General features: G+C 41.2%; 195 protein-coding genes, 7 tRNA genes, 3 rRNA genes and 1 pseudogene (1 of these 206 cut by a window edge). 76 read left to right on the forward strand and 130 right to left on the reverse strand.

Annotation, left to right across the window (positions count from 1 at the left end):
- Positions 1 to 466 precede the first annotated feature (466 nt).
- From E0H87_RS04380 to E0H87_RS04400, 5 genes are all read left to right on the forward strand, one after another.
- A complete protein-coding gene (locus E0H87_RS04380) occupies positions 467 to 1,390 on the forward strand; it encodes a VacJ family lipoprotein (RefSeq protein WP_131322507.1) in 924 nt (307 codons plus the stop codon).
- Positions 1,391 to 1,493: 103 nt separating this feature from the next.
- Complete coding sequence (gene gigA, locus E0H87_RS04385) at positions 1,494 to 2,462, forward strand: RsbU family protein phosphatase GigA (protein WP_131322508.1); 969 nt, start codon at positions 1,494 to 1,496, stop codon at positions 2,460 to 2,462.
- Between the two features lie 113 nt (positions 2,463 to 2,575).
- On the forward strand, positions 2,576 to 3,097 hold the full coding sequence (gene gigB, locus E0H87_RS04390) for an anti-anti-sigma factor GigB (protein ID WP_131322509.1): 522 nt from the start codon (positions 2,576 to 2,578) through the stop codon (positions 3,095 to 3,097).
- Between the two features lie 24 nt (positions 3,098 to 3,121).
- Positions 3,122 to 3,949 (forward strand): carbon-nitrogen hydrolase family protein, encoded by an 828-nt coding sequence (locus E0H87_RS04395; protein ID WP_131322510.1) that lies wholly within the window; start codon positions 3,122 to 3,124, stop codon positions 3,947 to 3,949.
- Positions 3,950 to 4,232: 283 nt separating this feature from the next.
- Entirely contained in the window at positions 4,233 to 4,658 is a 426-nt protein-coding gene (locus tag E0H87_RS04400; RefSeq protein WP_131322511.1) for an organic hydroperoxide resistance protein, read from the forward strand.
- A gap of 43 nt (positions 4,659 to 4,701) precedes the next feature.
- Here the strand turns inward: E0H87_RS04400 and E0H87_RS04405 are convergent, their stop codons facing one another.
- Positions 4,702 to 5,199: a hypothetical protein gene (locus E0H87_RS04405; protein WP_227547309.1), complete on the reverse strand. Its 498-nt coding sequence runs from the start codon at positions 5,197 to 5,199 to the stop codon at positions 4,702 to 4,704.
- Positions 5,200 to 5,507: 308 nt separating this feature from the next.
- Positions 5,508 to 6,998 (reverse strand): type II secretion system ATPase GspE, encoded by a 1,491-nt coding sequence (gspE, locus tag E0H87_RS04410; protein ID WP_131322512.1) that lies wholly within the window; start codon positions 6,996 to 6,998, stop codon positions 5,508 to 5,510.
- 101 nt (positions 6,999 to 7,099) lie between these two features.
- On the opposite strand from gspE, the gene E0H87_RS04415 reads away from it, so the two are divergent.
- A complete protein-coding gene (locus E0H87_RS04415; protein WP_131322513.1) occupies positions 7,100 to 7,924 on the forward strand; it encodes a hypothetical protein in 825 nt (274 codons plus the stop codon).
- Positions 7,925 to 7,933: 9 nt separating this feature from the next.
- Entirely contained in the window at positions 7,934 to 8,851 is a 918-nt protein-coding gene (locus tag E0H87_RS04420; RefSeq protein WP_131322514.1) for a mechanosensitive ion channel family protein, read from the forward strand.
- 2 nt (positions 8,852 to 8,853) lie between these two features.
- On the opposite strand, the gene E0H87_RS04425 is transcribed toward E0H87_RS04420, so the two are convergent.
- Positions 8,854 to 11,688, reverse strand: a complete 2,835-nt coding sequence (locus E0H87_RS04425; RefSeq protein WP_131322515.1) for a DUF2339 domain-containing protein — start codon at positions 11,686 to 11,688, stop codon at positions 8,854 to 8,856.
- Between the two features lie 202 nt (positions 11,689 to 11,890).
- Here E0H87_RS04425 and polA point away from each other — a divergent pair, with 202 nt between their 5' ends.
- Entirely contained in the window at positions 11,891 to 14,653 is a 2,763-nt protein-coding gene (gene polA, locus E0H87_RS04430) for a DNA polymerase I (protein WP_131322516.1), read from the forward strand.
- Between the two features lie 66 nt (positions 14,654 to 14,719).
- On the opposite strand, the gene E0H87_RS04435 is transcribed toward polA, so the two are convergent.
- The 5 genes from E0H87_RS04435 to ppx are packed head-to-tail and all read right to left on the reverse strand — an operon-like array spanning position 14,720 to position 19,844.
- Positions 14,720 to 15,289, reverse strand: coding sequence for a YggT family protein (locus tag E0H87_RS04435; protein ID WP_131322517.1), 570 nt, complete (start codon positions 15,287 to 15,289; stop codon positions 14,720 to 14,722).
- A 26-nt stretch (positions 15,290 to 15,315) separates the two neighbouring features.
- Positions 15,316 to 16,146 carry a pyrroline-5-carboxylate reductase gene (proC, locus tag E0H87_RS04440; RefSeq protein ID WP_131322518.1) on the reverse strand — a complete coding sequence of 277 codons (831 nt, stop codon included), beginning with the start codon at positions 16,144 to 16,146 and terminating at the stop codon, positions 15,316 to 15,318.
- 24 nt (positions 16,147 to 16,170) lie between these two features.
- Positions 16,171 to 17,526, reverse strand: a complete 1,356-nt coding sequence (tilS, locus tag E0H87_RS04445; protein WP_131322519.1) for a tRNA lysidine(34) synthetase TilS — start codon at positions 17,524 to 17,526, stop codon at positions 16,171 to 16,173.
- The gene (locus E0H87_RS04450) at positions 17,463 to 18,287 is read right to left on the reverse strand and encodes an acetyl-CoA carboxylase carboxyltransferase subunit alpha (RefSeq protein WP_131322520.1); all 825 of its coding nucleotides are present in this window, start codon (positions 18,285 to 18,287) and stop codon (positions 17,463 to 17,465) included. The genes tilS and E0H87_RS04450 overlap by 64 nt, the downstream gene beginning before the upstream one ends.
- 36 nt (positions 18,288 to 18,323) lie before the next feature.
- Entirely contained in the window at positions 18,324 to 19,844 is a 1,521-nt protein-coding gene (ppx, locus tag E0H87_RS04455) for an exopolyphosphatase (RefSeq protein WP_131322521.1), read from the reverse strand.
- A gap of 265 nt (positions 19,845 to 20,109) precedes the next feature.
- On the opposite strand from ppx, the gene trxA reads away from it, so the two are divergent.
- The 3 genes from trxA to E0H87_RS04470 all read left to right on the forward strand — a co-directional run bounded on the left by trxA (position 20,110) and on the right by E0H87_RS04470 (position 22,708).
- Complete coding sequence (trxA, locus tag E0H87_RS04460) at positions 20,110 to 20,436, forward strand: thioredoxin (RefSeq protein WP_016166116.1); 327 nt, start codon at positions 20,110 to 20,112, stop codon at positions 20,434 to 20,436.
- Positions 20,437 to 20,761: 325 nt separating this feature from the next.
- A complete protein-coding gene (rho, locus tag E0H87_RS04465) occupies positions 20,762 to 22,030 on the forward strand; it encodes a transcription termination factor Rho (protein ID WP_116761404.1) in 1,269 nt (422 codons plus the stop codon).
- A gap of 411 nt (positions 22,031 to 22,441) precedes the next feature.
- Complete coding sequence (locus E0H87_RS04470; RefSeq protein ID WP_131322522.1) at positions 22,442 to 22,708, forward strand: hypothetical protein; 267 nt, start codon at positions 22,442 to 22,444, stop codon at positions 22,706 to 22,708.
- A gap of 134 nt (positions 22,709 to 22,842) precedes the next feature.
- Here the strand turns inward: E0H87_RS04470 and E0H87_RS04475 are convergent, their stop codons facing one another.
- The 3 genes from E0H87_RS04475 to pheS form a co-directional block, all read right to left on the reverse strand.
- A complete protein-coding gene (locus E0H87_RS04475; RefSeq protein ID WP_016166119.1) occupies positions 22,843 to 23,139 on the reverse strand; it encodes an integration host factor subunit alpha in 297 nt (98 codons plus the stop codon).
- The gene (gene pheT / locus E0H87_RS04480) at positions 23,136 to 25,517 is read right to left on the reverse strand and encodes a phenylalanine--tRNA ligase subunit beta (protein WP_131322523.1); all 2,382 of its coding nucleotides are present in this window, start codon (positions 25,515 to 25,517) and stop codon (positions 23,136 to 23,138) included. The genes E0H87_RS04475 and pheT overlap by 4 nt, the downstream gene beginning before the upstream one ends.
- Before the next feature lie 136 nt (positions 25,518 to 25,653).
- The gene (gene pheS, locus E0H87_RS04485; protein ID WP_016166121.1) at positions 25,654 to 26,634 is read right to left on the reverse strand and encodes a phenylalanine--tRNA ligase subunit alpha; all 981 of its coding nucleotides are present in this window, start codon (positions 26,632 to 26,634) and stop codon (positions 25,654 to 25,656) included.
- A 155-nt stretch (positions 26,635 to 26,789) separates the two neighbouring features.
- Here pheS and E0H87_RS04490 point away from each other — a divergent pair, with 155 nt between their 5' ends.
- A complete protein-coding gene (locus E0H87_RS04490; protein ID WP_131322524.1) occupies positions 26,790 to 27,812 on the forward strand; it encodes a hypothetical protein in 1,023 nt (340 codons plus the stop codon).
- A gap of 109 nt (positions 27,813 to 27,921) precedes the next feature.
- Here E0H87_RS04490 and E0H87_RS04495 read toward each other — a convergent pair whose 3' ends face one another.
- The 3 genes from E0H87_RS04495 to rpmI all read right to left on the reverse strand — a co-directional run bounded on the left by E0H87_RS04495 (position 27,922) and on the right by rpmI (position 28,860).
- Positions 27,922 to 28,134, reverse strand: coding sequence for a hypothetical protein (locus E0H87_RS04495; RefSeq protein ID WP_131322525.1), 213 nt, complete (start codon positions 28,132 to 28,134; stop codon positions 27,922 to 27,924).
- A 160-nt stretch (positions 28,135 to 28,294) separates the two neighbouring features.
- The gene (gene rplT / locus E0H87_RS04500; protein ID WP_004675688.1) at positions 28,295 to 28,654 is read right to left on the reverse strand and encodes a 50S ribosomal protein L20; all 360 of its coding nucleotides are present in this window, start codon (positions 28,652 to 28,654) and stop codon (positions 28,295 to 28,297) included.
- Positions 28,655 to 28,665: 11 nt separating this feature from the next.
- Positions 28,666 to 28,860 (reverse strand): 50S ribosomal protein L35, encoded by a 195-nt coding sequence (gene rpmI / locus E0H87_RS04505; RefSeq protein ID WP_004278281.1) that lies wholly within the window; start codon positions 28,858 to 28,860, stop codon positions 28,666 to 28,668.
- Between the two features lie 220 nt (positions 28,861 to 29,080).
- Between rpmI and E0H87_RS04510 the strand changes: the two genes are divergently transcribed.
- The 3 genes from E0H87_RS04510 (at position 29,081) to E0H87_RS04520 (ending at position 31,602) form a co-directional block, all read left to right on the forward strand.
- The gene (locus tag E0H87_RS04510) at positions 29,081 to 30,334 is read left to right on the forward strand and encodes an MFS transporter (RefSeq protein ID WP_131322526.1); all 1,254 of its coding nucleotides are present in this window, start codon (positions 29,081 to 29,083) and stop codon (positions 30,332 to 30,334) included.
- A 105-nt stretch (positions 30,335 to 30,439) separates the two neighbouring features.
- The gene (locus E0H87_RS04515) at positions 30,440 to 31,180 is read left to right on the forward strand and encodes a TonB family protein (RefSeq protein ID WP_131322527.1); all 741 of its coding nucleotides are present in this window, start codon (positions 30,440 to 30,442) and stop codon (positions 31,178 to 31,180) included.
- A 62-nt stretch (positions 31,181 to 31,242) separates the two neighbouring features.
- Positions 31,243 to 31,602: an energy transducer TonB gene (locus E0H87_RS04520; RefSeq protein ID WP_131322528.1), complete on the forward strand. Its 360-nt coding sequence runs from the start codon at positions 31,243 to 31,245 to the stop codon at positions 31,600 to 31,602.
- A gap of 32 nt (positions 31,603 to 31,634) precedes the next feature.
- Here the strand turns inward: E0H87_RS04520 and E0H87_RS04525 are convergent, their stop codons facing one another.
- The 4 genes from E0H87_RS04525 to thrS form a co-directional block, all read right to left on the reverse strand.
- Positions 31,635 to 32,060, reverse strand: a complete 426-nt coding sequence (locus tag E0H87_RS04525) for a YqaA family protein (protein ID WP_131322529.1) — start codon at positions 32,058 to 32,060, stop codon at positions 31,635 to 31,637.
- Between the two features lie 85 nt (positions 32,061 to 32,145).
- On the reverse strand, positions 32,146 to 32,763 hold the full coding sequence (locus E0H87_RS04530) for a glutathione S-transferase N-terminal domain-containing protein (protein WP_131322530.1): 618 nt from the start codon (positions 32,761 to 32,763) through the stop codon (positions 32,146 to 32,148).
- Between the two features lie 232 nt (positions 32,764 to 32,995).
- Positions 32,996 to 33,547 carry a translation initiation factor IF-3 gene (infC, locus tag E0H87_RS04535; protein ID WP_131265540.1) on the reverse strand — a complete coding sequence of 184 codons (552 nt, stop codon included), beginning with the start codon at positions 33,545 to 33,547 and terminating at the stop codon, positions 32,996 to 32,998.
- A gap of 5 nt (positions 33,548 to 33,552) precedes the next feature.
- Positions 33,553 to 35,475, reverse strand: a complete 1,923-nt coding sequence (thrS, locus tag E0H87_RS04540) for a threonine--tRNA ligase (RefSeq protein ID WP_131322531.1) — start codon at positions 35,473 to 35,475, stop codon at positions 33,553 to 33,555.
- A gap of 491 nt (positions 35,476 to 35,966) precedes the next feature.
- Between thrS and E0H87_RS04545 the strand changes: the two genes are divergently transcribed.
- Positions 35,967 to 37,610: an acyl-CoA synthetase gene (locus E0H87_RS04545; protein ID WP_131322532.1), complete on the forward strand. Its 1,644-nt coding sequence runs from the start codon at positions 35,967 to 35,969 to the stop codon at positions 37,608 to 37,610.
- Positions 37,611 to 37,689: 79 nt separating this feature from the next.
- Here the strand turns inward: E0H87_RS04545 and yjgA are convergent, their stop codons facing one another.
- The 13 genes from yjgA to cysM all read right to left on the reverse strand — a co-directional run bounded on the left by yjgA (position 37,690) and on the right by cysM (position 49,906).
- Positions 37,690 to 38,223, reverse strand: coding sequence for a ribosome biogenesis factor YjgA (yjgA, locus tag E0H87_RS04550; RefSeq protein ID WP_131322533.1), 534 nt, complete (start codon positions 38,221 to 38,223; stop codon positions 37,690 to 37,692).
- A gap of 2 nt (positions 38,224 to 38,225) precedes the next feature.
- Positions 38,226 to 38,495, reverse strand: a complete 270-nt coding sequence (locus E0H87_RS04555; protein WP_016166136.1) for an HPr family phosphocarrier protein — start codon at positions 38,493 to 38,495, stop codon at positions 38,226 to 38,228.
- On the reverse strand, positions 38,492 to 39,343 hold the full coding sequence (rapZ, locus tag E0H87_RS04560) for an RNase adapter RapZ (RefSeq protein WP_131322534.1): 852 nt from the start codon (positions 39,341 to 39,343) through the stop codon (positions 38,492 to 38,494). The genes E0H87_RS04555 and rapZ overlap by 4 nt, the downstream gene beginning before the upstream one ends.
- Positions 39,344 to 39,364: 21 nt before the next feature.
- On the reverse strand, positions 39,365 to 40,213 hold the full coding sequence (panC, locus tag E0H87_RS04565; protein WP_131322535.1) for a pantoate--beta-alanine ligase: 849 nt from the start codon (positions 40,211 to 40,213) through the stop codon (positions 39,365 to 39,367).
- Position 40,214: 1 nt separating this feature from the next.
- Positions 40,215 to 41,024, reverse strand: coding sequence for a 3-methyl-2-oxobutanoate hydroxymethyltransferase (gene panB, locus E0H87_RS04570; protein WP_131322536.1), 810 nt, complete (start codon positions 41,022 to 41,024; stop codon positions 40,215 to 40,217).
- A 43-nt stretch (positions 41,025 to 41,067) separates the two neighbouring features.
- Positions 41,068 to 41,556: a 2-amino-4-hydroxy-6-hydroxymethyldihydropteridine diphosphokinase gene (gene folK, locus E0H87_RS04575; RefSeq protein ID WP_131322537.1), complete on the reverse strand. Its 489-nt coding sequence runs from the start codon at positions 41,554 to 41,556 to the stop codon at positions 41,068 to 41,070.
- Complete coding sequence (pcnB, locus tag E0H87_RS04580) at positions 41,553 to 43,001, reverse strand: polynucleotide adenylyltransferase PcnB (protein WP_131322538.1); 1,449 nt, start codon at positions 42,999 to 43,001, stop codon at positions 41,553 to 41,555. The genes folK and pcnB overlap by 4 nt, the downstream gene beginning before the upstream one ends.
- Positions 43,002 to 43,133: 132 nt before the next feature.
- Positions 43,134 to 43,538 (reverse strand): ComEA family DNA-binding protein, encoded by a 405-nt coding sequence (locus tag E0H87_RS04585; RefSeq protein ID WP_131322539.1) that lies wholly within the window; start codon positions 43,536 to 43,538, stop codon positions 43,134 to 43,136.
- A 24-nt stretch (positions 43,539 to 43,562) separates the two neighbouring features.
- Positions 43,563 to 44,318, reverse strand: a complete 756-nt coding sequence (gene mazG, locus E0H87_RS04590) for a nucleoside triphosphate pyrophosphohydrolase (RefSeq protein WP_131322540.1) — start codon at positions 44,316 to 44,318, stop codon at positions 43,563 to 43,565.
- A 79-nt stretch (positions 44,319 to 44,397) separates the two neighbouring features.
- Entirely contained in the window at positions 44,398 to 46,704 is a 2,307-nt protein-coding gene (locus E0H87_RS04595; RefSeq protein WP_131322541.1) for a RelA/SpoT family protein, read from the reverse strand.
- 29 nt (positions 46,705 to 46,733) lie between these two features.
- Positions 46,734 to 48,125 (reverse strand): 23S rRNA (uracil(1939)-C(5))-methyltransferase RlmD, encoded by a 1,392-nt coding sequence (rlmD, locus tag E0H87_RS04600; RefSeq protein ID WP_131322542.1) that lies wholly within the window; start codon positions 48,123 to 48,125, stop codon positions 46,734 to 46,736.
- Between the two features lie 12 nt (positions 48,126 to 48,137).
- Entirely contained in the window at positions 48,138 to 48,950 is an 813-nt protein-coding gene (locus tag E0H87_RS04605) for a 3'-5' exonuclease (protein WP_131322543.1), read from the reverse strand.
- Between the two features lie 26 nt (positions 48,951 to 48,976).
- Entirely contained in the window at positions 48,977 to 49,906 is a 930-nt protein-coding gene (gene cysM, locus E0H87_RS04610) for a cysteine synthase CysM (RefSeq protein WP_131322544.1), read from the reverse strand.
- A 153-nt stretch (positions 49,907 to 50,059) separates the two neighbouring features.
- Between cysM and E0H87_RS04615 the strand changes: the two genes are divergently transcribed.
- The 5 genes from E0H87_RS04615 (at position 50,060) to rsfS (ending at position 55,946) form a co-directional block, all read left to right on the forward strand.
- Positions 50,060 to 52,870 carry an ATP-binding protein gene (locus tag E0H87_RS04615; protein WP_131322545.1) on the forward strand — a complete coding sequence of 937 codons (2,811 nt, stop codon included), beginning with the start codon at positions 50,060 to 50,062 and terminating at the stop codon, positions 52,868 to 52,870.
- Between the two features lie 89 nt (positions 52,871 to 52,959).
- Positions 52,960 to 53,748 (forward strand): crotonase/enoyl-CoA hydratase family protein, encoded by a 789-nt coding sequence (locus tag E0H87_RS04620; RefSeq protein WP_131322546.1) that lies wholly within the window; start codon positions 52,960 to 52,962, stop codon positions 53,746 to 53,748.
- Positions 53,749 to 53,785: 37 nt separating this feature from the next.
- Positions 53,786 to 54,655, forward strand: coding sequence for an NAD(P)-dependent oxidoreductase (locus E0H87_RS04625; RefSeq protein WP_131322547.1), 870 nt, complete (start codon positions 53,786 to 53,788; stop codon positions 54,653 to 54,655).
- Between the two features lie 19 nt (positions 54,656 to 54,674).
- Positions 54,675 to 55,469: a hydroxypyruvate isomerase family protein gene (locus E0H87_RS04630; RefSeq protein WP_131322548.1), complete on the forward strand. Its 795-nt coding sequence runs from the start codon at positions 54,675 to 54,677 to the stop codon at positions 55,467 to 55,469.
- A 75-nt stretch (positions 55,470 to 55,544) separates the two neighbouring features.
- A complete protein-coding gene (rsfS, locus tag E0H87_RS04635) occupies positions 55,545 to 55,946 on the forward strand; it encodes a ribosome silencing factor (RefSeq protein ID WP_016166152.1) in 402 nt (133 codons plus the stop codon).
- 83 nt (positions 55,947 to 56,029) lie between these two features.
- Here rsfS and E0H87_RS04640 read toward each other — a convergent pair whose 3' ends face one another.
- From E0H87_RS04640 to E0H87_RS04660, 5 genes are all read right to left on the reverse strand, one after another.
- Positions 56,030 to 56,638, reverse strand: coding sequence for a hypothetical protein (locus tag E0H87_RS04640; protein ID WP_131322549.1), 609 nt, complete (start codon positions 56,636 to 56,638; stop codon positions 56,030 to 56,032).
- Positions 56,639 to 56,650: 12 nt separating this feature from the next.
- Positions 56,651 to 57,991, reverse strand: a complete 1,341-nt coding sequence (locus E0H87_RS04645; RefSeq protein WP_131322550.1) for an ammonium transporter — start codon at positions 57,989 to 57,991, stop codon at positions 56,651 to 56,653.
- A 251-nt stretch (positions 57,992 to 58,242) separates the two neighbouring features.
- Positions 58,243 to 59,697 (reverse strand): NAD(P)(+) transhydrogenase (Re/Si-specific) subunit beta, encoded by a 1,455-nt coding sequence (locus E0H87_RS04650; RefSeq protein ID WP_131322551.1) that lies wholly within the window; start codon positions 59,695 to 59,697, stop codon positions 58,243 to 58,245.
- 3 nt (positions 59,698 to 59,700) lie between these two features.
- Positions 59,701 to 60,024, reverse strand: coding sequence for a proton-translocating transhydrogenase family protein (locus E0H87_RS04655; protein ID WP_116761332.1), 324 nt, complete (start codon positions 60,022 to 60,024; stop codon positions 59,701 to 59,703).
- Between the two features lie 11 nt (positions 60,025 to 60,035).
- Positions 60,036 to 61,163, reverse strand: a complete 1,128-nt coding sequence (locus E0H87_RS04660) for a Re/Si-specific NAD(P)(+) transhydrogenase subunit alpha (RefSeq protein WP_131322552.1) — start codon at positions 61,161 to 61,163, stop codon at positions 60,036 to 60,038.
- Between the two features lie 927 nt (positions 61,164 to 62,090).
- Here E0H87_RS04660 and E0H87_RS04670 point away from each other — a divergent pair.
- The gene (locus E0H87_RS04670; RefSeq protein WP_131322553.1) at positions 62,091 to 63,017 is read left to right on the forward strand and encodes a DMT family transporter; all 927 of its coding nucleotides are present in this window, start codon (positions 62,091 to 62,093) and stop codon (positions 63,015 to 63,017) included.
- A gap of 32 nt (positions 63,018 to 63,049) precedes the next feature.
- On the opposite strand, the gene soxR is transcribed toward E0H87_RS04670, so the two are convergent.
- On the reverse strand, positions 63,050 to 63,577 hold the full coding sequence (soxR, locus tag E0H87_RS04675; RefSeq protein WP_227547310.1) for a redox-sensitive transcriptional activator SoxR: 528 nt from the start codon (positions 63,575 to 63,577) through the stop codon (positions 63,050 to 63,052).
- A 67-nt stretch (positions 63,578 to 63,644) separates the two neighbouring features.
- Between soxR and E0H87_RS04680 the strand changes: the two genes are divergently transcribed.
- Entirely contained in the window at positions 63,645 to 64,067 is a 423-nt protein-coding gene (locus E0H87_RS04680) for a RidA family protein (RefSeq protein ID WP_131322554.1), read from the forward strand.
- A gap of 21 nt (positions 64,068 to 64,088) precedes the next feature.
- Positions 64,089 to 65,297: an MFS transporter gene (locus E0H87_RS04685; RefSeq protein ID WP_131322555.1), complete on the forward strand. Its 1,209-nt coding sequence runs from the start codon at positions 64,089 to 64,091 to the stop codon at positions 65,295 to 65,297.
- Between the two features lie 61 nt (positions 65,298 to 65,358).
- Here the strand turns inward: E0H87_RS04685 and E0H87_RS04690 are convergent, their stop codons facing one another.
- The 3 genes from E0H87_RS04690 to E0H87_RS04700 form a co-directional block, all read right to left on the reverse strand.
- Complete coding sequence (locus E0H87_RS04690) at positions 65,359 to 66,003, reverse strand: HEPN domain-containing protein (RefSeq protein WP_131322556.1); 645 nt, start codon at positions 66,001 to 66,003, stop codon at positions 65,359 to 65,361.
- A gap of 252 nt (positions 66,004 to 66,255) precedes the next feature.
- A complete protein-coding gene (locus E0H87_RS04695) occupies positions 66,256 to 66,519 on the reverse strand; it encodes a sulfatase-like hydrolase/transferase (RefSeq protein ID WP_264757381.1) in 264 nt (87 codons plus the stop codon).
- Positions 66,520 to 66,753: 234 nt separating this feature from the next.
- Positions 66,754 to 68,019, reverse strand: a complete 1,266-nt coding sequence (locus tag E0H87_RS04700; protein WP_131322557.1) for an anaerobic sulfatase maturase — start codon at positions 68,017 to 68,019, stop codon at positions 66,754 to 66,756.
- Between the two features lie 908 nt (positions 68,020 to 68,927).
- Here E0H87_RS04700 and E0H87_RS04705 point away from each other — a divergent pair.
- Positions 68,928 to 71,459 carry a TrlF family AAA-like ATPase gene (locus E0H87_RS04705; RefSeq protein WP_131322558.1) on the forward strand — a complete coding sequence of 844 codons (2,532 nt, stop codon included), beginning with the start codon at positions 68,928 to 68,930 and terminating at the stop codon, positions 71,457 to 71,459.
- A 25-nt stretch (positions 71,460 to 71,484) separates the two neighbouring features.
- On the forward strand, positions 71,485 to 71,622 hold the full coding sequence (locus tag E0H87_RS16040) for a hypothetical protein (RefSeq protein ID WP_165493935.1): 138 nt from the start codon (positions 71,485 to 71,487) through the stop codon (positions 71,620 to 71,622).
- A gap of 256 nt (positions 71,623 to 71,878) precedes the next feature.
- Here E0H87_RS16040 and E0H87_RS04710 read toward each other — a convergent pair whose 3' ends face one another.
- Positions 71,879 to 74,158 carry a type I restriction enzyme HsdR N-terminal domain-containing protein gene (locus E0H87_RS04710; RefSeq protein ID WP_205677740.1) on the reverse strand — a complete coding sequence of 760 codons (2,280 nt, stop codon included), beginning with the start codon at positions 74,156 to 74,158 and terminating at the stop codon, positions 71,879 to 71,881.
- Between the two features lie 107 nt (positions 74,159 to 74,265).
- Positions 74,266 to 75,450, reverse strand: coding sequence for an MvaI/BcnI family restriction endonuclease (locus E0H87_RS04715; protein WP_131322560.1), 1,185 nt, complete (start codon positions 75,448 to 75,450; stop codon positions 74,266 to 74,268).
- Positions 75,451 to 75,533: 83 nt separating this feature from the next.
- On the opposite strand from E0H87_RS04715, the gene E0H87_RS04720 reads away from it, so the two are divergent.
- Positions 75,534 to 77,096, forward strand: a complete 1,563-nt coding sequence (locus tag E0H87_RS04720; protein ID WP_131322561.1) for a DNA cytosine methyltransferase — start codon at positions 75,534 to 75,536, stop codon at positions 77,094 to 77,096.
- 78 nt (positions 77,097 to 77,174) lie between these two features.
- Here the strand turns inward: E0H87_RS04720 and E0H87_RS04725 are convergent, their stop codons facing one another.
- From E0H87_RS04725 to E0H87_RS04760, 8 genes are all read right to left on the reverse strand, one after another.
- Positions 77,175 to 77,831 (reverse strand): HEPN domain-containing protein, encoded by a 657-nt coding sequence (locus E0H87_RS04725; RefSeq protein WP_227547311.1) that lies wholly within the window; start codon positions 77,829 to 77,831, stop codon positions 77,175 to 77,177.
- 10 nt (positions 77,832 to 77,841) lie between these two features.
- Positions 77,842 to 78,501 carry a hypothetical protein gene (locus E0H87_RS04730; protein WP_131322562.1) on the reverse strand — a complete coding sequence of 220 codons (660 nt, stop codon included), beginning with the start codon at positions 78,499 to 78,501 and terminating at the stop codon, positions 77,842 to 77,844.
- Positions 78,501 to 80,381 carry a dynamin family protein gene (locus tag E0H87_RS04735; RefSeq protein ID WP_131322563.1) on the reverse strand — a complete coding sequence of 627 codons (1,881 nt, stop codon included), beginning with the start codon at positions 80,379 to 80,381 and terminating at the stop codon, positions 78,501 to 78,503. Before E0H87_RS04735 ends, E0H87_RS04730 begins: the two co-directional genes overlap by 1 nt.
- Positions 80,356 to 82,494 (reverse strand): hypothetical protein, encoded by a 2,139-nt coding sequence (locus E0H87_RS04740; protein ID WP_131322564.1) that lies wholly within the window; start codon positions 82,492 to 82,494, stop codon positions 80,356 to 80,358. The genes E0H87_RS04735 and E0H87_RS04740 overlap by 26 nt, the downstream gene beginning before the upstream one ends.
- A gap of 238 nt (positions 82,495 to 82,732) precedes the next feature.
- A complete protein-coding gene (locus E0H87_RS04745) occupies positions 82,733 to 83,632 on the reverse strand; it encodes a helix-turn-helix transcriptional regulator (RefSeq protein ID WP_131322565.1) in 900 nt (299 codons plus the stop codon).
- Positions 83,633 to 84,000: 368 nt separating this feature from the next.
- Positions 84,001 to 84,897 (reverse strand): hydrolase or metal-binding protein, encoded by an 897-nt coding sequence (locus tag E0H87_RS04750; RefSeq protein ID WP_131322566.1) that lies wholly within the window; start codon positions 84,895 to 84,897, stop codon positions 84,001 to 84,003.
- Between the two features lie 180 nt (positions 84,898 to 85,077).
- Positions 85,078 to 86,115 carry a YqaJ viral recombinase family protein gene (locus E0H87_RS04755; RefSeq protein WP_131322567.1) on the reverse strand — a complete coding sequence of 346 codons (1,038 nt, stop codon included), beginning with the start codon at positions 86,113 to 86,115 and terminating at the stop codon, positions 85,078 to 85,080.
- A gap of 144 nt (positions 86,116 to 86,259) precedes the next feature.
- Positions 86,260 to 87,306 (reverse strand): DUF932 domain-containing protein, encoded by a 1,047-nt coding sequence (locus E0H87_RS04760; protein WP_131322568.1) that lies wholly within the window; start codon positions 87,304 to 87,306, stop codon positions 86,260 to 86,262.
- A 602-nt stretch (positions 87,307 to 87,908) separates the two neighbouring features.
- Between E0H87_RS04760 and E0H87_RS04770 the strand changes: the two genes are divergently transcribed.
- On the forward strand, positions 87,909 to 88,214 hold the full coding sequence (locus E0H87_RS04770; RefSeq protein WP_131322569.1) for a hypothetical protein: 306 nt from the start codon (positions 87,909 to 87,911) through the stop codon (positions 88,212 to 88,214).
- A 145-nt stretch (positions 88,215 to 88,359) separates the two neighbouring features.
- Positions 88,360 to 88,710, forward strand: a complete 351-nt coding sequence (locus E0H87_RS04775) for a hypothetical protein (protein WP_131322570.1) — start codon at positions 88,360 to 88,362, stop codon at positions 88,708 to 88,710.
- Positions 88,711 to 88,865: 155 nt separating this feature from the next.
- Here the strand turns inward: E0H87_RS04775 and E0H87_RS04780 are convergent, their stop codons facing one another.
- The 4 genes from E0H87_RS04780 to E0H87_RS04795 form a co-directional block, all read right to left on the reverse strand.
- On the reverse strand, positions 88,866 to 89,132 hold the full coding sequence (locus tag E0H87_RS04780) for a hypothetical protein (RefSeq protein WP_131322571.1): 267 nt from the start codon (positions 89,130 to 89,132) through the stop codon (positions 88,866 to 88,868).
- A 131-nt stretch (positions 89,133 to 89,263) separates the two neighbouring features.
- A complete protein-coding gene (locus E0H87_RS04785) occupies positions 89,264 to 90,118 on the reverse strand; it encodes an inovirus-type Gp2 protein (protein ID WP_131322572.1) in 855 nt (284 codons plus the stop codon).
- A 291-nt stretch (positions 90,119 to 90,409) separates the two neighbouring features.
- Positions 90,410 to 92,839: a hypothetical protein gene (locus E0H87_RS04790; protein ID WP_131322573.1), complete on the reverse strand. Its 2,430-nt coding sequence runs from the start codon at positions 92,837 to 92,839 to the stop codon at positions 90,410 to 90,412.
- A gap of 313 nt (positions 92,840 to 93,152) precedes the next feature.
- Positions 93,153 to 94,136, reverse strand: a complete 984-nt coding sequence (locus E0H87_RS04795) for a hypothetical protein (protein WP_131322574.1) — start codon at positions 94,134 to 94,136, stop codon at positions 93,153 to 93,155.
- A gap of 194 nt (positions 94,137 to 94,330) precedes the next feature.
- On the opposite strand from E0H87_RS04795, the gene E0H87_RS04800 reads away from it, so the two are divergent.
- Positions 94,331 to 94,603 (forward strand): pyocin activator PrtN family protein, encoded by a 273-nt coding sequence (locus E0H87_RS04800; RefSeq protein ID WP_131322575.1) that lies wholly within the window; start codon positions 94,331 to 94,333, stop codon positions 94,601 to 94,603.
- On the opposite strand, the gene E0H87_RS04805 is transcribed toward E0H87_RS04800, so the two are convergent.
- On the reverse strand, positions 94,587 to 95,735 hold the full coding sequence (locus E0H87_RS04805) for a tyrosine-type recombinase/integrase (protein ID WP_131322576.1): 1,149 nt from the start codon (positions 95,733 to 95,735) through the stop codon (positions 94,587 to 94,589). The genes E0H87_RS04800 and E0H87_RS04805 overlap by 17 nt on opposite strands.
- Positions 95,736 to 95,869: 134 nt before the next feature.
- On the opposite strand from E0H87_RS04805, the gene dusA reads away from it, so the two are divergent.
- A complete protein-coding gene (gene dusA / locus E0H87_RS04810) occupies positions 95,870 to 96,892 on the forward strand; it encodes a tRNA dihydrouridine(20/20a) synthase DusA (protein ID WP_131322577.1) in 1,023 nt (340 codons plus the stop codon).
- A gap of 100 nt (positions 96,893 to 96,992) precedes the next feature.
- Here dusA and E0H87_RS04815 read toward each other — a convergent pair whose 3' ends face one another.
- The 9 genes from E0H87_RS04815 to E0H87_RS04855 all read right to left on the reverse strand — a co-directional run bounded on the left by E0H87_RS04815 (position 96,993) and on the right by E0H87_RS04855 (position 107,378).
- Positions 96,993 to 97,763, reverse strand: coding sequence for a ThiF family adenylyltransferase (locus E0H87_RS04815; protein WP_131322578.1), 771 nt, complete (start codon positions 97,761 to 97,763; stop codon positions 96,993 to 96,995).
- 63 nt (positions 97,764 to 97,826) lie between these two features.
- The gene (locus E0H87_RS04820; RefSeq protein WP_131322579.1) at positions 97,827 to 98,630 is read right to left on the reverse strand and encodes a hypothetical protein; all 804 of its coding nucleotides are present in this window, start codon (positions 98,628 to 98,630) and stop codon (positions 97,827 to 97,829) included.
- A 92-nt stretch (positions 98,631 to 98,722) separates the two neighbouring features.
- Complete coding sequence (gene acnA / locus E0H87_RS04825) at positions 98,723 to 101,476, reverse strand: aconitate hydratase AcnA (protein WP_131322580.1); 2,754 nt, start codon at positions 101,474 to 101,476, stop codon at positions 98,723 to 98,725.
- 110 nt (positions 101,477 to 101,586) lie between these two features.
- Entirely contained in the window at positions 101,587 to 102,408 is an 822-nt protein-coding gene (locus tag E0H87_RS04830) for a TatD family hydrolase (RefSeq protein WP_131322581.1), read from the reverse strand.
- A gap of 11 nt (positions 102,409 to 102,419) precedes the next feature.
- On the reverse strand, positions 102,420 to 103,376 hold the full coding sequence (locus tag E0H87_RS04835; RefSeq protein WP_131322582.1) for an RsiV family protein: 957 nt from the start codon (positions 103,374 to 103,376) through the stop codon (positions 102,420 to 102,422).
- Positions 103,377 to 103,443: 67 nt separating this feature from the next.
- Positions 103,444 to 104,268: a hypothetical protein gene (locus tag E0H87_RS04840; protein ID WP_131322583.1), complete on the reverse strand. Its 825-nt coding sequence runs from the start codon at positions 104,266 to 104,268 to the stop codon at positions 103,444 to 103,446.
- Between the two features lie 97 nt (positions 104,269 to 104,365).
- The gene (locus tag E0H87_RS04845) at positions 104,366 to 105,955 is read right to left on the reverse strand and encodes a peptide chain release factor 3 (RefSeq protein WP_131322584.1); all 1,590 of its coding nucleotides are present in this window, start codon (positions 105,953 to 105,955) and stop codon (positions 104,366 to 104,368) included.
- 168 nt (positions 105,956 to 106,123) lie between these two features.
- The gene (locus tag E0H87_RS04850; protein ID WP_131322585.1) at positions 106,124 to 106,615 is read right to left on the reverse strand and encodes an Lrp/AsnC family transcriptional regulator; all 492 of its coding nucleotides are present in this window, start codon (positions 106,613 to 106,615) and stop codon (positions 106,124 to 106,126) included.
- A 121-nt stretch (positions 106,616 to 106,736) separates the two neighbouring features.
- Positions 106,737 to 107,378: a YitT family protein gene (locus E0H87_RS04855; protein WP_227547312.1), complete on the reverse strand. Its 642-nt coding sequence runs from the start codon at positions 107,376 to 107,378 to the stop codon at positions 106,737 to 106,739.
- Positions 107,379 to 108,267: 889 nt separating this feature from the next.
- Between E0H87_RS04855 and hppD the strand changes: the two genes are divergently transcribed.
- Positions 108,268 to 109,320 carry a 4-hydroxyphenylpyruvate dioxygenase gene (hppD, locus tag E0H87_RS04860; protein ID WP_131322586.1) on the forward strand — a complete coding sequence of 351 codons (1,053 nt, stop codon included), beginning with the start codon at positions 108,268 to 108,270 and terminating at the stop codon, positions 109,318 to 109,320.
- Positions 109,321 to 109,438: 118 nt separating this feature from the next.
- On the opposite strand, the gene E0H87_RS04865 is transcribed toward hppD, so the two are convergent.
- The 4 genes from E0H87_RS04865 to fahA all read right to left on the reverse strand — a co-directional run bounded on the left by E0H87_RS04865 (position 109,439) and on the right by fahA (position 112,954).
- Positions 109,439 to 110,218, reverse strand: coding sequence for an IclR family transcriptional regulator (locus E0H87_RS04865; RefSeq protein ID WP_131322587.1), 780 nt, complete (start codon positions 110,216 to 110,218; stop codon positions 109,439 to 109,441).
- 231 nt (positions 110,219 to 110,449) lie between these two features.
- Positions 110,450 to 110,998: a VOC family protein gene (locus tag E0H87_RS04870; RefSeq protein ID WP_131322588.1), complete on the reverse strand. Its 549-nt coding sequence runs from the start codon at positions 110,996 to 110,998 to the stop codon at positions 110,450 to 110,452.
- 23 nt (positions 110,999 to 111,021) lie between these two features.
- Positions 111,022 to 111,660: a maleylacetoacetate isomerase gene (gene maiA / locus E0H87_RS04875; protein WP_131322589.1), complete on the reverse strand. Its 639-nt coding sequence runs from the start codon at positions 111,658 to 111,660 to the stop codon at positions 111,022 to 111,024.
- Positions 111,647 to 112,954, reverse strand: a complete 1,308-nt coding sequence (gene fahA, locus E0H87_RS04880; protein ID WP_131322590.1) for a fumarylacetoacetase — start codon at positions 112,952 to 112,954, stop codon at positions 111,647 to 111,649. Before fahA ends, maiA begins: the two co-directional genes overlap by 14 nt.
- A gap of 493 nt (positions 112,955 to 113,447) precedes the next feature.
- Here fahA and E0H87_RS04885 point away from each other — a divergent pair, with 493 nt between their 5' ends.
- The gene (locus tag E0H87_RS04885; protein WP_131322591.1) at positions 113,448 to 114,845 is read left to right on the forward strand and encodes an amino acid permease; all 1,398 of its coding nucleotides are present in this window, start codon (positions 113,448 to 113,450) and stop codon (positions 114,843 to 114,845) included.
- A 167-nt stretch (positions 114,846 to 115,012) separates the two neighbouring features.
- Positions 115,013 to 116,227, forward strand: a complete 1,215-nt coding sequence (locus E0H87_RS04890) for an aromatic amino acid transaminase (RefSeq protein WP_131322592.1) — start codon at positions 115,013 to 115,015, stop codon at positions 116,225 to 116,227.
- Positions 116,228 to 116,330: 103 nt separating this feature from the next.
- Here the strand turns inward: E0H87_RS04890 and E0H87_RS04895 are convergent, their stop codons facing one another.
- Positions 116,331 to 117,254: a LysR family transcriptional regulator gene (locus E0H87_RS04895; protein WP_131322593.1), complete on the reverse strand. Its 924-nt coding sequence runs from the start codon at positions 117,252 to 117,254 to the stop codon at positions 116,331 to 116,333.
- 244 nt (positions 117,255 to 117,498) lie between these two features.
- Here E0H87_RS04895 and E0H87_RS04900 point away from each other — a divergent pair, with 244 nt between their 5' ends.
- From E0H87_RS04900 to ttdB, 3 genes are read left to right on the forward strand one after another with little or no spacing between them, the layout of a single operon-like run.
- Positions 117,499 to 118,800 (forward strand): MFS transporter, encoded by a 1,302-nt coding sequence (locus E0H87_RS04900; RefSeq protein ID WP_131322594.1) that lies wholly within the window; start codon positions 117,499 to 117,501, stop codon positions 118,798 to 118,800.
- Positions 118,801 to 118,852: 52 nt separating this feature from the next.
- Positions 118,853 to 119,752: a L(+)-tartrate dehydratase subunit alpha gene (gene ttdA, locus E0H87_RS04905; RefSeq protein WP_131264986.1), complete on the forward strand. Its 900-nt coding sequence runs from the start codon at positions 118,853 to 118,855 to the stop codon at positions 119,750 to 119,752.
- Entirely contained in the window at positions 119,749 to 120,357 is a 609-nt protein-coding gene (ttdB, locus tag E0H87_RS04910; RefSeq protein ID WP_131264987.1) for a L(+)-tartrate dehydratase subunit beta, read from the forward strand. Before ttdA ends, ttdB begins: the two co-directional genes overlap by 4 nt.
- 84 nt (positions 120,358 to 120,441) lie before the next feature.
- Here the strand turns inward: ttdB and E0H87_RS04915 are convergent, their stop codons facing one another.
- The 9 genes from E0H87_RS04915 to E0H87_RS04955 form a co-directional block, all read right to left on the reverse strand.
- Positions 120,442 to 121,104, reverse strand: a complete 663-nt coding sequence (locus tag E0H87_RS04915) for a hypothetical protein (RefSeq protein ID WP_131322595.1) — start codon at positions 121,102 to 121,104, stop codon at positions 120,442 to 120,444.
- On the reverse strand, positions 121,101 to 127,019 hold the full coding sequence (locus E0H87_RS04920) for a DUF11 domain-containing protein (RefSeq protein ID WP_131322939.1): 5,919 nt from the start codon (positions 127,017 to 127,019) through the stop codon (positions 121,101 to 121,103). The genes E0H87_RS04915 and E0H87_RS04920 overlap by 4 nt, the downstream gene beginning before the upstream one ends.
- 192 nt (positions 127,020 to 127,211) lie before the next feature.
- On the reverse strand, positions 127,212 to 129,935 hold the full coding sequence (locus E0H87_RS04925) for a DUF11 domain-containing protein (RefSeq protein ID WP_131322596.1): 2,724 nt from the start codon (positions 129,933 to 129,935) through the stop codon (positions 127,212 to 127,214).
- 47 nt (positions 129,936 to 129,982) lie between these two features.
- Positions 129,983 to 130,474: a hypothetical protein gene (locus E0H87_RS04930; RefSeq protein WP_131322597.1), complete on the reverse strand. Its 492-nt coding sequence runs from the start codon at positions 130,472 to 130,474 to the stop codon at positions 129,983 to 129,985.
- A gap of 482 nt (positions 130,475 to 130,956) precedes the next feature.
- On the reverse strand, positions 130,957 to 134,730 hold the full coding sequence (locus tag E0H87_RS04935) for a DUF11 domain-containing protein (protein ID WP_165493936.1): 3,774 nt from the start codon (positions 134,728 to 134,730) through the stop codon (positions 130,957 to 130,959).
- 91 nt (positions 134,731 to 134,821) lie between these two features.
- Positions 134,822 to 137,461, reverse strand: coding sequence for a DUF11 domain-containing protein (locus tag E0H87_RS04940; RefSeq protein WP_165493937.1), 2,640 nt, complete (start codon positions 137,459 to 137,461; stop codon positions 134,822 to 134,824).
- Positions 137,462 to 137,494: 33 nt separating this feature from the next.
- Positions 137,495 to 140,140 carry an isopeptide-forming domain-containing fimbrial protein gene (locus tag E0H87_RS04945; RefSeq protein WP_165493938.1) on the reverse strand — a complete coding sequence of 882 codons (2,646 nt, stop codon included), beginning with the start codon at positions 140,138 to 140,140 and terminating at the stop codon, positions 137,495 to 137,497.
- A gap of 433 nt (positions 140,141 to 140,573) precedes the next feature.
- The gene (locus E0H87_RS04950) at positions 140,574 to 140,978 is read right to left on the reverse strand and encodes a WYL domain-containing protein (protein ID WP_131322601.1); all 405 of its coding nucleotides are present in this window, start codon (positions 140,976 to 140,978) and stop codon (positions 140,574 to 140,576) included.
- Positions 140,979 to 142,021: 1,043 nt separating this feature from the next.
- Positions 142,022 to 142,108: transfer RNA gene (locus E0H87_RS04955), tRNA-Leu, on the reverse strand.
- 168 nt (positions 142,109 to 142,276) lie between these two features.
- On the opposite strand from E0H87_RS04955, the gene queA reads away from it, so the two are divergent.
- The 3 genes from queA to E0H87_RS04970 are packed head-to-tail and all read left to right on the forward strand — an operon-like array spanning position 142,277 to position 144,986.
- The gene (gene queA, locus E0H87_RS04960) at positions 142,277 to 143,314 is read left to right on the forward strand and encodes a tRNA preQ1(34) S-adenosylmethionine ribosyltransferase-isomerase QueA (RefSeq protein ID WP_131322602.1); all 1,038 of its coding nucleotides are present in this window, start codon (positions 142,277 to 142,279) and stop codon (positions 143,312 to 143,314) included.
- A 39-nt stretch (positions 143,315 to 143,353) separates the two neighbouring features.
- Positions 143,354 to 144,382 carry a hypothetical protein gene (locus tag E0H87_RS04965; RefSeq protein WP_131322603.1) on the forward strand — a complete coding sequence of 343 codons (1,029 nt, stop codon included), beginning with the start codon at positions 143,354 to 143,356 and terminating at the stop codon, positions 144,380 to 144,382.
- 37 nt (positions 144,383 to 144,419) lie between these two features.
- Positions 144,420 to 144,986 carry a LemA family protein gene (locus E0H87_RS04970; protein WP_131322604.1) on the forward strand — a complete coding sequence of 189 codons (567 nt, stop codon included), beginning with the start codon at positions 144,420 to 144,422 and terminating at the stop codon, positions 144,984 to 144,986.
- A 69-nt stretch (positions 144,987 to 145,055) separates the two neighbouring features.
- On the opposite strand, the gene E0H87_RS04975 is transcribed toward E0H87_RS04970, so the two are convergent.
- A complete protein-coding gene (locus E0H87_RS04975; protein WP_131322605.1) occupies positions 145,056 to 145,982 on the reverse strand; it encodes a sensor domain-containing diguanylate cyclase in 927 nt (308 codons plus the stop codon).
- Positions 145,983 to 146,271: 289 nt separating this feature from the next.
- Here E0H87_RS04975 and tgt point away from each other — a divergent pair, with 289 nt between their 5' ends.
- The 4 genes from tgt (at position 146,272) to secF (ending at position 150,760) form a co-directional block, all read left to right on the forward strand.
- A complete protein-coding gene (gene tgt / locus E0H87_RS04980) occupies positions 146,272 to 147,402 on the forward strand; it encodes a tRNA guanosine(34) transglycosylase Tgt (protein WP_131322606.1) in 1,131 nt (376 codons plus the stop codon).
- Positions 147,403 to 147,500: 98 nt separating this feature from the next.
- Positions 147,501 to 147,830, forward strand: a complete 330-nt coding sequence (yajC, locus tag E0H87_RS04985; RefSeq protein ID WP_016166200.1) for a preprotein translocase subunit YajC — start codon at positions 147,501 to 147,503, stop codon at positions 147,828 to 147,830.
- Positions 147,831 to 147,881: 51 nt separating this feature from the next.
- A complete protein-coding gene (secD, locus tag E0H87_RS04990; protein WP_131322607.1) occupies positions 147,882 to 149,783 on the forward strand; it encodes a protein translocase subunit SecD in 1,902 nt (633 codons plus the stop codon).
- Between the two features lie 8 nt (positions 149,784 to 149,791).
- Positions 149,792 to 150,760: a protein translocase subunit SecF gene (gene secF / locus E0H87_RS04995; protein WP_131322608.1), complete on the forward strand. Its 969-nt coding sequence runs from the start codon at positions 149,792 to 149,794 to the stop codon at positions 150,758 to 150,760.
- A 48-nt stretch (positions 150,761 to 150,808) separates the two neighbouring features.
- Here secF and E0H87_RS05000 read toward each other — a convergent pair whose 3' ends face one another.
- The 18 genes and pseudogenes from E0H87_RS05000 to E0H87_RS05080 form a co-directional block, all read right to left on the reverse strand.
- Positions 150,809 to 151,453, reverse strand: coding sequence for a 4'-phosphopantetheinyl transferase family protein (locus tag E0H87_RS05000; RefSeq protein WP_165493939.1), 645 nt, complete (start codon positions 151,451 to 151,453; stop codon positions 150,809 to 150,811).
- A gap of 105 nt (positions 151,454 to 151,558) precedes the next feature.
- Positions 151,559 to 152,968: a ribosome biogenesis GTPase Der gene (gene der, locus E0H87_RS05005; RefSeq protein ID WP_131322609.1), complete on the reverse strand. Its 1,410-nt coding sequence runs from the start codon at positions 152,966 to 152,968 to the stop codon at positions 151,559 to 151,561.
- Between the two features lie 165 nt (positions 152,969 to 153,133).
- On the reverse strand, positions 153,134 to 154,282 hold the full coding sequence (gene bamB, locus E0H87_RS05010; RefSeq protein ID WP_131322610.1) for an outer membrane protein assembly factor BamB: 1,149 nt from the start codon (positions 154,280 to 154,282) through the stop codon (positions 153,134 to 153,136).
- Positions 154,282 to 154,986: a YfgM family protein gene (locus tag E0H87_RS05015; RefSeq protein ID WP_131322611.1), complete on the reverse strand. Its 705-nt coding sequence runs from the start codon at positions 154,984 to 154,986 to the stop codon at positions 154,282 to 154,284. The genes bamB and E0H87_RS05015 overlap by 1 nt, the downstream gene beginning before the upstream one ends.
- A 33-nt stretch (positions 154,987 to 155,019) precedes the next feature.
- Positions 155,020 to 156,315 (reverse strand): histidine--tRNA ligase, encoded by a 1,296-nt coding sequence (gene hisS, locus E0H87_RS05020; protein ID WP_131322612.1) that lies wholly within the window; start codon positions 156,313 to 156,315, stop codon positions 155,020 to 155,022.
- Positions 156,312 to 157,427 carry a flavodoxin-dependent (E)-4-hydroxy-3-methylbut-2-enyl-diphosphate synthase gene (gene ispG / locus E0H87_RS05025; RefSeq protein WP_131322613.1) on the reverse strand — a complete coding sequence of 372 codons (1,116 nt, stop codon included), beginning with the start codon at positions 157,425 to 157,427 and terminating at the stop codon, positions 156,312 to 156,314. The genes hisS and ispG overlap by 4 nt, the downstream gene beginning before the upstream one ends.
- Positions 157,428 to 157,447: 20 nt before the next feature.
- Entirely contained in the window at positions 157,448 to 158,242 is a 795-nt protein-coding gene (locus E0H87_RS05030; protein ID WP_131322614.1) for a helix-turn-helix domain-containing protein, read from the reverse strand.
- Positions 158,233 to 159,018, reverse strand: coding sequence for a type IV pilus biogenesis/stability protein PilW (gene pilW, locus E0H87_RS05035; RefSeq protein WP_165493944.1), 786 nt, complete (start codon positions 159,016 to 159,018; stop codon positions 158,233 to 158,235). The genes E0H87_RS05030 and pilW overlap by 10 nt, the downstream gene beginning before the upstream one ends.
- Positions 159,019 to 159,063: 45 nt before the next feature.
- On the reverse strand, positions 159,064 to 160,299 hold the full coding sequence (gene rlmN, locus E0H87_RS05040; protein ID WP_131322616.1) for a 23S rRNA (adenine(2503)-C(2))-methyltransferase RlmN: 1,236 nt from the start codon (positions 160,297 to 160,299) through the stop codon (positions 159,064 to 159,066).
- A 123-nt stretch (positions 160,300 to 160,422) separates the two neighbouring features.
- The gene (ndk, locus tag E0H87_RS05045; RefSeq protein WP_004983508.1) at positions 160,423 to 160,854 is read right to left on the reverse strand and encodes a nucleoside-diphosphate kinase; all 432 of its coding nucleotides are present in this window, start codon (positions 160,852 to 160,854) and stop codon (positions 160,423 to 160,425) included.
- Positions 160,855 to 160,980: 126 nt separating this feature from the next.
- Positions 160,981 to 161,181, reverse strand: coding sequence for a Fe-S cluster assembly protein IscX (iscX, locus tag E0H87_RS05050; RefSeq protein ID WP_116760462.1), 201 nt, complete (start codon positions 161,179 to 161,181; stop codon positions 160,981 to 160,983).
- Between the two features lie 80 nt (positions 161,182 to 161,261).
- Complete coding sequence (locus tag E0H87_RS05055; protein ID WP_131322617.1) at positions 161,262 to 161,813, reverse strand: phosphatase PAP2 family protein; 552 nt, start codon at positions 161,811 to 161,813, stop codon at positions 161,262 to 161,264.
- Positions 161,814 to 161,841: 28 nt separating this feature from the next.
- Entirely contained in the window at positions 161,842 to 163,125 is a 1,284-nt protein-coding gene (locus tag E0H87_RS05060) for a glycosyltransferase family 4 protein (protein ID WP_131322618.1), read from the reverse strand.
- 205 nt (positions 163,126 to 163,330) lie between these two features.
- Positions 163,331 to 163,813 (reverse strand): annotated as a pseudogene (locus E0H87_RS16330) (IS5 family transposase).
- A gap of 121 nt (positions 163,814 to 163,934) precedes the next feature.
- Positions 163,935 to 164,264 (reverse strand): transposase, encoded by a 330-nt coding sequence (locus E0H87_RS16335; RefSeq protein ID WP_413773107.1) that lies wholly within the window; start codon positions 164,262 to 164,264, stop codon positions 163,935 to 163,937.
- A gap of 700 nt (positions 164,265 to 164,964) precedes the next feature.
- Positions 164,965 to 165,981 carry a ketol-acid reductoisomerase gene (gene ilvC / locus E0H87_RS05070; protein WP_004983494.1) on the reverse strand — a complete coding sequence of 339 codons (1,017 nt, stop codon included), beginning with the start codon at positions 165,979 to 165,981 and terminating at the stop codon, positions 164,965 to 164,967.
- Positions 165,982 to 166,086: 105 nt separating this feature from the next.
- Positions 166,087 to 166,578, reverse strand: a complete 492-nt coding sequence (ilvN, locus tag E0H87_RS05075; protein ID WP_116760478.1) for an acetolactate synthase small subunit — start codon at positions 166,576 to 166,578, stop codon at positions 166,087 to 166,089.
- Positions 166,575 to 168,302: an acetolactate synthase 3 large subunit gene (locus E0H87_RS05080; protein ID WP_131322619.1), complete on the reverse strand. Its 1,728-nt coding sequence runs from the start codon at positions 168,300 to 168,302 to the stop codon at positions 166,575 to 166,577. The genes ilvN and E0H87_RS05080 overlap by 4 nt, the downstream gene beginning before the upstream one ends.
- Before the next feature lie 626 nt (positions 168,303 to 168,928).
- Between E0H87_RS05080 and E0H87_RS05085 the strand changes: the two genes are divergently transcribed.
- The 7 genes from E0H87_RS05085 (at position 168,929) to E0H87_RS05115 (ending at position 178,747) form a co-directional block, all read left to right on the forward strand.
- Positions 168,929 to 169,330 carry a DUF4124 domain-containing protein gene (locus tag E0H87_RS05085; RefSeq protein WP_131322620.1) on the forward strand — a complete coding sequence of 134 codons (402 nt, stop codon included), beginning with the start codon at positions 168,929 to 168,931 and terminating at the stop codon, positions 169,328 to 169,330.
- A gap of 121 nt (positions 169,331 to 169,451) precedes the next feature.
- Entirely contained in the window at positions 169,452 to 172,073 is a 2,622-nt protein-coding gene (leuS, locus tag E0H87_RS05090) for a leucine--tRNA ligase (protein ID WP_131322621.1), read from the forward strand.
- A 204-nt stretch (positions 172,074 to 172,277) separates the two neighbouring features.
- A complete protein-coding gene (gene lptE / locus E0H87_RS05095) occupies positions 172,278 to 172,802 on the forward strand; it encodes an LPS assembly lipoprotein LptE (protein WP_131322622.1) in 525 nt (174 codons plus the stop codon).
- A 5-nt stretch (positions 172,803 to 172,807) separates the two neighbouring features.
- Complete coding sequence (gene holA, locus E0H87_RS05100) at positions 172,808 to 173,809, forward strand: DNA polymerase III subunit delta (protein WP_131322623.1); 1,002 nt, start codon at positions 172,808 to 172,810, stop codon at positions 173,807 to 173,809.
- Positions 173,810 to 173,996: 187 nt separating this feature from the next.
- Complete coding sequence (locus E0H87_RS05105; protein ID WP_131322624.1) at positions 173,997 to 175,337, forward strand: MacA family efflux pump subunit; 1,341 nt, start codon at positions 173,997 to 173,999, stop codon at positions 175,335 to 175,337.
- A gap of 2 nt (positions 175,338 to 175,339) precedes the next feature.
- A complete protein-coding gene (locus tag E0H87_RS05110; protein WP_131322625.1) occupies positions 175,340 to 177,331 on the forward strand; it encodes a MacB family efflux pump subunit in 1,992 nt (663 codons plus the stop codon).
- 9 nt (positions 177,332 to 177,340) lie between these two features.
- Entirely contained in the window at positions 177,341 to 178,747 is a 1,407-nt protein-coding gene (locus E0H87_RS05115; RefSeq protein WP_131322626.1) for an efflux transporter outer membrane subunit, read from the forward strand.
- Between the two features lie 62 nt (positions 178,748 to 178,809).
- Here the strand turns inward: E0H87_RS05115 and E0H87_RS05120 are convergent, their stop codons facing one another.
- The 3 genes from E0H87_RS05120 to orn all read right to left on the reverse strand — a co-directional run bounded on the left by E0H87_RS05120 (position 178,810) and on the right by orn (position 181,237).
- Positions 178,810 to 179,613, reverse strand: coding sequence for an enoyl-ACP reductase (locus E0H87_RS05120; RefSeq protein ID WP_016166229.1), 804 nt, complete (start codon positions 179,611 to 179,613; stop codon positions 178,810 to 178,812).
- Positions 179,614 to 179,774: 161 nt separating this feature from the next.
- Positions 179,775 to 180,509 carry a Bax inhibitor-1/YccA family membrane protein gene (locus E0H87_RS05125; protein WP_131322627.1) on the reverse strand — a complete coding sequence of 245 codons (735 nt, stop codon included), beginning with the start codon at positions 180,507 to 180,509 and terminating at the stop codon, positions 179,775 to 179,777.
- Positions 180,510 to 180,679: 170 nt separating this feature from the next.
- A complete protein-coding gene (gene orn / locus E0H87_RS05130) occupies positions 180,680 to 181,237 on the reverse strand; it encodes an oligoribonuclease (RefSeq protein ID WP_116760500.1) in 558 nt (185 codons plus the stop codon).
- Positions 181,238 to 181,361: 124 nt separating this feature from the next.
- Here orn and rsgA point away from each other — a divergent pair, with 124 nt between their 5' ends.
- The 4 genes from rsgA (at position 181,362) to secB (ending at position 183,692) form a co-directional block, all read left to right on the forward strand.
- Entirely contained in the window at positions 181,362 to 182,420 is a 1,059-nt protein-coding gene (rsgA, locus tag E0H87_RS05135) for a small ribosomal subunit biogenesis GTPase RsgA (RefSeq protein WP_131322628.1), read from the forward strand.
- A gap of 93 nt (positions 182,421 to 182,513) precedes the next feature.
- A complete protein-coding gene (locus tag E0H87_RS05140) occupies positions 182,514 to 182,921 on the forward strand; it encodes a rhodanese-like domain-containing protein (RefSeq protein WP_131322629.1) in 408 nt (135 codons plus the stop codon).
- A gap of 18 nt (positions 182,922 to 182,939) precedes the next feature.
- Positions 182,940 to 183,194 (forward strand): glutaredoxin 3, encoded by a 255-nt coding sequence (gene grxC, locus E0H87_RS05145; protein WP_131322630.1) that lies wholly within the window; start codon positions 182,940 to 182,942, stop codon positions 183,192 to 183,194.
- A gap of 39 nt (positions 183,195 to 183,233) precedes the next feature.
- On the forward strand, positions 183,234 to 183,692 hold the full coding sequence (gene secB, locus E0H87_RS05150) for a protein-export chaperone SecB (protein WP_116760505.1): 459 nt from the start codon (positions 183,234 to 183,236) through the stop codon (positions 183,690 to 183,692).
- A gap of 65 nt (positions 183,693 to 183,757) precedes the next feature.
- On the opposite strand, the gene E0H87_RS05155 is transcribed toward secB, so the two are convergent.
- From E0H87_RS05155 to coaBC, 4 genes are all read right to left on the reverse strand, one after another.
- A complete protein-coding gene (locus tag E0H87_RS05155) occupies positions 183,758 to 184,372 on the reverse strand; it encodes an alpha-ketoglutarate-dependent dioxygenase AlkB family protein (protein WP_131322631.1) in 615 nt (204 codons plus the stop codon).
- Positions 184,373 to 185,227 carry a bifunctional transcriptional activator/DNA repair enzyme AdaA gene (locus E0H87_RS05160; protein ID WP_131322632.1) on the reverse strand — a complete coding sequence of 285 codons (855 nt, stop codon included), beginning with the start codon at positions 185,225 to 185,227 and terminating at the stop codon, positions 184,373 to 184,375.
- 164 nt (positions 185,228 to 185,391) lie between these two features.
- Positions 185,392 to 185,769 carry a cytochrome b562 gene (locus E0H87_RS05165; RefSeq protein WP_131322633.1) on the reverse strand — a complete coding sequence of 126 codons (378 nt, stop codon included), beginning with the start codon at positions 185,767 to 185,769 and terminating at the stop codon, positions 185,392 to 185,394.
- A gap of 151 nt (positions 185,770 to 185,920) precedes the next feature.
- Positions 185,921 to 187,183 (reverse strand): bifunctional phosphopantothenoylcysteine decarboxylase/phosphopantothenate--cysteine ligase CoaBC, encoded by a 1,263-nt coding sequence (gene coaBC / locus E0H87_RS05170; RefSeq protein WP_131322634.1) that lies wholly within the window; start codon positions 187,181 to 187,183, stop codon positions 185,921 to 185,923.
- 112 nt (positions 187,184 to 187,295) lie between these two features.
- On the opposite strand from coaBC, the gene radC reads away from it, so the two are divergent.
- From radC to E0H87_RS05185, 3 genes are all read left to right on the forward strand, one after another.
- Positions 187,296 to 187,988 (forward strand): RadC family protein, encoded by a 693-nt coding sequence (gene radC, locus E0H87_RS05175; protein WP_131322635.1) that lies wholly within the window; start codon positions 187,296 to 187,298, stop codon positions 187,986 to 187,988.
- Positions 187,989 to 188,063: 75 nt separating this feature from the next.
- Positions 188,064 to 188,975, forward strand: a complete 912-nt coding sequence (locus E0H87_RS05180) for a bestrophin family protein (RefSeq protein ID WP_131322636.1) — start codon at positions 188,064 to 188,066, stop codon at positions 188,973 to 188,975.
- Between the two features lie 90 nt (positions 188,976 to 189,065).
- The gene (locus E0H87_RS05185; RefSeq protein ID WP_131322637.1) at positions 189,066 to 189,689 is read left to right on the forward strand and encodes a glutathione S-transferase; all 624 of its coding nucleotides are present in this window, start codon (positions 189,066 to 189,068) and stop codon (positions 189,687 to 189,689) included.
- 8 nt (positions 189,690 to 189,697) lie between these two features.
- Here E0H87_RS05185 and E0H87_RS05190 read toward each other — a convergent pair whose 3' ends face one another.
- The gene (locus E0H87_RS05190) at positions 189,698 to 190,549 is read right to left on the reverse strand and encodes a PHP domain-containing protein (RefSeq protein WP_131322638.1); all 852 of its coding nucleotides are present in this window, start codon (positions 190,547 to 190,549) and stop codon (positions 189,698 to 189,700) included.
- Between the two features lie 45 nt (positions 190,550 to 190,594).
- On the opposite strand from E0H87_RS05190, the gene E0H87_RS05195 reads away from it, so the two are divergent.
- From E0H87_RS05195 to mnmC, 4 genes are read left to right on the forward strand one after another with little or no spacing between them, the layout of a single operon-like run.
- Positions 190,595 to 191,209: a septation protein IspZ gene (locus E0H87_RS05195; protein ID WP_131322639.1), complete on the forward strand. Its 615-nt coding sequence runs from the start codon at positions 190,595 to 190,597 to the stop codon at positions 191,207 to 191,209.
- 27 nt (positions 191,210 to 191,236) lie between these two features.
- A complete protein-coding gene (locus E0H87_RS05200; RefSeq protein ID WP_016166245.1) occupies positions 191,237 to 191,539 on the forward strand; it encodes a YciI family protein in 303 nt (100 codons plus the stop codon).
- A gap of 5 nt (positions 191,540 to 191,544) precedes the next feature.
- Positions 191,545 to 192,060 carry a hypothetical protein gene (locus tag E0H87_RS05205; RefSeq protein WP_131322640.1) on the forward strand — a complete coding sequence of 172 codons (516 nt, stop codon included), beginning with the start codon at positions 191,545 to 191,547 and terminating at the stop codon, positions 192,058 to 192,060.
- Between the two features lie 33 nt (positions 192,061 to 192,093).
- Positions 192,094 to 194,007 carry an FAD-dependent 5-carboxymethylaminomethyl-2-thiouridine(34) oxidoreductase MnmC gene (gene mnmC / locus E0H87_RS05210; protein WP_131322641.1) on the forward strand — a complete coding sequence of 638 codons (1,914 nt, stop codon included), beginning with the start codon at positions 192,094 to 192,096 and terminating at the stop codon, positions 194,005 to 194,007.
- Positions 194,008 to 194,079: 72 nt separating this feature from the next.
- Here mnmC and E0H87_RS05215 read toward each other — a convergent pair whose 3' ends face one another.
- On the reverse strand, positions 194,080 to 194,394 hold the full coding sequence (locus tag E0H87_RS05215; protein ID WP_131265035.1) for a rhodanese-like domain-containing protein: 315 nt from the start codon (positions 194,392 to 194,394) through the stop codon (positions 194,080 to 194,082).
- Between the two features lie 91 nt (positions 194,395 to 194,485).
- Here E0H87_RS05215 and E0H87_RS05220 point away from each other — a divergent pair, with 91 nt between their 5' ends.
- Both E0H87_RS05220 and E0H87_RS05225 read left to right on the forward strand, forming a co-directional pair.
- Positions 194,486 to 194,974, forward strand: a complete 489-nt coding sequence (locus tag E0H87_RS05220) for a YajQ family cyclic di-GMP-binding protein (protein ID WP_131322642.1) — start codon at positions 194,486 to 194,488, stop codon at positions 194,972 to 194,974.
- A gap of 35 nt (positions 194,975 to 195,009) precedes the next feature.
- Positions 195,010 to 195,507 (forward strand): DUF4442 domain-containing protein, encoded by a 498-nt coding sequence (locus E0H87_RS05225; protein WP_131322643.1) that lies wholly within the window; start codon positions 195,010 to 195,012, stop codon positions 195,505 to 195,507.
- A gap of 48 nt (positions 195,508 to 195,555) precedes the next feature.
- Here E0H87_RS05225 and E0H87_RS05230 read toward each other — a convergent pair whose 3' ends face one another.
- From E0H87_RS05230 to E0H87_RS05240, 3 genes are all read right to left on the reverse strand, one after another.
- Positions 195,556 to 195,924 (reverse strand): acyl-CoA thioesterase, encoded by a 369-nt coding sequence (locus tag E0H87_RS05230; protein WP_413773110.1) that lies wholly within the window; start codon positions 195,922 to 195,924, stop codon positions 195,556 to 195,558.
- Between the two features lie 88 nt (positions 195,925 to 196,012).
- Positions 196,013 to 196,438, reverse strand: a complete 426-nt coding sequence (gene trxC, locus E0H87_RS05235) for a thioredoxin TrxC (protein WP_131322644.1) — start codon at positions 196,436 to 196,438, stop codon at positions 196,013 to 196,015.
- A complete protein-coding gene (locus E0H87_RS05240) occupies positions 196,435 to 197,334 on the reverse strand; it encodes an alpha/beta hydrolase (RefSeq protein ID WP_131322645.1) in 900 nt (299 codons plus the stop codon). Before E0H87_RS05240 ends, trxC begins: the two co-directional genes overlap by 4 nt.
- Positions 197,335 to 197,458: 124 nt before the next feature.
- On the opposite strand from E0H87_RS05240, the gene E0H87_RS05245 reads away from it, so the two are divergent.
- A complete protein-coding gene (locus tag E0H87_RS05245; protein ID WP_016166254.1) occupies positions 197,459 to 197,794 on the forward strand; it encodes a TIGR01244 family sulfur transferase in 336 nt (111 codons plus the stop codon).
- On the forward strand, positions 197,787 to 198,212 hold the full coding sequence (locus E0H87_RS05250; RefSeq protein WP_131322646.1) for a beta-lactamase hydrolase domain-containing protein: 426 nt from the start codon (positions 197,787 to 197,789) through the stop codon (positions 198,210 to 198,212). The genes E0H87_RS05245 and E0H87_RS05250 overlap by 8 nt, the downstream gene beginning before the upstream one ends.
- A gap of 144 nt (positions 198,213 to 198,356) precedes the next feature.
- Here the strand turns inward: E0H87_RS05250 and E0H87_RS05255 are convergent, their stop codons facing one another.
- Positions 198,357 to 200,375, reverse strand: a complete 2,019-nt coding sequence (locus tag E0H87_RS05255) for a hypothetical protein (protein WP_131322647.1) — start codon at positions 200,373 to 200,375, stop codon at positions 198,357 to 198,359.
- Positions 200,376 to 200,526: 151 nt separating this feature from the next.
- Between E0H87_RS05255 and E0H87_RS05260 the strand changes: the two genes are divergently transcribed.
- Positions 200,527 to 201,909 carry a dihydrolipoyl dehydrogenase gene (locus E0H87_RS05260; protein ID WP_131322648.1) on the forward strand — a complete coding sequence of 461 codons (1,383 nt, stop codon included), beginning with the start codon at positions 200,527 to 200,529 and terminating at the stop codon, positions 201,907 to 201,909.
- Positions 201,910 to 202,517: 608 nt separating this feature from the next.
- Positions 202,518 to 203,387 (forward strand): IS982 family transposase, encoded by an 870-nt coding sequence (locus E0H87_RS05265; protein ID WP_131322941.1) that lies wholly within the window; start codon positions 202,518 to 202,520, stop codon positions 203,385 to 203,387.
- A 500-nt stretch (positions 203,388 to 203,887) separates the two neighbouring features.
- Here E0H87_RS05265 and rrf read toward each other — a convergent pair.
- From rrf to E0H87_RS05295, 5 genes are all read right to left on the reverse strand, one after another.
- Positions 203,888 to 204,002 (reverse strand): 5S ribosomal RNA (gene rrf / locus E0H87_RS05275).
- 180 nt (positions 204,003 to 204,182) lie between these two features.
- Positions 204,183 to 207,076, reverse strand: a 23S ribosomal RNA gene (locus E0H87_RS05280).
- A gap of 339 nt (positions 207,077 to 207,415) precedes the next feature.
- Positions 207,416 to 207,491 (reverse strand) — tRNA-Ala (locus E0H87_RS05285).
- A gap of 71 nt (positions 207,492 to 207,562) precedes the next feature.
- A tRNA-Ile gene (locus E0H87_RS05290) sits at positions 207,563 to 207,639 on the reverse strand.
- 61 nt (positions 207,640 to 207,700) lie between these two features.
- Positions 207,701 to 209,237: ribosomal RNA gene (locus tag E0H87_RS05295) — 16S ribosomal RNA — on the reverse strand.
- Together the 16S, 23S and 5S rRNA genes with 2 tRNA genes alongside form the textbook arrangement of a ribosomal RNA operon.
- Positions 209,238 to 209,810: 573 nt before the next feature.
- Between E0H87_RS05295 and E0H87_RS05300 the strand changes: the two genes are divergently transcribed.
- The 3 genes from E0H87_RS05300 to E0H87_RS05310 are packed head-to-tail and all read left to right on the forward strand — an operon-like array spanning position 209,811 to position 211,973.
- Positions 209,811 to 210,263, forward strand: coding sequence for a YfiR family protein (locus E0H87_RS05300; protein WP_131322649.1), 453 nt, complete (start codon positions 209,811 to 209,813; stop codon positions 210,261 to 210,263).
- A 2-nt stretch (positions 210,264 to 210,265) separates the two neighbouring features.
- The gene (locus E0H87_RS05305) at positions 210,266 to 211,477 is read left to right on the forward strand and encodes a sensor domain-containing diguanylate cyclase (RefSeq protein ID WP_131322650.1); all 1,212 of its coding nucleotides are present in this window, start codon (positions 210,266 to 210,268) and stop codon (positions 211,475 to 211,477) included.
- A 10-nt stretch (positions 211,478 to 211,487) separates the two neighbouring features.
- On the forward strand, positions 211,488 to 211,973 hold the full coding sequence (locus E0H87_RS05310; RefSeq protein WP_131322651.1) for an OmpA family protein: 486 nt from the start codon (positions 211,488 to 211,490) through the stop codon (positions 211,971 to 211,973).
- A gap of 256 nt (positions 211,974 to 212,229) precedes the next feature.
- Here the strand turns inward: E0H87_RS05310 and E0H87_RS05315 are convergent.
- The 8 genes from E0H87_RS05315 to secA all read right to left on the reverse strand — a co-directional run bounded on the left by E0H87_RS05315 (position 212,230) and on the right by secA (position 218,689).
- Positions 212,230 to 212,306: transfer RNA gene (locus tag E0H87_RS05315), tRNA-Pro, on the reverse strand.
- Between the two features lie 4 nt (positions 212,307 to 212,310).
- A tRNA-His gene (locus E0H87_RS05320) sits at positions 212,311 to 212,386 on the reverse strand.
- 33 nt (positions 212,387 to 212,419) lie between these two features.
- Positions 212,420 to 212,496, reverse strand: a tRNA-Arg gene (locus E0H87_RS05325).
- 45 nt (positions 212,497 to 212,541) lie between these two features.
- Positions 212,542 to 212,618 (reverse strand) — tRNA-Pro (locus E0H87_RS05330).
- A gap of 154 nt (positions 212,619 to 212,772) precedes the next feature.
- The gene (gene nadA, locus E0H87_RS05335) at positions 212,773 to 213,840 is read right to left on the reverse strand and encodes a quinolinate synthase NadA (RefSeq protein ID WP_131322652.1); all 1,068 of its coding nucleotides are present in this window, start codon (positions 213,838 to 213,840) and stop codon (positions 212,773 to 212,775) included.
- A gap of 148 nt (positions 213,841 to 213,988) precedes the next feature.
- Entirely contained in the window at positions 213,989 to 215,209 is a 1,221-nt protein-coding gene (gene argJ, locus E0H87_RS05340; RefSeq protein ID WP_131322653.1) for a bifunctional glutamate N-acetyltransferase/amino-acid acetyltransferase ArgJ, read from the reverse strand.
- Between the two features lie 217 nt (positions 215,210 to 215,426).
- Positions 215,427 to 215,783 carry a hypothetical protein gene (locus E0H87_RS05345; RefSeq protein WP_131322654.1) on the reverse strand — a complete coding sequence of 119 codons (357 nt, stop codon included), beginning with the start codon at positions 215,781 to 215,783 and terminating at the stop codon, positions 215,427 to 215,429.
- A gap of 176 nt (positions 215,784 to 215,959) precedes the next feature.
- Positions 215,960 to 218,689 (reverse strand): preprotein translocase subunit SecA, encoded by a 2,730-nt coding sequence (gene secA / locus E0H87_RS05350; RefSeq protein WP_131322655.1) that lies wholly within the window; start codon positions 218,687 to 218,689, stop codon positions 215,960 to 215,962.
- A gap of 335 nt (positions 218,690 to 219,024) precedes the next feature.
- On the opposite strand from secA, the gene E0H87_RS05355 reads away from it, so the two are divergent.
- The 3 genes from E0H87_RS05355 to E0H87_RS05365 all read left to right on the forward strand — a co-directional run bounded on the left by E0H87_RS05355 (position 219,025) and on the right by E0H87_RS05365 (position 221,207).
- On the forward strand, positions 219,025 to 219,666 hold the full coding sequence (locus E0H87_RS05355; protein WP_131322656.1) for a peroxiredoxin: 642 nt from the start codon (positions 219,025 to 219,027) through the stop codon (positions 219,664 to 219,666).
- Between the two features lie 141 nt (positions 219,667 to 219,807).
- A complete protein-coding gene (locus tag E0H87_RS05360) occupies positions 219,808 to 220,620 on the forward strand; it encodes an MBL fold metallo-hydrolase (RefSeq protein ID WP_131322657.1) in 813 nt (270 codons plus the stop codon).
- A gap of 41 nt (positions 220,621 to 220,661) precedes the next feature.
- Positions 220,662 to 221,207 carry a dual specificity protein phosphatase family protein gene (locus E0H87_RS05365; protein WP_413773108.1) on the forward strand — a complete coding sequence of 182 codons (546 nt, stop codon included), beginning with the start codon at positions 220,662 to 220,664 and terminating at the stop codon, positions 221,205 to 221,207.
- A gap of 17 nt (positions 221,208 to 221,224) precedes the next feature.
- Here the strand turns inward: E0H87_RS05365 and E0H87_RS05370 are convergent, their stop codons facing one another.
- Genes E0H87_RS05370 through trpA form a run of 4 tightly spaced genes read right to left on the reverse strand, consistent with a single transcriptional unit; the run spans position 221,225 to position 225,223 of the window.
- On the reverse strand, positions 221,225 to 222,253 hold the full coding sequence (locus E0H87_RS05370) for an SPOR domain-containing protein (protein WP_171458341.1): 1,029 nt from the start codon (positions 222,251 to 222,253) through the stop codon (positions 221,225 to 221,227).
- Entirely contained in the window at positions 222,244 to 223,530 is a 1,287-nt protein-coding gene (gene folC / locus E0H87_RS05375; RefSeq protein WP_131322660.1) for a bifunctional tetrahydrofolate synthase/dihydrofolate synthase, read from the reverse strand. The genes E0H87_RS05370 and folC overlap by 10 nt, the downstream gene beginning before the upstream one ends.
- Positions 223,527 to 224,423 carry an acetyl-CoA carboxylase, carboxyltransferase subunit beta gene (gene accD, locus E0H87_RS05380; protein WP_131322661.1) on the reverse strand — a complete coding sequence of 299 codons (897 nt, stop codon included), beginning with the start codon at positions 224,421 to 224,423 and terminating at the stop codon, positions 223,527 to 223,529. The genes folC and accD overlap by 4 nt, the downstream gene beginning before the upstream one ends.
- Positions 224,420 to 225,223 carry a tryptophan synthase subunit alpha gene (gene trpA, locus E0H87_RS05385; protein ID WP_131322662.1) on the reverse strand — a complete coding sequence of 268 codons (804 nt, stop codon included), beginning with the start codon at positions 225,221 to 225,223 and terminating at the stop codon, positions 224,420 to 224,422. The genes accD and trpA overlap by 4 nt, the downstream gene beginning before the upstream one ends.
- A 360-nt stretch (positions 225,224 to 225,583) precedes the next feature.
- On the opposite strand from trpA, the gene E0H87_RS05390 reads away from it, so the two are divergent.
- Positions 225,584 to 226,921, forward strand: a complete 1,338-nt coding sequence (locus tag E0H87_RS05390; protein ID WP_131322663.1) for a Na+/H+ antiporter NhaC family protein — start codon at positions 225,584 to 225,586, stop codon at positions 226,919 to 226,921.
- Positions 226,922 to 226,969: 48 nt separating this feature from the next.
- Here the strand turns inward: E0H87_RS05390 and E0H87_RS05395 are convergent, their stop codons facing one another.
- Entirely contained in the window at positions 226,970 to 228,004 is a 1,035-nt protein-coding gene (locus E0H87_RS05395) for an AraC family transcriptional regulator (protein ID WP_131322664.1), read from the reverse strand.
- Positions 228,005 to 228,140: 136 nt separating this feature from the next.
- On the opposite strand from E0H87_RS05395, the gene E0H87_RS05400 reads away from it, so the two are divergent.
- A complete protein-coding gene (locus tag E0H87_RS05400; RefSeq protein WP_131322665.1) occupies positions 228,141 to 229,025 on the forward strand; it encodes a metal-dependent hydrolase in 885 nt (294 codons plus the stop codon).
- A 64-nt stretch (positions 229,026 to 229,089) separates the two neighbouring features.
- Here the strand turns inward: E0H87_RS05400 and E0H87_RS05405 are convergent, their stop codons facing one another.
- Together E0H87_RS05405 and E0H87_RS05410 are read right to left on the reverse strand one after the other, a co-directional pair.
- Positions 229,090 to 230,082 carry a DUF2804 domain-containing protein gene (locus tag E0H87_RS05405; RefSeq protein WP_131322666.1) on the reverse strand — a complete coding sequence of 331 codons (993 nt, stop codon included), beginning with the start codon at positions 230,080 to 230,082 and terminating at the stop codon, positions 229,090 to 229,092.
- Between the two features lie 169 nt (positions 230,083 to 230,251).
- On the reverse strand, positions 230,252 to 230,686 hold the 3' portion of the coding sequence (locus tag E0H87_RS05410) for a DUF1543 domain-containing protein (protein ID WP_131322667.1). 81 nt of this gene lie beyond the right edge of the window; only the last 435 of its 516 coding nucleotides appear in the window; the start codon falls outside the window, past its right edge; it ends in the stop codon at positions 230,252 to 230,254.

The following is a 230,686-nucleotide window of genomic DNA, read 5'->3' on the forward strand; positions in this document are numbered from 1 at the left end:
CAATGAAAATAATTTCGATCGATCAATCAGTAAAAATCCACACAAGTTGTTCTTCATAATCTCTTAATGATCTTCTCGATGATTCGTCACCATCAAGCTAGGTCGGCTATGTTACTCTCTTCTAAGAAGAAGTCAACAGGTTTTGTTAATTATTTTTCAAACTCATTCAAGACTTCCAGATTCTACCGCTTGGGCTAAATCCTTGTTTCTCAACAAGTTTTAATCAACATCACCGCCGATGGATGTGCATTCTACAGTATTCCCAACTCGTTGCAATACCCTTTTTTAAATTATTTCAAAAATAGCGCTTGTACGGTTAATTAATAATCTATTACACGGTTTTATTACATATTTTGATCAAATTTGTTTTAATACTCTTAAGAAAACAACTGTTACAATACGCTCATACTCTTTATTTTTGACTTCTTAAGTTGCTTATAACATTAAGAACCGTCTTGGATCTATTATGCAACATACTCACTATTATTTATGTGCGACACTTTTAGCTGTTAGTTTTGCTTCTACTGTTCAAGCAAATGATGATCTATCTGCTACAGCTTCAAGCGAAACTCCTGTAAATGAAGTTGCGCCCGATGCTTCATCTACTACTCAGGTTTCTAGACTTGAGTCATTAAAAGAACTCAAAAATGTAAAAGCCAATGATTTAAAAGTGAATGCTAATGCTGCACAGCCTGATAGCATCAAAGACCCTTTAGAAGCACTGAACCGTGAAACCTTTGCATTCAATGATTTCTTAGACCGAAATTTTGCTCGACCTGTAGCAGTACAATATAAAACCAAAGTTCCTGACAGTGTCCGCGGTGCCTATCGTTCATTTCGTAAAAACTTAAATGAACCTTGGAATGTTGTAAATCAATTGGTGCAAGGTCGTCCATCACGTGCGGCCAAGTCTCTAGGTCGTTTTACCATTAATACCGTGACAACTTTAGGTTTTGCTGATCCAGCGCGACGTTTAGGTTTAGAAATGGAAGAAGAAGGTTTGGGCACGACACTGGGTTATTACGGTGTTCCGTCTGGTCCTTATCTAGTTTTACCAATTATAGGTCCAAGTACTTTCCGGGATGGATTTGGTTTTGCTGTTGATGGTCAAGCACGCCCACAAAAATACATCTTTGCAGATAACGATGGCTTATATTGGTCAGATCAATTGCTACGTGGTATTGATGCACGCGCCCAAATTCTTGATGTAGAAGATGTATTACAAGGTGACCGCTACGCAGCGATTCGTGATATCTATTTACAACGTAAGAATTTTGAAATTGCACAAAAGCAAGGGCTTGATGCTGATAATATTTCCTTTGTGGATGAAGAATCGGATGATGGTATTGATGACACTCCAAATGAAGATACCTCAAAGCCTTCTGAATAATTTGTAAAACTTATTTGCACTGAAAAGCATTATTTTTTCTAGCTATTACTTGATTGATATAGTACATCTAACGAGTAAATCTAAAGGATCATACAATATATATATGTATTTCATTCAACCAACTCGCAATATTCCTTATTTAGATCAGGTGCTTAATACACTTCCAAGTGTGCAGATGATTCAAATTAATGATATTGACTTGTATGATCCTACTATTATCGCAATTGCTGATGTACAAGATTACCTAATCCATCAGTGGAATTTACCCACCATTGTAATGGCTTTTGAAAATGAAGGGACTGCTTTGGCCCAAGCCTGGGAGCTCGGAGCACTTGCAGGTTGGATCTGGAATCGTTTGCCAGCCAACCCTGAACATTCATTATTGAAAATTGATGCTCAATATAAACGTAATCAGGACAGTCGTGATTTACCGTCTGCTGCCGAACTTCAGAAAAGATTACTCCCTAATCCAATTGAACTGACCAATTATCGTGTAGAAACACTGTTTCAACCTTCAGCCTATCTTTCTGGCGATTGGTACGACTATTGGAAGCTCAGTGATAAAGAAATCATTTTCTATTTGGCTGATGTATCTGGTCATGGTGTCACCAGCAGTTTACTCACCTCTTGGATGGCTGCCTTTCATGGTCGCTCAAAAACACCAAGAGAATTGATTAAAAAACTGAATGGGATGTTGGTACAAGAAAATATTGAAAAGCACATCACCATGATTGCTGGCACATTAAATTTAGAGACTCATGTCTTAAAATGGTCCAGCGCTGGACACTATCCCCCCGCAATTATGTTGGAACCAAATCATCCACCTAAAATTTTGAATACCAGCAGTTTTCCACTCGGTTTAACTGAAGATTTAGAAGTAGAAGAATTCGAATGTACATTAAACAAGCACTCACGTTTCATTATTTGCTCGGATGGTGCCCTCGAACCTTTTGATGGTGGATTGAACGAACAATTCGAACAATTGGTCTTCCATTTGCAAAATCAATCATTTCAAGCCCCTGAACATGTAGCAGATGATATTGCCATCTTAAGTTTATGCAGAATGAATTAAATTATTTTTCAATGACTTAAATAATTTAGTAGGTATCTACGACTCAAGAATACTTGAGTCTACAGTTGCCCTATGTGATAATTTTAAAATCCTTCTCTGCAAATGGCATTTATATGTCAACAGGTCATGTTGAATATGCAAGTTTGGACGGAACGCATATTTTTAAGCTTATTGGCGAAGTGCGAGCCCAATCTTGTATCAGTCTAGACAAACTTTTAAACCGTATTGAACAACAGTCAAATGTCGTTGGGGCAATCGTAGATTTAACCCAAACTACATTTATCGATAGCACAGTGTTAGGCATTTTAGCGAAACTTGGTTTGAAGCTAAAACAAGCGCATAACATTCAGGCTGTCATGTTATCAACCAATCCAGATATTACGACTTTAGCCAATAGCATGGGCTTAGGTCAGGTTTTTGTCATCTTGAATTACTGCGGTGATCCTAGTGTATGCACACGTGAGTTAATGGAAGAACACGTGACCAACTCAAATATGCTGACAACCGTACTTGATGCACATAAAACCTTGATGAAATTGAACGAAAATAATCAAAATATGTTTGAGCCATTAGTCAAACAACTCCAAAAAGAACAAGATAATTTGGAACAAGCGTCTCATCAACAAAACGCTTAATGTACTTGATACAAGGATAAACTGATGTCTTTACTTTCTGTTGCTCAAATGAATTCTCAAAATGACATTGAAGATAACTTCAATGTCATCGAATCATTGATTCAACAGAGTAAAGCACAGGGTTCTTCCTTGATCGTGTTTCCAGAAAATTTCGTATGTTTTGCTGCTGGCAAGCAACGTGAAACAGCAGCGCAATTTGAAAGCATTCAAAAACGACTCGAAGCTTTAGCTCACCAGTATCAAATGTGGATTATTGCAGGGACTTTACCTTGCCCGTTTCGCCCAGATGGTTCTGTAATTGCAGATGGTCGTGTGCGCACAGTCAGTTTGTGTATTAGCCCTGAACGTACCGAAGCGCGTTACGACAAAATTCATTTGTTTGATGTGCAAGTGGGTGATGCTGTAGGTGGCTACCAAGAATCCAAGTTTTTTGAACCTGGTACCGACATTGTGGTTGCACAAACCCCTTTTGGCAACATTGGGATGATGGTCTGCTATGACCTCCGTTTCCCAGAACTGGCTTTACATTTACGTGCGCGTGGTACCAATATTTTAACGGCTCCTGCCGCCTTTACTTACACTACAGGTCAAATGCATTGGCAATTACTTTTACAAGCACGTGCCATGGACAGTCAATGCCAAGTGCTAGGGGCTGCTCAACAAGGCTGGCATGGTGAAAAACGTCAGACTTGGGGACATACTGCTGCCACCAATAGTCGTGGGCAATTGCTCGATCTGATTACAACTGAAGGAACACAACTCATTACCGTTCCTTTTGACTTACAAGAACAGCAACAAATTCGTGAGTCGATGCCTTTAATGCAACATCGCCGATTAGTTCAGTTTGGTTAAAAGCCTTACTCACCTGATTTCTTTTTGAATAAAACCACTATTTATCAATAATGAAGTTAAATATTTAGCTTGGCGCATTTTCAACTAAAAATGAGTTCTTGGCTTGAGCTTAAAGATGTTTGCCAAATTTGTATGCCAAGCTTGTGGTAAACAGATCTTCACAAAACTCAATTGATCTAAAAAATAGACTGTGTCTATATATCAATTTGATTGTTTAATACTTGCACTGCAAATTAAATCGTGTACGATATATTTGCATTCGACATAAATATAGGTGAATACAATGTCTCTAGAACAAGTAGTTTATACCGCACATGCAAAAGCCACAGGTGGTCGTGATGGTCGCGCAGTCTCTTCAGATGGAATTTTAGATGTAAAACTGACTGTCCCTAAAGAAATGGGCGGTATGGGTGGTGGAACAAACCCTGAACAATTATTCGCTGCGGGCTATTCGGCGTGTTTTCTAGGTGCCATGAAATTCGTTGCCAACCGCGATCATCTCAAAATTACCCCTGATGTGTATATCGAAGGTGAGGTTGGAATTGGCCCAATTCCAACAGGCTTTAGTATTCAAGTGACCTTGAACATTCACTTAGAAGGTTTAGAGCAAACTGAAGCACAAAAATTGGTAGATGCGGCACATATTGTTTGCCCTTACTCAAATGCAACACGTGGCAATATTGATGTGACATTAAATGTGATTGTTTAAGTCACATTTTCTATCCCGAAGTCATCACTTCGGGATAGAAACTTCATAACCTACAAGGGTTCGGAAATATCTTTTTAAACTGCACCTTTTCACCATTATCCCCATCATAATTAGCAATCAACACGAGATTTCCTAGTTGATCAAAATAAGAAGAACCCTGAAACACGGTATATTGAGCGATATCAAAAATAGGAACATTTTCAAAACTATGGTGCTGTGTACTAATCAAAGTATGTCTTTGTTTCGAATTTAATTGGCGTGCAGTAATTTTATTCTGTTCAGAATCTGTTTCGATTAGGCAATTACGCTGAGCATCAATCGTGATGAATTCTTGAGTCGCATCATCCGCCTGTTTATTTTTCGCTAGAAAACGATGGATTTGGCATGGGCTACCACATGACATTTGAACATGGTAATAATTTTGATTTAGACGCTCAACCTGTGGTGATTTCACACCACCATAAACTTTTTCTTTCTTGCTATTAATGTTTCTAATGACATCACAAGACCACTCCATCTCATCATGACATTGCTTATACACCTTAAACAATTCAGTATCAGCAAAACTTTACTGGGCAATAAATGCCCCACTTATTAAAAAAAAGGAAATTAAAAGTTTATTCATTATTAAAATCTATTTGTTCTTACGTTAAGTTGCATAGCGACTTACATCATTTTTTAGCAACACAAAAACCATTACGATCAATTCCTCAAAGCTAATATTTCAACTAGACCAATCAGACCTTAAGCAATGCTTTTTAAAATATTTTTAAAATTAGTTAATTTCTCTTTCACCATCCTTTTTCTAAAATGAAAGAGAAAATTAACGAAATAACCCATCACTTTCAGTTATTCAGCAGCTTCATTGGTCACACGCAGCACTTCTTCCAAAGTCGTTTTACCTGCCAAAACTTTTCTCAAACCATCCTCTCGAATAGAGCCTGAATTCTGCCGCGCATAAGTTTCTAATTCAAATTCAGCAGCATTGCCATGTATTAAACGGCGCATAGACTCATCTACAGATACAATTTCATAAATGGCGGTTCGCCCACTAAAACCCACATGTGAACATTGTTCACACCCCTGTGGCTCTGGCAATTTTAAGCCTTCTACCGAAGAAACAATCGGCTTAAAAATCTGTTGTTCAAATGGGTCTGCCTCATGCCATGTGGTGCAATGTGGGCAAAGCGTACGAACCAAACGTTGTGCAATCACCCCAATGAGGGAACTTGAAAGTAAGAAAGGTTCAATGCCCATATCTTTTAATCGAGTCACCGCACCAATTGCGGTATTGGTATGCAAAGTCGATAAGACTAAATGCCCCGTTAAGGAGGCTTGCACTGCAATTTCGGCCGTTTCTAAATCACGAATTTCCCCCACCATCACCACATCAGGATCTTGACGCAACATGGCTTTTAATGCCCGTGCAAAGGTCATATCCACCTTGGTATTGACTTGTGTCTGACCAATCCCTTCCAACTGATACTCAATTGGATCTTCAGCAGTTAAAATATTGCGGGTATTGTCATTGAGGTCTGATAAGGCTGCGTATAACGTGGTGGTCTTACCCGAACCTGTCGGTCCAGTTACCAAAATAATGCCGTGTGGACGATGCACCAATTGAGTTAAACGCTCGTAGTCAGGTTTCAACAAGCCCAAATGGGTCATATTCAAACGACCTGCTTGTTTATCTAACAAACGCATTACCACACGTTCACCATGGGATGATGGCAAAGTCGAGACACGCACATCGACTTCACGCCCTGCAAGGCGCAATGAAATACGGCCATCCTGAGGAATCCGCTTTTCAGCAATATCCAATTTTGCCATGACTTTAATCCGCGACACCAAGAGCGGTGCCAATTCACGGCGAGGTTGCACAATTTCGCGTAACTGACCATCCACTCGCAAGCGTACCGAGAGTTTTTTTTCGAAGGCTTCAATATGAATATCCGAAGCACCAACGCGAATTGCTTCTGAAAGCAAGGCGTTAATTAAACGTACAATCGGAGCATCATCTTCTTGATCCATGAGATCTTCAGCTTCTGGCACTTGATCTGCCAAACTGAGTAAATCTGGATGATCTTCCAGCCCCGCAGCTACTTGCTGTGACTCGCCTGTGTCCCCAGCATAACTAGAACTAAGTAAGGCATTAAAACGTTGATCATCTAATATTTCATAGTGTGCAGGCACATTGAGTAACCGGCGTGCTTCTTGTAATGCAATCCATGCAGTATTTTCACGGCGTACAATAAAAACCTGTTCCCCATCATATCGAAGTAAAACGCCATGTCGTTTGGCAAAGCTATAAGGAATTTGTATTTGTTTAAGTATTTGCATCACAAAATTATAATGATGAAAAAGAGGCTTTTGAGTGTACTCTAAGCGTATGACAGCGTGAAGTCTGTTTTTAACTAAACTGACTAGAGGATTTTTTTATTTTGGCATCATCTGATTTCGAGCATCATCAAGCTGAACGCCCCTCACTCAAATGGTGGGGTGAGCAAAAATTCGAATTAAATCAAGCTAGAACATGGCAGTTCGGCTCTTTATTGTTTCGTCTCGCACGAAGTATCAATGAATGGCGACTTGAATATCATCGCCCACAATATCAAAAAGATTCTGAGCGCCAATGGAATATCATTAAAGATCCTGAATTTGCTTTTCCACACCCTATCAAAATTGAGCGTTACATGTTTCGTCAAACGCATGAAACATTTCATTTGATGCCACGTTTGGCCGACCGATCTGTCGTGATCAAACCTGTCGACCCCATTTATATTCCTGCGGGGCAACGCGGAACCCTCTACATTAGTACGCCGCTCTGGATTGCTGGTTTTGTTGAAAGTCAGCGTGAACCATTATTTGACCTTCCAATGATGCAACCTAAAGATACATGGTTTGGTCCCGACCGCCGCACAGGTGAGGTCTGCTATGCAACCTCAGTAGATGGACGTACGGAGTTAAATTTACTTAAACCCAGTCCATTTCGAGCGGTCACACCGATTGAGTTCCACAATACCAGTGGTCAACAACTCCGTTTTGATCGGATGAATATCCCTGTTTCAGCACTACCACTTTTTTACAGTGAAAGTACCGACCGTCTATGGACGTCACAAATTAAAGTCATTCACGAAGATTTAACTCGACCACCACGCATTAAAATTGAAAACCGCACTCCACCTTTGGCGGGTGAAGTCACTTATGTACATGCACCTCGCTCACCGGGTGGTGCCTTGTTCAATATGTTTGACTCATTTTTTTAGGATACTGATATGCCAGAGACCAATATTCCTAAAGATGTTGCAGTCAGCTTGAAGGAAATTTTTACCAATATCAACTTCGAAAGAATCAGTGAGATCTTGGTCGCACTGGTCCTGTGTCTGATTGGTTTTATCTTTGCGCGCCTGATTTCCAATACCTTTATACGAACGGTTGGGCAAAACTTTAATGCCCACCAAAGCATGGTTTGGCGTCGCGGGATTTTTTACTTTATTTTCGTGCTGTTTCTAATGGCAAGCCTCAAAGAAGCGGGCTTTAAACTCAGTGTGTTTATTGGTGCCGCGGGTATTTTCACCGTCGCACTTGGTTTCGCCTCACAAACTTCTGCCAGTAACTTAATTAGTGGTCTATTCCTGATTGGTGAAGGCTCCTTTGAGGTTGGAGATACCATTCAAATTACCCTCATTCGTGGTCAGACCATTGAGGGAGAAGTTATTTCTATTGATCTGCTCTCGGTAAAGCTACTGACTTTAGATAATATTTATGTACGTTTACCAAACGAACAGTTGATTCGTACTCCCGTACTGAACTTATCCAAATTCCCCATTCGGCGAATTCCAATTACCCTAGCAATTAACTTTCAGGAAGACATCATTAAAGTTCGTGAAGTGCTGTTAGATGTTGCTGCTCAATATCCCTTGGCCTTGGATGATCCTAAACCCGAGGTCACCGTAACGGCCTTTCGTGAATCGACCATCGAAATTCTGTTTGCCGTGTGGTGTCGACAAGAAATATTCTTAAAAGCACGCGATGAACTGCAAGAACGTATACGTAATGGTTTCTTAAAAAATCATATTGAGATTCCAGTCCCTAAAATGGGGATTATTGACCGCCCTCGTCCCAAAGCGCGTGATGAGATTGATCAATATGCCCATGAGAAAGAACTCAAAAGAGAGCCCAAAGAGCGATAAAATTATCGCTCTTTTTTTTGCTCATTCAGGCTTGGAGGTAATGGTGCAATATACGCGATCAGCAACATGACCGCGCCAGAAGCAATAAAAGAAATGACCCGTGTGAGAGTACCGCTTTGCGATAGATCCAATAACAATAATTTAAGTACCACAATCGCGAGCAACGCTGCGCCAACAAACCAAATTTGACGGATATGACGTTGGCTTGAAAAAGTCATTAATACAAAAGCTAAAACCACCCACAACAAAGTCAAACTGAGTTGTACCGAACCATCATGCCAAATTGCACTCCCCCATAACGGCGTTGCCAGATAATGATGCATGGCTCGAACCACGATACTACTGAACACCAAAAGTCCCATCAGAATCGTGCTAATTTTAACGCCCCATTCTAGGGAAGACTGCTTCTCAAAATCATGTCGATAGATGATCCATAACAAGCCTGTAAACATGAGCAAAGACAGTAAGTCGGTAAGGTTCAACAACGGGGCTACATAATAATGAACAGCCGAATATGAGTCTAAATTGAAGACCAGCAACCACAATAGCCCAAGTCCCCATACAAATGTCTGATCAATAAAGTCACGCTTCGCTGTGAAAAATCCATAGAACGCATAGAACAGAGGCAGAACACCTAAAGCTGCAATTGGCATTTGTGGGAAAATGGCAAGCCCCATACCAGCAAGTGCAAGACATAACATTGTGGCCCACAGCTGATTTGCCATTCGTGCCCATGAACGCTGCATGAATATCAACATCAGATTTAACAATAATGCACTGATTGCAAAACTGAACTGTACGGTTTGACCAGTCCATCGCTGCGTTGTAAACACTTGTTCAAGTACACTCAAACCATAAAGTAGCAGCAATAAACCACCCAGCAACGTGAGTTGCACACCTTGCCATTCCAATTTGGATTTAAACTGTACAACTACGCTAAAACAAGCCAGCAAAACCGTCGCGATGGCTATTAAGCAGCTGAATGCCCATGGCTGCCAGTGCATCAGCTCAACACCTGCAATAGCGCCTGCATACATGCCTGAAACAAGAAAAATACCCCCCAAGATACGAGCGCTGAAATATTTTTCTACGTCCTGATAATGCAATAAATAAAATGCCGAAATAAATTGTGCGATCGCATAAATGCAGGTCGTTAAAATAGGAAAATCATTATTCGACCAGATTTGGTACATCAGGGCGATAGTACTAAGTAATACCAAGGCTACACCGACATAACGACTAAGACGATAGCGTTCGGTAATGCCCCAAACAATTAACGCTGTGCCTTGAATCACCCAACCTGTAGATGTCCAATGTGCTCCTTTTGCCAACGGAAAGATCAAAGCGGTAAACACGACCGCCAGAATAAAGAAGCTTTTGGCTAAGATAGACAATTGCGGATGTTGACGCTTAATCCAAACATTCAATAGCCCATACGTTACTGCCAATGCTGCTGCTCCCCATGTCAGCGCGACAGTAGAATCATGCATTAAAAAAGCATGTAGAGAAAACCCCAGTACAGGGACACTAAAAATAAGTCCCACATCTAAAATCGGTTGAAGCTTTTTATTATTTGAGCGGGTTTCTGATTCTCGTTGTTGCTGTTGCTCTGCCACCATCAACTGGCTATATCGGATACTGAGCCAAATAAACAGTGCAATATGCAACCATAAAATGATATCAAGGGTATTCAGTTGCGAATTTTCCGCGTAAATCCCAATCACCGATCCACCAATAAACATCGTGGCAAAAAATGCGATCTGATGCAGTATTTTCCATGGCTGCAAATAATTGACCACGACCACAGCCAAATTAATCACAAAATAATATCCAAATAAGAACACCACATCAGGATGAGTATGTGGAATAAGCAAAGGGGCTAGATAGGCCATGCTCAAAGCAAGAATAGCCAGATACAGTGCTTGCTGCTTTAGACTCAGCACCACAGTAATTCCCAATAACATCACAAATAAAATGCTGGCCGTCATTAGACTTTGCAACACTTCAAAATGATGGGCAAAAATCAGCGTAAGAAAAATGACTGCCAACCCTAAGCCCTGAAGTGAAATGGCAAACAAAGTATTTTTACGTTGCAGCACATAACCCGCTAATGTGGTCACTCCACCTGCAAACGCAATAAAGCCCAGTTTCACCGCTAAACTTAATTGCCAATGTTCACTGGCAAAACGCAGCAACAACACAACCCCCACCATAAGCACAGCCACGGCCACTCTTAAAATTGGATTGCCATGCTGCATCCATTCCACAGCAGGTTGCCACCATGTGCGAGTCGATTCTGATGATGCTGTATTTGAGTCAACTGAGGTTTGTTGCGGCTGTTGAACAGTTGCATCCTGTTGTTGCGTCATGGTCAACTGTCCCGACATTGGCATTGCAGGAGGAAGCGGTTGCTCTGACATCACGAATGTGGAGGTTCTAGACATAACCGAAGATTGTTGCTGTGGTTGCTCTAACAGAGCCAATCGCCGCTGAAATGCACTGATCAATTGAATCAAACACAGCAGTAAAACCACCAATGCTCCTCCGACTACCCACATCCATGTATTGGCATAGGCCCACAACGCCACCAAAGCGGCTCCATAAATCAGAATCTTTTGTGTCCCGATTCCTGCGGTTTGAATCAATGACTGAGAAGTGAGTTGTTCTAATTGCACTAAACGCTGATGGATATTCGAAATTGACTGTACGATTACAACGGTTAGCCCAAGGGCAGCAGCGACTACCGTCGATTGCCATTGCATGACGATTGCAACGATTAACAATACCGTTAATGCAATCAAGAGCAGGACCATTCCCTGTTTGTCTTTTTTATACATGGGTTTATGCGTTACACAGCTTCAATCTGTTTATCTTACTTGATCACCCTTCATGCAAGCAGTTTCACATACAAAATACTGCAAATTTATACACTTGAAGCGAATTAGCAGAATGTTACTTCGCGCATAGTGACATTACACATAAGACAGCTTTGCCTTTTTCACGTAATATAAGCCCTAGTTCATAATCAGGATTTGCAGAATGTCACCATTTGTATTGGTCGATGGGTCATATTTTTTATTTCGCGCTTTCCATGCGGTCCCACCTTTGACAACTTCTACGGGGTTGCACACCAATGCTGTACGTGGCGCAATTTCTGCAATTCAGAAACTGATGCGTCGTACTCAACCGACGCATATGGCGGTCATTTTTGATACCCCAGAACCTACTTTCCGTCATGAGCTGTCACCGATTTATAAAGGTGATCGTCCAAGTATGCCAGAGGAATTGGCCCAACAAATTCCATATTTACATGCCCTCATTCGCGCCTTAGGTATTCCCGTGCATATGCTGCCAGGTGCAGAGGCGGACGATATTATCGGGACATTAGCAAAACGTGCCGAAGCCAAGGGTCAACAAGTCCTGATTTCGACGGGTGATAAGGACATGGCACAATTGGTCACCGAAAAAGTCACCCTCGAAGATAGCTTTAAAGAAAAGCCTATGGACATCAATGGCGTTTTTGAGAAGTTTGGGGTCTGGCCTAACCAAATAATCGATTATCTAACTTTAATGGGCGATGCATCTGACGGCATTATGGGCGTACCCGGTGTCGGTGCCAAAACCGCAGCTAAACTACTGACTGAATATGGCTCAATTGGCGGTATTTTAGAAAATGTCGACCAGATTAAGGGCAAAGTCGGTCAAAACATTAAAGATAATGTCGAAGGCATTGCAATTGACCACCAACTTGCCAGTATTGTCTGTGATTTGGAGATTGGCATTTGCTACGAAGATTTAGCCATCCAAGACCCGAATGTGAATGAATTACGTCGTCTCTATACAGAACTAGAATTCCGTAATCAATTACAATCCTTGGATCACCCCAATAATCCAAACCATAAAAACAACAAACAAAGTAATGCTAGCCTTCAACAGGCGCCTGCACCAACACCAATTGAAACTGAAGACCAAGCGACTTTAACCAGTGTCGATGATCAACTCGGTCAAGCCAACTACCATACGGTGTTATCCGCAGAGGTTTGGGCAAAACTATTAGAACGTATGCAGAATGCAGACAAGTTCGCAATTGATACGGAAACCACCAGCTTGGATTATCGAATTGCGGAAATGGTCGGCTTTTCGGTTGCCTTTGATGCACAAGATGCTTACTACATCCCGCTTGCGCATGATTATGAAGGTGCACCTGAACAATTAGAGCGTGAAAGCGTGCTTGCGCAAATTAAACCGATTCTAGAAAATCCCGAGATTAAAAAAATTGGGCATCACCTCAAATATGATGCACATATTTTTGCCAATCACGGCATTGAATTGCAAGGCTGGTATTTTGACACCATGCTGGCATCTTATGTACTCAATTCAGTAGCAACACGTCATGGGATGGATGATGTTGCACGTTTATATTTAAGCCACCTTACCACCACCTATGAAGAAGTAGCAGGTAAAGGCGCGAAACAAAAGACCTTCAATCAAATTGAGATTGAAACAGCGGCACATTATGCAGCCGAAGATGCCCATGTCACTTTCCGTCTCTATGAAGTGCTGGATAAAAAACTCAAAGTACATCCAGAACTGATCAATATTTTGCATAATATTGAAGTGCCTGTCGCACGCGTATTAACGTCTATGGAAGAAAATGGCATCCAACTCGATCTCCTGTTCTTGGATCAATTGGGTGAAGATTTTTCCAAAACCATGCAAGATTTGGAAAATCAGATTACCGAATTGGCAGGTCAGCCATTTAATGTCAGCTCTCCGAAACAAGTCGGTGAAATCCTGTTTGAAAAACTCGGCTTAAAAGGCGGCAAAAAAACTTCAACAGGACAATACAGCACCAGCGAAAGTATTTTAGAAAAATTAGATCATCCAATTAGCGCGCTGATTTTGGATTATCGCGGCTTATCTAAACTTAAAAGCACCTATACCGATGGCTTATTGAAACAAGCCAACAACAATACTCACCGCGTACATACCAGTTATCATCAAGCTTTGACTGCGACAGGACGTTTATCCTCGACCGATCCAAACCTACAGAATATTCCTGTCCGTGAAGAAATTGGGCGTCAAATCCGTAAAGCGTTTATTGCACCTGAAGGTCGTGTCTTGCTCGCAGCCGATTATTCACAAATTGAACTGCGTTTAATGGCACATTTCTCTCAAGATGATGCCCTGCTCGATGCCTTCCGTCATGGTCAAGACGTGCATCGCCGCACCGCTTCAGAAGTGTTAAATATTCCATTGGATCAGGTGACTCACGATCAGCGTCGCCAAGCTAAAGCCGTCAACTTTGGTCTGTTATATGGCATGTCGGAATTTGGTTTGATTCGTCAACTGGGCTTTACCCGTGAAGAATCACAGAACTATATCAAGCAATATTTCCACCGCTATCCTGGCATTTACGAGTATATGCAACGCACTCGCCAAGTTGCATTGGAACAAGGTTTTGTCGAAACCATTTTAGGTCGACGTTTATATACACCTGAAATTGATGCACGTAACATGATGATTCGTAAAGCGGCTGAACGTGCGGCAATTAATGCGCCATTGCAAGGCAGTGCTGCGGACATTATTAAAATCGCAATGATTGAAGTGGATAAAATGTTACCCAAAGATCAAGCCAAAATGCTATTACAAGTCCACGATGAATTGGTGTTTGAAGTCGATGCCGACATTGCAGATGAACTCGCACCGAAGCTGGCTGGAGTCATGCAATCCGTTCTGGAAATTTCAGTTCCGTTGCTGGTTGAAGTCGGTAAAGGCAACAACTGGGATGAAGCCCACTAAGGGACGCTTCTTAACATAATAAAAAAGGACTCAAATTTGAGTCCTTTTTTATTTATGCAATTAATTTTATAAGCCTGTCAACAATGCAATTGCAACTTCATTCATAATGATTTCGGCAATATACAAAGCCAAGAAAGCCACGATTGGAGATAAATCAATCATGCCCATATTCGGTAACAAGCGACGGAATGGTGCCAATAAAGGCTCAGCCAACTCTTGAATCACTTCAATATAAGGTGAACGCGACTGGGTAAACATCACTACCCAGCTCAGAATAATGGTTGCAAAAATCAAGTAACGACAGAAACGAATCAAGTCCTGAATCATGGTGACAAAGGTTAAAATCACCAAATGAATTGGACTGTTCGGCATGGCCCCCGATAAATACATGATGCCAAATATTTTGAGCAAATAAAGCACCACCACCAATGCCAAGGCTGCAGAGTTAACTCGCCCTTTACCCAATGTTGGGAAAATACGACTAAAAATATCCACAATCTTGGTGGCTTTAACAGTCGACAACACCACAGGATTGTACGGATTAACCGCAGCCAATTGCATTAAAAAGCGGAAGAATACGAGCAAAATCGCTACGTTAATAATAATGCCAAAAATTAGCGCAGAGTTTGCACCCATATTAAAATTTTCCTAATTAAAATCAATTATTTACTACTTTCACTTAATTCTTGAGCCAATTCTTGGCTACGTTTTTTTGCAGCAGCCAAAGCTGATTGAATATTTTGTGAAATTTGTGCACGATCAAAAACTTCTAAAGCAGCTTGAGTTGTACCATTTGGAGACGTGACATTTTTACGTAACTCTGCTGGTGAACTTGCACTGGTAATGGCCATTTGTGCCGCACCTAAAGCCGTTTGCAAAGTTAATGCTGTCGCTACTTTTTCATCTAATCCCATGTTTTTACCAGCACGAATCATACTTTCCATCATATAGAAAAAGTATGCAGGACCCGAACCTGAAACCGCAGTGACCGCATCAATTTGTGCTTCAGAATTGACCCAAATGGTTAATCCCGTTGCAGCCAAAACTTGACTGGCTAACTCACGGTCTTTGGCATCAACAACATCCGTCGCATATAAACCATGTGCCCCAGTTTGCACCAATGCAGGCGTATTCGGCATCACCCGAACAATACGATTGGTACCTGATAAAGTTGCCATTGTTTCAATTTCTGCGCCTGCAACAATTGAAATGACCAATTTACCCCCTAGCAAACCATGTAATTGCTTCAATACATTGGTAAGCACTTGAGGCTTGACTGCCAATACAACAATATCTGCATGCTGAATCGCAGCAATATTATCATCCGTCACATGTACATCTTTTTCTTGCAACAGCTGACGTATATTTTCAAAGGGATCAGCAACTGTAATACGAGTCGTGGGCATACCTCGCGCAATTAAGCCGCCAATAAGGGCTTGCGCCATATTGCCGCCACCGATAAAACTAATATTACAATTTAAAACTGCACTCATGATTTACGCTCGATATTGAGTATTCTATTGCCCTGAAATCAATTTTGGCTGCCATCCATCCACGACTAGATACTCAGACTGTGCCAACCAAAAACCTTTGGGTGTAAAAACCCCTAGCATAACATTATCTATGCTTAATATTTGAATTGTGTGACGCAACCACGGAAAAATTTGTGCTTGTTGCAGTGCCTTTTTCAGCGGCCAAGTACCTACACGTCCATGAAGATGAATCTTTTCACCGCCGACTCGTGGAGACAAAATCAGTTGTCTACCCAAGAGCGCTTTAGATAAGCCAAATGCTTGTGCTTGAATCAAATACCGCCCAGAAAGTACAGACACAGCCTGACCAAGCTCGAAAATTTGAGCTTGCTTTGGCAAAATAGAAGCTTGTTGTTCAGCCAAATACATGTCCGCAGTTAAGCGGAAAATTTGCTGCTGATAACGAACATAGTAATACCCCTGCCAATGTAATGCCGCTTGTGCATCCTGCTTGGCTTCAATCACTTCAGCGATTAAGCGTTGTACCATAGCAAAATTAGGGCGATAGATTGCTTCTCCTTGCATCCAATGCGAAAGGAGTTGGCGTTGTCTCGCTACTGATAAAGCCAATAAAGGCTCTAAATTCAGATAGTGTGAATGACCACATTTCTCCAGATCAGAAGCTAACACCTCCGCCAATATTTCATCTGCATCTTGCATGAGTACACTAGTACGGGTTAATGCTTGCTGCATTTTGGGGAAGCGTTGCTCTAAAACAGGCCATAAAATTTGACGACACCAAGCTCGATCATAATCTGGATCAGCATTGGTCGGATCTTCAATATTTTGCACATCCCACTGAGCTGCCCATTGGCAAATCTGCTCACGAGACAACTCTAGCATGGGGCGCCAAAGTGTCATTTGCACTCGTACATCGATCACAGACATGGCCGATAAACCTTGCACTCCAGCACCAGAAAGCAGTCGCAACATCAAAGTTTCAGCCTGATCTTGCTGATGATGGGCTAAAACCAGAACTTCATTGTCCTGTAAATGTTCTGCAAAGGCTTGATAGCGGGCATTTCGGGCTTGGTTTTCCAGATTGCCTTCAGCCACCCTGACAGGGACTATGCTACACGGCACCTGCAATTGCTGACAGGTGTTCAGCACAAATTCACCCCAATCAGAACTCATACGTTGAAGTTGATGATCGACATAAATTGCACGAACTTTTTGCGGGAATAAAAACGACATAAGATGCAGCAACAGCATGGAATCCACGCCACCACTACATCCTATGAGATAAGAACTTTGTTCAGTAAAGGTCTGTGCCTGTATTAAGACGTTAGACCTAAATTGTCGCTGCCAAACTTCATTAAACGTTGGTAACGTGCTTCGCATCGTTCTTGGGCATCCATTGGCTGTAACTCATCCAATGCTTGTTTGAGTACATCCTTTAAACTTTCCATCACTTGTTCAGGATTTAAATGCGCGCCTTGACCTTCATCAACCACGTATTCAACAATACCTATCTGTTTTAAACGGTCTGCTGTTAGCGCTAATGCTTCGCTAGCTTGTTCTGCTTTTTCAGCAGTTTTCCACAGAATAGATGCACAGCCTTCAGGTGAAATCACTGAATAAATACTGTGTGACAACATAATCACACGGTCAGCAACACCAATACCTAAAGCACCACCTGAACCCCCTTCACCCAACACAGTTGCAATAACAGGGACTTTCAAATTTGAAAGTTGTGCAAGGCTAGTCGCAATCGCTTCCGCTTGACCACGTTCTTCAGCACCTACACCTGGGTAAGCACCCATAGTATCAATAAAAGTAAATACAGGTAAATTAAAACGCTCTGCCATATCGAGCAAACGTTGTGCTTTACGATAACCTTCAGGATTACTCATCCCAAAGTTATGCTTTAATTTTTCGCGAGTGCTACGACCACGGTGTTGACCGACTACCATAACTGGTTTGCCATCAAAACGCGCTAAGCCACCGACCATCGCACCATCATCACCAAACAAACGATCTCCATGTAAAGCATCGAATTCAGTGAAGATTTCACCAACATAGTCCAAAAATTGCGGACGGTCTGGATGACGCGCAATTTGGACTGTTGTCCATGCTTTAGATTGAGCAGCTTTATTTTTCATAGGTCGACCATTATCCCTAAATTAACCAAAACAGTGTTAATCGATAAATTGTTCCGACTGAATATTCAATTCAATATCCCAATGCTTGAATTGCACTTGTTCATCATGCAAATCTGCAACAAGCAAAGGCCATTGTTTGGCATCACCAGAAACGCAGAGTTGCCATTGTTGCGCATTGCCAATGGTTAATTCAATGGCAGGAAGCATCGCATCGCTACGACTATGATTTAGTAAAACTGCTAATCGAAGCAATAGACATAGATGCACAAGTTTGCTACCACCAACCTTCATGACATCAATTTTTGCATCATTACGTAACTTGCGACGATGATGTGCGACCAAATGCGAAATCTGATTTTGATCAATCTGCGAGAAGCCTGCAATGTCCGAATGTTGTAATAAATAGGCCCCATGACGATGATAACCACCGTGACTAATCGCCAATCCAATTTCATGTAAATATGCTGCACGTCGCAGTAAGTCACTGTCATCACTGGTTAAATTCAGGGGTTTCGCAATCCCATCAAATAAATGCTGTACCGTTTTAACCACTCGCTCAGCTTGCTTTGGATCGGCACCATAACGCCCCATTAATGCTTGCACACTACGGTCACGAATATCCTCATGTTGGAAGCGACCAAGCAAGTCATACATAACGCCTTCGCGTAATGCACCATCCGAATAAACCAAAACTTCTATTTCTAATAATTCGAATACTGCACACAAAATTGCAATTCCAGCTGGCAAAACTGCTCGACGGTCTTCTTTGAGACCATCAAAATCCATTTCTGAAATATGTTTGTATTTAAGTAGTTTTTCTTTAAGTTTTTCTAGCCCTTCACGAGTCAGATTTTCTTGCTCATTACTCCAGCCCATATTAACCGCAATTTGGCGGCAAGCTTTAATGGTACCACTCGATCCAACAACAGTATCCCAACCTGCTTCTTTGTAGGTATTGGCTATTGCAGATAATTCTTTCCGCGCTGCAACCACAGCCTTATCAAAGCTTTTTTGATTAATTTCACCATCAGGAAAATATGACGTAGTGAACGCGACACATCCCATTTGTAAAGACTCGGTGTGGATTGGTTCAAATTCTTCACCAATAATCAGTTCGGTTGATCCCCCACCAATATCAATCACCAAACGACGACCACTGTTGGCCATGGTATGAGATACACCCAAATAAATTAGACGTGCTTCTTCACGCCCCGCAATAATTTCAATCGGTTTTGGTAATATTTCTGCGGCTTTCTGAATAAATTCATGTCCATTTTTGGCTTGACGTAAAGCATTGGTTGCCACAATTCTTAAACGATTGGGCTGCACTGAACTTAAACGCCCGACAAAACGTGCTAAACATGCTAAACCCCGTTGTTGCGCGGCTTCAGTTAAGTTTTTATTTTCATCAAGTCCAGCAGCTAACTGAACTTTTTCTGACATTGATGCAACTTTTTTGACTTCACCATGGTCTACACGCGCAATCGCAAGGTGAAAGCTGTTCGATCCCATATCGATGGCAGCAAGTAATTCTTCATCAATCAAAAAATCAGACATTCTTCAAATAAACCTGTACAGAATTGAGCCTAGAGTAATGCACATACATGCAATTTAAAAGCCATTTATGTCTTTTAAATACTGAGCTTTTTATTTTTAAGCATATATGACAATTGTGTTACACGATTAGCATCATCGTGAGCATCAATTAGACAAATCTGCTGTAAAGGTCGAAAATTTACATCTAACACTACATTGTTAAAGATGGCTATGTAATACTTAGAGCCATTAGCTATCTTTTAATAAAATTTTTGGAGCATATTCCATGTCAGGCAATATCATCAACACTACAGATGCAAACTTTGAAGCAGATGTTTTAAATTCAGATACTCCCGTTCTTGTTGATTTCTGGGCAGGTTGGTGTGCACCGTGTAAAGCGATTGCACCTGTATTGGAAGTTCTTGCTAACGAATACGAAGGCAAAGTAAAAATTGTAAAAGTTGACGTAACTTCTTGCGAAGCAACAGCGGTTAATTACAACATTCGTAACATTCCGGCATTATTAATGTTTAAAAATGGCGAAGTCGTTGCACAACAAGTTGGCGCAGCACCAAAATCTAAATTAACGGCCTTCATTGAAGACCACATCTAATTCAAACTTTGCAATTAGACCAAATGCGCTATGCTCAATAGCGCATTTTTTTCGTCTATAAATTGACAAAGTCAAGAATCTCTCTTATATTTCATGTTCAAGAAAGAAAGGATTTTTCAAGTCCATCTTTTTCTTACAAGACACAACACATAAGATCGCCGTTCGGCAACAGAATTTGTTTCACACATTTTCTCTTCGCAACAATTTATCAGACCACCGCGTTGTTATTGTATTAATACAATGCCGTCATTTTATTGCTGTATGCGACCGAATGTTGCTCCCTTTCCAACCTGTTTCTAGAATTTTTGATTCTATCTGACCACCTATGAATTTAACCGAACTCAAGAAAAAACCAATTGGCGAACTCATCAAAATTGCAGAGTTTATGGGCCTCGAAGGAATGGCACGTAACCGTAAGCAAGATATTATCTTTGCCATCTTAAAGCGTCATGCGATGAATGGCGAAGAGATCTTTGGTGATGGCGTTCTCGAAATTCTGTCAGATGGTTTTGGTTTCTTACGCTCTGCCGCAGGTTCTTATCTTGCCGGACCAGATGACATTTATGTTAGCCCTTCGCAAATTCGTCGTTTTAATTTGCGCACGGGTGACACCATCACGGGAACGATTCGCCCACCGAAAGAAGGTGAACGTTATTTTGCCCTGTTGAAAGTGAACCAAATTAACTACGACACCCCTGAAAACTCACGTAATAAAATTTTATTCGAAAACTTAACGCCATTATTCCCAACTGAACAATTGGTGATGGAGTTAGGTAACGGCACCACAGAAGATTTAACTGCTCGTGTGGTGGATTTGGTTGCGCCAATTGGTAAAGGTCAACGTTCAATTATTGTTGCCCCACCCAAAGCGGGTAAAACCATGTTGTTACAAAATATCGCGCAATCGATTGTACGTAACAACCCTGAATGCTTCCTGATCGTTCTTCTGATTGATGAACGTCCTGAGGAAGTGACTGAAATGGAGCGCACAGTACGTGGTGAAGTAATTGCCTCTACGTTTGATGAATCTCCTGCGCGCCACGTACAAGTTGCTGAAATGGTGATTGAAAAAGCAAAACGTTTGGTTGAACACAAAAAAGATGTTGTGATTCTACTGGACTCAATTACCCGTTTGGCTCGTGCTTACAATACCGTTGTACCTTCATCTGGCAAGGTGTTAACAGGCGGTGTGGATGCGCATGCACTTGAACGTCCGAAGCGTTTCTTTGGTGCTGCACGTAATATTGAAGAAGGTGGCTCACTAACCATTATCTCAACTGCCCTGATTGAAACTGGCAGTAAGATGGATGAAGTGATCTATGAAGAATTCAAAGGTACAGGTAACCAAGAAATCACACTAGATCGCCGTATTGCTGAGAAGCGCGTATTCCCTGCAATGAACATCAAAAAATCAGGCACACGTCGTGAAGAGCGCTTAATGTCTGAAGATAATCTACGTAAAGTATGGATTCTACGCAAGTTACTTCACACTCAAGATGAATTGGCCGCAATGGAATTCTTATTAGATCGTATGAAAGAAACCAAAACCAATGATGATTTCTTTGATCAAATGAAGCGTAAAGCAACCAATTAATTTGATTCATGAAACATAAAAAGGTCACTTTTATCAGTGGCCTTTTTATTTGGTTGACTTTATTAACATAAATACACAATTCACCTTAAGCTATGTAACAACAATTGCAAATATTTGATTGCTAAATGAATGATATTAAAAACCTCTTTAATTTTATAAACTTAATAAGTATTTCTCCAATACAAAGCACATCTTTAATTGTTATTTTCTGTTAAAAAAAAGCATTTATTTGCTCATTTTTTGGTTTTTTTTCACACAAACTAGTAGTAATTCAAAATGGGCAGTGATAGCATATTCGCAGACCAGTTAAGCTGCTCCTGCATTGTTACTGCCTAACAAATTTAGGAAGAATAAAAGCACATAACAGCTGACCTTGGTTTTTTTTAATCTCATATTTTAGAGAGTGATGCCATGTTATTCAAAAAAATCGCTATTGCTGCTGCAGTTGCTACTACTTTAGCTTTCGTTGGCTGTGCTAAAAAAGAAGAAGCTCCTGCTACTGAAGCTGCTGCTTCTGCTGCGTCTGAAGCTACTGCTGCTGCTTCTGAAGCTACTGCTGCTGTAGATGCTGCTGCTGTTGAAGCTGCTTCTGCTGCTGACGTTGCTGCTTCTGCTGCTGACGTTGCTGCTTCTGCTGCTGACGCTGCTACTGATGCTGCTGCTTCTGCTGCTCACTAATCTTTACGATTAGGTAGTATAAAAAAAGAGAGAACTTACGTTCTCTCTTTTTTATGCCTAAAATTTACAGTTCACATCGAAATATCAATAATTTTAAGTAATTACACCAATTTCAGAATAATAAAAAAAGCAGATCAATCGATCTGCTCTTTCCCAACACGCTGTCTAAATTTCTGACCTGCGCGGAATGTTACAACACGGCGGGCAGAAATCGGAATCTCTTCACCCGTTTTAGGATTTCTACCTGGTCGTTGACGCTTATCACGCAACTCAAAGTTCCCGAAACCCGAAAGTTTAACTTGTTCTCCAGAAATAAGCGCTTGGCTTATTTCATCAAAGAATAATTCGACCATTTGTTTTGCTTCACGACGGTTTAAACTCGTGAGCTCACTTAAATGATCAGCCATTTCTGCTTTAGTTAATGCTGTCATGAAGCCCTCAATGTCGCCTGATAAGTGTTTTGCAACACTTCAATGATTGTATCCATACCCGATTTGATTTCAGCATCTTCTAATGTACGTGAAGGATGTTGCCATAACAGTGCAAATGCCAATGAGCGTTTACCTGCTTCAACCCCTTGTCCTGTGTATACATCGAAGAGCCAATTCGAGTTTAACAGCTCCCCACCAGTTTTAGTGATAAGTTGCTGAATTTCACCAATATTAATCTTATCACTAATTAAAAGCGCAATATCACGTCTAACTGATGGAAAACGTGATAATTCTGTAAAATTAGATACATAAGTTTGCAAAACTGCCTTTTGATCAAGTTCAGCCACCCAAGTCGTACCTAAATCCAACTCTGCTTCCAGCGTTGGGTGCAAACGACCCAAATAACCAATTGATTGACCAGCCACCACAATCTCTGCCGACTGACCTGGATGTAACCATACACGCTCAGAACGCGTATATTCCACTTTGACACGCCCTGCCGCCAATAGCTCTTCCACTTCACCTTTAAAGTCAAAGAAATCCATTGCTTGCGGTTTAGCATGCCAAGATTCTGCTTGCTTCGCACCTACAGCAATCATGGCTAATGTTGGAATCTGTTTTAAATCATGGATATTATTGGCATCTTGATAGTCAAAACGCAAACCCAACTCAAAGAAGCGCACACGACTTTGTTGACGGTTAATATTATATTGCACACAAGGAATTAAGCTTGAAAGCAAAGTCGAGCGCATGACCGCTAAATCACTTGAAATTGGATTAGCCAATGCCAAAGGATTCACTGCTGGATTGAGCTGTTTTTCAAGTTTCAAGTCCGCAAAGCTGAAACTAATCGCTTCTTGATAACCCAAAGTCACGAGGGTTTGACGAAGCTGAGCCATTTCAAATTGGTCTTGATATTGAGCCAATTGTGCTTCAATTTTTGGCAAGCTGATTTGAATGTTGTCATAACCATGGATACGTGCGACTTCTTCAATCAGATCTTGGTAGATCGCCATATCATAACGGTGTGATGGTGGAACAACAGACCACTGACCTTCCGCTTTAACCGTCACAACACAACCTAAACGTGTCAGTGCATCAGCAATAAATTCACCTTCTACACGGTAACCCAACAGTTGATCGACTTGCGCCTGTTTAAGTTCAATCACTTCACGCTTAGGTAAAACTTCAGCTTGTTCTGCAACAGTAATCGGACCAAATTCACCACCAGCAAGCTCAGCAATCAATTGTGATGCACGATGCATTGCAATCATTGGTAATTCAAAGTCTACACCACGCTCATAACGCTGCGACGCATCGGTATGTAAACCAAAACTACGCGCACGACCTGCAATATGTAAAGGTGCGAAGAATGCAGATTCTAAGAAAATTTCAGTCGTTTCATCGGTGACTGAAGATGATAAACCACCCATGATGCCCGCAATCGCCAATGCTTTTTCATCATCAGCAATCACCATGACTTTTTCATTCAGCTCAACATCTTGTTCATTTAACAACACCAGTTTTTCTGCTGCTGTTGCTTGACGCACATGCACTGCACCTTGAACTTTTCCACCATCAAACGCATGTAATGGTTGACCCAACTCCATCAACACATAGTTGGTAATATCGACCAAAATACTGTGCTGGCGCATACCTGAACGCGCAAGCGCACGTTCCATCCATTCTGGTGTTGGTGCCTTGGTATTTACGTTTTTGATGACGCGACCCAAATAACGCGGGCAACCTTCAGTAGTGACAACAACCTTTTTCTCATCAGCAATGGTTGCAGCAACCTCTTTAATTTCAGGTGCCACTGCCGTCATTTGGTTAATGACAGCAATTTCACGTGCAATACCACGAATACTGAAGCAATCACCACGGTTTGGTGTGATGCTAATATCAATCACATGATCATCTAAATTTAGATATTCACGAATATTCACGCCCACAGGTGCATCTGCTGGAAGCTCTAAAAGACCATCAATTTTATCTTCTAGATCAATTTCCGAAGCACCACACAACATGCCTTGTGATTCAATACCACGTAGCTTGCCTTTTTTAATTTTAAAATCACCTGGTAACACAGCCCCAATAGTTGCAACTGGTGCTTTCATTCCCACGCGAACATTCGGTGCACCACATACAATTTGTAATGGCTCACCCGAACCAATATTTACGGTAGTGACACGTAAACGGTCTGCATCTGGATGCTGTTCTACTGTTAAAACTTCACCTACCACCACACCTGTAAATGGTTTTGCTGCAGGAGATAAATCATCGACTTCCAGACCTAGCATGGTCAGTTGGTCAGATAAAGTTTCGCTATCAATGGCTGGATTCACCCATGTGCGTAACCAATTTTCGCTAATTTTCATAAATTCAATGTCCTTAATCTCCCCTAACCACTCTTTTAAAGAGAGGAAAACACACCACCGTTTTAGGTAGACCAGCCCCCTTTATAAAGGGGGATTTAGGGGGATTTCAATAATTCTCAAATAACTGTTTAAACTATTAAGCAAATTGGCGTAGGAAACGCACATCATTTTGATAGAACATACGCAAGTCATTAATGCCATAACGCAACATTGCAAAACGCTCTACCCCTAAACCAAACGCAAAGCCTTTATATTTCTCTGGATCAATACCCGCAGCTTGTAAGACATTTGGATGCACCATACCGCAACCCAAAACCTCTAACCATTTACCACGCTCATCCATAATATCTACTTCTGCGCTTGGCTCTGTAAATGGGAAGTACGATGGACGGAAACGAACTTTCAAATCTTTCTCGAAGAATTCGTTCAGCAAGTTCACCAATAAACCTTTCAGTTCAGCAAAACTGGTATTTTCAGCAACGTACAAACCTTCAATTTGGTGGAACATTGGCGAATGCGTTTGATCCGAGTCACAGCGATATACACGACCAGGGCACACAATACGAATTGGCGGTTGTGTGGTTTCCATGGTGCGGATTTGTACACCTGAAGTGTGCGTACGCAACAAATGATTGGCATCAAAATAGAATGTGTCATGCATCGCACGGGCTGGATGATGACCCGGAATATTGAGCGCTTCAAAGTTATGGTAGTCATCTTCAACTTCTGGACCTGTCGCGACCGTAAAGCCTGCTTTAGTAAAGAATTGACAGATACGCTCCTGCACTTGAGTAACGGGATGAATACTTCCAATCGTTTGACCACGCCCTGGCAAAGTAATATCAATCGTTTCACTTGCAAGCTGTTGTTCTAACGCTGCTTTTTGTAATTGCGTTTGACGTTCAGTCAATGCTGCATTGATTGCTTCACGCACAGCATGAATTGCGGCACCCTGAACTTTACGCTCCTCAGGGTCCATTTTACCCAAGGCTTTGGATTGTTCTGCAAGCTGGCTCTTTTTCCCTGTAAATTGCACACGAACCAAATCGAGTGCAGCAAGGTCTTGAGCTGCTGCAATGGCAGCAAGCGCTTCGGTGGTCAGGGCTTCCAGTGACATAGTAACTCTCAAAGCAACAATTTAATAATAAGATAAAACCCGATATTCTATCAGTTTTTAACAAGATTGATCAGTTTCCAATTAAGGAAAATTTGATTAACATCCGAAATTAGAAAAAGTATAAGATAAACCCACTTGCAAAGAGATCAATATCTATGGCCCTCGATCAAATTTGGAAACAACAGCTCACGCTCGTTACCTATGGCAATGAATTCTTCAACAAAGAGCTCAGTTTTAATCGTTGGAAACAACATCCTATTTTTGATCAACATCTCTTTGTATTTCGAGATCTTATCTCGCAGCATTTATTGGCACAACACTTTCAAATTTGGCTTGAAGGACTCAAAAAACAGGGGACAAAGCGCCTAAGCTTACACAGCTCAAGTCTGTTAAATGACGAACAGAATCCGAATGCCAACGTCGAACTCCTGCCTTTCGCACATTTTATTGTCAGCCACGAAGCCAATAAAAAAATAGCCTGGATTTTTGGTAAAGAATTGGCGGAATGGTATAACGCAGATAATGATTTTGAAGCCCCTGCTGCACAGAAAAATCCCTTACGTCACGAAACCTTCTGGCGTTTTGAACTCAACTCCAAACTTGCCAAACGCATTGATGCAGACTTACAACGCCCAAATTGGGATGATATCCAGAGCTACACGCAAACCGAATTATTCAATAACCCTTTAATGCAAGGTTTTGTCGAACCGACACAATCAAACTTACCGTATTTTGGCTATGTTGCAAAAACAAATACTGAAAACGAATTAGATTCACAAAAACTTGCTTTAATACCGACGGATTATCCTGCTGATTTTGCACATAAATCCCTCTACAGACTCGAAGCCTTAAATCATTTTATCCACAATAAATTACAACACCCTCAACATGAAGATGGCTCCCTACTCAGCGCCGATGAACAACTCAACCTACGTCACTTTTCACAAAAGCTCGAAGATATTCAAACTAAATTTATTGTTAAAGTTGCCAACCACTATCAAACAGCGCAACTAACTTCAGTTGCAGTCAATAACCCATTGGAAGGCGCCCCTGTTACAACCACAACAGCTACACCTTCAGCACCGCATCACCCGCATAAAATTGGTTCTTCTGCTGTATTCAAGCTCATTCTAATTACTGTTGTAATTTGTATTCTCGCTTATTATTTTGGTTTATAAAGTGCAAAAGAAAGCCACACAATAGTGGCTTTCTTTGATGAATTTCAATATAACGTGCATAAGTACTGTATATTTTTAATTTTTCAAAAACATATTTTAATGGACAATATTAAGAGGTAATCAACAAATTAAAAGGGCGTATCTCAATGCGTACTTTATGCTCATCGGCATGCTGATTGATATAATGCTGCACAGCAACAACTTCCCCTTCCAATTGTGCGTCTGGCCCATACATAATTTTAACCGACTCGCCAATTCTTGGAATCATTTCCAGCTTTACAGTGATCCGCGCTTGATTGATACCTACAATTTCTGCAAGCATTGGCCTATTCCTTTTTATAATGACTTGTTTTTATTAGGCGACTAAGTCTGATTCATTTAAAGATAAATTATGTAACACCACTCAAATTTTATGCTTTAACAAAAAGTAGGCCATAAAAAAGACCGCATAAAGCGGTCTTTTTTAAATCATCGGAAGATGATTAAGCAGCTAATGCGCCTTTAGCTTTTTCAGCTAAAGCAGCAAATGCAACTGCATCATGCATAGCGATGTCAGCAAGTACGCGACGGTCGATGATCACTTGAGCTTTTTTCAAGCCATCGATCATACGGCTGTATGACAAACCGTTTAGACGAGCACCAGCATTGATACGCGCAATCCATAGAGCACGGAATTGACGTTTCTTCTGACGACGGTCACGGTAAGCATATTGACCCGCTTTGATTACTGCTTGGAACGCTACGCGATATACGCGTGAACGAGCGCCGTAGTAACCTTTAGCACGAGCAAGAATTTTTTTATGACGGCGATGAGCCTGTACACCACGTTTTACACGAGCCATTTATAATCTCCTTAGATGTATGGGCACATACGACGAACTGAAGCAACGTCACTCACGTGAACCATTACACAGCCGCGTAATTGACGAATACGCTTAGCAGATTTTTTGGTCAAAATGTGGCGTTTGAACGCTTGTTTACGCTTGAAACCGTTAGCAGTCGCTTTAAAGCGTTTAGCTGCACCACGGCGAGTTTTCATCTTAGGCATAACAACCTCTTTTGAACACCTGTTCGGAACGTTTGCACCATTGCAAAACGACCTGCAGGTAAGGGAGCAAGTATTCTAATCGAACTCTGTCTAAAACAAAAGCAAATAATGAGCAAAAAAGAAAGCTTAGTTTATTTCCTGATAAGCTTTAAGCGATGATTTTATAACCTAGACTTAGCCCAAGTCGTATAATACCTCATCTTTTCAATACCGTACCGCCATGAACTCTACGCAGGATGCTTTTGCCGCACTCCGATACCGAGACTTCTCTATAGTTACACTCAATCAATTTTGCCTTACTCTTGCCATTCTTATTCAAGAAATTATTGTGGCGTATTCGCTGTATAAGATTACCAAAGATCCGCTCACACTCGGTTTAATTGGACTTGCCGAAGCGATTCCATTTATCACCCTTTCACTATGGGGTGGTTATTTTGCCGATCGCTTTAATAAACAAAGGATTATGAAAATCTGCCTATTCTTTGCAGTACCACTCCCACTGCTTTTATGGGGATTATTTCATGCCTTTGGATTAGGGCATATTGGTGTCACTGGCCTCTCTTGGGGCATTTATGCCGTGATTTTTGCTTTAGGTACGATTCGTGGATTTTACAATCCCTCAGCCACCTCATTAAAACCTTTTTTAATTCCACGTGAGCTATATGCCAATGGCGCCACATGGACGACGATTGGCTGGCAAAGTGGCGTGATTTTAGGTCCAATGTTAGGTGGATTTATGCTGGCATTTCTTGGCCGTGAAACCAGTTTACTCAGTGTGGCCATATTACTAAGCATCTGTTTTATTCTGATTAACTTGCTACAAAAGCGCAGCTTCCCCAGTATTGAAACCGAAAACTTATGGGCCAGTTTAGGCGATGGATTCCGTTTTATTTGGAACACCAAAATTGTCTTATGGGCTATTTCACTAGATTTGGTCTCTGTTTTATTTGGTGGTGTAATTGCCCTCCTCCCCATTTTTGCCGAAGATATCTTACAAATAGGTCCCGAAGGTCTCGGTTATTTACGTGCTGCACCCTCTATTGGTGCACTCATCACCATGATTGCCCTGACCCGATTTCCACCTACACGTAATGCTTGGCGTAACATGTTACTCGCTGTAGCTGGATTTGGGCTGTTCACTTTAGTCTTTGCATTTTCCAATCATGTCTGGCTGTCCTTGTTTGCTTTAGCCATGACTGGGGCATGTGACAGCATTTCAGTGGTGGTTCGACAAACCATTTTGCAAATTTACCCACCAGAAAATATGCGTGGGCGTGTTGCAGCAGTAAATGGTATGTTTGTATCTAGTAGCAATGAATTGGGTGCCTTTGAATCTGGGCTTGCAGCCAAGTATATGGGCACTATTATGGCGACGGTATTGGGGGGCTGTATGACCATACTTGTGGTCGGACTGAGTTGGTTAAAAACTTCCGATTTATTTGGTGTTGATATTACTCAAGGAAAAGACCAATAAAACATGAATTTAGACTTGCCAGTATTTTCAAATCAGGAAATACTGGGCGATAATTCAGCCACCATTACGCATGAGCATTCTTAAACGAATGTCCTACCTAACTTTATGAAACAACTGCTTTGTTTTTCCTTGATTCTTAGCTTTCCTTTTGTGCATAGCCACAGTGCGGAAAAAGCCAATATCTCACAATTGGCGGTACAAAAAAGTACTGCACTGCCCGCCCATTTAACCACGCGCATTCAATGGACAGCTTTTCCTCAACCGCAATATAACAATGATGATTTAAAAGGGCAGAATCGTGCGGCAATTTTGCGTATTTATGCTGATGAAACAGGAAAAATCACTCAAGCCAGTGTTCAAGAAAGTACTGGCTTAAAAAACTTAGATGAAGCTTTAATTCAAGCTGTGCGTCAAGCACATGTTCAGCCTTATAAAGTTGAAGATACCACACTCCCCATTATTGGCTATCAAACCTTTAGTTTAAATCTAAAACAAGATCCGTCTGAGTGTAATTACAACTTTAATTCGAAAAACTGGATGGCACAACAACAGCAGCAAAAAGTTAAATTTTTCTATAAGACTCAACCTCAACTTGAACTGAATCGTGACGATCTGAATCAACATGACCGTAAGATCAAGTTTAGCTTTAAAGTGGATAAACACGGCGCGGTCAAAAAAGTGAAAATTAATCAAGGCTCTGGCATTTATGCACTCGACCAAAATATTGTGCAAGCCATTTCCCAGAGCCACATTACAGTGAAGCGCAACGCAAGTACTTTATGGCTTTATAAAAAATCGAGCTTTAAAGATGAAATACAATTCAAATTAAATGAATGCAGTCAATAAATGATCGTTTAAGGAGGTCAATAACCTCCTTAATTTTAATATTACAAAATCGAGAATAAAAGTTGAAACAACTTAGTCTAATCATGATTCTATTGTTATACGGGTGTGCTTCATCAAATTCACATTTAAATCATGATACCCATTCTGCTCAGGTCTCTCAAAAGAATGAAGTGGAGGCTATTGTTCGCGCTACAATCAATGCCCAAGGGCAGGTAATAGATGTATATCTATCCAAAAGTTCAGGCATATCCACCTTAGATAACAAACTTTTAAATGCCATGCGTCAAGTTCGATTAAACCCAGCTCAATTAGCAAGCTTTAAGCGCTTTCCAGTTTATATACAACAACCTTTTTTGATTGACCTTAACACTAAAAAAGCTGATGGCCAGCAGCAGAATAACGAAAAATCATCATTTCAATAATTCCCCCTACCCTCGCTAAACAGCTTTTCCAATTAAAACCATCCGAGAAAAATAAGATACAGCACGAGATAACGCCCAGTCTTCGCCAAACACACCATCAACAAAAAACGCAGAAAATTTTCTTTGAGTAAGCCTGCAATTAAGGTAATCGGATCACCAATAATCGGCACCCAACTCAACAATAATGACCAAAAACCATATTTCTGATAAATTTTTTGTGCTTGCAACATTTTCTGTTCAGAGACGGGAAACCATTTTTTATGCTTATAGTGTTCAATCTTCAAGCCCAAATACCAATTGACACATGAGCCTAAAATGTTGCCAATACTGGCTACAGCAATGAGTAATCCTACTGAGTAACTGCCATTTGCCAGTAACCCCAACAAGACCGCCTCAGATTGCAAGGGCAGTAAAGTGGCTGCACCAAATGCAGAAATAAATAAAAGTAGATAAGCCATACGCTGCCATTAAAAATATGCAAACCAAGTATAGGCGAGCAGGCACAAAAAAAGCATCCGAAGATGCCCTTTGTTCAACCCGATATTAGACTTTAATTGCCAAAGCCTTTTGCACGGCGGGACGAGCCGTCAAACGCTCAACATATTCTTTAACATAAGGATAATCTTCTAGCTGAATCTGCTGCCACTCATAACGCAAAATCCACGGTAAAATCGCCATATCTGCAATTGAATATTCCCCAGCCACATATTTTTGACCAATCAACTGTTTATTCAATACGCCGTATAAACGTTTGGTTTCATTTACATAACGCTCGGTCGCATATGGAATTCGCTCGGGCGCAAAGCGACTAAAATGATGATTTTGCCCCAACATTGGCCCTAAACCGCCCATTTGCCACATTAACCACTGCTCCACTTCAACGCGCTCTTGTTCATCCACTGGATAGTACAATCCAGTTTTACGTCCCAAGTATTGCAAAATTGCCCCAGATTCAAATACCGATATCGGCTCACCTTTAGGTCCATTTTGATCGACGATGGCAGGAATTTTATTGTTGGGAGAGATACGTAAAAAATCAGGCTGAAATTGATCATTTTCTAAAATATTGACTGGAAAAATTTGATATTCCAAACCCATTTCTTCTAAAGCAATCGTAATTTTATGACCGTTGGGTGTGCCCCAATAATACAAATCGATCATTCTTATATCCTTTGTTTATTCACTTCTTTGGGATACACGATAGCATAATTAGGCATGATTATTTTGATGTAATTTTATAAACGCTTTAGCACTTATTCGAATATAAATTCTCTAGACATGTACATTTCAAACTACCTTATACACCCCTCTAAAATATCGACTACAAGCAAATTTATCTTCAGGCAATAAAAAAGCACTGCATAGGCAGTGCTTTTTTAAGATCAATGGATCATTACTTTTTCTTTTTAGGACCAAGTAACATACCCATTTGACGACCTTCCATCTTTGGTGCTTGCTCTACAATACCAAATTCAGCCACATCTGCTTCAATTTTCTGTAATTGAGCCAAACCTAACTGTTGGTGAGCCATTTCACGACCACGGAAGCGTAATGTGATTTTTACCTTATTACCTTCTTCAAGGAACTTGATAATTGCTCGTAATTTTACGTTGTAATCACCAACATCAGTACCAGGGCGGAGTTTGATTTCTTTCACCTGTACTTGATGCTGTTTTTTCTTCGCTTCTTTCTGCTTTTGCTTCAGATCAAACAAATGCTTGTTGAAGTCCATGATTTTACAAACAGGTGGCTCTGCGTTTGCTACGATCTCAACTAGATCAAGCTCAACACTTTCAGCAGCGCGTAATGCATCTGCCAAGCTTACAATACCTTTTTGCTCACCATTTTCGTCTACAAGACGAACTTCTTTCGCACGAATTTCATCATTCAAAGCAGGACGGTTTGATTTGTTACCGCCCTGTTGATTACGGTCAGGCTGTTTAATCGCTGTTACTCCACAATGTACCGGCCGCGTTCGGCAACGGCTGCTTTTACTAAGTCAACGAAAGCGTCGATTGACATAGTACCCAAATTTTTTCCAGAACGGGTACGGACGTTTACAGTACCTTCCTCGACTTCACGGTCTCCAAGAACCAATAAGTAAGGAATACGCTCTAATGTACGTTCACGAATCTTAAAGCCGATTTTCTCATTTCTCAAGTCTGAAATCGCACGGAGACCGTTTTCTTTAAGTTTCGCCACGACTGACTCACAAGCTTCTGCTTGCGAATCGGTAATGTTCATAACACATGCTTGAGTTGGGGTTAACCAAGGTGGCATGAAGCCCGCATAGTGTTCAATAAGTATACCAATAAAACGTTCAAAACTGCCAAGAATTGCACGATGCAACATTACAGGTTGATCACGATCATTGTCTTCAGTGACATATGACGCATCTAAACGTTCTGGCAAGTTGAAGTCACATTGAATTGTACCACATTGCCATACGCGACCTAAGCAGTCTTTCAACGAGAATTCAATTTTTGGACCATAGAATGCACCCTCACCCGGTTGAAGCTCCCACTCCAAACCTGCAGCATCTAAAGCATCTGCTAAAGATTTTTCAGCCATATCCCAAAGTGCATCATCACCCACACGTTTTTCTGGACGTGTAGAGAGTTTCATTTGAACTTCTTCGAAACCGAAGTCTTTATACACATCTAAAGTCAGTTGAATAAAATCAGCCACTTCTTGACCAATTTGCTCTTTGGTACAGAAAATGTGCGCATCATCTTGAGTAAAGCCACGAACACGCATAATACCGTGTAATGAACCTGATGGCTCATTACGGTGACACGAACCGAACTCAGCCAAACGAATTGGCAAATCACGGTATGATTTTAAACCTTGGTTGAACACTTGTACGTGACAAGGACAGTTCATCGGTTTAATTGCATAGTTACGGCTTTCTGAATGTGTCGTGAACATACCATCTGCATAGTTTGCAGCATGGCCTGATTTTTCCCAAAGCGTGAAATCAACCACTTGTGGGGTACGAATTTCGAGGTAACCATTGTCTTGCTGAACTTTACGCATGTATTGTTCAAGTACTTGATAAATGGTCCAACCGTTTGGATGCCAGAACACCATACCTGGTGCTTCTTCTTGCATATGGAACAGGTCTAAAGCTTTACCAATTTTACGGTGGTCACGCTTTTCAGCTTCTTCAATACGTTTGATATATGCTGCAAGCTGTTTTTTGTCTGCCCACGCTGTACCATAAATACGTTGTAACTGTTCATTCTTCGCATCACCACGCCAGTAAGCGCCTGACATTTTAGTCAGCTTGAATGCTTTTAAAAATTTAGTATTTGGTACGTGTGGACCACGACACATGTCCAAATAATCTTGATGGTAGTACAGGCCCATTTGTGTTTCATTTGGCATGTCTGCAATCAAGCGCAATTTATAATCTTCACCACGCGCTGTGAATTCTGCAATCACCTCATCACGTGGCGTCATTTTTTTAATGACATCATAGTCTTGATCGATGAGCTTTTTCATGCGCTCTTCGATAGCTGCCATATCTTCTGGCGTAAATGGCTTTGCGCTGAAAATATCGTAATAGAATCCATCTTCAATAACTGGACCAATCACCATTTTCGCTTCAGGGAACAATTGCTTAACTGCATGTCCCACCAAGTGCGCGCAAGAGTGACGAATAATTTCGACACCTTCTTCGTCTTTAGGCGTAATAATTTGAAGGCTTGCATCCGTGGTAATCAGGTCAGATGCGTCGACTAAACGACCATCGACTTTTCCTGCAACTGTATTTTTAGCAAGACCTGGACCAATGCTTAGTGCAACGTCCATCACAGATACGGCTTGATCAAATTGTTTTTGATCGCCATTTGGCAAAGTGATAATTGGCATAAAAAAATCCTTAAGGAGTGATGCCCCGTACCATGGAGCATGTCACCGCGAGATTATGATCGAGGTAAAACCTCAAAAGATAAAAACGGTGGATAAAAACTGTTAAGAATTTTACACGGGTTCAGGGTTGGATAAAACCTTTTCCCTCGATAAATCTTTCTTCGCTAAGAAAATAGTCGTTTTAAATTTATTTAAACAATTTAAAATCGGTTTTTATTTAGCTATGAATGCTCGGTCATTTTCCTATGCATAGCATTCGCACCCCCATCTTTACGACTAAAAAATAAACACACATTCTTTATTTTCATATATTATTGAATTTAATCACATTTATGAATAAAGATTCACTAAAGATCCGCATTAAACTATTTTTACATAAAATTCATTATCTTATAAATAAACAATCACTCGACTAAAGCATAAATGCAAGTCCATTCTGAAATGCTTATCTTTAAATCATCGATGATAATAAATATACATGGAGTTGTTAGATGGTCGCTGCCTATGATGAACTACCGCGCACCCCTGCGAATTTTGTTGCACTATCCCCGCTACGCTATTTAGAACGTGCGGCTTATATTTATCCGCATCAAGATGCAATTATTCATGGCAAGCGACATATCAGTTGGCGAGAAACTTATAATCGTTGCCGTCAGTTTGCACATCAGTTGCAAAAATTGGGGATTGGTAAAAACGATACGGTTTCAGTGCTGTTACCCAATATTCCTGCCATGCTTGAAGCCCACTTCGCAGTGCCTATGATTGGTGCGGTATTAAATACCCTGAATACACGCTTAGATGCCAAGACTATTGCCTTCATGTTGGAGCATGCCGAAACCAAAGTCCTCTTGGTTGATCCTGAATTTGCTACGCTTGCTAAAGAAGCTTTAAGCTTGGTTTCCCATTCAATTTATGTGATTGATGTGGATGATGAAGAATATGAGCAATGCTTTTCCACACCCATTGGGCAAATTGAATATGAAGACTGGCTCGTAGAAGGCGATGCTGAGTTTGAATGGCATTTACCAAATGATGAATGGGACGCGATTAGCCTGAATTACACTTCGGGTACCACAGGTAATCCTAAAGGTGTGGTTTATCATCATCGCGGAGCATATATTAATGCAGCCAGTAACATTATCGCTTGCGGTATGACACCCCGCGCCACCTATCTATGGACCCTGCCTTTATTCCATTGCAATGGCTGGTGCTTTGCTTGGACCATGGCTGCCAATGGCGGTACCAACATTTGCTTACGTAAAGTTGACCCTGAATTGATCTTTAACTTAATTGCCGCACATCAAGTAGATTATTTCTGTGGCGCGCCAATTGTCTTATCCATGCTGATTAATACCCCCGAAGAGAAGCAGATTAAATTTGAACATCGTGTCGAAGTAATGGTAGCAGGCGCAGCGCCTCCCGCAGCCATTATTGAAGGGATGTGCAATATTGGCATTAATGTCACGCATGTCTATGGTCTGACTGAAACTTATGGTCCTTCAGCACTTTGTGCCTCTCAAGCAGGTTGGTCTGACTTGTCTATTCAAGAACAAGCGCAACTACATTCACGTCAAGGGGTTCCTTACCCACTGCAAGATGGCATGAAAGTCCTCGACCCAGAAACCTTAGAGCCCGTCCCTAAAGATGGCACTACCATGGGCGAAATTATGTTTCGTGGCAACATTGTCATGAAAGGCTATCTAAAAAACCCTGAGGCAACGACAGAAGCCTTTAAGGGAGGCTGGTTCCATACAGGTGATCTTGCAGTTTGCCAACCTGATGGCTATGCCAAAATTACCGATCGCTCCAAAGATGTGATTATTTCAGGAGGCGAAAATATTTCCTCAATCGAAGTGGAAGAAGTGTTGTATCGACATCCAGCCATTTTAACTGCCGCAGTGGTTGCCAAACCTGATCCGCGCTGGCAAGAAGTCCCGTGTGCCTTTATCGAACTCAAAGCAGGCAAGGACACAACACCAGAGGAAATCATTGAATTCTGTAAACAACATCTAGCACGCTTTAAAGTACCTAAAGATGTAGTGATTACGGAAATCCCCAAAACCTCTACGGGCAAACTACAAAAATTCGTGTTGCGTGATTGGGCAAAAGAACGCGCTATCGGTGAGTTTGGTTAAGCACTCAGCAGACCATACAGACAAATGCCCTCACATAAAAAAAGCGACCTTAAAGGTCGCTTTTTTATGTCTAAATGGCTTAATTATCTGAAATTAAAGCCACTTGCTGAACGTAGTTAAACAACTTCAAACGTGAAGCTTTAAGTTGTTCTTCATCCAGCTCCTGCTTCATATCGCGGTGAATTCGCAATACGTGCTGACGAATGGTATGACGTTCCGCGGCATTATACGTTTTTGAAAACTCATTAATGACCACATCACCATCTTTGATCATACGATCAACCCAACGCTGCAATTGAGCAGTTTTTTTCGCGCCTTGTTGCGGTGTCAAATAAGATAAAATCACCGTTTCATCTTCATTACGCAACAACTTACCAATACGTAAAAATTGGCGACGACGAGCTTCATTTGATGTAATCAGTTTTACATCCAAAAGTGCTTCAATCAAACGCTCTTCAACAGGTAAGTTTTGAATTTGTTTAGTGTTCAACTCTGCAAGTTGAGAACCCAAAGATGCCATACGTTGTACGGCCTTTTTCTGTTCAGTTTTACTTGCACGTCCTTCTAAAGATTCAAAGTCTTCGTCAGTAAAACGGTTTGGTCGACGTGCCACGATTAATCTGCCTCGTAAAATTTTGCTGCAAATAGTGCTTGAACTTCAGACAGAGCTTTTTCCTCATCTGCGCCTTCAATCACTAAACGTAAAGTGGTGCCTTTACCTGCGCCAAGCATCAGTAAAGACATAATGTTTTTCGCATCGACTAATTTATCACCTTTTCCAATTTGAATAGATGATTTGAATTTGGTGGTTACTTCAATGAGTTTGCCAGATGCACGCGCATGTAACCCTAGTTTATTAATTACGTCAACAGTTGTGTCAATCATGACCAATGCTTCATTTCTCGATGTAGGACCTGAATAGACCAATTCGCTTCAAGCGCTTTTTTGAGTCTATCCACAATATAAACAGAACGATGCTGTCCACCCGTACAACCAATAGAGATCGTCATATAGTGACGATGCCCCTCAGCAAATGCAGGTAACCACTTGTCCAAAAAATGATAAATGTCTTTAAACATTTCATGGGTCTGTGAGCTTTGTTCCAAAAAATTTTGTACTGGTACATCTAAACCAGAATATTTCCGCAACTCTAAATCCCAATGCGGATTCGGTAAATGGCGCACATCAAAGACATAGTCAGCATCTAAAGGAATGCCATGTTTATAGCCAAATGACTGCAAAATTACAATTAAGTTATCGGACTGTCCAAGTTTAGACAATAAAGTATGCTTCAAATCATGCACACTTTTATCAGTTGTATCAATATGTACTGTAGAGCGTAATTGTATCGGAAGTAATAATGTTTTTTCTTCCTGAATACACTCATTCAAACTTTTAAAACGATTCGACAATGGGTGCGGGCGACGTGAAGCACTAAATCGTGCAATCAACTCCTGATCCCGCGTAGTCAAATAAATGATATCGACCGTTCCATGCCGTAATAATTGCTCAAAAACCAGATCAAACTCCTGCAAATCTGCACGAGTACTGCGAACATCAACCCCTAAAGCCAATTGTTCGAGATTATTTTCACGATCCAGTTTCGCAACAATCTCTGGCAGCAATGCCAAAGGCAAATTATCAATGCAGTAATAACCCAAATCTTCCAGTACCTGCAATGCAGATGACTTACCTGAACCAGATTGTCCTGTCACAATCAAAATGCGCTTCATGGCAAAGCTATTCCTCAGTTTTTATGCTGCAGTATGCTTAATCTGCAAATTATCGATGAGTCGGGTTGTGCCCAATTTTGCCGCGACAAACAAAACAATATCTTGATTGAATTGATCAATGTTCTGTAATTGTGCTGTACGCGCTTCTACATAGTCCACAACTAGACCTGATTCTGTCAACGTGGTTTTAATATTCGTTAACACTTCTGTTAAATCAGTACCTTGCTGCAATTCAACTTCAGCATTTTTCAAACTTTTAAAAATGTTTGGCGCAACTTTACGTTGTTCTTCAGTCAAATAACCATTACGTGAACTTAAAGCTAAACCATCTTCAGCACGTGCAATCGGCACGCCAATCACTTCCAATGGAATGTTTAAATCACGCACCAATTGACGAATCACTGCCAACTGTTGAAAGTCTTTCTGACCAAAAAAAGCATAATTTGGCTGTACAATATTAAACAGCTTCGTCACAACAACAGCCACGCCATCAAAATGCCCTGGACGCTGTTTACCGCATAAATCATTGGTAATGTCTGAGACGCTGATGTTGGTTAAACGAGGATGCTTACCATACATTTGCTCAACCGATGGTGCGAAAATAATGTCACAACCAACATCCGCCAAAAGCTGACTGTCTTGATCTAAAGTACGTGGGTAATTATCAAAATCTTCATTCGGTCCAAATTGAATCGGATTGACAAAAATACTGACCACAACTACATCACAAAGTTTGCGTGCTTCGCGTACAAGGTTTAAATGTCCTTGATGTAAATTCCCCATGGTCGGAACAAAGCCGATAATTTTTCGCGCAGTACGAGCGGGTTGCAGTGAAGCTGCTAAGCCTTGTATCGTCGTTTCAGTTTTCATATTACAGCTCTACTTGAAAAGTATGTTCTTTTGCTGGGAATGATTGATCGAGCACAGCGGCATGATACGCCTTAAATGCATCTAAAATTGCAGTTTCCCCTGCTTGCTCTTTCATAAAATTACGCACGAATTTGGCTACGCGTCCAAACGTCAAACCGAGCATATCTTGTACAACCAAAACTTGTCCATCTGTTTCGACTCCCGCACCAATACCAATCACGGGAATGTGTGGAAAGCATGCCGTCACTTCTTGACCCAACTGTGCAGGTACACATTCGAGTAGCAATACCGCAGCACCAGCATCGACGACTGCTTGACAATCTGCAAGCAATTTATCTGCTGCTTCACGTGAACGTGCTTGAAGTTTATAGCCCCCTAAAACATGCACAGATTGTGGAGTTAAACCCAAATGTACACAGACTGGAATACCATTACGGGTCAGGACTTCTACAGTCTCACTTAGCCAAGCCCCGCCTTCAATTTTGACCATCTGTGCGCCAGCTTGCATCACAGTTTTAGAGTTCACCAATGCATCATTCAATGTTGCATACGACATAAACGGTAAGTCAGTCATAATCAATGCGTGTTGATTACCACGGCGCACAGCCGCGGTATGATAAGCCATGTCTTCAACGGTTACAGGTAAAGTTGAATCACGACCTTGAATCGCCATCCCTAAAGAGTCACCAATTAAAATCGTATCGACTTCGGCAAGTTCCATCGCTTTCGCCATGCTCGCATCGTAGCAAGTTAAGCATGAAAACTTACGTCCATCTTGTTTAAATTGTCTTAAGTCACTCAGACTAATCATGAGATGTTCCTCTCTAGAAGTTCCTAGAACATACCTTTGGTAATTAAATATTGACCCAATGCTGATCAGCCACTTCAGTTAATGTCGTGTGCTGCAATAAATCCAGGCGATCTAATCGGCGCCCCTGAATGTGTAGATTTGGGTCTAAGTCCAATAATGGAATGACCACAAAATCACGTTCTAAAATTCCAACATGCGGGACAGTCAAACGTTCATGTTGAATCTGTTCATCGCCATACAGCAATAAATCTAGATCTAAAGTCCGCTCTCCCCAACGACGCAGACGCACCCGTCCAGCATCCTGCTCAAATTGCTGTAATTGATCCAGCAAAGTCAAAGCAGCCAAGTTAGTTTCCAAACGAGCCACCGCATTAAAATAATGTGGTTGATCTTGCGGACCCATGGGGGGGCTTTGATACAACTTAGATGCACGAACAGCACCCAATGTTGCTAACTTATGCATGGCTTCAGTCAAAATTTGACGCGAATCGCCCAAATTACTTCCCAAACCGATATAGCTCACAATCTTCATTGGGTTGGCCCAAAAACAACTTGGCTTAAATCACGTTTTACCCGCTTTCTTTTTAGGATTGGATGATCGTGACCCAATTCAGATGTGTTATGCGTTGCCGCTCGGGAAGTATTTTCTGAGGTTTTTGCTTTTCGACTACGACGACTGCGCGGTTCAGATTCTTGCACCAAAGGCTCAATATCAACTGCAACCTTAGTTTCAATGGGTTCTTCTTGCGTAGCCTTACGACGTGTTTTGGCGCGTTGACGGTTATATTGACCAATCGCACGCTCTTTTTCGTCGGTAGACATCAATTGATAAGCATCCCACCAACTGCCCATAGATTGCGTGGTATTGTCGCCTGCTTTTTCACGCAACAGTAAAAAGTCAAAGCCTGCACGGAAGCGTGCATGGTTCGACAATGCTGCAATTTGTTGCGGTTTCGGGTTTAGCAATCGGGTTTGCATTTCCCATACTTCACGAATAAAGGTTTCGGCAAAACGCGGAATCACCGTACGTGTCGCTTGACGCTTTAATACATCCAGTCCCGCTTGAGCGCGTGCTTCTGTAGCCACCACACCTTTTTTCAAATAAAAATCACAACGCTCTAAAAAAGGTTTCCATAACAACACCGCATAGAAGAATGCAGGATTAATGGTTTTACCAATTTGAATGCGCTGATCGGTATTTTTTGCCGCACGCTCAATAAACGGCGTGATTTCTGGACGAATCTCTGCAAAAAGCTGATGCCAAATGCCAAAATCAATCAACATTGGCAACACTTGGGACAAATGTCCCATGGTAAATAATTTTTGTGATTCATCATAAAGACGGTGTGGAGAAACATCACGCAAAAGCTGTGTACGCTCAGGGGTAAAAATTTCTAAAATCTTTGGATCAATACTAAATTTTAATTTGGCTGAGAAACGTAACGCACGCAGCATTCGTACTGGGTCTTCCTCAAAACGCAATTGAGGATCACCCAGTAAACGCAAAGTACGACTTTGAATATCTTCTACAGCATGACAAAAATCGAGCACCACATCTTTACGTGGCTGATAATACAGCGCATTGATAGAAAAATCGCGACGGGAAAAATCTTGCTCGATTGAGCCCCAATTATTATCACGCAGGATCATGCCCGCAGCTGAAGTGACTGCCTTTTTCGGTGGTGCGCGGAACGTTGCAACCTCAATCAGTTCACGCCCAGAATAGACATGAGCCAACTCGAAACGACGACCAATAATACGGCAACGACGCCCGAACACTTCTTTAATTTGTGAAGGTGTGGCATTGGTTACGGCATCATAATCCTTAGGATTAAGACCCAACATTAAATCGCGAACACCGCCCCCTACGATATAAGCCTCGTAGCCCGCCTTGGTTAGGGCATCAATCACATCAAGAATTGAAGCAGGGAGTTGAGCGGTGGATAAACCACATTTTGACGCGCGCAAAGTTTGCAAAAGACGCTGTCTCCTACGCCTGAACGTAAAATATCTAAGATGGTGTAATCATATCTCTAACACAATCAAAGGGCAATTTGATTATCTCTACGCATGACCGAATATTGCGTATCAATTCTGCAAAACTCAAGTCTAGAGTGCTAAGCGATCTTTATTTTTCTGCAACAGCTTAGGCCCAATACCTTTAATCTGCTGTAACTCATCAACCGTTTTGAACTTTCCGTGCTGCTGCCGATACTGCAAAATGGCTTCAGCTTTTTTCTCACCAATACCTGAAAGCTGCTGCAATTGTTCTGATGTTGCACTATTCAAACGTATTTTATTGCCCGATGCCGTATTTAAACTGGGTTTGGATAAATAATAGTTTGCATCTGTACCCGATGAACCAAGCCGCGCATCCTGTGCTTGCTGCTTTGCTTTCCAATTCAAGTACTGTTGATCAAAGTTTTGCGCATTGACACGGCCAAGTCCCAAAATCAGGAATGTGAAAAGTGTCAATATTCGTAATAATCGAATAGCGTTAAAATTCAACTGCATAAATTGCCTGTATTTATTATAAAGTCATAGGTTTTTCGCCTGCTCCCACAATTGGTCCATCTCCATCAAGGATAATTGCTCTACAGTTTTGTTTTGCAATTGCGCTTGATCTTCAATGTAAGCAAAGCGTGTTCTAAATTTATCAATCGTCCCCAATAGGGCGATTTCATTATTGACGCCTAGTTTACGTCCAACATTAATCAAAGAAAATAAACAATCACCCAATTCGGCTTGTATTTCGTCTGAGTTTTGTTGCTGGATTGCTTGCTGTAATTCATCTAATTCTTCTTCTAATTTGACATAAGCATCGGCTACATTGGCAAAATCAAAGCCAATATGCGCCGCATTTTTTTGTATTTGCTCTGCCTGTTGCAAGGTTGGGCCATGCTTAATTTGATCTAAACGAGATTGTGGTTTGCCTTGTTTTTCTTGCTGTTTAATTTGCTTCCACAGTGAAGATACCTGTTCTGCATCGAGCTGATGAAATTGTTCCGCCTGAAAGACATGTGGATGACGACGAATCAATTTTTCAGTAATTCCTTGCACCACATCTTGAAAATTAAAAGCACCTTGCTCACTGTACATTTGGGATTGAAATACCACTTGCAGCAATAAATCTCCCAATTCTTCTTTGATATGTTGAGTATCTCCAGAACGAACTGCGGCTTCAACTTCATAAGCTTCTTCAATCGCGTAAGGCGTTAAACTATTGGGCGTTTGCTTTTGATCCCACGGGCATTTTTCACGTAATTGTTGCATGACCGCCAATAGTTGTTCCATTTCTCAGTTACCCTCTATTCAATATTTCTTTTCAACTCTACATATAAAAAGCCTGCTCTAGGCAGGCTTTTTAATTCGCTTAATTTCCTTGAATTAAACGACGCGCACTAATAATACCAGGTTGCTGCTCTAATCGCGCCAATAGACGGGACAATTGCGCCAAACCTTTTACCTCAATCAACAATTTCATATTGGCAATACCATCTGCTTCAGAAATGGTGTTTACCTGACGAATATTGATTTGGTCTGAGAAGATCACTTGAGTTAAATCTTTCAACAAACCACGGCGGTCATAAGCTTCCACCACAATCTGCACACTCTGACCACGTGTGGGTTGCATTTCCCAGTCAGCTTCTACAGCACGTTCAGGTTCTTGACCAATCATACGAACGTAGTCAGGACACGCCACCTTGTGAATACTGACGCCACGATTTAAGGTGATATACCCGCCAATCGACTCACCATGGACAGGTTGACAACATTGTGCAACATGCAATTCCACATTATCCAAGCCATCGATCAAAATTCCATGTGCTGACAGCGTATGGCTAGCACGTGGATTCAGCGCAGGTTTGAGCACCAGTTCAGGTTCATCCTGATCCAGATGCATATGACGATTCACCTGATTCATCAAGGCATGTAGGCTAATATCACCACTCACCAAGTTAATCAGAATGTCATCCCCTGTTTTCACATTAAAGTGATTACAGTAGTCACTTAAATCGATACTTTTAGGATGAATCGCCAATCGTGATAATTCTTTATTGAGAATGTCACGACCAATTTCCAGATTCTTACTGCGATCTTGCTGACGGAACCAATGACGTAATTTATCGCGGGCACGTGCTGTTCGGATATAACCCAAAGAGTTCACCAACCAGTCACGGTTCGGTTCACGATCTTTCTTGGTTAAAATTTCAACTTGCTCACCTGTTTTCAAGGTGTAAGTGAGCGGTACATAACGTTGGTTAACACGTGCGGCATAACACTTGTTGCCCACTTCGGTATGTACATGATAAGCAAAATCCAGCACCGTCGAACCGCGTGGTAATTCCTTAATATCCCCATCACGACTGAACACATAAATTTTCTCAAAATCTTCAAACTCTTGAATCTGTTCAAAGTTTTCAGAATCTTCATCTTCTTTATGCGCACTGGCATCATTACGCTCTTGGAAGTGCTCTAACACGGCGCGCAATGAATGCAAACGATGATTGAAGGAGCGATCGGTAGTTTTCGCGCCTTCTTTATAGTTAAAGTGCGAACACACACCCAACTCTGCTTCTTCATGCATGTCGCGGGTACGGATTTGTACTTCCAGTGATTTGTTTTCAGCAATCACCGCTGTATGTAAAGAACGATAGCCATTGGCTTTCGGATTGGTAATATAGTCATCAAATTGATGTGGAATATGACGCCAAATTTGATGCACAATGCCCAGCGAGTGATAGCATTCAGGCACTGACTTCACCAATACTCGCACGGCGCGAATATCATATAGCTGATCAAAGCTCAGGTTCTTACTTTTCATCTTCCGATAAATCGAATAGATGTGTTTCACCCGCCCATTAATCTCGGCTTCAATACCATGATCGGCTAACTCATTCTTGAGCTTATCAATCACAAACTGAATATAGTGTTCTCGTTCTAAACGCTTTTCATTCAGTAATGAAGCAATTTCTTTATAGCGTTCTGGTGCCAAATAGCGAAAGGCTAAATCTTCCAGTTCCCACTTTAACTGCGCAATCCCCAATCGGTGCGCCAAGGGAGAATAGATGGTCAGAATTTCTCGTGCGACACGTTCCTGACGCTCACGCGAGGATTTTGCCAATTCACGTAAAGCATAAGTACGTTCTGCCAGTTTAATCAATACAACACGCACATCTTCCGTAACGGAAATTAGCATCTTGTAAATGCCCGTCAAATGTTCACGCTGATCATTATTAAAATGGTCTTCTAAGCGTTTATTCTGTTCAATCAGCTCAGAAAGCTTACCCATAGACAGGGTGCCTTTCACCAAGCTAAACACCTGCTCACCAAAATGCTGACGTACAAAATCAATGCTCATGAGTCCTTCACGAACACTGCGGTACAACATTGCGGCAGATAGGGTATCTTCATCGACGTGTAAATGCGCCAAAATATCGGCCATTTCGATGCCTGTGTAAAAGGTATTCGATCGATGATTAACAGTGGATTCTAACTCTTTTTGCAGAGTCTCTTTTGCAACTTCTTCGAGTTGTTTGAGCGCTGCCCCGTCTAAAATGCCGCGTACTCGATCTAACCATTCGGCTAAATCAAGTTGAGCTTGTTCGGCATGCTCTACAGTCGCTTCCTCAGACAACTCATTGAGTCGCCCAGGCAATTGCTCACGTACTGTGACCATACCCTTCTCCTACGAAATGATCATTCATATTATAAATCGTTTATCTCTTTTTCTTGCTCAAATAAGGCAATTGATTCGACATGTTCAGTATGCGTAAACATATCCATCACACCCGCCTTTTTTAATCGATAGCCATGTTGTGCCAAAACACCTGCATCCCTTGCCAATGTTGCTGGATTACATGATACATAAACGATTTTTTTTGCATTAAATTTAGGAACATAATGCATTACCTCTTCCGCGCCTGAACGCGGTGGGTCTATCAATAATGCATCAAATCCCTGTTTTGCCCAAGAATGATGCGAAAAATCTTTTGTTAAATCTTGTGAAAAGAATTCAATATTGGTCATGGCATTGCGACGTGCATTGTCCTGACCGCGTTGTACCATTTCATCACTTCCTTCAACCGCAATCACCTGTCCTGTTGGCCCAACACAACGTGCGAGTGGTAGAGAAAAGTTGCCAAGTCCACAAAAGAGATCTAAAACACGATCACCTTGTTGCAGCTGAAGCAATTCACATGCCAGCTTGACCATTTGCGGATTAACAGTTGAGTTCACTTGCGTAAAATCTAGTGGACTAAAACTAAAATTCACATCAAAGTCAGTCAACGCATAATGTAAACGCATTTCAGCCTGTGCCTGATCCACACGTTGTAAGCTGTCTGGACCCGCGGGCTGTAAATACAATTGCCATTGTTTCTGTAACGTAAACTGTTTTAATTGGTTGACATCATGGTCCGATAATTTTTCTGTATGGCGAATCAGTAAGGCAATATCCTGATCTCCCATCGCCAATTCTATATGCCCAATCGCCGCTTTGGCTGTTAGACTTTGGAGTAACTGTTTTAAACGTGTGAGTGAACCAAAAGCCTGATCCAGCACTAAACAACGATCAATTGAAGTCAATTTATTACTTTGCTTTTCACGGAATCCCACAATCAGTTGGTCACGCTGTGGGAAATAGCGTACTCCAATCCGAGCTTTACGACGGTAATCTTCTCGTAAAGAGCGAATAGGTGCCAACCATTCTTCTGGTTGCAAGCCTGCAAAATGCTGTAAATGTGATTTCAGCACATCCTGTTTAAAACGAATCTGCTCATCTTTTTCAATATGCTGCAAGCTACACCCCCCGCAGACATGAAAATGTGGGCAAGCAGGCTCCACTCTTAACGTTGACGGCGCGCCCAAGACTTCCACACAATCTGCTTCTTCTAAGCGCTTATTGCTATGGGTAATTCTGGCGCGAACTGTTTCACCAGGCAGTGCCTGAGCAATAAAGACTTTCTTGCCGTGTTTTTCGACAGGGTGTGCGGCATCCGTACCATAATGGGCAATCCCTCGTCCCTCATGCGAAAGGGTCTCAACCTGAAAGGTATAAATCGGTTGCTGACTTGGACGGGTATGCTTGCGATGCTTCATGAAAACCTAGTTTTAATGGTGAAAATCGGATGCTGTAAATTCTGTCTGTTGTGACGTTTCACGCCAAATTTTCAGAAAATCAGTATGTTGTGGATGAGCCTGTAACAACTGAATGCTCGCCTGTATCCAAGCGCGGTGCTCTTCCAGTTGTAATTGACCTTTTAATAACAACCAGCGTAAATAGATCAGCCATGTATTTAATACATCACCTTCACAATAGCCAGTTAAATCCTGCCATTGTTGTAACCGAACATATTCGGGTACATGATAACCACCATCACCACGCTTCCCTGGAAAACCCAATAAATGGGCAGCATCATCCAATTTCTGGAAATGACGCAGATTGAACATAGCCATCACATCCATTAAATCAACATGACGATGATGGTAACGGTTCTGGTAGTTATTATACTTCTTCTGATGATCAATCTCACCCTGATCAAACAAACTAGATGCCGACAAACCATGATACATGGCACGGAACAAAATCACAGGGAGATCAAACTGTGAACCATTCCAACTGACCAAGGTTGGATGCTTCTTATCAAAAATAGAGAGAAACTTCTTTAAAATTTCGGCTTCTGAATACTGTTCTCGACTAAATGAAAACAGCTTCATCGCACCTAATTCATCGACCCATAGCCCCGAAATACAGACAATTTCATGCAATGGCAAGCGCTGAAAATCTACACCAGACTCTTGACGGCGCAATTTGGTCAAGGCTTGTTCTAAGTCGGGCTCAGGTAAATTCAAACCATAAAGATGCGCCCCCGATTTCAAGTCCGTCATGGTTTCAATATCAAAAACAAGAACAGGTAAGCGCATGTAAACTCTCAAAGGTCAATTTAAAATTATTCAGGATCTTGTACCGAAAACAGACCTGTCGATAGATAACGGTCGCCACGATCACAAATAATGCAGACAATGACTGCATCTGGGTTTTCTTCTGCAATACGTAAAGATGCCCATACCGCACCACCTGAAGAGGTGCCCGCACTGATCCCTTCTTTTTGTGCCAGTTTACGCATGGTTTTTTCCGCTTCAATTTGCGGAATATCCATAATACGATCTACACGACTACGATCAAAAATAGTCGGTAAATATTCCTGTGGCCAACGACGAATTCCTGCAATGCTCGAACCATCTTCAGGCTGTAAACCTACAATTTGAATTTCTGGATTTTGTTCTTTTAGATATTTCGACACCCCCATAATGGTGCCTGTCGTACCCATTGAACTGACAAAATGGGTAATTTTCCCACCCGTTTGTTGCCAAATTTCAGGACCTGTCGTGAGGTAATGCGCCTCGACATTATCAGGATTCCCAAACTGATTCAGCACAAAACCTTTACCTTCAGCTTGCATTTGCATGGCTAAGTCACGCGCACCTTCCATACCTTGCTGCTGAGTCACTTCAATTAACTCTGCACCATAGGCACGCATAGCATCTTTACGCTCTTGGCTCATGTTATTGGGCATAATCAATTTCATATGATAGCCACGCATCGCCGCAACCATAGCAAGAGCAATACCTGTATTGCCACTGGTTGCTTCAATTAAGGTATCCCCCGGTTGAATTTGCCCACGCTTTTCTGCCTGCATAATCATGTTATAGGCTGGGCGGTCTTTGACTGAACCCGCAGGGTTATTGCCTTCTAACTTTGCCAAAACTGTGGCTTGCGTGTGACTTGCCAGACGCTGTATACGCACCAACGGTGTTTTTCCGACATAGTGGTCTAACAAAAATTCATCGGCTTGAAAATCGGGGGCTGTGTTACTCATTATGTGTACCTTGATCGAGGTGCGGGTATTGTATGAAAAAATGGGGTGTCCTGCACCCATTTCGCAGGGTTTTTCATGAAAGTGATTAAAGCACGGTCAGTTTCAAATAAAGCATGCTAATATGCTGAGCATAGGGAATTTACTACATTTGCCATGCCGAATATCAATAAAAAGTTATTTAAACGCTTACACTTAAATCATGCGTATGGGCAACTGATTGCCATGATTTTTGTGCCAATTATGATTTTGGCTTGTGTAGGCGCGGCATTGGTTTTATCTGAAACATCAAATGCAGCAAAAGCGCAACAGCGCCAAATGGCAATTGCGATTTTAACCCGCTACCAAAGTACTGCCGAGTCAGCACTCGACTTGCTTAATCGCTATCCATGGCACTACGACCAAGCGCAAAATGCGATGCAGTACATGTTCAATGAAAAGCTATTGAATCATGCCACCATTATTGACCACACGGGTGCTGAACGACTAAATATTGGTGGAGATGCTCATTCGCCTTGGCCCCAATACCCGAAAGACAAAAACTTTTTCGGCCCAATCAAATTCAATGGCAATCATGTCTATGGTATGCAGATTAATGAGTCACTCAATCAAAAAGGCTGGTTACTGATTGAACTGGACAATCAGCCCTTACAAATTGCACGCTATCGCGTTCTGATTGTTTTAGTGGCAACAGGGCTTTTAACCTTATTACTTTTGCTGTTGTGTTTAAACTTCTATTCACGTCGTTGGATTGCGCCCATGTACGAAATTCGGATGCAATTACAGCGCCTGAATGCAGATACACTTGATCAACACATGATCATTAACAGTACTGGCGAGCTTCGACTGTTACAACGCGATATTGCCAATGTGGTAAAACGACTCCATTTCAGCTTTCTAGAATTAAAAGAACATACCGAACAAACTGAAGATGACTTAAGACGTACGCTGGACACCTTAGAAGTACAAAACATTACTTACCGCCAAGCACGTGACCAAGCGATTTCTTCCAATCAAGCCAAGTCGGTTTTTTTAGCCAATATCAGCCATGAATTAAGAACACCGTTAAACAGTATTGATGGTTTTATTCATTTACTCCTGCGTCAGGGCAATTTAAGCAACGAACAAAATTTATACTTACAGACCATTCGTAAATCTTCTGCCCATTTATTGGCATTAATTAATGATGTTTTAGATTTTTCTAAAATTGATGCAGGCAAACTCGAACTAGAAACCGCCCCATTTGATCTAGAAGAAGCCATTTTTGATGTGATGGATATGCTGTCGCCACTGGCTGCACAAAAACATATTGATATGGCGTTCTACTATGGCGATGACGTACCTAAACAAGTCATTGGGGACGCACTACGTTTTAAACAAATTCTGACCAATCTGATTTCCAATGCGATTAAATTTACCCCCGATGGCGAAATCATTGTTCGGGTGCGCATGAAGCATGATGATATTGGGCAATGCTTATTGCATTTTAGCGTCCAAGACAGCGGCATTGGCTTAAGTGGCACAGACCGTAAACGCTTATTTGAATCCTTCTCACAAGGTGATGCTTCAGTCACGCGTCAATTTGGTGGAACTGGATTAGGTCTGGCCATTTCCAAACAGTTGGTGCATTTAATGCAGGGTCAAATTGGCTTTGAAGACAACCAAGAACGTGCACCCACCGAAAAAGGCTCGACCTTCTGGTTTACCGCTATGTTTGCTGTTGATGAAGAATATGAAATTGCTCATCCACAGTTCGAACATATGAAAGTGGTGTCTTATTTGGCGCATCCTGCGGCTGCACATGTGCTGCGTCACTACCTCGAAAATTATCAAGTCGAGCATATTGAAACTGCATCGATTCTGGATTTATTTAGTCGTTTGAATCAACTTCAGTCGCAACAAGAAAATACTTGGCTGATTGTGGATCATAGTGGCGATACCCAAGCCATGTTGAAAGAAATTCGCAGTCGCTATACGGGTAGTCTTGCGGTTTATGGCTATCAAATGGCACTCGATCCAAATATGCTGAGTGAATATCGTGCACGACCACTGTATCAACCTCTGAGTCGCAATGCGCTGATTCAACTGCTTAGCAATCAAGCCATGTTCCAATCTGAACAGCATGAAAACTTTGATGGTCAAGGCTTGCATATTTTAGCCGTCGATGACCATTTACCGAACTTGATTGTGCTGGAAGCCCTACTGGCTGAACTGAATGTGACCACCACCAAGGCGCAAAGTGGTCAGGAAGCCATTGATATTATTCAGTCGCGTCTGGAACAAAAACAGAAAGCTTTTGACTTGGTGTTTATGGATATTCAAATGCCTGTGATGTCGGGTATTGATACCACACGAGCCATTCGCGCGCTGGAATCGACTTTAGAAGAAGAAACTCACCTCCCGATCATTGCACTCACAGCACATGCTTTGGCCGATGAGAAACAAAAACTTTTAAAAGTCGGCATGGATGACTACGTGACCAAGCCGATTCAAATGGAACAAATCATCCAAATCTTGACGCATTGGACCAGTAAAAGCTTCGACAAAACAGCCATTGTAGAAAAAAATATCGTCATTGAGGCACTTGATCCGCACATTCTAAACTGGCAACAAAGCTTACAACTGGCAGCCAACAAAGAAGATCTGGCGATCGATCTTTTAAAAATGTTAGTCGACAGCTTCCATACCGAACTCGATGAAATGCAGCAATTGATTGAACTAGAAGATTTTCCGCAGCTTGAGCATGTCTTACATCGCTTGTATGGTGCCACGCGTTATGTGGGCACACCCAACTTACAAGAAGCGTCTGGATCATTTGAGCAGTTTGTATCGACCTTGCGCAAAGAAAAGCGTCATGCCGATGAAGAGTTTATTCAAGAAACGTTACAACGCTTTGATGATCTCAAACTCATCATGCAACAAGTGAAACAAGCAGCACAGTCGATTTTAAATAAACACATGCCTTAATTTCAGAAAAAAAGATGTGACTGAGCTGTCATGCAAGTGCGTTAGGCACATGCTATGCTCCGAAGCAAAGCAAAATTAGAGTATCCAACATGGCTTTATTACGTGTAGAAAAACAAAATGGAATCGCAACAGTCAGTTTAAACCGTCCAGAAAAGCGCAATGCCATGAGCTTTGCCTTACTCAATGAATTGGTCAAAGTCGCCAATCAACTGAAAAAGGATCGCAGCATTCGTTGCGTCATTTTAACAGGTGAAGCCCATGTATTTAGTGCAGGGATTGATCTTGCCGATTTAAACAATCCCAAGAACCGTGCTTATGCGGCATGGGAACTGGTCAAACCCGGACAAAGCCTCTTCCAAAAAGCCTTTCTTATTTGGCAAGAGCTGCCCGCCCCTGTCATTGCAGCCTTAGAAGGTTTTTGCTTTGGTGCAGGCATGCAGTTGGCATTGGCGGCAGATATTCGTATTGCACATCCTGACACCCAAATGTCGATTATGGAAAGCCGTTGGGGACTGGTGCCCGACATGGGACTAAGCCGTTCACTCAAAGGCGTGATTGGTCTTGATCTAGCCAAAGAGCTTACCCTGACAGCCCGTATTTTCGATGCCAACTATGCCAAAACCATCGGTTTAGTCACGCATTTATCTGAAACTCCGTTACAACAAGCACAAGCCCTTGCAGAAGAAATGCTGCAACGCTCGCCTGATGCCTTAGCCGCAGCCAAGCAAGTACTTGATGCCATGGAACATCAACCACGTAAATCTTTACGATTAGAGAAAATTTGGCAACTGAAACTTTTATTAGGCAAAAATAGTCAACTGGCACGTAAAAAAGACAAGCAACCCGAAGTTCAATTTGTTCCACGTCAGTTTCAATAAGGTTTAAACAACAAGATTAAGCTATAGAGAGATTCCAATGAGTTTTGATCGTAATACAAAAATTGCATTTCTAGGTATGGGACTCATGGGCAGCCGTATGGCCACCCGACTGCTTCAAGCTGGATTTGAAGTGGCTGTATGGAACAGAACTACCGCGACCTGTGATGTGCTCATTGATTTAGGTGCAACTGCGCTAAAATTAGAAAACATTGCAGACTATCCCGTCATCTTAACCTGTCTTTCGGATGATTCTGCTGCACAACAAGTGATTGAAAAAATTCGCCCCTTCTGGACTGCGAATCAAGTGGTTGTGGATTTCTCGAGCTTATCTGTAGATACAACCAAATCTTTGGCAGCACTGGCACAACAAGATCACGTCCATTGGATTGACTCACCTGTTTCAGGCGGGACAGCAGGTGCAGAACAAGGCACATTGGTTATTTTTGCTGGCGGCAATGCCGAAATTATTCAAAGCTTAAGTCTGATTTATAATGTACTTTCACAACGTGTTACACGCATGGGCGAAACAGGGACAGGGCAAGCCACCAAAATTTGTAACCAATTGATTGTGGCAGCCAATAGCACCTTAATTGCAGAAGCCGTTGCCTTGGCACGCCAAGCGGGTGTCGATACGACCCTACTCGCTCCAGCATTGGCAGGTGGATTTGCCGATTCAAAACCGTTTCAAATTTTAACACCAAGAATGGCCAATCATCAGTTTGAACCTGTACAATGGAAAGTGCAGACTTTATCAAAAGATTTAAATAATGCCGTGCAGTTGGCTGAAAAATTCCAATTAGATATTCCAGTTGCAAAAAAAGCACTATCCCAATTGCAAGCACATCAGAATAAAGGCTATGCTGAATCAGATTTAGCCACTGTAATTCAACACGTTGAAACAGAATAATAATGCAGGGAGCAAGCTCATGACTAAACTCGCAGTGAATCTTTCCATGATCTTTACTGAAGTGCCACTCATAGAACGTTTTGCACTGGCTTATGCGCATGGCTTTAAATACATTGAAATTCAGTTCCCTTATGAACTCAGTATTGCTGAAATTCAAAATCAACTGACTCAGCATGATTTACATTTATGCCTGATTAATGTGCCTGCTGGAGACCTCATGCAAGGAGGTAATGGTTTGGCAGGGATTCCAGGACGAGAGTTAGAATTTCACCACGCGCTCGAACTGGCAATTCAATATGCGGTTGCCTTAAAAGTGCCGAGCGTTAATATTCTCGCGGGTAAACAACCGCTCGATTGTGACCTACTGCCTTGCCTAAATACCTTAGCCAAAAACTTAAAACTCGCTTGCTTTATGCTAGCAGAACATCATATTCAGCCTGTGTTTGAAATGATTAATGGCACGGATATGCCTCGTTTCCTGATTCAAAATATTGCGCAAGCTCAAGAGATTCTGGAAGCTGTTCAGCATCCCGCTTTGAAAATGCAATACGATTGCTACCACATGGCCATGATGGGCGAAAATGTATTAGAAGAATTGAAAGAAAATATTTTAGAAATTGGACATATTCAATTTGCTGACTGTCCAGGACGACATGAACCCGACACGGCACAAATTCACTTTAAAGAAATTTTTGATTGGTTAAGCCACAGTGATTATGCGGGTTTTATTGCAGCCGAGTACCGCCCACAAGCCCATTCGAATCATTCATTTGCATGGAAAAACAAGTACTTTGCCGAGCATCCACAAAGTTAAAAAACAGACAATTGAAATTTGGTGATAAAACCGCTATATTAGAGGATGAGTTATTGTCAGGAATTATGACCCTTTATGAATTTAGAACCATCGCCCAGCGCTTCTAATTCTCTCGATCTCGCAATGAATTCTCAAGCTCAAGATGTACAAGCTTGCTTAAAAGTTGTACATGAAGCTCTATTAGATGTAAAAGCAAAAGATATTATCGAACTTGATGTTAGCAGCATTAGCAATGTCGCAGATGCGATTGTGATTGCAAGTGGTACATCAACTCGTCACGTGAAAGCACTTGCGGACAATGTGGCTGAAGAAGCACGTAAAGCTGGCTTCCGCCCTATCGGTGTCGAAGGTGAACGTGATGCAGAATGGATTTTAATTGACCTTGGACTTGTCGTGGTTCATGTCATGCTGCCGACTGCGCGTAAATTTTACGACCTAGAAAGTTTATGGCGTACAGCTCCAGAATCTGTAGCATAAGAAAAATGACCGATTCGGTCTACAAAAGCCAGTTAATTCAAAAATTAACTGGCTTTTTTGTTGCCTCATGTTAAGCAAATTAACTAAATCAATTGATGCAAATCAACATCCATAAACTGTTGTTTAATTTGCTCTTTTGCTCGTGCAAAAACAAAGTCCGCTTTGCTCGGTCCATAAAATTCACAATAAACTTCGTAAACCGTTGTAATCACCCGAGAATAACTAGTAATTGGCAAATCGCTAATAAATTTAACCTCATGTATTGCAGCTTGTTCTACTACAACATACCCAAGATCAGTTAGTCGTTGTTTCACATCCTGATCAAAGTCGGCAAAATCTAGTTGTACTACACCTTTCACCACATATGCTACAAATTGCGCAAAGGCATCACTCAATTGTCCTGAAACCAAAGCCTCTTGTTTTTCCTGAGGTTTGACTTGAAGTAAAACCTGTTTTTCCACTTCAGAAATTTCGAATAAAACTTGGCGTAGCATATCTTTACGGTAAAAACGCAGTTCGTCCGTATTACACACTTCACTTAAAAAACGGTTGAGCACAAAAGAAGGCTTATCTCCATATTCTTGCTCCCAATAACTCAGAACTCGCTCTAAAGCAATTCCAGTTAAATATTGGCTTAAGCCACGTTCAATCGCAGTTCTTTTTTGTCCCATGGTGAGTAATTCATTTGGCATGCTTAGCCCTCCTTAATGACGTTTAGTCATTCCATCGGTTTCAAAAGTTACATCACGCTGAAACTCTGGATAAGACAATTCCGCATGTTCGGTATAGTCCAGTCCACGCTGCTCATGCTGCTTACTGACACGTAAGCTACCCAATACTTTTTCAAGCACTTTAAAGACTACAAATGCCACCCCAAAGCCCCAAACAAAACCTGCTATGACTCCTAAAAATTGAATTGAAATAATTTGCGAATTAAATGGGCTTGCTTCATAAAACAAACCTGCTGCAATAGTTCCCCATGCGCCACAAAAGCCATGCACCGTGACTGCATCCACAACATCATCCAACTTCAACTTTTCAATCAAGATGGGCACTATACTTACCACCCAACCTGCTGCCAAACCTGTCACGATTGCAAACAGCGGTGTCATGGTTGCGCAACCCGCAGTAATCGCAACCAAGCCCCCCAAAGAAGCATTAATCGTGGTGCGGATAAGAATCGCTTTGCCGCGTAGTAATGCATAAAACATATAGGCAACGGCGGCTGCACAGGCTGCCAAGTGGGTATTCAAGGCAATCCGCCCAATACTTACCGTCGCATTGACCGTCGAAGCTGCATTAAAACCAAACCATGCCAGCCATAAAATAAAACCACCCAATGCCACTAAGGGTACATTATGCCCCGCTAAATAATGAGACTGTCCGTTACGACCGAAGCGTCCTAAGCGAGGACCTAAAACGACAATACCAGCCAACGCTACCCATCCCCCAATGGAATGCACAACGGTTGAACCTGCAAAGTCGATAAAACCCAATGACTTTAACCACCCCTCACCTTCAAATAGACTGCCCCATGCCCAACTTCCAAATACTGGGTAAATTAACCCACTTACAAATGCTGCACTCACCACATACGCGACAAAATGAATGCGTTCCGCCATGGCACCACTGGCAATCGTAGTCGCAGTTGCTGCAAACATCATTTGAAAGAACAATAAATTCCAATGCCAATCATCCAAATGATTGGGGGCAAAATGACTTGCACCGAACCATCCTGTGGTATTGATGCCAAACATCAAGCCAAAACCAAGTAACCAAAACACTAAGCCCCCCAAACACGCATCCATGTAGTTTTTCATCAGGACATTCACCGTGTTTTTCCCGCGTACAGAGCCGCTTTCAACCAAAGCAAAACCAGCCTGCATAAAGAACACCAAAATCCCGCCCATCACCACCCAAACACTGTCGAGTGAGAGTCGAATTTCTTGAATATTTTGTGCTTGTGTGGCTACAGCATCAGCAGCAAAGCCTGTTGTTGTAACACCCCATAAACCAAGTAAAAGTAAATAAATTATTTTTTTCATGAACATTCCCCCCGAAGTCTGTTCACAAAAATGCAAAATCAGTGCCAAGCACAACACATATTTTTTATTAAGTGCTGAACTCACCTAATTGTATAACCGTGCTTTTATTTTATTTAGCTGTGTACAGGTTTTATTCTGTATTTTGATTGCTGTTCACACCAATGCTGTAAATTGGCATAAAAAAACCACCCCGAAAGGTGGTTTTTAATCTCCCTAAATCCCTCTTTATAAAAGGGACTTGAGGCTTTCATTTAGTGACCTGTGCCATTAATGGCTTTGGTCATATCTTCCACAACTTTCTTCGCATCACCGAAGACCATCATGGTTTTTTCATTGTAGAACAAATCGTTATCTAAGCCCGCATAGCCCGTTGCCATAGAACGCTTGATCACCATAATGGTACGCGCTTTATGAGCTTCAAGAATTGGCATGCCATAGATTGGAGATGTTGGATCGTCTTTTGCCGCAGGGTTCACCACATCATTCGCACCAATGACAAGCACCACATCTGTTGCAGGGAAGTCTGAGTTAATCTCATCCATCTCTAAGATGTCTTCATAAGCTACGTCTGCTTCAGCCAAAAGTACGTTCATGTGACCCGGCATACGACCTGCCACTGGGTGAATCGCAAAGCGAACTTTTACGCCCTGCTCTTTCAAGATTTCACATAACTCTTTCACTGCATTCTGTGCACGACCTTGTGCCATACCATAACCCGGTACAATCACAACGCTGTCTGCATTTGACATCAAGAAGCCTGCGTCATCTGCTGAACCAGAACGATGGTTACGTTGAACTTGTTCACCTTTATCTGCCGATGCAACTGCTGCACCGCCCATCGCACCACCAAACAATACGTTGATGATTGAACGGTTCATCGCCTTACACATAATGTAAGACAGAATCGCACCAGAAGAACCTACAAGTGAGCCCGCAACGATCAACATATTGTTTTCAAGTGTGAAACCAATACCTGCCGCAGCCCAACCAGAGAATGAGTTCAAGAGTGATACTACAACTGGCATATCACCACCACCTACTGGCGCAATCCATACCCAGCCAAATGCAAGTGCAAGTGCTGTCATTGCCCAGAATGCAGTCATATTACCTGTCGTAAAGAAATACACACCACACGCCAACATTGCCAAGAAAATGAGCGCTTGTACAGGTTTAACCCATGCACCAGAAATGGTTTTTGCCCATTTTTTCGCAGCCAATTTACCATACGCAAATACAGATGCGGTAAAGGTAATCGCCCCGACGAAACACCCCACGAACAATTCAAATAAATGAACCTTGCTCATATGCGCATGTTGAACACCCGCAGCAGTTAATGCAGCTTCATTTTGTGCAAATAAAGCGGTGAGTTGGTTGTTATGCAAGATTGCAGCAATTGCAATCAGTACCGCAGCCAAACCAACTAAAGAATGCATCAATGCAACTGTTTCAGGCATTTGTGTCATTGGTACAGTACGTGCACGAGCAATACCAACAACTGCACCAAGCACCATTGCACCACCAATCATCCAAATCACAGGATGATCCGCAACAAAGAAGGTGGTTACTACAGCAATCGCCATTGCGATCATGCCATAACGGTTACCTTGAATCGCCGTTTTTGGCCCAGACAAACCGCGTAACGTTAAGATAAAGAGGACAGCACCAATCAGGTAGAACCAATCCGCATAGTCTCGAATAAATTCCATATATTAGCCCTCTTTTTTCTTTTGCTTTGGCTTAAACATTTCAAGCATACGTGCGGTTACTGCAAAGCCACCGAAAATATTGATACTTGCTAAGAACACTGCAACTGCACCCAAGATGCTCACGACATTTACACTTTGGAATGCAACATTGGCATCAACCCCAATTGCAGGGATCCCCACAGTTTGAATCATTGCACCCACCACGATGATCGATGACAACGCATTGGTGACTGCCATAAGCGGTGTATGTAATGCTGGCGTAACGCCCCACACCACGTAGTAGCCGACAAAGATAGCAAGGACGAAAATTGTAATTGTTTCAACCATGAGAAATCTCCTTATGCACGCTTCAACAGCACTTGGCTGCCATGAGTGACCAATAGGGCTTTTTGAATTTCATCTTCTTGATTTAAGACAAAGTTTTTATCTTTATCAAACAATGTTTCGACAAAATTAAAAACGTTACGTGCATAAAGTGCTGAAGCTTCAGTCGACACTGTAGATGGAATATTTGGAACACCCAAAATTTTCACACCATTTTCAGTTGTGACGGTTTCACCTTCTTTAGAACCTTCAACGTTACCACCCGTTTCAACAGCCATATCTAGAATGACCGAACCTGGTTTCATTTTGGCAACTGTTTCCGCACGGATAAGACGTGGTGCATCACGACCTGGCAATAATGCAGTGGTAATCACGATATCTGCATTTGATACCGCTTTATCCACAATTGCAGCTTGATCTTTAATGTACTGTTCACCCGGCATCCAACCATAACCGTTCTTGGCAGCATCCGCAGCTTTTTGCTTTTCTTCATCAGACATAGGCACGTCTAACCACTTACCACCCAAAGATTCTACTTGGTCTTTAGCAGTTGGACGTAAATCTGTTGCTTCCACAATGGCACCTAAGCGTTTTGCAGTCGCAATGGCCTGTAAACCAGCAACACCCACACCCATAATCACGATACGAGCTGGTTTAACTGTACCTGCAGCGGTCATTAACATTGGGAACATACGTTGATATTCTGCCGCTGCCAAAAGTACAGATTTATAACCTGCAAGGTTGGCTTGAGAAGACAATACATCCATGTTTTGCGCACGAGATAAAGTACGAGGCAATAATTCCAATGCAAATGCAGACACGTTTTGTGATGCAAATTGATCTAATTCGGTATTACGGTAAGGATCAAACATTGCCACCACAGTGGTGTTTGCCTCTAACTTTTGAATTTCCTCACCCTTAGGGGCGCGAACCTTCAAAATCATCTGACTACCGATATAGGCATCATCTGTAATTTTGGCACCGACTTGTTCATAAGCACTGTCAATATAAGCAGCCTTTACACCAGCGCCACGTTGAATGACCACACTATGACCAGCGCTGATCAACTTCTTTACTGTCTCTGGCGTAGCAGCTACACGATTTTCACCGACGACAGTTTCGGTAGGGATTCCGATCTGCATGAGCGTTCCTCAAGCTAATTTTCTCTATCTAGTAAACACCGTTAGAAACGATGTTCCCTCTGGATGTGTTCTTGTTGAATTTTGGATTCTAATTGAACTTTTTTAAATTACCACCCAATATTTATTTAATAAATACCATCATTTTGAACTGATGATTCATAAAAATAATTATTCGATATATCATTCACCGGTTTTGCCCAGCACATTGCAACACTGAACCTCTCTTCAATTGGCACGCGTTTCATTTTATGGGTCAGAATCTTGTTTCTTTTTGGAAAACTATAGTGGGTTGATCAAACTGAGTGGTTTTACTGACAAAATTCCCCGTTAATTGCGTCTAAAGAAAATAGTTCTGCAGCTATACAAAACTCAGGCATTTCTTACTTTTTCTCTGCAAAGTTGACCGAGATGACAATTTGGTCGATCTTGCTGGCTTTAAAATGCATAAAATTCAAGCAAAAATTCTTTAAGATTTTTCCTAAATCATCGTCTCGATAAATCTACCTTCCTCTTCACCTTTTCTAATTCTCAATATAAAAATGAAATATGACCAAAGTCGGATAATGCAGAAAATTTAATTAAAAAAAACTTTTCAAATCATTTAATCTGATGATGCAATATGTTTCATTAGACATATTTTGCACTATTTTAGGTCATTTATTATTCATATCATAGCAAGCCGAGCTTTTAGCACAATCAAAAAGCCAATCAAGCTGTAGAAAATTCTCACAAAATAAAGAAATACCTGAATATTTATTAAGTACTTAAATAAAAAAATTGTATTCATATAACTTTGTCGCATGTTTTTTCATTTATTTCATTCCAAAGAGTATGAGGATTGATCATTTTTTTGCATTTTTCTCTTTCAGCCCAAAAGCCTATACTGCATATCGTTAGCCATCCTATCTTTTTAAAAGATCTATTTTTATGAATCTTTCTTTATCTCGCACACAGCTGGGCAGTTTGTTTGCGATTGGTGCGGCATTTTTATTCAGTAGCAAAGCGATTTTTATTAAACAAGCTTATGCCCTATCACCTTTGGTGGATGCCACACTCTTGATGGCGATTCGCATGGCCTGTGCCTTACCGTTCTTTTTACTGATCTGTTGGTTCAATCGGGAAAAGAGCAAAGGTTTGCAAGCAAAAGATTGGGGACTGCTCATGGTCGCAGGCCTGATGGGGTACTACTTTGCCAGTTGGTTGGATTTTTTAGGTTTAATGTATATTAGTGCGTCTTTAGAACGCATCATCTTATTCCTCTACCCCACTTTAACCGTATTGGCATCTTGTGCTTTGTATCGCCAAAAACTTTCGGTCAAAAGTATACTCGCCATTGTACTTAGTTATGGAGGGACTGTTTTGGTGATGCTGCAAGAACAACAGCATGCGCCTGTTCAAGAGCATTTCTGGCTCGGCGCTAGCCTAGTCTTTGCCAGCGCAATCGCCTTTGCTACCTATCTATTACTAACGCCCCCACTGATTCAAAAATTTGGATCATGGAACTTTACAGGTCTGGCTTTAAGTACGGCTTGTTTAGGTACATTGGTGCAATTTTTTTGGGTGACTCCCCATCCGATTTTATTGCTGCAACAATTGCCTGTTGGCGTACTGTGGTATGGTTTAGCACTGGGCTTTTTTGTCACCGTCGTTCCGACCATACTCCTGATGCAAAGTATTGCACGGCTTGGGGCAGCTCAATCCGCTATGATTGCATCGGTTGGCCCTATCCTGACCATTTTATTGGCGGTTGCTTTTTTAAATGAACATTTGAATTTTTGGCAATGGATCGGTTGTGTACTCAATATTGTCGGAATTATGATGATTACCTTATCCAAGAAAAAGCTTGCTAACTAATACCAGCTAGCACCAACAATCGAGAAAGGTTTTCACTGCAAAGCATCATCCTTTGCAGAAAGGGAGCATTCTGTGTTTTCACTATTCATCTTCAATAATAGCTCATGAAAATGTGCCCCTGCTGAAGTTTCAGCCAATACATCATTTGGATTACGCAGTGGACATTGCTCTAAGGATAAACAACCACAACCAATACACCAATCCAGTTGTTGTCGCAGTTGTAATAAATGCACAATCTGCTGATCTAACTGGGTTTGCCATTGCTGTGACATTTGCTGCCAATCTTGCTTGGTGGCATTTCCTTGTTTCGGCAATGCCGTAAAGGCAACCTTCACTTGTTGCAATGGAATGCCGACTTGCTGTGCTGCTTTAATAATGGCAATACGTCTGAGCATAGAACGCTGATAACGGCGTTGATTGCCCGAAGTTCGCGCACTCCAGATCAGTTCTTTTTCTTCATAAAAACGTAAAGCAGCAACACTAACATCACTGCGCTTTGCCAAATCACCAATACTCAACCACTGCTGTGCCGATGACATTATTTGCTGATTTTGTTCCATAAAAGCTTGACCTCAAGTTAACTTGAGCTTTGATACTAACAAAAATCAATCACAAGCAGAATTTTTTATGCAACAAGCTATATCTCATGCTCCATTCGAATTAATTAACCCCAAAAAACTTTATAATCCGCGCCCTTTTGCCTATAGTCACATGGCTGAAGTTAGACACTTTTCACGTATACTTCACATTTCAGGACAAGGTGGTGAAAACCAACGAGGACATTTATCTCAAGATTTTGCCGAGCAATTGTGTCAAGCCTGGATCAATTTAGACCATGCACTTGCACATGCCGATGCTTCATTTTTAGATATTGCTGTTTTAAGAATTTTAGTGGTTGACCACAGCCCCAAGAAACATCAGTTTTTAATTCAGGAAATGCAAAAGCGCTGGAAACAACATAGCTTTCCTGCCTGCACACTGATTCCTGTTCCGTGTCTTGCCATACCAGGAATGCTGATTGAAATTGAAGCAACCGCTTATTGCAACTAACCGAACAAGCCAAGGAACTTTATGAATTCTCCACGCGATATTAGCCAAGACAAACCGCTGCTGTGGCTCATGGCGGTTGCTTGTGGTCTCTGTGCAGGTGCAAATTATTATTGCCAACCTCTCATTCATTCGATTCAACAATATTTTAATGTCCCTGAGTCACAAGTGGCCTTAACGGTTACTTTTGCCCAAGTGTCATATGCACTCGGTTTATTGCTGATTGTTCCCATTGGCGACATGGTGAATAAAACCAAATTTATTCCGTTGCTCATGTTTTTCGCAGCGATTGGCTTATTTATTTGTAGTTTTGCGGTCAACCTGCCCATGCTTTGGTTGGGCACCAGCATCGTCGGGTTATTTTCCGTTGCAGCTCAAGTACTGATTCCTTTAGCGACCATGGCGGTAAAACCTGAAAAAACAGGTGAAGTGATTGGTTTTCTTATGAGTGGTTTATTGGTCGGTTTATTACTTTCGACCAGTTTAGCGGGGCTGGTGTCGAACCTATTTCACTGGAAACTGATTTATGCACTGAGCGGTATTTTTACCTTAATCTTGGCTTTTTTACTGAAATCACGTTTACCTTATGTGATGTCTTTTAAAATGAGCTACCCGCAAGTCTTTAAGTCGATGGGGCTATTACTTCGACAAGAACGTCGTCTTGTCTTACGTTCTTTAATTGGCGGTTTTGTCTTTGCAGCCATGAGCATTTTGTTTTCAACCCTCGCTCTATTGCTTACCTCTAAAACCTACCAACTCCCTGATGTACTGGTCGGAATCGTTCCACTGATTGGCGTATTCGGTGCATTGTCTACACAATATGTCGGGAAATTAGCAGATCAAGGCTATACCACAGTGCTCACTTGGTCTGGTTGTATCATTATGGCAGTCAGTTGGTACTTCCTGTATTTAGGTGGACATAGTCTCATCAGCTATATTTTAGGCTATGGCTTAATTAATTTAGGCTTGGCTGTAGTGCATAGTAGCAATCAGAATATTATTTTCCGCATTCGTCCAGATGCAAAATCTCGCATTAACTCCATTTATATGACCATGTATTTTATTGGAGGAGCCTGTGGTTCAGCATTAGGCGTTTATGCTTGGCATCATGGTGGCTGGAGCATGAGTTGTCTGGTGGGCATTTCGTTGGTGATCGCTGCTGCTGTCTTCGCCCTGATTGATTTACTCAGCTATAACAAACCACTCAGTCCACGTGAAACCTTTCAGCCTTAAGCCAATTGCATGAGCTGGCCCTATCGTTATGGATGGTGTCAACTCATGCGGTGCAGCCCCGTTACGAGACCTGCATGACTGGATAGAATGGTTTGTCCGTATCTAGCTGTTCAGCATTTTCCAGCAAGATATACATAAAAATCGGAATCAATGTCGATAAAATACTGCAACCATCCACAATATAACGGCGATTCACCACACTATTATAAGCGACTCCCCCCTGTAGAATTTGATTCCGTAAGGTATTGAGGCGAGCAAAAAGAAAGGACAAAATTTCGGCAGTTTTCCTGCTCTGCAAAGCTTGATGTACTATGTGCTGCTCAGCTTCAAATTCAGCTTTCCAAGATGCTTGACTGATTTTATGATTATGATAATCCCAGAATCCTTGATAAATATAAGGATTATCTAAGATTAAATGAATGGTTTGTTTACCTTTATGCTCAAGCACATATTCAATCTTATGCTCATGATCCAATTGACTCAGCACGGTTAAAAATTGCTTCACACCTTGTTGAGGTTGTAATGTGGTGCCTTCACGGGCGTAGATGGCATTAAACGAAATCCATAAACTGATAAATTTTAGATCCAGATCTTCATCAAGCAACATTGCTTTTTTAAACCAACTTATCCCTCGATGCAGTCGTAAATTAAAGGCTTCGGAATGCTCTGCTTTTTTATTCTTAAATACCTCTTCGAGTACTAACATGTCCGTCTCCATTTCTTTATTGTTATCTTCTATTTACCATAACCAATTTGAAGACAGTGCTCAATCAAAAAACGAGTATTGACGCGTTCAATAAAAAATGAATTTATAAAAAAGATCTAATATCCATAAAAAACAGCCCAACGAACTGGACTGCCTTGATCATCCATAATGCATTTTATTGCTTTTGAGCCTGCATTTGTTTAATTACTTCACTAAAGTCCAGCGTCGCTGCTTTTTGTACTGGTGGATAACCTAGTGGTTTAAGTACTTCTGCGAGCGTTGGTGTTTCTGGTTTAATACCAAGGGTGAACCTGCGCGACCCACTGTAGTCATACCTGAACGAATTGGATACTGACCTGTAATAAATGCTGCACGCCCCGCTGTCGAACTGGGCTGCGCAGAATGATCGGTAAACATAATGCCTTCTTTGGTAATCCGATCAATATTCGGGGTGTTATAGCCCATCACGCCATGACTATAGGCACTGACGTTCTGCCAACCTACATCATTGGACATAAGCACCAAAATATTGGGGGGTTCGCCAGCAGAGCAGAAGACAGCAATACCCCTCCAACTCACGCTAAAGAGCGAGAAATTAAGTTTTTCAGGGTATTTTCCTTAAAAAAATTCGTATAAAACGAATTTTCATCCTTGTTTCAAATTCAATTGGCACTAAACACAGAACGATATCAGTGTCTTACAAATTTAATTTTTAGAAATGACTTTCTAAATGTCTGTTACAACAATTTTTTAATGTGGTTGTAAACGTTTCGCAATCTCAGACTTCGATGCCGTTGCGGTATGAAAAAACTTCTTTAAACCCGAACAGAGGTAATGCAAACCGACCTCACCATCAGGGGTCTTTAAGAAGCGATCCTTTGGACAATCTCCCCAACACAGTTGAAGATAAGGACATTTACGGCAGTATTCTGGCAGTGACTTAGATTTGGCATATGCAAATTTCTTTTGTCGCTCAGAAAAAACTAAATCGCCTTGGTGAATCTCGTGAATATTACCCAATTTATATTCGGGATAAACAAAGTGGTCACAGGAGAATAGGTCTCCATTGTGTTCTATCGCTAAGGATTTGCCACAAATTTGTCCTGACACGCATTTCTGTGCACCGTAGCCAAACATCATCGAAATCATATTTTCAAACTGGTCAACAAAGACCTGCCCAAAATCATTCTGCAACCACTCCGTCCAAATTTTAGACAGGAAAATCCCCCAATCATCGGCAGCTATCGACCAATCCGTGACCACGGAGTCTGCTGTCCCCGGTTGTGCTGCCGAACTACCGAGTTTCGGTAAGTCTTGCGGATTCCAATGTCCGGGTGCGGTTTGCTGGAACTGGGCACTTTCCATCCCAGGGATAAACTGAATCATACGCGGTTGCACTTGATCGCGGAGGAAGTGATAAACCTCTAGCGGTCTTTTGCTGTTGTCTCGGTTCACCACACATAGGGCATTAAATGAGACTTGATACTGGCGCAATAACGCAGCAGCCTGCATCACTTTGGCATGTGTCGGTTTTCCACCTTTGTTGTAGCGATGAATATCATGTAACTCGGCAGGCCCATCGATCGATAAACCCACAAGGAAATTGTTTTTCTTTAGAAATGCGCACCAGTCTTTGTCCAATAACGTGCCATTGGTTTGTAAGTCATTTTCAATGCGCTGATTGGGCTTTTTATACTTCTGTTGCAGTTCAACCACTCTTTCAAAAAATGCTAAACCCATCAACGTCGGTTCGCCACCTTGCCAGCTAAACACCACTCCATCAGCCGTTTGTGCTTGGATGTATTGTTTAATGTGTAGTTCAAGCAGTGACTCTGCCATACGTGGCATTTTGGGTTGATGCAACATGTCTTGTTTGTGTAGATAAAAACAGTAGCTACAGTCCAAGTTACACTGCGCACCGGAGGGTTTAATCATGACATGATAACGGTATACTTGCCCCATCATTTGGGCAGTTTTGAGCGGTGGGGATTCTGTCTGTGTCGGTATAATGCGCATTGGCTGTTCCCCTGTTTATTCTTGTTCTACATCATTTATTTTTTATGCATTGACTGATAGTAAAGAATCAAAAAAAACTGTGCAAGCATTGCGTCTTAAAACTTTTAAGGGATTCATAAACATTTAAATTACAAGTTTTTTACTTGGTTTTCATAACATCTTCTATTTATACATCTTTCAATTTTTAATCGATCAATATTGAATATATTTGCTTTCAACTTTTAAGTTTCTGTTCAAGATAGTTGGGGCAATTCTTTGAGCAGCACGAATAGCATCTTGAACATGAATAACATTTCTTATGTGTTAAACCTCATCCTTCACAAAGCCACATGCTCTGCCAAATGAACCAATTTCATTTTTGTGGTAGTATTGCGCGCTATCGGAAATACCTGAATAAAAATGAAGCACCGCGTTTCATTTTTTCGTGTCTACTCCCAAAGCCCCTCTCATCTACGTATTGAAGGCGTTTCAGACCATTTTATTGTGCTGTGCTCAATATATGGATTGATACTTTGGTCTTGCGACATCTGATTTTTATGTAATTCCCCACATATTTCTTTGCACCGCTTCTGCTCCAAGACATAGGTTGTTCACCATGTATTTGTAGACAAAAGCTGATGAACACTGATCAAGAGTCTGATTTTTTAATGAATACTGAAAAAACCATTGAAACCCCTCAATCTCCACGAATCAGTGTTGCCCCGATGATGGATTGGACACAAAAATAAAAATTATCAATATTTATCAATAATATATAAAAATAAAAATCATTCACGGTGTAAAATTGGCGTAAAAAATTAATTTAATTTTTTTGAGTTTACATATACAACAATTTTTTTTTACCTAGCATTTATAAAAATTGGCAGTATATTAACGGAAAAAATTTATCAAATATTAGAGGGGCTAACTTGAACAATATTATCGGAAGTAAATGGTTTAAAGTCGATTTCCACTGCCATTCACCAGCTTCAGATGACTTTCCTAGAGATCGTACAAAGCCTAAATGCTCTTGTAGAGACTGGTTACTTAGCCAAATGTCTAATGAAATAGACTGTGTGATACTTAGTGATCATAATACAGCCAAGGGAATTACTCCTATTAGAACAGCCCTTACAGAATTAGAAATTGAAAATAAGACTAATCCTGCTAATGGTTATCGCCCAATAGTCATAATGCCTGCTGTAGAATTAACAGCTCCAGATAATACTCATATTTTAGCTATTTTCCGCGAAGATATTGACCCCGCACTAATAGAGCAGTTTATTGGACAGTTAATGCCGCCAAATGGTCAACAAAATCACCAATTAGTACTAGGTTTAGCGACAAATATAATCATACGTAACGCAAAAAAGAATTCTGAAGAGATATTAATTATCCCAGCTCATGTAGATAAAGCTAAAGGTGTATTTCAAAACTCCAATCAAAATGCTGTGGAAGAAATTTTCTTAGAAGAACCACATGCTGTTGAATTAATTGGTAATATTGAAGAACTCTCTTACCAGTACCAAAGAAATCTTATAAAAGGACTGGCTCATGTAAAAGGTTCTGATGCCCATTCATTAGAAGAAATGGGTCGTAGCTATACTTGGGTAAAAATGACTAAACCATCATTTGATGGAATCAAAATAGCTCTTACTAATCCAGAGCATTGTATTGTCAGAAGTCCGTCCCCCCCTCCTTCCATCCCATCTGAGCAGATCACTAAGATTTCTATATTATCCCCATTATGCAGGAATGAACTTAATGAGCCATTAGAAATTGAGTTAAGCCCTTGGTATACAAGTATTATTGGAAGTAGAGGATCTGGAAAGTCCACTATAATTGAAGCTATTCGCTTAGCATTACGGCGTGATACAAATCAATTTCTCCCTTCTGATCAATTAAATATGCTTACGCGGTTTAAAGATGGAGCTTTAGATAATAATTCACTAATTTCTATAGAATATAGAAAATCCAATGATCTTTACAAATTAGAATGGTCAAAAGAAGTTTCTCAACTTTACCATAAAGCAGAGAATGGAGACTGGGAAATAGAAAATACTTTTAGTACAGCACGGTTTCCCATTTCAATTTATTCACAAAAAATGCTATATGAAATTGCTACAAAAAGTGATGCATTTCTAACAGTTATTGATGCAAGTGAAGAAGTAAATTTTGAAAGCTGGAATAAAACCAAACTTGAGTTAGAAGAAAAATATAAAAGATTAAGTAGTGATCATAGGATCGCTGTAAGAGAGGTTTTGAATTTAAATAAAATTCAGGGGCAATATGACGACATTACTCGAAAATTAACTATATTAAAAGATGCTGGATTACACCCCTTACAAAATACTTTAAAATCTTTTAACCTAGACAAAAGGAAGCTCGATGAGGCAATAAATTCCCTTGAATTGAATTTATCTTCGCTATCTGGGCTAATAGAATACGAACAATCAGTAAATCCATCCATAGAAGACTCTGAGTTAGGAAAGTTTTTACGTGCTGCTAAAACAATTGAAAGTTCATTTACTGAAGATGTAGAAAAACTCATCAAAAGTTATGAGGAAAAAATTCTTGGCTTGCGTAACACTCCATATTACTTACAACTTTCCTCAGATATTAGCCAAATAAATCAAGAGTTGAATGCAAAGGTAACTGCTCTTGCCTCAGAGAAAATAACTCCAGATGAATTAAATACTTTACTTTCTAATGAGCAAGAATTACTTAAAATACTTAATGATAAACCAGTATTGGAACAAGCTGTATTAGAGTTATCACAAGAAAAAGAACAAACCTATCAAGATATAATTTGTCATAGGAAGCAACTTACTTTATTAAGAAATAATTTTATCAATAATTTAAATCTAGATGACTTAAAAATTAAAGTATTACCTCTAAGTAGTGAAGCTGATAGCCTCATCACTGGATATCAAAAAAATTCTCATATCGAGCGCCATGTCTTAAGTATTCTTGATGTAGCTAATCAAAATTCGTTACTTCACTCGTTATTTAATATCAACAAATTTTTACCAAATAGTGAAACTCTAAAATATACTGAGATAGTAAAACTAAAAAAATTTCATGATGACCTTGTTAACAATATTGAAAATGACAGCTATGAGGGTCTTCATGGTTCATTAAAAAATCGTATTCGAGATATGACTATTGATGACATAGATAAATTTAACTGCTGGTTCCCTGAAGATGGTTTGGATATCAAATTTAAGGACAATGAAGATCAATTTCGACAACTCGAAAATGCGTCTCCAGGGCAGAAGTCTGCTTCCATGCTTTCATTCTTAATGTCGTATGGAACTGACCCGTTAATTCTAGATCAACCCGAGGATGATCTAGATTGTGGAATGTTAGCTTCAGCCGTAATTCCTGCTATTGCAAGAAACAAGAAACAAGAAAAAAAGACAAATAGTAATTGTCAGTCATTCAGCACCAATTGTCGTTAATGGTGATGCAGATTACATTGTAGCAATGAAACAAGTATCGAAAAGACTACAGCCGTACACATCAGGTGGATTACAAGATCAATCGGTTAAAGAATTTATTTGTAATCAAATGGAAGGTGGTGAACTAGCATTTAAAGCACGTTTCAAACGAATACTGGGCTAACTTTCTCTTAAATAAATAATTAATAAGGTTAATTTAACCTTATTAATTAATTTATAAAAACAATTAATGCTTAGCTAACTGCTACTTCATACCTAAGGAGCAATTATTGTTAATTAATCCCTAAATAGACCTAATGAATTAAAAATCACATGTCTAAGTTGCTCAGATGAAATTATCAATCAACAGCCTATATAAGCTGTATTTAGTCCGCTACTCTTCTCAACTGCAGTAATTCAATCTTAGGAATTATTTACTGTCAATGTACACACGCAAGTATAGGGAGAACACGATCCTTCAATATCATATTAGCCCATGTGGAAAGCTCAGGTATACTCCGCTCTTGTACGACGCGCAGTGCAATCGCCAAACGATGCAAAAGTGGCTGAGACCCTGTTCTAATCGCATGATTTACCCATTCGTCAGAATCTTCCCAAGGATTTACAAATAAAGAAACCATCGCTTGTGTCGTAGCCTCAATAGGGCCGTGTTTGTGGCAAAGGACTCGTCCCTTATTGCCGAGGTCATGTACAAGATGGCCTATTCCCTCTTCGTTTACTCGTAACAATGGGAATGGACATTGCCCAATGTTAAATAAAATCCAAGCATCCATTCGCTTACCATCACCACCAACTTCTACTGACGGGCATCTAGCAAGTTGTCCAAGAATCATCCAAGCTACAGTGTTGACAAGTAAATCTGAGTCTTCTTCTTCGATATCAAAAGGTTCACTAATCATTTCACCATGACGATCGCATATCCAACATTGATTTCCTTCAATCTTCAGATAAATCATTTGACCGTCTGGTAAAGTCATCATGAATATCCCATTTTCCATGCATTCTTCTATAGGTTCCATATCAAGAAGACCTTCTACGATTCCTGAACTGAATGAACCCGTTTTCTCAGCCATGCTGCGAATTGCCTGCGCACCAATCAAATCCCCCAAATAAACGGTAGCTAAGCGGTTGCCAAGCCAAGTACCAGCTTCTCGCGGGCTTACTTCAACGCGACGCTTAAGTTCCTCACCTACGACATCAGCAAACTCAGATAGAAATGCGGCTGGAATAGTTGGTACAACGACATCTTCTCTGCTTACGTGGCGATAGGTACGCACGGCACCTTTAGACTTAAGCACTATTAACGCATGACGCGCTTCTTCAGAAAGTGCATCTTGACGCACGAAAAATCCATTTGCTGCTGCCAACTGTAGTTCCGCAGGATAGGCACCATTATCAGCTAGAGCAGAACGCGCAAGTACACGATATCCGCGAAGCAAGTCTGACTGATGTTCATAGTTTTGACGTGCTAAATCTACAAGCTCAACTCCAAGTGACGGTGGAATAACACAAAATTTACCTTTTTCTTGGTATTGTGGGTTACGTACGGCACTATCGTAAATCATTCTAAGTATCCACGGCGCTCGGTAGTCCTGTACATACTCCGCACCCGGTTGAAAGAGAATTTTATGATTAATGAGGGTCTTTTTCGCCTCTTCAAACTCTTCAAGCCCTAAAGGGCCGATTTTAATAACATCTGCCAGAGCCCCTATCGCCGTCTTTGTACGGCCATTTGGAGCCTTAATCAGGCTATCAGCATCATCAGTGGTCAGAATGACATTAAGCTTATTACCAAGTTTCAGGTTCGCCAATTCCTCAATATCAGAAGCCATTGGGGTACCTGCCCCAACATCGTCGATAGCAAGCAAGAGTAGCGGCCCCTCTGGCCCGGTGGACATCCGCCGTAACCATTGACGGGCATCATTAGCAGTAAGATTCCACTCAAGCTCCGTGGCAAACACATTCGCCAACGATTGGAATAGTCCCGGCCCCGTACCTCGAAACATCAGTACAGCTAAGTTTTCACTCTTGTTAGTCCGCATAGCAAGCTCACGAAGACAACTACTTTTGCCACTCTGTGCCGTGCCTTCGATAATTGTAAATATCGTCCCAGCTAATACTGATTCAATTGCGGTGGTGGTACTGCCACGGGTAAACAGCAGACGCTCGGCAAACGTTCGATCAGACTGACCAACTGGATCAGTCATTTGGGCTAATAGATTCTCAGTTACTGACCGCACGATAGGTACCCAGACCCCAGTCTCCCGACCCAGTAAAGCTTCAGTCGCCCACCGCATATCTGCCTTAGCTAACTTGCTAGCATTAGCCAGCAGTCGAGATATCGCTTCTTCAGCGTCCTGCTCACCAGACCAAGGATGCCCTGTATTGGAATCGTAAATGTCTGTATTGGTCCCATTTGTGACGATCACAAGAGGAGGGCGTGGCGTCAACTGATTCGCATAACTTTGTGCTTGCTCATAATCAGCATGAGTAAGCGTAAGATCCTCACGCTTGAGTTCAACTACTGCTAATGGTCGTTCATTGTGAAAGATGATTATATCCGCTCGTCCGCTTTTCTCCCATTGGGCTGCACTGTCGAATTCGTGCGTTTCATGGCCAAGACGCACTTTGAAGCGCCGTTGTTCAACTAATTCGTTCCGGGGAATATTAGGGAAGGCTGTTGACAAAGCCGCAGCCATTCGACTCTCCAATTCAGCTTCGGTACGAACAGGTGGTAACACTTGCTGGGTTTGTTTAGTACTAGACATTACGACGACTCCTAAATCCTGCTCTAATGAAAAATTTATTATTCCCCTGTTAAATAAAACTCTTGAGGTTCTGGGAATAATAGTTCCAAATGTTGTGGTTTAATTTTAAATAAAGGTCCTTTTTCTCTTGCACCACCTGTCATATTCTTCCGCTTAATCAAATGATCCATCGTAATGATCCCTTGCTCCATTAGAAGCAAAAACTGGCTTGCTAATGGGTTCTTAGTATGAGTAATTGACCGAAGAGTAAAGTATTCATCATCATTGCTTATATGAGTATCTGCCTTAATCCAGAAGGTTTCACGGTGCTTTTCGAGCAATTTATTTCTAAGGGTTTGACCAAGCCAACTAACGACAGAACCATCTTGAATATGAATCTCATTTAATACGTCATTATTGAAATCCACTTCAAAGCCCAATCCTTGAGAATTGTATTTGTTGGCTGCTAAGGTGCAGTAAAGCTTTAAGTCGCCGTCACGCTCATAACCATATTTATCAACAATTTGTTGACTGCTTTTCAGTGTACTTATAGACCAATCTGGAACTTGGGCAAATAGGTTGGTACGGTTAGACGCTTTATTTAAGCGCGATGATTTAAGCTCTATTCCTTTGTAATCAGGGAATGGTGATGAGTTGGCGGGAATACCTAAAGCATGCTCTATGGTCATGCCAATCGCCGTATCGCCTTTCATAATTGCTTGTAATGGACCTTTCTTACTTAACGCTTGCAATAACTCAAGTAACTCATGAGCTACAGCTTCGTAGTCATTCACAATTTGAGCTAGGACTTGATTCACTGATAAATCTAGTTTTGAAATGTTGAATACATAAAGATCACCTTTATCGACAATTAAAGCAATCTCATCTCCGGGTTGAGCACTGCTTTTTAAGCCGTAGATCCAAATGCGAGGATCACCTTTTTTTGTCTCGGGGCGGTATAAGCTCACTTTCTGATTTTGAGCTTCATTATCAGAGACAACTAAAAAGCAAAGATTTAGAACTTTATAGGGAGTCCCTTGCGATTGATTATCGTAGTCATGGTATTGTCGTTCTTTAAGATAGGCACGTAATGAACCTACGGCATCCATAATCGACTTATCTAGACCGGTTTGGGTAATAGATAACAAGCCATAATCAATGCCTTTTTGAGCTAAATAATGGCGGTTTTTGAGAGAAATTTGATTTTGTTCAGTTGTTAAAAGTATTGGAGTTCTTTGATTCATTTTTTAATGGAGATAAGCCCTGGATTTTTAGCTAAGTGTACTTTAGAATAAGGCTGTTTTTAAAAATCTATCAGAGTTTATTTTTGAACTATATTGAATTGTTCGCCGGTTGTGGTGGCTTATCTCTTGGACTTGAAGCTTCAGGATATAACCTCGTTATTGCAAATGAATTGTCTCCAATGGCAGCAGAGACATTTTCCTATAACTTTTTCAATGAAAAGTTAGATGGAAATAATGCACCAGAACATGCACTGTGGATCAATTCAAGTTTTTCAAAAGAAGAAATGAGTAAAAGGCTTCGGGAAAATCCAAAGGCTTATCCCCCAATAGAAGAAGGTGGATATACGGACATTTCATCAGAAACAGTGCTGAATAAAAAGTTATTAGTCGGCAGTATTGTTGAATTAAATAAATTGATGGGGCAGTCTCCAGAATTATTAAAGCAAATTCAAGATCAAGGTTTAGCAAATGGATTAGATCTGGTTTCTGGAGGCCCTCCATGTCAAAGCTTTAGTATGGCTGGCTTACGTCAGTTAGGTAATGAAAGAAATACTCTGCCGTGGGAATTTGCGAAATTTGTTGGACTAACTCAACCTAAGTTTGTTCTTCTAGAAAATGTAACCGGAATTCTCAGAGCCTTTAACACCGAGAAAGGTCAATTCTATGCTTGGTATGAAGTTGCTAAAGCTTTTGCCGGCATGGACTATATTCCCTTGTGTTTACACGTAAATGCGAAGTATACCGGTGTAGCACAAAACAGACCTAGATTTATCTTATTGGGTATGCGTGTTGATGTGTTTAAGAACATCATTGATAAGCTTAATAGTGTAGAAAAATCAGCATTTAATCGCTGTTTTGAGTTCTTTGAAAAAGTGAAATCTAATCCGGAACTTGAATACGGGCATCTAGATTTTTACGATGTGGATAGTGATACAGAGTTTTTTGCTCAATCATTCTTAAAGCCGTTAATTGCTTTTAAGGGTAAAGAAATCTCTGTTCAAGATGCCATTCAGGATTTATCTATTACAGATAAAATTGATAAATCGCCGTATGTCGCTCGACTAGATGAACTATTTAACCCGCTGTTGGCAGATCACGAACAAATAAGCAATTATGAGTTAAGAGCCAATGGTATTCATGTCCAAAAGCGTTTTAAGCTTTATCAAAACCTAAATGCAGTATCGAAAGAAACGAAGAAAGAAGTACAGCAAGTTTTAAAGGGCATTACGGACAATATCTCGGAAAAAGCATTTAATGAATTACATGCGCTAGCTTTCTTGAATGATGAATGTAAGCCAGTTCGTTTTTATAGCCGTAATGATTTGGTCCAGTATTTAAAACTTCATCAAACCAAAAAACAAACACAAAAAGCATTAATACCACATCAACCTGCACCGGCTGCTTTATCTATCCCAGATGATGCCTGTCATTACAGTGATTTAAGAACGCTTACCGTGCGTGAAATGGCGCGTATCCAGTCTTTCCCCGATAACTTTAAGTTCTTATCTAAAGTGACAACTGGTGGACAGATGCGTAAATTTGAAGTGCCACAATATACGCAAGTGGGTAATGCTGTTCCGCCACTTTTGGGCTATGCATTAGGGAAGTCTTTAAAATATTTAATTAATTTATATCATCACAATTAATTAGTTCTTATAGACAATAATAATCAGACTACGAAATCAAGCTCATAAATTTTAGTCTCGTCTATGAGCTTACCTAGATTATTCTTTTATCACTGGGTAAAAAGGTCTGCCCCATTGTTGTTCAATTGGATGTTCAAGCATAATGCTGATAATAACAGGTAAGATACTACCTAGAATATTACAAGCATCGCCTACCTGATCACGATTTATACTACTACCGTGAGTCGCACCACCATGTACAATTTGATTACGCAATGTATAAATATGATAAAATAATATGGTCAAAATTGTAGGTGTATCTTGTTCACTCAATGCTTTCGTTGCTCTTTTTATATTAATCTCAAATTGAGCTTCCCATCCTTGCTTTTCAAGCAGACCATTTTGGTAGTCCCAGAAAGGCTGGAAAGTAAACCGATTATTTAATAGTATACGAATGCTACCTGAATAGGTTTTCCATACCAGTTGATATATAGTTTTGTTATTATCCAATAAACAAAGTTTATGTATAAATTGAACAAATAAGCCTTTATCTATGGCTTTCATGCCATTACCAAAGTCCTGCGCATAAACAGCATTAAAAGCAATCCAATAATAAATAAATTTACCATCTAAATCCTCAGTACATTCTGCCTGCTCTAGCCAACTTATTGCTCGATGAATTCTCAGATTAAGCACATCAGGGTTTGAAGAACGGGATATCTTTAGTTTTTCATTTAGCATTAACAAGGAATACATTCATAAATCCTTAAAACTTGATATAAATTAATGCTATCAAAAGCACTAAAAAAACAATATTTAATGCAATTAAAATAAAATATACTTTCTTATTTTCTTCCTGATGATTACTATATTGCAAAGAGACTCCTTTAAAATCATTTACAACATCATCAATTTTTTTTTGCATTAATTGAAATTTTTCTTCAACCATTTCAGACTGATCCGTTGACATATTTTCAAAATGTTTCAAATCATCTCCAATTTTTAAAAAACCTTCTTTAATTATAATTTTTAAATGTTCCAGATTTTTTTCATGTGTATTTTTATTATTTTCTGCTACTTGAAATGCTTCCTGATGTAAAATTTTTACACTATTTTCAAAAGCTTCAGTTTTGCTATCAAGACTTCTCTTAAAAATATTTTTTTGATTTTCAATAACTTCTTTAATTTCATCAAAACCATTTTCACTATCCTCAGATAGTTTTTTTAATTCTTTTTTTTCACTTCTAGTCAGAATGCTTTTTAAAAGTTCATTTTGAAAATTTTCAATACTCCACTTTAGATCATCAATATGACTATTAATACTATTATTTAATGGTTCATTAATAATATTATCAACAAGTAGTTTCAAATCATCCATAGATGCATCATTTGTATTCAATACATCTAATTCATTTTCGATTAGCATTATTTTTCCACCTCAGAAAATTTAGTATATTGCTGTTCTAACAATATGCTATACCATAATCTATGAAATTTTATAATTGCATTTTTTTCATTAATAAAATTCATTTTAGACTGCTTACAAGTTTCCTCAAATGAGAGTCGCATCAAATCCTTAAAACTTTCTGCATGCCTTATAGCCTCTTTCATATCATCTTTGAATATTCCATACTTATGATTAAGATCCTTTAAGTTGTTTTCAACTTGATTCTTTAAATTAGATTTCTGTTCTTTTGAATATTTTAATATTTCAATTTCACGCTCTATTCTTATTAATTCTTGTGTCATTACGTTATTTTTTCTTTCACAGTAGAATCTAATTTTATTAGCTGCTTCATTAGAAAAATTAGAGACCTCTTTATCTATAGCATCATATAAAAAATAATAATCTTTATCAAAATTACTATCAAATAGATATTTATCAAATGAGTGATTATTTAATATTTTATAACATGTTGCAATATTAGTAGTATCTAATGACGGCGGTTGACCAAAATAAAAATCATCATATTCTAGAATTTCAATTGTATCCAACCGCCCCCAACATTTTCTCATTTCCGCACTAACCTCTCTTAGCCAAGACTTTAGTGCAGAAACTTTTTTAACATTAGGTTTTTTTAAATTTAAAAAATTAGAAAATATTTTACAAATATCTTCAACAAAATTTCTTTTATTTAAATCAGATAATTTTTTAATTTCATTATTAGTTTTTATTTTTTTATCATAAAAATCGTTTAAAATATTCTCAATATCATTTAAATCCAAATTAAAACATTTCAACTCCTCATTAAGATTACTTTCACTCTCCTTATAACCATCCGCCTCAACTTTAATTTTATTTTCAATTAATCGTTGCACATTAAAGCCATTCATAAATCGTGCATAGGGATTTGCCGCCTTACGCAAACTATTGTAGAGTGCCTCAAATGAATCATTATTCACCTTGTTAATATTATCAATATTAGAAAAATTCTGTTTTTCCATATTCATTAAAGAGCGGCCAAACTCTAATGGGTAGATAATATCCTTACACTCGCTAGATTTTATAAAATCATGCGTTATTAATTGTTCAAAAATTCTCCCCTTAAAACTATTAAAGTCAAAATGTTCTTTATTTTTAGCTATATAATCCAATACAGTTATTGGTGAAAATGCATATGTAAAAACAACCCTAAATCGATTTAATTGCGATGTCCAATATTTAAATTCATCTAACACCAATCTCTCAGGGTTCAAGAAAGATAAATCATCTAACCGCCCAACAAGTAATATTACATCGGCTGTAGTTGCATATTGTTTTGCAATTTTTTCCACATGACTTTGTTCATTAGTATCTATTGCTTGGATACCAGGTAAATCTAAAATACGGACATCTAATGGTGTCTGCTCCAAATCACTAATAAAGTATTTTTGAGGGATATGTACATCAATAACTTCTCTTTGATGCTGTCTACCATACTCAACCGTTTCTCTTAATTTTCTAAAATACTCATCAACCGTACTTACATCTATGTTTGTACCCTGACTATCACGGAAATGCCATTGGTCATCTACAGACTTACGATAACGGATTGGCATTATTGTAGAAGATTTCCCCATTTCCCGACCACCACGTAATGGTTTGGAAACTTCACTCATGCAACTCTCCTTAATTCTGAGTAGTTTCAGAATTAAGGATGTTTTGCCCACTTGTGTTGAACCATAAACAACAATAGTTACTTGGTCAGTACGTTTTAAATCAGCTTGTAAATCCGGATCTACCCGATCAAGGAAACTCTGATATGCATCTGTAGCCCATTGATATCGTTGCTCATAAAATTTATGCCAATCTTGACTGTTTGCCACCTAAGAGCCTCTGTAAATTTTCTTGAGAATTTTTCACTGCATTTAGAGAGCGATAAATCGTATCCTTTTTAAGTAAACCCTTATCTATTCCATACGCTTTATTTAAATTATTAAATATGACATCACGAATATTTTCCATCACATCATCATAATGTTCTAATGCTTTTTGAACATTCGCATCACCATAATGTCCCAATACTGCCGCAATGTATTCTTTTTGGCTATTATGATAGTTTTCGGTCTCTTTACCTATTTGATACGCAAGATATCCTGCAATAATAACTCCCGCCGCTGCAATAGATACTGTTGAGCCAATGCCACTAGTAACCGTGCTAGCACTACCAGATATTGCATCAATTAATGCAGGAATCGTATCTATTTGCCCATCGGCAGCAACATCAACTGCAAAAATGGCTGCTAAAGTTCTCACAACAGGCTGTAGTGATTCCTGAAATTTTGGTAATCCCTCACTAGTTGATTTTGCAATATTTTCAATTAACTGAGTTGCTGTCATACCTTGTTCAATATTAATGTTAGGCGTAATAACTGTTGCAATTTGCATAATACGTGCATATTCCATAACCACTGCTGGTACTAAAGCAATTGCTTTTGGCAAATTAGAGTTTTCATCAAACTGTATTTTTTTATCTTCTGACAAGTTTAAATTTGGACGGAATAATAAACTTAGCCCTTCTTTTATTTCTGGTCTATCAAATATATTAACTTTATCACTAGAAGCATTTCCTAGAAGCTTTTGATGATTAATCATCAAAGCCCCATCACGTTCAAACTTCAAGTCCAACTCTAATCCTAATTGATCCTTAGACAGAGATGACAACGCCAACAAATTACTTTCTATAATTGTTCTTGGCTCACTAGACTCAATATTATGGTTTTCCAACCAAATCTGCCGAATGCGTTGTTTATGGCGACTGGTATCACTATTTTGTATCAGCGTATTGGCTGTATTTTTCAACCAATTCCCCAATCCCTCTTCATCCTTTTTATATAATTTTTCAGCACTTTCTATAGCTGTCTTAACATACTCTTGGGTCTGAAAAGTTATTTTTTTACTATATGCTTTTTTAAACCTATCTCTAGCCTCATCAAATTTTAATATAATTTCTTCAACTGTTTTTTCCTGACCAATAGCAGACACACCACTCTCTCTCAAACTGCTGTCAACCTTATCAACTATTTTTTCTAATTCAATCGACAAAATATCATCGAATTCATTATATTTTGCTAATTCCGACTCTCTAGAGTTATGTGTAGTACTTAGAACTGCAAAAATTAATGCTGACTCCCATCTGCTTTTATATTCATGATTATTAGCACCCGTTAAAACAATATTTGCTCGCTGCTGCTCATTAAATTGAAAGACTTCTGCTACAGTTTTTTGTAACTCCTGACGCTGTTCATCTTGTAAATTTTCTGTTTTGGTCACAGCTATTACTGGTTGACGATATTCTAAATATTTACTTCGTAAATCATTTAAAATTTTTTGTGAACTATTTGCTGCAATACGCGTTTCATCAGTGACCAATATACATCCCAAGGCATGTATTAAAGTATGTCTCATCAACTCTTGCCACTTTTTATTTTCTCTTGTTTCTAATTCATAACCAGGTAAAAGAACAAACCCTAACTCCTCTCCTTTAAAGTGCTTAGATGGAACATACAACTTCACTAATAAAATTGTGTTATCAGCATTATAATTTCTCAATATTTGCTGGAATTCTTCTGGTTCTATTTTAACTTCTTTGTCACTTCCAGACTTTTCATCAAATTCAACTTTAACAGCAAAAGGTTGTGTACATGTTTTACTCTCCAGAATAAAAACTGGTAATTGTTCACCACGACCTTCATTATCAGATAACCAAGTATCATCCAAGTTATAAATTTCACGTATCAAACGTGTTTTACCAGCACTTTGAGTACCAGCTACAGCAACATACCTAGTATGCTCCAACTCCCTTGTAATTCTTAACTTCCGGTTAACTCCAATAATTTGATCTTTTATTTCGTTATAACCAGACACCCCTGCTAAACTTAACAATAAGTTGCCTAATGAACGCTCCAATCTAATAATTGTTCCGGCTTCCGTATTCATATCCCACCAAATTCCTCATTTAATTTTTCATAAAATTTAAAGATATAACCACAATATTTTTACTTTTTACAAAAAATATTTAATATCCGAACCAATAAATTTGATTCATTTGTAAGAACCATTTCGCCACCACATTTAGGACATGCAAATGTCAAAATCATATCTGTTCGATGATAAATAATTTTAGAATACCTACACTTAGTACAAAAATGCTTCTTCGCCCCCAAAGGTACTGGCATCAGATCACCTCATCCAAATAAGACTTCAACGCTGCCTCAAACTCTACTTGTAATCCTACTGGTTTTAGAATTTTTACATGCGGAATCCAATAGCGGACTAAAGGGAGCACTTGTTGATAATGACTGATCTGCGTCGAAATAAGTAAGCCACCATTATCCAAATGCTTAATAATTTGCTGCTCAGGGAATAGAGCACGTTGTTTAAAATATGATGCTACTGTAGGATGAATATTTAAAATCACTTCTATTTTTTTTTCATTACTAAACCAAATACTATTTTCATTTTCTAGCTGCTTTAAAATTTTCTCATCTGGTTTAAATCCGGAAAGTTGATGTTGATGCTCTGTAACTTCAACCTGACTTAAACGATAAGCGCGCAATTCACCTTCACGAACTGCTGCTAAATACCAACTTCCATGGTGGTGAAGCAATTTATAGGGTTCAACAATTCTTGGTTCCCCCTTATAGACAAAAGCAATTTGCTGACTATTCAGAATTGCCTTACTAAATACTGGGAATAAATGCTTAAATTCTGAAGCATCCTCTACAGAATACCCTTTTGCATCATAAACTCGACTATCTAATAGCTCACGAAGAAAAGAGACATCCAATTTAGGATACAAATGACTAATACCGGAAATTTGTGAAAATATTTGTATATCCCGAAATGTCAACTGTCCCAAGTATTTTGGGTCAAGGAAATAAACAGTTCCTTCTTTTTGCAAAGGAATATTACATGCTTCAAAACGTATAAAATCACGTCTTATAGTCCGTGGATGAGCTTCATATTCTTCCGCAAGCCGGGAGACATCTAATCTATAGCCTGAATTCAATTTAGTGAGAATACCGGCCAATCGATTTGCCAAAGTTTCATGTTTACTTGAAGCTACTTTTTGCATATTTCATTTCAACAACAGTCTTAGAATTGCCATTATGCTGGTAAACTAGACAGGTTATGTCCCTCAATTATTTATAAAAATATATTTCTAAAGTAAAGAACAACAAAATACACAAAATTACAAAAAAAATATATATTTATAGAAAAACAAAATTAAATCTAAGTAATTTATAAGGCGCGTAAATTTTAGAGAATTCCAATTATTACAGAAAATAATTAATCCTCTTATAAAAGAGATTTGAATTACCAATTTAAAAGATTATCAAAATTAAGCCCTTGATCTAAAATATTTTAATTCTACACTTTGCAACTCAAAAGATACTTGAATTGCAAAATGTAAGAACTTATTTTTTTATAAAGTTTTCCTGCTTAAGTAACTACTCTCACACTCTGCTGCAAATCTTGTTGAATATCTTGTATTTGAGCTAGATCGCTTAATTTAACTGAGTTATTCGGCTGTATTTCTTCAACGTAAAACTCCTCCACCAGATCTAATCCTTCCTCCACATTCACCTCAAACTGAGATTTTCCATAGCCTTGTAAAGCTGCCTGATCTAAGGCATGTTGGTTAAAACCACACAGCTTACTTTTCGGATCAATCTCCTTAGCGGTCTGAATCGCCTCCTGTAAATAAATACCTTCACGTAGTGTTAAGTCCACGTAATACACAGGGGTACGATAGCTTTGTGTCGTAGACTTGCCTCTCAATGTGAGTTGAAGCGGTAAACATGACAGCAACCCATTCGATGCTGCGTGGTAATAACAGAGTCGTGCTGCTAAAGTACGAATGCTGTTAAAGCCTGTCGTTCTAAAAATAAAACTGCCAAATTCATCCGATTCATCTAAATTCACATATAGACGACCATAAGGCTTACATAACCCACCTTGTGCCAATGGACATAAATCAGGTGATGGGCATGGGTGTTGCTCTACGCCTTGACTTGTTAAACGTTGGCAGGTTTCACCGTTGCCGACACATACAGGTCGTCCCGTTTGTCGATCAAATAAGCTGTACTCAGCACGTAAGTTCAGTTCGGGATCATTGAAAATCATCCGTACAGGAATGGTTCTGAGTTTTTGATTGGGTGCTTTAGCTCGAAGTTGTTCATCCAGTGGATGCTTCACCCATCCGTCCTTATTCTGGATTTGGCTGGTAATGGTAAATTGGTCATCTTTTTCAGGGACACGTTTTCCGTTCTTTTCAACAACACGACCAATGCTGATACGCCCTAAGGTTGGCGGTGTAATCGTTAAACCTTTAATCATGGATAATTTCCTCTATTATATTTTTTACAGATCATCCACCTCTATGTAGGTAGATCACCTCTTTGAATAAATATGTATATAGCTAGCTCCAAAAGCCGCGACCGTATTGCCCTTTACTCTTAGGAGTAAAGGGCGGGGAGCGGTTTTTGCGCAGATGGGATAACGTGGATTGAAATAGGCTTAGTCGGTATAAATGTTGAAGCGGCGACTGCCTTGTTTTTTCTGCGGATATTGCTGGATCAGCTCAGGCTGTTTTAGAAGTAATGCTTGGGTATTAAGGCTAATTGAGTCTTTCGACTTCTTCCACGTGACTGAGCCCGCTTTAAACGTGGCACGCTCTGCTTCCTGCATTCGGCCTTGTAATTGGTGCTTTAGCAGGTCAAATTGCTTTTGATACTGCTCAACTTGGTTACGCACTCGGATCAGTTGTTCAAACTGTTGATTGGCTTGAGCATCTTCTGATAAGTCTGTGGTACTGAGCGGTACATGTTCTGGATAGAGTAGCTGTAAGGCTTTAGCTGCCGATTCACTGGCATCCGCTTCAGGCGGTATATCCTTTTCGACACATTCCCAGAAGTAACGTTCAGCATTGACGATATGCTGGATCACCGATTCAGAACGGGTGACTTTAAAAATGCGGGTTTCATGTCCACAGAGTAAGACACAAATATGCGCGGCTTTCTTGCCTGTGACTGCCAATTGATGTTGCACCTGACAGAGGACGTATAACGGTACACCATTTCGCCAGAGCTTGGCGCCATATTCCCCTGCGGTTTTACACTCCAGTATTTGTACATCGGCATCTCCACCAACTGAGTAATCCAAGTTGGCTAACATGAAGTGCTTGTCTGGATCAGGGTGTTGTAATACAGCATTGATGCGACGGACCTTATGCTGGGTGTGCATACTGTAGTATTCAGCAACGAATGGCTCTAACCGCTTGCCCCAGTATAGAGGTGCATGGCCTTCGCTTTCATCTTCAATGTTTTGTTGAATCCTTCCTGTCTTGATCATCCAGAGTTCAAGCATCGACATATAGGGATTCAGCCCACAAGCCGCAGCACAATCACTGCTACCAATGCCCTTGCGTCTGACTTCCAGCCATTCGGCTTGAGTCATATTTTTAGTCTCTACGAAACGTTTTGCGGTAAACAGCTTTGGACGGTCAGCTTGGAGGTTTGGTCTGGTATGAGTTGGGTGAATCAGTGCTGAGTTCATAAATAATTTCCTGTAATTTTTAAATTTTGGGCATAAAAAAAGCCACATCTGGAGATGTGGCAAAGAGGTGTTTGGGGTTAGGGATATTTACAGGATCATATTGATCTCATATCCTCATGTTAAATCTGGAATCTGAATCTAAACTTAAACAACTAAGCGTAGTGCTTGTTCGAGTCCACGTTGCTTTAAACTTGCACCTGCACCGAACCAAGCAGAATCCAGACGATGATCTTGACTCATGGCACGACGTTCGTGATCAGCAAATTCCGTGATTGAACAGAGCAAACCATAAGCCGTATCTTTGGCTGAACTGAGTTCTGCCCCACGACCCTGTCCATTAAACATGCTCATGACTTTAGACATCGCGCGTCCATTTGGTTCAGTCTTATTTTCAGCTTTCGTTGTGTTGTTGGCTTGGGTAGCGACATTACGATAGAACTGAATAATGCCTTCGTCCTGTTCCATTGGACTTAAGCTGGTGTTATTAAACACGGCATCAAAATACGCTGCCGCTTCAGTCTGTGTGACTTTACGTTGACTGAGCTGTTTCATTTCATACATATGTTCATCCCATGCACGGACTGAAATACCGAGTTGCTGTTTAATTTTCTCTGCATCGAACTTGGTACTATGTGGCACTTTGACTACACCTGCACTAGAGTTTTGTCCCTTTAAGGCAATCGCTAAGGTGTTGTTACACACCACACGAAGTGAAGTGAATTGTGCTGTAGTCGCCAAGGTGCCATCACAAGCAGTGGCTAAGAGAATATAGCCATTGCTGACATCTTTACCTTTTAAGGCTGAAGTCTGTCCAGTTTTGGCTAATGCCCAGAATTTCTTACCACCTTTGAGTACGCCTGCGGTTTCCAGTTCAAAACCAGATTGTTCGGTCAGGTCTTTGTAGAAATTTAGAATTTCCATTGGTTGTACTTCCTGATAACGCTGACTGACCACAGACAACGGCGCATAGGTATCAGAGCGATAAAGTACCCGCTGTTCTTCATAAGGCATGATGATGCTTTGTCCACGATCATTTTTAGCCATATAGCTGACATCTGAAGATTCGATACGCCAGTCCATCCCTGCCTGCTGTGCCCAAACTTCAATCGGTTGGTTTTGGGTCAGTGGGTTGCCTAAGCCATGCCAAGGGGTTTCACCGACATAAGCCATTTGTTCAAGTTGATGTGCCATGATAGTTTCCTTTTAAAAATTGAAGATCAATTCGCTTAAACCCAAATTTTGAACATAAAAAAACCTGCTGAGTTAGCAGGTCGAAAATAGTGTTTAACGCAAAATTGAAGATCTGAATAATCTTTCATGTAGATGATATATATCTGAAATTATTTAGAATCCTTTGTCTAAATTTCTAGCCAAGTCCATTGGTAGTGAATTGACCTTCTCTTTCTCTCAGATTATGATTCTCTTGCTGGCCTACATTGCCAGTCGGTTTTAGCAGACCGTTTCATACAGCGCATCAGGATATATTCGTCTGAGTATTCCCTATGCGTAAAACCTTCTCGTCCCCCTTTGCGGTAGAACGGGAGGGGGACGCGTCCGCGCGTGCTGGTTCTGTATGTCCAGTCTGCTAACCCCTTTTCGTTCTGCCACCATTATTTAGCAGTAATTGGGCAGAGCTTCCATTGTACATACAGGAATCTTTACCATGAACTACCATAACCTTTCATTCCCCACCCTCACTGCGTCTCATCAGCATTTCTCTTTAACCCTCAATAATCTTTGAACAATTAGCACTCTAATTCTTCTTTATTATTAAAATGATCATGGGGTTAAAAATGAAAGCAATCAAACTACTGGCTATTGCAGCACTCTTTTCTACATCCAGTATTTATGCAGCGACCATCACCACTAAAGTCACTAGCAAACTTGAATGGAGTGAAGAAGGCGCTTACTTCTCTTCAAGTAAAGGCGATATTTCTATCTATACGATTGGTATCTCTACCAAACAATTCCAAAGCCTGAATGCCATTAAAAAAGGCGATTGCGTCCTAATCACTGCGGGCGAAAGCAAATTGGAAAAGTATCAAGGTACGATTTCAATTATGGATTTTAAGAGCATTAAGAAAGTCGCTTGTAAATAAAGCATAAAAACTCACTTCGCTTTTTAGTTATGGTTAAGCCAGTGTCTTCATGCTTAAAGATCAGTATCTAAGTGATCAGATCACCATTACAGCCCATTGGCTTTAATTATTGCTAAAAAAATAATGAATGACGACGGAATTGAATATGAAAAAATTAAACCTATGCCTCATCTTATCATTTGGCTTACTCTCTACCTTCCCTGTACTTGCCCAAGCAAAAGAAGCCACCTGTCAAATTGATGAAAGTGGCCAAACCCGTTACAAAGGCAAATGTAATTTTCAGCCTCAAGGCGGCGGCAGCTTTTATATCAGCCATCCCAACATCACTAAAAAATTAAAAGTTGAAGGACTGATGGTGATCATTGAAGGTAAAAATCAGGCAGTGGTCCAAGCAACCAATTTAGGCGGTGGTGGTTCGATGTGGGGGGAAGCTGTACGCTCTCAAAAGCAAAAGGCCTGTTGGGTCGGTAGTGACTTCAAAGTCTGTGCTTGGTAATCACTCAACATAAGTAAGCTACCAACAATGACTGAATAACAATAAAGCTAAAAAAATAAGGGAAAACATTTTCCCTTATTTTATTTTGGAAATGACAAAGGATTCTTTTAAAGTTTAAAGAAATTCAATGTCTCCCCTATCTCACATATCAATTACTACTGAAAATTACGCTGACAGTTATGACAATGAAAGAATGCCACAGGCTGTTGTGGCTTCGGCTGCTGCATGAAACTATCAATCACCCCGCCAATCACTGCACCAGCAAGTCCCCCTAACAGAGGTGAAAATGGAGAAGGAAAGCTTTTAGCTAGGCTTGCCCCAATTCCAGCACCTGCCATAGAAGAAAAATTATTAGAACCCTCTGACTGAGCTGTTTCACGACTGACGTTTTCAGAATAGCAATAAGGACACGTAATATTCATAAGATATACCTTTTAAATGAAAAAAGGCTTACCAACTGATAAGCCTTTGAATGTGTAAATCAACATTCACTGTTCATGTAGATGATGTATATCTGTAATTATTTTGAATCCATGACTCTGTACTTCCCTAATTAGCGAATATGCAATTGTCCTTTACCAAATTCCCTCATTCTTGGTAACTTGCCTCTTAAGTACTGGTCATCCTTCTCAGGTTTGGCTAAATAGCTAATTACTGTATGTGCATTCTGAACCTCACGCTGATTTGCTCGATGAATCATCCCAATACCTAAAGTCCCTTTCTCCTGAAAGTTGCGCTTATACTTACTTTGATTACAATTGAAAAACGTATCATCCTTACTGGCAATATTCTCCAGCCATAATTCACCAATTTCCATTCCAAGATAACCATCATTACAGCGTAAAGTACCGTTATAGATGATGAGCAAATGACAATGATAGTTTCTGGATTCACCCCCTTGCTCAAGGCGATAGGCATACCCAACCTGATCTTTAAAGATGGTATCTTTGTTCTGTACCCGACTAATCAGCCTTTCCACATCTTCACTAAACCGCTCCACGCTTATATTCTTTTCAGAAGCGTAGTGTAAATCTACTCTTACGAGTAATAGCTTGCGGTGCCGTTCTACAAGCCCATCAAAGTACGCTTCAAGATTCTGCCGATTACGTTGATTGTTGCGTTTAAAGTTCCGAATAAACTCTTTGTGTGCATCCTTAAGCTCCGACTGGAATTCTTGAAATGCGGTATTACTATAAAAAATCTCTTCATCCCTGCGTCTGATTCGTTCAGGCAGCAAATCAAAATAAGCCTGAATAAGCGGAGCGTATCGTCGGTAAGACATATAAATGGCTCTGGCTTCACGCATCAGTTCTGCATGATCAGATGCAAAGTCTCTCCAGCAATATTGTTTTTCAATCACCCTGTTCATCAGATTTTCAATTGTGAGTAAGGTTTGTGGTTCGTTCATTGAGATCATCCTATGGTTAATTCCATAGGAGTGACGGATCTGTATTTTTTACCCTGAAGTAGTAGGGTTGTTTTTTCTCAATAAAACACCTTCATCATTTGGGGATGATGAAGGTTAATAAGTTGTTTAAGTATTTAATAAATAATATATATTATCCTAGCGACTCCCCAACATGTTTTATCCTTGGACGCTTCGATGAAACAACTATTTCTACTTCTATAGCAAACAGGGAAAATCTTACGAATTCCCCTGTTTTTACAGAGAAAAGTGAAGCGTAAGTTAAGTACAAGCTTAGTCCTTGATTTCAGCAACTGGTTTAAAAATCGGTGCTGGTATAGCCTTGCTTTGTTCCTTCTGAGGTAATCTTCCTTTAAGCATTAAATTCAAACCTACATCACGACCTTCAATTGGTGGTCGCTTCAAAAGACTATAACTTGCATAAAATTCCGAGAATGTTTTAATAAACCTAGATCTTTGTTTTTTATCGCTATAGCTGCATAAAGAGCAATCTTCCCAATGATTCATGTTTTCATTAATCAATGGCAATCTAATTGATTTAAGATGCAACTTTTTGAAAAAATCATCATAATTAATATTCTGGGCACTTCCTGTTTGATTTTCATTTAGCTTCCTTTTTTCAAGCTTACGAATCAATTGAGATTTGGTTTCATCAGTTAGATAATTTTTCCAACACTCATTAATCTTATCAACCGTATCCACTTCAAAATCACATTTATTTTCAGATGCAAAAATCAGAGTAACGTCTATGGATGGTACATTCAGCGATACATATGCCCCTACGTATGCTACAAGTTGTTTCCCAATACTCTTAGGTTTTCTTTTAATATCCTTTACGAATGCTGTCCATATTTCACTAAAAGCTGTAATGACTAAAGCTTCTGACACATTTTTTATTTCAATTTCACATGTCATCTTGAATCTATAGACATTAACATCTTGCTTAAACTGATGAAGCAGATACTGTTTTATGGATTCAGTGTTTTTTTGCCTATTTGCAACCCCTTTTGCAAGCTCTTTAGCAAGATCATTTTTATGTATTTTCTCCTTTAAACCATTAATATATTTATGTAATTCCCTATAAAAATCTAATGAAAAAACACTATAACTCGACAAGTAAACAACATCTCGATTCTTTTTATAATCATTCAAAAGGAAGTTCAAACTCGGGCTAGATGTACCTTTGATAATACTAGTTAAATGTTCTGCATTATTTCCACTTAAGTCATGATCAAGCAATTGAATAATTGTCAACTTCTCAATCAACGATAGATGACGGCTTGGCGATTGAACAATATGTTCAAGTTCCGCATCCACAGTACTTAATGGTGGAATATCTATTTGTTTTAAGTACTGAATAAACAACTCTTGTCTTTGAAGCAGCTCGCTTGTATTTGATTCAAATTTTAAAAAATGCTTTTGCTCGCCATAAATATGACAAAGCCCAACATATTCTTTCTTGTGATCAAGCTTAGAGATAGCCTTTTCCCAAAGCTTATTACCAACAAACTCCCTATACAGCGAATTAAGACTGACATCTTTAACCTGTGCCTGATTAATTTCAGGTCTATATTCAAGTTCAGTTTCTTTTATTTCCCTAAAAATGGCTGAAATTCGATACCCTAGCTCATAAGGATCAAATGACAAACCTCTGAATCGACAGTGCTCTGAAACAATGAATCGTTTAAAGTGTGTGAATAGATATAAATACCAATAGTTAAAATCTTCTAATTGTTTCTTTGATCTATATCCCAATACATCAGTAACATGCTTTTGTTTGAACCGATGTTTTATACGCTCATTCAAGCTATCGACTTGGATATCATAATCGTTACGCTGACTGGAATTTTTTCGCTTGTTCAATAAGCTATTGAAAATATCCCACATCTGCTTAGCAAGAAGTTTAGAGTCGTGCTCCCCTTCATTTTTTAAAACTAACACTATATGCAAATTTATACATTCATTTACCCCCATGAAAGTATTAACGAAATCAGCATATACATTAAATGTCGGAACAATATTCGAATAGAATTCCCTTATAGCCCTTTCCACATACTCAATATCATCCTTATCCCATGTGAAATCAGATGCCTCCCTCCAAGAAAAAGAATTAGGGTGGATTTTGATCATTAAATTTAAAACATAAACTTTTTTAGCCTTCTTAACAACTTTATCAAATATTTTTGCAAGCCCAATATGCTGCTCATTACAGTCCTCTAAATTACGCTTGATTCCCTCCTGATACGATCCACACAAATCCCGATACTTCGCAATACAGTCAAAAATCTGTTTTAGAGGAAGATCAGATCGAGTCCAGTCGTAATCACGCTTATAAAACTCAGGGAAATCATCCCTAACCAATTGGATAAATAACCCCATACGAGTACTAAAAAAAGTGTCTATATTTTTAGCAAACTCAATTAACTCCTCATCCAAGCGTAATAAGTTCAAAAAATGAATGATCTCTTTCTGCGTTTCATAATCACTATCAAGATATGCCACCTCCGTTGAAATTATATTATCTTCAATTTTATTCAATCCACTATCTACATTCTCAAGCATACGTATCGTTTCATAGAAGACACCACTACGTATTTTTTTACCTGACCGTCTGAGATCATTTATTGAATCACTATACATACAGACTTTTAGATAATTGAACACATCTCTATCATTCACTATCACTGCTTGTTTAGTTGCCATGCTCACACTCATCAAATAACAATTCTGAAACCTCTAAATAGAGTATATAGTTAGCAATATGTCCATTTTTGCAACTATCTTGAAAGTCAAAACCAAGCTAATAGCAGTCTAGGAGTTACAAAATTCAATATTACCTATCTACTATTCCAAGCTATAAATTACTACTATTCCAAGATACTTTCCTCTTATTCTTGCTACTAATTCAAAAAATAGGCATAAAAAACCACCTAGAATGGTGGATTTAGATCAACAGATTTCTTTTTTACTAAGCCAGTAACTTTATAACCACTTCTTTTTTAGACACAGACTCCTTTCAACTGACAATCACCTTCCTCATAATTTCCTGATTACTTACTAAACAATTAATTAGCGACAATTCAATATCACTATTAAATAAAATTTCCCGTCCTAGACTCTCAAAGGGGTAACCCTGTTTTTTAGCGAGAATGTATTTAGAGATTTTTATTTCTAAGGGCTGTAATTCTTCGACTAATTTACACTGCCTTTCCTCAGCATATTTCAAAGTCTCATCATCCTGACGACTTTGTATTTTTTTAGCATTTCTAACCTTAATGTTGACTATTATCCGTTCAATCTCTTCTTTTTCTTGAGAGACAATCCGCTTTCTTTCTTCCAGCTTTTCTAATTTCTTTTCAATATATTGCCCATCAACTTCCGCAAATTTATCAATCACGTCAACATATACATGCCGCACTGCCATGCTAGGACTGATCCATTTACCATGCTTATCCGCATATTCAATTAGAGTCTCAAAAAAAATTTTATGCTTAACTCCATGGCGCTGCTTAATCGCAGTATATCCTTGGATTTTATTTCTCAATTCTGCAGAAACAAGCAAGCTATAACGTACACTTTGTTTTGATGTAATCATATCAATCAAAGTCTCTAGACTTGATCTATAGCCCTGCTGAAGAGTATGAGCATCTAAATTATTATAATCCTCAATTAACTGATCAACTTGATTGATGAGTATTACAGTTTTTCTTGCAGTAAATATTGGATTGAAACTCAGGAGCTCTTCATCAGCATCCCATGGAGTATTTTGCCATAAAAGATCATTTAAGCTTTGATCGCCAAATTCTTCTAACCTTCTTAATAGTTGTTGTTTTTCAGAAAAACATAAATTTAAGCTATGTAAATTTTCTGAGTTTTCAGCTGCTTTTGAAGCTCGAAAGTCCTTCATAAACTTTTGAAACTTACAGCTCTCAATGGCTTGAAGATATAGCCCATCACTTAAAACTCTTATGTCTTCAATTTTTATTTTCTTCATTGCCATAAAACTCAATAAGATAGATGAATTTTAATATTTATTTTTTTACTTTCCTAGACCTATTAATTTTCACTATCGACATACTTAAACTAAAAACATCTAATCAAGAGATATGATACTTAAAGGATCTGGAACTTATGGCAAAACTGAAATTTATATTTACATACACTTCACACAATGTATTAATCAAGGAGTAAAACATGGTTGCTTTTCAATTAAATACTCTTGATTATCTATTTATGCGATATCGCTCTATGACAGTTGACTTATTATCAATCGTTTCTGACTACTATCCACATTTAAGTAAAGCTGAGGCTCTAAGAAAAGCAAATAATCAAGAATTTCCTTTCTCCGTGTTTAAAATTGATCAAAGTAAACGTGCACCATTTTTGGTACACGTAAAAGACCTAGCAGATATTTTAGATAAACAGTACTCAGAAGCTTCAAAAGATTTTGCTACGTTTCATCGATGAGACGTAGTGCCTCCTCCAATTGCATAATATTCCTTCTTGCTTTCACTGACACATAGCGTTGTAAACTGCTCCAAGAATCATGCAGACTTACTTTCTGAATTTCTGGAATGGTAAAGCTCTGTTCTGCTAAGCGAGTGCAGCCTTCATGTCTCAAGTCATGAAAACGTAAATCATCAATACCCAATAATTTACAAGCTTCTCTGAACTCTTTCCCCAAGCTTTTAGGATTCAATGGCAGTAGTAAGTTTTCATCATGCCCAAGCTTCAACATCCGTTCACGAACTTCTGAGTGTTTTAATCTTTTAATCATTTCCTTACAAGGATCAAGGACATCAAATGATTTATGATTACCTTTGGAGCCATTTGGATTTTTTAGATCATGCACTTTCCAAGTTGAGTGATGTGAATCATAATCTTGAAGATATAATCGTGTTAATTCAGCTTCACGTCTGCATGAGAAAATAGCAAACCACATAATTAAATGCATTGGATACTTAGAACCGTAACGGTTTAGCTTCCATCGTTCTGTAAAATATTTCGTTAATGCAATCAATTCACCCGTTGAAGGGAGTCGATCTCTTTTTTGACTTGAGGAAATTTGACGTGTTTTTCTTAACTGAGCCGTAGCCTTATCAAAGCCATTTAAATCAATATCCATTTCCCACATAACAGCAGCATGAGAAAGCACACCACGGATATGTAAAAGCTCATGTTGCTGCGTACTAGTCGCAATAGGTTCAAGTTCTAGATGAGGTACTCCTCCCTTCCTTAAAGCAACATGCTCGGCCAAATGTACTGATTTTATTTTTGTGATAATATTGCGCGCAATTGGTAGCTTCTTAATTAAGAGCAGAGAATAGCGTTTCGTCCTTCCGTACTCGCTCCCGACTTCATCCAAATATTTATCTATGGCATCTGATAAGGTCAGATCAATCAGCTTTTCTTTGCCAAGCAAAATATCAGGATTTTCTTGAATTTCGACTTCTCGTTTCTTAACCCAGTTTTCAGCTAACTTCTTTGAGTGAAATGTTTTACTTTCAGAGAAAGTAGGAAAGCCCTTTCGATTGATTCGAATCGCAGCACGATAGTTAACTTTACCATCTGCACCTTTCCTTGCTGTAATTGACCCCATAATTTACACCACAACCTGTTTTTTTTGATTATGGTGTAAAATTTGGTGTAAATGCAAACCGATTAGCCCACTTAAACACAGGTTAAAACAGATTCTCGCAGGTTGCGGAATATAGATTAAAGGCATGATTTTTAATGACTATTAACAAAAACATTGAAAACACTCAATCTCCGCGAATCAGTGTTGCACCGATGATGGATTGGACAACCAAGGATTATCGTTTCTTTGCCCGCTTATTTAACCCAAATGTCATCCTTTATACTGAAATGGTGACGACAGGCGCGATTCTGTTTGGTGGTGCAAATCGCCATCTCGATTATAACAATGAAGAACACCCAATCGTTTTACAACTCGGTGGCTCCAATCCCAAAGACCTTGCGACTTGTACCAAAATGGCACAAGACTGGGGCTATGATGAAGTCAATTTAAATGTCGGCTGTCCAAGTGACCGCGTACAAAACAATAAAATTGGCGCCTGCCTTATGGCAGAACCTGACCTCGTGGCTGAATGTATCGCTGAAATGCGTAATGCAGTCGATATTCCTGTAACGGTAAAACATCGCATCGGGATTGATGACATGCATTCTTATGAAGAAATGCTACATTTTGTCGATACTGTCGCTAAAACTGGCTGTGATAATTTTATCGTACATGCGCGTATTGCGTTGCTTCAGGGGCTATCACCAAAAGAAAATCGTGATGTTCCACCGCTGCGTTATGAAGATGTTTATCGTTTAAAACAAGAGCGTCCAAACCTTTTGATTGAAATCAATGGTGGGATCAAAACCTTTGCTGAAACGCAAGAGCATCTCAAACATGTAGATGGTGTGATGATTGGCCGTGAGGCTTATCACAATCCCTATCTTTTGGCGGAACTTGGGCAATTGTGGAATTTAGAGCTGCCTGATCGATTTGAAATTATCGATCAAATGCTGCCGTATATTGCAAAGCGTATGGCTGAAGGTGCACCTTTGTCGATTATCACCCGCCATATTCTTGGACTCTTCCAAAACTTACCGGGTGCTCGGAAATGGCGTCAGGCTTTGAGTGGTGGTAATGCTAAAACTTTTGCAGATGTTGAAAATGCGATTCTTAACATTAAAGAAGCAATGCAAAGGACTGAAGATTATTTAAAAGAACAATCTCTTAGCCAATAATTCACAACTTATGTTGTTTTGATTGAATATCGCAGTTATTCGACTTTAATATTTGATCAAAACAACGCTTTGGGGATTAAACAAAGATAAGAATAAAAAGTTATTGCTTCGCTTTCATTTGATCTAATTTTTTCAATACTTCTGCAACCGCAATCATGGCAAAACTCGAAGTCACCACGACTGCCGAACCATAGCCCCCACAACGCAAACCTGCGCTTGGACAAACATCGGCACTGGAAAATGGATTATCAATCGAATACACACAGGTAATTCCAAATTTTTCTTTTGGTTTTTTACAAATGCCTTTCGAACGCAACTGCGCACGCAATTTGGCTAACATCGGATCTTGTTCAGTTTTGGATAAATCTGCGACTCGAATTTTTAGTGGATCAAGCTTACCGCCAGCTCCTCCTGAAACAATTAACGGAATTTTATTAAAACGGCAATGTAACATCAGCGCCAATTTGGCTTTGACATCATCAATGCAGTCCAGAATTAAATCAGGAGCATTGCTGAGCAACTCTTTGACATTGTCTGGTGTTAAATAATCATCAATCAGATTAATTTTAATTTTCGGATTAATTGAGCGGCAACGTTCTGCCATGACTTCAATTTTTTCACAGCCCAGTGTTGATGTCATCGCAGGTAATTGACGATTAATATTTGAGGCTGCAACCACATCCATATCGACCAAGGTCAGCTCACCAATACCTGTGCGCGCCAAGGCTTCCACCGCCCAAGAACCAACGCCGCCAATTCCAATCACCATAACATGGCTTTTCTCATAATGACTGAATGAATCCTCACCATAAATTTTAGCTACGCCAGCAAAACGGCGGTCATATTCATCATCTAGGAGTAAATCAGTCATAGGGAGATCAAATCAGAAAAATTATCGCGAGCATTTTATCAAATTCAATTTGAAAGTTGCGGATTAATATTCAGTCCATGTCCTTGGAAACTGGATTGCATCAGCTTTATTTGCATTCAATACATAAGTCTTACGTTGATTCATCGGCAGTTGATCTGAAGATGGCGACAATGTACGAACATAGTGATATTTCATACGCCATGTATTCGCTTGTTGATATTCAATATTCAGCACCAATTTTTCTAGGTCATGACAATGTTCCCCTGACTGAGCATAATCTTGTTCCGAAAAACAGGCCCGAATCATTCTTGAGACAGAAAATGGAATATTTTGAAAAACCTGTTGGTATTTGCCCTGAGAATTGAGCTGTAAAAAGTCCGCCACTTCTTCCGTCATGCCCCCACCCGAGTACATTTCATCCCAACGTTGAATTAAAGCAATACTGTAATCTTTATCATTGATGGGAAATAACACGGGATAAAGGTGTAAAGCATCAGCGCGAACAAATTTACCATTTTCATCCAGTAAATCTTCTGGTGCTACAGGACCATCCACAGTCCAATGTGGATTCTGCGTAAGTGGTTGATAATTTGAAAAGTCCCAATAATTACGTAATTGATAACTTTGCGCATTTTTTTCTAGCTCAAATAGCTTCAATTCTGCAATCACATACTGACGTTGAGGCTGATTCGGAACCTGATAGAGCTGCCAAGTCGCATCGGAATTACAGGAAATCCTGAGCTCCGTACAAATACTTGCGCGCTGTACTAGTGTAACTTGTTGCGGTTTTAGTATCAGCGTTTGAGGTTTTGCATAGCAAAAAGCAGGAGCAATCAACACGCTTCCAGCCAATAATAATTTCAACATACAAATGATCTTAAATTTTTGTTTTCTATATGAATGATACCAGAGCCTTAGCTATAAAGACTCTGGCACGTGATGATTGAATAAGAACGACGCTAACTTGCAATTAAATGACGTAGCACATAATGCAAGATTCCGCCTGCTTTGAAATATTCAACTTCGTTGAGGGTATCAATACGGCATAACACAGGGAACGAATCGCGAGAGCCATCAGTTCGGGTGACTTCCACTTCAAAGGTTTGATGTGGTGCCAAATCATCCGACAAACCTAGAATCGAAATACTTTCATGCCCTGTCAGATTTAAACTGTGTCGGTTCTGATCAGACATAAACTGCAATGGCAACACGCCCATACCAACCAGATTTGAACGGTGAATCCGCTCAAAACTCTCTGCAATGACGGCTTTTACCCCGAGTAAATTGGTGCCCTTCGCGGCCCAGTCACGAGAAGATCCCGTACCATACTCTTTACCGGCAATAATCACCAAAGGTGTGCCTTGTTGTTGATACAGCATGGCAGCATCATAAATGGCCAGTTTTTCACCGCTTGGAATATGTAACGTATTGCCGCCTTCTTCTCCACCTAACATTTCATTTTTAATACGAATATTGGCGAATGTGCCACGCATCATCACTTCATGATTCCCCCTACGTGAACCATAGGAGTTAAAATCGTTCGGCTCTACCCCATGCTCTTGCAGATAGCGACCAGCGGGGCTGTCTTTTTTAATATTGCCTGCTGGGGAAATATGGTCGGTGGTGACGGAATCTCCAAGCACTGCCAATATCCGCGCATGTTCAATATTATGCAGAGAACTTAACGGCTGCCCGATATCTGCAAAAAATGGCGGAAGTCGGATATAAGTCGAATGCTCGTCCCATGCATAAGTCTGACTATGTGGAATTTGAATCGCCTTCCAACTGGCATCGCCTTCAAATACCGCGGCATATTCTTTATGGAACATGTCGGTATTCACATTCTGCAAGACTTCGTCTATTTCTGCCTGACTTGGCCAAATGTCTTTTAAATACACTGCCTCGCCATGTATACCCAGTCCAATCGGTTGCGTGGTTAAATCTAGACGAATGTTACCTGCCAAACCAAAGGCAATGACCAAAGGCGGTGAAGCCAACCAATTGGTTTTCACCAAAGGATGTACTCGCCCTTCAAAATTACGATTCCCCGATAACACCGATGCCACATTTAAGTCATAACAATTAATGGCTTCTTCAATCGGCTCAGGTAAAGGCCCTGAATTACCAATACAGGTAGTACAACCGTAACCGACCAAGTTATAACCCAGCTGATCGAGATAAGGCGTTAAACCTGCGGCATTTAGATAGTCCGTCACCACTTTAGAACCCGGTGCCAACGAGCTTTTGACCCAAGGTTTGCGTTGCAGTCCTTTTTCGATGGCTTTTTTCGCCAATAACCCCGCCGCCAACATCACACTCGGATTAGAGGTATTGGTACAGGAAGTGATCGCTGAAATGACCACATCACCATGTACCAAAGGATACTGCTTACCATCGATTTCACAGAATGCACTTTCGTGGGTAATATTGGATTTTTTCGCGTCGACGGCGGTACCACCACCTTCATTTTCCAAACGAGCCTTATCTTCTTTGGCAGGTTTTAAACTCAGCTCCATTAAGGCATCAAAAGTTTGTGGTACATCTGCCAGTAAAACCCGATCTTGTGGGCGTTTTGGACCCGCCACACTTGCAGCCACAGTCGACATATCTAAGCTTAATGTATCGGTAAATACAGGTTCATCACCCGCATTGCGCCATAAACCTTGTTCTTTACAGTACGCCTCAACCAAGGCAATACGTTCATCGGCACGCCCCGTTAAGCGCATATAAGCCAACGTTATTTCATCAACAGGGAAAAAGCCACAGGTTGCTCCATATTCAGGTGCCATATTGGCAATGGTGGCTCGGTCTGCCAAAGGCAAATCTGCCAGCCCATCGCCATAAAACTCAACAAATTTACCGACCACGCCTTTTTGACGCAGCATTTGTGTGATGGTGAGCACCAAATCCGTTGCCGTTATACCCTCACGTAATTTCCCCGTGAGTTTGAAACCAATCACTTCAGGAATCAGCATGGAAATAGGTTGTCCCAACATGGCAGCTTCGGCTTCAATTCCGCCCACGCCCCAACCTAAGACCCCCAAACCATTAATCATGGTGGTATGTGAATCTGTACCCACTAACGTATCTGGGAAGGCATAGGTTTGCCCATCCGATTCACCTAGCCATACCGCTTGCGCTAAATATTCCAGATTCACCTGATGGCAAATCCCCGTTCCTGGTGGAACCACACTAAAGTTATTGAACGCCGATTGTCCCCAACGTAGGAACTGATAACGCTCACCATTACGCTGCATTTCAATTTCGACATTTTCAGCAAAGGCACGACTACTAGCAAAATGATCAACCATCACCGAGTGGTCAATGACCAAATCAACGGGAGATAAAGGATTGATGATATTCGGATCTCGTCCAGCTTGTGCCACTGCTGCGCGCATGGCGGCTAAATCGACCACAGCAGGCACACCTGTAAAATCCTGCATCAGGACACGTGCAGGGCGATACTGAATTTCTTGTTCTGAGCTTCGTGTCTGCTGCCATTCTACAATTGCCAAAATATCATCTGCTTTGACCGTTACACCATCTTCAAAGCGCAATAAATTTTCTAATAAGACTTTAAGCGATTTGGGCAGTTTGGATAAATGACCCAGTTGTGGCTGGGCTTGTGCCAAGCTAAAAATCTGATATGTTTTGGAACCGACTGTAAAGGATTTTAATGCATTAAAGCTATTGATTTGACTATACTTTGCCATAGGTGGATCCTCCGGCTTGCATGACTAATTTTTATTCCATTGTTCTTTTATAATGTAGGTCAAATCGTCTGGTTTAATGTTGTGGATTAGTAATTCTCGCCCACTTTATTTTAATTTTTGAGCCTTAAACATTGCTGCGTATTTTGCCAAAGCTGCTCTGCCAAGCGCTTTTCATCTGTTTGTAAACATTGTGCCAAACCGTGTAATACATAGGGTAAATTGGCTGGGGTATTGCGCGTTCGTTGTTGGGTTGAAACTTGACAGCACAGCGGCGTCATATCAGGGCAATCGGTTTCCAACACCAAATGTTCAGCACCAATTTCCTGTACCACCCGATGCAGTTTTTTGGCATTTGGATTGGTAATTTGCCCTGTAATGCCAATTTTAAACCCCATTTTAATGAAAGCCTTGGCTTCTTCGACCCCACCACTAAAGGCATGGGCAATGCCACCAAATTGAAATTTTTGCTTTTTTAACATTGCTAGACTTTCGGCATGGGCTTTACGAATATGCAATAAAACTGGTTTTTGGTAATGTCGCGCCAATTCTAATTGCTGTTGAAAATAGTCCTGTTGTTTGGCAAATAATTCAGGTTGCTTATGCTCGGTTTGAAAAGTATCTAAACCAATTTCTCCAACCGCCACACAGTCATGCTGTCGTAAGAGTAATTCGAGTTGCTGTAAATGCTCAGGTCGATGTTGTTGAATATAAAAAGGATGTAGACCCGGCGCTAAATAAGCCTGTGGTGCTTCTCGTAAATGATTTATAAACTGTTGAGTTTTTAGTAAATCAGGAAATCGTGACGCGACAAAACCGATTAACACCAAAGCCTCTACCCCTGCTGCTTTAGCTTGATATGCCAGTTGTTCCCGATCTAGATCAAAATCGGGAACATCAAAATGGGTATGGGTATCAAATAAGCGCGGCAGCATATTCCAACCTGTTACTTAGTTGGCTCACTGGCAGCACTTGCAGCGGCTTCAGTGGCAAACTCAGGTAGATATGGTTTTTTTAGAATCGTCTGTAATTGCTCATAGGGAATGGTTAAACGAGGTAAACCGACCACATACGGTCCAATTTCATATTCACCATACTGTAAAATTAAACCTTGCTTACTCAAGTAGTAATTATCGCTCAGCTTAAATTTCCACGCCTGCTCATATTCAGAAACATCATTGGCTAGTTTGGACTCGATCACCCAAGTTTTAAAAGCTTCATGCGCTTGATTTTCTAGTGCCGCCAATTGATTCGGTGCCAGAATTTCATTCAGCTTGACCAGTTTTTTCTTTTCTAAATCAAAATTATAATATTGTTGTGAAGATGATCCATGCGCACCACCCAAGTAACTGCTGCTATTTAAGACTATCGTAACCAATGGGCCTTTGGCATTGAGAATAGTCGGCTTAATCATCACACTAATTTTATGACTAGAACTTAGCGCTTTAATCTCTTGATCTAATTTTAAAAAAGCTTGGGTATACGGCTGTAATTGCTGTTCGAGCTGTTGTTTCACCGTTACTGCTTGAACCACCGCCTGTGATGCTGCCACTTCCGATGCTTTCGCGGTCGATGCCGCTTCATCTGCAGCCGACTCAGGAGAAACCGCTAAAATTTTCTCGACCTGTTTCAGAATTTCAGCATCCATATAGGCATCGATAAATGGCTGATTACTACTGAGTCGCTCAATGGTCATTTCTGGGCAATTTTTGTCATCACACGCAGGTAAATTGAGTTGTAGTTTTTCCGAATCTCCAATCAATTGACTCGCTTGTTCTTGTGCCAACGTCGATGATGCCGCAGTCTCTGGTTGTTCCGATTCAACTTTTTTAGGCTGACACGCTGTCATCAGTATGGCTGTCGTCAATACACTTACCGCCCAAATCACTTTCTTTGTTGTCATTTGACTCAACCCTATTTTCATTTTTTCACTCGACATACCACACCTATCAAGGCTTCAATCCCGTTGACTAAAACATATTCTGATAGGTATCTGCTTTTAAAACCTGTTGTGTTTGTGCTTTGCTTAAGTAAATGTCCAATTGCTTACCCTCTTCTACAATTTGCTGGCTACGGTAATGTACGCCAATACCTTCACTGTCAAAGAACCAATCGGCTTGTCCCCAATACAATTTTTTCGGTGCCTTCTGTCTTGCTTCAGCCGTTTGTTGTTTTAACCAATCTAAATAGGCTTTTTGCACAATCTCGTTCATATAAACTTGCTGCTTTGGCTCAACAATGTCAAGTAAGGACACACCTTTCTGCAATTTTCGATCTGCGACAGCAAAGTAATAACGCTCGTCAATCTTAATGTCTTCTTGTTTACTGTTGACGCCCACTTGTAACAACACATATTGATTTCGTTGATAGGCAATACGGGTATACAGTGCCAATTGATAAGCAGGATTCTTTGAGTATTTTGCCTGCCAATCATCCGATTTTTTCACATAGGCATTAATCGCTTGTTGCAAACTCATGTTTTGCTTTAAGCCAATTTGATCTTGAATCACCATGGCTTGGGTTTTCGCCATCCAACTATTCAACCACTGGTCTTGGGTTTCAAGGGTTTGAATATCAATATCAATGCAATTTTTCGTTTCACAGAAGGGCAACGCAATTTTTGCAGGCTGCTGTTTGATATGCAGATAAGGCAGTACTTCCGCTTGATCTTGCTTAAAAATAGAGGCTGCTGATTTTTGTTGTTCATCTTGTGGCTGCTTCGATGAATCACAAGCGGACAAAGAAAGTCCTCCACACAGCAAAAGAGCAATTTGAATGATTTTGTTGTTGTTCATGTCGACCACACGCTAGGCTACCTCAACGGCAACGTCACCAATAAAAAAAGAAATACCATGTAAAAACAGCCTCCGAAAAGAGGCTGTTTTGTTTACTTTAGTGCTCGCGCGTATTACGGAACACGATGTCTGGATAACGCTCTTGCATTAACTGCAAGTTCACACGGCTTGGCGCAAGATAAGTTAAGTGCCCACCGCCATCGACAGAAAGTTGATCGTGTGCTTTTTTCTTAAATTCATTGAATTTCTTGTCATCATCACAAGAGACCCAACGAACTGTGTTAATGCTTACAGGCTCATAAACACAATCAACTTTGTATTCTTCTTTCAAACGGTACGCAACCACTTCAAACTGAAGTACACCCACCGCCCCCACAATCAGGTCATTGCTGTTTTGTGGCATGAACACCTGTGTTGCACCTTCTTCTGAAAGTTCTTTTAAGCCTTTTTGTAATTGCTTCGACTTTAAAGGATCTTTCAAACGTACACGACGGAACATTTCCGGTGCAAAGTGCGGAATACCTGTAAATTGTAGTTTTTCACCCGAAGTAAAGGTATCACCAATTTGAATGGTCCCATGGTTATGCAAACCAATAATATCGCCCGGCCATGCCTCTTCTAGATGTTGACGATCCCCTGCCAAGAAGGTCAAAGCATCGCTAATACGAACATCTTTATCCAAGCGCACATGCTTCATTTTCAAACCTTTTTCATATTTGCCTGAACAAATACGCATAAAAGCAATACGGTCACGGTGTTTCGGATCCATATTGGCTTGAATTTTAAAGACAAAACCAGTGAAACCCTCTTCAGTCGCTTCTACTTTACGGTCTTGAGTCGGGTGGGCTTTCGGTTCAGGCGCATAGTTACTAAAGGCATCGAGAACATGATCAACACCAAAGTTACCCAGTGCTGTACCAAACAACACAGGGGTTTGACGCCCTGCCAGAAACTCTTCACGATCCAATGGCTCATTGGCCATTTGTACCAACTCTAAAGACTCTTCAAATGCTGCCCAAGCCAACTCACCCACTTTTTCACGTAGATCGGCATGATCATAACCATCTCTGATTTCAATCTCGGTAATCGTCGAACCAAAGCCCGCTTTATACACATAAAATTTTTCTTCGATCAGGTTAAACACCCCAGCGAAGTCACGCCCCGTGCCCAATGGCCAAGTAATAGGTACACATTTAATTTTTAAAACGTTTTCAATTTCATCCAACAGCTCTAAAGGCTCACGGATTTCACGGTCCATTTTGTTCACAAATGAAATGATCGGTGTGTCACGCATACGACAGACTTCCATCAATTTGATGGTTCGGTCCTCGACCCCTTTTGCACCGTCAATCACCATGAGTGCCGAGTCTACCGCGGTTAAGGTACGGTACGTATCTTCCGAGAAATCTTCATGTCCTGGCGTATCTAGAAGATTGATCATCTTGTCTTTAAAAGGGAATTGCATCACCGACGTGGTAATGGAAATACCGCGTTCTTTTTCCATTTCCATCCAGTCTGAGGTTGCAGCACGGTCCGATTTACGGCTTTTTACCATACCCGCGACCTGAATAGCCTTACCCCATAACAGCAGTTTTTCTGTCATGGTAGTTTTACCCGCATCGGGGTGGGAAATAATCGCGAAGGTTCGGCGTGCCTGAACTTCTTTCAATAATTGATCTTTGAACATTGGGGAAATCTGCAATTAGTACACAGCGATGCCCACGCAAATTACGTGCCGCATACCACTGTCAGGTGAGACAAAAATAGGCTCAATTGTAGCGTAAGAATCGTTTTTCTTCTATTCATTTCATACTGAAAGGTTTTGCCTGCAATCAGACAAAACCCAACCAGAGAGTTAAAGCACTTCTGTATTTGTTACGGGATTGGACAATACAATCGAGTTTTCTTTGAGTTTTTCCAGCACAATTGAAGTGGTGATGTCATTGATCTGAAATTGATGCGATGAAATTTTACTGATCAATTGCGACATTTCATCTAAATTCTTCACCGCAACTTTAAGTAAAAAGTCTGATGTCCCTGTGAGTTTATAGGCATCACGAATGCGCGGCTCATCCAAAATAAATTCCAGAAACTTTTCAAAACCAGCATCATAATGATTGCGAATGCTGACCTCAATCATGCCAGTAATCGGCGATGGATCGGCTTTCAGCGCAATTTGTGCATAGTAGCCTGTGATAATCTTTTTTTGTTCTAGTGTTGCACGACGACGCGAACATTGGGAAGCCGAAAGACCGATCAGCTCTGCCAGCTCTTGATTGGTTAAACGACCATTTTGCTGTAATTGCTGAATAATTTTACGATCGTAATCGTCCAGTTCATCGCTCATCATCTATCCTAGAATTTTGTTATCAAACTGCTGAAAAAGCGCGTTTTTGTCTGCAAACTACTTTATCGAAACAATGAGGGAAAAACAAATTCGATTTGCCGCTCCCCCATAACTATGCAGATTAAGCAACGTAACGATCTTTACGATGATTCATCGCAATAATCAAGTTCAACACCACGGCTCCCATAATCGAGATTATGAGTAAATTCAAATCAACAAAAAATGCCGATGCTATCAAAATGCTGATATCCACAAACATTTGAAATTTCCCCATAGAAATATTGTATTTCTCATTCAGGAACATGGCCAATAAATTGATGCCCCCCATACTCGACTTATGGCGAAACAAAATGAGGAAACTAACCCCTAAAATAATGTTGGCAATTAAGGAGGCATAAATTGGATTGATATTCTCTAGACTAAAAAAAGTCGGATTGATTTCTGTAAAGCATGAAACTAAACCAATGGCCGCTATGGTTCGAAGTACCACTTGCAGCCCCATTTTTTGATAGGCTAAATAGAAAAATGGAATATTGATGCAGAAGAATAAAGTACCGAAAGACACATTAAATACATAATGTAGCAGGAGTGCTAAACCTGCGGTTCCACCTGTCATAATACCGCCCTGTTGGATGATATTAATTGCAAAAGACAACAGGAAGGTGCCAATAAAAAGTGCTACGACATCTTCTACTTTTGAATGTGACATAGGCGCTGGGAGAGTTGCCAAAACGGCAGGATTTGATAAAGGTTGGTTGTCCATAAGAAAATCCAAGACATACAATATGCAAAATTAATGCAATTTACATACCTAAATAAAATAAATACGCATTATTAAACCTTATAAGATTTTTTATTTTATTAAATCCAGCCATTTACAGATTCATATCGAAACATTTTCTTGAAATTTAGCATTAAATTTGCATGGTTTAATCACCGCACAATAATCACAAATCATGCATTATTTTATTTTTAATGCATATTGTGGTGCATTTATTATATTTATGCACAATTTTGTTGCATATTTTAATAATTATAGATTATACACATAGGCTAAGCATGCTTTAATAAAATGGTGAAATGACTGTTGTGCGACTCAGAATTGGAAAGAAACCCAATGAACCAACCATTTTTTTGAAGAGCTGATGGCAAGGATGGATTTATAGTTTTTTGATTTTTAAAAATTTTATTCAAATCCAATTGTTGTACTGTGCAAGAAAAGGTTTTTTCCAAATCTAGAATTCTGCAAAAGATAAGCGTAGAGACCGCACGATAAAATTACAAATAACATAATTTAATTATGTATTGCATAATTAAATTGGATTTAGTAAGCTGTTCTCAACATAAAGTAGCCAATGTGCACCTTTTTGATGCACAAATAGCACAGTTAAACAGATGATCGGTGAAGGGAATATCACAACATCAGAGAAAACCACTGTAAAACTAAAAGAGCCCTACAGTGAATGAAGATGCGGTATTCCACAGCACCATCATATAAGCCACACAGGATGTGTAATTGAACGTTGGAACTTGGTCATGCCACTGCATGTACCCTGCTGAAGATTGAGAAACTTACGGGTTTTTCTGCCGTTCCTCACATCCCAAACCGCCTGAACATTGGACTCGTCCTTACATGACAAGAGGGAAATAAGATGGATATTTTAGAAAACCCATTAGAATTATGTGGATTTGCATTTATTGAATTTGTATCAAAGGAAAATGATCTCGATCCAATTTTTGAAACCATTGGTTTTAGCAAAGTCGCAAAGCATAAATCTAAAAATGCGTACTTATGGCGTCAAGGAAATATCAATATTATTTTGAACTATCAGCCAGAATCTTATGCTTCTTATTTTTATAAAGAACATGGCCCTTCCGCTTGTGCCATGGGATTTAAAACCCGCGATGCAGCCAAAGCCTTTCAAAAAGCATTGGAATTAGGTGCAGAACCGATTTATAGCCAAGCAGGCCCAATGGAACTCAATATTCCAGCCATCAAAGGCATTGGCGGTATGCCCATTTTCCTGATTGACCGTGATATTTATGAAAATGATTTTGAGTTTATTGATGGTGTAAACCCGCACCCAGCGGGTACAGGTCTTAATGAAATTGACCATTTAACCCATAATGTCTACAAAGGTCGCATGGAATATTGGGCGAACTTTTATGAAAAAATCTTCAATTTCCAAGAAATTCGCTACTTTGACATCAAGGGTGAATACACAGGTTTAACGTCTAAAGCACTCACTGCACCTGATGGCAAAATTCGTATTCCATTGAATGAAGATTCAGATAAAGGTAATGGTCAAATTGCTGAGTTCCTTGCCGACTTTAATGGCGAAGGCATTCAACACATTGCCTTTATTACCGATGATTTGATTGGTACTTGGGACAAACTGAAAGCCCTTGGCATGAAATTCATGACTCCGCCACCCAATACGTATTATGAAATGCTACCTGAGCGTTTGCCAAATCATGGTGAGCCAACAGATGAGTTACAGCAACGTGGCATTTTACTGGATGGCTCAACTCAAAATGGCGAGAAGAAACTACTCTTGCAAATTTTCTCTGAAAATATGCTTGGGCCTGTATTCTTTGAATTTATTCAGCGTAAAGCGGATGACGGTTTTGGTGAGGGTAATTTTAAAGCCCTATTTGAATCAATTGAACGTGATCAAATCCGTCGTGGGGTACTTCAAGTTTAAGCAACTTGTCTAAACTGCAATACAAACGAGCGAAACATGTGAACCCATTTAAGCATGTTTCACTCACAAAAAAGGCGACTGAATTCAGTCGCCTTTTTAGCATGTTGCACAAGCCATCTTAGCGGGCTTGAATAAACCGATTAATCGCAGCCACTTCTTGCTGCAACAATTGGACTTTTTCACTGCCCGTGTTCAAAGGCAGAAACGTTTCACTGTCAATGGCGACCACAGAAAACTCTATCTGTCCTTGTGCATTAAATACAGGTAAACCCACCGCATTAATGCCCACCAGCAAATCTCCTTTCGCCAAAGCCATCTGTTCAGTACGAATCTGCTGTTTTAATTGGGTAAATTCATCCCAGTTGGCAGGTTTAAGTGCCAAACCTAAAGCGGCCGCCTTGTCCCATTCTTCCTGCATTAAAGTGCGAATGACACTTTCAGGTAAATACGAAGCAAAGACACGTCCGGATGCAGAGTTAACCAATGGCATAATTGAGCCGACTTTGGTCACAATTGCAATCGGATGATTCGATTCAAGCGATTGCACCACCAAAGGCCCTCGCGGTGACCATTTGCTAATTTGAATGCTACAGCCAATCTTGGCTTGTAAAGCATAAATCATCGATTGGACTTGTTGTAAGGCATCGGTATGTTGAATACAGTTCAAACCCAAACGCCAAGCCTGATCACCCAGTGCATATTGACCATCGTCCAGTTGTTTGGCGTAATTCATGCGGATCAAACTCACCAAATAGCGGTGAACTTTGGCTGGATGCATGCTCAGCTTGTGCGATAAATCTTTGAGAATAATCGGTTGATTATGCTCGACCAGTGCATTTAACACCGCCAAACCCACTTCAAGCGATTGCACCCCACCTGATAACTTTTCTTCAACCATTGACGCGCTCTTTAAAGGTCATTTTTTCAATCATTTATTTAGTTTTGTGTGACTACACAAGGACACATTGGTCCGTGACATCATGCCTGAGATTTATAAAAAACTGAAATCATCTTTTTAAATGACATTTAGTGTCAAAGCTCATCAGACGATCACTCACAGCAAAAAAAAAAAAACTGCACTCGGTCAAAAATGCAGTCAAGGGTAAAACTAAAAAATCAAAAAATTGGTTTAAGCACCTAATTCTTCTTCATGTAAAAAATGAGTATGTTGTGGTGCGCGTTTGGTTTTGCTCCATTCATCTAGCATTTCCAGTTTCATCTCTTCTGTAATTCGCGCGATTTTCTCATCAGCATGCGCATCGTTATAGGTCAGCTCTAAACGATGACCATTCGGATCAAAGAAATAAATCGAATGAAAAATACCGTGATTGGTAATGCCAAGCACTTTCACCCCTTGTTCTTCCAAATGGGCTTTGGCAGCCAATAAAGCATTTAAGTCTTCAACTTCAAAGGCAATGTGCTGCACCCAAGCTGGGGTATTTTCATCACGGCCCATTTCAGGTTGCGTTGGCAACTCAAAGAATGCTAAGACATTGCCCTGACCTGCATCTAAAAATAAATGCATATAGGGATCAAATGCTTTGGTGGACGGCACATGATCTTCAGCAAAGGCTAAAATAAAGTCCATGTTCAACATGGTCTTGTACCACAGCACCGTTTCTTTGGCATCTTTACAACGGTAGGCAACGTGGTGAATTTTTTTAATGGCAAAACTCATAATCAAACTCCTTTTTCTGTTTTTTATTCCCAATCGGCTTGTTGTTCTGGTGCAGCCTGCTGAAAAGCAGCTAACTGCATACAGTGCGTATAAATCGACTGGATTTTTGGATATTCCGTTAAATCTATTTGAAAGCGTTTGGCGTTATACACTTGTGGAATCAGGCAGCAATCGGCAAAACTCAGCTGTTCGCCAAAACAGTATTCACCATTAGAATGCTGTAGTTGTTGCTCTAGGCTACGAAAACCAAGCTTAATCCAGTGTTGATACCATGCCGTCTTTTCACTATTACTCACCTCAAGTGTCTGCTCTAAGTACTGCAACACTCTTAAGTTATTCAGAGGATGAATTTCACAAGCAATGTACTGGGCAAAAGCACGAATTTGCGCACGCTGTTGTAAATTCTGAGGCAACAAAGCAATCTTCGGATAGGCTTCTTCCAGATACTCAAGAATGCTCAGTGATTGCGTCAACACATACTGCTGATCCAGCAAAGTTGGCACCAACTCACTCGGATTAATTGCTGCGTACTCAGCCGAGTGTTGTTCGCCCCCCTGTTTCAGCAAATGCACCGCTTGTGTGTCATAACTCAAGCCTTTTAAATTTAAGGCAATCCGCACACGAAAGGCTGCTGAACTGCGAAAATAGCTATACAGTTTCATGCTGTACCTGCACTGTTTCAGCAAAATCAAAACTTAAAGCAGGTAAAATGGTATTTCGTACTTCACCAAAGCCCACGCGTATGCCCTCTTTTTCTGCATGACCTTTCATGATGACCGTATCACCATCCTGTACAAAACTGCGTTGTTCACTATTGGCTAAGGTTAAAGGTGCAGTCGAGTTCCAAGTCAGTTCCAACAAACTGCCATATGAGTCTTTCGTTGTGCCCGAAATCGTACCTGAGCCCATCAAATCGCCGACATTGACATTACAACCAGCAATGGTGTGATGCGTTAACTGCTGTGCCATTGACCAGTACATATATTTAAAGTTGGTTTGGCAAATTACATCCGCACTGTCATTTTGAGGTGTTTGAATTTCTACCGAAAGCTGAATGTCATAACTGCTTTCGACACTTTCTTGTAAATACGCCAATGGACGTGGCTCTTGTACAGGACCCTGTACTTTAAATGGCTGTAAAGCTTGCATGGTCACCACCCACGGTGAAATAGCACTCGCGAAGGTTTTGGAATTAAACGGACCTAAAGGGACATACTCCCATTGTTGAATATCTCGTGCCGACCAGTCATTGAGGAGCACCATACCAAAGATATGCGCTTCAGCATCTTCAATATGAATTGGCTGACCTAAACGACTCGGTTTACCCACAATAAAGGCTGTTTCTAATTCAAAATCCAACTTACGTGTCGCTGAAAAAACTGGTCGCTCTTGTTCTGGTAATTTGATTTGCCCCGATGGACGAACAATCTCTGTTCCGCTCACTACCACCGAACTGGCACGCCCATTATAGCCAACAGGCAATTCGCTCCAATTCGGTAATAAAGCATTTTTAGGATCGCGGAACATGCAGCCCACATTCGTGGCATGTTCTTTAGAAGAATAAAAATCGGTATAACCCGAAATTTGTACAGGCAAATGCATGATGGCATCTTGCTGTTTATAGAGTACCTGTTGCTGTAATTCTACATCATGCTGTAAACGTGGATTATCCAGTGCCAGTAATACTTGTAATTCACGACGTACTTTTTGCCAGTTGCTTGAACCTGATTCGATAAATTTATTCAAACTTGGCTGATTAAAATAGCACTCATGTTCACTCAGACGCAGAATGCCTGCCTGCTCTAAAGCAGCTAAATCTAAAATCCATTCGCCAATCGCAACACCAACACGTCGTTCGCCTTCCTTGCAACGACTAAAAATGCCATAAGGCAAATTATGAATGGTGAAATCTGAATGGGCTGAAACAGGAATAAAACAGCTCAATTGTGAGTTCATGATGATGTCATCCTTGTTGTTTTCTCTACACGCTTCACTTGATCGTATTGATGAAAATTTATTACTTTTATAAAAATCAACAAATTAAATAAAAGTAAACATCCAATCCACTACGACAACTGTATCAATTTCATTTCATCATACTGAATTTATAAAATTACGCAATATATAATTTAATTACTTTATTCATAATTTAATTATTTCTTGTTGTCTCTCGTTCAGTTAAACACTGCATTCAACTGCTGTTTTAAACAACACTTTTGGCTAGAAAACCCCGATGAACTCGCTACAATAAATGCTCATATTTGGTGCATAACTATAAAAACAAGGCTGTTTTATAGGGATCATCAGATAGAAATAAGCACCTAAGTTTCTTATTTTTAAGAGAAATAAAAAATAATTAGGTGTTTCACTTGTATATTATTTTTTAATCAATTTATGATATACGTAATTTATTAGGAAATAATTACACGACAAGGATGAGAATAATCATATGTCACACAATGATCACGGTAAGCTCAAGCACGGTTTATCCAACCGTCATATCCAGCTGATTGCCCTAGGCGGTGCAATCGGTACGGGTCTATTCCTTGGAATCTCTCAATCTATCAAACTGGCAGGTCCTTCCGTTATTCTGGGCTATGCCATTGCTGGACTCATTGCATTTTTAATGATGCGTCAACTCGGAGAAATGGTAGTCCAAGAGCCTGTGAGTGGTTCTTTCAGCTATTTTGCCAATAAATATTGGGGGCGTTTTGCGGGCTTTATGTCGGGCTGGAACTATTGGGTTCTCAATATTCTAGTGTGTATGGCAGAACTCAGCGCGGTCGGACTCTATGTTCAATACTGGTGGCCCGAAATTCCAACTTGGATGTCGGCACTTGGCTTCTTTATTTTAATTAATGTCATTAACTTGCTCCACGTGAAACTGTTTGGCGAAATGGAGTTCTGGTTTTCTATTATTAAAATTCTCGCCATTGTCGCCATGATTGGTTTTGGCTCTTACTTACTGGCAACAGGTAGCGCAGGCTCACAAGCGGCAATTAGCAACCTTTGGGCACTCGGTGGTTTCTTCCCAAATGGGGTTAGCGGTTTAGTCATGGCGATGGCAGCAATTATTTTTGCCTTTGGTGGTATTGAACTGTTCGGCATTACCGCTGCAGAAGCACGTGACCCACAACAAACCTTACCCAAAGCAGTCAATCAAATTATCTACCGCATTTTAATTTTCTATATCTTAACCTTGGTAGTGCTGTTAGCCCTATTCCCTTGGAACCAAATGGCACAAGGCGGCAGTCCATTTGTTATGGTATTTGCTTCGCTTGACAGCCAAGGCGTTGCCACCGCATTAAACTTTGTGATTTTAACGGCTGCGGTTTCTGTCTATAACGGCACCAGCTATTGTAGTAGCCGTATGTTGCTTGGTTTGGCAGAACAAGGCAATGCACCGGAATTCTTTAAAAAAATTAATTCTCGCGGCATTCCTGTCAATGCCGTCCTTATTTCAGCATTAGTCACTGCGTTGTGTGTTCTACTCAATTATCTCTTCCCAGAAAAAGCCTTTGGTTTACTAATGATGTTAGTTGTGGCTGCTATTGTGATTAATTGGGTGGTCATTTCAATCACCCATTTAAAATTCCGTCAGAGCCTACAACAACAGCAAGAAACCAGTTTATTCCCTAGCTTAGCTTATCCATTTACTAATTATCTGTGCATTGCATTTATGTTGGGTATTTTAGTCATTATGAGCCTGACTCCTGACATGCGTATCGCGGTGTATATGATTCCTGCTTGGGTCGGCTGTTTAAGTTTGGCTTATTGGATGAAGCAACGTAAAAGCAAACTTGCTGATACAACCTTATTACTAACCCCCGATAGTTCTTTTAAATAAGCCTATTGAATAAAAGCTGTTCCTCCCCCATGTAAGACCAGAATCAGATTGGAAGAAACTGGTCTTGCAAATCTGATGTGAATCGGCTTAAGTTATCACCAACTTTAACTGGGCGATGCGAAGCGCGAACAGTTTGACCCTAGCTGCAACAAACAAGGATTTTTTAAATGTTTCAACATATCCCTCCTTATGCTGGCGACCCAATTTTGTCGCTTATGGAACAGTTCAATACCGATCCACGTGAAGGTAAAGTCAATTTAAGTATTGGTCTTTACTATAACGAAGACAGTATTGTGCCTCAGCTTGAAACAATCATGGAAGCGCAGAAGCGTCTTGAGCCAAAACAAAACAAGACTAAACTTTATTTGCCAATGGAAGGTTTCAAACCTTACCGCGATGCAATTCAAGCGTTGTTATTTGGTGAAAATAGCCCAGCAGTACAAAGTGGTCGTGCCGTAACGATTCAAACTTTAGGTGGTTCTGGTGCGCTGAAAGTTGGTGCAGACTTTTTAAAAAATTACTTCCCAAATTCTGAAGTTTGGGTAAGCCAACCCACTTGGGATAACCACGTTGCCATCTTTAATGGTGCAGGCTTAAAAACCCATTTCTACCCATACTTCGATGCCGAAACACGTGGTGTAAACTTTGATGGTATGTTGTCTTGCTTACAACAACTACCAGAACAAAGCGTGGTGTTATTGCACCCTTGCTGCCACAACCCGACAGGTGCAGATTTAACTCCTGCGCAATGGGATCAAGTGATTGCCGTATTAAAGGCAGGCCAACTTATTCCATTCTTGGACATTGCTTACCAAGGCTTTGGTGAAGGCATGGAACAAGATGCCTATGCAATTCGCGCGCTTGACCAAGCAGGTTTAAACTTTATTGTCAGCAACTCATTCTCTAAAATTTTCTCACTCTACGGTGAGCGTGTCGGTGGTTTGACATTCGTGTGTGATGATGCTGCGACAGCACAATGCACCTTTGGTCAGTTGAAAGCGACAGTACGTCGTATCTACTCAAGCCCTCCTACAACAGGTGCGTGGTTGGTTGACCAAGTCTTAAATGACCAAGCGTTAAATCAACAATGGCAAAATGAAGTTAAAGAAATGCGTGAACGTATTATTAAAATGCGTCGTATTTTGAAAGATGAATTGACCAAAGCACTTCCAGACCGTGACTTCAACTACTTGGTTGAACAAAAAGGCATGTTCAGCTACACCGGCTTAACAGGCGAACAAGTCGATACCTTACGTGAAGACTATGCGATTTATTTGGTACGTAGCGGTCGTATCTGTGTAGCAGGCTTAAACATGAACAATGTTTATATCGTTGCCAAAGCAATGGCTGAAGTTTTAGCAAAAGCAACTGCTCAAGCTTAATCTTTAGTTCCAAAAAACCAAGATTGTTCAAACGAACAGTCTTGGTTTTTTATGTCTGAGTAGCTATACATTAAAGCCTATTTTCCTGCTGTAAAAGCATGGCTTAACGTAAGGTTCGATGCTGCACCAAATTATCAACATGCTGTGCCAAATACTCCTTTAAGTGATTTAAAAAATACGCAACGCGTGGCGAATCTTGCAAACGGGCTAAATACACAGCATACACATCCGCAGGTGGGGTACTGTACTGCTCTAACACCTGAATCAAACGTCCACTGCGTAGATACTTCGCGACGTCCCATTCGGCACGCATCAAAATCCCCTGCCCATCCAAGGCCCAATTTAAGGCAACCTCACCATCATTGGTACTTAAATTGCCATGTACCTTAATGGTTTCGACCTGCTCACCCAAACTTAAACGCCAGTTGCCATAAGCCGCTTCATTCTGCCGAATCACAATACATTGATGGACGGTTAAATCATGTGGCGTTTCTGGGATACCGACACTTTTTAAATATAAAGGCGAAGCACACAATAAACGTCGATTGGCTGCCAGTCTTTGCGCAATTAAACGTGAGTCTGGAATTTCACCAAAGCGAATCACCACATCCGTCGCTTCATTGGGCAAATTCACTGGACGATCACTCAGCTGCAATTGCACCTCCACTTCAGGGAATATTTTCGCAAAATCTGAAATCGCAGGGGCAATATATGAACGTCCAAAACCTAAGGGTGCATTGACGCGAAGTAAACCTTTGGGTGCAAATCGCGTACTCGACACGCGGCGTTCCATGTCTTCAATTTCTTTTAGAATCCGCAGCGCATTCTCATAATAAATTTCCCCCTCATGCGTCAGACTAATGCGTCTGGTGGTTCGATTCAGGAGACGTACCCCCAGACGATCTTCCATTTGCGTCAAACGTCGAGATACTGCGGGCGGAGTTAAATTTAATTCTCGTGCGGTAGCAACCAAACTTCCTTGTTTTATTAGTAAGCAAAAAAATGCTAATTCCGTATCTGAGTTCATGATTATTCAGTTTTTTGCAATAGTGATTTAACTTTATATCGATCCATCCATTTTGCAAAGTCTCTATTATCCATATCACGTTACCCCCCAAACAACATATTTCACCCAAGCAAGGAAACTTGAGTGAATAATAAAGTCCACCGTTTAAGGATTACGGTGTCACAACGGGGAGCCTTTTCGCCAGACTCGATTGCGGTATTTATACCAGATCGGGTGGTAATCGCTACTTATATGGAGATAAGCCATGGACATGGATATCGAAAAACGGACCTTACGGAAAATCACGTGGCGTATTGTCCCGTTTATCATGATTTTGTATTTAATTGCTTATATTGACCGCGTCAATATTGGTTTTGCCGCCATCACCATGAAGGAAGATTTGGGCTTTACCGCTTCAATTTTGGGTTTTGGCGCAGGGATTTTCTTTCTGGGTTACTTTTTATTTGAAGTCCCTTCTAACATTATTCTGCATAAAGTCGGCGCCCGTATCTGGATTGCACGGGTCATGGTCACTTGGGGCATTATTGCCGGTGGTATGGCTTTTATCGAAAGCTCCACCAGTTTTTATGTGATGCGCTTTTTACTTGGTGTTGCAGAAGCAGGTTTTTTCCCGGGCATTATTCTCTATCTCAGCTATTGGTTTCCTGCACGAAACCGTGCTGGTGTGATCGCTTTATTTATGGCTGCCGCCCCAATTGCCACGGCGATTGGGTCCCCGATTTCTGCTGCACTGCTAGAAATGCACGGCATCATGGGTCTGGCGGGTTGGCAGTGGATGTTTCTGATAGAAGCGGTTCCTGCGGTAATCTTAGGCGTAGTGGTGTTTTTCTACATGACGGATCGCCCTGAAAAAGCCGCATGGTTAAAAGCAGATGAGCGTGAATGGTTGGTTAAAACCATGCAAGCCGAAGATGCCAATAAAGGTGATCAACAACATCACAGTATTTTACGCGGTTTAGCCAACCCACGTGTACTGGCTCTGGCACTGATTTATTTTGGCACCTCAGCAGGCTTGTACACCCTCGGCATTTGGGCACCGCAAATCATTAAAGAACTGGGTGTCAGCTCCATGACCGTTGGTTTATTGAATGCCATCCCTCCAATTATCTCTGTGGTTGCCATGATTCTTTGGTCACGTCACTCCGACAAAACCAATGAACGCACATGGCATGTGGCATTGGCTTGCTTAACCGCAGCCGTAGGGCTCGCGATTGCAGCTGGTACTGGCAGTATGTTTGGTCTGATTGCAGCACTCACCATTGTTAATGTCGGAATTAGTTGTTCTAAGCCACCGCTGTGGAGTATGCCGACCATGTTCTTGTCAGGTGCTGCGGCAGCCACAGGTATCGCAACCATTAACTCGATTGGCAACTTAGGCGGCTTTGCGGGTCCAGCCATGATTGGTTGGGTCAAAGACCAAACTGGAAGTTTTGCAAGTGGTCTGTATTTCGTCGCAGGTCTACTGATTCTCTCTACCGTACTAACTCTCGTTTTAAGTTTTACTCAAAAAAACAAAGTCAGCTCGGCTGAATTGAGTAACTCCTGATCTTCATTTTTATATTGCTTGACTGAATTTAACGCTTTACAAGGAGCCTCCCATGGACAAAGAACTTGCCGTACAGTCCCTCACGGACACCATGGCCAAATTTACAGCCTACATTGGTAAACGTTTACCTAAAGATGTGAAAAGTAAACTGATTGAATTGAAAACTTTAGAAACCAATCCATTGGCGAAGTCGATTTACGACTCCATGGATGAAAACCAAGAAGCGGCGGATCGACTCAATCGTCCCAGCTGCCAAGACACTGGCGTGATTCAATATTTTGTTGAAGCGGGTGCACATTTCCCACTGTTGGGTGAATTACAGGAAATTTTACGTGAAGCAACCGAAGAGGCCACCCGTACAGGGCCCTTACGTCACAATGCGGTTGAAACCTTTGATGAGAAGAATACGGGCACCAATACCGGTACCCAAATTCCGTGGCTAGACTGGCGCATTGTCCCTGAACAAGACAGCTGCACCATTGATGTTTATATGGCAGGTGGCGGGTGTACCTTGCCGGGTGCCGCTAAAGTGCTGATGCCAGGTCAAGGCTACGAAGGTGTGGCTGAGTTTGTGATGGACGTGATTACCGAACGTGGTGTGAATGCTTGCCCACCATTATTGGTCGGTGTCGGGGTATCAACCTCTGTTGAAACCGCTGCGCGCTTGTCCAAACTGGCCATTATGCGCCCTGTAGACTCAAGAAGTGATAACCCACGCGCTGCATTAATGGAGGATTTACTAGAACAAGGTTTAAATGAAATTGGGATTGGTCCACAAGGCTTAACAGGCAATAACAGTGTCATGGGAGTGAACATTGAATCTTCAGCCCGCCATCCATCGACGATTGGCGTGGCTGTGAATACTGGCTGTTGGGCACACCGTCGTGGAAAAATCAAAATTAATGCGGACATGTCTTATGAAATCCTGTCGCACGAAGGAGTTGTGCTATGAAAAAAATTCTGACTACCCCACTGCGTGATGAAGACTTAGCCGATCTTAAAATTGGTGATGTGGTGTATCTGACCGGTCGTTTAGTTACTTGCCGTGATGTGGCGCATCGTCGCTTGATTGAGCAAGGTCGGCAACTTCCAGTGAATTTAGAAGGCGGTGCGATTTTCCATGCAGGCCCGATCGTACGTAAAAAGGATGATGGCCGTTTTGAAATGGTCTCGATTGGCCCCACCACCAGTATGCGTATGGAAAAATTCGAACGTGAATTTATTAAACAAACGGGTGTAAAACTGATTGTTGGTAAAGGCGGTATGGGGCCTGAAACCGTTGCAGGCTGTCAGGAGCATAAAGCAGTGCATGCGATTTTCCCGGGGGGCTGTGCGGTACTGGCGGCCACTCAAGTGGAAGAAATTGAAGGGGCTGAATGGCAAGATTTGGGGATGCCTGAAACCTTGTGGATTAACCGCGTCAAAGTATTTGGTCCTTTGATCATCTCGATTGATACTCATGGCAACAATTTAATTCAGCAAAATAAAACGCAATTCCAAGCCAAGAAAAAGCCAGTGTTGGATCGCATCAGTAAGGAATTAAGCTTTATTAAATAAACTTAAATGTGCAATAAAAATAACCCTGAAATATTCCATTCAGGGTTATTTTTTAAATCTGAATAAAAGCAAATGCTGCGCAGACTATTGATTCGGAGTGAAAGGCCAATACGCTGCATTGACTCCCTGACAGCCTGTTGAACCATTTAATTGTTCCACTGTAGCCATTTTTACAGGACTAAAAGCCTGATCGAGATAGCGGTCATTTTCACAATGCTGTGCCAAATACCCCGCCTGATCAACCAATCGCTCTGCTGAAGCAAAAATCTCGCGTGAATGTCGCCAACCTAATTGGCAATATTCAGCCGCAGCCCAAACCAATTTCACCTCTGCCTGAGCGAGTTCTTTATAAGCACACTGAAAACCCGCATGAACTTTAATGCTTTCGATGCGAGCCCACAAATCTCGGCGCATAACCTGAGAAAAAGCTAAAATTGGCGTCTGAGTCGTAAGCTGCACTCTGTTGTCGGTATTGGTGATATTCAGCACCTGCTGATAAACCATTGCTAAGTTTTTGGGCTTACTCTTTTCACTATATAACTGATCAGCATAACTGAGCCATGTTTGCGCTTTTTCCAGTTGGTATTTTTCTTTTACCTCAGTACTTTGCCCAAGTGCCTCACGTATTTTCGACTGAATCTGTTGATGCGACGATATATATGTGAATTGATGGGCCTCGGTATTGGCATAAAGCGCTGGGCTAAGCAGCCCAGCCAACAGCAATGCTTTTAATCCTAAAAATTTCATAATTTAGGCTCCAAAGCTTTATTCACGCTTGCCTTATTTTGATTAAAAAGGTTCTCATCAAATTTAAAGCGGAAACGGAAATAAGCGCCATCCATTGTGGTATCGCCATCGGTTAAATCTTTATCTTCATAACCAACAAAGTTATATCCACCAGAAACCCAAAGGTTGGCCGCCAGAAGATAACCCACCTCAACCCCTGCCATCAGCTTGGTGCCATCGGAAACGCTGTTCCACATGACGCCAGCATTTACCCCAGCATCCCAACGGTCATTAATATCATACATGAAGCGCGTATTCAGCATTTGCGTCATACCACTGCTTTGCAATAGGTCGTAGGTTTCTTCTAAATATTTCACAGCATACTGACCCGACACATGCACATCACGCGTCGGATGATAATTTAAATGATGCGACATAATGTAAGCATTACGCTCGTACGGATCACTTAAAGTGGTTTCATTCTTTTCGTAGCGATACTCAATTTTACTGAGTGAATCAAATTTGTTGGTTTCTAAATCACGATAAGCTGCACCAATCTGGAATCGGTTAATTAAACGATCACCTGAATCGGCAGCTTTATTATCGGTTAAATTTAAAACGTTTTTTGCCAAGAACGTGACTTCATCTGAATACTTATAGGCTGTTCCCAACGTATTTAAATAGCTATCACTTTGATTTGACCAACGCCCTTCAATACGCGCTACATTCTTCCAACGAGGGTTAGATAAATGCTCAAAGCCCAAAGTCGCTGCGGTAGACTCAAGTGAATCTTTATTTTCACCTTCAAAGACTTTCACTTTCTCAAAGCTGGTATTAAAGAATAAACCTTCTTTTAATTGCCAACGATTACGTACACCCATTGCTGCTTCTGCTTCACGCGCACTTAAACCATCGCGCACACGATATTCACTGAATACCGAACCATCTCGCATATATTGACTGTCTAAACCAAATACCGTGGTATTACGTTTTTGCGTGTCATTGAGTTCGTATAAACCACCAATACTTGAGATAAATTCATGACGTGCATAAGCATGAATATTTTTATAGACCTGAGCATCACCACCAACAGCAAATACACGGCGATTACTATCCGCAACATCTTGCTCATATTCAATAAATGCACTTGAACCATCAAATGGTAATGCCGTTTTCAATTTGGCCCGAAGCGTGGTGCCATCGTAAGGTGTTTCAACGCTTTGCGTGGATGTACTGGCAGCATTCAATGACTCATTATAATAACGAACACCCAGTTCTAAACTGACAATACGATTAATGGCTTTTTCAATGGAAGCACTGATCCCGTTACGTACCCCTGCATTGGCAATATCTTCTGTACGCACAGCTTCAATCCGTAATACACCAAATCGGTCTAAGCGTGCATTCAGTTTCACAGCACTTTCTTTACGTCCTGAGCTGATTGAAGATGCTGCATTGCGGAAGCCAACATCCGCCTGTTGATGATAGGCACGCACATCGACATTGTCTTTTTTATAATCCAGTTCTACACGTGCTGCGGAACCATTCCCCGAGGTATTTGCAGTTGTCGAGGCATTCACATCGGTGAGCTGATCCAACGTCATTAAATCATGATCAGAATATGCGTATTCAGCAATCAGTTTAGTTTGATCATTCCAACGAATGACCGTATTGGCACTGGCAATTTTTTCCTGATCAATCGGATCATCATTTTGAATATAAGAGCCGCCGACGGTCACTTTATCATTCAATTTATAACGACCATTCACCCCCGCCACGGTATATTCTTTGCCACCTTGATCAGTTTCAATGGTGATTCTTAAATAGACTGGGTTTAGATTTTCATCGATGCTACTTAACGGTGAAGTTAAATAAATACTGTTGGTATAGGTATCAACTTCATAGTCGCTAAAACGGGTTAAGGTACGTTGTGAAATAATTAAACCAGGATTGTTACGATCACGCACAATCACTTCAACTTTTTCACTATTTTGAAGCATGTCATTGCTGTCCATGCCCAAGGCATAAGGACCTGAAACACCCATTGCACGGAGTTCATTCACCACTTGAGTGGTATTGGTACGTGCAGCAAAGCTGGCAACTTGAAAGCGATCACCTTCAACCACCGACTTTAAACCCGTTAACGAACGACTATACTGACCTAAAGAAAGTCCTTCGTCATTTTCGGTGCGTGTGACATAGTCGCCATACATCGCATAAGAACGACCTTTATCGACACGAACATAAAATTTACTGGTGGACTGCGCATCAAAACCTTTGGCAGATGCATCACCGTATACTGGGTAATATTCATCTGGACGGATATCACGGAATAAACGCTGATTATTTTCTTTGCTTGAGTCATATGCCAAAGTCAGTAAATAATCGCCTCGCACTTTGCCTTTCAAGAATAATGCCGCACGACCACGAATGGCGGTTTCACCATCACTCGAACTCGACAAATCATTCAGCTCTTCTTCAAAACCATCTTGAGTCGAGGTTTGAGACAGATTTTTAGGATCAAACTTATTTAGTGCAAAAGAACCTTCAACAATCCCGGCAACCAACATTGGACGAAGTTCTGCCAAAAAGCGCACTGGTACAGTTTGTTCGTAAATCCCACTACGGACACGCAATACACCCGACCCAGCTTCCAAAGGTGCCAGTACTGGCACCACCAAAGATCCACCTTCTGCAAAAACTTGCACGCCAGGTTTATCTGGATCGAGGTCTTTGAGTTGAATCATGCCAATCGATGATTCAAGTGTGATTGGCGTACGTGTCGCAACAGGAGTCCCATGCTGATCTAGGACTTTAACCACCACCTGATAAATATCTTTACCATTGGCATAAACCGTTTGTTCAACAGGCTGCGTTGTCAATTGGCTCATCGCATCTGGTGCAATCACTGTGACTTGTTGCTGATCACGCATGTTGCCGAAGCTATCGTACTGACGAACTGCAATCGTATTTTTACCAGCCGCCAATGGCACACCAATAAAGTCAAAGCCTGCTGCACCACGCTCTTGATAAACCGCTTTTTTACCAATACGCTTTTCCGAAACTTGTTCATCGTTTACAAATAAACGAATGTCGGTGCCTAAAGCACCTTTAACCTGAATCGTGGCTTGTGGTGTAGGTAAAATTTGCTGTTCTTTCAGATTTAAAATCGCCAGTTGATTCGATTCCGAACGCTCCAGTTCTTGCTCTAAATCTAAAACAACTGACGCCTTTACTGGTTCGATTTGAACAGTTTGAATCTCTTTAATCTGATCTTTTTTATATTCAATATTACAATTGGCTGAAGCCCCTGCTGCACTAATACATCCGCTTGCAGGTTGACCTTGTACATCTGAAACTGAATTGCTGAGTGGATCAACGGTTAAATCTTGACGCAAGGTTTGCTCTAATGCATCCAGTTGCGCATTAATTTTACTGCGGCGGTCTTCAATTTGCTCCGCCAAAGCTTGACTGCATTCACCTGAAGAATCAGTAATCGCGAAGTCTGCTCGGTGCAATTCGCCACGTTTTAAATCTACGAATCGGCTGGCTGGATCACCTGCTTGACGGTTATTAATCAGCACCAATTCTGCATTATTGGGTAAAGTCGTATTGTCGACTTTTAATACGTGGGTAATCGGTTTAATGCCGTAGAAGTTGTATTTACCTTCACGATCCGTCACCACAAAGCTACCATCTTCCATATAAATACGGATACCAGGTACACCGCGTTCTCCCGCATCTTGAACGCCATTGCGGTTACAGTCGCTAAAGACTTTCCCGACAATAAAGCCATCTGGACTAAATACACCAGGGGTGACTTTTACTGCGGCCTGTGCTTCATTCGAAACGGTATTTTTGTTGTCCTGCGCGTACACACGGTTAACGCCATCTCCACTCAGCGCATTAGGACCAATATAGACACGGTATTGAACTTTGGCTTGTTGCTTTGGTGTCAGCGTTCCCAAACCTAGCGTCAAATAAGGTCCTTTTCCACCTTCAGGATCTGCATTTTTTTGCCCATTGACGCGGGTACTGCCTGAAACATAAATAAAACCACGAGGCAAAGTATCTTTCATGTTGACATCATAGAGGGTCGAATCCCCCATATTTGCCACCGTAATTTGATAATCTTTAAAATCACCAATTTCGGCAGTATTCGTTCCGACCACTTCTTTTTTAATGACTAATTTGTCATTGCTGGGTACAGAAATATCTACAGGATCAATTGGAATATCAATATTGAGTGCAGCATCACCCGTCTTTAACGTAAAGTTGCCCCCATACGACCAAGAGCTGTCAACCACACGATCCGCAAAATTATTATAAATGGTCTTGTCACTGGTAAATTTATAATTGGTAGAGCCTGCAATTGTTGAAGTATCAATATCAAGTCTATAAGTTCCATTTTCCACAAAAGGATAGACAAATTCGCCTTTACTATTGGTTAGCTGCGTTGCAGGAATCACCACTTTTTCACCCGTGGTTTCATCCAATTTATACGCCACATTTTCAGCAGGATTACCCTTCGCATCCAACAACGTGACCTTCGCACCAGCAACAGGTAAATTGGTCTTTGCATCAAAAACGACACCATAAGGATCAATTAAAACCGTGGTATGAATATCTGTAATACTGTTGGTCGAATTACCACTCTCATCTAAACAATCCGTCAAAGACACAATCACCTGATCTCGCTTGACGGTTTGTAGAATCTGGTCATTCAAATGAATGGCACCCGCTTCTTGTGTTGCTAAAGTGAAGCGGAATACACCTGTATTCGCCCCAGTCTCCACGCCCTGAACATACTCAACATCCCCAGTCAGCGTCGATTGAACTTTAATTTTGACTTTATCTAAATTGCTACGTGAGGCATTACACATGGCACTATTTGCAGCAATGTATAACGGTTGATTTAGACTGCCCGTTGCTAAAATATTAGAATAATTTTTGCTGTTATTGCTAATTGATGCACTACCGCCAACGGTTGTCGTCACTTCGTTGGAAACTGTTTTTTTCAAACTCGAAAGCAAACCATGCTCAACATTAAACACGTTTGAAATTGAGGCATGACTCACATTGGAATTCATGGTCACAACCAACTCGACTGCTTCTGTGCTATTCGCAGCCAAGGCTTGAGGGTATGCCACCACCAGCGTATTAATTAAAGATTTATCTGCTGGAATCTGACGCGTAAACTTATCTTGTCCTAAAGGATATAAAACCAGCGCTTTAGAATTGGTTGGTTTAGCCGATTTAAAGATGGTATTGGCTGGTATTTCATCCAACAAAACCACAGCCTTCATGGTCTCACCATCAACGTCAATGGTTTGCAGACCAGAATTACGCTTTGAACTATTTTTCACGCTCAAGTTATAGGTTAAATCATAAGATTGACCCACTTGTGGTTCAATACTGGTTTTATCGACCGATTTGGTTGCTGTGAGTTGTGGTAAGAAACTAATTAAAGCATTGACCGCATCGGCAATGGCAGTCGGGTCTTGCACAACATAAGCTTGAAGTGGTAAGTCTACTTGCTGGTTATCATTTAGTGATATGGACGAATCAGCGACCACCCATAAATCAACTTTTTGCCCAGCCTGTAAACTTAAATGTCCAGTCACCAGTAAATCTGAACTATCAAATTCACCATTTTGATTACTGTCGACATAAATTTTAATATTCGATAATTCTGGAACAATACTTTTATCAATCGCAATATCGGCAGGTGCATTACTGTGATTGGTCAAAGTATTTAGCCAAATCACTCGCGCACCCGCATCAATTTCTAATCGTGTTGGTGAAGTGAGGCTAATCACATATTTAGGAGTGATGGTCACTTGGACGGTATTTGAAACCGATTGACCAATTTGACCATCAGTTTGCATAAAACTTGCATACGCGGTATTGGTAATATTTTGCCCAGCAGCAGGCATCACAGCATAAGCATGATTTACCAATGCCATAGCCGTAGCTAAGCTTGAAAAAATAAGCTTGATCTTATGATTCTGTAGCGGCTGAACTCGTTTAATCACGAAAATACCCCAATACCGAGCAAAAGCAGGTTAAAGGGATAGGCACTAAAGTGATGCCTATCCACATAAATAGTTATTGATGTTTTGAGTTAATTATTGAGCATCAACTTTGACGCTGAACTTCATCGTAACGGTTTCAGATGGAGCCAAATCAAACTGAGATGACTTCAAGTTGTTTGCCGTGTTGGTCACTGTACCTTTTGACACTGGATCTAGTGCAGCTGCAGGCGACGAACCTAGCGTGGTGTAACTTGGTACAGCATCGGTAATTTCAACTTTAGTCACCGCCTGATTACCATCATTTACCGCTTTGATTTGGTAAATGATACAAGCACCCGGTTTAGCCTGAAGTGTAAATGTTCCAAAGCTACCATCTGGTGTTCCGTCACATGCTGCATCAAGTGCTTGCATTTTTTCCAGACGAACTTGACCAATGTTCACTGTGGTTTTGTCCGTAACAGTGATCGCAGCAGGAGCCGCCGTACCATTTAATGCACCAGTAGGTGTAACCGTCACAATCGATAGATCGGCTTGACCCGCTGTTGCATTACTTGGTGCTTCAACTTTAACCAAGATATTGATACTTTCTTTTGGAGAAAGACCATCAGCACCATTGGTTGCAGTTAACCACTTGTTAAGGTTCTGAACATCAGTAACCAACTCATCCGTGTCTGCAATACCATTGTTGTTTTTATCAACATAAACAGAAGTCACAAAACCGTTAGTTGCAGGGTCATGTGTAATGCTGATAGGCAATGTTCCATCAGCAATACCCTCTACAACGTTACCGTTGTTGGTTAAGGTATGTTTATAGACAATCGTACCACCCGGTGCAACCTGACCTTGTTGGTCCGCCAAGAATGAAAGTCCACGAACTGCTTCCACAGTAAGATGATCTTTCATCTTGTCTGTTAAGCCTGTTGCAGGTGAATTAATTGTGAAGACAATGTCTTGGCTATTTGCAGGTGTTGCATCTGTAGATGGAGTCACCTTGGCACAGAAATACGCCGTTGCATTAGGCTGAATAGCACCCGTATTGGTCACTTTAGTCGCTGAACATACACCACTTGAATCAGCAACGAAGTATTCAACTGTCCAACCCGCTGGTAATGCTTGTTCAGTACCAAAGTTATAGTTGTCTGCTGTTGAACCATAATTCGTTACAGCAATTGGGAACGTAGCTGCAACACCTGGTTTAGTGGTTACCGTGTTGACGACATTACCTGGAACGTATATGCCTTCACCCGTTAAACCTGTATCATCTTCCGCGTAGTTTTTATTCCCTTTACCATTGCTTAAATCGACTTTTGATGCTGTGATATTGGTAATTCTTAAAGTCACGGTATCTGAAGATGCTGGCGCATGTACAGGTGTAATGGTTAAGATTGTGTCCAAACCAGGTGCTGTAATTGGGCCGGTATAACCATTTGGCAAAGTAATCCGTGCAGAGATTTCAAGGTGACCACCTGAAGCCAATGGGCCACTGTCTACGCTTGCATCACCATTGGTATCGGTTAACGGTGTATTACCATCTGACTTTAATAACTCAACAATAGAACCTGCAGGTAGTGCAGATTTATTCACGGTAATGTTATACGTTTCAGCTACATTGCCAAGGTTGTGAATCCAGATATCTTCTGTAGAGCTTGATGCACCAAATAAAACTGGAGAACCTTGTACTGCTGTGGTGGTGATCAAGTCATCTTTAGCGAGATTGCCAGAAACTTTTTGCGCATCCGAATAAGTATCGGTCGCGTTATCGTTGATGGTACCTGTATAGGTAGACTGTACAGTTACATCATATGGGTTGGTAGGTTGAGAAGTCTCAGTACCCGGACCATCTGGATCAAATGTCGCGATGTTGGTAATTTTTCCTGCAGGAGCTGTATTATCCACCGTCACTTGGAAGGTTAACTTGCCCGTACTGTTACGCACTACAGAAGCAAGAACTAACTGAACTTTACCATTAGTAAATTCATACTTCGCTGCTGCTGCCGCTTCATCACCAGTCGCATCGGTCAATGCTGCTGTCTGACCGCTCCAACGTGCTGAACCTGCAACATAAGTCACGCCTGAAGGTAAAATATCTTCAATGGTTAAATTAGTTGCGTCGGCATTACCTGTGTTTTTATAGGTCAATTCATACGTTACGGTATCGCCACGCGCAACTGAAGTGACATTGGCAGACTTCGTGACTTGAATAACCGCACCTGAAACAATCGTTACGGTGTCAGTATTCAGTTTGGTTTTGTCTGCAATAACTGTAATGTAAGTACTTGCCGCAGACAGTGCTAATTGACCAGAATTACCAGCTGTTGCTGTTGCTGCGGTTGTACCCACTACAACTAAGCCTACAGACTCGCCAGCATTTAAGGTAACTTTTTGACCTGCCAAATTCGTACCGTTATCAGGCACACCATCTTTATTCGCATCTAAATAAATCGCAATGTTGGAGAAATCAAAATTATCCCCAGCCACATTCGCTAAATTTAGCGTAAATTCATCCGTTCCATTACCTGTATTGGTTAATACGTGCGATAAAGTCACGACACCATTCGGGTTGGCAGTTGCGGTACGGTTTTGCTCGAGTGTGAAGCTACCTACTTGTAAAACCGTGGTTTTAACTTCATTTGACGTTACAGTACGTGTGGTAGATGTACCATCTACATACGATGCTGTTGCAATGTTACTAATATTTGTTCCCGCGGCTGGCGCTGCTGCATGTGCACCTGTCGCGAAAAAAGCAAAGCCCCCCAAAACTGTGGCAATTGACACATAAAGGCTATTTCGCTTTGTTGTCTTCAAATTCATAGGCATAAGAGTCCCCCGACTCCATCAAAATGATGTATATAAAACTTTAGAAATTAATCGTTTGATGCATTTACTTTGGCTTGTGCACTAACAGTGACTGTTTTCTTGGCAGGCAATTCCATGATTTGCCACTGTAAAGCGCGGTATTCTTTGAGTGGAACATTGACAAGTTTTCCATCTACTTTTTTCTTTAATGGCATCGCAGCAAAGTTAACGCCATCGATACTCGCCAGCGCACCTGAAGGCAGGCTGTTGCCTAAATATTGCGTATCTGCTGGAATAGGCAATGTTGCTTTTAAGCTTTTAATGCTGTGTGTCGTGTTGTTGGTATAAGTCGCACGATACTCGATAACATCTTGAGGCTTGATTGAGTCTGCAGCTTGAAACTGTGCATTCCCTTTACTGTCTACAACTTTTTTGAATGCTTTCAACTGAATTGATACAGGCTCATTGGATGTGGTTGCGGCAGCCATTCCATGAGCAGCCCCCCCAGCAAGCATTAAACCCATCATCAATTTTTTCAGCGTAGTTCTTTTGTTTAACATGATTTTATCCACTGCAAACCAATGCATATATTTGCGACATTAATCACATTTAAGTAAATTAATGCTGCAAAGCTCAAAGCAATATTAAACAAAAAACGAACGCATCACCATACATTTTATAAAAAAAATGTTAACCAGTTCACTCTTGATTTTTTAATTTAGTTATATAACTTTACAAATTTTGAAATAAACAGCTGTTTATCATTAATTTTCATAAAAACAGTGAGTTTACATAAAGAAACAATGTAAAGCTTTGCGTGATTATTCCCTTATTCTTAAGATGAAATTAGACCGAACATTCAAACCAAGTAGTTGTTTAAAATATTTATTTATGATTATTTTTTAATATAATTCCTGTAGATTTAACGCATCTAATTGCTTCAAGCAAAATACGGGATATTGTTCGCTGTAAATTTAATGAAAAAAATAAAGTCGGCGCCATAAAAATGACCCGACCTTATTGTATTGACCTAAAATCAAAACTAGTTTGGAATCCGCACGCAGAAACCCACTTGCCCCTTTTGCTTAGGCGCCAATACCCCCGGAATCGTCCATTTTAATTGCCCTGAACTTTCCTGAGTTTGACAACCCGATGCCGTACAAGACATGGTTCCATAAACTGTTCCAAGTGGAACGCTATCTTTAAGGACAATATCAACCAAGTTTTTATTTGAATTATTGGTATAGGTGATTTGATATTCCAAATAATCGCCTTTAGCCGCTTGATTCGTGACGGTAAACGGCGTTGAATCATTGCTCGGTGCAGGACATGCAGAGGTTTTTCTCACCAACTTACTCATGTTTAAACCTGCTGTACCAATGGTCGTAATATCGTTCACACTATTACTTTCCTTGGATGTCGCAGTACTATAAGTTGCCTTGCCATTAACCTTAAAACTCGCAATAAAACGATCTCCACCTTGTGCCGTGGTAGGTGAATTTACGCGTTGAATCAAACAAATTTTTTCATTGGCTTTCAATACACGACTGGTGAGTAAACTCTCACCCTGGTCTAACTGTGCATTACAGTTACTATCGACATAAACCAAACTCTGCCAAGGTTGATTATTTGCTGGTTGTTTCTCTTTGCTTTCCGTTAAATTAAGCGCATTCATGACACTTTTCGCACTGAGCTCATGTGGGTAATCCACTACATCACCCGCCACAATGGTTTTTTGTCCATTTTGGGTTAAGACCAACTGTAACTCGGCATCGCCAAACAAGAAACCATCATAACTGGTCACATTTGCCGCCTTAGGAATAGTAAAGAAGTCATTCGTTGTGTCGGCTGTTGCGGTCACACTACTGGCTTTTGCAGAACTGACTGAATCAAAACCCGTCAAATTACGCTGCACAAGACAAACATTACTGCGCCCAGCAAATACATCATCTAAGGTCTGTATTTTAAAATCACCATTGGCATTGCTGGTTGTAGAAGCCAAAACTGCTTTACTAGTACAATCTTGCAGTTCAACCACACTGCCCGCAATTCCCACTTCACCTGCATCTACAATCGCATTATATGCCTTAGAAACATCCGAAGTGGTACCGCTGTTATCGTTAAACACACGCCCCGAAAATACATAACCCGCTTTTTTACTGTTGGTCACACGACAAACGAGTTTTGCAGCAAATTTCACATTCGTTGCAGGTATGGTTTGGGTCATACCATTTACGCCACCCAAATTTGAAGTGCTATTGCCCGAAACTGCTGCATTGGTATCGGTACATTCAATACTTTTCAGTGAATATAAAGTCGAGGTTGATTCAGCAAAACTGATGGCTGTGTTTGGTGTTGCATAAGCCAATAATGAGCCTTGCTCGACGGGTGATGTACTGGTTTTTAAACGAACCGATTGTGCAGTCCCTACTACCGTTGTGACTACTTCACCACTGGTAATAGTTTCAGCGTTGGCATTGCTCAAGTTGGTAAAAGTACTAAAGTTGAAGCTGTCTGTGCCATTTTCAGACACTTTATTCATTTCAAAAGTCGGTTTTAAGCATGCATTGACTTCATTTAGACCAATACCAATATCATCTCCCGCAACACTAGAGCCTGCATAACTTTGAAACTCTGTGCGTACCATATTGATACTGGTCACAGCCGTTGGCAAAGTAATGGTAAAATTAATCGAGCCTGGATCAGTTTGGTAAGACGTTAAAGTATAATCTGCCTGCGAAACCTGTGCACCATTTAAGGCATTAAAAGAGGCTGTTAAATTAGCACTTTTTCCTGGTGTGGTTAATACAGCATACACAACGCCATCTACCAATATTCGCATGTTCACTGCCGTTGTATTACTTCGTGGTGAGCCATATGACCAACTCAAACGACCTTTTAATTGCAATGCACCATTTATACCAGTGCCATACATCACCGTATTCGGAAGAACTGTTGGACTCGAACCTGCAGTTTTTAGATTATTATCAAAAGCCGCCAAGGTATTATCTGCATCATACTTTCTAAAAGTAGTATCAGACACCAAATTTACTGCTTGACCAGATAAACACTGATTTTGGGAGCTGCCAGTGGTGCTTGGCGTATTCTGTGTAATCGTCATATTTGCAGTTGCATTATTATTTACAGAATTTGAATCGAATACGCTGGTCGAAATCGTTGCTGTGTTAGCTACAGAACCTGCTTTATAAGCTAAGCCTGTTATAGTGAACTCTAAATAATTAACATCTTTTCCATTTGCGGGAAGATTCAGCCCTGTCGCAGTTAAATTATTACTACTTTCCGAAACTACCATATTAGCCGTGCTTGGACACACTGCAGTACCATATTTGGTACATGACCAGCTTAAACCTGAGAGATTAGTCGGAACAGGATCTGCTAAGACTGCATCAGTAACAGCCAAGCCACCATTATTCCAAGCCTTAATCGTATATTTCACAACATCGCCAGCATTATAGGTAGCCTTATCAGAAATTTTTGAGACTTCCAGATCGGCAGAAGCAAGTACAGTATCTTGGTCCGCTGTCGTACAAGCACCTGTGGTTGAGTTAAATGAACGGGTAATACCGTTTGCATTTAAAGTTGTACAACTTGCACCTGTTGAAGAACCTAAGGTTGGCACATCCACCGTAGCAGTGTTCGTTACCGTGCTGCCTGCCGCAGCATCTACACGTGCTGTGACTAAAATTTCGTAAAATTCGCCAGAAGCCAAGCTTCCTGTATCAATAGAAGCTAAACTATTTAAAGCTGGAGCTGTGGTACATTTATTGCCTGCAGCCGTACTACAAGCAACGGCTGTAGCGGTTAACCCAGTTCCCACGACGTCCTTAAGCAAAGTGCCTGTATAAGTATCGGGGCCGTTATTCGTTACACGGACGGTATAAGTCGTCGTACTGCCTGAATAGACTTGGGTCGTGTTATTGGTTTTTGAAACCACCAAATCACCCACCATAGAGTCAACACTTGAAGCACTAAAAATAAATGCATCTGCTCCAGTGTTTCTTGATATATCTATTAAGCCAGAAGCATTAGAATCAGAGCGCAGATAAACAGCAAATTTAAGCTCAGTAATGGCAGAACTTGTCATTATCTGGACACTACCACTCGCTCCCCCAGCATCAATAGTTGCACTAATAGTACTTGATGTATTTCGAATTTCTCCATTACTGACTGAAAAATTACTCCCCGATAATCGGTACATCTGTGAAACATTCGTAGTTGATAGCAACTTAAATTGTGAGCTAATCCCATAAGCTGGATATAGTTGTGTATTAGATGAGGAGGTCCGCCCTCCTAGTCCAGAAATATTAATGACTGGGTTCGTAATGGGACGATCCCACTTCATTGTTATTTCGCCAATATAATGCCCTAATCCACTATTTACTCCAGAAGTATTAATCGAGCGTCCCGCTAATTTTTCCCAATTCCCCGTAAAACGAACACCATAGTTTGTAGCTAGATCAATGCCCGCCCCTACATTATTCCGATTAGATGAAAAAACACTCGTATATGCACTATAATTTGTTGGGAACCCTTGATCTTTTAAAGCAACAAAAGAGTTTGCGCTATAAAAAAGTCCATACGAATCATTAGATGATCCAGAATACGGATTATCGGTTATTGAATAAGTAACTTTCGTCACGGGAAAGTATGACTGTGTATTATTATCATTTGGATTTGCTGGGTTAAATACAAATGTATTCGTTTTATCATTCAACGACGCACTAGTAGTATTAGTACCACTAGCAGACATGATTTCTAAAGTCGGAACAGCAAGTACAATCTGCGAAATACCCATTATGAAACTTAGTAAGCCAGCATAAGCTATTTGCTTAGTAAGCGAGTTTGAACTTATTCTTTTCTGAATACTATGCAAAACATAATTCAACTTAGTTCCCCACATATTTCACCCCAAACTCTAAGCTATGGCTTTCATTACTATTCACTGCTGCAACTGAAGCTTTAATTGCACCCGTTTGTCCCAGTGCAGGCGCACTAAGTGAACCCACTTCACAGGTTGTGCAACTTGGCGCTTTGCTCATGACCATCGCTTCAGGGGTGTAATCATAAAAATTAAATCGACCAATTGCCGAAGCGCCCAAATTTTTCACGGTTAATTGATACAAAACACACTGCCCAGACCCATCCAAATTACGGGTAATCGGCAATACATTTGAGGTATACGCGCCATCAGCAACCCCATCGCAATTATTGTCATTGGCTTGTAATTTAGTTAAACGTACAGGTGAACTGGTGATGGTGGTAATGTCTGTCGCCGTATCTAGCAAAGTACCAGCACTATTTTTTAGGCTAATGATGGACGTATTCACGATTCCAACTGTGTTATACGCGGTATTTTCAACTTTATTAAAAATACGAATAGGCGCTTTGCTGCTTAGAATAGAGCTATTCACAATCGATAAATTTTGAATCATTGGATCAGAAGCATCTAACTGTCCATTATTATTGGCATCATAATAAAGGGTTGTCGTAAAACCTGTTCGATCATTGACAACACTTAAAGCATCCGTTGCTGACAATACAGACGTTCCCCATGGTTTTAAGCTATGGCTATACACAATACTGCCACCCGGCGCAATTTGCCCACGTAAATCAGGCTCTAAACTTACCCCACCCTGACTCGCATTTGAGTTAATCGTAATGGCATTTTGAATGACGTCGTACGCATTACTTGGTGCGGAGCTCATCAAATTAGACGAAGCGACTTTAAAATAAATCGGAATCGGTTGACTTGTGCTTTGAGCATCTGCCCGAATTTCCACTACGGCGCAATACAGTTGCGATTCACCATCACCCAACAAACGAGTTGAAGAGATTTCTGCCCCAAGTGCTGAACAGTCTGTGGTGGATGTCGAAAAGTAACGAACAGAACTAATTGCTGGAGGCAATGCAACCGTCGCAAAATTATTATCGGCATCGGCACTAAAGTTATAAGCAGTCGCTTGACCTGTATGACTTACAGTTAATGGAAACACCACCGTTTTATTGTTGACCCCAGTTAGGATTTTCCACGGTGAACCTGCATTCGATACATTGCCATTTCCCGTACCATTTGCTGTAGTATCGGGGCTATTGATCAAGTCCACCAAACGAGCGGCCGTACTTTGAATGAGAGAGGTACGATCTTGTACCGTATCTGTTTTGGTACTGTCTAAGATCGATTGTGCTTTAGGCACAATGTTATATGTGGTATTGGCTGTATCCACATAGTCTGTTGGGAAGGTGACCTTCACAATAATCGGAAGTTTGGCTCCTGAAGCTAGCATTCCCGTATCAACAAGACCGTCATTATTGCTATCAAACAGCGGTGTAACCCCATCCGCACGATAAAACTCTAGCACACTGCCTGTCGGTAAATTATGACTATTAAAAGTTAAATTAAACCGATCAGCGACAGTTCCAGTATTCCAAACATAGTTTTCGAAGCTAACTGTACCGCCACTACTTACCGCAGACTTGGTGAGTAAATCCACGCCACTTATGCTATTTGCATCAGCATTAATCACCACACCATAAATGGGCTTAATGGTTAATACCGCAGTATTCGACTGCGTAGTTAAATTTGCTGTGCTGGAAAGACCATCATGGTCATAGTCCATATTGGCCAAGTTGGGAATTTCACCGGGTGCAGTACGTGCAACGCGAACACGGAATTCAATATAGCCTTGAGCATTCGCAGGTACATTGGTGATTTGCGCACGAATGGTTTTACCATCTGTATCGAGATAATAATTAATCCCTGTTGGGTCATTACTACCTGTCGCAGAATTCAGGGCCTGCCCATTCCAGTTTTCATTACCCGTAACATAGGTCAACTGCGTGGTATCTAACAAGTCGCTGATATTCACCACGCCACTGTTATTACCATTATTAAAATAGGTTAAGCGGACAGTTGCGATATCACCATTCACTACGCTTGTTTTATCAAAACTCTTGGTTAAGTTGAGTACCGCCTGATCAGTGATTCGTGAAGTATCAATATTATTTTGAGTCAGGCTCGGTTGTTGTGTCGAAGTAGCTGTGAGTTGAATCTGACTGGAACTATTTACGGCTGCGGATGATGGAATAATGGCTTTAATAATCAGTGCAACCGAATCACCAGCATTTAAGCTATATTGAGTAATCGGTGTATTACTGTCTGCAACACCATTACGATCGGCATCCAAATAAATTTCAATATTGTTATGAGTGAAACTACCCCCAGCAATTTGACTACCCAACAAATTATAAAGATCGCGCTCATTGCCTGTATTGGTTAAAATATGGTGATAATAAATCGCCTGACCCGGACGTACATATTCCGTGCGGTTATCCTTTAAACTCAAGTTATAAACAGGAAGTACCGTGGTTTGCACCAAGTTGGAACGTGCCACTTGAACCACAGTAGAGCCTTCTTCTTTGTATTCGCCCACAGCCATATTACTGATAACCAAAGCATCAGCAAAAACCCAAGTCGATGCTGTTGCCCCCAATAAGCTCAGCATCGCAATACGCAAATTTCGAATCATTTTCTTTTCTGCAAACATTTTCCGAGCCTACGCTTAAGGGTTAACACGAATGACAAAGTAGAAATTGGCTTCTTGATTTGGATCTAAACTACTCACCAAAGCAGAAACTTTCTCACCAGAAGATAAATTTGTTCCTGTCGGAACAATCACAGGCGTCCCAACAAGACTGGTGTAAGCAGGAACGACATCATTAAACTGCACATTCTTCACCACGGAACTACCATCATTTTTCAGCGTGAGTTTATAGGCCACACACTGATTCGGTTTAACCGAAACCAACTGGGTGGTATAGCTCAAAGCGGCTAGATTACTGGTTATACAGCTACTATTTTCCGCTTGTGTTTTGAGTAACTGCAAATGCCCAGTTGCCACTGTGGTGACATCGGTGTTTTTTAAGTTATCTAAATGAATGCCATTAAAATCAGAGATTTCGACTAAAATATCAGCCTGACTCACCACACCTTCTGTTGCCGAAGGAGCTGCCTGAACTTTAAGTAAGAGCTGGATGTCGGCCTGAGCAACCAAACCAGCACTGCCCAAAAGCTGATTTAAGCTGGTGGTGGCGCTGATCATCTGGTCTGCACTATCAATTTGACCATTTTTATTGGCATCGTAATAAAGACTATAAACAAAGCCATCATTTTTTAGTGGAACCACTTTAAGGTTCACTTGAGAGCCTGCATTTGCCCCTTCTGCCATATTGCCCAAATTCTTTAAAGTATGAATATAGACAATCGTGCCCCCAACGCCTACTTGTCCCTGCTGATCATTGGTCAGGGTGAGTAAACGTGCAACATTACTTTCTATTTGGTTCTTAATGGAGTCTGCTTGTTGATTGACAGGTGATTGAATTGCAAACCAAATGGGTGCTGTAAAATTCTGCTGGCTGGCATCAACATCAATCACCGCACAATACGCTTTACTTGCTCCCGCCGCTAAAGTTCCCGTATTGGTGATCTGCTTACCAACCGTTTGACAGCTAGCATCGCCTTCATAAAATTTGACACCAAACCCAGTTCTTGATGTAGGCGCAATATTGTCTACATCAATCGCGCTAAAGGATGCATACAAATTATAGTTATTGGCTTGGGTAGAATTATTCTTTGCCACCAAAGGAAAAATAGCTTTACCCGAAACCACTTTAACCGTACGTAAAGCTTGCCCCAGATTATCCACAACACCTACGCCTAAACCCGATTGGTCTGCGTTGTATAAATCACTGCTGCTCGATACTGTCGTTAAGACTGTAATTTGGTTACGAATTGGGTCAGAGACCGAACTTGAAGCAATCGAAGTTGCAACCACATCAATATTGATATGACTGACACTGTTGGTACAACCTGTGGAAGCGAACACCCCAACCTGAATTTGTTTTACCGCTGCGTTGGAAATTGACCCCGTATCGACTTTGCCGTCACCATTGGTATCTGTGAGTAAAGTTTTTCCATCTTGCGTGTAGAAATTAACTTTGGCACAACTTGGTAAATTGCTTGAGCTGTAGCTTAGATTGTAAACATCGGTGCTATTGCCAACGTTCCAGACATAGTTATTAAAAAAAACTTCTTGCCCTGGTTTTAAACTGGCTTGAATCACCAAGTTATCGGGGCTGCTATTGGGGTTGCCGACGTTGGTTGCTGAACTGGATTTATTATTTAAAACCACACCATAGACAGCAGCTAAGTTATAGATCACGGTATTGGAGAAACTGCTCAGTTTTACCGTAGTATTATCCGTGTCATACTGCACAAAACCCGCTGTGTTTGGAATTTTACTGGCCGCACCTTGTTTCACTTTGGCTTGAAAAGCCAACGTACCTGAGGTGAGCGGCGCAACGGCTGCAATACTGGCTTCTACACTTTTCCCATCAGGTTTGAGTTGAAAAGCAATTCCCGTATTCGTTGATGCTTCCGTATCATTTGCATCGGTGAGTGCGGTGCTATTTTGATTCCAAATTGCCGAGCCTGATACATATTCCAAGGAATCATCCAAGACATCTTGCAACAGCACACGACGCGTTGCTGTACCTGTATTTCGATAGGTCAAAGTATAAGTAATCAGATCACCTATATTGCCTTCACTTGCACTTTGCGCTTTAACCAGAGCAATTACGGCATCGTCTACAACGCGAATCGTATCGGTGACTTGTGCAGAAAGCGTCGCATTTTGCTGGCTCACGGCCTTGAGGTCTAAACTACTAAGCTGATTAAAAGACACATTGCTAGGAATACTGCCCACAATCACAACAGCTAAAGATTGTCCTGCATTCAGCTCAATTGAACCTAGCAATAGGTCTTCGGTATTATCAGGTAAACCATTTTGATCACGGTCTGCATATACCTTTACATTACTTAAATCAAAGTTATCGCTAGTGCTTTGCACTAAAGCCAAGGTATATCGATCAGCACTATTACCTGTATTGGTCAGCACGTGTGGAAGATTCACCACCCCGCCTATAGCGCCATATTGGTTTTGATTTTGTAGCAGTGTTAGGGAGTATGTTTTTTGTACTTCCAATGCCACAGGATTGGAATTGACCAATAAGACGTTCCCCATCTCATCGGTATAATCCCCAGATGCAACGTTGGAAATATAGCTTCCAGGCTGAGGAAAAGCATGACAAACACCCACCAATAATAGCGATGCACTCCCCAATAACGCGCGATGTATTCTTGTTGTCATCCCCTGCATAAAGCAAACACTCACAAAATTTACAATAAATGATAAATAAGTCACAATATTATACATAAATGTATCATTTGTTGATTATTTTGCACACGCTTTTAGATAATTTTTCTTATTATTCTTCTGACGACAAGGCATGCGCTTGCGCAGCTTCAGCAGCACATCCAAGAAACATTGAATTAATACGTTGAGTCACTGCTCATGAGCAATACCAATCAAGTGCTGGATGCAACCAAAGGCAATATAAATAAATGAGCTTTATCAACAACTAACTTAAAAATAAATTTAAAAGTCCCAAAACCTTTCTTTAATATTAGCTGAAAAAACGACGTGAAATTATTTTGACTTTTCCAAATCAAGAAAAACCTGCTTTGGAATAAACCATTCATAATGAAGCAATAAATAAAAAAAGAAGGGAATATGCGAATGATCATTCAAGGTGTTTGGTTAAATATTCTAAAATTTCGGCTGAATTAATTAAACGCGAACAATGTTTAGGACATTTTAGACATTTAATTTTCTCGACTTCAAAAATGCGCTGCTCATTTAACAAATGACAAAATGCATCCACATACCAATGCTGCTTTTCTTGATATACCCGAATGACATCAATATCACGAATAGTCATTTGACCTTTCTGATTTTGATAAAGAATTTCTAGGGTTTTACAAGGCGCGCAAACACATTCAGGCTCTAAAGAAACTGTATTTTGTTCCAAGGCATTCAATGGACATGGGGTTTCATTCGCATCACAAGATCGCTTCGGTATTCTTTTACTTATCAAGATGAAACCACCAAAGAAGATAGCCGCCAGTACAGCGCCCGCAATTTCCATCTTCAAACCACACCTCGTTATCGCTTTTAAATTCTTTAACTATTTTAAACAACCGCAAAGACTGGGTGATTGTAGCAAATCCCTATCATTTTATTGATTCAATTTTTGCATTAATTTTTAGTCGATTTAAAAAATAGATTTATATATAAGGATAAATTGAGAAATTTACAGATATAAGTGCTTATTTATATTATGTTCAACAAATGATTTTTAATCTTTATTAGGGTAAATTTCACTTTTTTTTAAACAAGAAACTTAAACAATAACCGACTATTCCTTTTTACATAGACATTAAAATTAAATGAATTATCCTGAAAATTATTTGGCTTAAAATATAAATACCTCTTAACCCATAGTTTATTCATTCAACTCCATAAAAACACTTAAATTTGAACACAATGTAAATTCAAGCGCTTATTTTTATATATGATTTTTTATTGATAGATTACATTTTGAATTTTACTGGCACATTCCTGCCTATGCCCTAATTCGCTCTGATCGGTCAGTAATCTCTATGAGTAAATCGCAATCCACACTCAATACATCGTCCCCAAACTTGTTCACACAGTACGCTTCATCTTTAAATGAATGGTACTTCACACGTGGGGCATTCAAACAATTCTCTATATTCCTTTGATTCTGCTCGACAAGTTGCTGACATGAATTGGCCCATTGATTGGCATATACTTGATCTGTGTCATGGATATAATTTTGATAAACCAGTTTTTGCTGTTCAACCTGCCATTGTTTTTCTTGAGTGCTTTTGTGCTGTTTCCTGCCTGTACTGCATTTTTTATATTATTCAGCGCAATATAAGGAGAGATGTAAAACATGCCAAGACACAAAAATTAACTCAAGCACTACCCAAATGATTTTTAACTGATTGTTCTTTGCAAGATGAAGCTATTCACAATCATTAAATAGCCTGTTTATTGAAAGAAGCAGAAGAATTTCATCTAAAAAGTGTTTTATCGTACACTCAATAAATTTCAGGCAATAAAAAAACCCCCAAGTCTTAATATGCTTGAGGGCTTCTTAATATATGGTCCCGAGGGTCGGACTCGAACCGACACGTCATCTCTGACAGCGGATTTTGAGTCCGCCGCGTCTACCAATTTCACCACCTCGGGAAGGTGTTGATGCGTATATTAACCTGTTTGAAAAACTTGTCAACGCTAGATTATCGCATTTGGTTACTTTTAAAACAGAATTGATTTTTTAGACTCTTATTTAACCAATTTCGACTAAAAAATGAAAAAAAGCATATACTACCGTCAGTTTTTTTAGCGAAATGTGTCATGCAACTTTCTGACTTCAATTTTGATCTCCCTGATGAGCTTATTGCTCGATATCCATTAGACACCCGCAGTTCATCACGCTTGCTCCATTTAGATGCGCAAGGTCAATACCACGATCTTCAGTTTACCGATATTCTCGATTTACTGAATGAAGGTGATCTATTGATTTTAAACGATACCAAGGTCATGAAAGCCCGATTAAAAGGCAAGCGTGCAACAGGTGGCGCAATTGAGGTTTTGGTTGAGCGTTTGCAGGATACACACATCGCACATTGCCATATCAAAGCCAGCAACTCCCCTAAAGCGGGTGCAGAACTGTTTATTGGCACAGAAGAAATTAAAGTGACGGTACAGGGTCGCCATGAGAATCTGTTCATTGTCGAATTTTCTCAGCCGATTCTAGATGTCTTGGATCGCTGTGGTCAGTTACCCATTCCGCCTTACTTCAACCGTGAAGCTGAAGCAATTGATACTGAACGCTATCAAACTGTATTTAATGATCCAACCAAACTGGCAAGCGTTGCTGCACCGACTGCAAGTTTACACTTCGATCAAGCTTTACTGGAAAAACTCGAAGCCAAAGGTATTCATAAAGCCTTCGTGACCTTACATGTTGGCGCAGGAACTTTCCTGCCAGTCCGTACCGATGATATTGCCAACCATATCATGCACAGTGAATGGTGCGATGTACCTGCGCATACGGTTGAATTGATTCGTGAAACCAAAGCACGTGGTAATAAAGTCATTGCTGTCGGCACAACCGCAACACGAGCTGTGGAAAGTGCTGCCCAAGCACATGGCGGTGTACTCGATGCATGGGTCGGTGATACACAAATCTTTATCTATCCAGGCTATGATTTTAAAGTGGTCGATCGATTAATTACCAACTTCCATTTACCTGAATCCACGCTCTTGATGTTGGTTTCGGCACTCTCCAATCGTGACAATATTCTCAATGCCTATCAACATGCGGTAGCTACGCAATATCGTTTCTTCAGTTATGGCGATGCCATGCTGATTGACCGTTTTACAGGATAACTGTTTTACAAGATAACAATAACAAGGATCTTCTCCCTTATGCCGATTGATACTGTGCGACATTCGATTCATATTCGCCGTAAAAAGAATCAGGTGGTGTTCCACAATATTGCTCGGCTTTGGGACATTGGGCGTCAGGCGCAAAGCCATCAACAGATTTTAGATGGCTTACATCCTTGGAATGCTCCCGTCACCTTGAAGTTTGAAAATACCCTGCCGTGGTTGCTTGCAATTACAGGCAGTATTTTTATGCTTGCGATTTTGATTCAACCCAGCAGTATTTGGGCGCAAGCCAGTCTATTCTGTGGCGGGTTAATGGTATTTTGGGCCTATATTTGTTATGAAGATGACGACCCCGTTGAAGAAGTAATTGATTATCTCGAACAACAAACCATTGCCCAAAAATATCAGTTGGCTTACCACCGCCAACCACAACATATTTCCGTTCCACTCAATCCCGTTTTATTTATTGCCCACTTAAAACGCCTATTTCCAGTATTTGAGCAAGGCTCTGTCTCCAATGATTTTCCGTTATACGCCAGTACAGTGTGGACGGATGAAGAGAATAAGGATCATCAAGTATTGGTGTTCCAATATCACTTTGTTAACGAAGTCCGTATGACAGACAAAGATGGCAATCAAGTCAAGGTTCAGGAAATACATCGCGATCTTTGGGGTGTATTTGTGTTTGGTCTAGACATGCCTGGTTTGGCCATCAGTACTGCAAGTAAATCCTTTGGCTCCCCTTATTCTTTTGCATGGCATACCAGTGATATTCAGACCAATCAGCGACTCAAATTCTATGGTACCGATGAAATGCAGATGGCAAAAACCCTGACACCTGCCATGGTACTTCGTCTATCAGACTTTTTTGAATCCCGTTCAGGAGATCTATTGTTTCATCCTGAAAGTGATGTGCTGTGTTATCTAGGACCGCACGATTTATTCAAAATTTCCAGCAAAGCACAAAATATACAAGATATTTCCAGTTTACGTGGACACTTACGTACATTTAAACTACCTTATCTAGAACATTTAAAGTCTGATTTATTAGAGCTTTTAAAATAACAGCAACAAAAATGTACAAGCATTCAAGAGGGGCAACATGGGACTTTTTATTTTATTATTGCTAATTATTATTGCCATTGTCGCCATTATTTTCATTCGCAATAATATTGTGCGCCATCATAATGCCACCATTCGTGCTTGGTCAGATGTCGCCAGTTATGAACGTCAAAAAATTAAAATTTTAGATGCGCTTGCACCCTTGGTAGAGCAATATTCAAGTTTTGAAAAAGGCACTTTAGAAAAAGTGACCGAATTGCGTCAGAACATTTTAAATTTGAATGCAAATACTGCCGATGTATCACAGTTACAGCGTATTGAGAACTTAAATAAAGAGCTCATGCATAGCCTCAATGTTGTGGTTGAAAATTACCCTGAGCTTAAAGCCAACGAAATTTATCTCAAAATGATGAATGAAATTGAAGAGCAAAACGAAAATGTGGGCGCTGCGATTACCATTTTTAATCGCAACGTTGAATTATTTAATAATCACATCCAGATTTTCCCAAACAACATTATTAACACCATGACTACTGGCAAAAAAGCCATTCGACCATTTCGTGATACAGCAGCTATGCAAAATTTTGATTATCGTCCGAATTTCTAATGATTTAACACAAAGTACGGCATGGTGAATACGCATTCACCATGCTGTTTAAATCTCTCTTAAGTATTCTTACGATAGAAAACGAACCTGATTACGCCCTTCGGCTTTTGCCTGATACAACAATTGATCTGCTGACTGCAAAAAGCTAGACACGTTTAAATAATTTTGCCCTGCGCCATGTGTATTCACACCAATGCTGACTGTAATATCAGCATGCTGACTTGCAGCCAGACTTGGTATGGTCAAATGAGCCACCGCTTTACGGAAACGTTCAGCCGATGAAACTGCATCTTCAAGTGTGGTTTCAGGCAAAATCACCACAAACTCTTCCCCGCCAAAGCGCGCCACAAAATCGTAGGCTCGACTAAACTGATTTTTTAATAACTGCGCCACTGCAATCAAACACTGATCACCTTGTAAATGTCCAAAATCATCGTTGTATTTTTTAAAATGATCTATATCAATAAACAATACTGAAAGTGGTCGTGCATTTCGCTCTGCACGTTTAAACTCATGTTCAATCCGTTCATTCAGTGCTTTACGATTTGCCACCTGCGTCAAGGGATCTTGCAGTAATAACGCTTGGTTCTTTTTGTTCAACTCCTCGAGTTCCAACTCCATGCTTTTGCGTTCAGAAATATCAAACATGAACCCAATAATGGCAATGGTTTTATCATTTTCACGAATCACATGCACAACATCGCGTATCCAGACATATCCTCCGTCTTGGGTTAAAGCGCGATAATCGGCTTCATGATCGGTACCATCATCGGAGAGTTGAATACACATCCCAACCGTCTTGTCTCGATCATCTGGATGAATGCGATCAATCCAATCTTGTGCAGTTTTCCAACTGTCTTGCGACCACCCCATTAATGTTTCAATTTGCGGTCCAATATAACTAAATTCTTTGGTATCCCAATTAATTTGCCAAGGAATCGCATTGGTCGTTTCGAGCAATGTTTTATAAAATTCCCATTCTTTTAATTCACTCATTACCCACCCCTAAGAACACACAGCCAGCGTAAAGAATTAGTAGATACCAATTTCACTTACAATTTAATCACTATTTTTAGGTAAAATAGAAACAAATCATTACACAAGCAAAAATAATGCAAACTTCCAATCCCGCATGCTTTTCTCTCATTTTTTTGTAATTCATGAATCAGAATTAACAGTTCAATACATCACAAAACTGGCGTTTAAGTACAGAATCGAGGAAAATAGCTCTCTTTTTAGCTCGAACAATCAGCGAACTGTTTTTTCGCCTTGATTTGGAATTTGTATGAAGTTTGAAAAACTTGCGCAATCAGGGCGTGCCCGCCGTGGTCGCTTAACACTTGAACATGGTGTAGTTGAAACACCTGTATTTATGCCTGTTGGTACCTATGGCACAGTCAAAGGCATGCTGCCACGTGATATTGAAGATATTCAAGCACAAATTATTTTAGGGAATACTTTTCACCTCTACCTACGCCCAGGCTTAGATGTGATTGAAGCACATGGCGGCTTACACAAGTTCATGAAGTGGGACAAACCTATTTTAACCGACTCAGGCGGCTTCCAAGTCTTCAGTCTTGGTGCTATGCGTAAAATTAAGGAAGAAGGTGTAACTTTCCGCTCTCCGATTGATGGTTCTAAAGTTTTCTTATCGCCTGAAATTTCGATGGAAATTCAAAAAACTTTAAATTCTGACATCGTCATGATTTTTGATGAATGTACGCCGTATCCAGCGACGCATGAAGAAGCACAAAAGTCATTGCAACTTTCATTACGTTGGGCCAAGCGTTGTAAAACTCATCACCACGATGAATTAAACAATAAAAATGCTTTATTTGGCATTATTCAAGGCGGCATGTATGAAGACCTTCGTGATGAGTCATTAAAAGGCTTACTTGAAGTTGGTTTTGACGGTTATGCGATTGGTGGTCTTTCTGTCGGTGAACCGAAAGAAGAAATGATCAAAGTACTGGATTATCTTCCAGTTAAAATGCCTGCCGATAAACCACGTTATTTAATGGGTGTCGGCAAGCCTGAAGACATTGTTGAAGGTATCCGCCGTGGCGTAGATATGTTTGACTGCGTGATGCCAACGCGTAATGCACGAAATGGTCACTACTTTGTGACGGATGGTTTAGTGCGTATCCGTAACAGTAAATACCGTCATGATCAACAACCGCTTGATCCACACTGCGATTGCTACACCTGTACCAACTTTACCCGCGCATATCTATTCCATTTAGAAAAATGCGGCGAAATGTTGGGTTCAATGTTAGGTACCATCCACAACTTACGTTACTACCAGCGCTTCACCCAAGACATTCGTGATGCACTCGATAACGGGACGTTTGATGCTTTTGTTGAAGACTTTTATCAACGTCGTGGTTTAGAAGTACCTCCTTGTCCGCAAGATTAATTCTTTCAGCATTTGCGCTGAAGAAAAAGACAAGGTAAATTGCAGAGCAAGTCTATTTATTATCAAATTGATACCAGTTTATTGTTTAGGAAATTGAAATGAGCCTTTTTATTTCTACTGCTCACGCAGCAGGTGAAGCTGCACAGCAACCAAGCCTCGTAACGAACTTACTTATGATTGCGGTTTTTGTCGCAATTTTCTATTTCTTGATTTGGCGTCCGCAATCTAAGCGTGCTAAAGAACACCGTTCTTTAGTAGAAAGCTTAGGCGTTGGAAGTGAAGTTGTTTTTGCTGGTGGTTTGATGGGTAAAATTACTAAAATTGAAGGTGATTTTGCAGTGGTTGAATTAAACCGTGGTGTAGAAGTAAAAATTCAACGCGCAAGTGTGATTTCAGTTCTTCCTGAAGGCACATTAAATAACCTTTAATCAAAAATAGTCGTGCACCCGCACGACTTTTTCATTTTAAGAAGAAAACAAATGCGTTACCCAGCATGGAAATATCTACTGATTCTCGTGGTTCTCGTGGTCAGTACATTATATGCCCTGCCAAGTTTGTATCCTGATGAACCTGCTGTTCAAATTTCAGGTGCCAAAGCTGGTACTCAAATTGACCAAAGCATCATACAAAAAGCAGAGCAAATTTTAAAAAGCGAAAATATTGCAACGCATGACAATAGCTTTACCAATAACGCTGCATTGCTCCGTCTAGATTCATCTGAAGCCCAGTTAAAAGCCAAAGATGCATTACGTCGTGGTCTTGGAGATAACTATATTGTTGCGCTAAACCTTGCCCCAACCACGCCAGAATGGTTGCAAAAAATTGGTGCGAAACCAATGAAGCTTGGTTTGGACTTGCGTGGTGGTGTTCACTTCTTGCTTGAAGTGGATATGGACAAAGCCATCAGCCAACGTATGGAAACCTCTGCAACCGATTTACGTCGTCAATTGCGTGACAATAAATTGAAATTCAATAGTCTTTCATTGAATAACAATACGATGACTTTGCAATTTGCGAACAATACCGATCGTGATGCAGTCATGGACTTCCTACGTAGCAAAAATACCGAATTTGCTCAGCAAGCAGTTGCATCAGATACAGGCTCTAGCTTGCGTTTGACCTATACCGATGCGCGTAAGCAAGAAATTCAATCGTATGCAGTCAATCAAAACTTAACCACTTTACGTAACCGTATTAATGAATTAGGTGTTGCAGAAGCGCTTGTTCAAACCCAAGGTAGTAACCGCATTGTAGTGGAATTACCAGGTGTACAAGATACAGCCGAAGCCAAACGTGTTTTGGGTCGTACTGCAAACTTAGAGTTCCGTCTGGTATCTGACCAGAATGATCAATATATCGACCCGTATACAGGTAAATATAATGGTCAACCACTCCCTCCAGGTACGGAAGTATTTGCCTATCAGTCACTTGATAGCGGTCGTGAATTATTGCTTAACCGCAACCGTATTTTGACGGGTGAACGCGTTCAAAATGCCTCTTCTGGCTTTAGTCAGGATACTGGCGGTGCAGAAGTGAATATTACCCTCGACAGCGCGGGTGGTAAGCTTATGGCAGATGCTACACGTAACTCTGTGGGCAAACGTATGGCGGTATTGTTTATCGAAAATAAACAAAAAATTAGCTATGTCACTGACCCTAAAACTGGTGCACAAACTGAAGTTCGTACACCATATGCAGAATCTGTAGTCATTAATGCTGCAACCATTCAAGCCGTATTGGGCTCTCAATTCCGTATCACGGGCTTAGACTCTCCTCAAGAAGCTGCTGAACTTGCCCTCATGTTACGTGCAGGTGCATTAGCAGCGCCAATGTACTTTGTAGAAGAACGTGTGGTTGGTCCTAGCCTTGGTCAAGAGAACATTGATAAAGGTGTATTATCCACCCAAATCGGTTTCTTACTGGTGGCGATCTGGATGGTAGTGTTCTTCCGTCTATTTGGTTTAATTGCCAATTTAGCCCTAGTCATCAATATTGCCATGATCCTGACCGTAATGTCTTGGATTGGCGCCTCCCTATCGCTTCCGGGTATTGCAGGTATCATCATCACCATTGGTATGGCGGTCGATGCCAACGTCCTCATCTGTGAGCGAATACGAGAGGAAATGAAATGGGGAGCCTCTCCGAAACAAGCCATTATTGCGGGTTATGATCGCGCCTATAACACTATTTTAGACTCGAACTTAACCACCTTTATTGTCGCTTTCATTTTGTTTGCCATCGGTTCAGGTCCAATCAAAAGCTTTGCAGTCACCCATATGATTGGTATTGTCTGCTCGATGTTTACCTCTATTACGGTCACTCGTGCAGTCGTACAATTGATTTATGGCAAAAAGCGTGACTTGAAAAAGTTGAGCATTTAAGGAGATCGATGATGACTGACATGACTCAACCTAAATCAAAACAATATGGTCGCCCTGACAATGAGCGTGTAATTGGCTTTATGAAGATCAGCAAACCTGCTGCCTTCGCGTCAATTTTAATTACCATTGCCAGTATCTTCTTTATTGCCGTGAATGGTCTTAACTTAGGTTTAGACTTTACTGGGGGTATTTCTGCGGAAGTAACCTATGCAAAACCTGTTGACCAAGAGCAAATTGTTAAATCACTTCAAGCCACAGGCTTTGAACATGCCGTGGTGCAAACCCTCGGCAGTAACACAGATGTACTCATTCGTATGCCTGTGCAAAAAACCAGTGTTGAAGATTTGAATAACACCTTGGCCAAAGCGGTGCAAGTTCCCAATAACACAGCTACGCTACATAAAGTCGATGCTGTCGGTGGTCAAGTCGGGAATGAACTCTATGTTCGTTCTGCGGGTGCAGTTGCACTTGCACTGATCTTGATGTTGATCTACGTAACCATTCGCTTTGAGTTCAAATTGGCTGTGGGCGCAATCCTCTCCCTCTTTCACGATATTTTGGTGATTTTAGGGGTATTTGCATTCATGCAATGGCCATTCGATCTGACCACTTTGGCTGCAGTGCTTGCCGTGATTGGTTTCTCACTCAACGATAACATCGTAGTATCAGACCGTATCCGCGAGAACTTCCGTAAAATTCGAGGCGCATCCCCTCGTGAAGTAATCGATATTGCCCTCACTGAAACTTTACGCCGAACTGTCCACACCTCCATGACCTTGTTATTGGTCGTGGTGGCGATGCTCATTATGGGCGGTGAAGGTCTACGCTGGTTCTCGGTGGCAATGTTTATCGGTGTGTTTGCAGGTACGTATTCTTCGATTTATATTGCAACTGCTTATGCCCTATGGCGTGGTCTAAATCGTCAAGACTTTATCGTGCAAATTAAACCTGAGTTTGATGAGGAAGAGATTCCTTAATTCCTAAACAACAGACTCACACTTAAGCTCATCCTCGGATGGGCTTTTTTAATGCTGAATCAATTGAATCTGTGGCCACTGGAAGCCTCGACATGAGGGCCCTGCCTGCCAAGCCACTGTCAGCATCGTTTGACCTAAATGATAGTTCTGATAAGCAAAACTTCCTAGCATCGCGTGCTGACACATCCCACCATGCTGAATTGGATGCACCTGTGTATTCAACTCATTCAAACTCAGTCGAATCCCCAAACCCGAGGCTTTTAAGACCGCTTCTTTAGTGGTCCAAACCCTAAACCAAAACTCTTCTGAATATTCTAATTCAGCCCAATGTTCAAGCTCATCAGGGTGAAATGCATGTTGTGCCAAGGCTTCAAATCGAACCTTTCGGTCCAAATCCTCAATATCTATACCGACCTGTTTAACCGTATCGCTATAGGCTAAAGCGTAGTGTTTATGGCTATGGCTATGATTGAATGCCACTTGAGGAAATTCTGTCAGATAGGGTTTTCCATATTCAGTCTTAGAAATATCTGTATTTTGGATCTCGTGTTGCATATGTTGCGAGAGCAACTGATTCCGAAATTGATAGATCGCCTGTTTTTGTTGCTGTATTTTGGCTTTACGGTCTAAATCCGCAGGCAACTGAATCATCTGCTCTAAGCGGCTGACATCTATATGAATCAATTTCGTCACGCATATCTCCTCATTATGTGCAGCCTCATTCTAAAAGAAACCGAATACAAAAGAAAAAGCCCAAAGTCATCTTTGGGCTTTTTCATCGTTTAAACGAACTGAAAATTAACGTTTGAATTTTTTCTCAGCTTTTTTGAACTTCTGAACATAACGACGTTTACGTGCAGCAGTGCGTTCATCCACTTGTGACTTACGCCCTTCAAATGGATTTTCAGAGGTTTTAAACTCAATACGCACAGGCGTACCTTCCAATTTGTACACACGACGGAACACATTTTCCAAGTAGCGACGGTAATCTGCTGGTGTTTTATCAACTTTGTTACCATGAATCACAATCGTTGGTGGATTTTGCCCACCCATATGCGCATAACGCATTTTAATACGACGACCGCCCACCATTGGTGGTTGATGTGCATCCACAGCATCACTCAAAATTTGCGTGATTTTGGCAGGTGAAACTTTCAAATGTGAAGATTCATAAGCACGGTGGATCGATGGGTACATTTCGCCTACACCTGTACCATGCAGTGCAGAAATTAAGTGGATTTTTGCCCAAGGAATAAAGTCAAAACGACGCTCAACATCTAACTTACATTGCTTACGATCATATTCAGACATGTTGTCCCATTTATTGATCGCAATCACCATGGCACGCCCTGCTTCTAAGGCATAACCAATCAAGTGTAAGTCTTGCTCTACAATGCCTTCGCGGGCATCCACTACAATCACAACTACATGTGCATCCTTCATGGCTTGTAAGGTTTTCACAATCGAGAATTTCTCGATCATTTCATCGACCTTACCTTTACGACGTACACCCGCAGTATCAATCAGCGTATATTGACGACCATCACGCTCGAAAGGAATATAAATGGAGTCACGGGTTGTACCCGGTTGGTCAAATGCCACCACACGCTCTTCACCCAACAAACGGTTGACTAGCGTTGATTTACCCACGTTCGGACGGCCAATAATCGCTAAACGTAAGCCTGTGTTTTTGTCATGCTCTTCTGGACTCTCGTCTTCAGGCACATCCTGCAACACGTCTTCCAGCATTTGCTGTACGCCACGACCATGACTTGCCGCTACTTGCAGTGGCTCACCCATACCGAGTTTATAGAATTCAACCAGCGCAGCTTCAGCATGCACGCCATCGACCTTATTCGCCACAAGGTAAACTTTTTTACCTAAAGTACGCAGTTCACGGGCAATTTGTTCATCAGAAGCCAATAAACCTGCGCGTGCATCCACCACAAACACAATGATATCTGCTTCATGAATCGCAGTTTTAGACTGCTCCGCCATGTAAGTGTCAATACCGCCTTCATTTTCGCCAATACCACCTGTATCGACCACAATGAAAGATTTATTTTGATAAACCGCATCACCATATTTACGGTCACGTGTCAGACCCGCAAAGTCCGCCACCAAAGCATCACGACTTTTGGTAATTTGGTTAAATAGGGTTGATTTTCCGACGTTCGGACGACCAATGAGCGCAATTACGGGTTTCATAGTTTAACCTTTATTCAAGATCAGCCAGTGCGACTGGTCTGAACATCAGAAAAATGGAAGATATTTAAGAATAATACTAAATAAAACACGGGGCATTGAAATTTCTCAAATACCCCGTGTTTAAAAATACGGATTTGGCTTAGTTTAACATAAGGCAGATGAAAATTAACGATTCTGCCAAACGCTAAATGCACCCTTACGTGTCGCGACTGTGAGTTGACCTTCAATAACACGCAATGTACGTACAGCACCACTGGTTTTGGCACGACCAATTAACCGACCTGAATTCGGGTCAATCAGATGTAATACGCCATCTAAATCCCCGACCACAAGGTCTTGACCAAAGAGTACTGGATTACTCAGCTCTCGGTTTAAAAGTTGCTCATTCTGCCACAATTGCTGACCTGTCGCCAGATCATAGGCCACTAGCTTGCCATCTGCTTGTGCAACAAAGACTTTATTGTCTGCAACTTCAGGACGTTTGGTACTGCTGGCATCTTCACTCCAAATCACTTGTTGTGAAGCCAAGTCTGTTGCAGTCACTTGCCCTTGGAAACTGGTGGTCACTAAAAGCTGACCTGCGACCACTGGGTCACCATCCACATCATTTAAGCGCTGAATGTCCGAACGACCATCACTCACCGCTACACGGCGCTGCATACGAGGGACACCACTGAGTACATCTAAAGCATAGACATAAGCATTTGCAGAAGACACCAATACAGTACGTGCATCGAGTGCTACAGGCGTTGAAGTACCACGTAAGCTAAATTGTACGCTTGGTAAATCATAACTCCAGACTTGCTGCCCAGACTCTAAATCGTGCGCGTAAACCGTACCATCATTACTGACAGTCACCACACGACCTGATTGTACCAATGAGGGCGCTAGAATTGCTCCTGTTAATTGAGCAGTCCACTTTTGTTCGCCCGTGGCTTGATCTAGTGCAAACAATTGACCTTTATGGTTTCCAACAATGACCAAACCATCTTTGGCTTCTACGCCCGAGCTTAGACCTTGCTTAGAGACTTTTTTACTCCAAACTTTATCTTTACCACGATAGGCGGTGACTTCACCTTTAGGGCTGGCAATGAAAATTACCCCATTATCGATGTCCAATTGCAAACGTAGTGGATCTGCTTCTGAAGTCGAAGAAACACTTTCAGAAAAAACAGGCGCTAAACTTTTCGATTGTTCAAGTTTAGGTAATGGACTTGGTTTGACATCTTCAACTTTAATTTTGTTACTCGAACAACCGACTAAAGCCAGCGTCAAAATTGTTAGTGCAAACGGTATTTTATATTTTCTATCCATTAAGACTCATCCACGTGTGTTTCTAAAATTGGGCGTTCGATTTCAGGATCATCCACTAAAACGCCAACACTTTCGAGTTTAATTTGTAAAATTTGGCGCTCTTGTTTACGCTCAATTAACGCATCCCATGCACTTTGATATGCTTTTTTCGCATTTTCAATATCACTCTTCGCAACGTATACATCACCACGCGCTTCATCAGCCGTTGCTTTGAAGGCTGGATCGGTAACCAGAGCTAAAGATTTAAGGGCATCGTCATATTTATTTTGCGCCAACTGTGCATAAGCCAAACGTAGTTTCACGATTTGTGTTAAACCACTATCTTTGACTTTAGAGTTTTCAACCTTTTTCAGGGCTTTCTCTGCACCAGCATAGTCACCCTTGTCATAAGCCAACTTCGCCATCACAAATTGAGTCTGAATCGCCTGTGCAGAATCAGGATCATCTTTCACAATTTTATCCGCAGCTTCAGTCAACTCAGTCATCGCATTCGGATTAGCTTGCACATTACGCGCATCATCCATCAATTGCTGAACTTTTGCAGTTTGCATTTGCGATTCTGCAAGGTTTTTCTTTTGCCAATATTCCCAACCGAAAAAGGCAATCAACGCAATTAAAATCCCACTAATGATGGCCGAACCATATTTTTTAGTGAAAGACTTTAAACCCTCAAGTTGTTCTTCTTCACTCAATGATGCGCTCATTTGATTACCCTTTTCCTAAATGTTATTTGACTCTTATTTTGAAGAAAATTTTTCGATGAAGTATGGCACGACATCAGCAATTGCGACTTCGGTCTGTTCTGCGGTAGCCAAAGTTTTGACCAATAGCTGCTGTGCTTCCCACTCACGCTCACCCAAAATCAAAGCATACAAAGCACCAGATTGATCTGCCTTTTTCATTTGGCTTTTCATTGAACCTTGTGAGCCGACTTTTAAACGCAATGAGCTTTGTGCCGTGTCTAACTGATTACGGAATTGTTCCGCCAAAACCAACGCCTTCCCTTGAGAGGCAGGATCTGCCACCAAGAAAATCTCACAATCACGAATTGGAGCAGCTTCTTCGACTTGTTCAAGCAAAAGTAATAAACGCTCTATCCCCATGGCAAAACCAACCGCGGGTACAGACTGATCAGCCTTTCCTTTTAGCTGTCCAACCAAACCATCATAACGACCACCCGCACATACCGTACCTTGTGAACCCAAATGCGTGGTGGTCCATTCAAATACAGTTTTGTTGTAATAGTCTAAACCACGAACCAATTTCTGGTTAATCACAAAGCTCACACCCGCATCAGTTAAATACTGCTGCAAAGTTGCAAAGTGCTGTAAGGTCTCTTCCCCCATAAAGTCATGCAATTTTGGCGCATTTTCTAAAATGGCTTGGGTTTTTGCATCTTTAGAGTCAAGAATACGCAGTGGATTGGTGGTCAAACGGCGTTGTGAATCTTCATCCAAATCATTTTTATGTGATTCTAAGAACTCAACCAAAGCTGCACGATAAGCGGCACGCTCATCCGACTCACCTAAAGTATTCAATTCAAGCTGTACTTTATCCGCCACACCCATACGTTTCCATAGGCGTGCCGTCATCAAAATCAGCTCAGCATCCATATCTGGCGTCGCCACACCAAAAGTTTCCACACCAAACTGATGGAACTGGCGGTAACGACCTTTTTGTGGTTTTTCATAACGGAACATTGGTCCGATATACCACACACGCGGTGTCGCACCACGGAGCAAGTTATGCTCAAGCATGGCACGCACACAACCAGCCGTTCCTTCAGGACGCAGCGTCAAAGACTCAGGCGGATTGCCTTTATCCAAGAACGTATACATTTCTTTTTCAACGATATCCGTTGCATCACCAATCGAACGTTTGAACAAATTGGTTTGTTCAACAATAGGCAAACGGATTTGTTGATAGCCATAGGCATCCATTAAAGATGCTAAATGTTGCTCTAGACGTCTCCATGCAGGTGTTTGCGATGGAAGGATGTCATTAAAACCTTTGATTGCGACAATTGAACTCATGATGAACTACGAATGATCTCTTTAGATTTAGCTTCTTCAAGCTCTAGAACACGTTGACGAACCATTGTTTCGATTTCATCAACCAACTGGTTGGTATCAATGAGATGGCTTTTCTCGCCATTTCGATACACAAGCGAACGTGGACTTGCCCCCACCACGCCAATATCAGCCTCTTTGGCTTCGCCTGGTCCATTCACCTTACAACCAATGACCGATACGTCCATTGGGGTACGAATGTCTTCCAAACGCTCTTCTAAAGCTTGCATCACTGAAATCACATTAAATTCTTGTCGTGAACAGCTTGGGCAAGCAATAAAGTTAATGCCATTTGAACGAAGACTGAGTGATTTTAAAATATCAAAACCAATTTTAACTTCTTCTTCTGGTTCTGCTGCCAATGAAATACGCATGGTGTCTCCAATGCCTTCCATTAACAAACCACCCAATGCAATGGCTGATTTTACTGAACCCGTACGATAAATCCCCGCTTCGGTAACCCCTAAATGCAAGGGGTTATCAATCTGCTGTGATAATAAACGGTAAGCATCCATGGTCAAAAACACATTCGATGCTTTTACAGAAACCTTAAATTCATGAAAATTCAAACGGTCTAAGATATCAATATGACGCATTGCCGATTCAAGCAGTGCTTGACCTGTCGGTTCACCATATTTCTTTTGAATGTCTTTTTCCAAAGAACCCGCATTTACACCAATACGCATAGAAATATCATGATGACGCGCCGCAGCGACCACTTCACGAATTTTCGCTTCCGAGCCAATATTACCCGGATTAATACGTAAACAATCTGCGCCCATGTCGGCCACTTTTAATGCGATTTTATAATCGAAGTGAATATCTGCCACCAAAGGCACTTGCACGCGTTTACGAATTTCACCAAAAGCTTCTGCTGCTTCCATCGAAGGCACAGAAACTCGCATAATGTCAGCGCCCGCATCCGCACAGCGCTGAATCTGAGCCACAGTCGCATCGACATCACAAGTTTCAGTATTGGTCATACTTTGAATACTGATCGGAGCATCACCTCCGACGTAAACAGAACCCACACGAATTTTGCGGGTAGTACGGCGTTGAATCGGGTTTACAATCATGATTATTTACTCTGGCACCATTAGCGAGATAAACGGAATTCTGCTTTCCCATTTACCGTGTATGGTGACAATGAAATCTGCTCATTGTTCAAACTTAATGACACTGCTGATGCATCATCCAAACGAATTTGGAATGGGGCCTCACCATTTAAGGTTAAAGTATTGGCTTGACGACCTGTCGCTAAAACTTTACCCGTCGAATCCACAATATGAACTGAGGTCGGACGATTAAAATTCAAGACCAATTGATCACCAGAAACTGCGGTTGCACCGCCTACGGACAAGACTTCAACTTCAGATTTATTCGCATCTGCCGCACTACTTCCTGCATTAGAACCCGATGAGCCCCAGTTTTGAATCGTGCCAACAATTGCAGCCAAGATCACTAAAATAATAATGATGATGACAGATCGTTTTAACCATTTACGGTTACGCTCACTGTTTGATCCTGGCAATTTACCCATAATCTTGATTGGCGAATTATCCAAGGCATGATTAGGTACCATCCCTGTATCATTGGCATAAATTTCATCAAAACGCTGAATCAGTGAGGTTGCATCGACATTTAAATATTTTGCATAAGTGCGATAGTAACCTTTAATAAAGGTTGCTTCAGGCAAAGACTTATATTCATCTTGCTCTAATGCAGTTAAAGTTTTTACAGGAATTTTTAAATCTGCAGCAACTTGACTTAATTCACGTTTTTGAGCAATACGTTTCTGGCGTAAGTATTCTCCAGGACGCTGGACATTTCCTAATGCATTAGGTACTACGCTTGAACCATTCGATTGCGGTGAATTAGGATTTACTTCCATACGGCCTCAGTACTGTACTGTAATTGCAAATAACGTGTGTATTCTTGGCTATCTGGGAACAATGCACGCAGTTGGTTTACCAACACTTGCATACCCATCTGATCGCCATTGGCTCGCGCAATACGAATACCAATCCATAATGCACGCGCACTCTGATTTTTCTGCCCAACCAGACGAACAAACTGTTCATATAACTGTGTTGCAGCAGGAATTTGTTGTCTTAAATAAAATATTTCCGACAACTCTAACATTGAAACATAAGAATTCGGATTCACTTGCAATGCTTGCTTGAATGATTTTTCAGCATTCGCTGTATCACCCAACTTTAAGTAAATACGTCCTAAATTTTCCAACGCCTTAAATCGCTGATCATAACCTAGGGTTGAACCAGCAATTGTTAATTGTTCAATCGCCTCATTATAACGCCCTACGACGTATAAATACGTACCATAGTTGTTACGAGCTTGCGCATTTTTAGGATCTGCGGAAATTGCACGCTTAAAATGCGTTTCCGCTTTTTCCATATTCGCAGGGCTGCCTTCTTGCTGTAGCAACACGCCCATCATCATATTTGCCGTGGAATCACGAGACTCCATTTCTAATGCTTGATCGAGCGCACGTTTTGCTGCATCCAAGTCACCCTTACGAATATATTCCGCGGCCAATTGAGTACGCACTTCTACGGCTTTCTCGGGGTCTTTTTTAAACCCTGGTGCTGACGAAGTGGTTGTTGTAATACAACCCACCAACGACGCCGAAAGACAAAACATGGTCATACATGCAAATTTGTAGGTGGGTTTACTCAATTAATAGCCCCTTTATTATCCGTTTGAGCGCAAAATCTCATTCCGCTCAGCCACTTTTTTCTTCCACTGCTCTGCACGACGTGTGCGGTCAGCCACTTGACCAACCAACTGTCCACATGCAGCATCAATATCATCACCACGTGTCTGACGAATCGTACACACAAATCCTGCATCAGACAAAGTTTTTTGGAAAGAAATAATACGGTTACGACTTGAGCGACCATATGGTGCATGCGGAAACGGATTAAAGGGAATTAAATTAATTTTACTTGGTAAATTCTTTAACAATTTCAATAGTTGTTGTGCATGTTCAGGATGGTCATTCACCCCATCCAGCATCACATATTCAATCGTGACATGGCGACGTGCACTTTCATTACCATCTTTCGCCAAATAGCGCTGACATGCTGCAATTAATTGAGCCAAAGGATATTTTTTATTAATTGGCACCAATTCATTACGCAATTCATCATTTGGCGCATGTAGCGAAATTGCTAAAGCGACATCAATATCTTGTGCCAATTGATCAATTTTAGGTACTACACCTGACGTTGACAGGGTCACACGACGTTTTGACATGCCATAAGCAAAATCATCCAGCATCAAGCGCATAGAGCTTAAGACTGCATCATAATTCAGCAATGGTTCGCCCATCCCCATCATAACCACATTGGTCACGGTACGTTCACGCTCAGCAACAGGGACTTCTTCCATATAGGAATAGTTTGCCATCCACAATTGACCAATAATTTCCGCAGGGGTTAAATCACGTTGGAAACCTTGCTTACCTGTAGAACAGAATGAACAATCTAAGGCACAACCCACTTGTGAAGAAATACACAAAGTTTTACGTGCACCTGTTTTATCTTCTGCTGGGATGAGAACAGTTTCAACCAATGAACCTGTACCTTCACCGACACGGAACACCCATTTACGTGTGCCATCTTTAGAATAGTTACGGTGTACAACTTCTGGCGCTTTGACTTCACATACGCGCTCTAATTTTTCTCGCAACTTGCCAGAAATGTTGGTCATTTCAGCAAAATCAGTTACAAAATATTGATGGATCCACTTCATCACCTGTCCTGCACGGAATTTCTTTTCGCCCATCGCTTCAAAGAATTGTTCCAGTTCAAGACGTGACATGCCCAGTAAATTCACTTTTTCCACAGAAGGTTGCTGTGTTGGAGTGGACAAAGATTGTTGCGATTCATCAGACGTTGCAGATGAAACGACCACTTCAGTACTCATGTGTAATTACCTAAACCATGTCGAAGATAGAAGGAGATTGCTCAATATTCAAGCAAATAAATTCAAAGAGAATAAAAAAACCAGATAAGCAGTATAACACTTATCTGGTTCGAATACTGCGAATTAACGAGTACGCGGAGCAATCTCAGTTTGAGCGAAGAAGTAGTTAACTTCACGATCAGCAGATGCTACAGAGTCAGAACCGTGAGCAGCGTTTTCGTCGATGCTTACAGCGAAGTCAGCGCGGATTGTACCTGGAGCAGCTTCTTTAGGGTTAGTTGCGCCAAGGATTTCGCGGTGAGCAAGAACTGCGTTTTCGCCTTCAAGAACAGATACAACAACTGGACCAGAAGTCATGAACGCAACTAGGTCAGCAAAGAAACCACGTTCTTTGTGTTCTGCGTAGAAACCTTCAGCTTCAGTTTGAGTCAAGTGTTTCATTTTAGTCGCAACGATTTGAAGACCAGCTTTTTCAAAACGAGCAAAAATGTCACCAATGTGGTTTTTAGCAACTGCGTCTGGTTTTACGATAGATAAAGTACGTTCAATAGCCATGATTGGCTCCTTAAGTCAAATTAGACGTGAAAATTTTGCCGCATTATACCGAATAATGTGCAACTATCAGCTTTTGTAATGTAAAAAAACTAGATTTTTTCGATGTGCTGCTAGAAAAATGCTGGATTAGCTGGCTTCGTCAATCCACGCCATTTGAATTGCCTCAAGCAAACCTTCAGTCGACTTAGTTGGATCATCACTAAAGTCAGGCAAAGCACACACCCACGCGTGTAAGTCGGTAAAACGAATCCATTGCGGGTCCACATCTGGATGTGCTTCATATAATTCAATCGCGATATCCATGGTATCGGTCCAACGTAAACCCATGACTGTTCCTAATTTATGCTATGAATTGGCTACTTTAACAAATTTCATCATGTCTGAAAAACTGCTCAACATGATTCAATCTACAAGACCACACTAAACATTGGTGCACACGCAATAATCACCGCGGCAACACTCGCACCTATTACCGCGCCAACAGCGACATCACTAGGATAATGCAAGCCGAGCACCATACGGGACAAAGCAACCAGCACAGTAAAGGGCAACATTAAGACCAATAACATCGGTTGAATTGAACCGATTACCACACTCGCCATGACCGCATGCAAGGTATGTCCAGAGGGAAAACTAAAATGGTCTAAAGGTCGCTCACACAGGCGTATCACTTGATGCACCTGATACGGTCGTGGGCGCACAGTTTTGGTTTTGAGAATCTTATAAATGGCTGTGCCCAGTAAAGAGCCTAAAATCAAATACACCATTTGTAAGCTATAAGACAGACCTTGCAACATCCAAAGACTCATCAACATAGCGCACCAAAAAACACCATCACCTAAACGGCTAATAAATTTAAAAAAAAGTGCCACTCGTTCTGAATGGGAAAAATGGTTCAGATATAAACAGCCTTTTAAGTCGAGATCGAGCATTTTTATTTTTGCATTCTTAAAATTCATAATTTCTCTCCTCAAGCTTTTGTTTTGCTTATGCAATCATTCGAGTTTCCTTTGCCACTTGATATAGGGCTTGTTCCAATTGAGTCACGGGATGATGCCACCCCATTTCCATTACGTTAAGACGGGCACTTTGCCCCATAGTATTCAGTTGTTGTCGTCTTGGTAGATTCTGCATTTGATTTGAAAATGCATGTACATCATTTAATGGACTCAGCCATCCCGTTTTACCCTGTTCAATATGGGCATGAGCACATGCATAATTATATGCCACTACGGGTAAACCACTCGCCATTGCTTCTAAAACAACGTTACCAAAGGTTTCTACTTGGCTGGCAAACACAAAAACATCTGCGCTGGCATAAACACTTGCAAGATTCTTACCAGTTAAGCTGCCTGTAAAAATCACTCCATGTGCTTTACCCAAAGCTTCTAAGCGTTGACGGTCAGGTCCATCCCCCGTAATCACCAATTTATAATGTTTTTCACAACGTTGCAGCATACATATATAGTTACGAATCAATACATCAATTTCTTTCTCGGGCGACAAGCGTCCCACGTAAAGCATCACTGTCGTGTTGCTATCTGCCCCCCAACTGCACCGATATGCATCAGAGCGATGGTTCGGGGAAAATTGCTGCGTGTCTACACCCCGCCCCACCACAACCAACGGACAAGTAATCCCAAATTGCTTTAAGGCATTTTGTGTATCTTTACTTGGAACACAGGTCAGTTGGGTATTGTTATGAAACCACCGTAAATAATGCTGTATCGGTTTCACCAAAAAAGCCAAATCAAAGAAGCGACTGAAATCCTGAAACGGTGAATGAAAACCACTCGATACAGGAATATTTCGGCTTTTAGCTGCGTGTAAGGCCGTAAGGCCCAAAGGCCCTTCCGTCACAATATGAACAACATTCGGCATAAACTCGTCTAAGGCATTCGCTACTTTTAGAAACTGAGGCCAACCAAATTGTAAACTTGGATATTTGGGAATACTTTGTGCAGTGACCAAACACTCTTTATTCGGGGAAAACTCTATGCTTTGCGTAGTTTGATTTGGACGAATCAGCAAGATTTTATGTCCCTGTCGTTGCAACCCCTTACAGAGATGCATCAAGGACAACGCCACCCCATTTACTTCTGGCGGCCATGTTTCTGTAACAATTGCTATTTTTAACCGTGGGCGAACCAAGTCTTTTAAAACATTGACTTCTTCTTTGCTGTTTTTGTTTTGTTGTAATCTAAAATAAAACTTAAAACTTTCTGGAAAATCTTGTTGTTTTAACAGGCTCGCAGTGGATATGTAAGACATATAACACCTATTGCTTGATTTTCTTTTAGCTTAGATGTCTTTTTTTACAGTTTGATGATTGTTGTTTGACATTCCCGTGAAATACAAAAGGGAGATAACCTTTACCTCCCTTTCGTTGATCATTTACAAAACCTAAAGGTTTTACAACGAAATGGCTTTGTTGCATAAAGCCTTTAAAGATAGAACTTTTCTAAATCACTCAAATTTAAGTGACAACTTGGATATGAGGTCGGCCTAATTCTACAAACTTATTGAGTACTGCTATACGGGTATGAGTCTCATCCATTTGACTATCGAAGTTTCTAGCATTGAGTTTATCTCCTAATAATTTAATGCAATGCATCTTGGTTTCCACCAAACTACGACAATGATACCCAGACCACTTTTTCCAAGTCGTTTTTCCTTGGTGTTTAACTGTTTTCAGCAATTCATTTCTCTCTAAAGATCTCAGTTTGTTATCTTTCATAGGCTTCGTATTTTTTCTAGGTGGAATCACTGCATGTGCTCGTCGCTCTGAAATTACCTATCAGTAATATTTGGTGTCATGAGCTCTATCTGCATAGATAGAATCAATTTGCTCATCAGGAGAGATTTGATCTAGTAAACTCCCGAGGACGTGAGAATCACCAACATTATTCGTAGTCAGCTGAACAGCCCTAATTTGAAGGGTTTTAGCATCTATACCAATATGAAGCTTACGCTATGGGCGACGATATTCAGGCTGAAGTTTGTTACGTTTCCATTCACCTTCACCTAAAAACCTTAAGCCAGTTGAGTCTACGAGTAGATGAAGACCATCACGACTTTTTTTAATAGCTAATCGCAATATCAATATGCTTTTGTCTTCTGCAAAGGGTGGAATAATCTGGAGCTGACCAATTCAAATCAGATAGTTTAATGAGACTTTGAACAAAGTCAGTAACCATCCTTAAAGAAAGTCTAAATAGAGATTTGATCATCAAACAACATTGAATAGCTGTATCGGAATAGGTCTGATTTCGACCATGCTTGCCGTGTGGCTGAGCATACCATTGTGTTTTGGGATCAAACCGAATGGAAATGTTGCCTCGATTAATTAAAGCTCGGTTATAGGAAGACCAATTGGTTGTACGATAGGTTTTCAGTGCAAACTTCTTCATTTTGAAATTATATTGCTGAAGAAACCTTTAAGAATAGATTTGTGCAACAAAACCGCTTAAGACTGCAATCTATTTACTTATTACATGTAATTTTCATTATTTATATACTTTTATAATTCTTATTATTAAAACTATGAGAACCCATTTATTTCAGTTCAAAACTGAAATAAGCAATTTTTGCATAGACAAAATAACCCTACTTTCACAGGATTCTAATATTTAGAATCTGCTTTCATGATAAAGATGATGAACGCATTTATTTAGCATATTATTTCATTTTTTATGAGTGACCCGTTTTCTACATTCATGCTGACATTGTATAAATCAATATGATCCTCAAAACACGATATTTTCTAGAAAACCTATTACTGAAAGCATCGATAGCAATAGATAACGGAGCTTCTAAATTATAAAGCCCCAAACTCGTACCTTCAAATGGATCATTAAAATCCTATAAATGCGAAAATCCCAAAGTACTTGTTTCTAGGATTTTTAAACCTGTATCAAAATCGACATATTTATATAAAATCATTATTCTTAAGCAAATAAGAAAAACCACCAAAGCAAGGTTTTACCACCTACAACTCAAAACCTGATCAAAATAATAGTTCTTTTATTTGTCTACGATTTTGTTTACTGAACTACAAGGTATAAAAAAAGAGGAAAGCAATGCTTTCCTCTTTGTGTAAAGTACAGAACCTTAGTTCTTTTCTTTATCAACAATCTTGTTCGCTTGAATCCAAGGCATCATTGCGCGTAACTTACCACCTGTCACTTCAATACCATGCGCAGCGTTTTGACGACGACGGGCAGTCATTGATGGGTAGTTCAACGCACCTTCGTTGATGAACATTTTAGCATATTCACCCGATTGAATGCGTTTAAGTGCATTACGCATCGCTTCACGAGACTGTTCGTTAATCACTTCAACGCCAGTTACGTATTCGCCATATTCAGCGTTGTTAGATACTGAGTAGTTCATGTCCGCAATACCGCCTTCGAACATTAAGTCAACAATTAACTTAAGCTCGTGCAAGCATTCGAAGTAAGCCATTTCTGGTGCATAACCCGCTTCAACCAAAGTTTCGAAGCCCATTTTCACTAATTCAACAGCACCACCACAAAGAACTGCTTGCTCACCGAATAAGTCAGTTTCAGTTTCTTCGCGGAATGAAGTTTCGATGATACCTGTACGACCACCACCTACGCCAGAAGCATAAGAAAGTGCTAAGTTACGTGCATTACCAGACGCATCTTGATGAATTGCGATTAAGTCAGGTACACCTGAACCACGTTGGTATTCAGAACGTACTGTATGACCTGGTGCTTTTGGTGCAACCATGATTACGTCAAGGTCAGCACGTGGAACAACTTGGTTATAAAGAACAGAGAAACCGTGAGCAAATGCTAAAGTCGCGCCTTCTTTGATGTTTGGCTCAATCACGTCACGATAAAGTTGTGATTGGAACTCATCTGGAGTCAAGATCATAACTACGTCAGCTTGTGCTACAGCAGCAGGAACTTCAGCAACTTTAAGACCTGAATTTTCAGCTTTTTTCCAAGAAGTAGAACCTGCACGTAAACCTACAGTTACGTCTACACCAGAATCTTTAAGGTTAAGCGCATGCGCGTGACCTTGTGAACCGTAACCAATGATGGCTACTTTCTTAGATTGGATGATAGATAAGTCGCAGTCTTTATCGTAAAAAATTTGCATTGCTGTCTCCGCTAAAATGCTTGATATTCTGTAATTCCATCAAGGGTTTATTGTTTGATGAAATCCTCCTCTTTTCTCAAAAGGAGGTTGAATCTTGTTAAATAATTAAATGGTTAAAACTTTTTCGCCACGCGCGATGCCTGACACACCTGAGCGTACAACTTCAAGAATGGTATTCTCTGCTAGAGCATCAATAAAACCATCAATTTTTTCAGTTGTACCCGCGATTTGAATGGTATAGGTCGTTGGGGTGACATCAACGATTTGCGCACGGAAAATGTCCGCAGTTCGTTTAATTTCAGCACGGGCTGAACCAAGTGATTTGACTTTAATCAGCATCAACTCGCGCTCAATGTGCGCACCTTCAGACAGATCAACCACTTTCACCACCTCAACCAATTTGTTGAGTTGTTTGGTGATTTGTTCAATTTTATGGTCATCACCATAAGTCGTTAATGTCAAACGAGATAAGGTCGGATCTTCAGTTGGCGCAACGTTTAAGGTCTCAATGTTATAATTACGTTGAGAAAATAAACCCACCAAACGAGAAAGCGCACCAGCTTCGTTTTCTACAAGGACAGAGATAATATGTCTCATGACGTGCGCTCCCCTTTACCTAACCACATATCTTTCATCGACTGACCCGCAATAAGCATCGGATAAACATGCTCTGTGCGATCCACCATGACATTAATGAATACACATTTATCGTTAATTGCCATCGCTTCAGCAAGCTTAGATTCAAGCTCATCAGCATGGTCAATTTGAATCCCAACGTGACCATACGCTTCCATCAATTTAGGGAAGTCAGGCAGTGAATCCACATAAGAACTAGAATGACGTCCTTCATAGTTCATATCTTGCCACTGCTTCACCATGCCTAAAGCTTGGTTATTCAAGCAAAGGATTTTTACGTTTAGGCCATATTGTTTACAGGTTGAAAGCTCTTGGATACACATCTGAATCGATGCTTCACCCGTAATACATACAACTTGTTGGTCTGGAAAAGCCAATTTCGCTGCCATCGCATAAGGTAAACCCACTCCCATAGTCCCTAGACCACCAGAGTTGATCCATTGACGTGGACGCGTGTATTTATAGTAAAGCGCACCGAACATTTGATGCTGACCAACGTCCGAAGTAATAATTGCTTGGCTATTGGTAATTTTATCTAATGCTTCAACCACCTGTTGCGGCTTCATTGAACCATCAGTTGGTTTGTCGTAATTCAAACTATGTACTTTGCGCCATTCATTGATTTGCGACCACCAAGCTGCAATCACTTCAGGATTTGGCTTAGACACATTCAATTGTTTCAACTGCGCCAGCATTTCCTGAAGAACAGGCTCTACCGCACCCACAATTGGAATATGCGCAATAATGGTTTTTGAAATCGTCGCAGGGTCAATATCAATATGAATGACTTTCGCATTCGGACAAAATTTTGCAGGGTTATTGGTTACGCGGTCATCAAAGCGCGCACCAACACACAAAATCACATCCGCATTGTGCATGGTCATATTGGCTTCATACGTACCATGCATACCCAACATACCGATGAACTGCTCATCATTCCCAGGGAAAGCACCTAAGCCCATTAAAGTATTGGTCACTGGATAGCCCAGTAAATGTGCCAATTCAGTTAATAAAGCAGATGCATTACCTTGAACAACACCACCACCTGTATAAATGACAGGACGTTTTGCATTAATGAGTTCATCAATCGCTTTACGAATTTGACCTGAGTGACCACGATGCGGTGGTTGATAAGAACGCATCTTCACTTTTTCTGGGTATTCGTAAGCAAATTTTTCTGCTGGGTTGGTTGCATCTTTCGGAATATCAACCACAACTGGGCCTGGACGACCAGAAGCTGCGATATAGAATGCTTTTTTGATAATTGCAGGAATTTCACTCGCATGACGCACTTGGAAACTGTGTTTTACGATTGGACGCGAAATACCAACCATGTCTGTTTCTTGGAATGCATCTTCCCCAATTAAATGCGAAGCCACTTGACCAGACAAAATCACCATTGGGATTGAGTCCATATAAGCAGTTGCAATTGGAGTAACGGTGTTGGTTGCACCTGGGCCAGAAGTGACCAGTACTACACCCGTTTTACCCGTAACGCGCGAATAGGCATCTGCCATATGACCAGCAGCTTGCTCATGGCGTACGAGATAATGATTGATTTTGTCTTGTTGAAAAAGCGCATCGTAAATGTGTAAAACTGCGCCGCCTGGGTATCCAAAAACATGTTCAACGCCTTCGTCCGCTAATGCGCGAACAAGCATTTCACCACCAGATAAAAGTTCCAACGTGATTCACCCTAATCTTTTATCACCGCTTGATGGGAGACATCAGCAGTGTTCATTCATTAATTGTCTGCACTGTTATAGCACACATATTTCATAGTTTTCATGGCAATAGGAAAAAAATCCGACCCGTTTGCTGTTTGAGCAATATGGGATCTAAAACATGTTGGGATAAACATATTTTTATTTGCTTTGTTCACCATCTCGGCTAGAGATGACGCCCATTGCATGACGTAACACTTCTTCGAAGGGTGATCGAGAGAAGGTACATAAAACTGAAGACAGCATTTTTCTTGTTTAACTCAGTATTGTCAAGTTGAAAAATCAGCTTTTTTTTGATTATTTACAGACCGTTTATTTTTTAAACAAATCATGATTTTTAGTATACTTAATCAAGCATTCAATAAATTATGTAGAATCTTCACCAAATTTTATCTATCTGTATAATTTTTCGAGATTAAATGTATGCATTTTTAGACGTTTAAACACTGGAATTGCTTGTTCATATGAAAAATCAACCTATACTATTTTGAATACATCCTATTCCGTTCTGGAATCTATAAATTTACTTTTACGACTAATTTACAGACAGAACATCTTCACAGAGAAATAAAGCAGGACAAAATCTTATGTCACTTCCATTTCATTTGATCAGCCGTGTCGCACTCACTTGTACCTTGTTATCTTCCAGTGCATCACTTTGGGCTAAAGATTATTACAAATGGGTTGATGCGAATGGATCAACCCATTACACCGCCACACCTCCCCCGAAAAGTGCACAGAAAAAAGGGAAAATTCAAACTTATGGTTGGAACAATTCCGCACCTACAGCTAGCCGCAACAATAATATTCCTTTAGAAACGCAGCAGAATAACTCGACGATGCCTGTAGATACTGCAACTGCGCCCAAACCTGTACCAAACATGAATGAAAATGATACCAGAGCACCTATTTCAGCTGCGCCAACTCCAAGTGAAGTAAAAGCTGTTCCTGCACCTAGACCAAATGGAAAAAATTACCCAGCTGAATAAAATCAGCTTTTACGAAATAGTTTAATTTTTCTTACGGTTCAGCCTGCGCAAAATTCACATTTAGGTGCATTTTGCGCTATGCTGTGCAGCAAACTTTTAACCGTTGTTCCTATATACGTTTATGACTACTCATATTGACCCTGAATATCAAGCTAGTGCGATTGAACCCACTGTCCAACAAGACTGGGAAAATCGTAAAGTCTTTAAAGTTGCCGACACTGTCGAAGGTCCTCGTCGCTACATTCTGTCGATGTTCCCTTACCCAAGTGGCAAGCTGCATATGGGTCATGTGCGTAACTATACGATTGGTGACGTGATTAGCCGTTTCCATCGTTTAAAAGGTGAAACCGTATTACAGCCTATGGGTTGGGATGCGTTTGGTTTACCTGCTGAAAATGCGGCAATTGCACACCAAGTTGCACCAGCAAAATGGACCTTTGAAAACATCGCTTATATGCGTGACCAATTAAAAAAATTGGGCTTGTCTGTAGACTGGGATCGCGAATTTGCAACCTGCACACCAGAATACTACCACTGGGAACAATGGTTATTTGTTCAACTTTATAAGAAAGGGCTGATCTATCGTAAGCTTTCAACTGTAAACTGGGATCCAGTAGATCAGACTGTTTTAGCCAATGAACAAGTTGAAAATGGTCGTGGTTGGCGCTCAGGTGCATTGGTCGAAAAACGTGATATTCCAATGTACTACTTCCGCATTACCGATTATGCGCAAGAATTATTAGACGATTTAGATACCTTAAAAGATGGTTGGCCACAACAGGTTTTAACCATGCAACGTAACTGGATTGGTCGCTCGCAAGGCATGGAAATCACATTCCCTTCAGCAAATCCAGAACTCTATGCTGATGGTTTGACGGTTTACACTACACGCGCTGACACCTTAATGGGTGTGACCTATGTTGCCGTTGCAGCCGAACATCCAATGGTACTTAAAGCTGCGGAAAATAATGCTGAACTTAAGGCATTTATTGAAGAATGTCGTATGGGCTCAGTTGCAGAAGCTGATTTAGCCACTGCCGAGAAAAAAGGCATGGCAACAGGCCTATTTGTAAAACATCCGGTGACAGGTAAAGAGCTTCCTGTTTGGATTGCAAACTACGTATTAATGTCTTATGGCTCTGGCGCTGTTATGGCTGTACCTGCACATGACGAACGTGATTTTGAATTTGCTAACAAGTTTAATTTATCAATCAAGCAAGTGATTGATGCCAAAGGCGCTGACGATGCAGACTACTCTGCAACTGAGTGGCAAGAATGGTACGGTTCTAAAGAAGGTAAACTGGTTAATTCTGGCGAATTCGATGGCTTAGAATTCCAAGCTGCATTTGATGCGTTCCTTGCAAAATTAGAACCACAAGCATTAGCAAACTCTAAGGTTCAATTCCGTTTACGTGACTGGGGTGTTTCTCGTCAGCGTTACTGGGGTTGTCCAATTCCAATGATCAACTGTGACACTTGTGGTCAAGTGACTGTCCCAGAAGATCAATTGCCTGTGGTATTACCAACAGATGTGGTTCCAGATGGTTCTGGTAACCCGCTGAACAAAATGCCTGAATTCTATGAAACGACTTGTCCTTGCTGTGGCGCTGATGCTCGTCGTGAAACAGACACACTCGACACATTCGTAGAATCTTCTTGGTACTACGCTCGTTATGCATCTCCAGACTTTACGGGTGGTTTAGTTAAACCAGAAGCAGCTCAATCTTGGTTGCCTGTAAATCAGTACATTGGTGGTGTTGAACACGCGATTCTGCACTTACTTTATGCACGTTTCTTCCACAAGTTGATGCGTGATGAAGGCGTGGTACAAGGTAATGAACCATTTACTAACTTGTTAACCCAAGGCATGGTTTTGGCAGATACCTTCTATCGTGAAGCTGCGAATGGCAAAAAAACATGGTTTAACCCTGCCGACATCGAATTAGAGCGCGACGAAAAAGGTCGTATTCTTTCGGCTAAATATTCAGGTGATGGTGAAGAAGTTGTCATCGGCGGACAAGAAAAAATGTCTAAGTCGAAAAACAACGGGATTGACCCACAAGCGATTATTGATCAATATGGCGCAGATACGGCACGTGTATTCATGATGTTCGCAGCTCCACCAGATCAATCTTTAGAATGGTCGGATGCAGGTGTTGAAGGTGCAAACCGTTTCTTGAAACGTGTATGGCGTTTGGTAACTGGTTTCCTAGAAAAAGGCAATCAAGCTGCTGCTATTGATACCGCAACGCTTTCTAAAGATGCGCAAGACTTGCGTCGTAAAACGCATGAAACCATTCAAAAAGTGGGTGATGACATCGAACGTCGTCATGCATTCAACACCGCTATTGCTGCATTAATGGAATTATTAAATGCCAGCAATAAGTTCGAAGCGAAAGATGATAATGATGTTGCCGTTGCACGCGAGGCCATCATTACCTTGCTGACTTTACTTGCGCCATTTGCCCCACATTTAAGTCAAACTTTATTGACTCAGTTTGGCATTGAATTGACGCAAAGCTTGTTCCCTGTTGTAGATGAATCTGCATTGACACGGAATACGCAAACTATTGTGGTGCAAATCAATGGTAAATTGCGTGGCAAATTAGAAGTGTCTGTGGATACATCAAAAGATGAATTATTGGCATTGGCAAAAGCCTTGCCAGAAGTACAACAATTCTTGACAGGTCCAACCAAAAAAGAAATTGTGGTACCAAATAAACTAGTGAATTTGGTGGTTTAAAGCCTTAAAGCCTCCCTTTTATAAAGGGAGGTTTGGAGGGATTTTATTAGAAAATCTCCCCTAACCCCTCTTTCAAAAAGAGGGGGAAACGGAAAGGAATAAACAAAACCCAAACAAAGCCCGTTGCTAGTCAACGGGCTTTGCACATACAATCATGACATATTATTTTTCTTTTTCTTAAAAAGAGTAAACAGAGGAAAACCCATGCATTTAGGCAAACGTTTCGCAACTCTTATTCTCACTTGCGGTCTAGGTGTAGGTTTGGTGGGCTGTGGTTTTCATTTGAAAGGAACTCAACCTTCTGCGAATCCAGTGGCGTATGCACAGATGAGTTTATCTCTGCCTAAAGATACAGAAGAATTAGAAGAAAAATTATCCATTTATTTAGGTGCTGCCAATGTTCAACTCAGTAACAGCCCGAATGCTTACCACTTACATGTGTATAGTTATACGCCCGTTCGCCAAGAGCTGCGCGGCAAACTGATCGAAACGCTCCTACGTTTGAATGTGACTTTCCGTATTGAAGATGCGCAAGGTAATCCTGTAACTGAAATGCGTACCGTCACAGCATCACGTAGCTACCAATATAATTTGGCAACGGTCAACACCGATGACCAAGAAGAAAAATTCTTAAAAGATGTTTTGGTCGATGACGTTGCACAACAAATTGTGCGCCAAATTTCATCAAACCGTTTACCTAAAGTTATTCCTACAACAACTCAACCTTAATCGTTATGAAACTCGACTATTTGCAGGCCCTTAAACGCATTCCTGAGGCACGTGGTGCATGGGTGCTGCATGGTCAAGAACCCCTCCTCGAACAGAATCTACTCGATGCTTTTCGTAAAAGCTGGCAAGAACAAAATATTGAACGTCAACGCTATGACATATCGAATGTGAGCGATTGGAAAACCGTCTTCAATGCCTTGAACAGTTTGTCGTTATTTTCGACACAACTCGCGATTGAAGTACATGGCAACATCAAACCCGATGCCAATGGCATTAAATTACTGACCCAATATCTACAACACAATGAACAAAACTTGTTGTTGATTGTGATGCCAAAGCAGGACAGCAGCAATTTAAAATCTGGCTTCTTTAAAGTCATTGATGCCAATGGGGTGAATGTCACTTTGACTGCCCATTACCCACAAGATCGACAACGGATTTTGGCAGTTGAAGCAGAAAAACTCGGTATTCAATTGGCCAACAATGCATGGCAATGGCTGGAACAACATCACGAGCATAATTTACTCGCGGCAAAGAACAGCCTAATGCGGGTACGAGATACTTTTCCTGATTTGGCACAAATTGGTATCGAACAACTGTTTGCCTGCCTACAAGACCAATCACGTTATAGCACCTTTGATTTAAGTGATGCTTTGCTCGAGGGTAACTTTGCCCAAGCCGTAAAAATTTACCAATATCTGTTGGCTTCGGGTGAACCGATGAGCTTATTGCTGTGGAGCATTAGCAAAGAGATGCGCCTTTTGATGCAGCTTTTTGAACAACCACAAAATGCACTACAGCTCGGGATTTGGAAAACCAAAGTGAGTCTTTATCAACAAGCCTTACGCCGACTAAATCCGAAACAGTTTCTCACTTGGCCCACACTTTTATTAAGAATAGATGCATCAATTAAAGGTTTAGGTCAGGAAAATCCTGAACAACTGATTCTACAAGCGATTGCGATGCTCTGCGGAAGGCAGTTGTTTCACTCACCTGGCTATTTTTAGCAGACCGATCTGTAGACAATGACGTCAGAAAATTAGAATGTTGTGCAGCCTATGGATGAGATGTTGGCGAATTTTGACTTAAAACTTACAAAAGAATAATTATCATTTACAAATTGATAAAAAATCCACGATTTATCCGCATTTCACTTTTATACTATGCATGATTATTTTTTACTCCCTGACTCCTATGCCAAAAATAAAATCTTTTAAAATTATTATTGCACTGCTCTGTGCCGCTTTACTCGCGTATTTGGCTTGGAATTACTTCAAACCCAAACAGGAACAACCCCAATATATTACCGAAAGCGTCACACGTGGAGATCTTGAAAATACCGTACTCGCCACAGGAACTTTAGACGCCACTAAACTGGTGAGTGTCGGTGCGCAGGTGTCAGGTCAAGTTCAAAAAATGTATGTACAGTTAGGCGACGAAGTCAAACAAGGGCAGTTAATCGCGCAAATTGATTCCACCACACAAGAAAATAGTTTTAAAACGGCTGAAGCCAATATTAAAAATCTTGAAGCTCAACGCTTACAGCAAGAAGCCAATCTGAATGAGACACAACTGGCGTATAAGCGTCAACAACAAATGTTTGCACAGGATGCAACCTCAAAAGCAGAACTCGAATCTGCAGAAGCAAGTTTTAAAACTGCACAAGCACAAATTAAGGCCATCGATGCACAGATTGAATCTGCAAAAGTGACCAAATCCACGGCGCAAACCAATATCGGTTATACCCGTATTGTGGCGCCGACTGATGGCACAGTGGTTGCGATTGTGACCGAAGAAGGTCAAACGGTGAATGCGAATCAAAGTGCACCGACCATTGTTAAAATTGCCAAATTACAAAATATGACCATTAAAGCGCAGGTCAGTGAAGCGGACATTATGAAAGTCGAAAAAGGACAACAAGTCTATTTCACGACTTTGGGTGATGACAGCAAACGTTATGCCACTCTACGTCAGATTGAACCTGCACCCGATTCAATTAGTAGCGATAGTAGTACCAGCACTTCAAGTTCATCAAGTACCGCAATCTATTACAACGCTTTATTTGATGTACCCAATAATGATGGCAAGCTACGTATTGATATGACGGCTCAAGTGTATATCGTGCTTGATTCTGCAAAAAATGCCTTATTGGTTCCCTCTTCGGCCATTTCGACTCGCCCTGTAAACAATAAGCAAAATAGTGCGACCAAAACGCAAGCTGCCTCGAGTGCTCAAGCCAAATCAGAGACAGATCATCCACAAGGCCCACGTCTTGAACGTCTTAATTTAAATGCGGCACAGCAACAATTGGTCAAAGAAGGTAAGGCCACCGTCAGCGTAGTTCGTGTATTACAAGCCGATGGTTCTGCTCAGCCTAAACAAGTTCTGATTGGGATTAATAACCGTGTGAATGCACAAGTTCTGGCAGGTCTAAAAGAAAATGATCAAGTGGTGATAGCAGACAGTTCAGATACCTCTGCGGCCTCTGCCAATAGCAGCAATAAACGTCGTAATGGTCCACCAATGGGAATGTAAGCATGACAAAAAAAGCCTTGCTTGAAGTCAGCAATTTGGTCCGAGAATTTCCTGCTGGTGAAAGTACTGTTCAAATTCTCAAAGGGATTGATCTGACCATTTACGAAGGCGAACTGGTTGCAATTGTCGGTCAATCAGGTTCGGGTAAATCCACCTTAATGAATATTCTCGGCTGTCTGGATCGTCCTACCTCAGGTAGCTATTTGGTCAAAGGCAGAGAGACTGGACAACTCGCACCCGATCAACTGGCTGAATTACGTCGTGAATATTTTGGCTTCATTTTCCAACGTTACCATTTACTAGGCGATTTAACTGCTGAAGGCAATGTTGAAGTTCCTGCCATTTATGCAGGCACCACCCCCTATGCCCGTAAGCAACGAGCAACCGCCTTGCTCACGGAACTCGGACTGGGCAATAAAACCCAAAACCGTCCGAGTCAACTCTCAGGGGGACAGCAACAGCGAGTGTCTATTGCGCGTGCGCTGATGAATGGTGGCGATGTCATTCTTGCCGATGAACCGACAGGTGCTTTGGACTCACACAGCGGCGTGGAAGTGATGCGGATTTTGCGTGAGCTGAATGCCGCAGGTCATACCATTATTTTGGTGACCCACGATATGCAAGTGGCGAAAAATGCCTCGCGGATTATTGAAATCAGCGATGGTCAAATTATTGCAGATCGTGTCAATCAACCAGAACATGACACTGAACTACATACTGACCCTGATGCAGAAACGGCGATTTCTGCCCAGCAAGAAAAAAATAAAAGTGTTTCTGCATGGCGTTCTCTACTCGACCGTTTAGGTGAAGCCTTCCGTATGGCGATCTTGTCCATGAATGCCCATCGTATGCGCACCTTTTTGACCATGCTCGGGATTATTATTGGGATTGCATCGGTGGTAACTGTAGTCGCATTAGGCAATGGTTCTCAGAAGCAGATCCTGAGTAATATTAGTAGTCTAGGCACCAATACCATTACCGTGTTCCAAGGTCGTGGTTTTGGTGACAACTCCAAAACGGCAAACTTTAAAACACTGGTTCCTGCTGATGCTGAAGCGCTCGCCACCCAGCCGTATGTCAGTGCCGTCAGTCCCATGGTGAGTTCATCGAAAACCATTCGCTATCAACAAAACGAAGCCAATGCCACCATCAATGGTGTTGGCGGAGATTATTTCACCGTTAAAGGGCTTACTTTTAAAAATGGGCAAACCTTTGATCAACGCAGTGTCCGTGACCGTACTCAAGATATCGTGATTGATAGCAATACCCAAAAGCAATTTTTTAGTGATGGTACCAATCCGATTGGACAAGTGATCTTACTTGGCAGTGTCCCCGGGCGAATTATCGGGGTCGTAGAACCACAAACCAGTGCGATGGGTTCCGATGATACCCTAAACGTATATATGCCTTACACCACGGTCATGAGCCGTATGCTGGGTCAGAGCAATGTACGGAATATTATTGTGCAAATTAATGACAAATACTCCACTAGCGCGGCTGAAAATGCGATTGTGAACCTATTAACACTGCGTCATGGTCAACAAGATGTCTTTACCATGAACAGTGACAGTATTCGTCAAACCATTGAAAAAACCACCAGTACCATGACCTTATTGGTCTCTGCTATTGCCGTGATTTCATTGGTGGTTGGCGGAATTGGGGTCATGAATATTATGTTGGTTTCGGTGACCGAACGAACCCAAGAGATTGGCGTACGAATGGCAGTGGGTGCACGTCAAAGTGACATTTTACAACAGTTTTTAATTGAAGCCATTTTGGTCTGCCTGATTGGCGGAGTTTTAGGTGTGTTGCTGTCCCTTGGTCTAGGACAAATCATTCAAAAATTTGCAGGTGGTAATTTTGGGGTTGCCTATTCAACCACTTCGATTATTGCCGCATTTGTATGCTCGACGTTAATTGGTGTGGTGTTTGGTTTCTTACCTGCAAAAAATGCAGCCAAACTCGACCCAGTAGCAGCACTTGCTAGAGAATAAGGACAAATTATGCAGTTTTCATTTACACGTCTGTGTACGGCAATGCTACTCGGTAGTACTTTAGTGGGTTGTGCGGCTGTAGTTAAAACACCTTATCAAGCACCCAGTGTGCAAACACCTGCTCAGTTCCAATATGCTCACACGACTGTACAACAACGACAGCAAGCCATTTATGCTGATCAATGGTGGACCTTATTTGGTGATGCGCAACTGAACCAATTAATTGATGAGGTCTTAGCTAAAAATACCGACTTGGCCGTTGCAGGCATCACCTTAAAGCAAGCACGTTTACAAGCAGCGCTCACAGAGAATCAGCAAAAGCCACGTGTTAACTCTACTGTTTCCACAGGTCATACTTTCGATTTAAATTCAGGCGATGACAGCTCCAAAGGGCTATCTTTAGGTGCAGGGTTGAGTTATGAATTAGATTTATTTGGCAAATTGGCACGTCAAACCGAAGCGAAAAAATGGGAAGCACTAGCAACTGAACAGGATTTGCAAGCCACAGCACAAAGCCTGATTGGCACCACAGCCAAACTGTATTGGCAATTGGCTTATTATCATGAAAGCCTCAGCACCGCACAGCAAAGTCTTGCCACCTCACAAAAACTCTATGACTTGGTTAAAGTTCAGTATCAAGCAGGTTCTGTTTCTGGCTTAGAACTGACTCAAGCTGAACAATCAGTACAAAGTCAGAAAGCCAGTCTCAGCCAAATTCAGCAAAGCTTAGTCGAAACACGTACTACGCTTGCGGTACTGCTGCATATGCCTATCCAGCAGTTGAATATTCAAGAACCACAACGTTTGCCACAACTGGCTTTACCGAGTATTGCAGCAGGCTTACCCGCAGATATCCTGTCACGTCGTCCAGACTTAAAAGCGGCTGAGCTGCGTTTACGTGAGAGTTTAGCCACTAAAGATGCCACTACGGCGAGTTATTATCCTTCCATCAGCTTAACTGGAAATTTAGGCAGCAGTAGTACCTCTTTAACGCAACTTTTGCGTAATCCTGCCCTGACTTTAGGTGCCAGTTTAAGCCTGCCATTTTTGCAATATAACGATATGAAAAAAGATATTGCGATTAGCCAATTAGACTATGAAAAAGCCATCGTGCAATATCGTCAGAGCTTATATCAGGCCTTTGGCGATGTTGAAAATGCCTTGTCTGCACGTAGTGAGTTGGATCAGCAAGTCAAGCTACAACAACGTAATCTCGAACTGGCTGAAAAAGCAGAGCGCTTAACCGATGTACGTTATCATTATGGTGCAGTCGCCTTAAAGAATTTGCTGGATCAACAAGAAACTACGCGTAGTGCACGTTTGACTTTGGTTAATACCAAACAAAGTCAATACAACGCCTATGTCACGCTGATGCAAGCTTTAGGGGGTAGTCCCATTCAGCAATTGCCGAACTAAGTATTAAAAACAAAAGACAAAAAAACGGCACTTAAAGTGCCGTTTTTTTGTCGCCAAAGCGATTAGTCATCACCCATCATATCAGGGCTCATACCGACCGTATTGAAACCTGCATCTACATACATGATTTCACCGGTAATCCCGTTTGCCCAAGGTGAGCAAAGGAACAATGCAGCATTACCGACATCTTCAATGGTTACATTGCGTTTAAGCGGTGAAATTTTTTCATTCGCGTCTAACATCTTACGGAATGATTTAATGCCTGAAGCCGCTAAAGTACGGATTGGACCCGCTGAAATTGCGTTAACGCGAATACCTTCAGCACCCAAGCTAGACGCCAAGTAGCGTACGCCTGCTTCTAGAGACGCTTTTGCCATACCCATCACGTTGTAGTTCGGCATCACACGCTCAGAACCTTGGTAAGTCAAAGTCAATAGACAACCTTGACGCGCCAATAACAATGGTTTTGCTGCACGCGCCATTGCAATAAAGCTATACGCACTGATGTCATGCGCAACACGGAAACCTTCACGATCTGTAACATCAGTAAAGTCACCATCTAAAGTATGCGCTGGCGCAAAACCGATAGAGTGAACTACACCATCTAGACCATCCCAGTGTTTTGCCAATTCAACGAATGCTTGGTCAATTTCTGCATCCACAGCAACATCACAAGGAAACACCAATGTTGAGCCAAATTGCGCTGCAAATTCATCAACACGTTTTTTGAGTTTCTCATTCGGATAGGTAAATGCCAATTCCGCACCTTCACGATGCAATGCTTGAGCAATACCAAATGCAATCGACAACTTACTTGCAATGCCCGCAATCAGAAAGCGTTTTCCCGCTAGTAGTCCTTGTGACATGTGAATCTCACTTAAAATAATTTAGGATGAATAATGCCAAGTCTGGCATCAGAACAAAATTGCAAAATGCGCCTTTTTTCAGTAAATCACAGATTCATAACAATTCACCCTGCCAAAGCAGGGTGAATTGTTATGAACTGAAAGATGATTTAACAGAATAATCAATCATCGCCTTGAATCAGGCTTAATAAACGCATGAATGAGTAATACATCCACACCAAAGTGGCCAATAGCGCAATCGCAGATAACCACTCCATAGACTTCGGAGCGTGTTGGGCCGCACTGCTTTCAATCAGATCAAAATCCAGAATTAGGTTTAAAGATGCAATCACCGCCACAAAAGCGGCAAAACCAATGCCTAACCAATTGCTTTCAAAAATATACGGCACACTTGAACCAAACGCTAAACGCATGATCAGTTGCACCACAAACACAATTGCAATGGCAATGCTGGCAGAAAGAACAACCGATTTAAATTTTTCTGTGGCACGCACAATTTGTAAACGATACAAAGTAAACATCACCAACGTTGTCACAAAAGTCGCCAATAATGCCTGCAATGGTACGCCTGGAAATTTCAATTGGAAAATAACCGAAACGCCACCTAAAAAAGCACCTTCAAAAAATGCATAGGGAATGGCAAGTATTCTCGCTGTATTGGGTTTAAATGTAGTGATGAGCGCCAAAATAAATCCACCAATGGCACCCACGATGGCAGCACTATAGGCGATAGAAATATTTAAGGTCATAAAGCTATAGAAGAAAATGCCTAAACCCAGTACCGCGGCAATTAAAGTCAACAATACAGACTTTTGAATCGCACCTTGAACGGTCATCGGTTGGCTATAATCTGCGTAAACTTCGACGCGATTGAGTATTGGATTATTACTTTGCATATTTAAACTCTTTTTTATAATTTAAAATGAATAAAAACAAAAATTTGTACTTTACTTTAGATCAACTTAAAGCCGTACACCCTCTAGCTTAATGTAGAAAATATAACCTAAAAATATGACAGACTAAAATAAAAATGGGGTTTAACACCCCATTTTCAGCCAATATTGATTTAGTCTTTATTCATGATAAAGAAGTATTCACGGTAATATTTTAGTTCTGCAATCGAATCACGAATATCATCCATGGCCAAATGAGAGGCATTTTTCTTGAGCCCACTCATAATTTCTGGGCGCCAACGCTTTGCCAACTCTTTCACTGAAGATACATCCAAGTTACGGTAATGGAAGTATTGTTCCATTTCAGGCATTAAACGATGTAAAAAACGGCGGTCCTGACAGATGGAGTTACCACACATCGGTGAACTCTTTGGATTGACCCATTTTTTTAAGAATTCAATGGTTTGTTGCTCAGCATCTCGTGCCGTCAATTTACTACGACGCACGCGTTCAATCAGACCTGACTGGCCATGTTGACGGGTATTCCACTCATCCATTGCATTCAGGATTAAATCCGATTGATGCACAGCCAATACTGGACCTTCCGCCAAAATATTCAAATGATCATCAGTCACAATCGTTGCAACTTCAATAATTTGGTCGTTATCGGTATCTAGACCTGTCATTTCAAGGTCAATCCAGATGAGGCGAGTATCAGGCGTGCTGCTCATAAATGTGCAATCTTATTGGCTGTAAAAACATTTATAGTAGCAAATTAATACCCTGAATGCTGTAATTCATCCCCCGCTTCATGCTATTTTTGCCATCTTGAATTCATGGTTTTTTAGGATATGAATGGCTTTAATTCGTAAACGTCGCTTAACTGAACAGCAGCAGCGTCGTATTCAGAAACAGCAGCAAACACGTCAAGAAGAAATTGACACGTCAAATGATCTGGAAGGGTTAGTGGTTCAACACTACGGACGTCAGCTTGAGGTGCAAGCCCTGTCGGTGCCAGACATGCATCCTGAAAAACCACATGTACAAGATGGTGAACCTGAACCTTTTTGGAAACCGATTGAATTGGGCAGTATTTGGCGTTGTCATACACGGACCAATCTTGAATTACTGGTCACGGGCGATCGAGTTAAATGGCAAGCCGACCCGAATACGGGTTTAGGTATTATTACGGCTATCCATCCGCGTCGTTCTCTGCTGACTCGTCCTGACCGTTATCATAAAGTGAAGCCTGTAGCAGCCAATATCAGTTTGATTGTGATTGTGTTTTCACCTTTACCAGAACCTGCACCTACGTTAATTGACCGCTATTTGGTGGCGTGTGCCGATGCGGATATTCCAGCCTTACTGGTACTGAATAAGATTGATTTACTCAAAGAAAATGATCCGATTCTGGACATGCTCAAAGAATATCAAGATCTGGGCTATGAAGTGCTGCAATGCCAATCTACAGGTGATCTCAGTGCTTTAGCACAACGCCTTGAAGGTGAAACGGTGGCTTTTGTGGGACAGTCTGGCGTGGGTAAAAGCTCATTAATTAATACCATGGTTCCGAATGCTGCACAAAAGACCAATATTATTTCTGAAAACTCAGCTTTAGGTCAGCACACCACCACATCAACGCGTTTAATTCCTTTTGGTCAGGGTGCATCACTGATTGATTCGCCTGGAATTCGTGAATTTGGTTTATGGCATCTGACCACTGAAAAAGTGCAACAAGGCTTCCCTGAGATTCAAAATCAATTGGGCTATTGTCAGTTCCGTAACTGTACTCATAAACATGAAAAACAGTGTGCACTGCGTTTAGCCGCCAGCAATGGTGAAATTTTACCTCGTCGTTTAGACAGTTTTTTACGTTTAATGGATGAAATTGCTGAAGCCCAGCAAAAAAATTAGACTTTCTGTCTGTCCTCCCCTTGAAGCGGTGATTTTGATCACCATATTTATGAGCTATACTCTAGGCAATTTTGAATTGTAATTAGGTGATTTGTGGAACGTTGGTTGGAATTTATGGGGAATCACCCCTTTTTATTTGGAACACTTGGGGCATTAGTGGTGTTGTTCTTCGTTTTAGAAGGTCAACGCAACGGTCGCAAAATCTCTCCACAATCTCTCGGTATTTTAGTGAAAGCAAAAAATGCCATGTTGATTGATTTACGTGATGCAAAAGACTTCCGTGAAGGTCACATCAGTGGCAGCCGTAACATTCCCTACAGCCAAATTGCAAGCCATGTCGAAGAGTTAAAATCTGCGGAACGTCCATTGGTGTTTATTTGCAACCTTGGTCAAGTCGCAGGTACCGCTTTGCAACAAGTTGGTCATGCAGATAGCTATCGTTTAGATGGTGGTATTAGCAACTGGAAAGCGCAAGGCTTACCTTTGGTAAAAGCGAAATAATTGCTTAAGGAGACTCTAATGGCTGAAGTAACGATCTATTCTACAACTGTATGTCCTTACTGCGTTCGTGCGAAACAACTTCTTGAGCGTAAAGGCGTTGAATATAAAGAAATTAATTTATCCAATGAAGCGCCTGAAGTACGTGTAGAACTCATGCAACGCACGAACCACCGTACTGTTCCACAAATTTTTATTGGTGAGCAATTTATTGGTGGGTTTGACCAGCTTTATGCTTTAGAGCGTGATGGTAAACTTGACGGATTATTGGCTTAACCATAAAGCATAGTTCAAATTTATATTAAGGATTTAAGAATGAGCGAAGAACAACAAGTTCAACCACAATTGGCACTCGAACGTATTTATACCAAAGACATTTCTTTCGAAGTTCCTGGCGCACAAGTCTTCACTAAAGAATGGCAGCCTGAACTGAATATCAACCTTTCTTCTTCTGCAGAAAAGATTGATCCAACCCATTTCGAAGTGTCTTTAAAAGTTGTTGTTCAAGCAAATAATGCGGGTGAGACTGCATTTATTGTTGATGTAACTCAAGCAGGTATCTTCCTGATTGATGCAGTTGAAGAAGAACGCCTTCCATATATTTTAGGTGCATACTGCCCGAACATTTTGTTCCCATTCTTGCGTGAAGCGGTAAATGATATGGTTACCAAAGGCAGCTTCCCTCAATTATTGTTAACACCAATCAACTTTGATGCTGAATTCGAAGCAAATATGCAACGCGCTCAAACAGCGATGGCTGAAGGTCAAGCATAATCCCAGACTTTTGCATTGCAAAATCATGGATTTTTAAAAGGCTGAATAGATTATTCAGCCTTTTTTTATTGCGCTTCATTCATCATTCTGAAGGTTAGATTTACCCTCACATCAAGCACCTTTTTGGTCGGAGGCAACCGATGCAACCAATAGCTTTGGGTTTCATCTTTCATGACCAGTAAACTGCCATGTGCCAACACCAACTCGACCTTTTCTTGAGTATGTTTATGCTTAAAAGCAAACTTCCGCTCGGCACCCAAGCTTAAAGAAGCAATCGCAGCATGTTGTTTCAGTTCTCGTTCGGCATCACTATGCCATGCCATTCCTTCTTCACCTGAATGATATAAGTTTAATAAGCAAGCATTAAACGTCTCACCCGTTTTGGCTTCAACCAAGGCTTTCAATCCCAATAGCTCAGGCGTCCACGGCAACGCTTGTTTGGTGGTTTTAGAATAGGTATAGGAAAAAGCCTGATCGGCATACCAAGCCACTTTACGCTTGGTCACAATGGTCTTACCAAAAATTACCGCCAAATCATTTTGCCAAACGATACTTTCTAATAGTCGATGTAAATAATGATCCGCCAAAACACTATCCATAATTTGACCGTAGTAATGCACACAGCCCTGATAAGGCAATAAATTCTGCTTAGAATCAAACTCGACGGGAAATAATGACATTTAAGCCTCTGCTGAATGGGCATGAATTTGGGCACTTTCCCAACCAATCATCGCCGTCTTGCGGGTTGCTCCCCAATGATAATTGCCGAGTACGCCTGACGCTTGAATGACCCGATGACATGGAATTAAAAATGCCACGGGATTATGTGCCACGGCACTCCCCACCGCACGTGCTGCTTTGGGTTGCTCAATCTGCGATGCCACGTCACGGTAACTCGCCAGTTGACCCGCAGGAATCTTAAGTAAACTTTCCCACACCTTTAATTGAAAAGCTGAACCCTTTAAATGCAGCTTGACGTGCTGTATCGAGTTTGGCTGTGCTGTCAACAAAGCCACTGCACGCTGCTGCATTTCATCCGTCTGCTCAATATATTCAGCATGAGGAAACTTGGCGTGTAATTCATTCAGGGCTTGCGCATTCTGTTCCACAAAAGCCAGTGCACAGATTCCTTTTGGTGTGGAAGCCACCAACACACGCCCAAATAAAGTTTCTGCAAAACTATAAGAAATCTTTAAGCCAGCCCCGCCCTGTTTATATTCGGCAGGTGTCATGCCTTCAATTTGAATAAATAAATCATGTAAGCGACTGCCACTGGATAATCCTGTGTCAAATGTCGCATCTAAAAGTGCATGAGATGCTGTTGAAGTTAGAATCGATTTGGCATGTTCCACGCTGATATATTGCAGAAATTTCTTAGGACTGGTGCCTGCCCATTCGCTAAATAAACGTTGAAAATATGCAGGACTTAAATGTACATGTGCCGCCACATCCTCCAGCGTCGGCTGATGCTGAAAATTTCGCTGAATATACTCAATCGCTTGAGCTACTCGCTGATAATGCTGTTGTGAAGACATATTCATTCATCCTTGCAGATTTCCTTTTCACTTTAGCAATTCTTGCTATAGCTGAAAATCCGAATCATGCTCAGTTTGAGTCACTACCTTAATTGATCAGGCATAAAAAAACTGCACCAACAAGGGTACAGTTTTTGATCTATCGCTGAGATGATTACCCCAGATCAATGTGCATAGTATTTATGACCTTGATCACGTAACGCCGCAATTTTTTTGCCTTCTTTTTTTGCTTCATCTAATTTACCAGCTTGCGCAAGTGCTTTAGTTTTATCAATTTCTACAATAATCTGGTCAAATAAAGCGCTTGAACTTGGCACTTTTTCAGCGGTATGCGCGGTCAATTTATATTGCTTAGCATGTACCGCAGCACCACGCATATTGTTCAAAGCACTGGTTGCAGCTTGTGGTGTTGAGGCTTGGTTAAAGGCTTTATAATTTTTCCCTAGGGTTTTCATATCATCTTGTAAACCCGCTGCCATAACGGTATTGCTCAATAGCAAAGATGACAACATTACAACGGTGGCTAAAGTTTTTTTAATCATGAGGATGTCCTATCAAAAACTGTGGCTATGATTTATTTATCGTGGGCAAATATACAAAAATGTTTATTTAAACATTCTGTTTTATTCTACTGATGTAGCATACATAAAAAATGCAACGGATTCGTTGCATTTTGATAAAAATTTCACACGTTTATTTGGCTTTATGTTGTTGTAAAGCATCGTGCATGGCTTCGACCAATTGTTGCGCAATCTCTTGTTTTGAGGCTTTTTCTAAATCACGTTTATCCATATGGTATTGATTGGCAAAAAACACCGTCATGGCATTTTCATCCGAAGCAAAACCAATATCAGCACGTGACACATCATTACAGGCAATCATGTCCAGTTTTTTGGCGACCAACTTGCCTGCTGCATATTCTTCCACATTACGTGTTTCTGCGGCAAAGCCAACCATAAATGGGCGCTTTTGTTGCTGAGCAATAGTCGCCACAATGTCTGGGTTTTTCACTAAAGCGACATTGAGCTCATCACCCGATTTTTTAATTTTATGTTCAGCCACTTCAGCAACGCGATAATCAGCGACTGCTGCTGTGGCAATGAAAATATCACAGCCTTCTTCCAACATTTGCATACTGCTATTCAACATTTGAATCGCAGAGGATACGTTCACACGGCGTACCCCATTTGGAGTATCTAAACTGACAGGACCTGCAATTAAAGTCACTTTTGCCCCAGCTGCATAACAGGCAGCCGCCAACGCAAAGCCCATTTTGCCTGTACTGTGATTAGAAATATAACGCACAGGGTCTATCGCTTCACGGGTTGGACCTGCTGTAATCACTACATGCTTACTTGCCAATAGACCAAATTTTTCAGCAATTGCGCGTTGTGCTTTATGAAAATATTCTGTGACTTGATAAGCCAAATCTTCTGGTTCAGGCATACGACCTAAACCCACATCACCACATGCTTGAGAACCGGCTTCTGGCATAATCACATGCACGCCATCTTCAATCAGGGTATTCAAATTACGCTGCGTGGCTTTAGCTGCCCACATTTGTTGATTCATGGCAGGTGCAACCCAAACGGGTGCTTTGGTCGCAAGATATAAAGTGCTGAGCAAATCATCTGCCAAACCTGCGGCAAACTTGGCTAAAGTATCGCAACTGGCAGGTGCCACCAACAATAAATCTGCCCAACGCGCCAATTCGATATGTCCCATGCCTGCTTCGGCTTCTGGATCAAGTAATTCTGTATGCACGGGATTGCCAGACAAGGCTTGAAAGGTCAGTGGGGTAATAAAAGCCTGAGCACCATGCGTCATCACGACACGGACATTAAATCCCTGATCTTTAAGTCGACGAACTAAGATGGCACTTTTATAGGCTGCAATTCCGCCTGTTACAGCCAAAATGATGTTTTTATTTGGAATTACACTTAAATCAAAGCTCACAAACAGTATACCTTTCTGTTGCAGTGGCGCTCACAATAGCATTAAATATCCGCATACCCAAGTGATTGACTAGGGTAAAACTTGATAATAAACATGAAAAAGCTCAACAAAAATGAATCTATCGATCAAACATTGGCCCGAACAAGAGCGTCCACGCGAACGCTTATTACAACAAGGGGCGAATAGCCTTTCAGATGCTGAATTATTGGCTATTTTTCTGCGCTCTGGTTCCAAACAACATTCAGCCGTTGAATTAGCCCGACTGCTCATTCATCACTTTGGTGGGCTAGCCCCTATTCTGAATGCTGAACTCCCTCAACTCAGTCAGTTTCATGGCATTGGAGCCACTAAATATTCTCAGCTCATGGCAGTCAAAGAATTGGGACGGCGTTATGTGGCACAGCAATTACAGCAACACAGTCTAGAAATTCAAAATTCCTCACAACTGCTTGATTATTTACGCTTTGAACTGTTGGGAGAAACGCAAGAAGTATTTGCGGTTCTGTGCCTAGACAGTCAACTGCGCAAACTGAATTTTAAAAAACTCTTTTTTGGTTCACTGAATAGTTGTACGGTCTCCCTGAATCAATTACTGCGTTATGCCTTGCAACAACAAGCCAGCTCGATTGTGATCGCACACAATCATCCTTTAGGACATGCCCTGCCTTCGGCTGCGGATATTGCCTTAACGCAACAAATTGCGCACGCCTGTCAACTGCTTGAAATACAATTGTTGGATCATTGCGTGATTGCTGCGACAGGTAGTTTTTCGTTTGCTGAGCAGGGCTTGATCAAGTCCACTTAAAGCTTTTCAACCGATATTGACAAAACCTAAACGACAGATGAAGATCAAGCAAAAATAAATGATGAATCAGCCCACATGATTGTGCGAGAACAACCCGACGTCTTTAAAATTTTATTTTCATGGCGCGGTACCATCCTTCCGAAAGTTTTACCCCCCTTAGGCGTGGTCATGCTGATTTCCACCATTGTCGGTGGTGTATCACACATGGGATATTTTCATTTTCCAGAACTTCCCTTGGTTGGCTTCACTTTGATTGGTGTTGTACTGTCCATTTTCCTTGGGTTTAAAAATACGGCTTGTTATGACCGCTGGTGGGAAGCGCGTAAACTTTGGGGCATGTTGATTGCCAATGCACGCCACTTTGACCGTAACTGTCGTATTCTTACACAGGCACGGCGTGAACGAGTCATTCAGCATGTCATTGTCTTTGCCAACGTATTGCGTGACCGACTGCGCCATCAGACTGAGAACCCAACCGAACTGACTGAAACTACAGGCTTAAGCCCGCAAGCGTTGGCTCAACTGTATCAACAGGTCAACGCTCCGCAGTACACGCTCAGTCTGATTCAATGGGAACTAATGCAGGCCTTAAAAGAAGGTGAAATCTCAGACATTATTTATGCACAAATGAATGAACATGTGGCGGAAATGAGCTTGGTACAAACAGGCTGTGACCGAATTGCCACAACGCCATTACCTTTTGCTTATTCTGTATTGCTAAATCGTACCGTGTATTTTTTCTGTTTCATGCTCCCGTTTAGTTTAGGTGCAACTTTAGGACTGGCTACGCCATTACTGGTCGGTATCTTGGCCTATACCTTTTTGGGCTTAGATGCCTTAAGTTCAGAAATTGAAGAACCGTTTGGCACACAAAGTAATGATTTACCCCTAGATGCAATGGTACGTACCATTGAAATTGAATTACTTGGCACCTTAGGTAAGCCGACTCCACCACCAATCCAAGCACAGGATAACAATCTCTTATAAAACCAACCATTCAAAATCAACAGTCCTCTTTGTAAAACAAAAAAGACGAAATTAAACAAATATTTAAAAATCAAGATCAGGAGTCAAAATATGATTAAAATTTTAGGACGAACAGATTCCATCAATGTCAGAAAAGTCCTCTGGTTATGTGATGAATTACATTTACCTTACCAGCGTGAAGATTGGGGTCGTGGCTTCCGCTCCCCGAAAGAACAAGAATTTGTACAATTAAACCCGAACGCCACCATTCCTGTACTCATTGATGATGAGTTGATTCTTTGGCAATCGAATTCGATTATTCGTTACTTGGCCAATGCTTATGGTGGTTCAGCACTTTATCCAACAGAGCCAAAAACACGTGCACTGATTGATCAATGGATTGATTGGCAAGGGATTGAGCTCAATAACAGTTGGGTCTATGCCCTGATGCACATTATTCGGAACTCTCCTGAACATCAAGATCAGAAGGAAGTTGAAAAAAGTATTCAAGCGTGGAATAGCATGATGCTCATTTTAGAAAACCAACTCGCAAACACTCAGGCGTATGTCGCGGGTCAGCAGTTTTCATTGGCAGATATTCCAATTGGGCTTTCTGTACAGCGTTGGTATCTAACACCATTTGAGAAACCTGACTGTCCACATGTAAAACGCTACTACGACCTTCTCAGTCAAAGAGAGCCTTACTTAAAATGGGGCAATAATGGTCAAAACTAATTCAGCATTTACTGAAAAAGTTCCCAAATCCCGACTTGCCCTACTTTCATAACAGGAATATGCCCCAGTTTAACCCACGGCATATTTTCACCATGAAAATCACTGCCCACAGACACTTTTAAACCCTGTTCCTCAATCATACGATCCACCATTTGGCGGGTCGCAGGTGGATCAATTTTCGGTGGTAATTCCACAGCATCCCCACCTGATTGTGCAAACAATTCAATTAAATAACGGACATTGGTCGCAGACAAGTCATATCGGGTTGGATGTGCCAGAACTGCAAAGCCACCACTGGCATGAATCGCTTGAATAGTTTCTTCAAGTCCTAATCCATCAAACTTTACATAGGCCTTCTTGCCTTCTTTAATATATTTATCAAACGCTTGTTGTACACGACTGACGATTCGCTTTTCCACCAAGGTTTTCGCAATGTGGGTTCGCGTGATGCGATCTGCCTCACCCTCAACCTTAGCCAGTACATCTGCATAAATATCCTGACCAATCAAAGGTGTAAGCAAGGTACAAATCTGCGCAGCACGTTCGGCTCGAATCTGTTTCTGTTGTTCTAACACGGCAAGCAAAGGCTCAGGATGCTGCATGTTCAGTGCGACAATATGGACGCTATAACTTTTCTGAGTGGCTGGACGTGACCATTGGCTGGAAATTTCCACCCCAGAGATGAGCTTCATGCCATAAGCTTGTGCAGTGCGTTCTGCCAATGCCAAGCCATCCATAGTATCGTGATCGGTCAATGCCAGCGTATGGATGCCTTTTTCATGCGCAGCATGCACCAGTTGCTCCGGTGACAAAGTTCCATCAGAAATATTACTATGTGTATGTAAATCTACGCCAAGCATCACTTATACTAAGCCACTTTATTAAACAGATTCAGATACTCTAACATGAAAGCACTTTTAGACTTTGTGCCACTCATTATTTTCTTTTATTTATATAAGACTGTAGATCCGAAAGATACCCAGCATCCGTTACTCCAATTGATCGGTTCCTCGGGTGGTGTAGACAATAATAATATTTTAGTGGCAACAACGGGCTTAATTCTTTCCATGCTGGTGGTTTATGGCGCATTGTTCGTCATGCAAAAATTCCGTTTAGACAAACAACAGTGGATTGTGTTGTTTATGACGGTCATTTTTGGTGGCATTACCCTCATGCTCAGTGATGACTTCTATATTCGTCTTAAAGCAGCATTGTTAAATATAGTCTTCGCAGGTGCTTTCCTGTTATCCCCGTATTTTAGTAAAGACCGTAGTCCACTCATCAAACGCTTATTTGCCCCTATTTTTAATTTGGGTGAACTGGGCTGGAAAAGACTCAATTATGCTTGGGCAGCCATGTTTGCGGTCATGTCTGGCTTACATGTCTTTTTTGCTTTCTTATTTATGAATGGAAAATATTGGGGCGAATTTACCGCTTTTGGTGACATGCTGGTGATGTTTTCCTTTATCATTATCCAGTTTATTGTATTACGTAAACATTTTAAGTCTTCTGAAGATTAATATTCGTTTCGCGCGCAGAGAATCATCATGCCATTATTTGTTGTGACTTGTACCGATCAAGACGGTACTGTAGAAAAACGCCTTGCGGTACGCCCTCAACATCTCGCACGTTTAGAGCAATTAGATGCTGAAGGCCGCTTAATTGTTGCAGGTGCAATGCCTAAAGACCCGAGCAATCCACAAGCAGGTTTTTACGGCAGTACCATTATTGTTGATTTTGACAGCCGTGAAGCACTCGATACTTGGCTACAAGATGAGCCTTTCTTGAAAGAAGGCGTCTATGCTCAAATTGAGGTTAAACCTTTTAACAAAGCGTTTCCTAAAGGATAAAGTTCATGCGCGCTGTTGTTCCTAGTTTACTGGGTCTTTCTTTATTGTGTTCTACGGCTTGGGCGGTAGAACCTGCAACAACTTCTCCAGTTCCTGCTGTAGCCCCTGCTGCCCCTACTGCACAAGCACCGACAGCGCCACCACAAACCCTTCCTGCGGACAAACCACGCGTGATTCCTGCTGTAGCAACAGTAAATCCCAACGGACAGCCGCAAGAGGTTCAACCCCTTACGGCGGAACAACTTGCCAAAAATAAAGCCTTACAAGATTTAAAAATCAAAGCTTTGGTCAAAGACCAATCCGTACGCCTACAACAATTGGAAAAGGCCAATTTAGAAGCATTGGCACAAAATCAAGAATTACAATTAAAAAATGATAGTTTAGGTGTTCAAGTGCAAGTGCTACAAAGTGAACGTAGTGCCCAGATGTTTATTTATGGCGCTGTTACACTTGCCGTTGGCGTACTATTGGGTTTCTTAATTGCCAGCTATGCACAGACGAAACGTCGGCGCCAATGGTAATTTTCTACGCTTAAATCATATAGGTTGCTGCTTTTGTCACATGCAATACAAACGGCCGATCTCGATTGGCATCTCGTCGATGGCATCGAGGTGCCTGTTTCTAAACAATTTGGCGATGTTTATTTTTCTAAAGACAATGGTTTATTAGAAACGCGTCATGTGTTTTTACATGGCAATGACCTGAGCCTGCGTCTGGCAAATCTAAGTGACTACCAATATTTTTCTGTTGGGGAAACAGGCTTTGGTACGGGCTTAAATATTCTGGCGCTGTGGCAAATGTGGCAACAATGTCGCCCCGATAACCATAGCCATTTACATGCCATCAGTGTGGAAAAGTTTCCGCTTGCCAAACCCGATTTAATTCGTGCCTTAAATGCTTGGCCTGAACTCAAACCATTGGCCGATCAACTGATTCAACAATATCCCTTACCGCTTGCGGGTTGTCATCGCCTAAATTTTCCTGAAGAACGCTTTAGCCTTGATCTTTGGCTAGGCGATGCGCATGATGTTTTTCCACAAATGGAAAAAATGCATCCCCTTAATGCGTGGTTCTTAGATGGTTTTGCACCTGCTTGCAATCCTGATATGTGGCAAGAACAAGTCTTGAATCATATCGTGCGACTCTCCGATTATGGAACGACTTTTGCCTCATTCAGTGTCGCGGGCGTATTAAAACGTGGGCTAAAACAACATGGTATTCAGATCACTCGTCCACGTGGTTTTGGTCATAAACGGGAAATGCTCAAAGCCTGTTGGTTACAACCAGAATCCACATCAGAAAATGATGCTGCTCATACCACAGCACTCAATCCAATTGACGTGATGCACCCGAAGCAACGTCAAATCGCGATTGTCGGTGCTGGCATTGCAGGTTTAAGCTGTGCTTGGGCCTTTGCCCAACGTGGACATCAGGTCACCCTATATGACCAAAGTGCACCACTCGCTGGCGGTTCGGGAAACCCCTTGGCTTTACTCAATCCTAAATTGTGTCCAATTGAGCAAAGTCATGAACACTTGATGACCCTGGCATGGCAACATGCACTGCGCCACTATGCCCAATTTCAGGCATTTCGCCCAATTCAAGTCAATCAGATGGCATTAAAAAATGCGGAAGATTTATTGAGCTTAGCCACTGAATATCCTGAACAAGTGCTGAACACCTCAACGGCACAGGACTGTGCCATTGCAACAGAGTTTCCGAGCTTAAATCTATTACAGGCAGGTGTGGTTTCTCCACATGCGCTACGCGATCAAATTCTGCAACATCCGCTGATTCAGTTTCAGCAAGCCACCATCAAGAACTTCAGTTCCAATCCAACTGTCCAGATCTTTGATACACAGAATCAGTGTCTGGGTGATTTTGATCATGTGATTGTGTGCTGTGCGCGCAACAGCCAAGCTTTTTTTGAACATTATCCCCAACTCAAACCCATTCGGGGTCAGGTCAGTTGGGTCAACAATCAGACGCAAACTTTAGCTGCCGATCAAGCCTATAGCTATGGTGGCTATTGTATGCAGCTTGATGCTGAGCATTTAATTCTGGGCGCATCCTTTTATCCTCATCGGGATGATTGTGAAGTGCTCGCAGAAGACCATGTGCATAACTTCAATTTTATCCACAGTGTGTTCCCCAATTATGCACATTCCTTGCCTCCAACCTCAACCTGGCAAGGTCGCGCGTCTGTCCGTGCACAGACCAATGATTATTTCCCTGTACTGGGTCGCTTGGATCAGACTAAAGAAATTTATAGCTTGGCGGGATTAGGCTCTAAAGGTTTTTTATTCGCACCACTGTGTAGTGAAATTTTGGCTGCAACAATTCTTTCAGAAGCTTGCCCTATTCCGAGCCCACTTTTGAAAAAGTTGGATATTCAACGTTTTGTAAAAAAATCTAAACCAAAGAAACCCTATTTTAAAGCTCATCCGAATGCACAGACTGAAAATTAACTCTCTTTTATATCAGTGTTGTTTTCTCTTCTTCATTTATGAAAAAAGCGCCATAAGGCGCTTTTTTTTGAATCAGGTTCCTTGTTCTAAAGGTAAACCTGCATCACGTGCCGCTCGGGTACCTCCCATCAGCACAACATACTCACGTGAATCATCTAAACCATCAAGAAGTTCAGCCGCACGTGGCGCCTTACTTCCGCCACCACATAAAATGTAAATGGTCTGATCCGCAGACACCTGAGTCAAACAATCTGCTGACAAGCCTGTAATTGGCTGATTTACCGCACCTTTAACGTGGGCTTCAGCATAAGCACTTGCATCACGGACATCCCAGATAATGGCATCGTCTGGGAACTCAAATGTTGTAATTTCTTGTTTACGGATCATTGCGCACTCCTTTGATGTAAACAACACTTGGCAAATGAAGAAAACATCCCTAGCATCTCAGATATTCTTTCCCTTTGTAAAGGTCTATTCCATGCCATCTTTCGATATTGTTTCAGAATTAGAGATTTTTGAAGTAAATCATGCAGTTCAGAACACGCAAAAAGAAATTGCGACGCGTTTTGACTTCCGCGGACAAGATGTTTCTATTGAACTCAATGAAAAGTCTAAAGAAATTAAAATTAGTACCGAAAGTGATTTCCAATGTGAGCAAGTCTATAGCATGCTGGAAAACCATTTTTATAAACGCAAAGTCGATGTACAAGCTTTAGATCCACAAAAAGCCACGGCTTCAGGTAAAAATGTGATTCAAGTGATCAAACTGAAAGATGGCCTTGACTCTGATACTGCAAAAAAAATTAATAAAGCCATTAAAGAAAGCGGCATTAAAGCGCAATCTTCAATTCAAGGCGACAAAATTCGCGTGACTGATAAAAAGCGCGACACTTTACAGCAAGTCATGAATTTCTTGCGTGAACAACAATTTGGGCTTCCATTGCAATTTAATAATTTTAAAGACTAATGTGAGACCATCCCCCTAACATCTAGAGGTATGATATGACACAAAGTAATCGTTTATCCAAACTGGTCAAAGCGACATCGAAATTTCCGCAAGGGATTCGAAGTACCCTTTGGAGCAAAGCCTTTGGTCGTATTGTGCCTATGGTGGGCACAGCCAATATTCGTTATCTGGAAGTCGATCAACAGCATGTGGTGGTGCGTATAGAAAATCAACGCAATATGCAAAACCACATTAAAGGCGTACATGCAGCAGCCATGGCGTTGTTGGCAGAAACGGCCACAGGTTTTTTAACAGGCCTGCATGTGCCAGATCATCGAATTTTGCTGATTAAAACCCTACATGTCGATTATTTAAAAGTCGCTCAAGGCGGGCTTACTGCCACCGCAAGCTTAAGCCCAGAACAGCAGAAGTTGATTGCTGAACAGGAAAAAGGGGAATTACTGATTCCTGTGACGGTGATTGATGATGCAGGCAATGAACCGATTCAATGCCAAATGCTTTGGGCTTGGTTACCTAAGCGCAAGTCGGCTTAAAATAGAGGCATAAAAAAACCAGCAATGTGCTGGTTTTTTTATTCACACTTAAGCCGATTGGGCTTCCATAAATTTCTGCTTCACTTCTTCAGGAATTTGACGTTTGTTGCCTTTTACATCCACCGCAACAAAAGTGAATACGCCCTCTGTCACGCGTTTTGCCTCACGTGAGCTATCATGGCTATCCCAAACTTCAATTTGCATTTGAATTGAAGTATTGCCGACTTTCAAAATTTTGGTATAGCAACTAATCACATCCCCAACTTTTACTGGCACCAGAAAAGTCATTTGATTAATTGAAATAGTTGCACAGCGCCCTTTACTAAAGCGTTCTGCATGGATTGCTCCCGCCAAGTCCATTTGTGACACAATCCAGCCACCAAATACATCGCCACTCCAGTTGGTATCTGCTGGCATCGCAATGGTTTGAAGGGATAACGTCCCTTCTGGTTTCACATGAATATCTGACACGATTTCTCCAAGCCTATTGTGCTTTGACTAGGCATTAGACATTTGAATGTTGATCTAGCCACTGTTGTAGTTCACTCGATCTAAGCGCACCGCTTATTCTAGCAATTTCATTGGTTTTATTCATCAACACTAGGGTTGGAATACTGCGCACATGAAAAGCGCTACTTAGACGAGGAGATTCTTCAGTATTAATTTTGGCAAAAATCACACGAGGGTTCTGTTTTGCCACGGCTGCGAAATGAGGAGCCATCATTTTACACGGTCCACACCAGTCTGCCCATAAATCAATCAAAATAGGTAAATCACTGTGCGTGATAAACTGACTAAAATTTTGTTCATTCAAATCAATAGGAGCTAAGGGAATCAAAGGTTGATGGCACTGACCACAGCTAGGCTGCGCTTCTATTTTTTCTTCAGGGACACGATTTTTCGCTAAACAAGAGGGGCATACAATAATCATGAGCTGACTCCAATGTGTTGGTGTAAGAATTCTAATTGGGTCGAAATGGCTTTTTCAAACCATGGATGATGATAAATATCGAAATGTTTCATCTCCCATTCATAATATTGTACGAATGGTGCGATATTGGTGGCTGCTTCACGACTGGAAGCGATTGGAAATAAACTGTCTTCTTTGGCCGCAATAAATAACACTGGAATGTTGATTTTACGGACTTCCTGAATAGGACGATAACGAATCAACTTAAAAAAGACGCGCGCTGGAATTTCGCCACTCCAGAAGTAGTCAGGATGAACAATCGACAAATAACCTGAATAACTATCTTCTGTCGGCATAAAGCTGAGATCAGCTGGACTCACGACAGGCAAGGTTTTAGCACTCATCCCTACTTTTCCGCCCATATAATCCTGACTGGAAATTTTTAGTGCTTTGGATAGTTGAGGAATAGGATAAAGCTTAGTAAGTTCACTGCCATCAACCATTGGGACTTGCACCATCACCGCTTGAATATTTTTCAGCTCGCTGGCCAAACTGAGTACATAACCACCACTGAGTGCCGTTCCCCACAAAATAATCCGTCGTGAATCAATCGACTTTCGTTCTTGGAGATGTGCAATCATCGTTCGCCAATCTTCTAACTGTGAACCAATAGAGACCAACTCCCGTGGTCGACCCGTACTGCCGCCCCAATAGCGATAATCAAATAACACCACCGCATAGCCCGCTTGTGCAAATTGTTTTGCATATTGCACTAATTTAAACTGACGTAAGCCCGCCAAGCCATGTGCCATCAATATAACAGCAGGTTTCTGTTCCGTTTTGGGCCGATAAAAATCTGCCGCAAGTACTTCCTGACCACTTTTGACATATAAAGGCTCGACCGTGTAAGCGTGCATACGCGCTCCAGTACGTTATTTTATGGTTGTAATCATTTATAAAAATTTCAACAGATTCAACTGTCGAATCTGCTTAATGCTATCATAAAGCATATATTGTTTAATTGGATGATGGAGTGACACAATGAGCGAAAATGTAGGCTTCGCAGGTCAAATCGGCCCTGAACATGTAGAACAAGTTGTCGAGAAAGGATTCAAATCTATTATCAACAACCGTCCAGACATGGAAGGTGGACCAGAGCAACCGACCAGTGCTCAAATTGAAGAAGCTGCGCGCGTTGCAGGACTCGACTATGTCTATCAACCTGTGGTTGCTGGTCAAATTACCGAGCTTGATGTACGTACTTTTGCCAATCATTTTAATGAACTTCCAAAACCTGTTTTAATGTTTTGTCGTACAGGCAATCGTTCTAATAACTTGTACCAACTGGCAAAGCAAATGGATTTGCTGGATGATTAAACAACTTACTTCAGCTTGTCTCTTATGCGGTTGTCTCTTAAGTCATTCATCTGTATTTGCACAAAAAAATCTCCCTGCAAGAGTGCTGAGTGAAGATTTGACTGTATCGGGTCAACTCAATGAAAAGTCATTTCAATTACTTTTAAAACAAGGGTTTAAATCTGTAATTGTAAATCGACCAGATCAAGAGGTGGGAAATAATATTGCGGTCAGTCAATTGCGCAATATTGCTGAACAGTCACAGGTGAGCGTCATTTACCAACCCATTGAAAACGGTAAAATTACGCAAACAGATATTCTCGAATTTGCCAAGTACTATAACGAACTTCCAAAACCGATTTTGATGATTTGCAAGAGTGGACATCGCTCAAGCGAGTTATTTAATGAAGCACGTAAACAAGGTTTGTTGCATGAATAAATTATTGATCGTTGTCCTCTGTACTTTAATCCTACCAGCTTGTAGTTCTATGAATGTACGTCCTACGGTTGGGGTGAGTGTTGGAACATCCATTTAAGTACTCCCTAAAAATAAAAAAACAGCGCCGAAGCGCTGTTTTTTATATTAATTGAGTGTTATTGTTCTAGTTGTTATCTTATTTGGAGTAGTGATCGTAATTTTGACGTCATCACCTACTACACATTTTTGTAATCGTGCCTCATATTTAACCCCTTCATTTGAATCTAGTGGAAAAGTTGAAGGTGTTAACATTGCAACAACGCTTGGTACTTTCACCTCGCCTGACAAGATATCTGCTTCACAATCCAAATTATTATCAGTATTGTCTTTCACTGTAACAGCTACTGTTGTTCCTGATGGCATTGGTACCGTTTTAGCGCTATTTCCATAAACTTGGAAGGTAAAAATATTAGATGTAATATCAGTCATAATAGTATTCACACCTGATACACCATAAAAAGTAGGTGTATCACTGGCAAATGCAAAAATAAGTTGTTGACGAATTACAGCATCTAAATTTGTGTCGCATGTTCCAACAACATTCGGCTGTGTCATTGAAGACGCCCCACAAGTTCCCGTTTCACCACGCTTATAGATGAATTCACCTAAGTTTGCATTATATGTATTGTCTTCATTATCATCACGGAAAAAATCACCAATGTTCGTGCTATTTCCAAATTTATCTTCTAGCTTATCAACGGCAGTGTTATAGACGTTGTCCCCATCAACATCAATAAATGATTTATCGCCCTCAACATAAGCTAAAACGGTTACGCGATTGTCCACAGGACGAGGATTCTGTGTTGCTAATGTCACTGAACATGCACCTGCTTTTGATGCACAATTAGGCGTAATACTTCCACCTTCTGCAAGGAAACTGATCACTGTACCATCTGGGACAGGGTTACCCACACGATCAACCATACGAGCGGTGACTATCGCAGTATCACCATCTGTATCATTTTGCAGTGAATTCTTAGAGACAGATATACTTAAGCCATTTTGTGTTACACGTCCAGTTGAGATAGCAACATTTTTAGATAAAGCATAAACATTAGGATTGGAAGCTAATGTCCCCTTTATTTCAACAGGACCTGGTTTATTACCAGGGTACAGATTAACTACAATTTTACCACTTGAATCACTTTTTAATGTTTTCGCTGTTTTGTTGCCAAACGTAACAAAGCTCAGCCCTTCTGGACCGCGTACCAATTCAATATTGACATCTTTATTCGAGGCAGGTACACCATTTGCATATACTGTAAACTCAATTTGACCGCTTGATGCTGAACCACTACTTTGAATACCCAAATTAACAGCATCTGATGTATAAACTAGGGAATTAGCTTCAATTGCGGCAATATTTACGCTGATTGTTTTAGAGATAGCACCATTACTTCCACTTACTGTAATCGTTTGTGTACCTTCACAAAGTTTACCATTAGCATCAATCGCTTTATAAGTTGAAGTTACATCACCCTGATTTGAGGAAACTACAGAAGAATTATCAAAGGTACCACAGCTAGTTGTGAAGTTCACCGTCACATTATTTTGATTTTCACCAGTGCTCGCATCTTGAGTTTTCAAGTTAATATTTGTCGATGCGCCTGACTCTAGTATAGCATTCGTAGCAGAAAGGTTTGCAAAAAGAATATTCGCAGCTTGAAGCGTAAAGTAATAAGGATTTGATGTGGCTGTTTTTCCATCATATTCGGCTGTTGCCGAAAGTTGATAACTTCCAGTGTCTGTAATATTAGCTGGTTTAATTGCAATGCTAGCAATACCCTCAGCATTTGTTAATACAGCACCATTAGAGGTACTAAACTCTACACCGCCACCCGTAAATTTGACTAAAGCACCGCTAATACCCTTGCCAGATGAATCTGTTACTTTAACAGATGCTGTAGCCCCAGCAATAGTTACAGCTGCTGTAGCTTTATTGTTAACATCATAAAGCGAAATATTTCCAATGTTTACTGCAGAAGTTGAGGTGCCTCCACCAGTTGAGTTCCCCCCTGAATTATTATTTCCAAAATACCCATCACTTCCCCCTCCACCACAACTTGCTAGCAAAACACATAGTGTAATAGTCGATAGTTTTAACCCAATCTGTTTATTATTCATCAAAATTCCCCGAACATTATTTTGTTCAAAAGTCGTCATTAAAATTGTTAATTTGCAGTATGAAACCATAGAAGTAGCTTTATGTAAACAAAGCCAAATCAAATGTTTTACTATGTTAATCTGAAGAGCAATTATTTAAATAATATACACTATGTACGACATCATTATTATTGGTGCGGGAACAGCTGGACAAGCTGCTTATAAAGAAGCAATCAAACACACATCAAATATTTTAATTGTGAATTATGGTTCTTGGGATACTACCTGCGCACGCGTTGGTTGTATGCCTAGTAAAGTACTAATCTCTGTAGCAAATCAACTGCATGATGCACAAGCATTAAATAAAGTTGGTGTAACAACTCATCTAAACCTTGATTCTAAAAAAATCATGTTGCATATACAAGAATTAAGAAATCAATTTACACAAGCCGCGTTAAAAGATGTCGCTCGTTGGAATTCAGCCCATAAAATATCAGGCCAAGCTCACTTTGTTGATGCCTCCACGATTGAAGTTAATCAAAAGTACTATCAAGCACGAAGCTTTATTCTGGCCGTAGGATCAACGCCAAGTTTTGACCCACAGTGGAAGCAAGAATTAGGTCAAAAACTAATTACCTCGGATGAGGTATTTGAATTGGAACAATTACCTCAATCTATCGCAGTCATTGGCAGTGGTGTCATTGCACTTGAACTCGCACAAGCATTACAGCGCTTAGGCGTTAAAACCACGATCTTTGCACGTAGTCGAAAAGTCGGAACATTAACCAGTCCAATATTACAAAAAATGGCGCAAGAACTTTTAAGTCAAGAAATTGAAATCAAATTCGAAGTTTTACCCAATCAAGTTCAAAATTCAAAAGATGGCGTACAGATTATCTATCAAGAAGATGGACAAGAACACCATCTAGTCACAGATTATTTATTGGTCGCCACAGGGCGTCGTACCTTACTAGACACTTTAAAGTTAGAAAATATAAATACTCAATTTGCAGATCTCAAAAACTTACCTGTTCATCCAGAGACTAAACAACTCGCTCAATATCCTATTTTCATCGCGGGTGATGCCCATAGCGATACACCTATTCAACATGAAGCAGCGCATGAAGGTCGAAGCGCGGTTCTAAATTGCTTAAATTTAGAAAAAATTAATAAAATTAAAAATTTAATACCACTGGGAATTGTATTCTGTGAACCAGAAATGGCTATTGTTGGGCAAAGTTTTAAGCAACTTGAAAGCGGTAAAATTCCTTTTGTGACAGGTTATGTTTCTTATGCCCGACAAGGGCGAGCACAAGTATTAGGGAAAAATTATGGTGCACTCGAGATCTATGTTCATACAGAGAGTCGTAGAATTTTAGGTGCAGAATTACTGATGACGTCAGCCGAACATTTAGCACATTTACTATGTTGGATGATTTCTGAAGACTGCACACTTGATCAGCTACTTGAAAAACCATTTTATCACCCAACCTTAGAAGAAGGATTACGCACTGCCCTTAAACATGCTCGGCGCCAATTAAATACTATTGAATAGTATCTTGTTTCAATCAGACTGCGACTCTCTGAATACGGGCAATCAGATGAACAATTCCAACGTTGTTCAGTCATGAAAAGCAGCTAATTGTTGTTTTACTGAAGCATGGATAATCTTCTGACGAAGAAACTCTTGTTGCTCACTGTTAACTTGTTATGATTAAATTAAATCATTCACGAAATCTGTCGGAAATTTTGGAAAAGGTTACATCTTTAAATATTCAATCTGCTGTTCCAAATGTGCAACCAGCGCTAAAGGTAATTCTTACAATATTTGCTGTTTTTTCAATAATTCAACGTGCGCAACTTCTTGTAAATCATGTTTAAAACTCTGATATACACCACCAACCTTAATAACAGAATTAAATGTTATTGATCATGTAAAAATTGTGGTATAGCCATTATGCTCTAAATAAGATTCCACTTTTCTTATGATTGCATCTAGCCCATTGGTATTAATAACTAATGTAATAATCTCTTCATGAATAAATCTAATAAATAAGCGTTAAATCTCAGCTAACCCGAATCTCGGATAAGCCATTGCCTTGAAAAAAGAAGGACTAGAGCCATCAGTTGAGTTACCACACCAAACTCACAGCCCTAGTCCTTATGCTTGATAGTACCCAATTATTCTGTGTCATTGATGATTTTTTTAAGAAATTTGAATCAATCTACTGGAAATTTCTTAAACAAAACCATTTCCGTCTAAGAATCCGAAGTGCACAACTGCATATTTCTGAAATTGCATTCATCACCATTTGGTATAAATGCTCTCATTTCAATAACTTCAAAGCATTCTTTGCAACCTTAAAACACAATCATCGTCATCTGTTTAAACGTCATCCATGTTATCAGCGAATGGTTCATCTTATCCAATCACATCAACTCGCATTACATGCCCTGCATTATGCTCTGATGAAAAATCAGCAAAGTGCTTATCTATGGATTGATTCAACCTCACTACCTGTGTGTAAAAATCAGCGTATTCAGCACCATAAATCTTTATCAGCTATTGCTATGCGTGGCAAAAGCTCAATGGGATGGTTTTTTGGCTGTAAATTACATTTAATCATGAATCAGTCTCGTGAAATTATCGGAACGGCTTTGTCCAATGGACACATAGCAGATATCAAAATGGTTGAGCAGTTAGTCGAAGGACTAGCAGCAAAACTTTATGCTGATCGTGGCTATATTAGTCAAGAGCTGAAAAGCAAGCTTAAAGATCAAGATATTGATTTAATTACCTATCATCGTAAAAACGTGCAGTTAATTCATTTATCGAAAGAAGATGAATATCACTTAAAACAACGCAATAAAATAGAGACATTATTTAGTTTACTGAAAGGGACATATAATTTAGTCACGAGCAAAGCTCGAAGTGTTGCCAGCTATTTGGCAAGCATTTATGCCTCTTTATGTGCATATCAACTCTGCCATCAGAACAAGCCAATGATTCGGCTTATGGAAGCATCTGATTAAACAGGATTCGGGTTCAGCTAAGGTCTGCAACAGGACTCGTTTATATTAAAAATGACATGTACTACTACCCACTTTACACTGGTAATCGAACAAAATGCAGCCCACTGTAACAACCACCCTAACATCAGCTATAACCCAAATAAAGTTTGCTCTAAGTGAATCACCTGACTCGCCTACACTGCTTAAAATCAGGACTCCCGTACTCACAAATCCGATCGTCGCTAAACTAAAGTAGTTGCTATAGATGATTGCACAACAACGGTGATGGTTATACCTGAAATGATTACTTTTAAAGGAGGAATTAGTGAACCAAACCAAGTCTCAAAGCTTCCCCTAGAAGAGCCTTAAGGCTATTAGTCATTAGGCTCATTCCTAAAGAAATCCCCCCAAACCCTCTGCCCATTACGATGGTTTATCAGGATCTGTGTGGAAATAAAGTATTATTTTCCAGATAGAGAAACACCCCCTGATCTGATGACCAGGGGGTGTTTGAATTAATGAGCTGGCGATGACTTACTCTCACATGGGTAACCCCACACTACCATCAGCGCTAAGAGGTTTCACTTCTGAGTTCGGGAAGGGATCAGGTGGTTCACTCTTGCTATTGTCGCCAGCACAACTGTTTATGACTATTGGTTATGGTCTTATTTACACATTGTGTATGCCTAACTTTCGTCAAATGAGTTATTAACAGAACATCTGAGTTAATTTAATTTGCACATTGTACTTAGCTTTATAACTAAATCAAGTTGATTGTGCTGATTTGAACCACAACACCAACTGTTTGGGTGTTGTATAGTCAAGCCTCACGAGCAATTAGTATTGGTCAGCTTCACATATCACTATGCTTCCACATCCAACCTATCAACGTCGTAGTCTTCAACGGCTCTTTAGAGGACATAAAGTCCTAGGGAAATCTTATCTTGAGGTAGGCTTCCCGCTTAGATGCTTTCAGCGGTTATCCCTTCCGAACATAGCTACCCGGCGATGCGACTGGCGTCACAACCGGTACACCAGAGGTTCGTCCACTCTGGTCCTCTCGTACTAGGAGCAGATCCTCTCAAATTTCCAGCGCCCACGGTAGATAGGGACCGAACTGTCTCACGACGTTCTAAACCCAGCTCGCGTACCTCTTTAAATGGCGAACAGCCATACCCTTGGGACCTGCTTCAGCCCCAGGATGAGATGAGCCGACATCGAGGTGCCAAACACCGCCGTCGATATGAACTCTTGGGCGGTATCAGCCTGTTATCCCCAGAGTACCTTTTATCCGTTGAGCGATGGCCCTTCCATACAGAACCACCGGATCACTAAGACCTACTTTCGTACCTGCTCGACTTGTGGGTCTCGCAGTTAAGCGCGCTTTTGCCTTTATACTCTACGCGTGATTTCCGACCACGCTGAGCGCACCTTCGTACTCCTCCGTTACTCTTTAGGAGGAGACCGCCCCAGTCAAACTACCCACCAGACATGGTCCTCGTCCCGGATAACGGGACAGAGTTAGAACCTCAATATTACCAGGGTGGTATTTCAAGGACGGCTCCATTGGAACTAGCGTTCCAACTTCAAAGCCTCCCACCTATCCTACACAAGTAAGATCAAAGTTCAATGTCAAGCTGCAGTAAAGGTTCACGGGGTCTTTCCGTCTAGCCGCGGGTACACCGCATCTTCACGGCGAATTCGATTTCACTGAGTCTCTGCTGGAGACAGCGCCCCCATCATTATGCCATTCGTGCAGGTCGGAACTTACCCGACAAGGAATTTCGCTACCTTAGGACCGTTATAGTTACGGCCGCCGTTTACTGGGGCTTCGATCAAGAGCTTCGCTTACGCTAACCCCATCAATTAACCTTCCAGCACCGGGCAGGCATCACACCCTATACGTCCACTTTCGTGTTTGCAGAGTGCTATGTTTTTAATAAACAGTTGCAGGGGCCTGGTTTCTGTGGCTGCCAATAGCTCAGGGAGTAAATCCCATCACCGTCAACAGCGTACCTTCTCCCGAAGTTACGGTACCATTTTGCCTAGTTCCTTCAGCAGAGTTCTCTCAAGCGCTTTGGTCTACTCGACCTGACCACCTGTGTCGGTTTCGGGTACGATTCCTGTGTAACTGAAGCTTAGAGACTTTTCCTGGAAGCATGGTATCAGCCACTTCACTGTACAAGTACAGCTTGATATCAGTTCTCAGCATAGAGTACCCCGGATTTGCCTAAGATACATGCCTACAACCTTTCACCTGGACAACCAACGCCAGGCTGACTTAACCTTCTCCGTCCTCTCATCGCATTACACAGAAGTATTGGAATATTAACCAATTTCCCATCGACTACGCCTCTCGGCCTCGCCTTAGGGGTCGACTCACCCAGCCCCGATTAACGTTGGACTGGAACCCTTGGTCTTTCAGCGAACGGGTTTTTCACCCGTTTTGTCGTTACTCACGTCAGCATTCGCACTTCTGATACCTCCAGCATACTTCTCAATACACCTTCATCGGCTTACAGAACGCTCCCCTACCACTTGCAATAAATTGCAAATCCGCAGCTTCGGCATATAGTTTTAGCCCCGTTACATCTTCCGCGCAGGCCGACTCGACTAGTGAGCTATTACGCTTTCTTTAAAGGGTGGCTGCTTCTAAGCCAACCTCCTAGCTGTCTATGCCTTCCCACATCGTTTCCCACTTAACTATAATTTTGGGGCCTTAGCTGGCGGTCTGGATTGTTTTCCTCTTGACTACGGACGTTAGCACCCGCAGTCTGTCTCCCGGATAGTACTCATTGGTATTCGGAGTTTGCATCGGTTTGGTAAGTCGGGATGACCCCCTAGCCGAAACAGTGCTCTACCCCCAATGGTATTCGTCCGAGGCGCTACCTAAATAGCTTTCGGGGAGAACCAGCTATCACCAGGCTTGATTAGCCTTTCACCCCTATCCACAAGTCATCCCCTGGCTTTTCAACGACAGTGGGTTCGGTCCTCCAGTTAGTGTTACCCAACCTTCAACCTGCTCATGGATAGATCGCCTGGTTTCGGGTCTACACCCAGCAACTAAACGCCCTATTAAGACTCGATTTCTCTACGGCTCCCCTATGCGGTTAACCTTGCTACTGAATGTAAGTCGCTGACCCATTATACAAAAGGTACGCAGTCACCGAACTAGTCGGCTCCCACTGCTTGTATGCATGCGGTTTCAGGATCTATTTCACTCCCCTCACAGGGGTTCTTTTCGCCTTTCCCTCACGGTACTGGTTCACTATCGGTCAGTCAGGAGTATTTAGCCTTGGAGGATGGTCCCCCCATATTCAGACAAGGTTTCACGTGCCTCGCCCTACTCGACATCATCATATAAGCCCTTTCGTGTACAGGACTATCACCCACTATGGTTGCACTTCCCAGAGCATTCCACTAGAACTTATATGACTTAATGGGCTTTTCCCCGTTCGCTCGCCGCTACTGAGGGAATCTCAATTGATTTCTTTTCCTAAGGGTACTGAGATGTTTCACTTCCCCTCGTTCGCCTTGCAACACTATGTATTCATGTTGCAATACCTACCTTATAGTAGGTGGGTTTCCCCATTCAGAAATCTCCGGATCACAGGATATTTGCCGCCTCCCCGGAGCTTATCGCAGGCTATTACGTCTTTCATCGCCTCTGACTGCCAAGGCATCCACCACATGCACTTAATTACTTGACTATACAACCCCAAACAGTCGATCGTTCCTACAAGTGAGAACGTTCAACATTACAGTTTGAAGTACTGTGCGCTTAAGCACCGTACAGCTTCAATTCAAATTCACATACCAAAACGCTTGATTCAGTTAATTTCGCTAGTAACTCATCTAATCACTTCATAGTTGCCTATGTCGCTTTCAACGAGTATGAACAAATTATTTCAACTCAAATATATTCTGTTAATGATTTTTCCAGCCTTCGTCAGGTCAGGAAACTGTGATAAATCACAGAAGTTAATAAACCAAGATTTTTCAATCTCTATTTACTAATTTCTATAATCTAACAACTTCACTCAATGTGATGGTGGAGACTAGGAGAGTCGAACTCCTGACCTCCTGCGTGCAAAGCAGGCGCTCTACCAACTAAGCTAAGTCCCCAGCTTATCAATAAGTCAATGTCTCTGTTTTTCTGTATTCAGCATTTATTCAAATGCTTCGTTAGTCAGATTTGGTGGGTCTGACAAGACTTGAACTTGTGACCCCACGCTTATCAAGCGTGTGCTCTAACCAACTGAGCTACAGACCCTCAGATACATCGTCATGAAGAACAACTTGTTGTGGATTCTTACCAATCGTCAATCTTTCGTTAAGGAGGTGATCCAGCCGCAGGTTCCCCTACGGCTACCTTGTTACGACTTCACCCCAGTCATCGGCCACACCGTGGTAACCGCCCTCTTTACAGTTAGGCTAGCTACTTCTGGTGCAACAAACTCCCATGGTGTGACGGGCGGTGTGTACAAGGCCCGGGAACGTATTCACCGCGGCATTCTGATCCGCGATTACTAGCGATTCCGACTTCATGGAGTCGAGTTGCAGACTCCAATCCGGACTACGATCGGCTTTTTGAGATTAGCATCCTATCGCTAGGTAGCAACCCTTTGTACCGACCATTGTAGCACGTGTGTAGCCCTGGTCGTAAGGGCCATGATGACTTGACGTCGTCCCCGCCTTCCTCCAGTTTGTCACTGGCAGTATCCTTAAAGTTCCCACCCGAAGTGCTGGCAAATAAGGAAAAGGGTTGCGCTCGTTGCGGGACTTAACCCAACATCTCACGACACGAGCTGACGACAGCCATGCAGCACCTGTATGTAAGCTCCCGAAGGCACCAATCCATCTCTGGAAAGTTCTTACTATGTCAAGACCAGGTAAGGTTCTTCGCGTTGCATCGAATTAAACCACATGCTCCACCGCTTGTGCGGGCCCCCGTCAATTCATTTGAGTTTTAGTCTTGCGACCGTACTCCCCAGGCGGTCTACTTATCGCGTTAGCTGCGCCACTAAAGCCTCAAAGGCCCCAACGGCTAGTAGACATCGTTTACGGCATGGACTACCAGGGTATCTAATCCTGTTTGCTCCCCATGCTTTCGTACCTCAGCGTCAGTATTAGGCCAGATGGCTGCCTTCGCCATCGGTATTCCTCCAGATCTCTACGCATTTCACCGCTACACCTGGAATTCTACCATCCTCTCCCATACTCTAGCTGACCAGTATCGAATGCAATTCCTAAGTTAAGCTCAGGGATTTCACATCCGACTTAATCAGCCGCCTACGCACGCTTTACGCCCAGTAAATCCGATTAACGCTCGCACCCTCTGTATTACCGCGGCTGCTGGCACAGAGTTAGCCGGTGCTTATTCTGCGAGTAACGTCCACTATCCAAGAGTATTAGTCTCGGTAGCCTCCTCCTCGCTTAAAGTGCTTTACAACCAAAAGGCCTTCTTCACACACGCGGCATGGCTGGATCAGGGTTCCCCCCATTGTCCAATATTCCCCACTGCTGCCTCCCGTAGGAGTCTGGGCCGTGTCTCAGTCCCAGTGTGGCGGATCATCCTCTCAGACCCGCTACAGATCGTCGCCTTGGTAGGCCTTTACCCCACCAACTAGCTAATCCGACTTAGGCTCATCTATTAGCGCAAGGTCCGAAGATCCCCTGCTTTCCCCCGTAGGGCGTATGCGGTATTAGCATTCCTTTCGGAATGTTGTCCCCCACTAATAGGCAGATTCCTAAGCATTACTCACCCGTCCGCCGCTAGGTCAGTTACCGAAGCAACCTCCCCCGCTCGACTTGCATGTGTTAAGCCTGCCGCCAGCGTTCAATCTGAGCCATGATCAAACTCTTCAGTTTAATACTTGCTAGCACCTTAAAGGGTGCCAATCTTGGCTCATCAATTTTCTGACATCAATTTCTCAAATAAACTTCGAGTAATTTCTACCATCAATCAATGAAAATAATTTCGATCGATCAATCAGTAAAAATCCACACAAGTTGTTCTTCATAATCTCTTAATGATCTTCTCGATGATTCGTCACCATCAAGCTAGGTCGGCTATGTTACTCTCTTCTAAGAAGAAGTCAACAGGTTTTGTTAATTATTTTTCAAACTCATTCAAGACTTCCAGATTCTACCGCTTGGGCTAAATCCTTGTTTCTCAACAAGTTTTAATCAACATCACCGCCGATGGATGTGCATTCTACAGCATTCCTCACCCAACACAACCCCCTTTTTTGAATTAATTTATCAAGCGTTCTTTTTTTAGTCAAAAATCGTGATTTCTAGCAACTCTATCCTCAATACAGGAACTATTTTTATTGATTACTTTTCGTTACAATAGCTAACTTATTTCACTTATTAATTAAATTACTTGAAATGGTTAACACTAAAACAAGGGTTTTTGTATTTATTTTCATCACTACATTGATGTCAAAGCCCGTATATGCCGTTTCTACACATAATATGTTTATTATCACACTCTCTATTTTAAGTTATGCAAAATGGAATACCCCCACTCCAGCTTTATGCGTGATTGATAATCCAAACTATGCTCTGCAATTTAATCAAGCGATTCGCTTGCAGGGTTATCATTACAAAATTTCATCCATTCGCTTAAATGAATTAGATAAGTCTTCATGTAATGCCATTTTTTTATCGACTTTTTCACCTCAAGAAGAACAAAAAATTATTCATAGCCAAAGACAGGATCCACCCCTTTCTTTTAGTTCAACTAACCAAACCTGTGAAATTGGAAGCGCTTTCTGCCTTTATACACGGAATAACAACACCTCATTTAAAGTAAACCTAGACAGCTTGAGTCAATCCAAAGTACGAGTTGATCCACGGGTGTTATTGCTTGCGAAAGTGACGGAGCAATAAGAATGGCTAAACTTTCGCGCACGGTATCCCTACAATCCCTATTTAAACGTTCGCAATTGGCGATGTTTGCGTTAACTTTTTCGATTTGTACGATTATTTTTGTTGTCGTTTCAACCTACACCATGAACACTTATGCAAAACAAAGTTTAAATATTCTTGCAGAAGCATTGAGTGAGCGCATACAACCCGCAATGGTATTTAATGATCGCATGACCATTCAGCAAATTTTAAATAACTACACCACAGAATACGCTATTCGCTCCATTCAAGTCCTTGACCCATCTAAACATGAAATTGCAAACAGTAAACAAGTCGTTAAATCCTTCCAAAACACTCAAAGTATTTTAGATCATTTATTTTTTCAGCAACCCATTCAGATCACGATTCGACATAATCAGCAATATTACGGCTCGATCGTGGTCTATGGCAGCTCGCAAAGCTTGTTAGATTTCTTCTTTAAAATTTTAATCGGCCTAGGTCTAGCTATTATTTTAATTTTGTTTGCTCTGCTTTGGTCCGTCCGCTCGACCTACCAATATTTAATGCATTCTATTCATCCACTGGTCTCTACTGCGCGTGAAATTAGTGAATTTAAAGCCTATCAACTGCGTCTGCCACATTCGAACATCAAAGAACTACAACAACTGAATGATGTGTTTAATGAATTACTAGATAAAATTCAAGCATCAACCCAAAAACTGCGTGCTGAAAATGATGTATTGGCTCATCAGGCATTGCATGACCAACTCACACAACTTCCGAATCGCCATTATTTCTATCAAACGCTCTTGGCGAGCTTTGAACAATCCCCAAAAACCACTTCTACATTATTTTTTATTGATAACAATAACTTTAAAGAAATTAATGATCAATATGGACATTTGGCAGGTGATGCAGTGTTACAAGAAATGGCCAAACGACTGCAAAACAGCTTAAGACAAGATGATTTTATTGCACGTCTGGGTGGAGATGAGTTTGCCATCCTCATTCGAAATATCTCCAAAACTGAGCACCTCACCCAAATTAGTAAAAATTTATTGAAATGCTGTGAACAACCACTTCATTTTGATCAGCATCAGATTTATTTCAGTTTCTCTATCGGGATTGCTTCAACCGAACAGGCACACAGCCCTGAAGATCTCATCACGGCCGCCGACAGCGCAATGTATAAAGCAAAAACATTGCAACAAGGCTGGTACTTCTCTCTGCGTTAGGAACTTTACAATGATAACTTTTTCTCGCCCCATTAAACTTGCACTTATCCTCCTGCTCAGTAGCGTTTTGAGTGCGTGTGCCAGTTGGGGACATTTAAACTATAAGCAAGCTCGAATGCTAAAAAAGGAAGGCTTTGTATTAACCGATGAAGGCTGGAGTTTACGCCTACCAGAACGCCTATTATTTGGTTTTGACAGCTATGAGATTAAAGCCGAGCAAACGGATGAACTGAACCGTCTTTCAACACAATTACAAAAATATAAGCTCAATAAAATTAAGATTGTTGGACATACTGATAATATTGGCGACAGTACTTACAATCAAATTTTGTCAGAAAAACGCGCTAACAGCGTATCCACCATTTTTCTTCAGACCGGCTTTCAACCCAACAATCTTCACAGCATTGGACGTGGCTCTTCACAACCTCTTGTAGAAAATACCTCGGATGAAAATCGTGCGACCAACCGTCGTGTGAATATTATTATTATCCCTTAAGACTTAAATCCCTCAACGATCATTCGAGTTATAAACTAAGCGATAATCCAATCAACGCTTAATCATATTTTAGGTTGTCTAGCAATTTGCGAAGGCAACCTTTTTTATTGATTGAATAAAACCAGAGGTAAAATAAGGAGAATTCCATTACCAATTGTGATGATAAGAATTTAACAAGGACTAATATGGTTTTATTAAATTTTAGGCATAAAAAAACCGCTTAACGCGGCATCTTTATCTCGACCATTTTAATAAATGGTCGGAGCAGTAGGATTCGAACCTACGACCCCCTGGTCCCAAACCAGGTGCACTACCAGGCTGTGCTATGCTCCGAAATTGGGGTGAATGACGGGATTCGAACCCGCGACAACTGGAATCACAATCCAGGGCTCTACCAACTGAGCTACATCCACCACTATAAAGTTCTAGAATATCAAGCTACCAAATGGCGCGCCTGACAGGATTCGAACCTGTGACCATCCGCTTAGAAGGCGGATGCTCTATCCAACTGAGCTACAGGCGCATGACCGATGATACTAATATCATATGATACTTTGCCTTGAAGAATTGGTCGGAGCAGTAGGATTCGAACCTACGACCCCCTGGTCCCAAACCAGGTGCACTACCAGGCTGTGCTATGCTCCGATTCATCTCAGCTTTTACCGTATCGCACATCGTGCGGTACGGTGTGCATTCTAGGCGCGACGCCCAAGAACGTCAACACCTATATTTAAAAAAAGTTAAAAAAACACATCAACCGTATAAATATCAAGCATTTCTGATATTTTTTATACAAATTTTAACGTTTTAAGCTCGCACTGAAACCCAACATACGATCTAAAGGTAATTTAGCACGTTCTGCCAAAGCAGGATCAACATGAATTTCCTGATCACCTTGCTGCAAGACCTGCAAAATTCCATCCAATTCATTCATCGCCATCCAAGGACAATGTGCGCAAGAACGACATGTCGCTCCCTCACCTGCCGTCGGTGCTTCGACTAAAATTTTATTGGGCACCGCTTGTTGCATCTTGTAGAAAATACCGCGATCTGTCGCCACGATTAAACGTTCATGTGGCAATGTCTGTGCAGCTTTAATCAGTTGCGAAGTACTGCCCACAGCATCTGCAATTTCAACCACCGATTCTGGCGATTCAGGGTGAACTAAAACTGCCGCATCTGGATAGAGTGCTTTCATATTGGCAATACCGCGTGCACGGAATTCTTCATGTACGATACATGCACCATCCCAAAGCAGCATTTCTGCACCTGTTTTCTTTTGGATATAACGCCCTAAGTGCTGATCAGGTGCCCAAATAATCTTTTCACCTAAACTATCTAAGTGCTCAATAATTTCTACGGCGCAGCTAGATGTAACGACCCAATCTGCACGTGCTTTTACAGCAGCAGAGGTATTGGCATAAACCACAACGGTATAATCAGGATGCTGATCACAGAATGCCGTGAACTCATCGACAGGACACCCTAAGTCGAGTGAGCAGGTTGCTTCTAGCGTCGGCATCAGTACGGTTTTTTCAGGTGAGAGAATTTTTGCTGTTTCTCCCATGAATTTCACACCTGCTACAACCAAAGTTGAAGCTGGGTGATCACGACCAAAGCGCGCCATTTCCAAGGAATCAGATACACAGCCACCAGTTAATTCTGCCAACTCTTGTACTTCAGGATCGCAGTAATAATGCGCAACAAGAACAGCATCTCGTTTTTTCAATTCTGCTCTGATTTGTTCAAATTTTTCCTGTTTGGCTTGCTCAGTCCAATGATTGTCTTTTGGCTCGCCTAAACGGTCTAAATGCGCCTGCACAATCGATTTTGCGTCATTGGCAATTAAATTGGTCGCATCATTCATAAAAACGTCTTCTCTATCCCAGCTGCTTGTTCACAAGCGGTGCATCCATAACACGGTCAATTTGGCATTGTGCTGAATTGACCAGTCATTCAAAACTTTATTTGGTAAAAAAGCCTCACAACGGAGGCTTTTCTTCACTCAAATGCCATTAAGAACGGTAATCCGCATTAATTTTGACATAGTCATAAGATAAATCACAGGTATAGACCGTGTCCTTCGCTTGACCGCGACCTAAGTCCACCCGAATCGTAATCTCTGCTTGTGCCATTACGCGTGCGCCTTCTGCTTCCGTATAATCCGCTGCAGCGCCACCATCCTTACAGATTTGTACATCATCTAACCAAACCTGAATTTTTTCAACCTCTAAATTTTTTACTCCAGCATAACCAATGGCCGCCAAAATACGTCCCCAGTTTGGATCTGAAGCAAAGAATGCGGTTTTTACTAACGGAGAGTGCGCAATACTGTAGGCGATATCACAACATTCTTGCGTATCTGCACCACCTTCAACGGCTACCGTCATAAACTTTGTTGCGCCCTCACCATCACGTATGATCAGTTGTGCTAAGCGTTTCATCACACGGATCAATATTTCAAGCACAGTTGCATAGCGAGTATCTTCAGTCGAAGAAATTTCAACACCACCTGCTTGACCGGTTGCGACAAAAATACAAGAGTCATTAGTCGACATATCCCCATCAATCGTGATGCGATTAAAGGATTGATTCACGGCAATCTGGAGTAACTGTTGAACCAATTCACGTGAAATCGGCGCATCCGTCGCAACATAGCCCAACATGGTTGCCATATTTGGACGAATCATGCCAGCGCCTTTGGAAATACCAGTCATGGTGTACACCACACCATCCAGTTCAAACTGCTCAGATGCCCCTTTAGGTGTGGTATCTGTGGTCATAATACCAAAAGCCGCATCTGTCCAAGCATCTTCCTGCAAACTGTCTAATGCTGGTTGTAACCCTGCAACCAAACGTGGCAAAGGCAATTGCTCACCAATCACGCCTGTAGAAAAAGGTAAAATCTGTTCTGGATTAACGCCTGCCAATTTTGCCAATTGCACACAGCTTTCTTGGGCATTTTGCATTCCCAAAGTGCCAGTACCAGCATTGGCATTGCCTGTATTAATAATTAAATACCGTGGGTTCTCCACCGCCAAATGTGCCTTAGACACATGTACAGGTGCGGCACAGAATGCATTTTGCGTAAAAACGCCTGCAACATTTGAACCTTCGGCAAATTCAAAAATGACCAGATCACGTCGGTTCTGATAGCGAATATATGCTTCAGCCGAACCGATTTTTACACCTTTAACCACATGCATCTGTGGCATAGTAACGTCACCCACTGCCATTTTTAAATGTCCATTTCGTTGTTCAAGTAAGTGTCACAGCTTAGTAGAAATACAACTAAAAATCGAGGTGTTTCAGGCAATTTCCTTCGTATTCTGATTACACAACGTAAAATGATTTTTAACCCAATCAAAAATGGCATTTTGTTCAATTCAATTGAGCTTGAACTAAAATGCATGCAAAAAAAGCAGCTCGTAAGCTGCCCTTTGATATATCGACTTAGTTTGCTGCCAACTGTGTTGAGCCACCCGCAAGGGTTTGTTTCGCTTGTTCTTGGCTTTCTAGAGAAAGTGCTGGGTTTGTAGCGACAATACGCGTTGCTGTTACTGTAGTTGCAGCACTCACTGCTGCTGTTTTTAAGACGATTGGGCGCTGATGCGGATTAGGGAACGTATATTTAATTCCCGTACGTGGACTCATTACAGTCACATTAGTATCTTGTACAGTGGCCGAAGCAGTTGTTGGGCCTTGAGCAGCCTGCACTTTTGCAACCGTTGTTGTTTCAGGAGTATTTGCCATAGCCAAAGTCGGGATTGCTAAAACAGCAATGACTAAAGGTTGTAATAATTTTTTCATTATCTTTCGCTCTTCAGATTCCAATGAGCAACTTAATACCACTTAATAATACACACTGCAAACCTTATTCACATCTTGAAAATATTTAACTACAGTTCTCACAAAAACAAAAAACCCTTGCAGTACTTCAAAAAGATAGAAGCCATACAAGGGTTTAGTTTAGTCAGTTGATAAAATTAAATTTTACCGTGACATTGTTTATATTTTAGACCTGAACCACATGGACAAGGTGAGTTACGGCTTTCAGGTGCAACTACATTTTGATCTGCCACAGGACTAAAGCCTGAATGTTGCTCCGAAGTGACTTGAGTGACTTCACCCGTTAATCCATCCACTTCATCATGCGAAAGATTCAATTGCATTGCTTCGGCTTGCGCTTGCTTCTGCGCTTCCATTGCCGCTAACTCTTCTGGTGTTGGCACATGTACACGAGATAAATCAGTCACCACATCAGTTTTAATCACAGCCAACATATTGACGAATAAGTTGAATGCTTCTTTCTTATATTCTTGCTCAGGGTTCTTTTGTGCATAACCACGTAAGTGAATCCCTTGGCGTAAATAATCCATGGCTGCCAAATGATCTTTCCAGTGGCGATCTAAGGCACTTAAAACAAAATGACGCTCTAGCATGGCTGCCGATTCAGGCCCCATTTGCTCACGGCGTGAACGGTAACGTGAGACGATCTCATCCGTAATACGATCAACCAAAGCTTCTTCATCGAGACGACGTTCGTTTTCCAACCAGTGATTGACTGGTAAATCAACGCCAAACTCTTCACGCAAAGCACGTTCAAGCCCTTCAATATCCCACTGATCATGAATTGACTCTGGTGGAATGTAATTGGCAATCACGGCTTTCATCACTTCATGATGCATTTCTTCGACATAGTCTTGCAGCGTATTTTCCGCGAGAACATCATCACGTTGTGAATAAATGATCTTACGTTGTTCATTATTCACATCATCGTATTTCAATAGATTTTTACGAATATCGAAGTTACGTGCTTCCACTTTACGTTGTGCATTTTCAATCGAGCGCGACACCATTTTGTGTTCAATCGCTTCATCTTCTTGCAAGCCCATGGCACGCATCATCGCCACCACACGGTCACCCGCAAAGATACGCATCAAGTCATCTTCAAGTGACAAATAGAAGCGTGATACACCTGGGTCACCTTGACGTCCCGCACGACCACGTAACTGGTTGTCAATACGGCGTGATTCATGGCGTTCAGAACCAATAATATGTAAACCACCTGAAGCCAAGACCATTTCGTGGTTTTGTTCCCACTCTTCTTTTAAACGAGCTTCATCTTCAGATGTATGATTTTCAATTTTGCCCAGTTTTGCTTTCCAGTTACCACCCAAAATAATGTCGGTACCACGACCTGCCATGTTGGTTGCAATGGTTACGGCACGTGGTGAACCTGCTTGGGCAATAATATCGGCTTCACGTTCGTGCTGTTTGGCATTCAATACTTCATGCTGAATGCCCGCTTCTTTCAGCTTTTCTGACAAAATTTCAGAAGCTTCAATGGTTGCCGTACCAATCAAAATTGGCGCGACGCCCGCTTCATGTACACGTTGAATTTCTTGAATAATCGCATTGTATTTACCATTACGATTTAAGTAGATTAAATCGTTTTGATCCAGACGAATCATTGGTCGATGCGTTGGAATAATCACCACATCCAAACCATAGATTTCTTTCATTTCCGCCGCTTCTGTATCTGCGGTACCTGTCATGCCTGACAATTTTTTGTATAAACGGAAATAGTTCTGGAAGGTCGTGGTTGCCAAAGTTTGGTTTTCTGGCTGAATTTCTAAACCTTCTTTGGCTTCTACGGCTTGATGTAAACCTTCAGACCAACGGCGACCTGGCATGGTACGGCCTGTGTTCTCATCCACAATGATCACTTCACCTTCATGGATGATGTAATGTACATTGCGTTGATACAGGAAGTGCGCACGAATTGCAGCAGTCACATGGTGTACCAAGTTCAGATTTGATGCAGAATATAGGCTCTCACCTTCAGCCAGCAAACCCATCTCGATCAATTCATTTTCAACAGTTTCAAAACCAACTTCAGTCATTTCTACCGAACGTTGTTTTTCGTCAATCCAGAAATGACCGCCATCTGCGACTTTTTCTTCTTTTTGCGCATGCAGTTTTGGTGGAATGCTATTGATCGCGGCATAAAGCTGAGAAGAGTCATCACTTTGACCTGAGATAATCAACGGCGTACGCGCTTCATCAATTAAAATCGAATCCACTTCGTCAATGATGGCATAAATCAAACCACGTTGTTTTTTCTCAGCAAGCGCAAACACCATATTGTCGCGCAAGTAGTCAAAACCAAATTCATTGTTGGTACCGTAAGTGATATCTGCACGGTAGGCATCTGCTTTTTCCATTGGATTTTGCATGGAATAGATAATGCCAATGCTTAAACCCAAAAATTCAAACAGTGGACGGTTTAACTCAGCATCACGTTGTGCCAAGTAATCATTGACCGTAATGACATGCACGCCCTGACCACTGATCGCATTGAGATAACACGCCAGTGTACCCATGAGAGTTTTACCCTCGCCCGTGCGCATTTCGGCAATTTTCCCTTCATGTAGGGTAATACCACCAATCAACTGCACATCATAATGACGCATACCCATGACACGTTTTGCCGCTTCACGACAGACAGCAAATGCTTCAGGCAATAATTTATCGAGGCTTTCACCTTTGTTATAACGTTGTTTGAATTCTTCGGTTTTTGCAGATAAGTCTGCATCGCTTAAGGCAGATATCGTCGGCTCGAGCGCATTAATCTTGTCTACGATTTTACGCATGCGTTTGAGTTCGCGCTCATTTTTGGTACCGAAGATTCCTCCGATCAGACTTGCCAACATGAATAGACTCTCTAAATCTTGCTTGTCAATGAATAAATTTTTTCTCAGACGTTATTATGGTGCTAGAAATTTGAAGTACAAGGGTTTTGCACAAAACCAATAAAAAAATTCTGATCACAGATTCTAGCCACAGATCTAAGGCGAATTAATGTAACAAATTTCAGCCAAGCGATATAGAGCGTTCATCTTGAATGGCAGGATATTTTCTAGCCTACATCGGCTCTATTTATTCATTATTGCCATAAGCAAATACAAAAAAGCTATTTTTCAGCGAAAAAGAATTGCGCGATAGTCTTATTTAAATCAAATACACAAAACCATTGAGGTAAATAAAAATGTCATTGCGTTTAGGCGATATCGCACCCAATTTTGAACAAGACTCAAGTGAAGGTCTGATTAATTTTTATGATTATTTAGGTGATAGCTGGGGTATTCTATTTTCTCATCCAGCAGACTACACGCCTGTCTGTACCACAGAGCTGGGTTATACCGCAAAACTAAAAGATGAATTTGCGCAGCGCGGAGTCAAAGCGATTGCACTGTCTGTCGATGATGTGGAATCACATCATGGCTGGATTCAGGATATTAATGAAACCCAAAATACTACGGTCAATTTCCCGATTATTGCCGATAAAGATCGTAAGGTCTCCACCCTATATGACTTTATTCATCCCAATGCCAGTGAAACCTTGACGGTACGTTCTTTGGTGATTATTGACCCTAATAAAAAAGTGCGCTTAATCATTACTTATCCTGCGTCAACAGGACGTAATTTCCACGAGATTTTACGTGTTATTGATTCATTACAACTGACAGACCAGCATAAAGTTGCAACCCCTGCCAACTGGACGCATGGCGATGATGTGGTGATTGTACCGTCTTTACAAGATGAAACTGAACTGAAACAACGCTTCCCGAAAGGCTATACCGCAGTCAAGCCATATTTACGACTGACACCTCAGCCCAACCTCAAATAAAGCACTGGTATTTTCTGCAAGCATTTTTAACCTGTCTACGGGCAGGTTATTTTTATACTTCCCGTACCCACTGCAAGTTCTATTTGGTATTTTGGCCACAGTCAGTTATAAATACAGCAGACCATTTTAAGAATAACGACTGTGATCCATAACATTCACCATTTACACTGCGGCACCATGTGCCCTGTTTGCGGCCCCTTATTTGGGCAAAAAGGATTGCATGCGCATGTTATCTGTCATTGTTTGCTGTTAGAAACAGATCGTGGATTGGTCTTGATTGATACAGGTTTAGGTATGCAGGATCTCCTTCATACCCAAGCACGTCTTGGCAGCATGATTGCGCGGTTTGGAAAAATTGAAAACAATTTAGAATTGACGGCCATCGCGCAGATACAAAAACTTGGCTTTAACCCCAAAGATGTACAACATATTTTTGTTTCACATTTAGACTTTGATCATGCAGGGGGGATTTCAGATTTCCCTCAAGCGACGGTACATGTCCTGTCTTCCGAATACAATGCCACACAAAATCTGAACCATTACAAACGTAAAGCGCGCTATAAAGTAAAACAGTTTCAACAACATCGTTACTGGAACTTTATTGAACCAATTGCCAATGACGACTGGTTTAACCTCAAACAGATTCGCAATTTTGATTTATTTGAAAATGACTTATTGATGATCCCACTCTTGGGACATACCGCAGGACATAGTGGTATTGCTGTTCGTGAGCAAGATCAATGGATGCTATTTTGTGGCGATGCCTACTATTCACATTTACAACTTGATGGTCAGCATAAGCTCAGAACCTTAAATCAGGTTGAGCAATTCTTTGCCGAAGACAATCAAGCACGTGTGGAAAATTTAAAACGCCTGCAAACGCTGTCGCAAACCCATCCAGACATTCAACTCATTTGTGCGCATGACCCTGTAGAATTGGCCCGATACCAATGAAAATTCAAACCAGTATTCTCTATAGCTGCATCTGTTTCAGCATGCTAAATCTTTCTGGCTGTATGACCACACCAGCACTCCCACCCGAAGCTCGACCAACGCAATGGGGAACCTTGATCAATCAGGCTGATAATTTTTATCAAATCAGTCACGATGTCTTCCGTAGCGAACAACCCAATACAGAGATGGTCTCCGCACTCAAAGCCCATGATATTGATGTTGTGATTAATTTAAGAGCGCACGATCAAGACTCGCAAAATTTGAATGCGCAAAATTTTAAGTTGGTACACATCCCTATTCATACTTGGGCTATTGATCGGGAAGATTTATTGGCTGTGATGCGCCAAATTCAATTGGCCAAAGCACAACAACAAAAAGTACTCATACATTGTTATCACGGCTCAGACCGTACAGGCGCCAGCATTGCCATGTATCGAATTGTCTTTGAACATTGGAGTATTGAGGACGCTTTACAAGAAATGAAATATGGGGGCTATGGTTTTCACCCCATTTGGCAAAACATCGAAAATTTATTTACCCCTGAAAATGTAAAATGGATTCAAGAGCAACTCTCGAATCCATCTTAAAGCATCACTAAAGTGAATTAACGGCGGTCTAAGGGTACCCAATCAATGACCCACGCGGACTTCATATTTAAGCTCGCATCGGTGGTAATCTTTTTACGGGTTACATCTGCGACATCACGACTTTTGGCAGGTCCAACCATAATTCGAATACCTTTCGATGTTGGACTTTGTACCACTTTATAGCCTTTCGCCTTTAACCTAGAGATTACGCTATCCGCATTGGCAGCATTAGCAGCCAGTGCCACTTGAACCATCCACTGCTTATCACCATTTTCGAGTAAGTCTCGTGCCTTGTCTGCTTCAACTTTCTTCTTTGCGTCTTCTTTACGTTTCGCCTCAGCTTCACGCAGTTTCTTTTCTTCAGCGGCTTTGGCGGCGACTTGACGTTCTTGATCTGCTTTACGCTGTGCCTCTAATTTACGTTGAGCTTCAGCTTCACGTAATTTTTTTTCCTCAGCCGCTTTAGCAAGAGCTTTCCGTTCTTCATCTTCCTTCCGCTGTGCTTCTGCCTTAAGGCGCTCTGCACTCTGTTTTTTATCAGCTTCAGACTGTTGTTGTGTCTTCTGCTGATCTAGCTTCTTTTGTGCAGCAAGCTTTTCCTCCGCTAGACGCTTTTGCTTGGCTTTCTCATCTTCAACCAATTCAGGCGGAATATTATCTGAACTTTGTTGTGCACCTGTACGTGCCGCATTTAAAGCCGCATATTCTTCAGCGGCTTTACGTGCTGCGTCCGCTTCTGCTTGCTGTTGTGTGGCTAAAAATTCGGCTGCACGAGCTTCTTGCTCTGCTACCGCTTTTTCACGGGCACGACGTTGCTCTTCAAGCAAACGCTTTTCTGTTTCAACATCAACAGTGAGACCTTGCAATTGCACCATGCCACTGTCTGGTTTTGCATTCTGTTGCTGAACTTGCTCGACCTGTTCAGTTTGTTTGATATTATTTTGATGTATTTCTTCTTTACCTTTCAGAAGCAAGGCTGCCAATAAAACACCACCACCTAATAAAACAACGCCACCCATCCAGCGTTGTTTGTTATTCATTGACATTCTTCCAAATACTCCCAGACTGCTTCCAAGGTATGAAATGATCCACATACCAAAATCAGCTGATTATTTTTAGATTCATCGAGGGCTGATTGGAAAGCTAATTGAACATTAGTGAAATGCTGTACTGTTTGCTGTTGTAATGCGTCATCGAGTTGGGAAATTTCCGCAGCTCGTGGCACGACTAATGGTGCAATTTTCCACATTAAAATACTATTTTTCAATGACTCAACTACAGATTTAATATCTTTATCGGCCAACATTGAAAAAACAGCAACCACTTCTGTGTATTGTTTATTGTATTTTAGGAAATTTCGCAATTGCTTTAACAAAAAATCAACGCCATGTGGATTATGTCCCGCATCAAAAATCACGGTTTTATCGGCAATTTGACGAATTTCAAAACGCCCTGATAGCTGTGCTTGCTGAATACCTTGCGCAATGGCTTCTTGTCGAATCTCTAAGCCACTTACCAAAACAGCAGCAACAGCAGTGGAAATATTTTCCAGTGCCAAACGCCCGAGCGGTAATTTTAAAGTGGTACCAGAAGATGCAAATAACCAATGTTGTCCATCTTCACTCGGCTGATAAAAATAATCACGTTCAGCAACAAATAGCGGTGCATGACAGTCCCGTGCTTTTTTCACAATCGCTTCTGGCAAGCTTTGCAGCCCAGCAAAAATTACAGGAATATTGGGACGAATAATACCTGCCTTTTCATGGGCAATTTTTTCAATGGTATCGCCAAGCCAGTCAGTATGATCTAGACCAATATTGGTAATGACTGCGACATCTGGATCAATCACATTGACCACATCCAAACGTCCACCTAAACCTACTTCAAGCACCCAGACATCACAGGCATGCTGTTTAAAAATCAAAAAAGCAGCCAAAGTGGTCGCTTCAAAGAAAGATAAACTTAAATTGCATGCACGACGTGCTTGATCGACCTGTACAAAGGCATCAATCAAGCTTTGATCATCAACTTCCTGACCTGCAAGTTTCACACGTTCATTAAATCGATAAATATGCGGCGACTGATAGAGCCCAACCTTATAACCTTGCGCATTTAAAATTGCTGCCAAGGTGGTTGTGGTTGAACCTTTGCCATTGGTGCCCGCAACCGTAATCACTTTCGCTTTAGGTTGCGTTACACCAAGCATTTCAGCCACAGGGACGACTCGCTCTAAGCCTAAATCAATCCCCGTGACGTGAACATGGCTCCAATACGAGAGCCATGTGTCTAAATTATCTTGTGCAAGTGGTGCCGTATGGTTCAAGGTAAATTCATCAATTTAGTCACAATACGATATACAGTATCACGTAATGCATGACGATGAACGATTTGATCGATTACACCATGATCAAGCAAGTATTCGGCACGTTGGAACGGTTCTTCCAATTTCTCACGTACTGTTTGTTCAATCACACGTTTACCGGCAAAACCAATCATGGCTTTCGGCTCTGCAATGTGTACATCACCCAACATGGCTAATGAAGCAGTTACACCACCATATACTGGATGCGTTAACACCACGATGTACGGTAAACCCGCTTCTTTTACGCGTTGAATCGCTGCTGAAGTACGTGCCATTTGCATTAAAGACAACATGCCTTCTTGCATACGTGCACCACCAGATGCCGCAAAACAAATGAACGGTTGTTTCAGTGCAATTGCGCGTTCAGCTGCTTGTACAAAACGATCGCCAACAACTGTACCCATTGAACCGCCCATAAAGTCGAATTCAAAAGCACATGCCGTGATTGCGACATCTTTCAATGTACCTTGCATCACGATTAATGCTTCAGATTCACCCGTTTTCTTTTGCGCTTCAACCATACGTTCTGGGTAAGGTTTGCTGTCGACAAATTTAAGTGGATCTTTGGCAACAAATTCTTGACCCAATTCAGTTTTAACTTGGTCAAAGAACCACGTTAAACGATCACGCGCTTTCATGCGTAAATGCTCGTCACACTGTGGGCAAACATAAGCATTAAAAGTCATTGCGGTGCGTGTCACCAATGCATGACATTCAGGACATTCAACTGTTGGTTCAGTAAATGTTGCTTTGAGTGCTTGTTGCTCATCGGGAACTTCAATGCCTGGAACGCCACGTTCAGTCCACGGTGTCGATGGGCTAAGAATTTTCCCTGATTTCACTTCTTGATTCATACTAACTCATCGAGCGCTGCTCGAAGCTCCTTGACTTTATTAACCGTTTCAACAACGGCTTGTTCTGGTGTCAAGCTTGCAAATTGTTTTACAAATGCACTGCCGACAATCACAGCATCCGCTACACCGCCCATTGCTTTCGCAGAAGCAGCATCGCTAATACCAAAACCGACACCAACAGGGATATCCGTCTCTGCTTTAATTTTTTGGATCCGTGCTGCAGCTTCAGATACATCTAAAGTTGCTGCACCTGTTACCCCTTTCAAAGATACATAATAGACAAATCCACTGGCTTGCTTCACGACATGACGAATACGTTCATCCGTAGAGGTTGGCGCAAGTAAGAAAATTTGATCCATTTGATACTTTTTCAGGACATCATTCAGAGCTTGGGCTTCTTCTGGTGGTAAATCGACCAGTAAGATCCCATCAACACCACATTCGTTGGCATAGGCTACAAATTTTTCATAGCCAATGACTTCAACAGGATTTAAATATCCCATTAACACGACAGGTGTTTCTTGATCTTTTTGACGGAACTCTTTCACCATATTCAACGCATCTAGGGTATTGGTTCCACCAGCCAAAGCACGCTCAGCGGCCAAAGCAATGACAGGACCATCCGCCATAGGATCAGAAAATGGGAGTCCAAGTTCAATAACATCTACGCCCGCCTCAACCATTTGATGTAACAGAGGTACTGTTACTTGTGGATGAGGATCTCCAGCCATCACATAGGAAACTAGCGCTTTACGCTGTTGAGATTTAAGTTGTCCAAAACGAGTGGCTAAACGTGACATAGGGTTGTACTTTCCTTGAATTATTTAAAACTGAGGAGTTGGTTTTGTAGAAATACAAGACAACGCATTGTAACGCTATTTTTTACACCTTGAATAGAGTTCATGCACTTCCTTTGAATTTCATACAACATCACCTGATTCAGAACAACCCGAAAGCTACATTTACTAATATTTGGCGAGTTTTCTCAATGATCAAAGATGCCTAATTTTCGCTTTTATACACACCGAGCCAACCGCAAAAAATTGCTATGCTTCGAACAAAGCGACTCAATTCGCCCCTTAGGTTTTACATTTTAAATTTTTAGAAATTGTGCAAGCTCCATTATACTATGCGCACTTATTCGCTGTTTTCTCACATTTATGACCTCCGACCGACAGGGCAAAGTGCAAGCCCGAGCGCTTGCACTGCTCCCCCTTATTGTTTTTTTGGCTATCTTTTTAGGTAGCGGAATTTATCACACTCTAATTGGCACCGAATTTGCCTTTTACCAAGTTAAAGCACCTGTTGCTGCACTCACTGCTGTAATACTGGCTGTATTCATTTATAAAGGTCACCTCAACCAAGCCATTGAGACTTTTCTCAAAGGGGCAAGCCACCCTAACCTGATTCTCATGTTTATGGTGTTTATGCTGGCAGGTGCCTTTGCAACGACCAGCAATGCGATTGGCAGTGTAGATGCGACCGTCCAACTTGGACTATCGCTCATTCCGCCTGCCTTTGTTTTACCCATGCTGTTTGTCATCTCTGCTTTTATTGCAACAGCCATGGGCACTTCCATGGGCACCATTGCTGCCTGCGCACCGATTGCGTTTGGTTTTGCCCAAGTGACCAATATTGAAACTGTAATGGCGATTGGGGCAGTAGTGAGTGGCGCGATGTTTGGTGACAATCTCTCGATGATTTCAGACACCACCATTGCAGCAACCAGCAGTCAAAAAGTGCAACTCCGTGATAAATTTCGGGTCAATATTTGGATTGCAGGGCCAGCATCTATTATTACCATTCTGGTGTTTATTTTGATGAGTAAGGATTCTCAAGCCATTCAATATCAAGACTATGATTTATGGCTGATTCTGCCTTATGTTGCCGTATTTTTCTTGGCATTTAGTCGCTTGCATGTATTAGCCGTATTAACCATTGGAATTATGATTTCTGGTGTAATTGGTTTAATACAACAGAGTGGCTTCACCTTACTGAAGTTGAATACCTCAATTTATGATGGCTTTGTCGGCATGTTTGAAGTGGCTTTGCTCTCCATGCTATTAGGCGGTCTATCAAGCATCATGCAACGTGAAGGTGGCTTAGAATGGCTGATTCAGCGAATTTATAGCCTGACCCGTCTTTTAAAAGTTGGACAACAACGTGCGGGCGAGCTGGGTGTCAGCTTTTTGGTCATCTTCTCGAATTTGTTTGTTGCCAATAATACGGTCGCGATTATTCTATCAGGCGATATGGCGCGTGAAGTGGCACAAGAATACGGATTAGATCCGAAACGTGTGGCTGCCCTCATGGATATTTTCTCGTGCGTGATACAAGGTTTGATCCCCTATGGCGCACAACTCCTTTTGGCATGTTCCATCGCCAAACTCTCTCCTGTCGAATTGATTGGTCATATTTACTATTGTTGGGTCTTGGCGATTTTTGCCATTTTAGCCATCATCTTTCGTTACCCACGATTGAAGCAAAAGACGATCTAAAAAAAACTTACTCAATTCCAGCGGTTCACTGAACCGCTTTTTTTAATCTTATTCACGCAGTTTGAGCTGTTGCCGACGAACTAAAAGTGTCTGTCCTGTTGCCGCCTTATAAGCACGTGCCAAAGCCGATTGATCTGAATAGCCTAGTGCTAAAGCCACTTCACTTAAACTCATTTTTTGCTGTAGCAGAATATCGCACCGTTTCATCCGTTCTACTTCAATAATTTTTTTAAATGAACTGTCAAATTCACTGAGTTGTCGCTGTAAAGTACGTACCGATAAGTGCAGTTCTTGCGCCACCCATTCCAGTTTGGGTACCTCTTGATGAAAAATCAGATATTCGGCAACGAGCGCATGTAAATGGGTCATGAGCGTGATATGCGCTGATTTTGCTGCAATCACCTCCTCAGCATGTTTAAGGAGCAAATGATTAAGCGATGGATCGGGTTGCTGAGACTTCAGCAACAAACTTTCACGATTTAGCTCTAAGGCATAACGCACTTGATGAAAAAATATGTCACAGCCATAAAACCGCTGGTAACGATAAACCGCACAACGTGGTGCATGCGCAAAATATAATTTTTTCAATGAGAACTGATCAAAAGAGAAAATTTGCCGAGCCAGTTGTACCATTGCCGCAACCGTCATTTCATTAATCAGCACATGTTCACGATGGGAAAACCCCCAATGAATATGAATGCCCTGATCCACTTGTGACAGATGCATGGGTACCGTTTCCTGCCCATCAATCACAAGGCGATTAAAACGTAAAACAAATTGTAAAGCTTCTGCCACACTGGTACTTTTCGACGCGATATAACCCAATACCCCAAAATGTTCAGGTTGTATATGCTGCACAATATCGAAAATCAGGTGAGGACAGTTGAGTTGCTGTTCTGTTTGTTGTATTAAATCAATAAATAAAGCATACGATGATTGTGCATCAATCGGTTGTGATAAAATATAATGCAACTGTTGTTTTTGCACAGCCGAAAAAGGAAATGCAAAACCATCAATATCACGTGATTTAAGATAGCTATGCCATAAATGAAAAAAGCCATTGGGAATTTGTAATGTATACATGGCTCTACCTGTCTGATTGACATTTTTTTATTTTCGATATGGCATAAAATGTATAAAAAATGGCAAGTACTGTCAAAACTTCTCCGATAAACACCGACATACTGCTCTTATCGAAGGTTCTATTAGTAAAAAACAAATGAATACAATAGTCCGAAATCAAGTTCACCCCGTTGTGCGTACCGAATTCGATTTTAAATTGGATCAGGTTCCTCGCTTCTGGATGAACAATGACCCGTTTTTAACCCGTGTATTTGACGCGTTGAGCCTCACTTTTCCTGATGGCGAGCGTTACTTTATTCAATCGGTACGTTTGTTCCGCGATAAAATTACGGATCCTGAATTAGAACAACGTGTTGCCGCCTTCATTCGCCAAGAAGCCCAACACGGTATCGCGCATGAAAAAATGAACCATGTCATGCGCGCCCAAGGCATGCCTGTCGATCAATTTATTCAACGAATTAACCGCGTATTTAAGTTCGAACTTGAAGAACGCTCACCTCAATACAATATTGCCATGACCGCAGCGGCAGAGCATTTGACGGCCTTAATGGCAGAAACCTTTTATGGTAAAAAAGAAACTTTAGCCAATGCTCATCCTTATGTACGTGCGCTCTTGGCTTGGCATGCGATTGAAGAAATGGAGCATCGGGATGTCGCATTTGATGTGATGCAACAAGTGGGTGAAGTCTCAGAATCTATGCGTCGATGGGCACTTATTCTCACCACGCTGATGATGATTGGATTTACCCTCTATCGTGCCAATGTCATGTTAATACACGATGGCTTTAGCCGCTGGCAACGCTTCAATATGATTATGAAAGGATTGCCGTGGTTCTTTGGTCGTAAAGGCACCCTAACCAGTATTCGTAAGCAATATTTCGATTGGTTTAAAAAAGGATTTCATCCCAGTCAACAACCCATTATTCGTCAATACAATGTATGGGTCGACACCCTTGCAGCAACCGATGACCCTATTCAAGCAGGCGAAGCCTTCTGGCAGGCGGCGCAAAGTAAAAAATAAGATGCAACCTAGCCCATGTTGCATCTAAATGAAATGCCCAAATTTAGATGCAGCTCAAAGCTCACTACCATTTCGCATAATGTTGCTCCAAAAGACCATACTCATCGACCAGTACAATTTCTTGATTATCCAATATAATGCTGCCACTGATGCGTGCTTGCCACTGGCTAAACTGGCTACCGACCAATCTTAAGTTTAAGTTTTCATAACGACGCCAACTGGTCGTAACAATGAGATTTAGGCGTTGATCCAAAGAACGGATATTCCAACGCCCTTCTTCAAGATGCTCAAATAAAATATCCGTCAATTGAAACAACTGACCATTTACCCACAAGCAATTCTCATTACCAAAACTTTCATTCACACCTGAGGCTAAATTCAGCCCAATCCGTTGATTGTTGGTATCCCAAAAATTACAAGACAACCAAAACCAAGCCGTTTCTGGTCGGAGAAATCCACACGTATCATCTAAAGAAGCAAAAGTCTTCTCGTGAAATTGTACAAGCTCTGCCTGTTTATTGACGAAATATCCTTCACACCCCAAAGTGGTCAGTTTTTGGGTATAAGTCCAACCATTAATTCCTGTTGGGCTACACATGCTTAAGGGTTGTGTTCCTGCACAAAAAATACGGGCATTCAGTTTAATTTCGCCATATTTAGTCACACGGATATAACGCACCCCATTGGCATGTTGCATTTCAATTTGGAACGGCGATTTATGAAAAAAACTTTGGTTATATAACGGTTGCTCATCTAACAATGTATTCCGCGCTAAGAAATTAATGGCATTCCATTCCATGACGTCCTGAGTCAGATGGTTGTAAACATAAAAAAAACCATGTCCAGCCCATGCAATATCGGCAATTGCTACCCCAATGGTGTAATGCTCATGTTGAATTGAGCAAAATTTAAATTTCTTATATTTTAAACGCTTACGCCAACCCTCTAACACCTCGCCATAAGGTGTTTTATATTGGTATTTTTGAACATCAATATTTTGAGGTAATACATTAAAGCGACCATAATGTGGCTGCCCATTCGACTGAATTAAATCCATTTATCCAATTCCATTTCACATAGCGCTAGAACTGCTTTGATCTATCCCACATGTCATATTAAGAGTTTTCTTCATTCTTTTTATGCAGTAAGTGTCGATCATTTCTCACTCCTGCCATATTAGCACAAAAAAACACCACATCAGCACAACGAACTTAAAATGTTAAAAATTAATCATTTAACACAAGATAAGTGTTTTCCCAAAGGGTTGTATCAAACTCAGCTTCAACCAAGGCCACATAGCGCCCGTGTACACAATCAATGGCAATGCAGTCATCGATGTCTAAAACACGATCTGTATGTTGCTTTTGCCATTTTTGATCAAAGTACTGTTTACCAAGTTGTTTGGCCTCTGTGGCATGCGGAGCAACGACCAGTACATAACGATGTAACTCGCCAAATTCCCGTGTGTCATAACCCCCTAAATTAATCAGCCACAGCTTTTCATCTGCGGCTTGAGGTTGAGCATCACTAAACTGAATCTGGTATTTTTTTCCTGCACTTTCGACACCATTCACTTGTGCCCAAGCATCAATATGTAAGCCTTTTTGTTCACCAAACCATGCATTTTTAAGTTGCGGGTAACTCTCTTCTAAACGATCAGC

This window comes from Acinetobacter sp. ANC 4178, from assembly GCF_004331175.1.
Taxonomy (GTDB): Bacteria; Pseudomonadota; Gammaproteobacteria; order Pseudomonadales; family Moraxellaceae; genus Acinetobacter.

Bases quoted from the DNA above. Each gene is read 5' to 3' on its own strand.
- E0H87_RS04380 (WP_131322507.1), top strand. From the start codon at position 467: ATGCAACATACTCACTATTATTTATGTGCGACACTTTTAGCTGTTAGT.
- gigA (WP_131322508.1), top strand. From the start codon at position 1,494: ATGTATTTCATTCAACCAACTCGCAATATTCCTTATTTAGATCAGGTG.
- gigB (WP_131322509.1), top strand. From the start codon at position 2,576: ATGTCAACAGGTCATGTTGAATATGCAAGTTTGGACGGAACGCATATT.
- E0H87_RS04395 (WP_131322510.1), top strand. From the start codon at position 3,122: ATGTCTTTACTTTCTGTTGCTCAAATGAATTCTCAAAATGACATTGAA.
- E0H87_RS04400 (WP_131322511.1), top strand. From the start codon at position 4,233: ATGTCTCTAGAACAAGTAGTTTATACCGCACATGCAAAAGCCACAGGT.
- gspE (WP_131322512.1), bottom strand. From the start codon at position 6,998: ATGCAAATACTTAAACAAATACAAATTCCTTATAGCTTTGCCAAACGA.
- E0H87_RS04420 (WP_131322514.1), top strand. From the start codon at position 7,934: ATGCCAGAGACCAATATTCCTAAAGATGTTGCAGTCAGCTTGAAGGAA.
- E0H87_RS04425 (WP_131322515.1), bottom strand. From the start codon at position 11,688: ATGTATAAAAAAGACAAACAGGGAATGGTCCTGCTCTTGATTGCATTA.
- polA (WP_131322516.1), top strand. From the start codon at position 11,891: ATGTCACCATTTGTATTGGTCGATGGGTCATATTTTTTATTTCGCGCT.
- E0H87_RS04435 (WP_131322517.1), bottom strand. From the start codon at position 15,289: ATGGGTGCAAACTCTGCGCTAATTTTTGGCATTATTATTAACGTAGCG.
- proC (WP_131322518.1), bottom strand. From the start codon at position 16,146: ATGAGTGCAGTTTTAAATTGTAATATTAGTTTTATCGGTGGCGGCAAT.
- tilS (WP_131322519.1), bottom strand. From the start codon at position 17,526: ATGCGAAGCACGTTACCAACGTTTAATGAAGTTTGGCAGCGACAATTT.
- E0H87_RS04450 (WP_131322520.1), bottom strand. From the start codon at position 18,287: ATGAAAAATAAAGCTGCTCAATCTAAAGCATGGACAACAGTCCAAATT.
- ppx (WP_131322521.1), bottom strand. From the start codon at position 19,844: ATGTCTGATTTTTTGATTGATGAAGAATTACTTGCTGCCATCGATATG.
- trxA (WP_016166116.1), top strand. From the start codon at position 20,110: ATGTCAGGCAATATCATCAACACTACAGATGCAAACTTTGAAGCAGAT.
- rho (WP_116761404.1), top strand. From the start codon at position 20,762: ATGAATTTAACCGAACTCAAGAAAAAACCAATTGGCGAACTCATCAAA.
- E0H87_RS04470 (WP_131322522.1), top strand. From the start codon at position 22,442: ATGTTATTCAAAAAAATCGCTATTGCTGCTGCAGTTGCTACTACTTTA.
- E0H87_RS04475 (WP_016166119.1), bottom strand. From the start codon at position 23,139: ATGACAGCATTAACTAAAGCAGAAATGGCTGATCATTTAAGTGAGCTC.
- pheT (WP_131322523.1), bottom strand. From the start codon at position 25,517: ATGAAAATTAGCGAAAATTGGTTACGCACATGGGTGAATCCAGCCATT.
- pheS (WP_016166121.1), bottom strand. From the start codon at position 26,634: ATGTCACTGGAAGCCCTGACCACCGAAGCGCTTGCTGCCATTGCAGCA.
- E0H87_RS04490 (WP_131322524.1), top strand. From the start codon at position 26,790: ATGGCCCTCGATCAAATTTGGAAACAACAGCTCACGCTCGTTACCTAT.
- E0H87_RS04495 (WP_131322525.1), bottom strand. From the start codon at position 28,134: ATGCTTGCAGAAATTGTAGGTATCAATCAAGCGCGGATCACTGTAAAG.
- rplT (WP_004675688.1), bottom strand. From the start codon at position 28,654: ATGGCTCGTGTAAAACGTGGTGTACAGGCTCATCGCCGTCATAAAAAA.
- rpmI (WP_004278281.1), bottom strand. From the start codon at position 28,860: ATGCCTAAGATGAAAACTCGCCGTGGTGCAGCTAAACGCTTTAAAGCG.
- E0H87_RS04510 (WP_131322526.1), top strand. From the start codon at position 29,081: ATGAACTCTACGCAGGATGCTTTTGCCGCACTCCGATACCGAGACTTC.
- E0H87_RS04515 (WP_131322527.1), top strand. From the start codon at position 30,440: ATGAAACAACTGCTTTGTTTTTCCTTGATTCTTAGCTTTCCTTTTGTG.
- E0H87_RS04525 (WP_131322529.1), bottom strand. From the start codon at position 32,060: ATGGCTTATCTACTTTTATTTATTTCTGCATTTGGTGCAGCCACTTTA.
- E0H87_RS04530 (WP_131322530.1), bottom strand. From the start codon at position 32,763: ATGATCGATTTGTATTATTGGGGCACACCCAACGGTCATAAAATTACG.
- thrS (WP_131322531.1), bottom strand. From the start codon at position 35,475: ATGCCAATTATCACTTTGCCAAATGGCGATCAAAAACAATTTGATCAA.
- E0H87_RS04545 (WP_131322532.1), top strand. From the start codon at position 35,967: ATGGTCGCTGCCTATGATGAACTACCGCGCACCCCTGCGAATTTTGTT.
- E0H87_RS04555 (WP_016166136.1), bottom strand. From the start codon at position 38,495: ATGATTGACACAACTGTTGACGTAATTAATAAACTAGGGTTACATGCG.
- rapZ (WP_131322534.1), bottom strand. From the start codon at position 39,343: ATGAAGCGCATTTTGATTGTGACAGGACAATCTGGTTCAGGTAAGTCA.
- panC (WP_131322535.1), bottom strand. From the start codon at position 40,213: ATGAAAACTGAAACGACGATACAAGGCTTAGCAGCTTCACTGCAACCC.
- panB (WP_131322536.1), bottom strand. From the start codon at position 41,024: ATGATTAGTCTGAGTGACTTAAGACAATTTAAACAAGATGGACGTAAG.
- folK (WP_131322537.1), bottom strand. From the start codon at position 41,556: ATGAAGATTGTGAGCTATATCGGTTTGGGAAGTAATTTGGGCGATTCG.
- E0H87_RS04585 (WP_131322539.1), bottom strand. From the start codon at position 43,538: ATGCAGTTGAATTTTAACGCTATTCGATTATTACGAATATTGACACTT.
- mazG (WP_131322540.1), bottom strand. From the start codon at position 44,318: ATGGAACAACTATTGGCGGTCATGCAACAATTACGTGAAAAATGCCCG.
- E0H87_RS04595 (WP_131322541.1), bottom strand. From the start codon at position 46,704: ATGGTCACAGTACGTGAGCAATTGCCTGGGCGACTCAATGAGTTGTCT.
- rlmD (WP_131322542.1), bottom strand. From the start codon at position 48,125: ATGAAGCATCGCAAGCATACCCGTCCAAGTCAGCAACCGATTTATACC.
- E0H87_RS04605 (WP_131322543.1), bottom strand. From the start codon at position 48,950: ATGCGCTTACCTGTTCTTGTTTTTGATATTGAAACCATGACGGACTTG.
- cysM (WP_131322544.1), bottom strand. From the start codon at position 49,906: ATGAGTAACACAGCCCCCGATTTTCAAGCCGATGAATTTTTGTTAGAC.
- E0H87_RS04615 (WP_131322545.1), top strand. From the start codon at position 50,060: ATGCCGAATATCAATAAAAAGTTATTTAAACGCTTACACTTAAATCAT.
- E0H87_RS04620 (WP_131322546.1), top strand. From the start codon at position 52,960: ATGGCTTTATTACGTGTAGAAAAACAAAATGGAATCGCAACAGTCAGT.
- E0H87_RS04625 (WP_131322547.1), top strand. From the start codon at position 53,786: ATGAGTTTTGATCGTAATACAAAAATTGCATTTCTAGGTATGGGACTC.
- E0H87_RS04630 (WP_131322548.1), top strand. From the start codon at position 54,675: ATGACTAAACTCGCAGTGAATCTTTCCATGATCTTTACTGAAGTGCCA.
- rsfS (WP_016166152.1), top strand. From the start codon at position 55,545: ATGAATTTAGAACCATCGCCCAGCGCTTCTAATTCTCTCGATCTCGCA.
- E0H87_RS04640 (WP_131322549.1), bottom strand. From the start codon at position 56,638: ATGCCAAATGAATTACTCACCATGGGACAAAAAAGAACTGCGATTGAA.
- E0H87_RS04645 (WP_131322550.1), bottom strand. From the start codon at position 57,991: ATGAAAAAAATAATTTATTTACTTTTACTTGGTTTATGGGGTGTTACA.
- E0H87_RS04650 (WP_131322551.1), bottom strand. From the start codon at position 59,697: ATGGAATTTATTCGAGACTATGCGGATTGGTTCTACCTGATTGGTGCT.
- E0H87_RS04655 (WP_116761332.1), bottom strand. From the start codon at position 60,024: ATGGTTGAAACAATTACAATTTTCGTCCTTGCTATCTTTGTCGGCTAC.
- E0H87_RS04660 (WP_131322552.1), bottom strand. From the start codon at position 61,163: ATGCAGATCGGAATCCCTACCGAAACTGTCGTCGGTGAAAATCGTGTA.
- E0H87_RS04670 (WP_131322553.1), top strand. From the start codon at position 62,091: ATGAATCTTTCTTTATCTCGCACACAGCTGGGCAGTTTGTTTGCGATT.
- soxR (WP_227547310.1), bottom strand. From the start codon at position 63,577: ATGGAACAAAATCAGCAAATAATGTCATCGGCACAGCAGTGGTTGAGT.
- E0H87_RS04680 (WP_131322554.1), top strand. From the start codon at position 63,645: ATGCAACAAGCTATATCTCATGCTCCATTCGAATTAATTAACCCCAAA.
- E0H87_RS04685 (WP_131322555.1), top strand. From the start codon at position 64,089: ATGAATTCTCCACGCGATATTAGCCAAGACAAACCGCTGCTGTGGCTC.
- E0H87_RS04690 (WP_131322556.1), bottom strand. From the start codon at position 66,003: ATGTTAGTACTCGAAGAGGTATTTAAGAATAAAAAAGCAGAGCATTCC.
- E0H87_RS04695 (WP_264757381.1), bottom strand. From the start codon at position 66,519: ATGTCCAATGATGTAGGTTGGCAGAACGTCAGTGCCTATAGTCATGGC.
- E0H87_RS04700 (WP_131322557.1), bottom strand. From the start codon at position 68,019: ATGCGCATTATACCGACACAGACAGAATCCCCACCGCTCAAAACTGCC.
- E0H87_RS16040 (WP_165493935.1), top strand. From the start codon at position 71,485: ATGAAACAAGTATCGAAAAGACTACAGCCGTACACATCAGGTGGATTA.
- E0H87_RS04710 (WP_205677740.1), bottom strand. From the start codon at position 74,158: ATGGCTGCGGCTTTGTCAACAGCCTTCCCTAATATTCCCCGGAACGAA.
- E0H87_RS04715 (WP_131322560.1), bottom strand. From the start codon at position 75,450: ATGAATCAAAGAACTCCAATACTTTTAACAACTGAACAAAATCAAATT.
- E0H87_RS04725 (WP_227547311.1), bottom strand. From the start codon at position 77,831: ATGTATTCCTTGTTAATGCTAAATGAAAAACTAAAGATATCCCGTTCT.
- E0H87_RS04730 (WP_131322562.1), bottom strand. From the start codon at position 78,501: ATGCTAATCGAAAATGAATTAGATGTATTGAATACAAATGATGCATCT.
- E0H87_RS04740 (WP_131322564.1), bottom strand. From the start codon at position 82,494: ATGAATACGGAAGCCGGAACAATTATTAGATTGGAGCGTTCATTAGGC.
- E0H87_RS04745 (WP_131322565.1), bottom strand. From the start codon at position 83,632: ATGCAAAAAGTAGCTTCAAGTAAACATGAAACTTTGGCAAATCGATTG.
- E0H87_RS04750 (WP_131322566.1), bottom strand. From the start codon at position 84,897: ATGATTAAAGGTTTAACGATTACACCGCCAACCTTAGGGCGTATCAGC.
- E0H87_RS04755 (WP_131322567.1), bottom strand. From the start codon at position 86,115: ATGAACTCAGCACTGATTCACCCAACTCATACCAGACCAAACCTCCAA.
- E0H87_RS04760 (WP_131322568.1), bottom strand. From the start codon at position 87,306: ATGGCACATCAACTTGAACAAATGGCTTATGTCGGTGAAACCCCTTGG.
- E0H87_RS04770 (WP_131322569.1), top strand. From the start codon at position 87,909: ATGAAAGCAATCAAACTACTGGCTATTGCAGCACTCTTTTCTACATCC.
- E0H87_RS04775 (WP_131322570.1), top strand. From the start codon at position 88,360: ATGAAAAAATTAAACCTATGCCTCATCTTATCATTTGGCTTACTCTCT.
- E0H87_RS04780 (WP_131322571.1), bottom strand. From the start codon at position 89,132: ATGAATATTACGTGTCCTTATTGCTATTCTGAAAACGTCAGTCGTGAA.
- E0H87_RS04785 (WP_131322572.1), bottom strand. From the start codon at position 90,118: ATGAACGAACCACAAACCTTACTCACAATTGAAAATCTGATGAACAGG.
- E0H87_RS04790 (WP_131322573.1), bottom strand. From the start codon at position 92,839: ATGGCAACTAAACAAGCAGTGATAGTGAATGATAGAGATGTGTTCAAT.
- E0H87_RS04795 (WP_131322574.1), bottom strand. From the start codon at position 94,136: ATGGCAATGAAGAAAATAAAAATTGAAGACATAAGAGTTTTAAGTGAT.
- E0H87_RS04800 (WP_131322575.1), top strand. From the start codon at position 94,331: ATGGTTGCTTTTCAATTAAATACTCTTGATTATCTATTTATGCGATAT.
- E0H87_RS04805 (WP_131322576.1), bottom strand. From the start codon at position 95,735: ATGGGGTCAATTACAGCAAGGAAAGGTGCAGATGGTAAAGTTAACTAT.
- dusA (WP_131322577.1), top strand. From the start codon at position 95,870: ATGACTATTAACAAAAACATTGAAAACACTCAATCTCCGCGAATCAGT.
- E0H87_RS04815 (WP_131322578.1), bottom strand. From the start codon at position 97,763: ATGACTGATTTACTCCTAGATGATGAATATGACCGCCGTTTTGCTGGC.
- E0H87_RS04820 (WP_131322579.1), bottom strand. From the start codon at position 98,630: ATGTTGAAATTATTATTGGCTGGAAGCGTGTTGATTGCTCCTGCTTTT.
- acnA (WP_131322580.1), bottom strand. From the start codon at position 101,476: ATGGCAAAGTATAGTCAAATCAATAGCTTTAATGCATTAAAATCCTTT.
- E0H87_RS04830 (WP_131322581.1), bottom strand. From the start codon at position 102,408: ATGCTGCCGCGCTTATTTGATACCCATACCCATTTTGATGTTCCCGAT.
- E0H87_RS04835 (WP_131322582.1), bottom strand. From the start codon at position 103,376: ATGACAACAAAGAAAGTGATTTGGGCGGTAAGTGTATTGACGACAGCC.
- E0H87_RS04840 (WP_131322583.1), bottom strand. From the start codon at position 104,268: ATGAACAACAACAAAATCATTCAAATTGCTCTTTTGCTGTGTGGAGGA.
- E0H87_RS04845 (WP_131322584.1), bottom strand. From the start codon at position 105,955: ATGTTCAAAGATCAATTATTGAAAGAAGTTCAGGCACGCCGAACCTTC.
- E0H87_RS04850 (WP_131322585.1), bottom strand. From the start codon at position 106,615: ATGAGCGATGAACTGGACGATTACGATCGTAAAATTATTCAGCAATTA.
- E0H87_RS04855 (WP_227547312.1), bottom strand. From the start codon at position 107,378: ATGGACAACCAACCTTTATCAAATCCTGCCGTTTTGGCAACTCTCCCA.
- hppD (WP_131322586.1), top strand. From the start codon at position 108,268: ATGGATATTTTAGAAAACCCATTAGAATTATGTGGATTTGCATTTATT.
- E0H87_RS04865 (WP_131322587.1), bottom strand. From the start codon at position 110,218: ATGGTTGAAGAAAAGTTATCAGGTGGGGTGCAATCGCTTGAAGTGGGT.
- E0H87_RS04870 (WP_131322588.1), bottom strand. From the start codon at position 110,998: ATGAGTTTTGCCATTAAAAAAATTCACCACGTTGCCTACCGTTGTAAA.
- maiA (WP_131322589.1), bottom strand. From the start codon at position 111,660: ATGAAACTGTATAGCTATTTTCGCAGTTCAGCAGCCTTTCGTGTGCGG.
- fahA (WP_131322590.1), bottom strand. From the start codon at position 112,954: ATGAACTCACAATTGAGCTGTTTTATTCCTGTTTCAGCCCATTCAGAT.
- E0H87_RS04885 (WP_131322591.1), top strand. From the start codon at position 113,448: ATGTCACACAATGATCACGGTAAGCTCAAGCACGGTTTATCCAACCGT.
- E0H87_RS04890 (WP_131322592.1), top strand. From the start codon at position 115,013: ATGTTTCAACATATCCCTCCTTATGCTGGCGACCCAATTTTGTCGCTT.
- E0H87_RS04895 (WP_131322593.1), bottom strand. From the start codon at position 117,254: ATGAACTCAGATACGGAATTAGCATTTTTTTGCTTACTAATAAAACAA.
- E0H87_RS04900 (WP_131322594.1), top strand. From the start codon at position 117,499: ATGGACATGGATATCGAAAAACGGACCTTACGGAAAATCACGTGGCGT.
- ttdA (WP_131264986.1), top strand. From the start codon at position 118,853: ATGGACAAAGAACTTGCCGTACAGTCCCTCACGGACACCATGGCCAAA.
- ttdB (WP_131264987.1), top strand. From the start codon at position 119,749: ATGAAAAAAATTCTGACTACCCCACTGCGTGATGAAGACTTAGCCGAT.
- E0H87_RS04915 (WP_131322595.1), bottom strand. From the start codon at position 121,104: ATGAAATTTTTAGGATTAAAAGCATTGCTGTTGGCTGGGCTGCTTAGC.
- E0H87_RS04920 (WP_131322939.1), bottom strand. From the start codon at position 127,019: ATGCCTGCTGCTGGGCAAAATATTACCAATACCGCGTATGCAAGTTTT.
- E0H87_RS04925 (WP_131322596.1), bottom strand. From the start codon at position 129,935: ATGCCTATGAATTTGAAGACAACAAAGCGAAATAGCCTTTATGTGTCA.
- E0H87_RS04930 (WP_131322597.1), bottom strand. From the start codon at position 130,474: ATGTTAAACAAAAGAACTACGCTGAAAAAATTGATGATGGGTTTAATG.
- E0H87_RS04935 (WP_165493936.1), bottom strand. From the start codon at position 134,730: ATGGGTATTTCGCAGATTGTACTTGCTGTTCCGACTTTAGAAATCATG.
- E0H87_RS04940 (WP_165493937.1), bottom strand. From the start codon at position 137,461: ATGATTCGAAATTTGCGTATTGCGATGCTGAGCTTATTGGGGGCAACA.
- E0H87_RS04945 (WP_165493938.1), bottom strand. From the start codon at position 140,140: ATGACAACAAGAATACATCGCGCGTTATTGGGGAGTGCATCGCTATTA.
- E0H87_RS04950 (WP_131322601.1), bottom strand. From the start codon at position 140,978: ATGGAAATTGCGGGCGCTGTACTGGCGGCTATCTTCTTTGGTGGTTTC.
- queA (WP_131322602.1), top strand. From the start codon at position 142,277: ATGCAACTTTCTGACTTCAATTTTGATCTCCCTGATGAGCTTATTGCT.
- E0H87_RS04965 (WP_131322603.1), top strand. From the start codon at position 143,354: ATGCCGATTGATACTGTGCGACATTCGATTCATATTCGCCGTAAAAAG.
- E0H87_RS04970 (WP_131322604.1), top strand. From the start codon at position 144,420: ATGGGACTTTTTATTTTATTATTGCTAATTATTATTGCCATTGTCGCC.
- E0H87_RS04975 (WP_131322605.1), bottom strand. From the start codon at position 145,982: ATGAGTGAATTAAAAGAATGGGAATTTTATAAAACATTGCTCGAAACG.
- tgt (WP_131322606.1), top strand. From the start codon at position 146,272: ATGAAGTTTGAAAAACTTGCGCAATCAGGGCGTGCCCGCCGTGGTCGC.
- yajC (WP_016166200.1), top strand. From the start codon at position 147,501: ATGAGCCTTTTTATTTCTACTGCTCACGCAGCAGGTGAAGCTGCACAG.
- secD (WP_131322607.1), top strand. From the start codon at position 147,882: ATGCGTTACCCAGCATGGAAATATCTACTGATTCTCGTGGTTCTCGTG.
- secF (WP_131322608.1), top strand. From the start codon at position 149,792: ATGATGACTGACATGACTCAACCTAAATCAAAACAATATGGTCGCCCT.
- der (WP_131322609.1), bottom strand. From the start codon at position 152,968: ATGAAACCCGTAATTGCGCTCATTGGTCGTCCGAACGTCGGAAAATCA.
- bamB (WP_131322610.1), bottom strand. From the start codon at position 154,282: ATGGATAGAAAATATAAAATACCGTTTGCACTAACAATTTTGACGCTG.
- E0H87_RS05015 (WP_131322611.1), bottom strand. From the start codon at position 154,986: ATGAGCGCATCATTGAGTGAAGAAGAACAACTTGAGGGTTTAAAGTCT.
- hisS (WP_131322612.1), bottom strand. From the start codon at position 156,315: ATGAGTTCAATTGTCGCAATCAAAGGTTTTAATGACATCCTTCCATCG.
- ispG (WP_131322613.1), bottom strand. From the start codon at position 157,427: ATGATTGTAAACCCGATTCAACGCCGTACTACCCGCAAAATTCGTGTG.
- E0H87_RS05030 (WP_131322614.1), bottom strand. From the start codon at position 158,242: ATGGAAGTAAATCCTAATTCACCGCAATCGAATGGTTCAAGCGTAGTA.
- pilW (WP_165493944.1), bottom strand. From the start codon at position 159,018: ATGACCATGTTTTGTCTTTCGGCGTCGTTGGTGGGTTGTATTACAACA.
- rlmN (WP_131322616.1), bottom strand. From the start codon at position 160,299: ATGAGTACTGAAGTGGTCGTTTCATCTGCAACGTCTGATGAATCGCAA.
- ndk (WP_004983508.1), bottom strand. From the start codon at position 160,854: ATGGCTATTGAACGTACTTTATCTATCGTAAAACCAGACGCAGTTGCT.
- iscX (WP_116760462.1), bottom strand. From the start codon at position 161,181: ATGGGTTTACGTTGGACCGATACCATGGATATCGCGATTGAATTATAT.
- E0H87_RS05055 (WP_131322617.1), bottom strand. From the start codon at position 161,813: ATGAATTTTAAGAATGCAAAAATAAAAATGCTCGATCTCGACTTAAAA.
- E0H87_RS05060 (WP_131322618.1), bottom strand. From the start codon at position 163,125: ATGTCTTACATATCCACTGCGAGCCTGTTAAAACAACAAGATTTTCCA.
- E0H87_RS16335 (WP_413773107.1), bottom strand. From the start codon at position 164,264: ATGAAGAAGTTTGCACTGAAAACCTATCGTACAACCAATTGGTCTTCC.
- ilvC (WP_004983494.1), bottom strand. From the start codon at position 165,981: ATGCAAATTTTTTACGATAAAGACTGCGACTTATCTATCATCCAATCT.
- ilvN (WP_116760478.1), bottom strand. From the start codon at position 166,578: ATGAGACATATTATCTCTGTCCTTGTAGAAAACGAAGCTGGTGCGCTT.
- E0H87_RS05085 (WP_131322620.1), top strand. From the start codon at position 168,929: ATGTCACTTCCATTTCATTTGATCAGCCGTGTCGCACTCACTTGTACC.
- leuS (WP_131322621.1), top strand. From the start codon at position 169,452: ATGACTACTCATATTGACCCTGAATATCAAGCTAGTGCGATTGAACCC.
- lptE (WP_131322622.1), top strand. From the start codon at position 172,278: ATGCATTTAGGCAAACGTTTCGCAACTCTTATTCTCACTTGCGGTCTA.
- holA (WP_131322623.1), top strand. From the start codon at position 172,808: ATGAAACTCGACTATTTGCAGGCCCTTAAACGCATTCCTGAGGCACGT.
- E0H87_RS05105 (WP_131322624.1), top strand. From the start codon at position 173,997: ATGCCAAAAATAAAATCTTTTAAAATTATTATTGCACTGCTCTGTGCC.
- E0H87_RS05110 (WP_131322625.1), top strand. From the start codon at position 175,340: ATGACAAAAAAAGCCTTGCTTGAAGTCAGCAATTTGGTCCGAGAATTT.
- E0H87_RS05115 (WP_131322626.1), top strand. From the start codon at position 177,341: ATGCAGTTTTCATTTACACGTCTGTGTACGGCAATGCTACTCGGTAGT.
- E0H87_RS05120 (WP_016166229.1), bottom strand. From the start codon at position 179,613: ATGTCACAAGGACTACTAGCGGGAAAACGCTTTCTGATTGCGGGCATT.
- E0H87_RS05125 (WP_131322627.1), bottom strand. From the start codon at position 180,509: ATGCAAAGTAATAATCCAATACTCAATCGCGTCGAAGTTTACGCAGAT.
- orn (WP_116760500.1), bottom strand. From the start codon at position 181,237: ATGAGCAGCACGCCTGATACTCGCCTCATCTGGATTGACCTTGAAATG.
- rsgA (WP_131322628.1), top strand. From the start codon at position 181,362: ATGGCTTTAATTCGTAAACGTCGCTTAACTGAACAGCAGCAGCGTCGT.
- grxC (WP_131322630.1), top strand. From the start codon at position 182,940: ATGGCTGAAGTAACGATCTATTCTACAACTGTATGTCCTTACTGCGTT.
- secB (WP_116760505.1), top strand. From the start codon at position 183,234: ATGAGCGAAGAACAACAAGTTCAACCACAATTGGCACTCGAACGTATT.
- E0H87_RS05155 (WP_131322631.1), bottom strand. From the start codon at position 184,372: ATGTCATTATTTCCCGTCGAGTTTGATTCTAAGCAGAATTTATTGCCT.
- E0H87_RS05160 (WP_131322632.1), bottom strand. From the start codon at position 185,227: ATGTCTTCACAACAGCATTATCAGCGAGTAGCTCAAGCGATTGAGTAT.
- E0H87_RS05165 (WP_131322633.1), bottom strand. From the start codon at position 185,769: ATGATTAAAAAAACTTTAGCCACCGTTGTAATGTTGTCATCTTTGCTA.
- radC (WP_131322635.1), top strand. From the start codon at position 187,296: ATGAATCTATCGATCAAACATTGGCCCGAACAAGAGCGTCCACGCGAA.
- E0H87_RS05180 (WP_131322636.1), top strand. From the start codon at position 188,064: ATGATTGTGCGAGAACAACCCGACGTCTTTAAAATTTTATTTTCATGG.
- E0H87_RS05185 (WP_131322637.1), top strand. From the start codon at position 189,066: ATGATTAAAATTTTAGGACGAACAGATTCCATCAATGTCAGAAAAGTC.
- E0H87_RS05190 (WP_131322638.1), bottom strand. From the start codon at position 190,549: ATGCTTGGCGTAGATTTACATACACATAGTAATATTTCTGATGGAACT.
- E0H87_RS05195 (WP_131322639.1), top strand. From the start codon at position 190,595: ATGAAAGCACTTTTAGACTTTGTGCCACTCATTATTTTCTTTTATTTA.
- E0H87_RS05200 (WP_016166245.1), top strand. From the start codon at position 191,237: ATGCCATTATTTGTTGTGACTTGTACCGATCAAGACGGTACTGTAGAA.
- E0H87_RS05205 (WP_131322640.1), top strand. From the start codon at position 191,545: ATGCGCGCTGTTGTTCCTAGTTTACTGGGTCTTTCTTTATTGTGTTCT.
- E0H87_RS05215 (WP_131265035.1), bottom strand. From the start codon at position 194,394: ATGATCCGTAAACAAGAAATTACAACATTTGAGTTCCCAGACGATGCC.
- E0H87_RS05220 (WP_131322642.1), top strand. From the start codon at position 194,486: ATGCCATCTTTCGATATTGTTTCAGAATTAGAGATTTTTGAAGTAAAT.
- E0H87_RS05225 (WP_131322643.1), top strand. From the start codon at position 195,010: ATGACACAAAGTAATCGTTTATCCAAACTGGTCAAAGCGACATCGAAA.
- E0H87_RS05230 (WP_413773110.1), bottom strand. From the start codon at position 195,924: ATGCCAGCAGATACCAACTGGAGTGGCGATGTATTTGGTGGCTGGATT.
- trxC (WP_131322644.1), bottom strand. From the start codon at position 196,438: ATGATTATTGTATGCCCCTCTTGTTTAGCGAAAAATCGTGTCCCTGAA.
- E0H87_RS05240 (WP_131322645.1), bottom strand. From the start codon at position 197,334: ATGCACGCTTACACGGTCGAGCCTTTATATGTCAAAAGTGGTCAGGAA.
- E0H87_RS05245 (WP_016166254.1), top strand. From the start codon at position 197,459: ATGAGCGAAAATGTAGGCTTCGCAGGTCAAATCGGCCCTGAACATGTA.
- E0H87_RS05250 (WP_131322646.1), top strand. From the start codon at position 197,787: ATGATTAAACAACTTACTTCAGCTTGTCTCTTATGCGGTTGTCTCTTA.
- E0H87_RS05255 (WP_131322647.1), bottom strand. From the start codon at position 200,375: ATGAATAATAAACAGATTGGGTTAAAACTATCGACTATTACACTATGT.
- E0H87_RS05260 (WP_131322648.1), top strand. From the start codon at position 200,527: ATGTACGACATCATTATTATTGGTGCGGGAACAGCTGGACAAGCTGCT.
- E0H87_RS05265 (WP_131322941.1), top strand. From the start codon at position 202,518: ATGCTTGATAGTACCCAATTATTCTGTGTCATTGATGATTTTTTTAAG.
- E0H87_RS05300 (WP_131322649.1), top strand. From the start codon at position 209,811: ATGTCAAAGCCCGTATATGCCGTTTCTACACATAATATGTTTATTATC.
- E0H87_RS05305 (WP_131322650.1), top strand. From the start codon at position 210,266: ATGGCTAAACTTTCGCGCACGGTATCCCTACAATCCCTATTTAAACGT.
- E0H87_RS05310 (WP_131322651.1), top strand. From the start codon at position 211,488: ATGATAACTTTTTCTCGCCCCATTAAACTTGCACTTATCCTCCTGCTC.
- nadA (WP_131322652.1), bottom strand. From the start codon at position 213,840: ATGAATGATGCGACCAATTTAATTGCCAATGACGCAAAATCGATTGTG.
- argJ (WP_131322653.1), bottom strand. From the start codon at position 215,209: ATGGCAGTGGGTGACGTTACTATGCCACAGATGCATGTGGTTAAAGGT.
- E0H87_RS05345 (WP_131322654.1), bottom strand. From the start codon at position 215,783: ATGAAAAAATTATTACAACCTTTAGTCATTGCTGTTTTAGCAATCCCG.
- secA (WP_131322655.1), bottom strand. From the start codon at position 218,689: ATGTTGGCAAGTCTGATCGGAGGAATCTTCGGTACCAAAAATGAGCGC.
- E0H87_RS05355 (WP_131322656.1), top strand. From the start codon at position 219,025: ATGTCATTGCGTTTAGGCGATATCGCACCCAATTTTGAACAAGACTCA.
- E0H87_RS05365 (WP_413773108.1), top strand. From the start codon at position 220,662: ATGCTAAATCTTTCTGGCTGTATGACCACACCAGCACTCCCACCCGAA.
- E0H87_RS05370 (WP_171458341.1), bottom strand. From the start codon at position 222,253: ATGTCAATGAATAACAAACAACGCTGGATGGGTGGCGTTGTTTTATTA.
- accD (WP_131322661.1), bottom strand. From the start codon at position 224,423: ATGAATCAAGAAGTGAAATCAGGGAAAATTCTTAGCCCATCGACACCG.
- trpA (WP_131322662.1), bottom strand. From the start codon at position 225,223: ATGTCACGTTTAGCCACTCGTTTTGGACAACTTAAATCTCAACAGCGT.
- E0H87_RS05390 (WP_131322663.1), top strand. From the start codon at position 225,584: ATGACCTCCGACCGACAGGGCAAAGTGCAAGCCCGAGCGCTTGCACTG.
- E0H87_RS05395 (WP_131322664.1), bottom strand. From the start codon at position 228,004: ATGTATACATTACAAATTCCCAATGGCTTTTTTCATTTATGGCATAGC.
- E0H87_RS05400 (WP_131322665.1), top strand. From the start codon at position 228,141: ATGAATACAATAGTCCGAAATCAAGTTCACCCCGTTGTGCGTACCGAA.
- E0H87_RS05405 (WP_131322666.1), bottom strand. From the start codon at position 230,082: ATGGATTTAATTCAGTCGAATGGGCAGCCACATTATGGTCGCTTTAAT.